This is a genomic window from Lacticaseibacillus sp. 866-1 (assembly GCF_016861825.1).
In the GTDB taxonomy this organism is placed as follows: Bacteria; Bacillota; Bacilli; order Lactobacillales; family Lactobacillaceae; genus Lacticaseibacillus.
Window position 1 is genome coordinate 1 of the sequence record NZ_BOLU01000001.1, and the last position, 224399, is coordinate 224399.

The following is a 224399-nucleotide window of genomic DNA, read 5'->3' on the forward strand; positions in this document are numbered from 1 at the left end:
TAACGCAGTCTTCATAGCCTAACAGATCTGAAGGCTCAGCATGCCTGGTCAACCCTAAAGTGCAGGTCGGATCGCCAGGGAGTTTCCGGGTAACTCTGACAAGGTTGTTCCTACCTCGCCCTCCCATCATCCGAAATCATAATAGCTCGTTATGTAACCGCTGTCAATAAAAATGCGCAAAATATTTTTGACCAAAATCAAAGCGCGATCACTCGCGCTTTGGCGTGTTGCTATTTCCAACCGAGGGCTGGCGCAATATCGGTCATGATGGTCTTCAACAGGTGGACATTGTAATCAACACCGAGCGTCGACGGCACGGTGATCAGGATGGTATCTGCCTCTTGAATCGCTTCGTCTTCACCCAATTCTTTGATCAACTGGTCGGGCTCGCCGACAAACATTTTGCCGAAAATCGTCGGGTTCTGGTGGTAAGCCAAGTAACCGACCTCATCTTGGGTCTGCGTGCCTTCTGCGAACAGTTGACGATCCAGGTCACTCACAATTGGCATGATCGAGCGGGTAACCAGCGTCCGCGGCTCAAAATCATGTCCTGCTTTCTTCCAGGCGTCCTTGAAAGCGCGCAGCTGCTTGGCCTGCTGAACATGGAACGGCTCGTTAGACTCGTAGTTCACTAGCGTCGAGGACATCAAGTTCATGCCATGCTCAGCCGCCCAGATCGCGGTGGCCTGGCTGCCGGCGCCCCACCAGATGCGGTGCTGCAATGTTGGCGAAAATGGTTCGAGCCGCCGTAACCCAGGCTCCTGCGGGAACATTGGCTGGGCGTTTGGCTCGGCGAAGCGCTCACCCTTTAAAAGGTCGAGAAACTTAAGTGCCCGGGCCCGCGCGATGTCCTTGATCTCCTCTTCAGTGTAGTCGTACCCGAAGTACTGCCAGCCATCTTTGACCTGCTCCGGTGAACCACGGCCAACGCCAAGCTGGACCCGATTTTGCGCCAGCACATCCGTTGACATGACGTTTTCGGCCATCATGAAGGGATTTTCGTAACGCATGTCCACCAGGCCAGTCCCGATTTCGATTTTTGAAGTCTTCGCGGCGATGGCGGCCATCAGCGGATACGGCGTACCGATCTGATAGGCGAAATGGTGCACCCGAAACCAGGCGCCATCGATCCCCAGCTTTTCAGCTTCGACCGCCAATTGAACGGACTCCTCATAGCTCTGCTGAGCGGTTTTGACCACTGAATTGTTCTTTTGCCAGAAGCCGAAACTCAAGAATCCAATATTCTTCATCTTAATTGCCTCCTTTGCTTTCTTTCGAACAAATGCAATATAGTCTCTTTACTTACTAATTACAAGTGTTTTTTAATTTATTTTTGTGTCAAAAAGGCAGACCATTTTACCAGTCTGCCTCTGTTCAAACTCTCGGCGCCACCATACTCAGCGCAATACGTTCACGCTGCAAGTCCACCTTTTCGATCCACACATCAACGATATCGCCAACCGCAACCACGGTATTGGGGTCGCGCACAAACTTTGGCCCCATGCGGGACAAGTGGACCAGGCCGTCGTGCTTCACGCCGATGTCGACAAACGCGCCAAAATCGACCACATTGCGCACCGTGCCCTGCAGCTTCATCCCAGGCTGCAAATCTTCCAGCGTTAGCACATCACTGCGCAAAAGCGGCGCCGGCATGCTGTCGCGCAAATCGCGGCCGGGGCTTTGAAGACTGGCAACGATATCTTTGACAGTGGCAGCACCAGCGGCTTTGGAAACAAAAGCCGTCAGGTCAAGCGCCTTGAGTTTCTCACCCGCTGCAGGCGTCCCCAGCTCACCAGGCTTCACGCTAGCAGCAGCGAGCATTTTCTTGGCGACCGGATAACTTTCCGGATGAATGTCGGTGTTGTCGAGCGGCTGCTTGCCGCCGATGATGCGCAGAAATCCCACGGCCTGCTCATATGCTTTCGGGCCGAGCCGCGGCACCTTTTTCAGCTCAGTGCGGCTGAGGTAGCGGCCATGTTCGTCGCGATAGGTCACGATGTTTTGCGCAATGGTCTTGGACAGTCCAGAGATGCGGGCAAGCAGCTGATAACTGGCGGTGTTGAGGTTGACGCCGACCTGGTTAACGGCCCGCTCCACCACCGCGTCGACCTCGCTGGCCATTGCCTTGGCCGGCAGGTCGTGCTGGTACTGACCCACCCCAATCGCCTCCGGATCGATCTTGACCAGCTCGGCCAAGGGATCCTGCAGACGGCGCGCGATACTGATGGCACTGCGCTGCTCAACATGCAGGTCGGGAAACTCATCGCGCGCCTCTTGACTGGCCGAATAGACAGACGCCCCCGCCTCGTTGACGATGACGTAAAAAATCTCGCGGGGCAGCTGCTTGATCACCTGCGCAACAAATTGCTCGGACTCGCGACTGGCGGTGCCATTGCCAATGGCAATCATGGTCACCTGATATTTTTCCAGCAGCGTCTTGAAGTCGCGGGCCGCTGCCTGACGCTTGGCGGCAGGCGCCGGCTTGTGCGGATAGATCACCGCCGTGGCCAGCAGCTTGCCGTTCTCGTCGACCACGGCAAGCTTGCAACCGGTGCGATACGCCGGGTCAAAGCCCAGGACGACCTTGCCTTTAATTGGCGCCTGCATCAGCAAGTTGTAAAGGTTCTGACCGAAGACCTTGACCGACTTTGCCGCGGCGGTGTCGGTCAGCTCGGCGCGCACCTCGCGCTCGATGGCTGGACCGATGAACCGCTTATACGCATCTTCATAAGCTTCTTCAACAAACGCTGTTGCAAAACTATCCGGTTGCGACCCGATCCAGCGGTTGTGCATGAACCGCATCACCGCGCCTTGGTCGACCTTGATTTTCACGGTCAGGACCTTTTCCTTTTCCCCGCGGTTGAGCGCCAACGTCCGGGTCGCTGTCATGCGCGAAACTTTTTCGGTGAAATCATAGTAATGCTGGTAGACACCTTTTTCGTCGATGGCCTTACCCTTGGTCTTGACCGTTGCGGTCATTTCGCCCGTGCGCTTGGTGTAATCGCGCACCCAATTGCGGACTGAGGCCTTTTCGCTGAACCGCTCGGCCAAGATTTCGTGGGCCCCGGCCAGTACGTCGGTTTCAGTTTTCAGCTCCTTGGCCGGATTGAGGTAACGGCGAGCCCGCGAATCCAAGGACCCTGTCGGAAAAGTTAAAATCCAGCGGGCCAGCGGCTCAAGCCCGCGCTTTTTGGCGATGGTCGCTTTCGTTTCGCGCTTTTGCTTGTATGGCAAGTAAAGGTCCTCAACGTCTTGGAGCTTCTTGGCCTCCTGAATTTTTTTGGTCAGTTGCGGGGTCAGCCTGCCCGCTTCTTCGATACTTTTGAGCACGGTGGTTTTGCGATCCTGCAAGGCGACCGCCCGCTTGTAAGCTTCCTCAACCGCCTGAATCTGGACCTCGTCCAAGCTGCCAGTCATTTCCTTGCGGTAGCGCGCAATGAACGGCACCGTGTTGCCATCCGCCATTAAGTTTAAGACGGCGCTGACCTGGTGTGCCGAGATACCGGACACGCCTTGCTGGACAATCTGAACGGTTTGCTTATCTATCAATAGTTTTACCTCACGATTTTTGTGAAAGATGTCCTGGTGTCGAAATAACACTAGCTGTCCATTCATCATACAAGCCGGCCCGCCCATCCGCAATGCAAGTGATTCGCAACGCGGATCAGCTAGGCATGTCTATCCTCAACCTGTTATATTTAGGGTAGTAGATTGATTGCCAAAGGAGAACGCGCAAATGACGAACAGTAAAAGCAGCACCGGTGGTCTGAAGAAGCTGGCAGGGAAAACCTTCAACGTCGCAGACAAACTTATTTCTGGCGTTGGCAGCGTCGCCGACGCCATCGCCAAAGTGGCACCGAGCGTGGTTGATGAAGGCGCCAAGGTGGTCGACGCCCACATGGAAAAACACAAGGATGATTTCAAAATGCCGGCGCTGGTCGACCTGCCGCTAGAGGAGGCCAAACGTGTCCTGGACTTTTACCACCTGCAGTACGCCCTGATCATGGCGACCCCAGCCCCAAAACTGGCAACTCGCCAGCCAAATGTGATTCTCGAAACGACCCCCAAGGCGAATACGAAAGTCGCCCCCAATGCCTTTGTTCGTGCCTATTACGCGACGGAAGAAACGATTGAAACCAGTCGCCAGATGATCGCCACCCGTCAGGCTGCCAAGGCTGAAGCCAAGGCGAACAAGCAGGCTGCACGGCAAGCGCAACTGCACACCGTAACCCGCGCAGCGGCGGCGATTCCAGCTGCGATGGCAGGCAAGCTGCCACGCCGCAAATCAAAAAAGCGCCCGACCCCACCATCAGCCAATTCACAAACTGGCCAGGATGATGAGCCGGGCAATCCCCAATAACTTTTCGGGCTCGTGCTTTACGGCACGGGTCTTTTTTTTATCCGGTCGGAAATTAACGGTGCATCTCACGACTCAGGAAGACCAGACGCTTTGGCGTTGAATAAGCTGAGGCATAGCTGTAGCGAGGATCATCAAATTGCGTGAGTGCCGCGGGTGTGTCGACCTGGTGCTCGGCCGCATAGCGGACCATTGCGCCGCGCGCCTGCTTGGCGTACGTGGCGCGCGTTTTGATCTTACCGTCCTTGAGCGTGCCAAAAACCACCGTCACCAGTCGATCGGTCGACTTGAGGTACGGCGTGATCGCCTTCGCATACTCATTCGACGCCAAGTTCACCACCGGCGCTCGCCAGTCCAGCGCCTGGTAAAGCCGGTCGCCCCAGAATTCGTAGAGATTGGTGGCCCGACCAACCGCAAATCCGCTGCCTAGCTCCAACCGGTACGGCACAATGGCGTCGAACGGGCGCAGAACACCGTAAAAGCCTGACAAAATCCGCAGATGTTCACTCAGGTACCTGAGTCCGGCCTCCGTCAACAAGCCCGGGGCCATACTTTGATACTGAATGCCAACGTAACTCATGACCGCCGGCGTGACTGCCCGTCGCAGATCCATGTGCTTTAGCCATGTGTAATTAGGCTTGGCCAGCTGGTCGCTACACCGCCACAGCGCCTTGGCCTGGTCATAGCTCAAGCGCTGCAACGCCGCCAACAGCGCCTGGGCCTGGTCGAGGTACCGCGGCCACGCAGTCGTCTTGAAACTTTCTTGGTCTACTTGCATCTTCTTTGCCGGCGCAATGATCAGCTGCATTGAGGGTCCCTCTTTTCCGGCAGACTGCCGCCTGTCATCATTTCTGTTTGCATTATACCCAACGCGTGACTAGTTTTCACATTTGCGCCGCACGGAGAATGCACCATAAACTGGGCAGGAAGGTAAAAGGGCGTGTCGCAACGGGCAGGCTCACTACATCACCTTCACACTGGTAGGCAAGCGAAATCATGCGACCTGTGTCGACAGTGATCATCGCCTCAAACACAATTACTGTCCGTTTTTCACCAATAATGCCCGCAATTCTTTGATATTTTTGATGTCTTGGGGGGTGTGAATATACATTCCAACCCAAAAAGATTTGTCATCATTGCTTGTAATGCCATCCCGTGACATTCGAATTGAGGTCGCAGTAATATTATCGATGTAGCCATCTGAATCGGCGCCATCTGAGATTCGGATCACCCCGTTTTGGTACTCAAGCACACCATTGGTGGCAAACTGGCCCTCTTCCGCAATCGATGGTGCGGATACGGGGTGGTCAGGTAATCCCCAGCTGCCATAATACTCAAGCACCGCCCAGTCCTCTGGTGTCAGCTGCGCCGCCAACGCGGCTGGTGTTGCTGCCGCGGCTGCAGAAGAACTGGCTGCCGCGGCTGAAGAACTGGCTGCGGCTGATGATGAAGCGGCCGCCGACGAGGAAGCCGCTTCGGACGACGACTTCGACGCTGCTAACTTGGCCTTTTCTGCCGCCTTCTTCTTGGCAGCTTTTTTCTTGGCCGCTTTTTCGGCCGCGGCTTTCTTGGCCGACGCTTTCTTTGCCGATCGGCTAGAGGCGGTCTGACTCGACTTGGCCGCTGAATTCTGACCGCAACCTGTCGCCCCGATTGCCAGCACCGTTGCCAATATTAGCACCCAACTAAACGAACGCTTTTTCATCGATTTTCTCCTCCACCATCAGTCATCACTAGTACCTCAATTTCACACATAAAAAGGTCAACCAGAAAACTTTTTGTCACACCGCTCCGCATTTATTACTAATATGCAAATTGGAATAATCAAAACTCTCATTCTCTGGTTGGCCAACCAATGTTAAATTTCTTTTGTATACAAGCATTATCTTATTCTTACCTGAAAAAGATTGCAACGGGCTGACGTAAAACGCTACCTGATAGTACAAAATCATATTTATTGCGATAATCGGCTCCCGGGGGACAACTAAACAGGTATGATGGAGTTAATAGAAATTAGGAGGCGTTAACATGTTTGACCTACAAAACTACCTGAAGCGGCCGGATGCCTTGTCCATGGACCAAGCCTATGAGATTTACAGTCAGCTTCCTTTTGACCAGGCAAAAACCGACAATGACTTTCATGAGCTCTGGCAAGATGTGATTGACGCGGCGCTAGCTTATGTCCCGATCCGCGTGAACTGGAACGAGCAGACCCACGAGCAGCGTGCCGCAATCGACACCAAACGCACCAGCAATCACAACAGCTTTATCGCGACTCTGAGCGCCTTGAATCGCTTCACGATAAACCACTACGACAGCGCGAACTGGCTGGCTGAACTCGGCGATCCGGCAACTAATCGCAAGCGCATCGGCGACTTTGCCGGCTACGTCGTACTTTTTGGCGTCCTTCAGGGAAGATAAGCCTTGGGGCCGAGGCCACCTTGCCACCAGCTTGCTATCATGAAGATAACGATTGAGCAGGAGTTGATTTGATGAAAATGCACGCAGCCAAAATTGTCCTCCTGGCCTTGATCCCCTTCACCTTCTTGAGCGCCTGTGGGGTCGGCCGGTCAAGTGGCCAGAACAACGCCGAAACAAGCCAACAAGCACCACGCACCGCCGCCAGTCATCTCGCCGACGTTGAGGCGCGCGGTTTGCCCGTTGTCAATAAGCAGACTTTGACCGGCTCAGCACTGACGGAACTGAAAACCCAATACGGCAGCGACATCACCAGCGCGGCCGCGTTCCAAAACGACCACGGCACCAAAATGTACATCGTTGTAACCAAGACAACAGCCGGCGCCAATGCCGTTCGGGACCAGTTTGCCAAGGCAAACTGGTCGGTCAAGGCAAACTGGTCGGTCAAGGCCGATCCGAGCCGTCGATTAGTGTTTGCCGCAGAGCGCAGTCTGGCCAGCGGCTGGTTTGAAAAATACCAGAAACCCATTTTTCGAGGCTAAGGCACCAGCGCAAATCAGCCCGCAGGCACACAATTTTGTGCGCTTGCGGGCTGATTTTGGCCATGTAATCGAGTTACTTGGCAGGTGACACAACTGATTCTGGGTGATACGCATCCAGAATTTTTTTAATCTCGGCCGCCGCAACCTTCGGGGCGCGGTCAAAGGTCAGCAGCCCGTTCATCTCCTGCTCCACATCGGTGAGCTGGGTGTAACAAAAGCCCCACAGCACTGGTGATGCGTAAATCGCGCTGACGATGCGCTCGAGCGCCTTCAAGTAAGCTTGCGGTGAACTTACGACGGTGTAACCCCAGCCGCCAGCATCCCCTGGCTCGAAGCTGACGCCACCGCATTCGGTCAGCAGCATCGGTTGCCCCTGCCAGCTGAACCCGTCGGCGAAAATCCGCTTATCACTTGGCATGGCGGCAAGCAGATTGTCTGGCGTCGCCAACCGTTGTCTGAACGCATCCTGCGCTTCGGGTTCGTCATCTTCACCGTGGCCGTAGTCGTGAATGGTGCAAAGATCCGTCTCGACCTGACTCCAGCCGTCATTGCCGCTGACCAGGCGGGTCTGGTCCAGACTGTGAATCTCATGATACAGCGCCTGGGCGAAGTGCTGCTGCTGGCGATCGAACTGAATATTTGGCACGCCCCAGCTCTCGTTCAGAGGGGTCCACACGGCGATGCTGGGGTGATTGTAATCGCGCGCGATAATCTCATCCCATTCGTGCATTGAGCGCCGCACCGCGTCATGGTTGAAGACTGGTGCCGAGGCACACTCGCCCCACACCAGATAGCCCAAGTGGTCAGCCCAGTATAAAAAGCGCGGATCCTCGACTTTTTGGTGTTTACGACAGCCGTTAAACCCCATGGCCTTCGCCAGCATAATATCTTTTTTGAACGCCTCATCAGTCGGCGCGGTCAACCCTCCGTCTGGCCAGTAACCCTGATCCAGCACCAGCTTTTGGTAATACGGGCGGTTGTTGAGATACACCATGCCATGAGCTGTGCTCAGCTTGCGCAAGCCAAAATAACTCGCCACGCTATCCTTCCCCACTGTGAGCGCAACCTCAAACAGGTTCGGGTGCTCCGGCGTCCAGCTCCACCCGGCCCAGTGGAAATTCGAGCGAAAAATGTGATTTTGAAGCAGGTCAACGCCCCACTGCATGTGCCGCGCGGTCGCAGTCACGCGGCCTTCTGCCACCAACTCGCCCTTAAACGTGATCCGGTACTCAATCGCCGCCTGCTCAGGCAGCTGATTTAAAGCCGCATCGATTGTCACTGCCCCTTGGTCATACTGCGGTGTGAAGCGCACGCCCGTCAGATACGTCGCCGGCACGACCTCCAGCCACACAGTCTGCCAGATGCCCGTCGTATTAGTGTACCAGATCGAACGCGGCCGCTCCTCCCACGTCTGTTTGCCCCGCGGGATCGTCTCGTCCGCATGCGGGTCGTCGGCAAGCACGGCCAGCAAATTCTGGCCGCCAGTCAGGTAAGCCGTCACATCAACTTGAAACGGCGTCTCCCCGCCTTCGTGCTGAATGACCATCTGACCGTTGACAAAAACTGATGCCGCATAGTCCACCGCACCAAAATGCAAGAGCACGCGTTCGTCTTCGCCATGGTCGACTGTAAAGTGGCGCCGATACCAGACATGATCATGCGGGGTGCGATCACCAATGCCGCTCAGCTTGGCTTGGTAAGCAAACGGCACATTGATGGTTTGGTTCATGTCACCCTCACCGCGCTGCCAGCCCAGACTCAGGCCCTGGCGCGCGTCATCAAACGCAAACGCCCATTTGCCGTTCAAGTTTTGCCATTGCTTGCGGACCAGGTCTGGCCGCGGATAGTCTTCTCTGCTCATTTTCAGTCTCCTCTAATTCTTATTAACTGTGCTTCTCATTATATGCTACTGCTACCTAGGAGCACCGGCCTTGGTCTACACATTTTTAATCCAAGGCAAAGCGAGGGCTCGATCAAGCATCCCGTCTGGCAACTCGTCCAGGCACTTGATGCCAAACGGCTGTGCCTTGTCAGCAAGCCTTAACATCTCGGGAACATTACCCTGGCCTTGACCAGGAACCACTGTTTCTATTTTATGGTTCCGATCACTATGCCAGCGGTAATCCTTCAGATGAACCGCCACGATTCGGTCTGCAAACTGAGAAAAAGCAGCATCTAAAATAGCAGATTCAGAGTCAGCCGCGGTTTGTAACAAATTGACGGGGTCGATGATCAATTTTAAGTTAGCGTCATCATTGACAGCCTGAACCAGCTCCTTCACCCGGCCCAATGAATACAGCGGATTACTGATGCCAGGTTCCAGGGCAAGAAAAGTACCTGACGCGTGTGCGACTTTCAGTAGGCGCCGGACCTGCCGCACCAAAGTCTCAAAAACTTTGTCCTCATAATTAGCTGACGTCACTGCATAAGTAGGGCTCACACTACCTGTTTCAGTTGCCACGATTCTGGTTCCAAATGCAGGTGCAATTTGCAGATATCTGGCCAATCGTCCGTTTGTCTTATCCTGTTCAGTCAAGTCTTGGGCCACCATATTGACGTAGCAACTCAGTGTCGCAATCTCAACTTCAGAATCTGCCAGTGCGCGACGAACAAACGCCCCCAGACCGAAGCTGACCAGATCCCCTTCATGCGTTGTTTGGGGCAACGACTTGGCCGGTGAAAAAGCCAGAGAGTGCAACCCGCGTTGCCGCATTGCGCTACTGAGCGCCGTGATGTCATCATAATAGGCAAGATCATGTCCCCGAACCGCAATATCCGTTCGCATACTACCTGATTCCTCCTCACTTAATCACCCCCAAACATGACTCTCCGTCGTGTAACAAGGGCTGAAACGATGCTGGCCGGGTGAGTCTTTAATCTTAATCACGGCGCATCGGTTTCTTTTTTTACTGACTGGCCAAACAAAGTGGGGACTATCCAGTAGTCCCCACTCCATTAACCGATTTTGATCGTGGCGTTGAGATGATCACCACTGCAAAGAAGCCACGAAAGCCGCGGTTGCTCAACTGGATTGCCCACCGAGACCAAGAGATACAACTTAGCTTCATTTTCCCAGCTCAATGTGAACTGAAACTCAGGGAACTGGAACAGAGCCTGGTGATTAGTAGTTGCAACTTGGTACGCCTTTTTGACGAAACTACGATCAAGCGCAAACTCAGCAACCCCAGAAAGAGGAATTGCAGACAGCTTCGCCTGAGTCGCCATTTTGTCCATTCCGATTTCAAGATGTTGAACCAGCGCCGTCTGACCGTTTGCTGGTGCGACTGCCTTGTTGCGAATCACTAAGCCATGCACTGTCAGCGTGAATTGCCGTTCGATCACGCTGTCTGGGAAAGCATCAGCGCTAACCGCCTTGTAGCCATTTAAGATTTGAGTAACTTCAGCATGATAAGACCGATTGTTGTTAAGCGCCCCATTGATTATGAGTGAATTGTGACCAAGCGTGGTGTTGTACCAACGTTCATTCAGGCCGCTGCCATAGCCTGCATTCGATAGGTCCTTGACCAAATGATGATTACCGAAAGCAAGCTCAAAGTTAAGTGGGTCATAGTGTGCGTGAGAAAGCGTCAAGCACCCATACTTGATGAAGGCTTGCCAGTCGCCTGCGGCCAACACTGCAAGCTTAGACCCATCTAACAGTTGATTTTGATGACGTGGTTCATACGACACATGCGATGGGAACAAATTATAGGCCTGTCCAATAATACTGTGCTTGCCAAAGTAACGATCCTGCTCCAAAGGCACTGGGACCCTGCTCTTGCTACTGTTCAAAACCATCGCATACAAGGCTTGGATCTGCTCGTCTTTCGGATAGGCCAAAGCTGCCATCTCGTACTGCTGGACATAAGTCAACAGGTTAATGTTCGGCCAACCATCGTTAGGGTTTGGCAAATCGCCATTTGCAAACGCCAACTGGCAAGGCACACTCAACATCTGCTCGATTCCGTCGCGCAACTTCGGTGCCTCAATCTCACCCTGAGTGCAGAAGTACGCAAGATCCGTCAATGCCTCCAGCACGTAGAAGTGATAGTGCATTGAACCCTCATACCATAGTCCTGCATTGGTGACACCCTTAGTTAAATGGTCATAAATCCCAAGCCGCCGCTCAAAGTCCACTGGCTGCCCGCAGACAATATTGAGCACCTGGATCGCAGCCTCTCGCCACAACGTAATGTTGTGAATGGCGAACTGCTGCTGGTCCAGAAAATCCCTTGCCGGCAGGAAAAGCTGATCAACTATGAGTTGGGCCTCGCTTTGATCAAAGTGGTCACGGAGATTCTGGAAAACGAAAGCCAATTTGATCAGTGCAATGGCCTCTGAGAGCCCTTGACCCATAATTTTGCCAGGGCCGACAACCTCAACCTTGCCATCATCCAGTGCCCAATTATCAAACATCACGACAGGATCATCCGGCTTAGCTTCAGCACGCAAAGATTCATACGGCTGATAATCCACCACGACATCTTTGACATGGATTGGAAACTGACTGTAATGCGACGCGTAGAAGTTCAACACCCGCTTGCAAAAATCCAAATACTTGGGTGTTGCAGTGGCTTGATATAGAAACATCGCCTGCCGCAGGTGGTCCAAGGTAAGATTCCGAAAGATGGTTACCCACGCATTATCGGTCGCGACTGATTCATAAACTCTTCCACACTCTGGGCATACATGGCGATGCGGGCTGGCCGGATCAAACGTCAGCAGCGCCCCATCATCTTGACAGAAATAGTTATGCCGCCAACCGGCAAGATGACTGACATCATCGTGCCAGCTGGCAATAAACGGATCAACGTCACGGCTCAACGTTTTAACTTGATTGGATGTTAACAATAGCGTCCCTCTCATTCGTATCTAGTTGATAACACTTTACTTTGCTTCATCGGATGCCGCAGTGTCGACAGGCTCTGGGGAAAGCTCTGCTTGTTTCTTCAAAGTCCGCGCCGCAAGTTTCAGGAAAGGATAATACAGGAACGTCCCAACAATGAAGATAATCACCTGAACGACAACGACTTTCCAATCACCACCACTGGATAGGAAGCCACTGACAAACGGGGGTGTAAACCAAGGCGTCATAATCGCAAGTGGCTCAACAAAGTGAATAATCGTGGCAAAGTAGCCGATCAGTCCCCCGACAAGTGGAACCAGGATGAATGGGAAGAGCATTGGAATGTTGAACACAATCGGCAAGCCAAAGATAATTGGCTCATTGATCATGAACAATCCAGGGCCAAGGGAGAGCTTTGCAACTGTGTCGAACGGTTTGTAATCAATTTGCTTTTTAAAAAGGAACAGTGCCATAAGCAGGCAAAGCGTCATGCCAGTGCCGCCCATCTGCATGTATGCCATCCGAAACTCACCAGAAATAATATTAGGAATTGGCTGATGGGCCGCAAACGCTTTCATATTTTCGGTAATGTTCATCGTCTCAAGTGGCCCCAAGAGTGTCCCATTTAAGACCGACTGATGAATACCGAAAAAGAACAAGAGATCACCACAACTGTAGATAAACATATAACCAAAGAGATTGGACCCGATGCGCTTGAAGGGCTGCTGAATCAAAGTCGCAATCAAACTAATGAAATCGGTGTGAAGCAGTCCAACCGTCAGGGCAGCCAAAATCCCGAAAATCGTTGTGACCAAGATGGACGGAATCATCATCTTAAACCCATTCATCACGGCTGGCGGAACGCTGGCAGGCATCTTGATTTGGAAATTTTTGACCTTGGAGAACCGTATCAGTAATTCAGTCGATACCAAACCCACGAAGATGGCTGCAAACATGCTGTTCGCGCCAAGTACAGTGTATGGCAGCACTCCGGTCACACTAACTGGTTTAGTCGCATTGTCTGGGGTTACCGAATACTTCAATGCCATGATCACAAACAGGTTACTTAAAGACATAATGGCACAGAAAATGGCATTATCGAATTTCTTGTTCTTAGCGAGAAAATAGCCAACAGTTGGCGCCAACAGCACAGTGATCACATTCAGTGACCCGTTGATGACCGCAGACCCAAAGTTTTGAAAATAAGTCAAAATTTTAGGGTCTTTGATGATAAACGGAAATACAACAGAATTAAGCAAGGTCGCGATCCCTGTAGTAATGAAAATTGGCATTTCAGTCCCGAAGGCATCGCGTAAGGACATCAAATGGACTTCTTGTCCAAGCTTGACTGAGAACTTGACGAAGCTGTCGGCAAATCTACGCCACCAAGATTCTTTTGCTTGTTCCATAGTTACATCTCTCTTTCCTTCCGACTAACTCGTTTAAAGTATTGCTTCGGCGTCATCGCCTTAAGTGAACTAAAGGTGCGAATAAAGCTCGATTCATTTTTATAACCGACGCGATTAGCCACCATTTTGATTGGCTCTCCTGCCTCAATATATGGTAATGACGCGTTGATTCTGACATACGTCAGGTATTGTTTCGGGGTCATGTCGATTTCGCGTTTGAACGTCCGGTTGATTGTCGCTCCACTCGTGTAAAAATGATCGCTTATGCGGTCAAGCGTCAGCGATTCGGCAGCGTGATCGCGTAAATAACCAGTCATGGCTTTAAAATTCTCGCTGTATTGTTCTGTTAACCGATTACTGCTCTTCTGATGTGACACATAGTGGTCAGACATTAAAATGAGCAGTTCAACAAGCAGCATGCGCTCACGCATTCCCTGCCAGTTGACAGACGAGCGGTGCACTAGTGCATTCAAATCGCTCAGCAAATCGACAAACTTATCCATTTTGCGACCAGACAGTCGCACCGAAAACGGGCCGTTTTGCAACGTGCCCAGCAATGGGCCAAAAGCGTTTGGGGCCATCTCAATGAATCCCCGTAAAATGGGTAACCGAAAATAGACAAAGAATCGCTCATAGGTCGTTTCATCGTGCACCATGAGCTGGTGCACAAAGTTTGGCGGAATCAATGTGATCGTGCCATCGCCACCATGAATGACCTTAGAATCAAGTAAGTAGGTCACTTTGCCATGAATCACCGTGTGAAGCTCAAAGCCATCATGATAGTGAGGAACCGACATTCGAAGTGGATCACCATTACTATGGGTAATCGAGATATCAGCCTTTGGTAATTTTGCAAAATCTTCGATTGGTGACAGCCCCTCTCAAATTAATCACTAAATTGCTAAAGCCAAGATTGCCAAGGCCTGCCCGTACGGCATATCCGTGACTGGAATCTGTTTATAGAACGCGTTGTCTGGCCCGACTGGCGTTCCTGAGGAAACATTGGCCAAGTGACCTGAAGGTGAGACCTGATTTAACAAGGCTTGTTGTCCTCTCGTGATGGCTCGATCCACGGTGGCCCCCTGAATGAGACCCAACTGCTTTGCCCGCTTAAAGCCGTATGTAAAGCCTGCAGTAGCAGACGTTTCCTCATATGCGGTCGGATCATCCAGGACCGTGCGCCACATACCACTTTCAGCCTGTAAGGGCAGCAATGCATTGATCTGGCCTTTCAGCACGCTCACTGCGTAGTTTTTAATTGCATCCGGCATCTGCTGACCTAGAATCGCAATCAACTCCGGTATCGCTATTGTGATCCAAGCATTACCCCGACCCCAGTACACTTTTGCAGAATGCGGCGAACTGGAGAAGTTCCAGCTGTGATACCAGAGTCCTGTTTCACTGTCCATCAGAAACTTGCTGTGAACAAGGATTTGCTGCATTGCCTCTTGGACATAATCTGGACGATCAAGCACCACCCCAAATTTTGGCCAATGGCAATACAGCCATCATCAATGTGTCATCCCAAAGCTGCTGGTCATTGAAGTTGCCGAACGTATCATGTTCAAATCCTCGATAGTCCGTACGATGCAGTGAGTGAATGGCCCATTCTGCCCATTGCGTCAGATAATCAGCGAGATTGCTGATTCGGGTATCAAAATGATCAAACAGTGTAGCCAATGTGAGCGTCGGAATCATGCCATTAACATTTAGATCGGATGCAGGAATTGGCTGTTTAAGATTAACGTCATACCACTGATCGATTGCGTCCAGTACTTTAGGTTTATGGCTCAATTCGTAATACCTGAACAAGCCGTAGAGAGCGACCCCCTGTGGCCAATTCCAGGAATTCCAGCTCTTGTCATCCACCTTTCGTGCATCTGTCTCAAAAGTGAATTGTCCAGAATCATCCTTCAAATTAATCAGGTGATTAAACAAAGCCGCAATAGCGTCCTCTTTGGTAGAAAAGTCTGATAAATCCTTTAATGTCAATATCTTAACCTCCCTTCAGCATAAAGTATAGCTAGAGATAATTGTCTTTATGAAACACAATATGTGCAGAAATCGTCATTCTTATTTTGAACATTTATGATATTCGACAACGTTTTCGCGCACCTCTTAGAGTCGGCTGGTCTGCTGATTGATAATAGAATGCAAGAATAGGTATGGTCAGTTTATTTAAATCCACCGGCCAATTCCTGTTGATGAATGTCACGGAATTTTTGGCAAGCAGCTTACCAGTGGCTTAATAGCGCATTATACTGATCACGGTTAAAACTCATAAAATGCGCTTAGATCTGCTGACAGAAAAGGAAAGAAGGAATAAAATGGCCAGCTATAATTTTCTCAAGCCTTACACATTCAAAAACGGGATCACGGTGAAAAACCGCGTGGTGATCCCGCCGATGACCGAGACCTCGGCATTCGAGGAAGGCTCTGTCACCACCGATGAGCTGCGGTATTTTAAACTGCACAGCGGCGGCGCTGGCATGTTCATCTCCCCTGTCGCAAATGTGGCCGAAAGCGGCAAGGGTTTTGAAGGCGAGCTCTCGGTCGCCGATGATCGCTACCTGCCCGGCCTGACCAAAATGGCCAGTGCGATGAAGCAAAACGGCACCAAAGCCATCTTGCAGATTTTTCACGCCGGCCGAATGACCAATTCAAAAATTCTGCGCGGCGAGCAGCCCGTGTCCGCCAGTGCCGTACCGTCATTGCGCCAAGGGGCTGAAACTCCTCGCGCCCTCACGGAAGATGAGATTACTGCTTTGATCGAGGACTTTGGCCAGGCCGCCCGGCGTGCGCTTGAGGCCGGGTTCGACGGCGTTGAACTGCACGGGGCAAACACCTATCTCATGCAACAGTTCTTCTCCCCGCACAGCAATCGGCGTACTGACCAGTGGGGCGGCAGCCTGGAAAACCGCGAGCGCTTCGCCTTGGCGATCATTAAGCGGGTCCACCAAGTCGCAGCGGAAGCCGACCGGCCATTTCTGGTCGGTTACCGCATCTCGCCAGAGGAAATTGAAACCCCGGGGATCCGGCTGCCAGACACGCTCAAGTTCATTGACACGCTAGCTGATCAACCCATCGACTACCTGCACATTTCTCAAGGGCACGCATTCCAGACCTCGCTGAATGACCACGCCGATACCGAGCCGGTCATCTTGAAAATCCAGCACCAGGTTGCGGGCCGCTTGCCACTGATCAGTGTCGGCAGCGTCGAAACGCCTGCAGATGCGGAAAAGGTCATGGCCGCGGGCATTGATTTTGTGGCGATTGGCCGTGAGATGCTGCGTGAGCCGCACTGGGTCCAAAAAGCCGCGTCAGGCGACGAAGCGGCAATTCGCTACACCGTTTCACTGGCGGATCTGGAAGAGCTTGGCATCACACCGGCGCTTTGGCACTTCTTAACGGTCAACATGCACGCGGACATGCACGTGACCGGAGCAAACTGAGCTTAGGCAAAAAACAGCGGCGCCACTCAGGCAACAAGTCTGAGTGGCGCCGCTGTTTTTCGTTCGCGTGACCGGCTAGCCTTTGTCCGCCTGCTTTGCTTTCAAAGCCAAATAATCGCGAATTGCATGCTGGTGGGTCCTGGGCACATTGTCGGGCAATAGCGAAAACGGCACCCAGCAGTACTGGAGCGACTCAGCATCGTTGACGCGCGGTGTACCGCAGATATGCTCGGCGTAATAAGCCGTGTTCACGATATCAAACTGATCGCCGTTGGCCGCCACACTCGTGCCCTCACCGGAGTAGACGTTGAGCAGGTGCAGCTGGTCCGGATCCAGCCGGAGGCCGCTTTCCTCTGCGACTTCACGCACCACCGTGGCTTTCGTCGACTCGCCCAGTTCCATCAGCCCACCAGGCAAGCCCCAGCGCCGCGCCGGCTCGTTGCGCTGCTGCATCAGCAGCGCCCCGTCGTCATTCACCAACACTGCACAGCAGCCGTTCAAGAGCACGCGGCGATGCCCGACCAGGCGCCGCAAATCTTCGACATAACCGATGATCAACACCCCCTTTTGCCTTCTATGATTAAAATACCATAGTACCGAAGCCGCCGAAAATTTTTGCGCCGCGGCCGGGATAAGTGATAATGTGAAAAGCAGAGATGAGAAAGCGCTATCTCCGATTCTGACAAAGGAGCAAGATTATGGAAAACTATCTCGCATCACCAACTCGCTACGATAATATGCAGTACCGCCGCGTCGGCAACAGCGGTCTGAAACTCTCCGCCCTGTCACTGGGCTTGTGGCACAACTTCGGCAGTGTTGACCCGCTGGAAAATCAGCGGCACCTGCTGCGCCACGCCTTTGACCTGGGCATCACCTGCTTTGACATTGCCAACAACTACGGCCCGGACGCCGGCAGCGCCGAAACCAATTTTGGCCGAATCTTCAAAGCGGACTTCCAGCCGTACCGTGACGAGCTGGTCATCACTTCCAAGGCCGGCTACTACATGTGGCCAGGCCCATACGGCGAGTGGGGCTCGCGTAAAAGCATTATTGCCAGCTGCGACCAAAGCTTGCGCCGCACCGGCCTCGACTATTTTGACATCTTCTACTCTCACCGCTTCGACCCGGATACCCCGCTAGAGGAAACCGCGCTGGCTCTCGACCAGCTGGTCAAAAGCGGCAAGGCGCTGTATGTCGGCATCTCAAACTACAACGCGGAAAACACCGAAAAGATTGCCGCCATCTTCAAAGAGCTCAAGACCCCGTACATCATTCATCAGGACCGCTACAATATGTTCGGCCGCGACCCTGAAAAAGAGCTGTTCCCGACCTTGGCCAAGGATCACACCGGTGCCGTCGTCTTCAGCCCGCTGGCGCAGGGCATGCTGACCGGGCGCTACCTGCACGGCATCCCCGAAGATTCTCGCGCCGCTCGCAAGGACAGCAAATTCCTGCACGTGGCTGACGTGGAAAGCAAGTTGGACAAGATCAAGGCGTTGAACGCCATCGCCGAAAAGCGCGGCCAGACCCTTGCCGAAATGGCGCTGGCCTGGGATCTGCGACAGCCGGCGGTGGCCAGTGTCATCATCGGCGCCAGCAAGGTCAGCCAGCTTGATGACAACGTCAAGGCGCTGAACAAGCTGACGTTCACCGCAGAAGAAGAACGCGCCATCGACCACGTTCTCGCCTAAAAAAGTTCGCGCCGTCTCGCCTGACCGCTTGGCCATCAACCCACGACAATAACCACACAAAAAAACTCTGATTCAGCCGGCAGCAATGTGACTGCCGGCTGAAATCAGAGTTTTTGCTGTCTAAGCATTCACGACTGTAAAGCGCTGCCGCAAGTGGGTCTTGGCCTCAAGCTCCGCGATGGCTGCGGTCGCCAGGTTACCTACCGAGACTTCTGACTTGCCTGAAGGCGCGGTCATCACGGCGTCGGTGCCCAGCCGGTAGTCACTCGGCGCTCCGTCAATCAAGTTGGCCTGCGGCGAGACCGCCGTCCACGCCACGTCCTGGATCCACTGCAGGTACTGGTACTCATGGAGCTGCTGCTGTGGGGTCTTGACCCAAGGCGCACCAGCAGCCGTTTTTTCGAGTTGTTTCACCAACCGTTCGCCCGATGGGAGCTGCAACGAGCCTGCCCCCAGCACGAACAGCAGATATGGCTTCTCTGTCTTTCGAAACATCGTGATCAGGCGCGTGGCCAGATCCAAGTGCTGGAAGGCCTGCGGCGAGGCAAACGCGTCAACGACCGCGTCCAACCCGTCAAAATCAACGCGGTCCAAGGTCAGTGCGTCTTTGACCACCAATGAAACTGTGCTGCCGAACAGCTTCTCGGCCTTGGCCTGATTGCGCACAAGTGCGGTGACTTCATGGCCCTTTGCCAGTGCCGCTGCCACCATCGCTTGGCCGACGCGGCCAGTAGCGCCGATAATGCCAATTTTCATGCTATCCCTCCTACTATGTCCGTGACCACGGCCAACGCTAATTGACCTCATTTGAATCAGTGGTCATCCTACTCATTTACCGACCAAGGCGCAACCACGGCTCGCACCTGAGGTCAGTGGTGCCGGCGAATCGGCGCAAACGTCAGCTCTGTCCAACCGACTTTAAAGCCCGCGCGAATGGCCACGTTCATTGACCGCATGTGCGAAAATTGCGTGCCGTAAACCACCAACATCTCGGGTTCGCGCCGTTGAATTTCTGCAGTCAGCAACTGAACCACCTTGACTGCCAGCCCCTGGCGCGCGAAGGCCGGATCCAGCACCTCAACGCCAATTTCCCAGGTGTAGCGCCCATTTTGGTTGGCGCCAGCCACCACCTTGAGCTGGCCATCGTCAAAATAGCCAACCCCCAGCATATCGGGATCAACATCATCGAAGGCAAAGGCCTCGTGGATCCGCTTGTCCTTTTTGAATAGCGGGATGTCGGCTTGCTCAATCAGCATCAGGTGCGCGTCGCTTGGCGGCTGGATTGTGCCAGTCGGCAGAAAAAACGGCGCGTGGTTGGTAATCTGCCAGCCGTAGCGGTGCAGCAGACGCTCCAGTTCGCGCAGGTGCGGCCACGCGAAAAACCACTCACCCGCCGTGGTGTTGAAATCCAGCGCGATGCCGTCAGTCACCAGCGGGTTGGTCGTGCGGACGTAAAGATGATCCTGATACACGACGAGGTCGCCAGCGTCGCGGGCCCAATACCGCGCCCCGCTGACTGGCGGCGCCGTGATGAACCGGTTGTACGGCCGCGCAAAATCCGCCGGCGCGAGGCCAAACTCCAAAGCCAGTTGATCCGTGATTTTCGTCATCGGCTGTCATCTCCTTGAGTGCTTCAGGTACTGCCGCAAACCAGACTCACCGGTGGCGCCAATCGTCCTTATCTTGACGCGGGGTCCGTTTACGCACCGAATCCGGCGGCAAAAATGGCCGATTGATATTTCCTGCCAGTAGCGTGAAAAAATTGGCGATTCCTTTGAACAGCGAGTGAAAGAATTGTCCCATTGCACCCTCCTTAACGCGTCTCGCAACCCGAGTCGCTTTACTAGTCATTATCCGCGCCACAGTCTACAATGCAAGCGTATCCAATTATTAGGAGGTAAGCATCATGACCAGTTATCCGCGTCGCAACCCAGAAGAAGATCCGCTGCTGACCCCAGAAAACTCCGTCCTGCTGGTAATTGATTACCAGCCCACGCAAGTCTCGTCGATTCAGTCGATTGGCCATCCGCAGCTCGTCAAAAATGTGTCGTTCACCATCAAACTAGCACAGGCCTATCACGTCCCCATTGTCCTCAGTACCGTGAACGTCGCGACCGGTCGCAACGCTGACACGCTAAAGGCGTTGCGCGACCTGATGCCGGATCAGCCTACGTTTGACCGCACCAACATCAACGCCTGGGAGGACCAGGACTTCAACGAAGCCGTGCACGCGACCGGCCGCAAGAATCTGATCATGTGCGCCCTGTGGACCGAGGCCTGCATGGCGTTTCCAACACTGGACGCGCTGCGCGAGGGCTACCACGTTTTCCCAGTGGTGGACGCGATTGGGGGCACGTCCACGTTAGCCCACGAAACCGCGCTGCGCCGAGTCGAACAGGCCGGTGCCGAACTCATCTCTAACGCCCAACTGGCCTGCGAGTGGCAGCGCGATTGGAACCGCACCGAGTACGCCCACGATTTTGTGAAGCTGATGTTTGAAAACGACGACTTCTTCCATGCTGAATAAGCGTCTGGCAACTCTGCCGCCCTGCAACTGCTGGGCGGCTTTTTCGCGTCGATAGTTTACCAAGTTTTACTTGACTGCTGGGAAATATGTCCTAAAGTAGGTGACAATGATTTTCTGAAAGGATTGATCCCATGCGTCCCATTATTGCCATGACCGGTGATGCCCTCGACACACCATCGGCTGAGCTCAACTTGAATCACGCAGACTTTGCCCCGCGTGACATTAAAACCGCCATCATTAAAGCCGGCGGGGCCCCCATCATTTTACCGTTTCCCGATGACGTGACCCTGGCGACTGAGCTGGCCGAGGCCGCCGTTGCGACGTTTGATGGGCTGCTGCTGCCAGGCGGGCCAGACGTTGACCCAACGCTTTACGGCGAAGAGCCGACCCGCTTTATTGGCAGTGTGACCTATCCAAAGGACCGCTTCGAGCAGGCCCTGATCAAGGCCACGATTGCCGCTGGCAAGCCAATTTTCGCAATCTGCCGCGGCTTACAGATCCTGAACGTCACGCTGGGTGGGACGTTGTACCAAGACCTGGCGAACCAGGACCCCGATGCCACCATTCGCCACGCGCAGGCGGCTCCAGGGCAGTACCCGACCCACCATGTCACGGTCAAAGCCGGCTCGCAGCTGGCCAAACTGGTGGGCGAACACGCTTACGTTAACTCGCGCCACCACGAGGCAATCAAACAGGTAGCGCCCGGCCTCCAGATTGTTGCGACCGCCCCGGACGGTGTGGTCGAGGCGGTCGCCGATACCCGTGACAGCCAGATCATGGCCGTGCAGTGGCACCCGGAGAACCTGTGGCAGCAGGACGCCGCCCAACTGCGGCCTTTCGTCTTACTGGTGCAACGCGCCGCGGCAGCGAAAAACGCGCAGAATCCGGCCGTTCAGGCTAAAGTCAGCTAATATTTTCACGGCCAGTCGCCAGAACGGCTGGCTTTTTAAGTTGGCGCAGTTCCTTTCTTTGGGCAGTAAGCGTACAATGCCCGTGAAAAGACAAAGGAGATGGCATTCATGCACGAAATTCCCGAAACAATGGCGCAAGTTGCCGCACTCGTAGCAAAAAGTCAGCAAAATGGTGAGCCGATGAACGAGGATCAGGTGGTACAAGGCGGACTGCAAAACTGGATTCAGGAGCTCCTGGATGAGGGCATTGAAGGCGGCTACCTCACCGCCCGGCTGCGCAATACGGACTTGATCGTTCTGGACATCACGGGTAAGCAACTGCTGCAAACTGACGCTCTGAACGCCGCCAAACTAGTCCCCGCCTTCAAGCGAGACCCGCACATGACCCTGATGGCCGTGCAAACTGCGATGCGAAAAATCATCGATAGCGGTCAGCTATGACTGCCGATGAGGTAAAGCGTCAGAGCAAGCCATTGGTATTGGCTAATGGCAAACCGTCTGAATAGACCTGAGATTGTGAAAATTGACTTTTCATCTTGAAAATTCTATCATTCGGGGCCCCATGATAGGCACCGGCTGCAAGCCTGTGAAGCGGAGGTGTCGACATGGTTAGCAAGATGTACAAAGCTCCAATAGTGATGATTGGCGGACCATCAAATTGGTTATGAATAAATATTTTGGCCAATTCTGAATTTTTTAGTTATCAAATCTGATAAGATGTGATACTCTAAAGAGGTCCAAAGGCAGAACCAACATTAGCTGCCAGAGGAATGGCAACACTCCCAAAAAGTTCCCCCAAACTTTTCCACCAGCAATGGTGGTTTTTTTAATTCGCTCACCAAGAAGAGCCAAAGTCAGACAAAATTGCCTAGCCGCGAAACATAAAACAACGCCTTAGCACACAACTGCCCCTGCACCGCGATTTTAAAACCAAATCGTGGTGCAGGGGCAGTTGCATTTTGGACTAAAACCGCTTTATGTCTCAGCCTCGTTTGAATTCCTGGTCGCAGCCAGCTTGCTGTGTCAACTCGCTCACCCGCCGCGCAATGTCGTCTCTCACGGTGCGAAAAACCTGAAGCACTTCATCGTCGGTGCCCGTGGCCGCGGCCGGATCCGGCAGTGGCCAATGCAGCCGTCGAACCGTTGCTGGCACTGCTGGGCAGCGATCACGCGCATCCCCGCATAATGTGACCACCAAATCAGATGACCGCAGATACTGCGGGTCGATCAGCTTCGAGTACTGCGCGCTGATGTCCACGCCGCGCTCGGCCATCACTTTGACCGCCAGCGGATTCAGCCCGTCGATTTGTAGACCGGCGCTGGCCACTCGCCACTGTTTGCCCATAATCTGCTTGGCAAATCCTTCGGCCATTTGACTGCGGCACGAGTTGCCCGTACACAGAAAGTAAATTTGCGGCATTACCCCACCACCTTTCGCACTCACCTTATTTCTATTATACCCGGCCTGCGACTGACCAACCATCTCTGCCCTGAATCAACCTCCACCGCTTGCTTGCCGTCTAGGTGAGACTTCGCCCAAACGGTGCGGGTTGCTGCTGTCTACCGATATGCTTTTTGCCAGCTGTCGTCTTTGTAAAAGAGGTTGCAAGCGCGCCGCCATTGAAGCATAATGATGTCCCATTTGTTCGGTCAATTAAAGGGGGATTCTTAATGACCAAAAAGGTAACTTTTCTCGCCCTGCTTCCAGAGACTCACGATGTGCTTGCCAACGACGATAATCTGGACGATTTTGTCAACTCTGTCTGGGACCTGTTCGATACTTCGACTTTTGAATTGGATGGCGAGATTATCCCTTCGCTGCGCGGCTTTTATGACGACACGACCGGGGAGTTGAAGATTTGGCTCTCCGAACGTGGCACCCTCAGCAACCACACCCCGGACGTCAACGCCTTTCTCCTGGCCGACGACACCTCACATGGCGTTCATTTCAAGCCCATCGAGGAAATGCTGGGAATCGAATTTAAAGTGTTGCGCGACGACTCAGTCGCGTAACAACGGCCGTCAATTTACTGTGACCTTCTCGAGTGATCAGAGAAGGCTTTTTTGATGCCTAACGCCAGAAAATTGACCCATCCTCACGGCGCTTGGTGCTATGCTATTAGCAACTAGGTTGGCACTTTGGATGGGGGAAATCGGCATGGGGCAGACTTTGGGTGAACTATTTCGGGCGTTTCGCACGCAGCGGCACATCTCGATGAAGCAGGCCGCCAATGGGCTTAACACAGCAACCATTTCGCGCTTTGAACGCGGCCAGGGTGATATCAGTCTCAAAATTGCCGGCCAGCTGATGTTTAACATCGGGATGGGTGTAGACGACCTCGGCGAAATGCTAGGCGCTCAGACCCAAGGCTTCCCCAATGGCCTTCAGGAGATCATCAAGGGCCAGCGGACGGCCTTGGCTACAAAGGTGGACACTTTTCTTCAGCAGCAAACCTGCGCCGAACCATTAGCCGCGCTGATCCGCCAGATTCAGCCATTTTTGCGCCTGCCTGAGACTGAAGACCGACACCTGCCCCTGACGTTGGAACAGACCCTGGCGGATCGTCTCGCCTACCCGAGCAAGTGGAGCAATTTCGAACTTTATCTCATTTCGAGCGCAGTGCCCTTTGCCAGTCATGAACTGACGACGTTGTTATGGCAGCGGCTAACCGCCTTAACGGGCCAAACGCTAGGCTATCAGCGGCAGGCCCTGTGGCGCCTAGCCCTAGTGGCACTGCTGCACAACGACAAGCCATTGTACGCGCAGATTGCCGCCGACATGCAGCGCATCAGCCCAATCCCGGCACTGCAGATTCATTTCAATAGCGTGATGCCGCAGTTTTTGGCCATAAGCGCGATTGCCGAACACCGCGACCCCGCCCCGATTCTTGGCGCACTACGCCGAGTCGGCGCAACGCAGCTGGCAGCTTTTCTTGACCACTCAGTACAAACAGCTGGCGCTAAACATGCTTGGCACAACCAGGTAATCGAGGACCATTACGATTCCGCACTGGCCATTGACCCAGATGCGAAGTTAATGTTCGGCCCCACCCTGGCACGACTTCGCAAGCAGCGGGGGCTGACCGTCAAAGACGTGATTGGGGACTGGTCCGCAGCAGCGCAATCCCGGTTTGAAAATGGCAAGACGACGCTAGGCTTTCACAGCACGCTGACGTTGATGCAGCGACTTCTTGTGCCAACCAGCCAAATGCAAGCGGCAACCGACGCGACCAGCACCTTCCGCCGTTATCGCCTGAAGGCCTACACCATGGCCAGCAACTTCCAGCAAGCCCATTACACGCGAGATGACTTGGTCAACCTGCTTGAGGAGTTCCGCCGAACCACGCCCAACTTTCCCGAGGGCCTGCGTGTCATGTACCAAGCCGGGTTGACCACCGCGTTCCATTGGGCCGCACCAGGCGCGCTGCCTGACCACGATCCGCTGTACGCGGATGCGACGCCAAGCGAGCAGAAGGCGATAGTCGATTACTTCCGCTCCCTGACCACACTCAGTTCGCAGGACATGGAGCTGCTCAACTTGAACATCAACCGCATCGATCAAACCTACTACGACGAGCTGGTTACGGTGGTGTTAGCCCGCATTAAGCCGCAAAGTAACGTGGCGGCCCAGCTCTTCGATAACTGTGATAACTTCATATACGGCGCCGTGTACTTTCACGTCGACAGCGTGATCCCCAAGCTCACCGCTGCCTTTACGTATGAATCTTGGCTACTGTCCTGGTGGCCCATCTGCGAGGTCACCGAGCTGCAGACGCTCGCCCAAGTCTATCAGCACGACACCGAAGCCACCCGGCAGGCGGCGGCGCAACTGATCGCCGATACCCGCACCCTCTGTCCATTTGATAATACGGCGAATTATTCTGAGCACTGGCTGACGGCTTACCGCGGCCAGTGCCGTCAGCAGTAGCGAGTTAACAATCGGGTCAAAAATAGCGCGCCATCAAAACAGATGCGCGCTATTTTGCTCAGCTTGGATTGGCGTCAAGCAACAGCTTAAACACCGGAGCCAAACGGACCACCCGCTCCTGCAGGTCAGCCCACAGCTCATCGGGCTCCGCAAACAGCGGATCGGCCCGCAGATAGGTCTTCCCCACCAAAAATTCTCCGGCCTGCGTAGTCAGATACCGTTTGCTGACCCGGTCAAAATTCGACAGGGTCAACGGCAGCACGGCCTTTTTGGTGTGGTCGGCCCCAATTTCCATGTCGGTTGGCAGCAACACCATCTGCGGCCGCAGCGAGTCAAACGGCACGCGAACCGGCACCTTTTTGGCTTCCTGCAGCAAGGCCAGCCAGAGGAACAGACGGTCATCCCACAAGCCCAGCTCAAGGTGCGGCGTCATTTTGTAGCCGCGCTGGCTGGTTGAAAGCGCCAGCCAGGTGTCCGGCGGCGGATTCTTGTGGCGCCGCAAATGTTTGGCTACGTGCAGCGTCAGCTTCGGCAGCCCTGCCTCCTCGAGCAATTCGGCCAACTGATTGCCAGCAGTTTCGAACTTCGGATCGATCACGCGCCGAATTAAGTCCAACCGGCCTTCCAGTGTCGGCTCATCAAAAACAGTAAAATCCTGATCGGTGAACATGGCACGCCCCCTTCTGCTATACTGAATGTACATGCGCTGCAAGCGCCACCAAGGAGGAATTGACCATGGCTGACGATGATCTGCAACAACACCTTAATAGTAGCATTTATGGGCCGCCTCAGACTAACCCAGATGAGCGGCGCCACTATTTAGGGTCCCTGCGCGAGCGGGTCGCCATCCGGGTCTTCAACCAGGACGTCGAAGCGCCAACCGCGCTTTCGGCAGTGACTGCCGCCTTGGCCAAAACAGCCGGCGAGTCGGGATACAAACTGCTGATCAACGGCAAGCTCGATCCTGAAATGACGGCGCCTTACATGCAAGCAGCCAGTACCAAGAACGTCCAATTCACGCTGGTCAACGACGGCACAGCCACCCTCGCGCCTACGGGGGCTGGAATTTTGCTGGTGGCCCGCAGCGCCATCAACATTCAGGACATCGACCTGCCCAAAACAGAATCCAAGTCACAAGACACACCACAACCGAAACAGAAACCCGGCTTTTTCGGCCGGCTGTTCAAGTGACCTCAAAAGTACCGTCACGACCTCACCCTTGGCTGGATGAGGCCGTTTTTGGCTGCTTCAAGAAGTTGCACTGTGCTTCGATTAACTTTAAAATACGGTGAACAATTCGGGAGGTCGCTATGGAAAAATTAAAAAACCGACTTGATGCCTTTTCGGATGGCATCATGGCCGTCATTATTACCATCATGGTACTGGACATCTCCCCTATCTTGCACGATAGCTGGCCAAACTATCTCAGTATGGGTAAACACATCGGAATCTATCTGATCACCTTCGTGTTTGTCTTCAACATGTGGTATCAGCACAGCACCGCCTTCGCGGAAATCGACACCATGACCTACCGCATTCTGATTTGGGAAGTGGCGTTTCTGGCCGTGCTGTCCCTGATGCCCGTGTTCACCTCAATGATGGCGGAAAACACCACACGCATAACCGTCATCTTATACGGCATCATGCAGGCCATCATCAATCTGGTATTTCGAGAGTTGGCCAAATCGATTATTCACCTTCAGTACACGACCAAAGCCGACATGCAGCAGGTCTATCGAAAAATTTACGGCAACGCCAACCACTGGCTGGACGGCTTGTCGATCGTCGCGATTGTGACCGGGTACTTTTTCCCGCATGCCACTCTGGTCTTTTACCTGGCCTACCCGATCCTCAGCTTCTTGATCAACGCTGACGCACGGCAACAGATGTATGACGCAACCGCGCTGCCCGCTGACGAGCAAGAAGACTTAGCCAAGCTGCCTGCTTCTGACTATGTCGACTGGCGTAAAACTGCTCGCCGAATCTGGCACGAGCAGTCCACCTCAAACGAGTCAGCCGACCGCGGCCAAACCCCAACATCAGCGGCCCCTTCACCTGAAAGCAAAACACCGGACGCGACCTCACCACTGCCACCTTGGGCTGCTTGGCTTGATCAAATCCCGGAAGGCCAGCGTAAGCGCCGGCTTCACGACCGGCTTGACGACGCTTCGCCGGAGCAAAAAGCCCAGATGGCTGCCTGGTTTGACCAGCACCGCCAAGTCCTGCAACGGCGCAAGCAGCAAGGGCCAAACGAGCACCGTTAACGCGGTACTTTTTTGCACACCCGGTTTGGCATCCCCACCCGAGCTTGCTAGACTAAAGCAATAGAAAGAAGGATGGATATGCAACAGCCACTCGCTTACCGCATGCGGCCGCGTAATTTGGATGAGGTCGTCGGCCAGCAGCACCTGGTGGGCGAAGGCCAGATCATCCGCCGCATGGTCGTGGCCAAACGCCTCAGCTCCATGATTTTGTATGGTCCGCCCGGCACGGGCAAGACCAGCATCGCCAGCGCGATTGCCGGCACTACCAAGTACGCCTTTCGCATGCTGAACGCAGCCACCGACACCAAAAAAGATCTCCAGATTGTCGCCGAAGAAGCGAAAATGAGCGGGACGGTCATCCTGCTGCTCGACGAGATTCACCGCCTCGACAAAACGAAGCAGGACTTTCTGCTCCCGCTCCTGGAGTCTGGGCGGATTGTGATGATTGGCGCCACCACCGAGAATTTCTACATGAGCATCCAGCCTGCCATCCGCAGCCGCACCCAGATTTTTCAGGTGCATCCGCTGACCCCGGAAGACATTGGCACCGCCGTCGACCGGGCGTTGGCAGACGACGAACGCGGCTTGGGCAAGTATCCGGTCGTACTTGATGACAAGGCCCGCGACTACTTGACCACGGCAACCAACGGCGACTTGCGCTCAGCCCTGAATGCACTGGAGCTGGCGACCCTGTCAACCCCCGAAAAGGCGGGCAAGATCCGCCTCACAACTGAGGTCATGCACCAGTCCCTGCAGCAGCGTGCCTTAGACGGCGACGCTGACGGCGACGCGCACTACGACCTGATCTCGGCTTTTCAAAAATCAATCCGCGGCTCGGACGTCGATGCCGCCCTGCACTACCTGGCCCGCCTCATCGTCATTGGTGATTTGCCCAGCATTTTAAGGCGGCTGCTGGTGATTGCCTACGAGGATATTGGGCTGGCCAATCCGCAGACGGCCAGTCGCACGCTGACGGCGATTCAGGCCGCCGAGCGCCTCGGACTGCCTGAAGGCCGCATCCCGCTGGCCAATGCGGTGATTGACCTGTGTTTGGCGCCCAAATCCAACTCGGCGATCAGCGCGATCGACGCGGCTATCGCAGACGTCAATGCGGGCAAGGCGGGGGCAATCCCCGACGATCTGCGCGATGCCCACTACAAAGGCGCCAAGGCGCTCGGCCACGGTGTCGGCTACAAGCTGCCCCACAACTACCCAGGCGGCTGGGTGAAACAGACCTACATGCCGGCTAACCTCAAAAACACCCATTACTACCAGCCGAAAACCACCGGCAAGTACGAGCAGGCCTTAAGTCAGCAACTCGCACGCCTGCAGGCACTGGCGCGTGGCAAGAAGGCGTGACCGCAAGCGCTCACAACCGTGCTGCAGCGCATTTTACAGCGCTTTCCTTAGGCTAGATTCTTGCAAGTTTTGGCTGTCAGTGATAGAGTAAAAGCATGGAAGTACCTAAGGTGTTCGCGGTCCCCATCTATTAGTTGACCGAACAGTCTCAATACCTTGGGACCAGAAGTGGCAGGTGCCGTGCTGTTCTCTCACTGAATGGCTAACGCACTTGTCGTCCGGGCCCACTTGCCTAATCGCGGGTTTCAACAATTCGGGTACTCGACGGCACCATTTAGCCTTTCACAAAAGTCTCCGGACTTTGGCCGACGCAAATGTCGGTCTTTTTTTTCGTACCAAGGGGCGATGAACTGGCGGTTTGAGCGGAATCAGTGGCCTTGCTTCGGCCATTGCCGGGACATCACTGGCGCGACTCTAAGCGTGGATCGGCTGGTTCAAGCATCGAAAGCGACAAGTTGGCACGCGTGCAGCTAGCCGCCCTGCAGTGCTCGCCCGGCGCCCTGTGAGGCCAGGCTGTGAAAAGTCAACGCGCGGCCCCCGGTCAGATATGCTAGGATAGTACCATCAACAAGCAGAGGAGTAACGTCATGTTCAGAATCATCTTCATCATCTTTGCCGTGATCTTATTCACCCTCGCCTATTACATCCGGACCCATCAGCGCCGAGGTTTTCTAGGCATCCCCAAGCTGGCTGAAGCCGCCCAGCGCGAACTGGGTCGATTTGCGGTGCTGTTTGTCATCGCCGGGGTGTTGGCCGTGGCGGCGGCAATTTTCCTCACCGGCTGGCTGGAAGCCCTGGCCCTGATCATCGGCGCGCTGGCGGCAGGAATTTTGGGCTTGCGCGTACCACATTATTTGGCCGACTAGCCCAGCGCTTTGCCGGCGTGTGAAATCGTTTCACTTTGCCCCAGCATTCGGCTACAATGAAGTTAGAGGTGATGGGCATGTTACAACAATACAAGCACGTTCTAGTGGCGATCGATGGCTCCTATGAATCCGAGCTCGCCTTTCAAAAGGCGGTCGCTGTGACCAAACGCAATGGTGGCGAATTGTTCCTGATCCATATCGTGGATACCAGAGCCTTCAACAACGTCTCAAGCTTTGATTCTGCCATGGTCCAGCAAGTCGCAGACACGGCCAAGGAAACCATGGAGGGCTACATTGAGCAGGCGCACAAAGCGGGCCTCGACAAAGTCTCCTACTCCATCGAGTACGGCGCCCCGAAAACAATCATTGCGCGGGATATTCCAAAGCAGAAAAATATCGATTTGATCATGATTGGCGCCACCGGGCTGAATGCGGTGGAGCGCCTGCTGATCGGCAGTGTCACTGAGTACGTGACAAGAAACGCAAAGTGCGACGTACTCGTCGTGCGGACGGATCTGAACAATCAACCGGCGCTGTCTTCCACGAAGCGGCCAAAGGATAAACCAGCAAATTAGATAAAGGAACAGCGCCCAGCGATTCAATCGCCGGGCGCTGTTTTCGTCTGTCTTTGATCGGACTTAAGCCGAAACCGCCGGATCAAGGTCACCCAAACTGGCGATGAGTTCGCTTTGATGGGTCACCCGCGCCAAGGCCAGCGCGATTGCCTGCGACTGGGCAGCCTGCGCATCGGCCTGCCTAGTTTGGACGCGCGCCTGCAGCATGTAAAACTCCGCCAGCAAGAACAAACTGTCGTTGCGAACGGCCAGTCCGATCCCGAGCTGGGTGTTTTTCAGGGCGGCCGCGTCTTCGCCCAGCTCATAATAAATGCGACTGATGTGCCAATACACAGTGAGTTCTACATCCAAATACCGCTTTTCATTTAGCGGCCCGTCCTTCAGACGCGCGACGGCTTGATCCAGGTAAACTCGCGCCCGCTCGGCGCTGCCCTGTTCGGCATAGGCCAGGGCCAGACCCAAAGTCGCCATGATTCCTGGCACGTCACCGGCTGCCGCCCCGGTCCCATTAAGGACGCGACCAAAGTAATACACCGCTTCGTCCAGATTATGACTGACGAACAATTCGATCATGCCCGCAAAGTAAAAATAGTTGCGCTGATCCTCGGCGCGGGTCACCCGTTTCTCATTGACCTTCTTTAATAGCGCCGCCGCCCCCTGGTAATCCCCGCGGCGAATTGTTTTCGAAACGGCACTGAGGGCCTGCTGAATGCGATCTTGATTTTCTACCACGACGTCGTCAAGCGTGATGCCCAGCCGGTTGACCAACCGGATCAGGATGTTCATGCTGGGTACCTTGTTGCGTTTCTCAATCAGGCTAATGGTGGCCTGCGTGCAAATACCTTCCGCTAGCTCGGCCTGACTCAGTCCGCGCAACTTGCGGATATGCCGGACGTTCTCCCCTTTGATACGTAATGCCGGCTGCAGCTTACTCATGTTTCCACTCCTTTGCTTGTTCCAGCGAGCAGCCCGTGCCGCTCCCCTGCAATGCCTTGATTATACTTGAAATTATGTTTTTTGACTACTTTTTACTGTTAGTGACCATTCAATTTATCTAATGTAACGAATGTAATGATTATAACAGTGTGAACATCTTCTCAATCGCTTAAATATATTTATTAAAAAACCTGTCGGGAATCCCGACAGGCCAGAGTTTTGCTTGCGTTCAGATGAATGAGAAAATCGTAACTATCATTAAATTAATCAATAAGCGTCAATGATTTTTTGCAGATAATCGACCACCACTTTGGGCAGATCAGCCCGCATCAGAAGGGCTTCAAGCAGCCGGGACCGATTGTACCAGCGCGTCCAAAAGGCCAAATCCTCCTGCGGTTTCAAGTTGCGCAGGCGCTGCTGCCAGGCGGTGAGGCACATCACCAAGGCATCCGCATAAAACTGGTTTTTGGTGGCCAAGTTCACCAGATAGGACGACACCCGCTGATCCTCGCCAAACACCAGCGAGTCGGCCACGGTTTGCCAGCCCTCAACCACCGTTGCCATCAACAGCAGTTTGTCGCCGCGGGTGAGGCTGGGCACCTGGCTAAGCTCATCTGCCAAGTTGCCGATATGCGTATACGCATGAGCCCAGCCCTTCTCTGCAACGTACCCGCGACCATCTTTTTCCAGGGTAATGTAGGCGCAGAGGTTGACCAACAAGTTTTCAAACTGCCGCGGCGTCAGCAGGTGATACCGGTTCAGATCGGCGTACACCAGACCGGACAGCAGCATGACTGCGAAACTGCGCAGGAACACGGCATCATTTTGCGGTTCGGTGATGTGAGCAAACAGGATGTCCTTGCGCTGCAATGTCGTGAACAGCCAGGCCACCTGCTTTTCCGTGAACGCGTCGGCTTGAAATAAGTCGGACAACAGAAAAAACACGCCTTTGTCGCGCACTGCTGGCGAAGTCGAGGCGAGGTGGCCGATCAGGTACCGCAGCTCGCTATCGCTGACCTGCATGGCCTTTTCGGCTTTCAGCCGCTCCTCGATCTCACCGATTTTGGCCAAGGCGGCCGCGTCGTCGTTGGGTAGCGTCACCGGTGTTGGGGCGGCAGGTTCAACGGCGGTGATGATTTGCCGCAGATCATTCGGCAAACTGCGAAACACCTTACCTTGATGCAACTGCCTGCGCAGGTCTCTAATTTTCTTAATGGTTGTTTCTACTTGCGAATCCACGAATCGCCCTCCTTAAAGTAGGATCGGCCGGCCAATTTTGTTTTTCGGGTCGGCCAGCACCCAGCCGAAATCATCGGCACTCGGGTCTTTTTTCACGCGCATGCCCGGCTGCGCCATGATCGTGAACGGGATGTCATGGGCCAGGGCCTGCTTCATGTAGTAAGCCACCATATCCTGCGGCATGCGGCCGTTGAGATACACCCGGTACTGCGGATAGCGCGTCAGCACCTCATCCAGCAGGCTTGCAATGTGTTCATCGTGCAGCTGGCGAATGGTCACCGCCATGGCGACCCGTTCACGAAAATTACCCAAAAACGCCCGCTTTTCGTCCGGCTTGATGGTCGAAAGGCCCAGTGCTTTGGCTTTGATGAAGTCGTTTAAGTCTTCGCTCATGGCGCCGCCTCCTGCGGTCATTATACCATTGCGACCTGCTTGCGAAACCCTTCGCCAGCCGATGACGCACCGCGCGGCCAAGAAAAAAGGCCGACCGCAGTCAGCCTGATTGGTGCGCGAGCCGGTCAGAATCACCCGACTGAGCCATCCATTTCCATCGAAATCAACCGGTTCAGCTCCACGGCGTACTCCATTGGCAGTTCCTTGCTGAACGGCTCCACAAAGCCCATAATGATCATTTCAGTGGCCTTGGCCTCGGGAATGCCGCGACTTTCTAGGTAATACAACTGCTCCTCAGAGACCTTGGACACTTTTGCCTCGTGCTCCATCGCGACATTGGAATTTTTGATCTCCGTAAACGGAATTGTGTCCGATGTCGACTTTTCGTCCATTAGGATCGTGTCACACTCCACATGGCAAAACGAGTTGTCTGCCTTTTTGGTGAAGCGCACGGTCCCACGGTAATCCACCGCGCCGCCGTCCTTGGCGATGGACTTGGACACAATATTTGAGGACGTGTTTGGCGCGTTGTGGATCATACGTGCCCCGTTATCCTGGTCGACCCCGGCGCCAGCCACGGCGATGGACAGCATCGTCCCCCGCGCGCCTTCGCCGTCCAGGTAAACCGATGGATACTTCATCGTGGTCTTGCTGCCGAGGTTGCCGTCGACCCACTCCATGGTCGCATTTTTCATCGCCTGCGCCCGCTTGGTTTCAAGTGAGAAAACGTTCCTGGACCAGTTCTGAATCGTCGTGTAGCGGCAGTACGCGTCGTCTTGAACAAACACCTCGACCACCGCCGCGTGCAGCGAATCGCTAGAGTAGTTCGGCGCGGTGCAGCCCTCCACGTAATTGATGTGCGCGCCTGGTTCCACAATAATCAACGTGCGTTCGAACTGGCCGGAATTTTCCGCGTTGATCCGGAAGTACGCCTGAATCGGCACGTCGGTTTGCACGCCTTTAGGTACGTAAATAAACGAGCCGCCTGACCATACCGCGCCGTTCAGTGCCGCAAACTTGTTGTCAGACGGGTGAACCAGCGTGCCGAAATATTGGTGCACCAAGTCCGGGTACTGCTTCAACGCCGAGTCCATGTCCATGAAAATGATGCCAAGCTTATCAAACTCTTTTTTGATGTTGTGGTAGACGACTTCTGACTCGTACTGCGCCGAGGCGCCGGCGAGGTACTTGCGCTCAGCCTGAGGCACGCCCAGCCGATCGAAGGTGCGTTTAATGTCATCCGGGACGTCAGCCCAATCGCGGTAGGTCTTGTCGGTCGCCTTTTGGAAGTACAGCATTTTGTCCAGATCAAGATCCGACAGATCAGGACCGTAATCGGGGAATGGCAGCTTCTTGTAGGTCTTATACGCCGCCAGCCGGTAATCCAGCATCCACTGCGGCTCACCTTTTTCCGCGGAGATCTCCCGCACTTTCTGCTCGGTCAGCCCGCGGCCGGTCGAGTAAACCAGCTTGATGTCGTCCTTGAAGTCACCGGGGTTCTCATCGTCGAGAAAATCGACCTGTGACGCCACGGCTTCATTATTCTTGGTGTTTTTAGTTTCAGTCATGTTGTTCACCTTCCGTTAGGGCTTGAGCAGCCGCCTTCCACGCCAGCGTGGCGCACTTGATGCGCGCCGGGAACTGATGGACGCCCTTGAGAATCGAGGCCGACCCCAGCACTTTTTCATCCGGCACGCTGCCGTTGATCACCAGGTCGGAAAAAGTCTCGACCATGGTCTCGACTTCGGCAGGCGTTTTGCCGATGATTTGATCGGTCATCAGGCTGCCGGAGGCCTGAGAAATGGTGCAGCCAGAACCGGAAAACGCCGCGTCTGCGACCTTGCCATCCTTGAGCTCCAGCTGAAGTTTCAGCACATCCCCGCAGCTCGGATTACGCAGGGTCACCTGACTGGTCGGGTTGACCAACACGCCATGGTGCCGCGGGTGGTTGGCTTCGTCCAAAATCACCTGACGATATAGTTGATCCAGCTTAGTCAGACTCATGGAAAAACCGCCTCCCCTCGTCAACCGCCGCAATCAGCGCCTCGACGTCTTGAGGCGTATTATACACCCCAAAACTGGCACGCACCGTTGCCGGCACGCCCAGCCGCGCCATCAGCGGCTGGGCGCAGTGATGCCCCGCCCGCACCGCGATGTTGGCTTCATCGAGCACGGTTGCCAGGTCATGCGGGTGCACCGCGGCTAAATTAAAGGACACGATGCCAATGCTCTGGTCATCCCCGTACAGCGTGATGCCGGGAACCTTAGCCAGGCCGGCCCGCAGCTGCTGGACCAGCGCGTGGTCATGGGCTGACACGTTTGCCATGTTCAGGTGCGAGATGTAATCCAGTGCCGCTTTCAGGCCGAAGACGCCGGCGATGTTCGGCGTGCCGGCCTCAAACTTGAGCGGCACTGCCGCCCAAGTCGAAACCGCATCCTGCACCTCGTCGATCATCTCGCCGCCAAACTGCACCGGCGGCATGGCCGCCAGCAGGTCTGCGCGCCCATACAGCACGCCAATCCCTGTGGGCCCGTACATCTTATGCCCGGAAAACGCGTAAAAATCCGCGCCGAGCGCCTGCACGTCCACCTTCATATGGGCAACCGCCTGCGCGCCATCAACGACCATGTAGCCGCCGCGGGCGTGGACGAGGTCAGCCAGCGGGCGAATGGCGACTGCCCCGCCGGCCACGTTGGTCACCTGCGCCAGTGCCAGGATTTTGGTGCGCGGCGTTAGCAGCTGTTCAATCGCGGCGGAATCCGTGTTGCCCGCTTTGGTCACTGGGGCCACCACAAATTTGGCCCCGGTGCGCTTGGCCAGCTGCTGCCAAGGAATAAAGTTGCTGTGGTGTTCGGCGCCGGACACCAGAATCTCGTCACCTTCGTGCACCGCCAGCGGGCCAAAACTTGAAGCGACCAGGTTCAACCCGTCCGTCGTGCTGCGGGTGAAAACAATTTGGTCAGCCGCGGGCGCGTTAATGAAGCGGGCCGCCTGCGCCCGCACCGCTTCGTAGCTTTCCGTGGTGTTGTAGGCTAGCTTGTAGAGGCCGCGGTGGACGTTGGCATTATCGTCGGTATAATACGCGGCAAGCGCGTCGATGACCGACTGCGGTTTTTGTGAAGTTGCCGCCGAGTCTAGATAGGTCAACTCCGGATGCTGCTTGAAAAATGGAAATTCATCACTCATCTGTGTTCACCAAGGTTTCATCGATCTGCCTGAACAGATCGGCTTTCAGATCCTTATCCGTGATTTCCAGCAGTCCAGCCTCCAGAAAGCCGCGAATCACCAGCCGCTGGGCCAGCGCCTCCGGCAAGCCGCGACTCATCAGGTAATACATCTGCGCCTTGTCCACGCGCGTCACGGACGCGGCGTGGCCAGCGGTCACATCGTTTTCATCGATCAACAAGATCGGGTCTGCATCGCCGCGCGAATCCTTACCCAGCATCAGCACCCGATTTTCCTGTTGATTATCGCTGCCGCGCGCGCCTTTGATGATGTGCCCGATGCCGTTAAAAATCAGGTGGGCCTTGCCGACAATCACGCCGCGCTGGTTGATGTGCCCCTTACTTTTACGGCCATAATTGGTCATGGCCGTGGTGTAGCCAACGTGCTGCCGCCCGCTGGCCAGGACCCCGACGTTGACGGTGGCCGAAGCACCAGTCCCGCGCAAGTTAACGTTGATCAAAGTCGCCCCTGAATTTTGGGCAAAGCCGGCCAACGTCCAGTTCAGCGTTGCGCGGTCTGCAAGTTCCGCAGTCCGAGACGCCAGCACCATGTTGGCCTGAAACCCGTCATAGGTGAGCCAGTCGACCTGCGCATCTTCGCCGATGTCCACAAGGACGCCGACGCCAAGGTTGGTCCCGGCGCTCGCCCAGCGCTCTTGAAACGCCACATGGGCGAAAGCGCCAACGTGGATCAAAAGCAGCCCGCCGCCGTCTGTCGGCCCGGTCACCCGAAACGGCTCAGCGCTTGCATAGCCGGCAGGCACGGTAATCTCGGTGATTTGCTGCGGGCTGGCAGTTAGCCATTCGTCTAGCGAAATGCGACGCGGAAAACCGCTGGCCTCGGCCGGATGAGACACGGTAATCGCACTGGGGGCGGTCACGGTCATCGCGGCCACTGGCTGGCTGTCCTTTACTTCCTTCATGTAACGCGCAAGCGGGATCTTCGGGGTGTTCGCCAAAGGCAGCCGTTTAATCATTCCCGTCACCCGCCTTGAGGTGCTCGTAGCCGGTTTTCTCGAGCGTGTGGGCCAGCTCTGGACCGCCGGATTCGATAATGCGGCCATCCTTCATGACGTGCACCACGTCCGGCGTGATGTAATCCAGCAGGCGCTCGTAATGAGTGATGATCAAAGACGAAAAGTCATTACCGCGCATTGAGTTCACGCCATCGGCGACAATGCGCAGCGCATCAATGTCAAGACCTGAGTCGATTTCGTCCAGCAGCGCCCAGTGGGGGTGGATCATCATCAGCTGCAGGATCTCGTTGCGCTTTTTTTCACCGCCGGAAAACCCCTGGTTCAAGTAGCAATCCGCCATGTCCTCCGGCATTTTCAGCTGCGCCATGGTGTCATCGAGCTGATGCAGGAAATCCATGATTGGGATCTGGTCGTCATCGGGCCGGCGTGCGTTGATTGCCGCCCGAATGAACTCCGCGTTCGTCACCCCGTTGATCTCAGCGGGATACTGCATGCCCAAAAACAGGCCCAAGCGCGCACGCTCATCGACGGCCATGCCGATGATGCTTTGCCCGTCGATCAAAATGTCGCCCTGGCTGACCACATAGCGCGGATTGCCCATGATGGTTTCAGCCAGCGTCGACTTGCCGTTGCCGTTAGGTCCCATCAGCGCGTGGATCTCCCCGGCATTAATGGTCAGATTGACCCCTTTTAAAATCTCGGGATGTTCGGGTTCGGCCTTCACTTTAACGTGCAGATCTTTGATTTCTAGTGTGCTCAAGATAGCGCCTCCTGGACTTTGTTTACTTTCATTGTACGGCAGGAATTGACCCCCTGCAAACCGCTTTCATGCGAGATAATTGTGGTCGGCCGACTGTCTTGTCCCAAGGACTTCACCCAGAAGCAGCCTTCGAGAGCCAGCAAAACCGGCGTCTCAAGAGATGAGGCACCGGTTTAGATGAACCACTGGTGATTAATGTTGAAGGCGCCGCGCCAGCCAGTCGCCGACGAACTGAACGATGAAGACCAGAATCAGGATGAAAATCATCGCGACCCAGATCACATCGTTTTCGAAGCGCTGGTAGCCCACGGCGATGGCCAAATTCCCCAGGCCGCCGCCGCCGACCGCACCGGCCATCGCCGTCAGACCGATGATTGAGATAATGGTCAAAACGCCGACGCGCACCAGCTCACCCAGGCCTTCACGCAGATAGACGCGAAAGACAATTTGAAGCGGCGACAGGCCCATGGCCTCGGCTGCCTCGATGACCCCAGGGTCAACGGTGAGCAGCGCATTTTGCACCTGCCGGGCAAAAAATGGTGTCGTGCCCAGGACCAGCGGCACCAGTGCGGCGCGCGGCCCAATGCCGGTGCCGACAATGGCCCGAGTCACCGGATTCAGGACGGCCAGCAAAATGATGAACGGAATCGCCCGGAAGATGTTGACCAGCTTGTCGACGATCCAGTACACCGGGTGATTCTCGGTCAGCCCGTGTTCGTCTGTCAGCACCAAGATAATGCCGATGATGATGCCCAACGTGAAGGCAATGAGCGTCGTCCACCAGGTCATGTACAGTGTCTGACCGATGGCCTCGGTCACGCCGCCGTCACCGCTCCAGATCGGCACAACGTTCGGGAAGAATTTTTCAATCAAATTCATGCGGTGTCGCTCCTTTCTCAGCGGTGGCAGACAAATGCTGCACGGTCACGTCGCTTTGCTTCAGGTAGTCAAACGCCCGGTTCAAGTCATCCTCAGTCCCGGACAGGACCACCAGCAGATTGCCGAACGGCGTGCCCTGCAGGATTTGAATGTCGCCAAACAAAATGTTGGCGGTGACGTTGTACTCCTTGAACAGCGTGGCCACGAGCGGCTGGTCGGTTGAGGCCCCAACGTACGTCAGGCGCACCAGTTGATCTGGCGCCTGCAGGTTACGCACGGCGGGTTGATCGCGAACTGCCTCGATGGCCTCATCGATTTGAATCGTCGTGTCGATGAAGTCCTTGGTCAGCTGCTGCTGCGGGGCGGCGAAAATGTGAAGCAAATCGCCGCGTTCGATGATGCGGCCGTCGTCCATCACGGCGACCTTGTTGCAGACCTGCTTGACGGCTTCCATTTCATGGGTGATCAAAACAATCGTCAGCCCCAGCCGCTGGTTCAAACTGGCCAACAGCTGCAAAATCGAGCTGGTGGTCTTGGGATCCAAGGCGGAGGTCGCTTCATCAGAGATCAGGATCTCCGGATCAGAGGCCAGTGCCCGGGCGATGCCAACCCGCTGTTTTTGACCGCCGGATAACTCGGTGGGATAAGCGGTGGCGCGCTCACTCAGGCCGACCAGCGCAAGCAAATCAGTCACCTTCTTGCTGATCTCCTGCTTGGTGATTTTACGCAAAATCTCGTTGCCGTCTTTGTCCTTGTCCTTCACCAACGTGCCCTTGAGCGGAAAGGCGACGTTACCGGCAATGGTCAGCGAGTTCATCAGGTTAAAATGCTGGAAAATCATTCCAATGCGCCGCCGCTCGCTGCGCAGGTCTGAAGCATTCAGGCTCAGCATGTCCTGGCCCAGCACTGTGACCTGACCGCTAGTCGGCCGCTGAAGCAGGTTAATCGTCCGCACCAGCGTCGATTTACCGGCCCCGGAGTAACCGACGATCCCGTATATGTCGCCGCGCTCCACCGTCAGATCGACGTGATCGACCGCATGGACACTTTTGTTCTTCTCGCTGAAATTGACATCGACCTGCTTTAATGTGATCACCGGTTCTGCCATGACCAACCGCCTTTCTTTCTTAAAGACTAATACTTACCAGTCCAGGCCGGCAGCACCGCACCCTTATAAACCTTTTTAAGCTGTTTTTCGGTTTCCTTGCTCTGGTAAGCCTTCACGATCTTCTTGTAAGTCTTGTTGCTCTTATCCGCTTTGGACTTAGCAGCAATGATGTTGATCCAAGGATGCGACTTCTTGCCGATTTTTTCAACTGCGATCGCGTCTTTTGGCTTCAGATTGGCCGCGGCCGCAATGTCGTTGTTGACGACCGCCGCGTCGACATCGTTCAACGAACGGGCCGTTTGGGCGGCATCCAGTTCCGTGAACTTCAGGTCCAGCTTGTTTTCGGTGATGTCGCGAATCGTCGGCGTGGCCACGTTCTTGACCTTGATAATGCCGTTAGCCGCGAGCAGGTCGAGGGCTCGGCCTTCGTTGGACGCATCGTTTGGCAAGGAGACACTGTCGCCCTTCTTTAAGTCCTTCAGCGACTTGATCTTGTTGGAGTACGCGCGCATCGGGCCAATGTAGGTGTCACCGACCGAAACAATGTGGTTGTTGTGCTTCTCGTTCCAGGTCCCCAAAAATTCATAGTGCTGGAAGGAATTGAGCTGAATGTCGCCGTCTTCAAGCGCCTTGTTCGGCGTGTTGTAGTCGGTGAACTGCACCAGCTTGATGTTGACGTCCTGTTTCTTCAGCCGCTTTTGAATGTCCTTCCAGATGTCGACATCGGTGCTCATGATGCCAACCTTGACCGGCTTGCTGGCCGAACCCGTGCTAGCGTTGCTACTGCTGTTTCCACACGCCGCCAAAGCCAATACAGGCAGGGCCAATGCGGCCGTCAATGCCAATTGCTTAAACCACTTCATAACTATTCCCTCCAATTTTTGTCCTTGAACAAACAAAAACCGCTTCTAACCAAAGTTAGAAGCGGTTATCCCGCGGTACCATTCTAATTCACCAACGCCAAAAAGCGTCGGCCTCACTAACGGGCAATCACCCGCGTGCAAGATAATGGATGCCAGCCATTGACCCCTTGCCGAAGCTCAGCGTCACCGATCCGTGAGCCATTCTCGATCATCGCTGCTACCCCGCTCTCATCTACCCGGGTTTTCTGTGCAGTCCGCGACGGTCTCTCTCTCACATCGTTCGTTTGCTCAATTAAATTATCTCGAGTTTACCGAGTCTGTCAGACCCTGTCAAGTCCAATAGTTAAAAAAAGATGAGACCAGACCGCAAAACACGTCTGAGTCTCCCCAGCGTATTGGCTACTGCCGATTGAACTCCTCGCCTTCCTGACTGAACATGTAAGACTGGTGGTGATACCGCATGGACAGCAGCATCCCCACCGACAACATGTCGGCAAGCAGGAATGACCCCCCTTGAGAAATAAAGGGCAGCGGGATCCCGGTAATCGGCAGCAGGCCGACGTTCATGCCGATGTTTTCAAAGATATGAAACACGATCATCATGATGACCCCGGTGGCGATGTAGGCGTAGAACTCATTTTGCGTGTCGAATACCACCCGCAGCATCTGCCAGATCAGCAGGAAGTACAGCAGGATCACCAGCGCACAGCCGATGAAGCCAAACGCCTCACCGATGGTGGAAAACGCCATGTCGGATTCGCGCACCGGCACCGTGACGTGCAGGTTGTTGAACCCGCGGCCCGTCATTTCACCGGAGCCAATGGCTTTCATCGACTGCCACAGCTGGTAGGAATCGGTGGTTGCGGCGCCGCTCGGGTTCAGCCACGAGTCGATCCGCTTGAACTGATAAGCGGCAAAGCCGAGCTTGCCCAGCAGATCGCGCCCCCAGGTCTGCGTGACCAGCAAAATAGCCGCACTGCCTAGCGCCGCGGCCGCCGCGCCAATCGGCACAATGATCTTCCACGTGATGCCGGAGACCAGCACCACTCCGGCAAAAATTGCCAGGAACACCAGCATCGTCCCGAAGTCGTTTTGCAGTTCAAGCAAGATGATGATGGGCAAAGTCCACAGGAACATCTCCCCGATCAGCCGCCAGTCATTGGTGGTGCTGTGAGCAAACCTGACGTTGTGGTTGGTCACCACGCGGCCCAACATCAGAATGTAGGCCGGCTTCATCACCTCAGACGGCTGAAACGTGAACGAGCCAAACCCAAGCCAGCTTTTCGCGCCAGTGTTGACAAAAACGGCGCGATCATACGCGACCAGCACAACCACCAATAAAAAGATGCCCAGGCCGTACAAAATTGGGGCCACTCGCCATAGCTGCTCCGCGTCAAATTGCATGACGAAGAAAATGCCAATACCGCCGATCACATACCACAGCCCCTGCATGAAGAGTGCCCGGGTGGTGCTGCCGGCGTTGGGGTTGGTATCGTGGGAAACCGCCATGTAAATTGCCGCCATCCCGATCAACGCCAGCAGCATGACGGACAAAATAATGCCGTAGTCGATGCGGTCCTCACTGCGGCGCCGCGTCGAAACGTCTTTTGCCATAGAACTCTCCTAACTGGTCAAAACGCCACTTCCAGATGCGAAGTGGCGCGCGGCCTAACCTTGGTGCAAATGATATTCGGACAAGAGAAACGCGACCGCCGCATCCATGGTTTTCTGCCGGTGCGGCTTGGCATCGCCGGCCAGATAGGCATTAAAGTGCTTGCCGTCCTCCTCTGATTCGACGTAGCCGATCTCGTTTTTGCCCAGTGTCAGGACCGAAACCGTGTGCCCGTTGCGGGTCACGTCCTCCTGATTGACAGTAATTTTCTGTTCTTTTGGCATATGTTCTCCTTATCGGTGGAAGTCAAACTGCGCGCTTTCGGCCATGTTCTTTTGCGGATCCGGATTACGCCGCACGGTGAAAAAATCCGGCACCGGATCCAGGCCCCCTTTAACAAAGGGATTGCACCGCAAGATCCGCGCCAGACCCATGACCAGCCCCTTGAAGAAGCCGTGCTTGGCCAAGGCCTGAATCATGTACGTCGAGCAGGTCGGATAATACCGACAGCTGGGCGGCAGCAGCGGTGAGATAAAGCGCTGGTACCCTTTGACTAGCCACATCGCAACTTTGCGCAAGAATTCACCTTATTTCAAAAAATCCAGGATGTGCGTCCATGTTGACGGCACAAACACCTTGAATGGATTGCCGCCGTCGATTGCGTACCCGACCATGGCGCCTAGGATCAGCGCTGCGATCACTAACAATAAGCCGATCAGCAGCTTGCGCACCACGCGCATGGCATATTCTGAAGACATGACGTCCTCCCAATCAGTACTGCTTGTGGTGGGCGATATTATCCAACAGCACGCCGGTCCCAAGGGCTACGGCATCCAGCGGCTCTTCCGCCAGCAGCACCGGCACCCGCAGCTCGTGGGCAAACAGTTGGCTGATGCCCTTGAGCAGTGCACCACCACCGGTCAGCATCACACCACGGTCAATAATGTCGGCAGACAGCTCAGGCGGCGTCTTCTCCAAGACTTCCTTGGCCGCGGCCACGATTTGCATCATCGTGTCGTGCAAGGCTTCTTCGACCTCGACGGCCGTGACTTCGACTTCGCGTGGCAGGCCAGTCGCAATGTCGCGGCCGCGCACCTCCATGGTCTGCTTCGGGTCGGCTTCGTACACCGCCCCGATTTGAATTTTCAGCTGCTCAGCCGTGTGCTCACCGATCAACAGCTTGTGCTTGTTCTTCACGTAGGACACGATTGACGCATCCATCTTGTCACCGGCCAGGCGCAACGAGCGGCTGGTGACCACTTCACCCATCGAAAGCACCGCCACATCCGAAGTGCCGCCGCCAATGTCGATGACCATGTTGCCCTGCGGCTGGAAAATGTCCAGGCCCGCGCCAACAGCGGCCACCTTGGGCTCAAACTCCAGGTAAACCTTACCGCCGCCCGATTTTTCTGCGGCCTCAATGATCGCCTTTTGCTCGATCGAGGTGATATTGGTCGGTGCGCAGATCAGGATGTTGGGCTTGGACATGAAGCCCTTAACGTTGAGCTTATTAATGAAGTACTCCAGCATTGCTTCGGTGATGTCAAAGTCGGCGATCACGCCGTCTTTCAGCGGCCGGATCGACTTAATGTTGCCAGGCGTGCGCCCAACCATTTTGTAAGCCTCGGTGCCGACGGCGAGGACTTTGCCGGTGGACGTATCGATCGCCACGACGGAAGGCTCGTTCAGCACGATGCCCTTCCCTTTCACGTTGATCAGGACGTTGGCCGTCCCCAGGTCGATCCCAATATCTTTAGCCATGAATTTCTCTCCTCAATTGATTACTAACGATTGATTATACCACAGGGCCAGGCCCACCGCTCACAGCAAGTAAGTGAGGCTGTGCGCAGCGGTGAGCAGCGACAGGAAGAACTCACTGACGTTGTAGCCGATCGCGATGGCTAAAAACACCATCAGCAGCTGACTGTCCCGCACGTGGTTAGCCTTCAGCAGCTTGTCGAAGCGTAAGGCAAAGAGCAGCCTGAAGGTGATCATGATGAACACAAAGTGCGACACCAGCGTCACGGCGCCAGTGATTCCTAAATCTGTCATAGCAGCCTCCTTATGCCCTTTAAATTATACCGGCTTTTGCACAAGGCGGCGAGGTCCTTAACTGCAAATTAACAGTTTTACGCACTGCTGCCAATGGGTGAGGCGGACGCATCAAAAAAGCACCGTCGAAACGGTGCTTGAATGCCCTACTTGCCGAAGCGTCCTTGGCGAACGTTGATCCGGTTAATTGCGCGCTGCAAGGCGACTTGCGCCCGCTGGAGTTCGTCTTGGTCACGTTTGGCCTTGGCTTCCTCGATGCGGCGCTCGGCGCGCTTGCGTGCGGCTTCGGCCCGGGTCAGGTCGATGTCGCGCGCACGTTCGGCGGAATCGGCGACAATCGAACAGGTGTTGTCCGACATCTCCATGAACCCGCCGTTAACGGCGATCATGTCTTCGTGACCGGGATTATCAACGCGGCGAACGCGTACTTCCCCAATCATCAAAGGCGCGACCACGGGTTCGTGGTTGGCCATGATGCCCATGTCACCGGTCGTGGTTTTGACCACGACCAGCGTGGCATGGTGATCATAGACCAGCCCGTCTGGGGTCACGATGTTGACCGTCAGAACTTTGTCTGCCACGGTGATCGCTCCCTTCTGTTAGTTTGCAGCGGCTTGGGCCGGTGCAGCGTCTTCAGAAGAAGCGTCATCTGCCGGTGCAAACCCCATCTTCTTCGCCTTCTCAACGACTTCTTCGATTTTGCCGACGGAACGGAACGCATCTTCTGGATACTGATCCATCTTGCCGTCCAAAATCATCTTGAAGCCCTTGACCGTCTCTTCAACTGGGACATAGGCTCCTGGCATCCCGGTAAACCGTTCCGCCACGCTGAAGTTCTGGGACAAGAAGAATTGAATGCGGCGAGCCCGTGCAACTGTCACCTTTTCGTCGTCGGACAGTTCATCCATCCCAAGAATTGAGATGATATCCTGGAGTTCGCGGTAACGTTGCAGGATCTGCTGCACGTGGGTCGCCACTTCATAGTGCTCTTCGCCGACAATCTCCGGGGTCAACGCGCTGGAAGAAGATTCCAGCGGGTCAACAGCGGGGTAAATGCCCTGCTCAGTCAGGCTGCGTTCCAGGTTGGTGGTGGCATCCAAGTGAGCAAAGGTCGTCGCCGGCGCCGGGTCGGTGTAGTCATCGGCAGGCACGTAAACGGCCTGGATCGAGGTGACTGAGCCCTTCTTGGTGGACGTGATCCGCTCTTGAAGCTGGCCCATTTCAGTCGCCAGCGTTGGCTGATAGCCAACGGCTGAAGGAATCCGGCCAAGCAGCGCGGACACTTCAGAGCCGGCCTGCGTGAAGCGGAAGATGTTGTCGATAAACAGCAACACATCTTGGCCTTCAACGTCGCGGAAGTACTCCGCAATGGTCAACCCAGTCAGCGCCACGCGCATCCGGGCACCAGGCGGCTCGTTCATCTGACCAAACACCATGGCGGTATTCTTCAGAACACCTGATTCCTTCATTTCGAAGTACAGGTCGTTCCCTTCACGGGTCCGTTCGCCGACCCCGGTGAAGACTGAAATGCCGCCGTGTTCTTCGGCGATGTTGTGAATCAGTTCCTGGATCAAAACGGTTTTGCCGACCCCGGCACCCCCGAACAACCCGACTTTCCCCCCACGCAGGTAGGGTTCAAGCAGGTCGATAACTTTGATCCCGGTTTCGAGGATCTCTGAGCTGGTGCTCAGGTCTTCGAACTTAGGCGCATCTTTGTGGATGCTGTCGCGCCGGTGATCGGGTCCAAAAGCTGGACCGTCGTCGATCGGATCACCTAAAACGTTGAACACACGTCCCAATGTATCTTTCCCAACGGGAACGGAGATGGAACCGCCGGTATCTTTGGCTTCCATGCCCCGCGTGAGCCCGTCAGTGGAGTCCATCGCGATGGTGCGCAGCACGCCGTCGCCGAGTTCCAGGGTCACTTCGAGCACCAGTGCTCGGTTGCCATCCCCTTTATCGACGGTCAGCGCGTTGTTAATTTCAGGCAGATCCTTGTCGAGTGGAAACTCGACATCGACAACAGGGCCAATCACTTGCACGATTTTACCAGTAGAATTACTCAATGAAATCGTCCTCCCTGTTGATTACTACTCAAGTGCGTTGGCCCCGCCAACAATTTCGGTAATTTCCGTCGTGATCGCGGCCTGCCGAGCCCGGTTATAGGTCGTCGACATCTTATCGATCAAATCATTGGCATTATCGGTCGCACTCTTCATTGCCGTTGTGGAAGCGGCGTGTTCCGCGGTCTTCGCGTCCATAATCGCGCCGAAGATCAGACTTTCCGCGTACTGAGGCAGGATCGCCTCGAGCACGGCGTCTGGATCCGGCTCGGTCAGGTACTCGATCGGGTGATCTTCGACTTCACTTGCGTCAAGATCAGAGATCGGCAGCATTTTTTCGGCCCGGAATGCAGAGGTCAGTGAGTTGACGTGGTGGTTGTAGCACACGTACAGCTCATCAAACACTTTGTTGTCGAACATGGTCACGGCAGTCTTGACGATTTCCCGCACCTCGTTAAAGGTGGGAATATCGGACACGCCCCGGTACTCGTAGGCTAGGTTGATGCCGCGCTTCTTGAAGAAGTCGGCCCCAACGCCGCCCACCGCCATGATGACGTAATCCGAATCGTCCTGGTGGTCCTGCTGGATCATCTGCATCATGGCCTTGAGGACGTTGCTGTTATAGCCGCCGACCAGACCCCGGTCACTGGTGATGACCAGGTAGCCGGTTTTCTTGACCGGCCGCTGCTGCAGCAGTGAGGCGACCTGAAGCTGTTTCTTATCGACAGTGCCGGAGGTGATCTCCGCCATCTGCTGCCGTTCCAGCTCCAAGAGTTGGGCAGCCGCCAGGTGAGTGACGATCTGCCGGACGCGATCAGCGTAAATCTGATACGCCCCCGCCCGCCGCTCGATCTGAGTCAGCTTGGCGCCGGACACCATTTGCATGGCGTGCGTGATCTGACCCGTCTTTTTCGTCGAGGTGATCTGACGCTTGATGTCCATCAATGATTCAGCCATGCCGCACCTCCTTATTTCTTGGTGCTGCTGGTGAACCCATCAGCAAAGCCTTTGATGAGTGCATCAAGTTTGTCAGTATCTGGCAGATTGCCAGTGTCTTTGATGGTCTTCAGCAGATCCGCGCCGTTGGAATCGGCATAATCAAACAGCTCCTGCTGGAACTGCGAGATATCGTCGATCGCAATGGCATCAAGGTAACCATGCGTCAGGGCGTACAAGATCAGCACCTGATACTGGACTGGCAGCGGCTTGTGCACCGGCTGCTTCAGGACTTCAACGGTCCGCCGGCGGCGATTCAACTTGGCCTGCGTGGCCGCATCCAAGTCAGAACCGAACTGGGTGAAGGCTTCCAGCTCACGGAAGGACGCAAGGTCCAAACGCAAGGTCCCGGCAACCTTCTTCATCGCCTTGATCTGCGCATCGCCGCCGACTCGGGACACCGACGCCCCAGCGTCAACCGCCGGGCGAGTACCTGAGTAGAACAGATCGCTTTGCAGGAAGATCTGACCATCGGTGATCGAAATCACGTTGGTCGGGATGTAAGCCGAAATGTCGCCGGCCTGCGTTTCAATGATCGGCAAAGCCGTCATCGACCCGCCGCCCAACTTATCGGAAAGCTTGGCCGCGCGTTCAAGCAGGCGTGAGTGGGTGTAGAAAATATCCCCAGGGTAGGCTTCACGACCTGGTGCACGCCGCAGCAGCAAGGACAGTTCACGGTAGGCGTTGGCCTGTTTTGACAGGTCATCGTACACAATGAGCACGTGCTTGCCGTTGTACATGAACTCCTCGCCCATGGCCGCGCCGGCATACGGTGCAATGTAAAGCATTGGGGCAGGCTCAGACGGGCCCGCGGTCAGAACGATGGTGTAATCCATCGCCCCGTACTGCTTCAAGGTCTCGACCTGCGCACGCACCGTCGACTCTTTTTGGCCGATGGCGACGTAGACACAGATCATGTCCTGATCCTTCTGATTGATGATCGTGTCGATCGCAATTGAGGTTTTCCCAGTCTTGCGATCGCCAATGATCAATTCACGCTGGCCGCGGCCGATCGGGACCAAGGCGTCAACCGCCTTGAGCCCAGTCTGCAGGGGCTGCGTAACCGACTGACGCTGCATGACGCCAGGAGCCTTCACTTCAATGGGACGGGTGTGTTCGGTTTGAATCGGACCGTTGCCGTCGACGGGCTGCCCTAAGGCATTGACCACGCGGCCGATCATGTTCTCACCGACTGGGACTTCCATGATGCGACCGGTCCGCTTGACCGTGTCGCCTTCACGAATACCATCAAAATCCCCCAAAATAATGATACCAACATCATTATTTTCAAGGTTTTGCGCCATCCCGTATGAGCCGTTGCTGAACTGAAGCAATTCACTGGCCATGGCGTTCTTCAACCCCGTGGCACGTGCGATCCCATCACCCACGTAGGTAACGGTCCCAACTTCATCCACGTTCAGATCATCTTTATAATTTTCAAGTTGCTGCTTGATCAGAGAACTAATTTCCTCTGTCTTGGTGCTCATCCGGTTCACCTCTATTCGCTAATTGGTGAGCAGTTGCTGCCGCAATTTCGAAAGCCGGGTTTTCACGGTCCCGTCGATCACTAAATCGCTCGACTGGACCTTGACGCCGCCGATCACCGAGGGATCCACGACAGTCGTGATGCCCACGGTTTTGGCTTTCAGTTGCTTTGCAAGTGCTTGATTCATTGCCTGAGCTTGCGCCTCAGTCAGCGGCACGGCAGTGGTCACTGTCGCGTCCACATGCCCGGTCGCCTCATCGAAACGGTCCGAGAAGTCCTGAATCACTGCCGGCAGACCTAAAATACGGCCGTTTGCCATCAGGATTTGGACCAAGTGCTTGACGAGGTCGCCCGCGTCTTGCGTGAGCAGCCCCATCAACGTGGTCTTATCCGTTTGCGTGAGGTTATTGCTGGCCAAAGCCGGCATTAACTCAGGCGTTGCTTCGATCACAGCGTTGACTTGTGCCAGCTGCGCGGAAACGGCACTCAGAGCCTGTTGGTCCTGAGCGGCTTCGAACAGGGCTTTGCCGTAGCGCGGCGCCGCATCACGATCAGTGACTGCCATTGGCGTCACCTAATTCGTTGATGTACTGGTCGATCAAGTTCTGCTGTGTGCTGGGATCGAGCTCTTTGGCAATCAGCTTTTCAGCGATTGCCAAGGACAGGTCGGCGACGTCGTTTTTGGCAGCGGCCAGGGCATCGGCACGTTGCTGCTCGATGTCCTTGTTCGCGTTGGCCTTTAAGGTTGCGACTTCGCTTTGGGCCTGTTCAACGAGTGTGGCACGCTGTTTTTCGCCATTTTCCTTAGCGGTATTGACGATGTTGACAGCGTCTTCCTTTGAGCTCTTCAGCTCGGCTTCGCGCTGGTCCGCCATTTTCTGCGCCTCTTGGCGTTTGTTATCGGCGTAATCCAGGTCGGAGTCGATCTTGTCTTGACGCTCGGCCATGATCTTCGTGACCGGGTTCCAGGCAAAAATCCCAACGAGCACCAATAAAACAGCGAAGGCGGCGAGAAGAAAGAGCGTATCACCAAAAGTAGCCATTCAAGCCACTCCCTTCTTTATAATTGGTGCTGATTACTTCAGGACAAGCATGAAAGCAACAACGATCGACATGATCGGAACGGCTTCAATTAAGCCGACACCGATAAACATGGTGGAACGAAGGGTACCAGAAGCTTCTGGCTGACGTGCCATCCCTTCCAGAGCCTTGGAGATAACTTGACCGTTACCGTATGAAGCAGCCAGTGCGGCGAGCCCCGCGGCGATAGATGCAGCGATGTATTGCATGATATTTCCTCCTATTAATCAGATATAACCTTTTCCGAAATGTAAACTGTGGACAAGGTGACAAAAATATACGCTTGAATCGTACCAATGAAGACTGAGAACCCTTGCCAAATGACTTCAACTGCAAAGCCCCCAATAAAGGACACTCCGCCGAGTAAGCCGTGGCCAGAAAAGGCCAGCTCTCTAATCAACAGAAGTAACACTTCACCGGCATAAATGTTCCCATAAAGTCGCAGTGCCAAGGTGACAAAGTTCGTGATGTTCTCGATCAGGTTGATCGGCAGCAAGAATGACACCGGCGAAACATACTCTTTCATGTACCCCTTGAAGCCGTTGAACACGACCCCGAAGAAGTGGGAAAGCACCAAGACGACCATCGCCAAACTCATGGTGATGATGGGATCGGCAGTCGCCGACCGGAACCATGTCTTGCCGCCCACATCGACCTGAAAGAACAGGCCGAGCTGGTTGTTCACAAACACGAACAAGAACATGGTGAAGGCGAATAACCCGAAGCGCTTGCCTTCCTTACCAGGCATCGCCGACTTGACGATACCGTTGGTGAAATCGATCAGGTACTCCAGGGCGTTCTGCCTACCGTTGGGCCGAATTGTCGGCTTGCGGGCCAGCCAGAATACCAGGAAGAAAATGATCACACAGGAAACCAAAATTGCCAGGTCATTCGCCAAGTTAAAGCGCAGCCCCATGAAACTCACTATGGGATAGCTTTCGTTCACAGAATTCACCTCCTTACAACTCGCAAAAAGACGTATGTATAACTGCATGCGGATTAGGCGGGCCTAATATGTGGAATTGCCGGATACTCATCCTTCAAAACACACAGATTACTCTATCACCTTTACCCCCAAAAAACAAAACACACACGACACTTTTCACAACTTTTCACACCCGTTTTTCATAATTTTTTCCAAACGGAAAGCGCCGCCATGTCTCAAGTCTGCCAGATTTTCCAATCTGTCGCTCAAGCCCGCTCGTGCCACTTGGTAAACTTTTCAGGCTGGCCGCCGGTTTCTTCCAACCGCCCCATCAAAAAGGCGACCCGCAATGCTGGCCGCCTTTAGAAAAACTTATTTTGTTCCGAACAACCGGTCACCGGCATCACCGAGCCCCGGTACGATGTAGCCGTCTTCGTTCAGATGATCATCCAGCGCCGCCGCGTAGATGTCAACGTCTGGGTTGGCTTCCTGAACGGCTTTGACCCCTTCAGGCGCCGCCACCAGGACAACCAAGCGAATGCTTTGCGCGCCACGCTTCTTCAAGGCTTCAATCGCCATGTTGGCGGAACCGCCAGTGGCCAGCATCGGATCGACAATGATCATGTCACGCTGGTCAATGCCATCTGGCATCTTGACGAAGTACTCGTGCGGCTTCAGGGTCTTCTCATCGCGGTACATCCCAACGTGCCCAACTTTGGCGGCAGGGATCAGACGCAAAACGCCGTCGACCATGCCCAGTCCAGCGCGCAGGATCGGCACAACGACCAGCTTCTTGCCGGCCAGTTCCTTTTGGGTGGTCTTGCCCATCGGGGTTTCAATTTCAACGTCCTTCAGCGGTAAGTCACGCGTGATCTCGTAAACCATCAATTCAGCGATTTCGTTTGCGATCTCTCGGAACTCCTTGGTCCCCGCGTTCTTATCGCGGATCAAGGTCAGCTTGTGTTGAATCAACGGGTGATTCAAAACAGTAAATTTGCCCATGCAGAAAGGCCCTCCTTTTGATGTGGCGCATGCGGCCTTTGCCTAAAAAAATCACGACTCGGGGAGTCGTGATTACAGCGGGTTCCGCTTGCTTTCCGGCTTTCGCCGTAACCTTTCCTATGATAAAGGATGACGACCGGTCAGCGCAAGGGTAGATTGCCGAATCTGGTCAAGTTTTTCCTGATCATCCCGATTGGCAAGGGCCTTAGAGATGAGGTGCGCCACTTCAAGGCAATCCTCCTCGTTAAACCCGCGCGTGGTGATCGCCGCGGTACCAACCCGCAGGCCGGACGTCTTGAAGGGGCCGTTTTGCTCGCCAGGCACCTGATTCTTATTTGCGGTGATCATGACCGTATCCAGCAGATCCTGAACCTCGCGGCCGGTCATCCCGTACCCGGTGACATCCAGCAGCACCATATGGTTGTCGGAGCCGCCAGAGATCATTTTCAGGCGGGAATCTTCAGCAAATCCCCTGCACATCGCCTGCATGTTTTTAACAATTTGGGCGGCGTAATTCTTGAAGTCGGGCTGCAGGGCTTCGCCTAAAGCGACCGCCTTGGCGGCAATCACATGGTCGAGCGGTCCGCCCTGGATCCCCGGGAAGACCGCGGAGTTGATGGCCTTGCCGTACGCTGCCTTGGCAAGAATCATCCCGCCGCGCGGCCCGCGCAGCGTCTTGTGCGTGGTCGTGGTCACCACATCCGCGTAAGGCACCGGATTCATGTGCGCCCCACCGGCCACCAGGCCCGCGATGTGTGCCATATCGACCATCAAAAAGGCCCCAACGTGATCGGCGATATCGCGGAACTTGGCAAAATCGATTGCCCGGCTGTAGGCACTGGCACCAGCCACAATCAGGCGCGGCTGCACGGCTTCAGCCTGCTCAAGAATCTTGTCATAGTTCAGCCGACCAGTTTCCGGATCGAGGCCATAGTGATAAAAGTGATAGGTCTGGCCCGAGAAGCTGACCGGGCTGCCGTGCGTCAGGTGCCCGCCATCGGTCAGATCCATGGCCAGCACCTTATCGCCATCCTTGAGAAAGGCGCGGTACACGGCCATGTTCGCGCCGGAGCCGGAATGCGGCTGCACGTTGGCATACTCGGCACCGAACAGCTGCTTGGCGCGATCGATGGCCAGCTGCTCGATCTCATCGATGTACTGATTGCCGCCATAGTAGCGGTGCTTGGGGTACCCTTCGGAATATTTGTTGGTCAACACGCTGCCCTGCGCGGCGCGGACCGCGGGACTGACAATGTTTTCCGAGGCGATCAACTCAATGTTTTGCTGCTGGCGGCGTTCCTCGTTTTCAATCGCGCCGAAAACGGCTGGGTCATACTGTTTGAAATCCATGTGGCGGCTCCTCCTTATGGCGACTGCGGCGATTGGTCAAGACCAGTATACCAACCCCTAGAAGCGGCGTAAACATTCGGGACTCAACCCTTAATCCGATTTTTTTGAAATTTTCATGGTCCCTTCACTCAAAATTTCCGAACAAAAAAGCCGCACGTAGCGGCTGAAGACTCAGGCTGGCTGATCCGGATCAAAATGGTCGTTGCCCGCCGACTTGTTCAAGCGGTTCATGTACGCCGTACCCAGGCCCTCCTGACCAAACGCCTCGGCCAGGATGACCGTGACCGTCGGGTGCAGGTCAAACCACCGCAAACCGGCAAACAGGTTGTGCGTCGCCGAGGTGACATCCCGCCCCAAACTGTACGTCGGCACGGCAGAAGGGACATCCGTCAGCAGGTCGTCGGTGGCCAGAACGCCAAACGGCTGTCCTTGACGCTGTGCCCACTTGAGCGCTGCGGGAAAATCGGCAGGATGGTCCACAATCACGACCTGGGCGCTCGGTGCGTAATGCTTGTACTTCATCCCTGGCGCCTTTGGGGTCTCTTGGGCGCCGACCTTGTGGTGGTCGGACTGCACCTCACCGATTACCGGCGCCAGCAGCTCCGGAGTGATTTTCCCCGGACGCAGGATTGCCGGCGGGGTCACGGTCATGTCAATCACGGTCGACTCAACGCCCACGGTGGTCGGCCCATCGTCTAGGATCCCGGCGATTGCGCCGTCAAAATCGTGCAGGACATGTTCAGGGCGGGTCCCACTGGGCTTACCAGAGATGTTCGCTGACGGGCCAACGATTGGCCGGCCGGCAAGCGTGATCATCTGGCGCGTCAACGGGTTGGCTGGCATGCGAAACGCGGCCGTCTGCAAACCGCCGGTGACGACCATCGACAACTTGCCTGGCAAAATATTTAAGATGATGGTCAGCGGCCCTGGCCAAAACTCATCCATCAACTTTTTGGCCGCTGGCGTGATGGTCGCAAACTGCGCCACCATTTCAGGCCCGGCTACCGTGACAATCAAGGGGTTGTCCGCCGGGCGGTGCTTGGCCTGAAAGACTTTCTCCGCCGCCTTGGGATCGGTCGCATCAGCGCCAAGCCCGTACACCGTTTCGGTGGGAAACGCGACTACTTCGCCGGCCTTAATTAACGCTGCCGCCTGCGCCACTTCATCTTTTTCAAATACTTTGGTTTCCATCGTTGTGCTCCTTTAAACCCAATTAGAATTGAAGCTTCACCATCCGCGGCTGCCCTGCCATGTCGTGTTTAAACGTCGCCTGCACATGCGGCAGCCGCTCGCTAAACAGCTGTGCAAGTGCGGGCTGCTGACGATAGCCGAACTCAAGGTAAGCGGCACCCCCTGGCGTCACGTGTGCCTCGATCTGCTCGGCAAACCGCTGAAACAGTGCCAGCCCATCATCATCGGCGAATAACGCCAAGGCCGGCTCGTACTTCAGCGTGCTTTGATCCATCACTGGCGTCTCCGCCCGACTAATGTATGGCAGATTGCTGATCACGAAATCAAACCGCTGAGGCAAGGATAAAAATAAATCACTTTGAACAAACTGCACGCACCGAGCCAGCCTGGCCGCATTTTCATTGGCCACCGCAAGCGCAGCGGCGGAAACGTCGCTAAGCGTCATCGCGGTGTGCGGCAGCTGCTTGGCCAGCGTGAGGCCGATAGCTCCGGAACCGGTACCCAAATCCAGCCCAGTGCGAGCCGTCCTCTGGTCCGCAGCCGCCCACGCGACCAACTCTTCCGTCTCAAACCGCGGAATTAACACTGCCGGCGTCACCTTGAACAGATCGCCGTAAAACGGTGCCACCCCAACAATGTACTGCGCTGGCTCGTTGCGCCCCAGCCGCGCGACATCTTGTTCAAACTGGGCAAGGGCTGGGGCTGGCAGCTCATCCCGGTCGTGAAGCCGCAACTGACTGGGGGTAAAATCAGCTCGCATTTCTAGCACATACCGCGCCCCATCCGGGTCAACGCCTTTGGCTGAAAGCACAGAAGACGCCCACCTGAGCGCCTCCCCGTATGTTTTACTCATCGATTTGTTCCATCTTGTTGGTCTGATCTTGAACGATCAGTGCGTCGATGATCTCATCGAGTTCGCCGTTCATGATCCGGTCCAGCTTGTTGAGCGTGAGACCAATGCGATGATCCGTCACCCGGTTTTGCGGGTAATTGTAGGTGCGGATGCGTTCGGAACGGTCCCCGGAGCCGATAGCGGTCTTGCGCTTTTCAGCGTACTCGCTTTCGTTTTGGCTTTCGTAGTAGTCGTAAACCCGTGAGCGCAGGATCTGCATCGCTTTGACGCGGTTTTGCTGCTGGCTGCGCTGGTCCTGCATGGTCACGACAATCCCGGTCGGCAAATGCGTCATCCGCACGGCTGAGCTGGTTTTGTTGATATGCTGACCACCGGCACCACTGGAGCGGTAGACGTCGGTGCGGATATCCTTGGGGTCGATTTCCAGATCGACCTCATCATACTCGGGCATGACCCCGACCGTCGCCGTCGACGTGTGGACCCGGCCAGCGCTTTCGGTCACGGGCACGCGCTGCACGCGGTGCGCCCCGTTTTCGTACTTCAGCTTAGAATACACGTTTTGCCCCTGAATCAGGACGGACACTTCTTTGTAGCCGCCAACTTCCGTGGGGTTTTCGTCGATGATCTCGGTGGTCCAGCCCTGGCGCTCGGCGTACTTCATGTACATGGACAACAAATCGCCCGCAAACAGGCTGGCTTCATCGCCGCCGGCCGCGCCGCGAATTTCCATGATGATGTTCTTATCGTCATTAGGGTCCTTCGGCAGCATCAGCGTCTTGATTTCTTGTTCAAGCTGCTCCAACTGAGGGTTAAGGTCATTCAGATCCTCTTTGGCCAGCTCGGTGAGGTCCTCATCCTTGCTTTCCCGCAGCACTTCCTCGCTTTCGCTGATGTCCTGCTTCACTTGTTTGTATTTCTTGTAGGCGGCCACCACGTCGCGCATCCCGCCTTCCTCTTTGGAAAGCTCAAGGTAGCGCTTGGTGTCATTGATAACCGCCGGGTCGGAAAGCAGTTCTTCCAGCTCCTCATAGCGGCCAATCAGCCCGTCTAACTGGGTAAAAATCTTATCCATAAAATTCCTCCATTAAAATGACCACGACGCCTGGTCTAGGCTTTCAGCTTTTCCGGCGGGAAGTAGTAGTGGTGCCGGCAAACCGGAAAATAAGCCTCATTACCGCCGATCATGATCTGCTCGCCTTCGTACACCGGCTTGCCGGCATGCACCCGCAGGTTCATAGTCGCCTTTTTGGCGCAGAACCAGCAGATGGTTTTCATTTCCTCGATTTTATCCGCGTAGGTCAGCAGATACTTTGACCCCTCGAACAGTTCGTTGCGAAAATCATTCTTCAGCCCAAATGCCATCACTGGAATGTGCAGCTCGTCAACGACTCGTGCGCACTCAAAGACGTGGTGCTTCTTCAGAAACTGCGCCTCGTCGATCAGCACACAGTAAGCATGCGGATCGAGCTTGGACACGAGGTCGAAAATGTTCGTGTCATCGTCGATGGCCTTGGCCGGCCGCTCCAACCCGATGCGGCTGGAGATAATGCCGACGCCTGAGCGGTCGTCCACCGCAGAGGTCAAGATGATGACGTTCTTGTGCTGCTCCTCGTAGTTATGCGCGACTTTTAAGATCTCAATGCTTTTGCCTGAGTTCATCGCACCATAGCGGAAAAACAATTGTGCCATAAGGGCCTCCCTAGGCAGGAAAACACCCTGCCGCTTAAAATTCACCTTATCCAGTATAACGGAATCTTTACCATAATAACATGGTCCCAGGCAGAATCGCGGGGCGGCTATGCTATGATAGTAGCTGCAAAACTAAAAGAGAGAGGCCTTCGACATGCCATCTTTAAAAAGCCAATTCGCGATCGCGGCCGGGCGCCTGAGCTACTGGTACCTGCACAAGTTCCGCCACGGCGGCTCTGCCTACCCGGGCAAGCTCGCGACCAAAATCGACCCGGACGTGCTCGCCAGTTTGGGCCAGGACCGCGACACCATCATCGTCACCGGCACTAACGGGAAAACCCTGACCACCGCGCTGATCGTCAAAGTGCTTGCCCAGCAGTACGACGACATTTTGACCAATCCCACCGGCTCAAACATGCTGCAAGGGATCATTGGCGCCTACTTTGCCCACAAAGAAAAGCCTAACGCCAAGCACAAAATTGCCGTCCTCGAAGTCGACGAGGCCAACGTGGCACCGGTCGCCCGCTACCTGCACCCGAAGGCCTTCGTCATGACCAACATCTTCCGCGATCAGATGGACCGCTACGGTGAGTTTTACACCACCTACGCCAAGATTCTGCGCGGCGTGAAAGCCAACCCCAAGGCGCTGGTCATCGCCAACGGGGACGCGCCTATTTTTTCCTCACGGGAGCTGGAAAATCCGCTGCGCTACTACGGCTTTGCGCTCGCAGAAGACGCCGAAAAGGACATCAAGGCCCCGGCCAATACCGACGGCGTGCTCTGCCCGGTGTGTGAGCACATTTTGCACTACCATGGCATCACCTACTCGAACCTGGGCAGCTTCTTCTGCCCGAACTGCGGCTTCAAGCGGCCAGTGCTGAATCACCAAGTCACCGCGGTCACCGAGCAGACCCCGACGGCCTCAAAGTTTGAAATCGACGGCCACCCCTACCGCTTGTCGGTTGGCGGGACCTACAACATTTACAACGCCCTAGCCGCCTATGCAGTGGGCGCGGAGTTCGGCATCACCCCTGAGCAGATCGCCAAGGCCTTCAGCTACGACGAAAAAGTCTTCGGCCGCCAGGAACAGATCAAGATTGGCCAAAAGAACGTCACCTTGATCTTGGTTAAAAATCCGGTCGGACTCAACGAAGTCCTGAGCATGATCCAGCGGCAAAATCAGCCGTTTGCCTTCGCCATGCTGCTCAATGCCAATTACGCAGACGGCACGGACACCTCCTGGATCTGGGATGGCAACTTGGAGCAGCTGGTTCAAAGCGGTCTGGCCACCTCTTACATGGTCGGCGGCGAGCGCTACAAGGACATCGCCTTCCGCATGCAGGTGGCAGGCGTTGACCCGGCGGTCTTGACCACCAAGCCCAACTTGGATGACGTCATCGCCTACCTGAAAAACGTCCAGGAAGACCAAATCTACCTGCTCGCCACCTACACGGCGGTCTTGCAGATGCGAGAAAAATTCAGCCAGGCCGGCTTGATCAAAGCAGGCTTCTAACTGTTAACACTCAAAAGCCCCGCTGCCAGCGTGCTTCCGAAACTCGGAACGCACTGACAGCGAGGCTTTTTAGGCGACAATTATTCTTCTTCGCCCGGGGTGGAAGTGATCATCATCATCTTGCCGGTAAAGGTCCAAGACTTGATCTGGTTGGGAATGATGAAGTGGGTGCCCTTCTTGATCGGGTAGGACTGACCATCCGCTTCGATCGTCCCTTCGCCGTCCAGCACGGAAACCAGGGTGTAAGGCGCCGTTGGGGTCTGGGTCAGCTTGCCATCCAAGTCGATCTTGTAAACGGAGAAGAACTTGGAGATTGGTGCGGTGACAAACGTGGTGATTGTCGCGTCATCCTTCTGCTCACTGGTGATGTTGAGCTTCGGATCCTGGCTCGGTACGGTGGTGGTGTCAATGCTCTGCTGCAAGTGCAGTTCGCGCTTCTTGCCATCCTTGCCCACGCGGTCGTAATCGTACAGACGGTAGGTGGTGTCTGAGCTCTGCTGCGTCTCCAGCACCATGATGCCCTTGTTCAGCGCGTGAATGGTGCCGCTTGGAACGTAGACAAAGTCGCCGGTTTTGACTGGCACCTTGCGCAAAAGTTTGTCCCACTCGCCCTTGTGGATCATGTCGGCGAGCTCTTCGCGGGTCTTGGCGTGGTGGCCGTAAATCAGGTACGAGCCTGGTTCGGCAGAAATGACGTACCAGCATTCCGTCTTGCCGAGCTCACCTGGGCGCTCGTGCGCGGCAGCGTAGGCGTCATCCGGGTGGACTTGGACCGACAGGCTGTCGTTGGCATCCAGGATCTTCGTCAGCAGCGGGAAGACCTTGGCCTTTTGATGGCCAAAGTAGTCCTGGTCTTCTTTCCACGCGACGTCGAGGGTCTTACCCTTCAGCGGGCCGTTAGCGATCACGTCAGGGCCGTTCGGATGCGCTGAAATGGCCCACAGCTCGCCGATCTTGCCGTCTGGGATCTTGTAGCCAAACTCGGTTTCAAGCTTGCGCCCGCCCCAGATCTTTTCGTGAAATACGGGTTCTAGAAAAATTGGTTCCGTCAATGAAATTTCCTCCCCATTACATTTCTATCAATGCATTTATCGAATCCAGTTTAACACAGCGGCCAGTGTCATGAATGCGCCGCCATGAAATTCGCAACTAATTCGTCGCGCAGGGTCAAAAACGCCAAGTTGGGCTGTGGGTGCACCCGGTTGGCCAACACAATCAGCGCCTCTTTTAGCTGCGGCTGAATCAGCCAGAACGTGCCGGTGTACCCGGTGTGGTACAGCCAAAGCCGATGGCCGGCGTCCTCACGCAGGTCCCAGCCCAAACTGCGGCCAAGGTGATTGGTAGTCTCGTCTTGCAAGATGGTCGCAAACGCGCGCGGCCAGGCGGCACTTTGACGCTGGCCAAGCGCAAATTCGCTGAACCGGATCAAGTCATCCAGGCTGGCAAACAGGCCCGCTGAACCGCTGTGCTCGCGGAGAATCGCGGCTTTGGGATCGTGCACGAGGCCTTGGCGCAAGCCGGCCTCAGGAGAATAAGTCGTCGGCACGCAGCGGCTGGGTTCGGGGCTGAAGGTCGCACCTGTCAGCCCCAGTGGGGTCAGCACGCGCTGCTGAATCAGCGGCTGGATCGGCGCCTGGTAAATATTTTCCAGCGCCCAGCCGACTAAAAGCAAGTTCACATCACGATAAACGACCTCTCGATCGCATTCGGTCGTCACCTTCAGTTGCGAGATCAGCGCCTGGCGCAGGGCCTTGGGCGCAAGCTCATCGCGGTGCGGGATGTAACCTTCTAGCCCCGAGGTGTGCGTGAGCGCCTGCCGGAAGGTCGTCGGCTGGTGAAATTCGGGCAGATACCGCCGGATTGGGTCATCAACGGCGACTCGCCCTTCGTCTACCGCCTGCAAAAAGACTGTCGTGGTGCCAATCACCTTGGTCAAAGACGCCAGGTCATAGAGTGCGCCCGACTTCAGCGGGGTGGGAGCCGGGACCCAGGTGGCCTCGCCTGCCACCATCAAAGTCTGAACGCCGCTATGCAGCCATGCGGCGCTCACCCCTGGAGCGGTTTGCTCTTCAATAATTGCCGATACTGCCTTCATTACATCCATCAGTCCGCCTCCAATACGCCCTAGTATACCGCGCCTAACAAAAAGCCGACCAGTGTTGGTCGACTGTCGTCACGCGATTGAAAACCAGAGCGTCAGGTGATTCGGGCCATCAATCATCAGGTAATCATTGACGGCATCGTACTTGAAATCCGTCCACCCGCGTGTTTGAAGGTTGAGCTTAAGCAGATTCATCATGCTGTGATTAGGAATGATCACACTGACATAATGGGCCCCGACAGCCTTGGCCGGCCTTGGTCCAATCGCGCGTTTGATGACCTCAATGCCAAAATGCATGGTGTTGTCGCCAATCGTCAGATAAGCCCAGCTGGCCGTTTTCTGTTGCAAGATAAACCCCAGCGTGTGTTGGACATGATCGACCGTTTCATCCAGCACCGCCGTTTCCACCACCAGCCGCCCGATGAACGTCGGCGGCGGCAAAATTGGGGCGCGCGCAGGCGGCTTTGGCAAACGGGGCGAGGGCATGGGCTTGCCCGCCGCGTCTGTAAAATTGTACCCGTGCCCAACCACCAGGCGCGGCCCTTCATCGTACTCAAGAATGACCCCGGTCCCTTCCGGATCAGTCAACCGCACGCCGCGGCTAAAGCCCGTTTTAAACCACCCGCTGACCGGCACGCCCTGGGCCTTAAGCCACGCCACTTGCTTGAGCACCACCGGCAGCGTCGGCACAGACAGCGCAAAGGCACTGAGGCCCGCAGTCGGCTTACTCGCCATGGTGCCGCCGTCTTCCAGCAGTAACAGCACCCGATGATTGGCCTGAAGCCCCAGCAGCACCTGGTGGCGGCCGTCCTGCAAGATCTCCAGGCCCAACATTTTCACGTACCACGTCCGCATCACGCTCAGATCGTGCACTCGCAGCGCCACAAAGCCAATACGCGACGAGGGATTCAGCATCATCTGTGTCATCTGCTCACCTCCTGCCGATTTGGTTTATAGCATAAGCGAGTTTGCCAAAAAGGGCACGGATTTTGACTCGCAGCAAAAAAACTCCCACCAAGCGAACAAGCCGCTTGGTGGGAGTTATTCGTCCCTCTTTTAAATTGTGGTACTGCCACTGAACTGACTGTTATACAGGTCAGCATAGAAGCCATTTTTCGCCATCAAGGTGTCGTGGTTACCAGTCTCAACAATCGAGCCGTGGTTCATCACGATAATGTTGTCGGCATCGCGAATCGTCGACAGCCGGTGGGCGACCACGAAGCTGGTGCGGCCCTTCAGCAGGCGACTCATCGCGTGCTGAATGTGCACTTCGGTCCGTGTATCAACCGAACTGGTGGCTTCATCAAGGATCAGGATCTCAGGATCGGCGACAAACGCCCGGGCAATGGTCAATAGCTGCCGCTGCCCTTGCGAAATGTTGGACGCGGATTCGTTCAAAACCGTGTCGTAGCCCTTCGGCAGCTGGCGAACAAAGCTGTCCACATGGGCCGCCTTGGCCGCATTGAGAATCTCTTCGTCAGTCGCGTCTTCGCGGCCGTACTTCAGGTTGTCCCAAATGGTGCCGGTGAAGAGCCAGGTGTCCTGCAGGACCATCGCGTAGTGCTTGCGGACATCCTCGCGCGTCATGTCACGAATGTCTGTGCCCCACATTCGAATGGAACCACCGCTGACATCGTAGAAGCGCTCGAGCATGTTGATGACCGTGGTCTTACCGGCCCCAGTCGGCCCAACAATGGCAATCATCTGGCCCGGTTCAACGGTCAAGTTGTAATCCTTCATCAGAATTGGGCTGTTTTGGTAGCCAAACTTGACGTGATCCATGACCAGCGGGTGCTTGTCGCCTTCGATTGGCGTCACGCCAGACTCAATGTCTTCCATCTCGGGCTCGTCGATGACCTCAAAGACACGCTCAGCCGAAGCAATCGTGTTTTGAATGGTGTTGGCCAAGTTGGCCAGCTGCGAAATTGGCTGGGAGAACTGCTGGGTGTACTGCAGGAAAGCCTGCACGTTCCCCAGGGTGACTGTTCCGTTAGAAACCGAGATGCCACCGAAGATCGCCACAAACACGTACCCGAGGTTATTCAGGAACGTCATTAGCGGCATGATAATCCCAGAGACAAACTGCGCTTTCCAGGCCGAATCATAAAACGCCTGATTTTCCACTTCGAAGGCCTTCATCGCGTCTTCTTCGCGGTTGAACGACTTCACGATGACTTGGCCGGCGTAATTTTCTTCGACATAGTTGTTGAGCAGCCCAAGGGCCTTCTGCTGGCCGGCAAAATACTTCTGCGAACGCGGCGCAACAATGCCCACGATGACCAGACTCAGCGGGATCGTGACGAGCGCGATCAGCGTCAGCTTCCAGGAAATCGTCAGCATCATCCACAAGGTCCCAATGAACGTGAAGGTACTGGTGACCAGCTGAGTCAGACTCTGCTGCAGCGTCGAGGCAATGTTATCCATGTCGTTGATGGCACGGGACATGATATCCCCATTGCTGTGCGTGTCGTAGTAGTTGATCGGCAGCCGCTGCATCTTGGCCTTGAGCTCCTTGCGCAGGTCGTAAACCGTGCGCTGAGAAATGCGGGTCATGATGAACTGCTGCATGAACGAGAACAGTGCCGACGCCAGGTACATGAAGATCACAAGGATCATGATGTCCTTGATCTTGTCAAAATTGATTGGGAACTGGCTCATCGGGATGCCCGCTTTTTGCTGCGCGACCCCTTTCATGTAACCCTTAAAGATTTCCGTGGTCGCTTCCCCTAAAATCTTCGGCGTGCGGATCTGGAAAATCGTGGAGGCGATGGCAAAGAGCATGACCACCACAATCCCAATCAAGCGGGATTTCATATAACCAAACAGGCGGAAGGTGGTGCCCCAGAAATTCTTCGGCTTTTCGACCACGCCGCCGCGAGCGCCTGGTCCATGACCGCCGCCTGCTGGCCTGGTTGAAGTTGTGCGATTCGTTTCAGCCATTATTTTTCATCCCCTTCGCGAATTTGTGAGTTAACAATTTCCCGGTAAGTCTCGTTGTTGGCCTTCAGCTCGGCGTGCTTGCCGCGGCCAACCATCTGGCCGTTGTCCAGCACGACGATCGTGTCGGCATCGGCAACCGTCGACACCCGCTGACCGACAATGACCACAACGCGCTGCGAAATCTTTTCGTCGTCCTTGAGCGCCTGCCGCAGCTCGGCGTCCGTCTTGAAGTCCAGCGCAGAAAACGAATCATCGAAGACGTAAACGGCCGCGTCTTTGATCAGCGCTCGCGCAATCGCTAGACGCTGCTTTTGGCCACCAGAGAAGTTATCCCCGCCCTGTTCGACTTTGTAGTCCAACCCTTCCGGATTGGCCGCAATGAAGTCTTTAGCCTGGGCCACTTCCAGCGCGTGCCAGATTTCGTCGTCCGTCGCGTCATCGTTGCCGTACTGCATGTTGGAACGGACCGTCCCGGAAAAGAGGTTGGCCTTTTGCGGCACAAACGCAATTTTGCGGTGCAGTTCGGCCAGATCCACGTCCTTGACGTTCATTCCGTTCACTTTGACTGCCCCTTCTTCCACGTCATAGAACCGCGGAATCAGGTTAACCAAAGTACTTTTACCAGAACCGGTACCGCCAATAATGGCTAGCGTCTGGCCGGCCTTCATATCGAAATCGACGCCTTGCAGCGCTGGCTCCTCGGCCTCGTGATAACGAAACTGCACATGGTCAAACTGAAGCTCGGGAGTGGTCTCCGCAAAAGGTGTTGGGTTGGCCGGCGACTTGACCGTCGTCGTTTGGTCCAGCACTTCATTGATCCGGACCGCCGAAGCCTGCGCCCGGGGAATGAAGACGAAGATCATCGACAGCATCATGAAGCTCATCAGGATCTGCATCGCGTAGGTAATGAACGCGATCAGGTTCCCAGTTTGCATCGCTTGGGCCGCGATCAGATGGCCGCCCCACCAGTCGATGGCAATGTTGGTCCCGGACATGATCAGCGTCATGACCGGCATCATCATCGCCATGATGGAAAAGACCTTCACGGCGTTGTTGGTGTAATCCTGGTTGACCCCTTCAAACCGGTCCTGTTCGAATTGGTCCTGCCGAAACGCCCGGATAACCCGGACCCCGGTCAGGCCTTCGCGAAAGACCAAGTTGATGTTATCGGTTTTTTGCTGCATGCCGCGGAACAGCGGCACGGCAAACTTCATCACAATCCCGATGAAAATCGCCATGATTGGCAGCACCACCAGAAAAATCAACGTCAGGGTGTGGTTCTTCTGGTAAGCCAGGAAACTCGCGCCGATCAGCATGATTGGTGCCATGATCATCATGCGCAAGATCATGACCCAAACGTTTTGAATCTGCGTCACGTCGTTGGTGGTTCGGGTGATCAGACTGCTGGTCCCAATTTGGTCCATTTCATCATGGGAGTAGTTGATGACCTTGCGATAAACGTCAGAGCGAATGCGCTGGCCCAATTTCTGGGACACGCGCGCCGCCAGAAAGACGTTGCAGATGGCGGCTAAGGCACTGATGACCGCAAAGGCGATCATTTTGAACCCTTCCTGCCAGATGTAGTTAATGTTGCCGGTGGCGACCCCGTTATTGACGATGTCGGCAGTCAAGTTAGGCAGGTAGAGGCTGGTGATGACCTGAATGATCATGAACACCACCGCCCCGGTGATCTGCGCGGCTGACACCCGGCCTTTGGCTAATTTAATCATGTACTTCCTCCTCTGCTATCGCGACGCCGTACTGGAGCCAGTTCAGCATCTTTGCCATTCGCGCCTTCAGAGCGGTCGTGGTCACGTTCTCACCGTTTTTGCGGCGGCTGTAATAATAACCGATTGATTGCATAAAGACCCACATCACCTGCCGAAACAGCATCGCGACGTCCTCGTCGGATTTGACCTTTAGCTTGCTACGATCAAGGTGTTCCAGTGTGTAGTCAAGAAACACTTTTTTATGCGGCTGCGCGGGTGCCGTCTTTTTGGGCATCGAGCTAAAATGTGCCGCGTTATGGAAGTCCATATACAAAAAGACGTTGGCATAAAACTCGCGGTGCGGCCCCTTCAGCAGCTTCTCGACGGCTTTGTCAAAGAAATCTGCCGCCATGCCAAACAAATCCCCGTCATGGGCTTGCATGACCTGCTTGTACAGGTCTTCAGTCTGCGTGCGGGTCCGGTCCAGCAAATAAAAAAAGATGTCGCTTTTATCTTCAAAATACTGGTAAAAACTGCCGCGCGGAATGCCGGCGTCCTTAATGATATTCGAGATGCTCGCGTCTTGGAACGACGCGCGGGAGAACTCATCATAGGCCGCCTTGATCAGCCGTTTGCGTTTCGGTTCCGCCAGCCGGAAAAATGTTGGTTTTGGCATACGGACTCCTTTCTCAAAAATGACATTATGTCATGTGACAACTTGTCATTATACGCGCTCCCGGTCAAAAAACAACCGTGATTTGACTCGTTTTCAGAAAATGTTGGCAAAAAAACGCTCCGCGGTCGCAGCACGAGCGATCGCGGAGCGGAGCAGAGGTTAAGCATGATCTGCGGGCACTGCTGTCGGCCCGGCAAGCGCCAGAATCTGCTTTGGGGCGGTCAGGTTAACACCGCGCACCACCCACTGGTCGCCGGTCACATCAACCCGCGTGACAGACGTGTTTTTGAGCAGCGTCACCGGCAGCTGGTCTGGGGCCAGCTCGTAGACCAACGCGCTCAAACTAACGCCGTGGGCCACGATCAACACATTGGCATCAGGCTGATTGGCGGCGACGATTTCGGCGAAGGCTTGACGAACGCGGGCAATCAGCTCATCCAGCGTTTCCGCTTGGCCAGTGTCATCCATGGCGTGAAAGTTGCGCACCAGCGTGCGAAATTGTGGGGCATCCAGCCACATTTTGGCAAAGGCGCGCACGCCAAAGCGCTTCGTCGTTTTGCGCATCAATTTCATGTTGCTCATGCCTTCGTTGCCACCGAAGTAGTATTCGCGCAGCCCGGCCTTTTCCTGAAGCACCGGCGCGTCCGCATGCTCAGCCAGGATAGCCTTGGCCGTCTCAATGGCGCGTCTGCGATCAGAGCTGTACGCCGCATCAAAGTGAATCGGCTTGAGCAGGTCACCCAGGGCCGCGGCGGCCTCCTCGCCTCTGGCAGTCAGCTTCGCATCAGTCACCCCTTGCAGCTTCTGGGCCCGGTTCATCTCGGTTTCACCGTGTCGCACCAGGTACAAATGAACGGTCATCTAAAGGCCCCCTTTCTATACTTTCCACTAGTTCCATGTTATCATATTCGGCAGTAATTCCACTCAGGCTGAAGACGGAGGTAGCTGGTTTGGACCTGGCAACGCAAGTACTCACATACATTAAAACGCATCCGCAGCAAACCACCATCATTCGCCGCGGCTACCAAAACACGATTGGCTTCCGGCTCAAAGACACTCTGATTTTTCCCGACCTGCACGAATGGTTCCCGGAAAATCGACTGAATGCCTTCCCGCTGGCAAGTGAGTTCCTGTCGCATCACCGCCGCTTGGTGCATTGGCTGGCCGAAGTGATCGATCCGGACGAGCCGCCTGAGCCCAAGGCCATCTGGCTGACTTTCAGCCATGTGACTGCCGCCAAATTCCTGTACGTTGAGGTCTCCTTTGAATAAGCAAATCGCGGCGCTGCGCACGCGCGCCGTACAGGCGGCCATTATGGCAATGCTGCTTTGGGCCATGCGCATCTTACTCAATTGGCCGTGGTTGCTGTTCGTGGTTCTGGCTGCCATTGTGTATGGGCTCTTCTGTTTCGGCTACGCGATTTTCCTGTGGACCATTCGGAAAAAATAAGATTCAGGCCACTGGGTCTGAATCTTATTTTTTTGCCTTCTTTTTGCGCCCTAAGAAGACGTAATCGGCAAGTGAAATCAGCAGCGCGACCACAATCAAGATCTTGGTCCAAGTGGGGCCGAGCGACCCTCGCATGAGCCACACCACAATCAACAGCACTAAGGCGATGATTTGGTCGATAAACTGCTGCACGTAATGGTTCGGGTCTTGTTGATTGGCCATGACCAGCCTCCTCATTTTATCTTCAGTATTTTAGCACGGATGAACGCCCGTTGTCTGCCGCTGGCGGTATACTACAAGCAAACGGGAGGCGATTTGAATGAACATGGCGATCACACACGACCAGTTTCAGCTGATCAAAGCTGGCTCCAAAACCATCGAGGTGCGGTTAAACGATGCCAAACGCCGCCAGCTGCGGCCGGGCAACCACATTACATTCACCGATTTGACCACGGGGGCAGAGCTGCGCGTGCAGGTGTCCGCCATTGATCACTTCGCCAGCTTCACGGCGCTTTACACGGCTTTTCCCGGGCCTCAGGTCGGCGCGGCCGTCAATGATTCAGTGGCCAAGATGACACAGGACACGTATCAGCACTATAACCCAGCGCAGGAACGGGCCACCGGTGTGCTGGCCATCCATATCAGTCTAAACTGAGCCGCCGGCCAAACTCGGGTCGGCAAGTTCAGGCCTTGAAATTGCCCGGCCGATACTTGGTGCCCTTGACCAGTTTGAAGTCGGACTTCAACCCGTTGGTGATGTACACCTTATTGTTATTGGTGACAAAAATTGCTTCAATGTCTTGATGGCGCTTCTTGTTCATATAGGCGAGCCCACCATTCAGTCCCTTGTCAAACGCGGCGTTGGACAGCGCGTCGCCATCAACGCTTTGCTTGGACACAATGGTGACCGAGGCGAGATTATTGTCATAAGGATACCCGGTTTTGGCGTTAAACAGGTAGATGTACTTATGGCCATGCGACATGAGGTACTGCTCGTATGTCCCGGCGGTCACCACTGACATGTTGGCCGCGTGAATCGTGCCCAGCGGGGTGCCGCGACTGGCCTTGGGGTCTTGAATCCCCACGGTCCACTTGCGGCCCGGGGCCTTAGGCGAGTGTCCCATGACGATGACGTTGCCACCCAGGTCAATAATGGCCGTGGTGACACCGTCTTTTTTCAGCGTCCGCCGCACTTCATCTGCGACCCAGCCCTTGGCGATCCCGCCAAAATCCAGGCGCATCCCTTTTTTCGTCAGATAAACCGTCCGCTGCTTGGCGTTGAACTGAACGTCTCGCCAGTTGACCAGGGGCAGTGCCGCGGTGATTTCCGCGGGCTTGGGAACTCGGGCGCCAGGCAGACCAATTTTCCAAAGATTGGTCACCGCCCCGATGGCCATGTCGAAGCTGCCGTTGGAATTCTCGGAAAAATACTGGGCCTTTTTCAGCAGCGGCCAAAAATCCTTGGGCACCCGCACCGGTTTGATCCCGGCGTTGGCATTGATCTTGTCCAATACCGAGCCACTGCGGGTCAAAGTGGCCTCACTGTCGATATGACGGATTGTTTTCAGCCCGTCCTTGACCGCTCCTTGCTTGCCGCTGTCGTACACCGTGACCTTGCAGATGGTGCCCAGCGAAAACTCACTGTCCGTGTACGGATTGTTGGGCCGCAGCTTGGGCGCGGCCTGCTTCTGACCGCAGCCGGTCAGCAGCAGGCCTGCCACCCCTGCGGCCAATAACGCCGCGCAACGTTTGATTTTGATCATGCTGATCCCTTCTCACTCACAAGTCTAACCGCCGGCATCCCCGTCCTCGCCAGCATTAAAAAAGCCGGACAACGTTGTCCGGCGGGATTGGGTAGATAGGGAACAGAATTCCTTTCACAAGCCATTCATTGGTTGTTGGTATAATGCTATTCTTGCTTGTGCAATTTCTTCCGCCACTCTATTTCCACTCTATAAGTTGACGTAACGAGCAAACTTAGACGCAATTTTTGACTTAGATTCATCGGTGACCGACGTGTAAATGTCCATGGTGGTTGCAAGACGCTTGTGTCCAAGTTGAGCCTGAACTTCCTTAGCCTCGATATTGCCCGCATGCGCCAAAGTGGCGTATGTGTGTCTGAACCCATGAACGGTTATCCGTTTCAGCGGATTGTCGGGGTGTTTCTTGTTGTGAGCCTTGACGATCCAGTCTAGCCATTTTTGCGGATACGTTAGCTGCAATAGATCATTGGCATCTGACGTAAAAATCAACTGATCCGCGCCCACTGGCCTCATACCTACAGCAAACAGTTCTTGCCGCTGTTCCCACTGGCGGCGCTGTAGAATGCTGATTGTCTTAGGGTCAACACTCACATTCCTGTTGCTGGCGTACGTCTTTGGTGAGTTAACCATTAGCCTATATCCGTCGCCTTCTGTGACGGTTTTATTGACTGTGATCGTACCAGCCGAAAAATTAACATCAGACCACCTTAATGCTAGTGCTTCACCCCGGCGCATACCAGTAAAAGCAAGTAGCCTAAACAACGTATATGCCTTTGGGTTGTTGAATTCAGTGGCTGCTTCAAAGAACGTCTTCAATTCGTCTAACGCGTAGTAATTATCCTTCATCGTGGTTGCTGGCTTCTCTCGATCCACCGGCACAATGACTTTTACAGTTGGATTGCTGTATGCAATATCCATTCTGATCGCGTACTTGAATATGCGTGACACCATGCCTAAGAACTGACGGTACTTCGCAAAGCCAGCAGCGAACCACTCATTGATTGCTGTCTGACAGTCTAACGGGGTTATCTTTGAAAGTATCTTATCCCCGAACCGAGGCAAGATATGGAGCCTGAAATTATCCCGCGTTTTGACCCATGTCGATTCCCTGACCGTATTTTTATATTGTTCAAACCACGAATCATACACCTCCTGAAATGTTAACCGGTTTGATTCACTGAATCCGTGCCGCCGTTGGTTTTCTTCAAACCGCGCGGCTTTTATTTTTGCTTCAGATTTGGTGGCAAACCCCTGACGAGTAACCTTGTGTCGCTCGCCTGTCTTCGGATCTGATGCGGTGTATGCCTGAAATTTCCAAGCAGTGCCGCCAGATTTCAACTTGTAACGTGTAATTGATGCCATATCGTTTTCTCCTATCCGTCACGCTGGGCAGGCGGTGTTAGATTGGAGAGTTTTACTCAAATTCGAGTAAAAGGTGGCGGCCGAGTTATCGGCCATGAAATTAGTCTAAATCATCTGGTCGAATTGGGCCACCATCGCGGAACTGTAAGTCAACAAGTTTTCCGGTTTTAGACCCCACCCAGAATGGATAAATTATGAACGACGAAGTATCACCCGAAATTACGGCAGTGAAGATTGAATTGGGATAATTACCATTTGAGAACTGTTTCATATACAGATAGGCAGCTTGCTCACATATACTTTTCTTCTGGCTGTTATCCAATCTGTGTAACCAGTCTCTTGTGGATGATAGTTCTTCTTCAGTCAGCAGTGGTCGTTTCTTTGTTTCATCGGTGCGTTGCATAGGGAACCCCATGAAGAATTGGACCATGTCTTTAGACTCATTCATTTGAGTGACAACGATAAGATGTTCATTATTATTGTCAATTTTCAGCATGGGGCCCTCATTGGATGCCATTTTCTTATAGTCTTTTTCATTATAAACATATGCAATAGCCTGATGATTAATGCGTCTCTGCACGGGCATTACAACGACGTATTTATCAGATGACAGTTCAATAATATCGTTAGGTGTCACGTCTAGAAAGCTACATATTTTTTCTAAAGTGTCAAATTGAATTCCCTTAGAATCGCCACGACCAAGAACACTAAGTGTGTTCATCGAAATATGAGTTGCGTTGGCTATATCCGTTAGGGTATAGCCTTTTTTCTTTGCAGTTTCTCTTAAATTAATTGATATCAATGACAGTCCCTCCTTATAACAATGACTATACGCCACAAAAAGGTTACTGCAAGCAGTAATTTCCTGTTGACTTTATACAGTCATTTATATTACTGTATTCATGTAATAAAGAAAGGAGGCGAATTCAAATGGCTTCAATGAAAGCAGAACTAGTGTTGTCAGAAGACTTCGACAAGCAACTACAAGATCGTATTCATCAGGAAGTGATCCAAGCGGTTAGTAAGCTTGCACCACAACATGATGAGCCTAAAAAGCTGAACATCGGTCAAGCAGCGGTTTATGCCGGTGTGGCTCGTAACACACTGTTGTCTTGGACTAGAAAAGGTTTGCCGATGCAAGTGGTTGGTGGCGTTAAGCGGATCAATACCGTAGACATCGACAACTACATGAAGAACAACGGCAAATAATCACGCTGGGCAGGCGGCAAACTGTAAGCAACTTATGACAGGCGCATAGCGTCAGAAAGGCACAACATCATGATATTTAACAGAGAAACACTAGGCTTTATCGCTGAACTTGCGAATGCAATCCGTGAACTGGACGAATCAAAGACTTACCCGATCGATACCGTAGACAAAAACGGCACACATACTATTCAAGTTTCATCAACGGAATATGCGAAGAGTCTAGCCGATACCATCTTCGATGAAATTGGTCAGAAAGTTGATGATGAATTCTTCGACACTTATATGTGAGGTGATGACGATGATTAACATCATTGCGTGGCTACTAAGCCACCCGCTCACCGTCCCAGCACTCTGCATGGCGTTCCTGATCGGGGCCGTCTGCGGTGCTTACGTTCAATTCTCGGAGGACGATCGTCATGCCAAAAATGGTTAGCACAAGGTTCGGATTTCAGTGGCGAGACTACGTGCAAGCCGATGCCGAGTGTGATCGGTACTGGCAAGCGCAAAAAGCCGAAAAGCGCTCACTGATTGAAGCCACAAAAAAATCGCCAAGAGTGGCAGCTCAAGGCGAGAAAAAGACAAGCGAAAAGATCCGTATTCCTTTCTAGCTTGCCTTTATAAGTCGATTATGTCAACAAAATGGAGGCAATTAATATGGAAAAAGTTTCAACTGCTGTTAAGAAGCCGTTAGATTTGAGCGATACGTTGTATGAATTGCGCAAGGCAAAAGGATCCTTGCTCGCCCTTTGCGATGAGCTAGATGAGTTCAGTAATGTTGTTTGCCGGTTCGATGACGATCACTCGCACGACAATGCCGTGTGGGTTGCTTGTTCTGCTTCGCGTGACTTTGATACATGGAAATTTCTAATCTATTTAGCTAGAGATATTATCACCGACCAGATTGCCGCTATTGATCCCCCAGAAACTGATGAGGAGGCGAACGCATGATGACGCAACCAGACATGGAAGCAGCTCAAGACTTGCTTAGAGAGGCTAGTTCTCTACTCATCATTCTAGAAAGAGAGCTTGGGGACAAGCCATTAGAAGCATTGACCGATGCCACCGCCAATAAAGTCATCGATGCCCGGCGCATTTTGATGGAAGGCGGTGATCCCGATGCCGACAATGCTTGAGATGGCCCTCTCATACCAGCAACACGGATTTGCCGTCTATCCCCTAGCACCAGGCACCAGAACGCCGCTCAAAGGCTCACACGGGTATAAGGACGCTACCACGGACCCTAAGCAAGCCGAGGCATGGTGGGGTGAACACCCTGACTGCAATATCGGCTTAGGACTTGACGGCATGCTGGTATTCGACATTGACATGGGCCACAAGAGTGCCGCTGATGGCAATGAATCGCTGGCAAAACTAAGCGCTGATGGGCGCGCTGGCCAGATACCGTCTACCTATATTGAAACTACCCCAAACGGTGGACTTCATATGTTCTTCACCTACCCCAAGAATATCAAGCTAACTAGTCGGGCCGATCTGTTCTCCAAGTCTGGAGAGAAAACCGGTCTCGATTACACGGCGCTGGGCGTGCCTGTCTATCCCAGCATGCGAGACAGCGGCATGTATAAACCACTAAAAGGTCACAAGCTGACCACGGTTGCCCCTGCTCCACAGTGGCTGCTAGACGAGATTCAGCGCGTCAACCATCCGAACCCGAATCTGGGTTCCGCTGCTTACACAGGAAAGCGCTGGTCCGGTCGCCTGCTCGACGAGATGGTAGCCGGTACTGGAAATGGAAACCGCAACGACTTCTTAACTAGGATTGCTGGCAAGCTGTTCTTTACGGGTGCAGACCCAGTAACAGTGTATAACTTGCTGTTTACCACTAACGACAGCTACTTAGACAGCCCACTACCAGAGGCCGAAGTGAACAAGATTTTCAAGTCAGTATTGAAAGCCGAAGAGAGGAGGCGTGCCGTTGGTTAAAACAATGCCAGAAGATATTAAAGAGGAAGCTGACAAAGTGGTCAGTGTCGACTTTTCGGGCAAAGAGAAGTGGCGAGAAGAACTCAAGGTTGACGGTAACGGTGGGATCAAGAAAGATTCAGTCGTCAACCTACAACTGCTAATAGAACATGATCCTAGCTTTGCCGGAGTGATTGCATGGGACGACTTCTCAGAGTTGCTCATCAAGACCAAAGGCGCAAAAGGATTACCAATCCGCAAGGGATTCTGGACCGATGAAGACGATGCTATCGTCCGCTCATACATTGAACGCAAGCACAATATATTGTTCAGTAAGCAAAACGAACAAGACGCGATGGTCAACATTGGCAAAGAGCAATCGATCAACCCGGTTAAAGACTGGATCGAAACTGAGCAATGGGACGGTACCCCTAGAGCCGAATCTTACTTCATCGACTATCTAGGTGCCGAGGATAGCGAATATACACGCATCGTAACGCGCAAGTGGTTAGCTGGTGCAGTGAAACGTGTCTATAAACCCGGTTGCAAGTTTGAACTCGTTCCAATTCTTGAAGGCAAACAAGGACTTGGTAAGAGCACGGCTGCTCGTAACTTATTTCCGACAAAATTCAGCGATTCATTAAAATCAATGGGCAAGACGGACGAAGATTACAAGAAGCTGCAAGGCAACTGGATCATGGAGCTTGGTGAACTTTCCGCAATGAAAAAGACAGAGATCGAGTCGGCAAAGAGTTTCATTAGCGCCCAGTCTGATTCATACCGAGGGAGTTATAGCCATTACGTATATCCACATTTACGCAAGTGTGTGTTCATTGGTAGCACTAATCAACAGGACTATTTGAAAGACGCCACTGGTGAACGTCGTTTCTTCCCCATCAGATGCGGTGTTACAAAGCCGACAAAGATCGTATGGCGCAACGAAGAAAACGTGCCGAAGATCGATCATGACGTTCATCAGGTACTGGCAGAGGTCAAAACATGGGTTGATGCGGGTGAGAGTGTCTTTGCTGACGATAAGCTGATGCAACTGGCGAAACCATATCAACAGGAAGCAGAGACCGTGGACCCGATGAAAGAGGCCATTGAGGACTTCCTCAACATGAAAGTACCAGCGAATTGGGAAAAGCTGTCACTGAGCCTAAAGGCCAGCTTCTTTCACACTCATATTGACCATAACGGCGATGTTGCTACTTGGCTACAACAACACTTAGATGCCGGTGAATTACAACCACTGCAACAAACCACAACAAGAGAGATCATGGAAGTGGTGTTTGACAAGTCAGTGGATCGTTACCTGATGGGGCGTACAAACTCTGACGCAAAACGGATCAAGCTCATTATGGACAACATGCCCGGTTGGCAAGCGCAACGAATCCGTATAGCCGGAGGGCAACCGCGTGGATACGTTCGACAGTAAACTTCCTATTTTTATACGTGGCACACGTGGCACAATGCAGTAGTATCAATGCTTACAGCGATTTGATACGTGGCACAGACGTGGCACAATACGGGGCATACGTGGCACATATTAATTCCGTGCCACGCGTGTGCCAGGTATGTGCCACGTAGAATTTCAGAATTGGCACAGATAAACCCCGTTATATCAACGATGTTCCAGGTGTGCCACGTGTGCCACGTAAAAGACAAACAAGTTTAAAACTATACGCGAGGAGAAATTAAAATGACAGAAACAGCATATCGCAAAGCAGCACTTGTAGACGTTAAACACGATCGAGACAAGTGGGCTGAACTTGGGGCGCTTGTAAAAGAACACTACTTAGTTCGTAGCATGACACCAAAAGATTGGTTCATCATTGTTAAGCAACGTGAAGGCTATGAAATCGAAGTATATCCAACGTTTGAAATATCAGATGGTTTCAATTCTCACACGTTAACCTATTGAAGCGATCTCCATATGGAAGTATTAGCCACGTTGCATACCATGAACTTTGTTCCTCAGCAAGTGACACCATTAGTTCAATTGACCGCGTGATTGATCTTGCCAATGATAAGAGATATTAGGAGCGTTAATCACATGAAGAACTATTCAATTGCCCGTCTGAACAAGGCGGCTGAAATCGGTAAGACAGTGAATCACAGGACTGGCGCAGGTATTAACATCTCTACATTTGAGCCGACTGGCACCCTGTTCTATGGATCATATAACCGCACCGTTACACAGACCTACCAGATCACTGGCACAGACTTAGAGGACACCATCGCCATCGTGGTACGTCACACTGACGCACTAGACGACAGCATGATGATAAAGCTGAACAGCACACTGTACACAATTAAGTCTATTGCCTATGACGATGATCCGAACGCGTTTGATATTGTGACGCTCAAGAAGACAACCAAAGGAGCTTAGAACTATGAAAGAATTTGAAGTTGCAGGAACAGAGAAAGAGGTCAACCGCATGCTGACAGCATTCTTTGCGATTCATTCGGTAGAGGTCGAAAGCATTCAGGTATATCAGGAGCCAGCAAATAAACTTCTAGAAACGGAACACCACAAGCTAGTAGTCAGCGTCTACTATGTCGACCAGCAACAAGCAGGCGTATTGGCATGATCATGAAGCTATGTAACCACGCTGGGTGCAACACCATGGTGCCGTTCAATCAACGGTACTGTGACAAGCACCAGCCAGAACCGCGAGCGTCCGACAACGAACGCTATGCACACCGCAAAGAGATCGGTGTTCGCTACTTCCAATTCTACAAGTCCAAGTCATGGCGCAAGCTGTCGTATTCCTATCGCCTAGCACATCCGCTGTGTGAACGATGCAAGGCCAACGGCTTATACGTGCAAGCTGACGTCGTAGATCATATTGTGCCGATACGTGTGGACTGGAGCCGGCGCTTCGACGAGAGCAACCTACAAAGCCTGTGCAACGCTTGCCATGGCGTGAAGACGAAAGTCGAAGACGCCGCACACTATCCCCATCTAGTTATGGGGGCTAGGCCATGTAGTCACAGGGACCAAGCATCCCAGATTAACCATTGAAAATCAGTGATTACCGTAATTAATTATGTAAACTAGAAAATTCGTGTTATAATTAGATTAGATAAGTCTAATCCAAATTATAAAGAAAGGACGCGATAGCAATGGGCGCACCACTGAAATCTATTACCCAAATGCGTGGCACGATGAGCAAGAAGAAGCTCGCAGACCGGCGTGACATGGAAGAATCGCTGTTCACCTATCAAGAATTAGTTGAGCAGCCCCCTGCATGGCTTGATGACTATGCCGTGACCGAGTGGCAACGTATTGTGCCGTTACTCAAGAAGGACATTCCAGTGAGCGAACTGGACGCTGCCCTGATTGCCAGTCACTGCCAAGCCTATTCTGACATTCAGAAAGCGGCCGAGCTTGTAAAAGAGCAAGGCATGATGGTTGAAACCACTGATAGCGTGAAAGCCAATCCGGCCGTGAAGATGAAGCTAGATGCCACTAATCAGATGATCCGTATTGATGACTTGCTTGGCTTGTCAGTCTACAGCCGGGCTAAGTTAGCGGTGAAGAGCGAGACTAAGAAGAAGCCTGACGACCCGTTCGCGGAGTTGATAGCCCAATGAACTATGCAACTGAATATACCGACAAGGTAATAAGCGGCGACATCGTGGCCGGCAAGAAAATCAAGCAAGCTGCAAGACGTTATCGGCGGGACCTGAAAGCCAGCAAGCGCAAGAAGAACCCATGGCCGTATTACTTCGATGAGGACTTTGCCAACAAAGCCATTGAATTCATCGAACTGATGCCGGCACGTGATGGGTCACCACTCAAGTTAGAGCTGTTTCAGAAGTGGTTGATTTCAGAGCTGTTCGGCTGGCGTGATAAGGAAACCGGCAACCGCCGGTATGATCGAGCCTACATCAGCATGGCACGCAAGAATGGTAAGAGCTTCCTGATGGCTGATCTAGGTGCGTTGTATCTCCTCATGGAGAACAAGCCAGCCATGAACCGAGAGATCGTCTATACAGCCAACAGCAACGCTCAAGCACACTTAGCATTCGATATGTTGTCTAGCGGCTTACGTCAAGTTTGGAAAGTTTCTACCTCTGTGCGAGAACGTTTGAAGATTAACCGCAACGAGATCATTGACTTGCCGAGCAACAGCCGAGCCGTGCCGCTTGCGTCTGATCTGCACAGCCTAGATGGCTATCAAAGTGACTTGGCTATTATTGATGAGTTCGCCTTAGCTCGTACCGATGAGATTCTACGAACACTCAAATCTGGACAGATCAACAGTGATAACAGTTTACTAGCCGTCATCTCAACGACGGGGCCAGACATGAACGGCCCAATGTATAAGGAATACAAATTCGTTTCCAAAGTCCTAACCGGTCGCGAACAAGCTGATCGGTATTTTATTGCCATTTTTGAGCAGGATAGCAAGGACGAAGCCTTTTCACCAGAGACTTGGGAGAAGTCTAATCCCCTACTGGCTAACGCTGAAAGAGCGAGGACAATGCGGCCTAGCCTGCAAGCAGACGTGGACCTGTCAGCCAAGCAAGGAACATTGCGACCGATCCTCGTCAAGAATTTCAACATGTGGCAATCAGCTAGAGCAGACAGTTACATCAGTCTGGACGACTGGGAGAAAGCTACTATCGAGCCGCCAGACACCAAAGCAAAAGACGTGTATATCGGGCTGGACCTTTCTAAGTCTAGTGACCTGACCAGCATCTCATGGCTAGTTCCAGAAGATGGCTACCTGTATGCTGACAGCCATTCATTCGTGGGGACGAAGTACGGACTGGAAGAGAAAATCAAACGTGACGGGTTCGATTACATCAGCGGCGCCAGCCGTGGCGAGTGCAGCATTACCAAACTCGACAGCGGCATGATCGACTATGACGAGGTGCTACGCTTCATTCTCGACATGATCGAGCGGAACCACTGGAATGTGCGTGCCATCTGTTACGATCCGTGGTCGTTCGGCTACCTACTGCCAGAGTTTGAGAAACGAGACTTGCCAATGGTTGAGGTACGCCAAGGCCAGCGCACGCTGTCAATACCGACTGTGCGGTTCCGTGATGATCTCTTTAACGGCCTACTCAAGCATGCCGACAACCAACTACTAGCCTATGCGGTGAACAACGCCATTCTAAAGTATGACGCCAACAACAACCCGATCATCGACAAGGCGCACAATGCGACACGGATCGATCCCATAGCGGCTTTGATGAATGCTTACACCATTGCCATGGATCAAAACAAAGAAAGCGAGGTAGCGGACAATGACTTTTATTCGGGCGATGACTTCAGCTTTTAACGCACAGACCGTGCTATTACTGCTAGGCCTGATCTGTATCGTCACTGGTATCTGGTGGCTGTTCGGGTTTGGCGTCGGTATGTTAGCAGTCGGCACGGCCCTGATCTCCGTCGCAGTCATCATCAACTTTAACAAAGGGAGGTGAAACAATGAGCTTTTTCACGAATGACACGACACAGCCACGAGATGACAACAGCGAACCGTTCTTAGATGCGCTTGTCAGCATGACCAGCAATGACAGCGGCTTATATGTGGGAATTGGTGCTTTACGTAATTCGGATGTGTTTACGGCCGTGCGCGTGATTGCCAGTGATCTTGCAACTAATCCGATTGAATATAGTGACAAGCGTATCAGCGTGCTCCTTAACAAAGTACCCAATGACCACATGACAGCATGGTCGTTCAAGTTTGCCCTAGTGGCCAACATGCTGCTGAATGGTAATAGCTTCGCACGCGTTACTAAGAACCCTAGCGGACAAGTCACCGGCTTCGAGTTTGTTCCAAACAGCCAAATGGTGGTCAAGCAAGACGATACGACCGGCATTATCAGCTACACGTATACGCCCCAGAATGGTCGCTCACAGCGTTTAAGCGCCAGCGAGGTATTGCACTTCAAGTGCTTCACGCAAGACGGATACAAGGGCCTATCGCCTCTTTACAGCTTGCATGATGAAGTTCGGGTACAGCATGCGGGGCACAAGTTGCTCAAAGGCTTCTTCAATACCGGTGTCCAAGGGACTGGCCTACTCAAGGTGAACAAGTCCCAGCTTGATGCCAAGGCGAAGGAGAATATCCGATCAAAGTTTGAGGCTGCTAATAGCGGTGACAATGCCCTCAAGACCATCATTCTCGACAATGATATGGACTACAAGCAACTCGAAGTTAATACTGACGTGCTGAATCTAGTCAATTCTAGCGATTGGACAACGAAACAGATTGCCAAAGCGTTCGGCTTACCACTAGATCGATTAGGTATTGAGAGCGAGCACTCTAACGCCGTGCAATCAAACCTAGTCTATCTGCAAAACACGCTGGTGCAATACTTCACCTGCTTCACTAGTGAGATGGACGCCAAGCTGTCAACGGGTGACAACCGGTTTAGTTTTAACACTGACAAGCTGTTCAGTGCTGACCCCACGACGATGCAAGAACTAGCCATTAAGGGGCTGCAAGGCGGACTGCTGACCACCAATGAAGCACGCGCTAAGTTAAACTTACCCCCAATTCTCGGTGGTGATGAGATCATGGCCAGCCTGAACTATACGCCGCTAAGCAACCTTGTCACTTATCAAGATAAACAGAAAGGAAGTGCGTCAAATGAACAATGATGACGTAGAAAAGCGCCTGAACCCTGACGCTGATCTGACCGCCGCCGAACCTACCACAGCAGACGACAGTCAAGACCAAAAGGATCCAAGCACCGCACCCAATGATACACCCAAGAAGCTCACCGGCTATGCCGTAGTCTTCAATAGTCCAAGCAAGGATCTCGGTGGTTTTAAAGAAGTCGTTGATCCGCACGCATTCGACAATGTGGATCTATCAGACGTCTATATGGTATCTGATCACGATTTTAGCAAGGTCCTCGCCAGCACTAAAGCCGGCACCTTGACCTTAAACGTGGACGATAAAGGCTTGCAGTTTGAAGCAACCTTACCCGATACGACCACAGCTAATGATGCTTATAACAACGTCCAAGCTGGTAATCTGTCAGCTATGAGTTTTACTTTCAATGCTGCGCCAGACGGTGACACGTTCACTAAGGACGACAGCGGGCAAGTGATTCGTACCATCACGCAAGTAAAGAGCCTGTTTGACGTCTCACTGGTAGCTATTCCAGCGTATGACGATACCAACGTCCAAGTGGACAAACGCAGCTACACCGAGTGGCTGAAAACTAATACTGAACAACCAGAAAAGGGAGATAAAACCATGACTGAAAAAACAATTATCGACAACAAAGAACACACCGAGTCCCGCGCGTATGAAGATTACATCCGTAGCATGGGCGAACAACGTGACGGCCTGACCACGACCACTGCCGGGGCTGTCGTTCCTAAAGAAGTCATCGAAGACGTCTGGAATCTAAAGGAATCCGATTATGACCTGGCTAAATACGTCACTGTGAAGCAGGTTGGTACCCCAGTCGGCACCTACCCGATTGCCCTCACCAACAACGGCGTACTGGCCACCAAGGAAGAACTCGCCGACGTGCCAGAGATCGGTGCAACCCTATTCCGTGGTGTTGACTATAAGGTTGCTACCCGTGCTGGCAAGATCTATCTGTCTAATGAACTGGTAGAAGACAGTGAAGTTGATATTGTTGCCGAGGTTAAGAATCAACTCAAGAAGCTGGTACAAAACACGGACAATAGCAACATTATCAGCGTTCTGACTGGCAAGACGGGCACCAATGATAACTTCAAGCACATCACCGGTACCGGCTTAGACGACATCAAGCAGACGTTCAACATCGAACTGGACCCGGCGCTGTCCCTGTCTGTGATCGTTAATCAGGACGCCTACAACTACCTTGACACCCTCAAGGACAGCGAAGGTCGCTACCTGCTTCAACCCTCTATCACGGCACCATCTGGCAAGCAGCTGTTCGGTGCACCGGTGATTGTCATCGCGAATAAGGTATTGCCAACCGTTAAGGCGGGCACCTATCGGATCATCATCGGAGACTTTTCTCAAGCAATTTTCTTAGCCCAGAAGAACGAGGTCAACACCCAGTGGGAACGGTTCGACAGCTACAGCCAAGGGCTGGCCGTGGTCATTCGCAACGACTATGAAGTGGTTGATCCAGACGCTGCTCGAATTGTTGACATCACACCGGTAACCAAGCCAGCAGCTTAATGAAACAGTCTGGGGTGTACCTTGGGGTACGCCCTATTTTTATATAGGAGATGAGCACATGACTGTCACTACTGATGTCATTAAAAATAGCCTGCGTGTGCAGACTGATACTGACGACACACTCATTCAAAACTACATTACAGCCGCTCAAGACTACGTCCACAATGCGGTAGACAGCACCGCAGACATTGCCAAGATGGAAAAATACTCACAGTTCGACGTCGCCGTGGCGATGATGACCGAATTCTGGTATCAAAACCGGGGTGAGGTCAGTACAGCTAGTCAAGAACCACCCTATTCAGTGGTCAGCATGATCCAGCAGCTACGTGGCTTGTTCGCAGCAGACGTATAGTATCGATAACCAATAGATTATGATATAATTAAGACAGTCCTAGGCGATAAGCGGGTAGATCCGTTTTAACCGACGCACGGCATAGCTAACCGGTGGCGCATTTTATAGACCAGGTTACTTTTTGTCTCGCTGAAATCCAGGCAGTACAGTATCATCATTACACTAACCTCTTTGGTCATAAAAATAGCCAGTTTCTTGTTTAGCAGATCGTTCTGCTTGGGAAACTGATTACATGACTTGTCGTTTTCATCTAGCGGGCAGAAATGCCCGTTTTTTTGTGCTGATAATCCGTTATGGGCAAGAGCCATCAGGATTTAAGGTCAATCTAATTGACCTGGAACAATGGAGTTCTGGAAAAGTCCTAAGTGGCTCAAATCCACTTTGAATACGGCGCTGACAGACGCGTTCTGACACAATTTCAACGACTGTTCCTTGAGGTACGGTCGTGGCTGCACTAGACAACGAATATCAGGACCAGTTACTGGCACAAAAATAGCCGCCCATAATGGACGGCCAGAACACCTATCAATCGTGAATCGAATCTTGCAATTTATCTCCAGCCTTGTCAATCCCCTTAGCTGCCCAAATTGTACCAGCTACCAAGACACCACCAACAAGAAAAGTGCTTGCTACCATGAACTTAAAAACCGATTTTAAAGCGTCCATAGTCCGACCTCCCGTCAGTCTTTAGATCTGCCAACAAAGAAAGATACAACAGCGACAATAATAACTGCTCCGACTATCGATGGAATTATGGCCATTCCAGCCAACTGAGGACCCCAGTGCCCAAGGAGTGCTTCCCCTAAAGAGGAACCGACAAGGCCAGCAACGATATTTGCAATCCAGCCCATAGACTTGCCCTTGCTTGTAATCGCACCTGCAATAGCGCCGATTATTGCGCCAACAATTAAAGCCCAAAGAAAATGCATGATAATTCCTCCTTTTTGGTAATATTGTCTCTATAGACGAACACAGTATAACATGCAGTAGCAACAATAGATAATAAAATAGCCGCCCATAATGGACGACTTTCTTGGGTAGCTAGGGGTCGAACCTAGGATTATGGATTCAGAGTCCACTGCGTTACCACTTCGCTACTACCCAATATCTCAAAGCACAAGAAGTAGTATATGAAAATCGGCTAAGGTTGTCAATCACTGTTAGAGAAAAATAGTCTCGCCTTGGCCAAAAAAATAACCGTCCCGAAATGAGACGGCCACCGCCTGCCTAGCATTATTTTACGCACTCTATCCGCACTCTATTTAATTGCAATTGGGTGACAATGAATGACAATCGTAAGAAATAAAAAAGCTGTCAAACCGGCATTTTGATAACCAGTGACAGCCAATGAATAACAATAATTGGGTAGATAGGGATCGAACCTATGATTATGGATTCAGAGTCCATTGCGTTACCACTTCGCTACTACCCAATAACTTAGCAACGAGTAATATCTTACGAAAAATGCCGGCCCCTGTCAATTAAATCCGGGAAAAATTTTCTCGCCGGCTAACTTGAAGGTGACCGGGCCTGTTCGCCACTACTGCAAAGCCCGAATGTTTGGCGTACACTAGGTGTACAGTCATTAGAAATGAGGGGTAAGAATGAAAATCGAATCTGCTTGCACGTCAATCCTGGTGGGGAAAAAAGCCAGCATTGACGGCAGCACCATGATCTCGCGCAATGACGACACCTTCCACGTGCTGGCACCGCACCGCTTCTACATGCACCCGGCCTGGCACGGCGAAAAGGGGCTGCACGTCAAGTCCCCGCTCAACGGGTTTGAAGCCGACCTGCCGGAAAACGGCTATCGCTACAACGCCGTACCAAACGTCGACACCGAACACGGCGGCGACTACGAAGAATCCGGGATCAACGAAAAGAACGTCGCGATGTCGGCGACCGAATCCACGTACGGCAACGAGCGGGCCTTGGCCTTTGATCCCCTGGTCAAAGATGGTCTGGACGAGGACCTGATCGTCAACATGACGCTGCCTTTCGTCGAAAGCGCCCGGCACGCAGTCGAATACCTCGGCCAGCTGATCAAACAATACGGCTCTCCTGCCGGTAACTCGGTCTTGTTTTCCGATAAGGATAACGTCTGGTACATGGAAATCGTCACTGGCCACCACTGGGTCGCCCAGCGCATCCCCGACGATGCCTACGCCGTCGCCGCTAACGAGGTCGCAATTCAGCAAGTCGACTTCACCGACAGCGACAATTTCATCTGGAGCGATGGCATTCAGGACTTCGTCGACCAGCATCACCTGAACCCGGACCAAAAGGGCTGGAACTTCCGCCACATTTTTGGCACGTTCAACGAAAAGGACCGCCACTACAACACACCGCGTGTGTGGTACGCGCATCACATCCTGAACCCAGAAGTCGCAGAGGAGCCGGAATCTGGCGAGCTGCCCTTCATCATGCACACTGATCACAAGATCACCCGCGAAGACATTGCCCAAATCCTTGGCTCGCACTACAACGAGACCCCGTACGATCCCTTTGCCAAGGATTCGACCGACGCGGACCGTCTCCGCTACCGGCCGATTGGCCTCAATCGCACCCAGAACTCGCATATTCTGCAACTGAGAAACGACGTTGACTTTGGCCACGCCGCCATCATGTGGTTGAACATCGGCATCCCGACCTTCAGTCCATACGTGCCGTTTTACTGCAACGCCGATGACACCGACCCGTCGTACTCCCAGACACCGATGACATTGGATGTCGATCAAGACTCCGCCTACTGGCTGCACCGCAGCCTGGGCATGCTGGTAGAAAGCCACTACAGCAAGTTCATCCAGCAAAACCGCGACTATCTGACCGAGCAGTACCGGCTGTATCGCGTTCACATCGCAGAAACTGACGCGGCCACCAAAGACCTGACCGGCCAGGCGCTGACCGACGCGCTGACTCAGGCCAATTACAAACTGGTCGCTGCCGTCAAGGCTGAAGCCAAGAAGCAGATCGCCAGCATGCTGATGCAAGGCATGGAACTTTCCAAGCTGACGTTCAACATGGACAAAAACCTGTAATCAATACAGTCACTCGCCAATCACCGGCGAGTGTTTTTTTACCCCAAATTGCGGCATACTAGTCAAAAAGGAAGTGGGAACGTGACGGCAAAACTGATTATTCTCCGCGGCAATTCTGCAAGCGGCAAGACGACCCTGGCGAACAAGCTCGCCGCAAAACTGCCAGAAAGCCAAACCCTGGTCCTTCATCAGGACATGCTGCGACGTGACCTCCTGCACGCCAGCGACCACGAAGGCACCCTAGCAGTCCCTTTGATCAAAACACTGGCTGAGTTCGGTCGCCAACATTACCAGTACACAATCATTGAAGGTATCCTGCGCCGCGATGTGTACGGCCCAATGCTCAAGGACGTGGCGGCCACATTCGCGCCCAGCGTTTGGCAATATTATCTCGACCTGCCGTTTGAAGAAACCGCCCGGCGGGACCGGGCCAAAGCGGTTCCCTTCGGCGAAGCGACCCTCCGCCGCTGGTGGCGGGATCAGGACCAGCTGGCTGGCGACGAGGTCCTAGGTGGTCACTCGACCTCTGACCTAGCCGAACAAATTTATCACGAGGTGATGACACATGAGTAAGTCGCGAATCGACGCACTAAGCGATGGTGTTTTTGCGATCCTGTTGACGATCCTGATTCTGGAATTCCAGCCGGAAACGATTAAACCTGGATCGTTGAACCAGGTCGTGCTGCACCAGGCGCCCCTGTTTTTGATGTATCTGTTGTCATACTTCTACGTGGGCACCAGCTGGCTTTTTCACCATGACTATTTTCAGTACGTCAAACGTACCAATCGAACCTTGAACGTCCTCAACCTGTTCGTGCTCTTCACCGTGACGCTGGTCAACTACGCGATGGTACTGCTGATCGAGGCGCTGTCCGACGGCAATACCAGCGACATCCGGCTGGCGTTCATCGTGTATGATTTAGTGGCCTTGCTGATTTCACTCTCATTTTTGCTCCTGTACCGTTACTTGGAGCATCATCCCGAGCTGCAAACCGTTGAGCGCAGCGGCATCACCAGCCACTACGAGCGCATCCGGCTCGATCCCGCGCGCAGCGTCAGCATTTACCTGCTGTCCATGATTGCCACTAGCTTCTCGAACCTGGTGGCCGGCATCCTGCTGATCGCCGGCGTGGTCTTCCACTTTATCGCCTATCTTCGTTTTTCCCGCGTCGTTCACATCGCGACCAATGAAAAAACAAACAATCTTACCAAATAGCCCCGTCTGAACGTTCTATAATAGTGGGTATATAAGGAGTGATTTGATGCGAGAAGCAAGACGACGGAGTCAGAAAAAACCGCGGGTCAGGCGCAAACGCCGCTGGCCACGGGTCATCGCGATCCTGTTAGGCCTCATTGTCGTGTTAGGCGTGCTGGCGGTGGTCTTCTTTACGCCGCTGAACAACACCTACCGGAATGTTACCGGAAACGACACCCCGGCCGACAGCGCGGTGAAAGCCCAGCTGGTCAAGCAGATCGAAAAGCGCAAAACTGGCGACCCTACGACTGACGCGGTACTCGACCAAGCCGCAACCACACTGGACAACACGAAAATGAGCACCATCGTCCAGGCGGCGGGCAATCAGGATAAGTTTTCGCACCTGCTTCAATCGACCACCGGCGTGCCGGCGGCTCAGGCGAATACTGCGGCGGCCGCCGTGTTTTCCACGAGTGAGCTGACCCCGATGCGCGAAGCCGTGGCGGAAGGCAACTACGTCAAAGCCTACCAGGAATATCAGGCGTTGAGCGCAACCGCGAAGGCGCAGGCATCCAGCCTGTTGAGCACCTATAAATGAGGCGGCGAAACGCTGATTTTGGTGAAATGGAGAAATTGTGGTGACGGAAAACTTTCACAGCGCCGACGGGCGGCGGTACCGGGAGCCCAAGTTAAATCAACTGATGGCCCAATACAGCGGCCAGCCGCACATCGAGCGCAAGCAAGGAAAATATTTAACGCTGCTGATCATCGCGACAGTCGCGTTGATCCTGATGCACATCTTCTACGCCTCACTCGAGGTCGTGCCGGTGCTGTTCATGTTCGTGTTTGCTGGCCTCTACCTGCTGCGCGATGAGTACATTGTTGAACCGGGTGGCACCACCATGACCCTTTCCTTCTTTGACGTGGACATTATCAAAGGCAGACATGGCCAGCGGCCAATCGTGTTTGTGCCCAATGAGAAAGCTTAACAAAAAAATCCTGCGCGGACCGCGCAGGATTTTTTTGCGGCCTTGTGACGTGCGCCCAGTTAAAAACTGGCGCCGCCAAACAAAAAGCCGCCAAACGCTGATGTAACAACGTTTTGCGGCATCTGATCACCCGTACGGGATTCGAACCCGTGTTTCCTGGCTGAGAACCAGGCGTCTTAACCCCTTGACTAACGGGCAATGTCTTTAAAGCACGTTTATAAGTTTACAGGATTCAGCGCGGATGTCAACCACCAAGCCGACAATTTCTAACGGCCGCGGGCCATTCGCGGTATAATCTCGGCAAGGAGATGACACACATGGACACGATTTTTCACCTTGACGAGGCGACCAAGTGGCCGACTGTCTTGAGCAATATTCCCAACTACTTGGCCGCGGCCAAAGAAGCGGGCGTCAGCGGCCAAGTCGAGCTGCTAATCAACGGCGCGCCGGTGGTCGACGCCACCATCGGCAGTACCATCGACCTCAAGCCATTGGTGGCCGCGGGCGTCACTGTCGCAGTTTGCCACAACGCAATGGCTAGCCACCACGTTGCGGAAGCGGATCTGCAGCCAGGCTTGACCGTGGTGCCGGCCGGCGTGTTCGAATTGGCCAAAAGACAACACGAGGGGTATGCCTACATCAAGCCCTGACTAACTGGCTGATAGTTTTCACCGCACAAAAAGACGCCGCTGCAACAGTGTAAGTTGCAACGGCGTACTTTTTCCTCTCGCATGCGCTATTTTTTCTTAGCGACCATCATGTTTGGGGTTTCTTGGTGACGGCAGGTCCGCCCTGCTCGATCAAACATCGCGTAGACCCACAACCCGTTAACCGAGAGTGCGGCTGCACCGACTAATACTGTGACCATCTGCGTCATCCTCCTTTTATATCAAAATTCGGATTCCTCGCGGGCCGATTACATCGCCGTTTAAGTGGCCTTGCCGGTCCTCAAACGCTCCGTGAAGATTCTAATTCTTTTCTTTGTATGTTGCCCATTATACACAACTTTTACATTGGTGCAAATTCACGGCGCATTTGTAACTATTTTGTCACATTCCGCAAAGCCCCGGTAAGGCCGCTCGTAGCGTGCGTTTAGCGGTCAGACACGCCTGGTTCGACTCGGGCCGGCACCATTATTTATTTGTTTTCGCCGTTACAGAAGATTTACGAAGGAAGAACAGCATCGCAATCACCAGCACAGCGAGCAGTGCGACTGCCGCGCCGTTTCCGGCTAGTATGCCAGTCGGCGTGCCGTGAGTCAGCACCCCGCTGATTGACAGCAGAATCCCGGTCAGGCCGATGATCGACCCGCCTGCGATCAGGCCCGAGGACAGCGAAACGCCGTGCTGCACGCGTTCCTGATTGGCCGGTTTGCCCTTGCCTTCCACAATCATGCGAACAATCGCACCGACCAAGATGATTGCAGTGGTAGCCATCGGCAGGTAGAAACCAATCGCAACTGTCATGATCGGCAGCTTAAGGAAGTGCATCACCAGCCCCATTGCCACCCCGATGAAGATGATGGTGAAGGGCAGCTGCCCGGTGATGATGCCCGAGGTCAAAGCCGCAATCAGGTTGGCCTGAGGCAGGCCAAACGCAGCATCGGCACTGGTATCAGCCAGCTGTGGCGCTAAGACCACGATTACGCCGACCACCGTCACCACCCCAATCACCGCAGCCAGCAGGAACCGCCGCTGCATCTTTGGCCGCGCCGCGCCAACCAGCTCGGTGGCTTTTTGGGTTTGCGAGTAACCGCCGCCGATACTGATTGCGGTGACCGCAAAGGTGGCTAGAAGCAGCAGCGAGCGCAGATCAAAGTCAGAGGTCCAGCCCATGGCCACGAAGAGCACCGTGAGCAGAACCAGCGAGGCAATCGTCATCCCGGAAACTGGTAAGTTTGATGTCCCGATCGTGCCGGTCAGGTTCGCGGCCACGACCACAAAGACGAAGGCCAACAACATCGCCAGACCCCCACCAAGCAGGCCGATCATGATGTTGCCGGAGAAAACACTGCTGAGCACAAAGACTGACAAAATGGCAAAGCCCAGCAGCATGATGCCAAACATGGATCTCTTTTCCTTGCCGCCAAACGCGACTTTCAGTGAGCGCCCGATCACCGGCACCAGCTTGACTGCGCCGATCAGGCCACCGCACAGCATCATGCCGGCGCCCAAGTATCGGTTGTAGCTGCCGGAAATGCCGTCAAACCCCAGCGAACTCACTGCGGTACCCGCCGCGTTCCAGACCTCGTGGCCGCCGCCCGCCATGTCAGTAAAGTAACCGATCAATGGCGCAATCGCGAAGTTGGCCAGCAGTGACCCAGCAAACATCTGCAGGGCCACTTGCATGCCGACAATAAATCCGATCCCTGCCAGCAGCGGATTAACCTCCAGCTCAAACTTCCACTTAAAATCCTTAGGACCGTACATTACAAAATGATTGTTGATCCAGCCGAACATCGAGCCGGTCGCCATGGTCAACAGCCCCCCGATGCCAAAGCCTGAGGCCATCATTTTCATGCCCTGGCCGCCTGCCGCGCTGGCCCGGATTGTCTCGGAGATCGCCATCGCTTCCGGATACAGCAGGGTATCCTTGCTGCCGACAATCAAGTGATTCTCAACGATGGAGGCCGTGCCGATCCCGAACAGCACGCCCAGCGTGCCGACCAATACCGCCTCGAAGAAGTTGATCTGCGCGCCGATCAACAGGACTGCGGGTAACACAAAAATCATCCCGGAGGCGACGGTTTCACCCCCGCTGGCCATTCCTTGCATTTCGTTGGTGCCGGCAAACCCCTGCCTGCGGGCAAAGGCGCGGACCACCGCCGAGCCGATAATGGCCCCTGGAATCCCAGCCGCCACAGTGAGCCCCGCCTTCATCCCCAAATAGGCCGTCGACGCGGCGAAAAGCAGCGCGAGCAAAATGCCCACGCCGAGTACGATGGTGGAGCCGACGCGGCTCTTGGGTTTGGCCGGCGCCTGCGTCTTGGGGACGCTGATTGGCTTTTCCATATTGGTTCCCCCTTATCTTTACCATAAATTGTTTACTATGTTTAACTTAAATCTAGCATGGTGGTTTCCCTAATTGCACGGATAACGTCTGTTGCCCAAAGAAAAAGCCGCAAAAAAAAACCGTTGCCCGTGCCGCCTCACATTCGGCAAGCCAGGAAACGGGGATAAATTCTCGCGCGTTCTTCTAACCAATCAGGTAAACTAAAGACAGATAAGGGGGATTCAGTCATGCGCAAAACTCACATCCTGCCACTTGGCATTTTGGCCACAGTCGCGGGCGGCCTGACCTTGGTCTCTGGCGCCTTAGCGCTGAGTGCCGGCATCTTGACCATCAAAGCCGCCGTTTCGAAAACGGACTAAAAAAACGCCCGCGGGCGTTTTTTAGTGGAGCTGAGCAACCATGTCGGCAAGCAGCTGATGCGTGATTCGGCTGCTTTCCGGGGCGACCGGATTATCCGTTTGATTTTGAATCGCGGTCAGAAAGGCCCGAACCGCTGGGGCAAAGCCGCGAGTCTCAAGCGTTGGCTGCCAGTCCGGGGCCAGCTTAGTGGTCTCACCAGCCTTGGTGTAGGCCTGCAATCGGCTGAGGTCCTGCACCCGGTACACGCCATCAGTGGTGCTGACCGTGGCCTCTTCTAAATTCGCGCCGGCCACCATGTTGATCCCGGCCTCGACCCGTATCCCCTGCGCAGCAAACGTGATCGTCGCCTGCTCAAGATTGCCATCTTTATCGGCGTGCATACTGTACCGCGCTTTGGGGTCAGAAGGAAAACCGGCGAGCATGAGCGCGGTGTCGAGCGGGTGGATGAGCAGATCGAAAATGGCTTCCGCTGCGGGCTGCGGACTGGCCACACGATTTTTGACGACTTGGATCACATTCTTATTCGGCAGCGCGGCAAGCTCCTGGATCATCGGTGCAAACCGCCGATTAAAGCCCACCGTCAGCAGCTTGCGATGTGCGGCGGCGATCATGTACAGCTCCTGTACGGCTTCCTTAGTCGTCGCCAGCGGCTTGTCCACGTACACATTAACGTCGCGCTCGAGAAAATGCTTGACCAGCGTGTAGTGGGCCGGAGTGGCCGCATGGATCATCACCGCATCCAGTTTGAGGCTGTCCAAAGCCTGAAGATCCGTGCCGGCCGCCGTCAGCCGAAACTGATTGGCCAACTTGGTCAACTTCCCCAAGTCACGCGTGTCCAAATACCACTGAACTGTGTCCTGCATCGTTGCATAAGTTGGCAAATACGCTTTTTGCGCGATATTGCCAAGTCCGATCACGCCAACATTAAGCATGCAATCACCTTTTCATCATTGATACGTTAACGCTAGCACAGGGGGCCCGCGCCGGTCAAAGCCTGGACCAAAATTTTATTAATTCAGCAAATCCCCAGTTTGACTCGACCAGCCCGGCGGCGTAAGGGCATAATGGAAGAAGAAGTTAATTAGGGGGAATCATGTTGGGGAAGACCGAATCATCGCATCGCAGCTGGCGCCGGCTGCTGAGGATCGCCACGACCTTGACCGTCGTGTTAGGGCTGGGCACCACCAGCCTTACCGCCTGCAGCAGTACCAGCACCGACAACACAAGCCAGCAGCAAACTACCAAGGCCGATGCCGCCAAACAAGCGGCCAAGCGGGAAAAAGCACGCAAACAGGCCGCGGCACGTAAGAAACGGGCAGCGGCCAAGGCGAAAGCCAAAGCCGCCAAGGACGCCGCGGCCAAAAAAGCGGCGCTGGCTAAGGCAGCTGCGGAAAAGGCCAAGGCCGCCGCGGATCAAGACCTGGCCAACCTCACCTACAGTGGCACGCAAACCATCGACGTCAACGGCGGCAGGCCGACTTTTTCCGCCGCGGACCTCAGCACTCAGCAAGGCACTTGGCAGCGATTCGCCGACCTCGACGGGCTCAACCGCGCGACTGATGCAGAAGCCTTGATGAACAAGGCCATGATGCCAACTGCCGAGCGGGAGCCCCTCACCTGGGATCCCACCGGCTGGCACAACAAGAAGTTGAAGAGCGGCTACCTCTACAACCGCAGTCACCTCATCGGCTATCAGCTCACCGGCCAGAACAACAACCCCAAGAACCTGATGACCGGCACGCGCTCGCTGAACTCACCGGAAATGTTGCGGTTTGAAGACGACATCGCCTACTTCATGAAAACCAATCCGAACGCCTATGTGCGGTACTCGGTGCGGCCAGTATACAAAGGCAACAACCTCCTCGCCTCGGGCGTCCACATGATGGCGGAAGGCATCGGGGCTAGCGGCTTGAGCTTTAACGTTTACATATTCAACGTCGAAGCCGGCGTCACGATTAATTACGCCGATGGTACAAGCGTGGTGAGCGCCGCCGAGACCTCAACGGCGCCGCAGCCTCAAGGTGGAAGTACGAATGCGAGCGCGGCACCAACCGCCCAAGCCTCGGCAGCTGGCGCAAGCGGCGACATGAACACCGCCAGCACTGGCAAAATCGTGGGCAATCGCAACTCCCACATCTACCACGTACCGGGCCAGTCCGGCTACCGGATGAGTTCCAGCAACGCGGTCTACTTCGCCACCGAGCAACAAGCGCAAGCCGCGGGGTATCGCAAGGCGCTGCGCTAAATACCCTAACAAGAACGCCTCGCCTTTTACTTAAAAGACGAGGCGTTTTGATTGGTCTGAGTTACTTGTTTGCCCGCGCTAGCCACCAGTAAAGACCCGCCAGCGCCGCCAAAGTCACAACGCCCACTGCCGGTTTGCGGTCGGCACGGCTGGTCGACACTGCCGTTTTAGGCATTTTTGCCTGTTTCGTTTCAGCACTCATCGCTGCCCCTCCTGACCTTTAGCGTACCTGATTTGCCGCCGCCAAAAAAGCGCTCAAGCCTTGCGCATCGCCTCATCATAAATGGTGAGCCTTGCTTTTGACTTGAGCGCTTTTTATTCATCTGTGGACTAGACGCGCCTATCGCTTACAGGCGTGCGTTCAGTTCCTTGGTCATGTCCTCAAAGCCGGGGCGGCCAAGCAGGGCAAACATGTTCTTTTTGTACGCTTCAACGCCTGGCTGGTTGAACGGGTTGATCCCGTTCAGGTAGCCGGAAACGGCAACGGCTGCTTCAAAGAAGTAGATCAGGTAGCCGAGCGTATAGGCATCCTGCTGCGGAATGGTGACAGTCATCACTGGCACACCGCCATCGGTGTGGGCCAAAACAACGCCTTCGTAAGCCTTGCGGTTAACAAAGGACATCTTCTTGCCTTCGAGGTATTCCAGACCGTCAAGGGAACCTGGCTCTGCCGGGATCTCGACGTCGTGGTTCGGCTTGTCGACCCAAACGACGGTTTCCATGAGGTTGCGCCGGCCTTCCTGGATGTACTGACCCAGAGAGTGCAGGTCAGTGGTGAAGTTTGCGCTTGATGGGTAAATGCCCTTTTGGTCCTTGCCTTCAGATTCGCCCATGAGCTGCTTCCACCATTCGCTGAAGTACTGCAGCGTTGGCTCGTAGTTTTCAAGCAGTTCAGTGGTGTAGCCCTTGCGGTACAAAATGTTGCGCAATGCCGCGTACTGATAAGCCTCGTTCTTGCTGAGGTCGGCGTCGGAATAGGCTTCGCGGCCATCAGCGGCACCTTTCATCAGCTGGTCGATGTCACCGCCGGCAACGGCGATCGGCAACAGACCCACAGCGGACAGCACGGAGTAACGACCGCCCAAGTCATCAGGCACAACGAATTCTTCGTAGCCTTCAGCGTCTGATTCAGACTTCAGCGCACCCTTAGCGCGATCGGTCGTGGCGTAAATGCGGCCCTTGGCCCCGTCCTTGCCATACTTTTCAATCAGCTTGGCCTTCAGCACGCGGAACGCGATGGAAGGTTCGGTGGTGGTCCCGGACTTGCTGATGACGTTCAGCGAAAAGTCGCGGTCGCCGATCATGTCAATCAGATCGGACAGGTACGAACCGGAAATCGAGTTGCCGGCGAAGTAGACTTCTGGCAGCTTACGGCCTGGTTCGTAGTTGCGGAACGTGTGGGAAAGAAAATCAACGGCCATGCGAGCGCCCAGGTATGAGCCGCCAATGCCGATCGCAACGAAGACTTCTGAGTCCCCTTGGATCTTCTTGGCCGCAGCCTTGATCCGGGCAAATTCGTCCTTGTCGTAGTTCACTGGCAGGTCCAAGAACCCGCGGAAATCGTTACCGGCGCCAGTGCCTTCGCGCAGTTCTTTGTCTGCAGCAGTCACCATTGCCTGCATTTCGCCCAGTTCGTTCTCGTGAACAAACTTTGAAAGCTTCGATGAATCAAATGAAATGTGAGCCATTTTAATGAGTTCCTCCTATTGTCTTTGACATCTCCAACTTTAAGCATCGCCCTGCTAAAAAGCAAGAAAGCGGCTAGCAAAAGTAAAAAGTCCTACGCAGGTAACAAGCCCGCGCAGAACAGTTAAGACTACTTCATGATACCTAAAAGAACGCCGCCTGCAATAATCAGCACTGACCCCCAGGCAATCCAAATCATTTCCTTGTGGGTCTTCTTCTCCCCAAGCAGGAAGATCGAGCCAAACGTGGAAATCACGATGCCCATTTGCGATAAGGAGTATGCGACAGCCAGGCCAACATCGGCCATCGCCATCAGCATGAAGACGTTCCCGGTGCCCCAAAGCAACCCCGTGACCACATTTTTTGCGGTTGCTTTGGAAAAGGCGTGATGGCCGATCGAAAAGAGCAAGGCGCCAATGACCATGCCGACCGCCTGCGGCAGCACCACGGCACTGGCGCCAAGCGCGGCCGCTTTGACGACAATCGTGTACCCCGCGTAGCCGACAGTGGAGATGATCAGCGTGCGGATCCCGGCGCTGTAATTGGTGATGCCTGCCTCACCCGTTTTTTCCGTGCGCGACGTCAATACCGCACCGGCGATCAGGGCAAACAGGGCAAGCAGCCCCAGCACGACCATTTTGGTCGTCTGCCACTCTGCAAACAGCAAGGCCCCGGCCAAGGTATTAGCGACCAGCTGCATGCCGGTGGACATTGGGACGGTCAGCGACACCCCGATATACTTCATGGCTTGGAACTGCTGGCTCTGACCAAGACTCCAGAACAGGCCGGACAGAATACCGAACAGCCAGACCCGGGCATCGAGCGTTGGCTGCGCCACGATGAAGGTGCCAATACCGAAAACCAGGGCCCCAAAGGTCATCCCCAGCGTTTGTTGATAGGCGTTTCCACCGAGTTTGCCGCTGACCAAACCAATTGATCCCCAGGCAATCGCGGGGATCAGCGCGATAATAATTCCCATGAGTCGTCTCCTTATTAATGAATTGAATATTGGGCAAATAGTTAAAGACACAAGTATTCAGTCTATCGTGATTTCGTTTTCAGCACAACCCTACACGTCCTTGCAGGCATGGCCGCAAACGGTTTCTGAAGCCGGTTGCAGACAAGCTGGGGACGGCGGTGACCCGCCGCAAAGCGTGAGGTTAATCCGTGTCTGAAAACAGTATACCCCCGGAACCAAACTTTTTTTCAAATCAGCGCTTGCACAATCGATTTTTTCACCAAATGTAAAAAGCCGTACCTGCTTTCAGAAAATCTCATAAAAAAAACGGTCTTCTCAGACCGTCATTGCCGTTTACCCCGGCCAAACAGGAACCGATAGATGCCATAACCCAGCAGCCCGCCGAGGGTATTAAAAATCACATCATCGATGTCGGCGACCCCGGTGTACAGCACGAACTGCAGTGCCTCAATGACAACAGACAGCAAAGCCGCGCGCCAAACGACCCCAAATGGCCGCAGGCGGTGCTTGGTCATCGCTGGCAGACCAAAGCCGAAGGGTAAAAACCAAACCACATTGCCCAGCGACTGATACCACAAATCGACAGGACTGCCGAACCGCAATTTAAGCGTGTTGACCAACGGCACAAAATTAATGTCGCTGAGGGGGCGATGCAGATAAACCGGCCACTGCCAAGGAAAGTAGTGATTCCGAAACACCGTCAGCATCAGGAGCAGCAGTAGATAGCCGGTGAAAAAGAACCACCGCAGCTCCCCGCGCAGCCGCGGCTTTTGGTGCCGCAGCCGCAAGTAACCCCACCGCAGGACCAAGGCAATCAGCAAGTAGAACAGGGTCTTGTCCAAGCTATAAATCGCCAGCTTCACCAGTGGCCAATGATTGATGTGCCCTGCCAGCCGTGATTGGGCATATTGATATAATGGGCCCAGAAATAGCATGGCTGCCTCCGTTTTTGTTTCTTTAACTTGATTGTAGCAATGCGGGCCAGCCCCTCTTGATCAGCCTCAAGGGTTTAAATCATTCTTACAAAAAATCACTTTGGCGGCTGCTTGTTTGCCCCGTTTCGCTCATACAGGTACAATGACAACGACTATTCTGTAAGGAGGCGCGCCGTGAAAGACCTGAGCAACCGGCTTAGAACGACCCGAGTAGGGTTTTTGATCATCTTATTGACCTTGCTCTGGGTAAAGACGGAGTTCGCTTATTACGTCGACTTCACGCTCGGCGCCGAAGGGCTGCTGCAGCAAGTGCTGCAACTGATCAATCCGCTGGGCATCGCCGCTTTCCTGCTGGGCCTGGCCCTTTACCTTAAAAAACCACGTCGCGCTTACGCCTTGGCAATCGTGGTCTACGTGCTGCTGACCATCTTGGTCTTTGCCAATGTCCTGTACTACCGAGAATTCAGCGATTTCATGACGGTGCAGACGATGCTGGGCGTCTCCAAGGTGAGTCAGGGGCTTGGCACCAGCACCTTAAACATGCTGACCCCACGCGACTTAGTTTACTGGCTCGACGTCGTGCTGGTGGTCTTGGCCTACCTGATTTACGGCTTGCGCAACCTCTGGCGCTACATTCACCACGAATCCCTGCAGTGGCCTCACTTTGGCCTCACTTTGGACCCCCGTCCAGTCGCTTATCACCTCGCCCAGGCCGTGTCACTGGTCGCCGTCGCTTTTTTTGGCGTCACCATGGCAGTCAGCGAATTGAACCGGCCCCAGCTGCTGACCCGCAACTTCGATCATAATTACACCGTCAAGTACCTGGGGTTGGTGCCGTTCACGGCTTACGATGGCTTCCAAACCGCGCGCAACAATCAGGTGCGCGCCAGCGCCGACAGCGCCGACATGGACAAAATTTTGCAGTACACCCAAAGCCATTACGCCGCCCCTAACGTCAGCTACGAAGGCACGGCGAAAGGCAAAAATGTCATCATCATCCACCTGGAGTCGTTCCAGCAATTCCTGATCGGCCAAAAGGTGGACGGCCAAGAGGTCACCCCGTTTTTAAACTCGCTGATCAAGCAGAAGGACACGCTGAGCTTTGATAACTTCTACCATCAGGTCGGGCCCGGCAAGACCTCCGACGCCGAGAACATGCTCGAAACCAGTACGTTTGGGCTGGCCTCTGGCTCGCTATTTTCCGCGCTCGGGACGGATAACACCTTCCAGGGTGCGCCCAGCCTGCTGCAGCAGTACGCCGGCTACACCAGTGCCGTGTTCCACGGCGGCGTGGGCACCTTCTGGAACCGCAACAACGTGTACAAGAGCCTTGGGTATAACTACTTTTTTGATGGCAATTTCTATAATCATGACGCCAACACCCGGACCGCCTATGGCATCAAGGACAAGCTGCTATTCGGCGAGACGGTCAAGTACTTGGAACACCTGCAGCAGCCGTTTTACGCCAAGGTCATCACGACGACGAATCACTACCCGTTTTTCATCACCGATCAGGATTCCGATTTTCCCGAGGCCAACACCGATGACGCCTATATCAAAGGTTACTTCCGAACCGCCCACTACCTCGACCAAGCGCTGGCAGAGTTTTTCACCTACCTGAAAACGTCTGGGCTGGAGAAAAACTCGCTGGTCATGCTGTACGGTGACCACTACGGCCTGTCGGACGACCGCAACAAGAACCTCGCCGCCATGCTGACGCCGGACGCCAATCCCACGGCCGCCAAGCTCACCAACGACGCCACTGCAGACGACTGGGACGCCTTCGACAACGCTCAGCTCCAGCGCGTGCCTTTGATTTTCCACATGCCGGGGCTCAAGGGCGGCATCAACCACACCTACGGCGGCGAGATCGACGTCTTGCCGACACTGCTCCACCTGCTTGGTGTGAACACGCAGCATTTTGTCCAATTCGGCACCGATCTGCTTTCCCCGCAGCATGACACCACCGTCGCCTTTCGCGACCATGACTTTGTCACCCCGCGCTACACCGTGCTCAGCGGCAGTGTCTATGACAATAAAACCGGCCAACTGGTTAGCCTGCCAGCCGCTGAGCAGGCCAAAATTGACGCAAAACAAAAGCACGTCGATCAGGAGCTGGCGCTTTCGGACACCCTCGCCAACAAAAATCTGCTCCGCTTTTACGTGCCAAAAGGCTACACCCCGGTCAACCCGGCCCAGGCCGACTTTTCGCAGAGCTTGGCGCAAATGATGCACGTGGAGCAACAGGCCGGGAAAAAGTCGACCTCGGTGTTCAGCCAAAACAATGACCAGTCAACTATGTCTGACTTCAGCACTGACGCCCCCGAGGTCGCAAATGATTCGAGCGTGCTCAGCAGCTACCCTGCCAAGGTTGCCGACCAAGCCAATGGCGAGGTCCGGCCATCCAAGCAAACCGGCAAATAACCTTGTTTGGCTCTGATGTGAATCAGGGCCTTTTTTGACACCCACTTTTTCGCGTCGGCTTCACACTTTGTTCAAAACTGCCCGTTATACTTTGAGTCAAAAGGTGGTGACAAGCATGCGGTTCATGGAGCGCGTAACCAGTGCCATTCGATATCGTAAACGCATTTACTTCGGCGAATTGCTGCTTGCCGCCCTGTTTTGTCTCACCAGTCTGGCGTTATGGACGCTTCGCCACGCCAATGCCAACATGCGCCAAGGCTTTCTCAACCGCCTGGAGATGCTGACGACCAATGGGCAGACGACCTCCAGCCGAGTCGTGCAAGCCGTCAAGGCCGGCTATGCCTCCCTTGATGGCCGGTATGTGGCTACGTGGTGGCTGGCAGTTGCGATCACCTTGCTGCTGAGTTTTGGCTTCGGCTGGTGGTCCGCACACAACCGGCGGGCAGAGTCGGAAACCTACCTGATCTTGGGCAAAAGTCCGTTTGACGTCGCTGCCCAATACGTGGTGGAAAGCCTATTGGTGTTTGTCGGGGCCTTCCTGTTCGTCGGATTGGTCACATTCTTGCTGAGCGACTCGCTCAATCACCTGCTGATGACGCAAAGCCGCAACGCACTGACCGCCGAGTTCAGCCGCACGGTGTCCAGCAGCACGGCGACCCAAAGCCTCAAGGCACTGTTTGAGCACAAACTGACTGAGTTTACCGGCCCCGGGCTCTTCTTTCCTGGCCCGCCGCCGAATGCCCCACAGCCGTCGCACCAACTTTATGGCTTTGTCCCGACCCTGCTGACCGGGTGTGGCACGATTATTTTAGGGCAAGGTACTGCCGCGCTTGCCGAATTGAGTTTACTCAGGCGGCAGCTGCTGCACACCGCGTCTTCAACCGATCAAGTCAATTCTTAAGGAGCCTTGTCTATGACGCTTTTTCATCCCCAAATGGCACAAAGTTTCCGCGATCATGTTCAGACCCTCTTCGCGCCGGGAACCACCAGTTTTGTCTTTGTTTCCGCTGACTCGCTGAGTCAGACGTTCGCCGCCTACACCCAGGCTTTTGTCAGCGGCGGCTGCACCAAGGCGCTGGCCCTGGTCGATGAAACCGACACCGGCATCGTGCCCTATCTGTCGGTCCGCGCCAACCTGCTCATCAACAGTCGCGGCCCGGCCCTGAACCAGCTGCCCGAAGCGCTGCGCCAAGACACCCTGTTCTTAGATCAGCCCGCAAGCCAGCTGACCCCAGCGGAAAGTCTTTATGTCCAATTCTTCCGCGGCCTCATGGGCAAACGGTCCGTGATTTTGGCCAAAGGGTTGCCCGCCGTAATGGTGCCGACCGAGACGCGTGCCTTTCTGAGCTTCGCCAACCAGGCGCTGGCAGGCACCCACTCACGGTTTGTGATTCTCACGGCCGATCAAAGCTTGATCGACGCCCATCCAGACCACAGCTTCACCCGCGCCCCCAGCTTGGCAGCCGCGTCAGATGGCACCAAAAAACACGCCTAAAAATCAGGCGTGTTTTTTATTGTCTCAGTACCGGTTATTGTCCTCACCTGGTGCGGTGTCCTTCAGGCTGTCCAGCGTCTTCATGTCTTCAGCACTGAGCGTAAAGTCCAACTCGGTGTTAGCTTTAATGTGCGCCGGGCTGGTCGCCTTTGGCAGCGGCAGGAGCCCTTTTTGCAGGACGTAGCGGATCGCCACCTGAGCCACCCCGGTGCCGTAATGCGCAGCCACGGTTTTGACCGCATCATTGTTGAGCAAGAAGCCGGTTGCCAGCGGTGAAAAGGCCTCGACCAACAGGCCGTTCTCCTTAGCACACTGGACGTTGTCATCTTCGGTAAAACCGATGTAATACTGCAGCTGCAGCGCCATTGGCTTGATCTTGCAGTGCGCGTACAGGTCCTCCTGGTCGCGCACGTTGAAGTTAGAAATCCCAATCGCACGCACTTTTTTACTGGTGTAGAAGGATTCCATCTGGGCCCACACCGTCCGGTTCTGCACCCGGTAGTCGGCCCCAAACTCCTCCCACGGCCACGGGGCGTGGATCAGGTACATGTCGATGTAGCCGAGGTCCAGCCGCGCCATGGACTCCGCAAAGGCTTGTTGTGCTGCCTCCGCCGTCTTCGCACCTGCCGGAAGCTTCGAGGTCACGAAAATCTGATCGCGAGGGATCCCAGAATCGCGGATCGCCTTGCCCACGCTTTCCTCGTTGCCGTAGCCATGGGCCGTATCAATGTGCCGATAACCCTGGCGCAACGCCTCAGTCACCGCCTGATAAGCCTTGTCTCCATTAGGAATCTGCCAGGTCCCAAAGCCGACCTGCGGGATCTTGACCCCATTTGGCAGGGTGTATGAATCTGTTAATACTGACATTCTTTCACCTCATTTTTTAATCTGAACATTAAAATTATAGCACTCACTGCGAATCAAATTGCTTGCCAAAATAGAACGTTTGTTCGTATAATGAACCTCGAGGTGATTGGCGATGAGTGAACCGTCTATTTATGCAAACGAGCCGCACCGGGTCGTTTTTTTAATCGATAATAAATCCTTCTACGCTTCCGTTGAGGCGGTCGCCCGCGGCTGGGACCCGCTGAAGGTCGCCTTAGTCGTCATGTCTGAGCAGGAAAATACCAACGGCGGCCTGATTCTGGCCACCTCGCCGATCGCGAAGAAAGAGTACGGCTTGCAGGCAAACGTCAGCCGCCAGCGCGACCTGCCCGATGACCCGAACCTGATGGTGGTCCCGCCGCGCATGAACCTCTACATCCAGCGCAATCTGCAGATCAACGACATCTTTCGCCGCTTCGTCGCCGATTCGGACCTGTGGCCGTATTCGATCGATGAGTCGGTGCTGGACCTCACGCACTCCTGGCGCCTTTTTGGCAAGACGCCACGGGAAGTCGCCAAGCGCATCCAGAAGGCGGTGTACCATGCGCTGGGCCTTTACACCACCGTCGGCATTGGCGAAAATCCGGTCCAGGCCAAGATTGCCTTGGATGTGTACGCCAAACATCAGCCGGATCTCATTGGCGAGATCTCCTACGCCACGGTACCGGAAAAGCTGTGGTCGATCGACGACATGACTGCCGTGTGGAGCATCGCCGACCGCACCGCCGCGCATCTTAGGCGGCTGGGCATTACCACGATTTACGAGCTGGCGCACGCTAACCCTTACCTACTGGAACAGGAAATGGGTATCATCGGCCAGCAGCTGTTTGCCCTGGCCTGGGGCATCGATCGCACCACCATCGCCAAGCGCGTGGTGACTAGAGCACCAAGCATCGGCAACTCACAAGTGCTGCCACGCGACTACGCGATTCAAAGCGAAATCGAGCTGGTGATCAAGGAAATCGGTGAGCAGGTGGCCGCCCGGCTCCGCCATCATCACAAGAAGGCCGGCAGCATCAGCCTCGGCATTGGCTTTTCCTATGCGGCCGCAGAGGCTTCAGGCAAAAGCGGCTTCAGCCACGCACTGCGCATTTTCCCCACCAATCGCAACGATGAGCTGAACGAAGCCCTGATCATGCTGTTTCGCCGCTACTGGCATGGCGAGGTGATCCGCAACATCGCCGTGTACACGGGCCGGCTGGGTCCAGACACCGGCGAGCAGCTCAGTCTTTTGCAACCGGTGGCCGAGCAGGTCCGCACGACCGATTTGGCCCGCACAGTGGACACACTGCGCACGAAATTTGGTTTCACGGCAGTCGTCTACGCCAAAAGTAAACTGCGCGGCGGCACCGCGATTCAGCGGGCCAGCCTGGTCGGCGGCCACAACGGCGGCAACAGCTACGAATGAGAACCCAAAATCGGCGCCAGACATAATAAATCAACGTCCAAGTACACAAGGGCCTCTGCATCGCGATTCTAAGAACGAACCGCGGCTCAGAGGCCCTTGTGTTTTGGGCTAAAACCGCTTTATGGCTCAGCCGCGTTTTCAGTTAAAGTGAGAAATGGTAATCCTGGTCATCCGCCAGGCGCATGACTTCCTCAACGTCCAGCCCGTACTGCTCGCTGACCTGATGCAGCAGGTAGTCGCGCAGCTCGTCGTGAAAGAATCCTTCAAGGGCGTGGTCGAAGGCGGAAAACCAGCTGCCCCCGTGGTGATGTGCGATGACGGTCTCATTTTGCAGCTGGCGCAAGATTTGACGACCGGTCAAGTTGATTTTGATTGTCAGCTCACGCTTGACCCCGTTATCCAGCACATGCAGCGTCGCCTGATGAAAATGGGCAAACCAGAGGCCCACCAACAGAAGCGCCGAAAGCAGCGGGACACCAATCAGTCCCAGAACAAGCAGCGGCGGTACCAGCCCCAAGGCAATCGGGGCGCTGACCCCCGCAAAAACCACCGAGATCAGTAGAATCATTGCCACCAGCAAAAGCGCCGGCAGTACCGCGACCAGTGCGAATAAAACACCACAAAACAGCTTCACAATCCGGCTCATTCAGAAAAGCCCCCCAACGACAATAATCGTCTCAGACAACGCAGGTCACTCCCATAACCCACGTTTGTACTTGCAAATTAGAATATACCTCATTAAATTCACTTGCAAGTTTAATCTAACGATTTGGCGCTACTCCACTGAGATCAGAGTCACATCGGTCACTCCGCGCGACTTTTTCAAGGCGGCGAGCAGACTGTCAACCGTGCCGGTCAGGTTACTGATATCGAAAGAAATCACGACGCTGGCCCAGTCGTGAATCGGAATGTTCTGGTTAATGGTGATAATCGACGCATCGGCGTTGGACAGCGTCGTCAAGACCTCAGACAGGATCCCGCGATCATGGTGAAGCATCAGCGAAATCACGGCCTTGCGCTGAGCCAGACCGGCGTCAGGCAGGAACACATAATCCTTGTACTTGTAATAAGTCCCCCGGGAGATGCCCACCTGCTTGACCGCTTCTGAAACCTGGCGGACCTGACCGTTTTCAATCATCGTCCGGGCCGCGATGACCTTCTCAACCACGTCAGGCAAAATTGAACTATCGACGATATAGTATTTTTCCACAGTAAATCCTCGATTCCCTATCAAATAGCCCTATTGTATCACGTGTGGTGAACAGTTGCGCACAGAAAGTCCGGCCTAAACCACGAAAACACCCAAGCCAACTGAAGTGCGCTTGGGTGTCTGTTTATTTCGTATGCGTAATGGGCGCCTGCTTCGGCGCAGTCTCCTGGTCCGGGAAAGCAACGGTGAAGGTCGTCCCCTCACCCTGCTTGGACTGCACATCGATTGTGCCGCCGTGCAGCGTGACCAGTTGGTGCACGATGGCGAGCCCCAACCCGGATTCGCCGTACTTTGTGTTCTTCCGGGATGGGTCGGCTTTGTAGTAACGTTCCCAGATGTTTTTAACCTGGTCTTCAGTCATCCCGATGCCGGTATCGGCAACGCTCAATTCGGTTTGATGGTACCCTGTTTTGGCCGTGACCGTGATCGTCCCGTTTTGAGTGAACTGAATCGCATTTTGGATGATGTTGACCATCACCTGAACAAACCGGTCACGGTCCGCGTAGACCTGAACGTCCGGACTGGCCTTGAGCACGAGTTTATCCTTGGCGTCTTCCGCCTTCTGCTTGAGCTGGACCTTGATCTCGCCCAACGCTTCGGTCGCGTTAAACGTCTGTTTCTTCAGCAAAATCTGGTTAGTCCGGATCTTCTCGTAGTCCAGATTTTCGTTGACCAGGCGAATCAGCCGGTTGGTTTCATTGCGCATCAGCTGAATGGACTCGCCCTTACTTTCCTCAGGAATCGCATCGTAGGCCAGCCCTTCCAGCAGGCCGTTGATGGTCGTCAGCGGGGTGCGCATCTCATGCGCGGCATCAGCCATGAACTGGCGGCGGCGCTCCTCTTGGCGGTGGATCTCCGCCTGACTGTCACGAAGCGAGCCGACCATGTCTTGAAAGTCGTCGGCTAGACCGGCAACCTCATCATGCGTGCGACTGTTGATCTTGACATCGACATCGTAATTGCCTTCCGCGACTTGGTGCGTGACCTGCCGCAACCGGTTGATCCGGTTGACCTGGTACCGCGCCAACACATAGCTGAGGACAATGGCGACCAAAAGCGACAGCAAAAAGGCGATGAACAAATTATACTCAGTTCGGCGCAGCGAGCTTTGGATGTTATCGACCGGCGCGAAGGCTGCGATCACAAACAGCAGCTTGCCAGACAAAAAGACTGGCTTGTAGTAAATGGTCATGCTCTGCTGTTTGCCGTTGCGCGGGTTCGTGGTGAGCTCCGGCAGCGCCACGGCGTCGCCATTTTCCAGCTGCTTCCAGTACTTACCCGCGATCGCGGTGGCCTGACCCTCAGCTGTTTGCGGATAGCGCACAGTATTAGTGGCATCATAGATCATGAAGTGGACATTCTGCTTCTTCAGAATCTCCTCGGAGTGGGCGATAAATTCCGTGTTGATCAAGTAGGTGTTCGGATCCACCGCGTGATCCTTGAGCACGTCGGTGTATTCCTCCAGCTGATCAAAGCTGTTCTGCCACACCGTGCTTGAGGTCGAGCGAATGAACATCACCGAAATAATCGCCATTGCGACGATCAGAACGCCGAAAAACGCCAGCATCTGTTGATAGAGCAGTTTCACTGGTCCAACCCGGAATCGTCAAACTTATACCCGACTCCCCAGACCGTCTGGATGATTTGCGGCCCGGCCTTTTCGATTTTCTGGCGCAGCTTTTTGATGTGCGCATCCACGGTCCGCTCGTCACCGTAATACTCATAGTCCCAAACCAGCTGCAGCAGCTGCTCACGAGAAAAGACTTGCTTCGGGTTCGCCGCCAAGGTGTGGAGCAGGTCAAATTCCTTAGGGGTTAGGCCGTCAATCTCCTTGCCGTCCAGGAAGGCCTCACGCGTTTTCGTGCTCAGCTTGAAGTGATCCGTGACCACGTCAAAGTCGCCTTCGCTTTGCTGCTCTGCCGCGGCCGGCTCGACGGTCTCTGCCCGGCGATGCAGCGCCTTGATGCGCGCCACCAGCGTGATTGGCGAAAACGGCTTGGTCACGTAGTCATCCGCGCCCAACTCCAGGCCAAGCACCTGATCGCTTTCGGAGTCCCGCGCCGTCAGCATGATCAGCGGTACGGTTTTGGACAGCTTCCGAATCTCCTGGGCCACCTCCATGCCGTCCATTTTCGGCAGGTTTAAGTCCAGCGTAATGATGTCGAAGGAGTCCGGCGCCGCCTTAAACATGGCCAGACCGGACTCGCCATCGTAGGCATTGTCAACCTCCCACTGCTCCTTTTTAAAAAACATGTCCATCATCTGGGCAACACTTTCATTATCTTCGATCATCAAGATTTTCATTTAACAGCCTCTTCTAATTAGTCGTTCACTATCTCATTATAATTCCAGCGTAGCACGCTGCACAGTTCTTTGACAAAGGTTTTAACAGCGTGATAGGATGTAGTTTGCGAGTTATGGGGACGTAATGGTCTCGACATTGGTCGTTTCGCCAGTGGTGCACTCCGGAGGCTCGGCTCCGTCATCAACGGAACACAGTTTTAACTGCAAACAATAATGAATCATCTTACGCTCTGGCTGCCTAACAACAGTCTTTAGCGTGATCCTCCCGGTGTCGCACTAGCGCCGGATCTGGGTCTCAATCAATAGTGCTACGGGTCGCCTTCCCACCTGAAGGCGCGGCCAAGAGATAATCAGGTTAGCATTGTGCCGTTAGCCCTGCGCGTCGGCGCTCGCGCAATGCGAAATCCCAAGTAGGCGCACTATGAGTGTAGAGCTGTTGGTAGGAAGGCTGATGGACAGGGGTTCGATTCCCCTCGTCTCCATTGTTAGTGAGTATTGGTTTGTATTAAACGCCATAAATACCGTGAGAACGGGTTTATGGCGTTTTTGTTTGAGTCAGAATTGCATTGTTTAGAATTCCAGGTGCACATTCAGTACACAGACAGTATCTCGCACGGGTACGAAATACCCGCTATTAAATTATGAAGATTTTATGATAGCAACGACTAGTTTCTGAACAAAAACCTGCCGAGTCAATGGCCGGAAACTGTCAAACCCAAGCTAATTCTCCAGCTTCGTATTTTAGCCACTATTTGGGAGTGGACTCGCCGCCCTTAGCCGGGTCACCAAAATACTTTTCAATCTGGGCGGCCATCTTGGCCCTTTCGGCGGCTGTCACGTCGTCAACCCCCGCCGGCTTTTGATCATAAATCGGGTCTTCAACAGGCCAACTACCATCCGCCTGAGCTTGTGCAACAATTGCCCGACCGCCTTCACCCAGGCGGTCATAGGCGCTGGCTGCACTGATACCGCCATCTTCCGCATACGCCTGAATCGTTAGCTTTTCAGTTCGATAGGCTCGCGAGATCGTCGACTGCGAAACACCGAGCAGCTTGGCGACCTCAGCCTGCGACTTGCCGGCTTCGTCGATCAGTTGGAGCATCTTGCGCGTTTGCTCTGGTGTGAGTGCCGGCTTGCGGCCCTCACGATAGTCGGGGTTGTGCGCCTTAGCAAAATCCTTGCCCGCCTGGGTGCGCTCAACAATGCCGGTGTTTTCCATCTCCACGACTGCCGCCAAAATTCTAACAGTCAGCCGCCCAACGATTGTGTCGTCGATCACACCTAAGTTAAGGACGTTGAGGGCAACGCCTTTTTCCCGCAACGTCTTAATCAGATTCAGTGCCTCGCTCGGGCTGGCAGTCAGCCGACTCAGTCTCGTCACCGTGATCGTGTCACCCTGCCGCACCTGGTTCAGCAATGAATTGAGGCGGTGCCGATTCACGCGCTTGTTGGTGTATTTTTCTTTGAAAACCTGATCAACGCCATATTTTTTGAGCTGCGCAACCTGCTGACCAACTGTCTGAGCTGCTGATGTGACCCGTGCATAACCATAATTCATGCCTGCTACCTCCTGCCATGAGAATGACTTTTGCATATAAGTTATGAATAATCAGGAATATTCTACTGCCTTGGTGTCAGTTAGTCAATCACGACTAGTTGACCGCGAACAAAAACGCACCGGCAAGCTCGCCGATAAGCAAATTTGCTTATCACCCGCGCTAACGGTGCGTTTTCACTTACTTACTCACGACTTCTTTGGATGCTGCAACTGGGCCAGCACTGAGAGCGCCAGCAGCAAGGCCAGGGCCGCGGCAGTGGCGATGGCAGTGTCCCGGCTGAAAAACATCACCACGAAGACAAAGCCTAAAAAGGCCAGGACATACCAATCACCAAGTGGGAACAGCGGCGCCGAGAACAGCCCGCGTTCGGGGTGACGTTTCTTATGCCGCAAATGGGCGATAATGATCATCATCCAAACAAACAGGAAACAGACTGTGGCAACGCTTGTGACAAGGGTGAACACAGAGGCCGGCAGCACGGCGTTCAGTGCCACTGCGACGGCGATGACCCCACTGCTGACCAGCAAACTGCGCACCGGGACCTGGCGCCTTGACAGTTTGGCCAGTGCATGCAGCCGTGGTCGGGTGATGCTGAGTTCAAACAACAAACGCCCGGCACTGTATATTGCCGCCATGCAGGCCGAACCAGCGGCTGTCAGCACCACGAAGTTGACAATGCTGGCCGCGGCGGGAATGTGCAGACTATTGAACACTTGCACAAACGGGCTGCCGTTTGCCGCAACTTTTGACCACGGAAATATACTCATTAGGACAATCAACGCACCGACGTACAGCACAATGACCAACACAGGCAGCGAATTGAGCACCCGCGGCAGTGTGTGCTTCGGATCATGGGTCTCGGCGGCCGTTAGCCCCACCTGCTCGATGCTGGTGAAGGAGAAAGCCACCATTTGAAAGGACAGCATGAAGCCCCACAGCCCTTTGGGAAAAAGGCCACCGTGGCTGGTCAAGTTGGCAAGACTTGCTGCGCCTGCAGTGGTTGGCGCGTGGCCAAAAATCATGAATGCGCCAATGACAATCAAGGCCCCAATCGCGACGACTTTGATCATCGAAAACCAAAACTCGAACTCGCCAAACGACCCCACCGCGCTCAAGTTGACTGCCAGCAGCAGCACCAGTGCAACCAGCGCCGGCAGCCACTGCGGTAGGCTTGGCCACCAGAAGCGGATGTAGACCCCAATCGCCGTGACCTGCGCCATCGCGATCGCGACCCAGCAAAACCAATAAGTCCAGCCGGTGACGAAAGCGGCTCGAGGCCCCAGGTGATGCCGAATGAGATCGAGAAACGACCGGTCACCGGAATCGGCCAGCAGCAGTTCCCCCAGCGCTCGAAGCAGGAAAAAACACATCACGCCGGCCAGCAGGTAGGCAAAAATCAGCGCCGGACCGGCGACGTGAATGGATTGGCCCGCCCCCAGGAAAAGGCCGGTGCCGATTGTGCCGCCGATGGCCATCAGCTGGATGTGCCGAGCGGAGAGGTTGCGGGCAAGTTCGTCTTGAATGTTATGGTCAGCCATGCAATGATCCTTTCTGTTCGTGCCGGTCGTGCCAGACCCGGCCAAAGGTGACGAGCATCACCCAGGCCGCGGCAAGCAGCGCCGGAATCGCAGTCGTTTTAGACATAAGCATGATAATAGCAACTGCGATAAAGAACAGCAAGACCAAATAATCGCCTACCGGATAAAACGGCGCCACATATCCTTGCGCGTGCGGATTTTGCCGGCGATAACGGATGTGCGCCAGGATGATCATCCCCCACACGAACAGGAAACTGGTCGTTGCGACACTTGAAATCAGCGTGAACACGGCACTGGGGAGGAAAATATTGAGCAGCACTGCGATGGCGATCAAAGCCGCCGAGCCCAGGATCGCATTGGCCGGCACCTGCCGCCGGGACAACCGTCCAAACGGCTTTAGGACTCGGTTTTTGGTGCCAATGGTCAGCGAGAACAGCATCCGCCCGGTGGTGAAGAGGCTGGAGTTGCAGGCCGACGCCGCGGCCGTGAGAACCACGAAGTTAATGATGTCAGCGGCGGCCCTGATGCCCACATTACTGAACACCTGAACAAAGGGGCTCGAGTCCGGTGACACCGCAGACCACGGATAGATACACATGATCACCGCCAGCGCACCCAGATAAAACAGGATCACCCGCACCGGCAACTCATTGATGGCCTCAGGAATCACCTTTTTCGGGTTGGCCGTCTCCCCAGCGGTCATGCCGACCATTTCGATGCCCGCAAAACTAAACGTCACCATCTGAAACGACGCTAAAAACCCGCGCACGCCTTTGGGGAAAAAGCCGCCGTAATTGACCAAATTGGACACAGCAGCGTGCCCGCTGGCAGTCGGATAATGGGTCGCGATCATCCAGCAGCCGATAATAATCAGCCCGATGATGGCCCCCACTTTGATCAGGGCAAACCAAAACTCGGTTTCACCGAATACGCCAACCGAAATCAGGTTCATTAGCAGCAAGATTACCAGCGCGATTAGCCCCGGCAACCACTGCGGCAAGCTCGGGAACCAGAACCGAATGTACAGCCCAATCGCCGTGACTTCTGCCATCGCGATCGCCAGCCAGCAGATCCAGTAAGTCCACCCCACAACAAACCCCGCGCGCGCGCCAAGGTAACGCTTGATGAAGTCGACGAACGAATGCTGCGACAGATCGGACATCAATAGCTCGCCCATCGCACGCATCATCAGGAAGCACACGAGCCCGGCAATCAGATACGCCAAAAGGATCGAAGGCCCGGCGACGTGAATCGACTGGCCCGCTCCAAGAAACAGGCCCGTCCCGATGGTGCCCCCGATCGCGATCAGCTGAACGTGGCGCCCTTTTAAACTGCGTGATAGCTCTTGTTCTGGTTTGGCTTGCATGAACTTCCCTCCGACATAGTAGTTCCATTGTAATAGCCGATTTACCGCCATTCAAAGTCAAGCATGCCGGTTTCACACAAAAGCCGCGGCCTCAACGCGATGAGACCGCGGCTGTATTCATTTTCTTAATTATTTGATGAAATTATCTCACTCATCAATGATGACCCGCGCGGGATCCATTCTTTTATCCAAAAATGCCTTGAGGACTGCCGGGGACTGCGACAAACGCAGCTTGGCAATCGTCACGCTGCCGACCATTGGCGCCACCTCGGTCAACCCCGTCGGCAGCACCGTGAGATGAAGCGCCGTCAGCGTATTCAGCCCGCGGACCGCCCCAATTCGCGTGATCAGGGAATCGGCGGTCACGCCATTGCGCCAAAAGCCGAACAGTCCCAACATCCCGGTGATGAAGAAGCCGCTGATGTAGTCGGCTGGCGTGCGACTAGTCAGCACCGTGAAAATACCGATCATCACCGCGGCCGCCCAGTAAAACCACTGGAAAAAGCGGTTGGGCCGGGCCGTGAACACCAGCTGCGTCCGCACGTAGACCAGCACCGCGGCGGCGATCACAAACACCGCGAGATAGACATAACTAAAAATCGTCATTGGGCTCCCCCATTCAAAAAAACGGCCACAGGGGCCGCTTTGTCTACTTGCCGAGGCGCACCACGTCGCGGGCAATCATCAGCTCTTCGTTGGTTGGCACCAACAGCACCTTAACCTTGGAATCGTCACTGGAAATCAGGCGTTCCTTAGCCATGACGTTGTTGCGCTCGTCGTCGATCTTGGCGCCAAAGACAGCAAGCCCATCGATGATCCGCTTGCGCATCACGATGTCGCCTTCGCCCATGCCAGCGGTAAAGACCAGGGCATCAACACCGCCCATTTCGGCGATGTAACCGGCGACGTACTTGATGATTCGGTTAGCAAAGATGTCGATGGCCAGCTGCGAAGCCGGGCGGGTATCGCGGGTCTTTTCAAGCTCACGCATATCCGGGGACAGACCTGACAGCGCGTAGATTCCCGACTCCTTGTTCAAGATATCGATCATCTTTTCGGGATCGGTGATGTTGAGTTTTTGCATCAAAAACGCCACCAGTGAGGCGTCGATGTCGCCGCTGCGGGTACTCATGGTCACCCCAGCCAGTGGCGTGAAGCCCATCGAGGTATCAAAGGACTTGCCGTCTTTTTCCGCCGTGATCGACACGCCGGAGCCCAAGTGCATGGTGACCATTCGCAGGTCTTCCAGCGGCTTGCCCAAGAGTTCAGCAGCGCGGTGGGACACGTAGCGGTGACTGGTGCCGTGCGCGCCGTACTTGCGGGCGCCGAATTTTTCGTAGTATTCCGGCTTAATGGAGTACAGGTAATTCATCTTTGGCATCGTCGTGTGGAAAGAGGTATCAAACACGCCAACTTCCGGCACGCCGGGCAGCAGCTTCATAAAGGCGCGCACCCCTTCTGCTTCCGCTGGATTATGGAGCGGCGCGTATTCGGAAAGGGCTTCAACTTCCTTCAAAGACTTCTCGTCGAGCTTCTCCGACTCCTTGAAGCGTTCGCCCCCCGCGACAATGCGGTGGCCGACGCCCTGGATCTCCTGGTAGTCGCTGATGATTTTCAGGTCCAGCAGCGCCTTGAGCAGCATATCCACGGCCATGTCCGCGGTGGGAATGTCCTGGTTGACCACGTACTTCTGGCCGTCGCCGTACTTGACCTTAAATTCGGAATTCGGCAGCCCCATGCGGTCGACCATGCCCTCGGCGATGACTTTTTCTTCAGGCATGTTGAACAGTTTCCACTTCAGAGTTGAGCTACCGGCATTAATGGCTAAAATTTTTGGCATTTGAACATCTCTCCTACGCTAGATTTTGAGCGGCCCAGCTGTGCACTGAGTCGATGAATTTACTGAATGCATCCCGATCGGTAAGCTCAGGGAACGACCCGATCAGCACTTGCTTGGCCTGCTTAGTTCCGGCTCCTGGCTTTTGCAGGATCAACAGCGACTTTTGCGCCGAAGCCTTGGCAAACAGCGACTGCGGCAAGTTGAGCAAGCCTTGAAAGTGGGCACTGGCCGTCAGCCAGGCCGTCAAGCCTTCTGCCTCACTCGACTGGAACACCGTGCTCGGTACGAAAAATAGCCCGAGGCCGCCAGCTTTCAGCGCCCGCAGGCTCTGCTCGATCAACAGGTGGTGCGCATACGAGTGCCCGCTTTTGGCCGCAGTGGCAAATTGCTTAGCTCGCTCATCAAGCGGGTAAAAGCCCACTGGCAGGTCGGACACGACAAGCGCCGCATCGTGGGTCGCAAGCGGCCCCAGTGCGTCCTCGTGCAGCAGCTCAACATCTTGGTGTTGCATCTGGCTGCTCATTCCCGCAAACGCCAGCAGCGTCTCGTCGTTATCGACACCCACGCCTTTGACCTTAACATTCAGGGCTGTTTTCAGCTGATTCATCACTGCAAACAGCAAGTTCCCCGTCCCCACCGCCAAATCGGCAACGGTGAGCGCCTCAGGAACCGGCTGCAGGAAGACACTGGCAATAAAGGTTGCCAGCTCGGCCATCGCATCCGGCGTCACTTGCTTATTCGGTTCGATAGCATCGATTTGAATGGCTTTGACCAGGACCAGCTGCAACGCCTGCCGGCATTCCTCGGCGGTAAAAGTGGTCAGATCCAGAGGATCAAAAATGGCGGTCAGCTTGCTGACGGTCCCCTGATCCGGCACGCCGTCTTGAACGGTGATCGTGCCGGCAAGCAGGTCCTCACCCGCCTCTGTTGCCGCCTCAAAGTAACTAGTCTTGACCTGCTTATGCAGCAGGCTGGTTGCTTGATCCAGTGCCTGATACAGTGTTTCCATGTGCTCGTTGGCCACGCTGTTGCCCCCTTATAATCGTACAAAACCATTCTACCGATGCAGGGGGGCTTATTCAAGCTGATAATGTTCAGGGCTGCACAACTTCACCCCCGGATTCCGGGGATTGGGTCCGCTTCCATTTTTCGTATGCTGCAGTGAACGCTTGCTCTTCGAGCTGCAGCTGCCGGGTATAGGTGACTCGCCAGCTGGCAAACTGCCGCAACGCGGCAGTGCTGACAAGCGTCACCAAAAGCAGCAGCATGATAGCACTCAGTAGTGCACTAGCGCGTCGTTTTATCATTGAGCACTCCTGTCAGGCGGGCGCCGCTGAGCATAAACAACTCATAACGCACGCTGCCCGGACCAATGTCAGTCAACCGAATCTTGGCCACCCCATAAATCAGCGGTGTGGTGCCGGGGCCACTCTCGGTCCCTGACCCTTGAAGGTAGGATCCAGAAGCGGTGCGCCGAACCTCTAGTTTGAGGTGCTGATATTGAACGCCACCGGTCACGGGAGTTGGGTCGCGGTCCGGCACGTTATAGTATAAAGAAGTCGGCATGACAGTTTTGAATTCAGCCCTTTTGGCCATGTACGGGGTGAGCGTGTTCGCCATTTGCAGCATGGCCACCTCTTGATTTAGATTGGGCAGCTGACGCACCGCACCCAGTACCGGCCGCCAGATCAGCAGCAAGCCACTCATCAGCGCCAAGGCCACCAGCACCTCAGCGAGCGTCATCGCTGAATGGAAACCAGAATTTTTGTCCATCCGTTTGCCGCACCTCCACCCCATCGGCCTTGATTGCGACCGCGTAGGTCTCTTTTCCAAACCACACCGTCGTTTCACCAGTACCGGGATGGGCCGCCAGCGCGGTGCGAGCGGCATAGCGAACCGCCACTGCCTGCCGCACTGGCATCACCTGCACCTGATACTGATGGGCCAGCAGGGTCAACCAGCTCACCAAAATGGCGGTGACGATCAGCGCGCCCAGGTGCTCCGCCAACACACTCGCCTTTCTCATTCGTTCTTGCGTACCATCACCCCCCACTGCATCATGACCACCAGCCTCACATACTTGCCATTGCCTCGGCGAAATACGATGGTGCCACTGTCGACGGCCCCACTCGCAAAAAATTTGTACTGCACCTTGGAAGTCTTGAGTCCGCTGGCTGTTAACACCCCAATGGGGGACAGCGACAGCGAATCTGGCAGCGCAATGAAATAATCACCTGCACCGAGTGCGCCTTGCTCCTGAAACCTCACGCGCTGAGTCGTAATGGTCATCCATCCTTGCCCGTCGCCCTGTCTGACGTGCTGGCGGAGTTGGTCCCACCCGTCGACGACCTGAGCCAAAAACTGCTCCTCGCGCTCGCGGATCACCAGGCCGCGACCGACCACCATCACGCCGGCACTCATCATGATGAAAATGCTTAGTGCCAGCAGCACCTCAACCATTGTAAATGCGCGTCTCATTTGAGCTTAAATCCTGGTGGCGAGTCCGCCGAGTAATTGGCCACGTCTCCCAGCTGACTGCTTTGAGCCCTAGTAATGATTCCGGCCTGCACCAAAGCTTCAACACTCCGAAACTCGGTTTTGTCGCTGTCAGGCTGCTCGTACGCAATCGTGATTTGCGCGTTGACGGTTTCGACCATTGCCCGGCTTTGACGCACCTTCGCCTGTTCAACCTGTCCTTGGATCGTGACCACTAACGTCAACGTCAGCACAATAATCAGCGCCAATGCTGCCAGCACCTCGATCAAGGTAAACGCCTTGCGTTTCTTCATGGCAATCCTCCTAAATTGTCGTAAAGCGGTAGCAATAATTCTCGATACATCATGACGATTTGCAGTCCGATCAAAATAAACATCACCGGTTGCACCATCGCCAGCCAGCGCTCAATGCGCTCTTCAAATCGCGCCAACAGCTGCTGGGCAAACAGCGCCATCCCCGCCTCCACGAGAGCTTGCGGCTGACCCATCAGCAGCAGTTCCCGCGCCGGGGGAAAAATCAGGCGATGATTCAGTGCTGACTCGATCGACTCCCCTGCAGTCAAGCGGGCTTGCACCATCAAGCCTACCGGGACCAAGGGATTGGCCGCGTCCTCACTAAGCGCCTCAAAGTAACTGACCAACGGCAGACCGGCCCCTAGATACTGCGCCAGACCGCTGACAAATTGATACTGATAGTATTCGATTGCCAGCACTCGAATGACCGGCACGCGCTGAAACAGGCCGGCTCGCCCGACCGGGGTCAGCCGGCGAAGAGCAACGAACCCACCGCCCAACAGCATGGCCAGCACACCGCCGCCAATCAGCTCCGTGCGGACGAAGCTCGCGTGAGTGCCGCCCAGCATTGGCAAGACCCCCACCAACAACACTGTCTGGATGACTCCCAGCAGACCAAGTAAAAGCACCGGATACACCATGAGCTGTCTGAGTTTGTGGCGGCTAGTCGTCTGCACCCGCACCAGTGCCGCGGCATCGTGAAGCGCGCTTGCCAGGTGGCCGTGGTGCTCCGCCAGCCTTAGCTGCGCGATAATTTGAGGATGAAAGTGAAGCTCGGCTAGGCTTTCGCCCAGACCGTTGCCCGCCGCGAGTCGCTCGTCCAGCAGCCGCCACAATGCGGCTTGCTCCTTGAAGGTCAATGTGATCAATGTCAGGGCCTGGCGCAGTGAAAACCCAGCGGACAATTCCTGACTGAGTTGTTCACAAACGGCCAGTTGAGTGGCCAAGGCTAACCGCCGCTTAGTCATTTGCTGCCTCCTCGTGCACCAGCACCGAAACCACCGGGTGGACCACTGGGTCGCTTTCCAGGTGCACATCCGCGCTCATGCGCAGCGCCGCCTGCACCAGCGGCCTGGCCACCCCAAGCGCAGTCAACCGCAGCGGCACCTGCGCCGCCTGCTTCGCGTGCACCGTCGTCAGCACCACATGCCCGGAAATTGCGGCCTCACACGCCGCCTGCGCCGTTTCAAAATCCCGGATCTCGCCGATCACCAGCACATCGGGCCGCTTCCGCAGCGCTGCCTTCAGTAAACTGGCGTAGCTCATTCCCGCCTCGGGATTCACCTGCAGCTGCAAAAACGCCGGGGCGGCGATTTCCACCGGGTCCTCGATCGTCATCACCATGCGCGCCTGCCCCAGCGCCGTCGCCACCTGATACAGGAGCGTCGTCTTGCCGCTGCCGGTCGGGCCACACAGCGCAAGCATCCGCTGCTGATTCAACCGATCGACCAAGTCTTCGACAATCGGGGCGGTCCATTCGTCTAGGCCTGGTACGCCGTAGATCAGCCGTGCGACGAGTGCCTCCTGATTCGTGTAGTCGCCCACTGTACTGAGTCGCAGCGTGATGCCAAGCTGCGCCAACGGCAGCGCCCCGAGCTGCGGTCTTCTGGTTTCGGCAACGTTCATCCCGGCGTCATACTTCAACGCCCTGATCCAGCTGGCCCCTTCCCCAAGCGTCCGAACCGTAGCCTCGCCCCAGCCGGTTGCCGTTCGGATCAGCACAGTCACGCCAGTGGGTTTGGGCAGAAAATAAACATCACTGGCCAGTGCGGCGCGCGCCTTTTCAAATATCTCAAGCAGTCCAGCCTCCATCTTTCTCACCTCGCCAAAAGATTTCGCTAGGGACACAAAAACACCCCTCAGAAGTTGAGGGGTGCATGAATCGCATTTGACTCAAATTGCCTTAGTTGGCGAGATCTTCATCGGGCCACTTGGCCGAGGTGTAGACGTTTTGCACGTCGTCGTTATCTTCCAGCGCATCAATCATGTTCTGGAAGGTCTCAAGCTTGTCCTCTGGAATCGGCACCGTGTTTTCCGGAACCATCGTCAGCTCGGAAGTCGTGAAATGGAAGCCTTGGGACTCAAGCGCATCGCGCACAGCGGCGAAATCTTTAGGGTCGGTGTAAATTTCAAACTCGTCGTCTGAAGTCTGCAAATCTTCCGCTCCGGCTTCAAGAACAGCCTCGAGCATTTGATCCTCATCAACGTCCAGCCCTTCGCGATCGATCACAAAGTAGCCTTTACGATTAAACATATATGAAACCGCGCCGGCGCCAGCCATGGTGCCGCCGTGACGGGTAATCGCCACGCGCACATCGGAGCTGGTGCGGTTCTTGTTATCAGTCAGCGCTTCGACCAACACACCGATGCCAGCCGGGCCGTAACCTTCGTATTGGACTTCATCATACTGAGTGGTGTCGCCACCCTCGGCTTTATCTAACGCGCGCTTGATATTGTCCTTGGGCATGTTGGCAGCCCGGGCTTTATCCATGACCAACCGCAGCGACGGGTTGTTGTCTGGGTCAGAACCACCTTGCTTTGCTGCCATGAAAAGCTCACGGGAGATTTTTTGGAAAATTTTACCGCGCTTGGCATCCTGAGCGTTCTTCCGGCCCTGGATGTTGTGCCACTTGGAATGTCCTGACATCTTAAACCCTCTTTTCGAAAAATTAGTATGGACATAAACGCTATTGAGTATAGCAAAAAAACAGGGGCTATTCAACGCGTCGCGGCGCGCTTCTTGTGCTGACGGCGCCGACTGGCAACCAGCAGTGCGACCAGGATTCCGAGCAGCGCCCCGACTGTATCCAGCATCACGTCCTGAAACAGCGGCGTGCGGTCGGCCGTCAGCATCTGGTGAAACTCATCAAAGGCCGCGACCCCAGTACTGCTGAACAGGGTCAACACCAGTCTCAGCCACCGCGGCTTGACCCAGTCTCGCAGCCCCAGAAAAGCCGCCAGGCCAAAGAGAAAAAAGCTCCCAAAATGGGCCAGCTTACGCAGGAAAAACTCAACCAGTCCAGACAATCCCATGGCCTGAATCGAAACGTGCTGCGCCGCCCAGTAAAAATCGATGTGATTCAAAAACGCCCAGCCTGAATGCGCCGGCAGCAGTGTGTTCAGCTCGGGCACGAGGCTCTGAGCGTGATACGGCATACTGGAACTGATGAACAAACCAATCATCACGACCAGATTGAGCCACAGCCAGTTGTATTTTTTGACCATCGACATCCCTCCGCTGCCATCAGTTTATCACATCAAAACGCGGCTGACGGCCAGTGCTCGCGGCCGCCAAGCACCAACAAAATTGACGCCGCCATCTTTTCTATCTATAGCCGCCACAGTTCGCTATAATTAGCGCAGACATCATGTCATCAAACTTGGGGGTGGGGCAATCATATGAAAATCAATCTGATAAATCCGGCCACGCGGCAGATCAAGCAGGCCAAAATCGGCTTTTCGTGGACAATGTTCTTCTTTGGGCTGTTCGTCCCGCTGATTCGCGGCGACTGGAAATGGTTCTTCATTCTTCTGGCCATCACGATCATCTTGGGCGTGCCGACGCTCGGCTTTGGTGGGGCGCTGGTCGGCCTAGTGTTCTCATTCATCTACAATCGGCTGTACATCAACGACCTCCTGAGCCACGGCTACGGCCCGGCGGATGACTACTCCGAAACCGCCCTGCAGAGCCACAACTTCATCGGCTAACACCACATGAATGGCAGAAAAAAGGTCCCCATCACCTGCTTGCGCACTTGCGCAGGCTGATGATGGGGACTTTTTGGTTGATTATTCGACGGTCACCGACTTGGCCAGATTGCGCGGCCGGTCGACGTCATAACCGCGGTCCAGGCTGGTAAAGTAGGCCAGCAGCTGCCCGGGAATGATGGTCAGAAGCGGTGTCAGCAGCGGATCGAGGTCATCGACGATCACCTGATCGCCCGGTTCGGCCAAGCTGGCGGAAGCAATCCGTAGCACCTTGGCGCCGCGCGCTTCAACCTCCTCGGCGTTGCTGCGCGTGCGAGCCGCCGTCACCGGATCGGTGATGAAGGCGACCACCGGCGTCTCTTGCTCGATCAAGGCAATCGTGCCGTGCTTCAGCTCCCCTGCCGCAAACCCTTCAGCCTGCACGTAAGAGATTTCCTTCAGTTTCAGCGCCGCTTCCAGGCTCACAAAGTAATCGGTGCCACGCCCAATGAAAAAGGCGTTGCGGGTGTTACCGAACATGTCTGTGGCTAGCAGATGAAGCTGCTCCTGCTGGTCGATCAGCGCCTGCTGGCCGGTCGCGGCCAGGCTGAGCTGGTGGGCGACGTCGAACGCGGCCGCTGCTGGGACCTGTTTCACCATGCCCAACGCCTTGGCCAGCAGCGCCTCAACGGCCACTTGTGCCGTGTACGCCTTGGTCGAGGCAACGGCGATTTCCGGCCCGGCCGCCAACTCAACGGCATAGTCTGCCTCACGCGCCAGAGTTGAGGTGATCACATTGGTTAAGGTCAATGACGGGTAGCCTGCCTGCTTGACATTCACCAGCACCTGCCGAATATCCGCGGTCTCGCCGCTTTGCGTGAGAAAAATGAACATCGGTTTGGCTGACAGCAGCGGCTGGTGATAGCCAAACTCAGAGGCAAGGTAAGCCTCCGTTGGCACCTTGGCGAGCTGCTCAAACAGGCTTTGCCCCACCAGCCCGGCATGATAGCTGGTGCCGGCCGCGACAATGTAAAGCCGATCTGCTGAGGCTAGCGCCTTGAGCATCGCCTGATCGAACTGCGGGGCGCCGGCTTGGTCGACGTACCGGCTAATCAAGCGCCGCATCACGGCCGGCTGCTCGGAAACTTCCTTGAGCATGTAAAACGGGAAAGTGCCCTTCTCCGCGTCAGCCGCGTCGATGCTGACGGTGATTGGCGCCCGGTCCAGACGCTCGCCGGCCGCATTTTCAATCGCGATGTCATCGGCAGTGAGCGTGACGAGTTCACCATCATTGAGCTCGATGAACTGATCGGTTTCCTGAAGCATCGCCAAGGCATCTGAGGCGACGACATTGAAGCCTTGCCCCTTGCCAACCAGCAGTGGACTCTTGTTCTTGGCCACATACAGGTGATCGGCATCCGTGCGATCTGCGAGGCAGAACGCATAGGAGCCTTCAAGCAGGCTCAGTGTTTTGGCAAAGGCGGCCTTGGCACTCAGTCCTTCGCGGGCAAAAAAGGCCACCAGCTGGACCACCACCTCGGTGTCCGTCTGACCGGCGAAGGGCACGTCGCCGAGATACTTGGCCCGCAAGGCCGCAGCGTTCGTGATCACGCCATTGTGCACCAGGTAGAACCGCTCATCGTTTGAGACGTGCGGGTGCGCGTTTTCAATCGTCGGCTTGCCGTTTGTCGCCCAACGCGTATGGCCAATGCCCATGGTCCCCTGCACCTCGGGCCCGACGGCGGCCACCAGTTGGCTAATCCGCCCCACCCGCTTGACGAGGTGATCGTGGCCTTGACCGTCGTTCACGTAGAGACCGGCCGAGTCATACCCGCGGTACTCCAGCTTTTCCAGGCCCTTGAGCAAGACCTCCGGGGCATTTTCCTTACCAACGACACCGACAATTCCGCACATAATCCCACATCCGTTTCATTTTATTGGTATAAACCATTTTCTGAATATTGGTTCATATGATTTATGTCCAAATATAGTGCTGTGTCTGGATACTGTCAACAAAAACGTCTGGCGGTATAGGGATTATTAATAAGATTGGTATAGCAAATAACCTCAAAAAAAGACCCTTGGCTCGGTAATCACTGAGCCAAGGGCCTGATTAAATACTTTACGCTTCGCCGCCCATTTCGCTTTTGACGACGGCGACAATCTGATCGACATACTGATTGACCAGGTCTGTAGTTTTAGCTTCTGCCATCACCCGGAGCAGCGGTTCGGTCCCACTTGGCCGAACCAGCACGCGGCCGTCGCCGGCCATCTCTTTTTCGACCGTATCAATTGCGGCCTGGATCGCAGGGTACTGTTGCCAGTTATTCTTGTCCGAAACTTTAACGTTGACCAGCTTTTGCGGGTAAGTGTGCACCGGCGCAGCCAGTTCGGACAGCGGCTTGCCCGTTTTCTTCATCACATTCAGCAGCTGAATGCCGGTGAGCATGCCATCCCCGGTGTTGTGGTAATCGAACAAGATCACGTGGCCGCTTTGCTCGCCGCCAATGTTGTACCCGTGCGCCCGCATCTCCTCGGACACATGCCGGTCGCCAACTGCGGTCTGAACCGACTTCATGCCGTTTGCTTCAAGCGCTTTGTACATCCCCAGGTTGGACATGACCGTGGTCACGACCGTGTCCTGCTTAAGCCGACCCTGGGCCTTCATGTAGCTGCCCAAAATGAACATGATCTTGTCGCCGTCAACGATCTGGCCATTTTCATCCACCGCAATGCACCGATCACCATCACCATCGAAAGCCAGCCCGACTTGGGCCCCTTTTTCGACCACAAACTTGGCCAGTGCTTCCGGATGCGTCGAGCCAACGCCCTTATTGATATTGATGCCGTCAGGATGAGTCGCCATGGTGTCAAACTCCGTGTCCAGATCAGCAAACAGACGCGCCACCAAAGCGCTCGTGGCCCCGTTCGCCGCATCCAGTGCGACGTGAATCCCGGTCAAATCATCTGACAAGGTCTGCTCGAGAAACTGCGTATACTTGAGTGCGCCTTCAGGATAGTCATTGACGTGGCCTAGACCCTCGGCCGCCGGGCGCGGCAAGGTATCCTCCGGGGCATCCAGCAAGGCTTCGATCTCATCTTCGGTTTCATCTGACAGCTTGTAGCCATCCGGGCCGAAGAATTTGATGCCATTGTCTTCTGCCGGGTTGTGACTGGCGGAAATCTGAATGCCGGCGTCGGCGCTTTGCACCTTGATCAGATACGCCACTGCAGGCGTCGTGATGACGCCTAGTGACAGCACCTCAATGCCTACTGACAGCAGGCCGGAGATTAAGGATTCGGCCAGCATTTCACCAGATGCACGGGTATCGCGAGCGACCAGCACCAAGGGCTTTTTTGCCGTGTCCTTCGCGTGCTCAGTCAGTACGTACCCGCCGCAGCGCCCCAGCCGAAACGCGAGCTCCGGACTCAGCTCCTGATTTGCGATACCTCGAACCCCGTCAGTGCCAAAATACTTCGTCATGCCAAATGCCTCATTTCTGAATTTTTTATGGTTGATTTATTTTTCCACAGAACTGCTCGATGCGCTCGAGACGCTGGACGAGTCACTACTGCTGCTCGACTCGCTTGCGCCGGTACCGCCGGCAGTGGGATCCGTCATCAGGGTCACCTGAACCTTGATGGTCCGCGGAGCGCTGGAAACAATACCAGTGGCCGCCGTGCTCAGGCGAACCGTCAGTGAGGTGCTCTTGTTAATTTTTGAGATGTCGATCGGCACGGTCAGCGTGTCAATTTTTTTCAGTGCCGCGCGTGTGCCATAAATCGTGGCAGTCGTGGTGTCAGTATTCAACGTGAAGCTGGTGCCATGGGGCACCGTCCCGGTTTGCTTCAAGACCACCGCGACCTTCTTGCTCGGCAGACTGACTGGCAGGTGAACGTGAACTGTCGCTGGAGAAAGGACCACGTTCAATGTGTTGCCGTCCTCATCCAGCGCCTGAAGCAGGACTTCTTGATCGACGTCAGCTTTGGTGTTGCGCGTCATCACAAGGTTCGCGACCACTTGGTAGACCCGGTTGATTTCGCCTTTACCGCCGGTGACCTCAGCCGTTTCCGAACTCAACTGGGCCGTATCCGCACTGTAGCCAGGCGCCAGACTATCTGCATTGTACTTGACTTGAATCGGCATCTTGCGCGTGCGCCGATCCTGAATCGTCACTTTAATGGTCTGCGGTTTGATGGCATAAGTGAGGTCTTTGTTTAACCCCTGCTCCTTGAGCCGGACGGTGTGGGTGCCCACGCCAAGGCCGGTCAGATCCGCGACAACGCGGAAATTCAACGTGTTGGCAGTCATGGTAACCAAACTGGTGCTGCCTTCCAGATCCACCGTCACCCGCTGCGGATAACCGGTGATGAAATACTTGTCGGTGTCCGCCTTCAACTCCAAGGGCACTCGCAGCGTGCGTTTGGTCGTCGCCGTGACTGCGGCGCCATTGTTGCCATTATTCTGCGCCCGATTGATTTGCTCCGCATTGACGTAACCGAAAAGCGCGATGGCGAGCACTAAGGCGAGGACCCGGTAGAACCACTTGCTGTCCCAGAGTTTGCTAAAGTCAAATTTCATCGCTTGGTCCCTCCCTTGCGTTTCAAATCAGAGAAGAACGTCTGGAACCGATTCTGCTTCTCGGTGTCTTGTGGAATCAGCTGAGCCTTGAACAGCTTCAGGTAATCCGTCCGCGTCAAATCGCGGATCAAATGGTTGTTGGTCGTGACGGTCACCCCGCCTGTTTCCTCGGAGATGACAACCGTCAGCGCGTCGGTCACTTCGCTGATCCCGACTGCGGCCCGGTGCCGAGTCCCTAATTCCTTGGGGATTAGGCTGCTTTCCGAAAGCGGCAGGTAGGCGGCGGCGACGGCGATGCGGTTATCGCGAATGATCACCGCCCCGTCGTGTAGCGGCGTGTTGGGAATGAAAATATTGATCAGCAGTTCCCCCGATACATCCGCATCAATGGGAATCCCCGTTTCAATGTAATCCTCGAGGCCAGTGTTTTGCTGAATCGTGATCAACGCGCCAATCCGCCGCTTGCTCATGTATTGAATGGCCTTGTCCAGCTCCTTGACCAGTCGCTCTTCCTGCTGATGCTCGTCAGTGCGCGTCCATGGCAGAACCGAGCCGCGGCCCAAGTGCTCCAGCCCGCGCCGAATTTCTGGTTGAAAAATGATGACCATTGCGGGTACCGACCAGGTGATGATCATGTCGACCATGTAGCCGACGGTGTGCAGCTGCAGGATCAGGGACACGACCTTGATTGCCACGATCACGAACACGCCCTTGAGCAGCTGGACGGCCTTGGTCCCACGAACCAGCATGATCAGGCGATAGACCACATACCAAACGACAAGAATGTCGATCAGACTGGTCACCGTCGACCAGCGCAGTATATTACTGAGAAAATCCTGCATAGCCTGTCCTCCATCTTTATTATCGACTTATTATACCACGGCGGCCCCATCGTTCTTTCAGACCTTTTGCGCGCCTGTTTCGGCAAAATATTTTTCTGTACCAGTTCAGAGAATATGTATTCGGTTGCAAAAAATGGGAACCTCTAGTGAAATCATGAACAGACAGTGTGCCCTGAGCGTCATCAGCGCACTGGCCAAGGCTCGTTTGAAACGTCGCTCATCACCTGTTATACCATGTTTTCAGCGTGTTTACATTTGTTTTCAAGACGTTAGGATGAAGGTAATCAGACACGGAAAGGTCGATCATCATGGCAAAAGTTGCTGCAATGAAACACGCTGAACGTCAGGCGGACCCAAGCACCGAAGTCAACACCTTGGTCAGCACGGCTCAGCTCGCGTTCAACACCTACTCTCGATTCACCCAGGAACAAGTCGACAACATCACCCAGGCGGTGACAGCCGCCGCCCGTGCGCACGCCAAGGACTTGGCATTTCTCGCTTGGAAGGAAACTGGCCGCGGCAATGCCGAAGACAAGGCCATCAAAAACATCTACGCGAGCCAATACATCTGGAATTCGATCAAAGATGTGAAAACCGTCGGCATGATTGAGGAAGACCGCGTCAACGGACTGACTAAATACGCAGAACCACTCGGCATTTTGGCCGGCGTCACCCCTGTGACCAACCCGACATCCACGGTTATTTTTAAAGCAATTCTCGCACTTAAAACTCGCAATGCCATCATCTTCGGCCTGCACCCACAGGCCCAGCAGTGCGGCGCTGCCACGGTCAAAATCCTCGAAGCCGCCGCGGTCAAGGCCGGGGCCCCAGCCGGCCTCATTCAATGCATTCACCACCCCAGCATCGAGGCGTCTAGTGCCCTCATGAATCATCAAGGCGTCGCGCTGGTGCTGGCGACCGGCGGGCCGAGCCTCGTCAAGGCCGCCTATTCGACTGGTAAGCCCGCCCTGGGCGTCGGCCCGGGCAACGCCCCTGCCTATATAGAAAAGACCGCGGACATCGCTTCAGCGGTCAACGATATCCTATTAAGTAAGTCTTTTGACAACTCGATGGTCTGCGCCTCAGAAAACAGCATCGTTGTCGATCGGGCCATTTACCCGGCTGTTCGCAAGGCGTTCAGCCAGCGCGGTGCCTACTTTGTGCCGGAAAGTGAAATCGCGCAGCTCAGCCGGACCGTCATCGATCCGCAAAGACACACTGTACGCGGCCCGATTGCCGGTCAAAGTGCTGAGAAAATCGCGCGGCTGGCCGGCATTACAGTCCCGAAAGGCACCAAATTGCTGATTGCCAAACTTGATGGGATTGGCCAGAACTTCCCGCTGTCTGGGGAGAAGCTGTGCCCGGTGCTCGGCCTGTACATCGCCAATGACCAGGCCAGCGCCTTCAACCTGTGCCAAGGCCTGCTTAACTATGGCGGCCTCGGCCACACCGCGGCGCTTCACACCACCGACGAAAAAGTGATCGCCGCGTTTGGTGAACGCATGCCAGCGTGCCGGATTCTGGTCAACTCGCCTGCGTCCTTGGGCGGAATTGGCGGTTTGTTCAACCACTTGACCCCGTCGCTGACGCTAGGGACGGGCTCCTACGGCAAGAATTCTATCTCTCATAACCTGACCGCCATGGACCTGCTGAATATCAAAACCGTGGCGCGCGCTACTCGCCATCCCAACGAGCTGATCGGTGAACTCCGCGATTTGATCCATGCAAATTAATCGTTTTCTCATTTTGTCAGTACGCCAGTTTGGCCCGCCAGCGCGAGTCGGCTGGCGTTTTGCGTGCATGCGTTTAACCCGCTTGAACAAAGCGCAAAAATGGGTGTTCAATTTCGCGCAAAGCGTTAGAATGTCCCTATGAACCATGCGGCTTTATGGTCCGTAAAGTTTGGGGTGCCCGGCCCAGCCGGGCCATTTTTTCGGCGCTTGCCGAAACGTGGAGGTTAGATAGATTATGTCTGCAACAGAAAAAAAAGCGCAGTACGCGACTGATTCACCCGATGAGGTCTTGAAGGACCTCAACACCACCGCCACTGGGCTTAGTGAGGCCGAAGCAAAAAAGCGGCTCACCCAGTACGGGGATAATACGATCACCAAAGCTCAGGGAGAATCACGCTTCAAAGCATTCATCAAGAACTTCACCAGTTTGATGGCGATTCTTCTGTGGGTCTCGGGGTTTGTGGCGATCTTTTCCGGGACACTTGAACTGGGGATCGCAATCTGGTTGGTTGACATCATCAACGGCCTGTTCAGCTACTGGCAACAATTTCAGGCGAAAAAGGCCACTGATTCGTTGATGGCCATGCTGCCAACATTCACCCAGGTTTACCGCGATGGTAAGTTGGAGCAGAAAAACGCGACCGAGCTGGTGCCAGGTGACGTCTTTATGCTTCAAGCCGGTAACGCGATTCCAGTTGATGCCCGGTTGATCGAAGCAACTTCTATGCAAGTCGACCAAAGCGCCCTGACTGGCGAATCTGTGCCAGAATCCAAGTTTGTGAAGTACGACCCAGGCGAAGGTCAGTTTGCCGAAAGTAACCTGATTTATGCTGGGACCACCATTGGTGCCGGTACTGGTAAAGCGGTCGCAATCGCCACTGGGATGCACACCGAATTTGGTAAAATCGCGGCACTGACCCAGCAGCAGGAAAAGGCCAAGAGCCCGTTGGCCATTGAGCTGGATCACCTGACCCGACAGATTTCTATCATTGCCATCGGGATCGGCGTCGCATTTTTCGTTGCCTCAATTTTCTTCGTCCACTACCCCGTCGCCAAGGCCTTCATCTTTGCGCTGGGCATGATCGTCGCCTTCATTCCTGAAGGTTTGCTTCCGACCGTCTCCTTGAGTCTGGCCCAAGGCGTCACGCGCATGGCCAAGAAACACGCGCTGGTCAAGGATTTGAACTCCGTTGAGACCCTTGGCGAGACCACCGTCATCTGCTCGGATAAGACCGGGACGCTGACGCAAAACCAAATGACTGTCAATCACGTCTGGACTCGCAGCAAGGAATACAAAGTTACGGGTCAGGGCTATGTGAACAATGGTCACATCGAATTAGACGGACAAAAAGTCGACCCGATGAAGGAACCAGAGCTTGGCCTGCTGGTGCGCGTTTCTTCCTTGAACAACGACACCCAAGTCCAGCAGGACAAGGAAAACGGGAAGCCCAAAATTTTGGGTACCCCAACCGAAGCTGCTTTGGTCATCTTGGCTCAAAAAGCTGGCTTCGACCTGGCGGCTGCCACCAAAGAAACACCGCGGCTCAAAGAATTTCCATTTGATTCCGACCGCAAGCGGATGAGCACGGTGCATCAGATCAATGACTCGACCTTGGCCATTTGCGTCAAGGGCTCCCTGTCTGACATTGTTCACCAGTGCGACACGATTCAAGTCGACGGCAAAGTCCGGCCAATCACCGAAGACGACCGTCGCGCCATCGACGTTGCCAACACTAAGTACGCAAAGTTGGGCCTGCGCTCCCTGGCGGCTGCCTACCGGGAAATACCGGCTGAAGCAGACCAAGAAAAGCAGCTGGACGCGATGACGATTGAAGAAGCTGAAAACCACTTGACCTTCGTCGGGTTAACTGTGATGGCTGACCCGCCGCGTCCAGAAATTTACGACGCGGTCAAGAAGTGCCACGAAGCCAACATCAAGATCATCATGGTCACCGGGGACTCTTCCCTGACCGCCAAGTCGATCGCGGTTAAAATCGGGTTGACCTCAGACAAGGCCCGGGTCGTTACTGGTACCGAGCTTGAAGCCATGAGTGAAGCCGACCTGCAGGATGCCCTGAAGGGTGAAATCATCTTCGCCCGGGTCGCCCCTGAACAGAAGTACAAGATTGTATCCACGCTGCAGAAGAACGGCGAAATCGTCGCTTCCACCGGTGACGGGGTCAACGATGCCCCGGCGCTGAAGAAGGCCGATATCGGCGTCGCCATGGGGGTCACTGGCACGGATGTTGCTAAGGATGCCGCAGACATGATCCTCACCGATGATAACTTTGCTTCAATCGTTGCGGCGATTGAAGAAGGTCGGACCGTTTACTCCAACCTGCAAAAGTTCCTGACCTACATTCTCACCTCGAACGTGCCAGAAGCGGTGCCATCAGCCTTGTTCCTGTTCTCTGGCGGCTTGATTCCACTGCCAATGACCGTCATGCAGATTCTGACCGTTGACCTTGGGACCGACATGCTGCCTGCGTTGGGTCTGGGTTCTGAACGCGCTGAACCTGGGATCATGCAGCAGCCGCCGCGCGCTAAGAATGCGCACCTGATGAACAAATCCGTCGTCTGGAAAGCGTTCCTCTGGTATGGTCTGATTAGTTCAGTCGTTTCGACGTTTGCTTACTTCTTCGTCAACGTCCAAAACGGCTGGCCAAGCATTGCCTTAGCAGCCTCCGGTCAGGTTTACTCACGGGCAACCACCATGGTGCTCGGCGCGATTGTCTTCTCCCAGATTGCCAACGCGCTTAACTGCCGGACTAAGACCGCTTCGGTCATGCAAGTGGGCCTGTTCTCCAACCGCCGGGTCTGGTATGGGATCGTGTTTGAAGTCATCCTGTTCGCTTTCCTGACCATGACGCCAGGGGTTCAAGAACTCTTCAACACCACCGTACTTCAAGGTGCCGACTGGCTCTTCCTCTTCGCCATTCCAATTCCAATCTTCTTGATCGAACAGCTACGCAAATGGATCGACCGGCGCCGGCTCGGGAAAGCCGCCCAAGCAGTCGCTTAACTAATGAATCCGCTCAGTTTGAGTCATCAAACTGGGCGGATTTTTTGTGCGATCATCAAAAAGCCACCTTCTCTATTCGAGAAAGTGGCTGATTTTTTCGTACCCCATGAGAAGACCAGGAACCCATCACAGCAGCTGGTCAAAAGCCGCGCTGGTTGATTGAAGCGTAAATGCCTTAGGATCGAGGCCTAGCGCATGCTTCAAGCGCACTCGGAGGCTAGTCGGGCCCATATTTGAGCTGAAGCGATAACCCCCTTGATAAGGGCGTAAGTACGCAACAACTGGGTTCAACGCCAGTCGCACCTCACGATCAGGCTGCGGCTGATCAAAGCTCAGCAGGTAGTCAACCCCAATGCCGGCTGCTACCGGTGTCACTTCTTTTGCCATGGTACTCGCCTCCTCCAGACTGAATCGAATCCATCTGGCTTCAGTTTAAGCCGGTGCCTCGTCAAAAACAACTGACCGCAATCAAAAAGCCCGCAACAAGTGCGAGCTACTCAGCTTGGCGGTGAAGCCGAAATTGAATTTGCGCAAAATCATCATTCTCATGCTGAGCCACGTAGGCGGTAGCGTCGCGGTTGACCGCCTTGAGGTCAACGCCCTGCGCTTTTGCGGCGAACAAGCAGCCACAGTAGCACTGACGATAGACGTTGTACTCTCGACACATCTGAACCGACCGAGCATACCCACCGCGCTTTTTAAAATCACTGGGCAGATAAGCCACATTGTAAATGTGCTGGATCTCAAGGCCGCCCTCATTGATCCACTGCGCGTTCTTGCTTGGACTGATGGTTAAGGTACTGCCAAAATAGTCGAAATCAAGCTCCTGGGCCTTTTGCGCCACGGCATTAAGCCGGAAATTGTAGCAAACTTTGCAGCGGGCGCCGCCTTCCGGTTCATCCTTCAGTGCTTTGGTGTGGGCCAGCCAGTCGCTGGGCCGATAATCTGCGCTGATGAAATTCACGGCGTTGCCCGTCCGCTGGTTAAAGTCCGCGATAAACTGCTCCTGCACCAGTTTGCGGCGTTCGTACTCCATCCGTGGATGAATGTTGGGATTGTAATAGTAGATGGTGACGTCTGCATACTGGGTCAAGTATTCCAACGTGTATGTCGAGCAAGGGGCGCAGCACGAATGCATCAACAGCCGCGGCCGGCGATTATGCTGCTGCCAGCCTGCAATCACTTGCTGAAGAATTTTGTCAAAGTTGATTTTCTGGTCTTTCTCAAACTGGCTGGCGATCTCATCGTATTCCAGCATGCGCACCCCTCCTTGGCTTTTCTTCAGTATATAAAAGCGGTGCGACTAGCACAAGCGGTCATCTCAAACCGCCCATCAGGCAAGCTCTAAGTAGTCCCGCATGGCTGGCAAGGCGGCAGCCGCCTCACTCACACCAGTTTGATAAAGCGCGGCCAGCTTGTTGACATCGTGCTCCAACCGACCCACTGTCACCGGCTGCTTGGGGGCAATCACAAATACTTGCCCGGTTTTCTCCTGAGCTTCCAAGGCCTCAGCTTGCCGATTGTACATCTCCGGGCGGCCGATCGCGGTTTGCACAAACGTTGGGTGCGCCGCAAAGCTGCGGTGATACGCCCGCCGCAGGACCGCACTGGTTGGCGACTTGCGATAGGCACGCTCCCGGGTCCGAATCACCACGACCTTGTCGTAGCCGCGCTGCTGCGCGTACTCAAACGGGATCGAATCCGCAATGCCGCCGTCTAGACACGGACCAGCGCTGGTAAAGGCCGCGGCCGAAATGAACGGCATTGCGGCGCTGGCTTTGAGATCCGCCACCATGTCTCGCCCTTGCGGATGACGGAAGTACACGGCGTGGCCCTGCTCGATCGACGTCGCCACCACGACAAACTCGCTGGGGGAAGTGCGGTAAGTCCGGTCGTCGAAGTCCTCCCACTCCCCACCGTGCTCAGCAAAAAGGTAATCCAGATTGATGATGTCCTGGCGGTGCAAGGCTCGGCTGACCGAGATGTAGTTTTTGTCGGTGCGATACTTGGTGTTGATCGCGTTGGTCCGGCCAATCTGCTCGGACAGGTAGTTCGTCCCACACAGTGCGCCGGCCGAGACCCCGACCACCAGCTCAAAACGAATCTCATGCGTCAAAAAGGTGTCAAGCACCCCGGCTGTATACTGCCCCCGCAGCGCCCCGCCTTCAAGAACCAATGCTGCTTTGTACATGCGACCGTCTCCTTTACTGCGCCCTACCTAATGATGCGGCGCCGTCCTCCACTAAACTCGGTTTGGCGTTCAGTATAAGGGAGAAACCAGGATTGCACAAGCCAGCTGACACCCGCAAGACGATTAATCCTGGGCGCTTTACCGACGCTTGTGGCATAATGTCCTCAGGAGATGAGAGTATGCCATTAGAACACCCGACCCAGTTTTTCCCCACCTGCCGCGATGAGGCAATTGCATTGGAGTGGCTCCGCCAGCAAGACCTGCGCGATAAATCGCCGGAGGACGTCGCCTTACTGTACGATACCGCGCTCAAAGGCGTTCAACGAAAAAACGCCGCACTGCACAATCAGAAGTAATTTTCGCCAGAAAAGCGCCTGTTAAAGGCGCTTTTCTTGTCCCACTTTAAAAAGGCAGATCCTCCTGCGGAACTGTGACGTCGGGTTTGGCTGGATCAAACGGATCGGCTTGCGTGAAGCTCACGGCCCCGGTGCTTGCACCGGACGCCTGGGCCTTTTGACTCTGCCTAAATTCGTAGACCTTGCGAGATTCAAGAAAAATCAGGTTTTGGACGACCACTTCCAATTCCGTTCGGCGCTGCCCCTCCCTGCTTTCGTGCGAGAAGGACTGCAGTCGGCCCTCAATGCCCAGCAAGGCACCCTTATGCAGATAGTTGGCCATGAGTTCCGCCCGTTTGTCCCAGGCGATGGCGCGAATAAAATCGGCGGCCCGATTGCCTTGTTCATCTCTTGTGCCGCGGGCGACTGCCAGCGTAAACAAGCCAAAAGTCAGGCCACTGGAAGTTTTCTTCAGCTCAACTTCTCGCACCAAGTGACCGGTCAAAGACACGTGATTAAGCATGATTCATTCCTCCGTTCTGTTAATGGCCAACCCGCTTTCGTTGGTCTGTGCATACATTCCGCAAAAAACGACCGCCTGCCCGAATTTTCAACGACGAATGAGTAAAAGCTTCCAGATCAATTGAGCACGTGCTAATATAAGGCATGCCATTAACCACTGATACCAGTGCCGTTTGAGCGCTGGAAAAGGGGGAAAAACCATGTCAGCCATTAGACTGCCGCTTATCGTGAGCGGCCTGATCATCATTTTGGTCTCGATTGGCTTTTTTCTTGCGCGCCGGGGCCGGTGGCTCTCTCGATTCACTGTAGCGGCTGGGTTGTTTCTAGTCGCGATTGGCCTCATTATGCCCAACTTGCCGGGTCAATTTGCAAACCGCCGAGCTGACCCCAAGCAAAGCGCCTCTTCCTCAAAGAACACTGAGCAAACAACCAGCACTCATCCGGCGCGCCACCGCACAGCCGGCCTACCCACGGATGCGAAGACTCTGGCTGCGGTGAACATGACCCTCGCCGAACAGTTGAAGTTGTTCCAGGGTCAATCACGAGGCACGCTCGACGCCAGCGGTCACGCGGTTCAAACCGGCACACCGGACCACTCGTACGACTGGTCCTTGTATCTGAAAAGCGTGACTCTGACCCGTGAGCAAGAGATCGTTGCCCAGGCGGATAACTTCAAAGTTTCCGCCCTCGTCGCAGAATCGCGCAAAGAACTCGCTGGTCACGCGCAAGAAATGGCCTTGGCCGCACTGGCTAAGCAAAAGCGCCTCACCAATCACATTCGCGACCGCGGCATTTACGTGGCACTGTACGGGGATAAAACCATCGTGGCCCACTCTCAGACAGCGGATTATAAGCAGTTTGAGGTCGCTAAGTGAGCAAATCGTAAGCTACTTCTCAACCGCCAACAACAACAAAACACGAGCCGGAAGTTCGCTTTGATGCGATTTCCTGCTCGTGTTTTGTTAGTCTGTTCGCCTATTTTCGGTACATCTTAAATTCCAAGTACAAATCGTTGTAGAGACCAACCGTCTTAGAATCCAGGTCCTTGTATACTTCAGACCGTTTGATCACGGTCGGGTCCGGGTAGAACTGCTTGTCGTTGCGCACTGACTTTGGCAGCAGCCTCAAGGCCGCGGTATTCGGGGTCGAATAACCGACGTACTCGGCATTTTGGGCCGCGTTCTTCGGGTCGGTGATGAAGTTGAGGAAGGCGTAAATTGCCTTGTAATGCTTGGCCGTCTTAGGAATCACCAAGTTATCAAACCAGAGGTTAGACCCTTCACTCGGCACGATGTAGTGAAGGTGCGAGTTGTTGGCCATCATATCCGCCGCCTCACCGGACCAGTCGACCGCCAGCTCGGATTCATCGGCCGCCATGTACATCTTAATTTCATCGGCGACCACGGCCTTCACATTCGGTGACATTTGATCCAGCTTGGCCTTGGCCAAAGCCAGCGTGTTGGGGTCGGTAGTGTTCATCGACTTGCCCATCGACCGCAGCGAAAAGCCCATAATGTCACGCGCTGAATCGATCAGCATGATGTTGTCCTTAAATTTCGGGGACCACAGGTCATTCCAATGCTGGACCTCATCGGCAGAAACGTATTTGTCATTGTAGATGATCCCCAGCGTGCCCCAGAAATAGGGCAGTGAGTACTTGTTGCCGGGATCAAACGAGCGATTCATGTACAGCGAGCCGTAATTGTTCAGCCCGTGTAGCTTGCTTTTATCCAGCGGCACCAGCATCTTCGCCCGGGCCATTTTTTCGACCATGTATTCAGAAGGGACGGTCAGATCATAGGACGTCCCGCCCTGCTGAATTTTGGTGTACATGGCTTCGTTGGAATCAAAAGTCTCCAGGTTGACATGGTAACCGGACTCTTTTTCAAACTTTTTGACCAGCGCAGGGTCGATGTAATCCCCCCAGTTGGCCAGATTCAGCGTGTTGTCGCCGGTCGCCCCCTGCGCTTTTTGCAGGGAGTTGCTCCAGACGGCAAGCCCGATGACGGCGGCCAAAATGACCGCGGCCATACTAATGAGTCGTTTCATTGAGCGCCGCCCCCTTTGCTTTCAACTTGGCCTTGTGGGACGCACTGCCGCGCTGGATGAAGTAGTACCCGACCACCAGCACCAGCGAGAAAATAAACATCACGCCGGACAGTGCGTTGATCTCCAGGCTGATCCCCTGCCGCGCGCGGGCGTATATCTCGACAGACAGGGTCTCAAACCCGTTGCCGGTGACAAAGAAGGTCACGGCAAAATCGTCCAGGGAGTAGGTGAAGGCCATGAAGAACCCAGACAGGATCCCCGGCGTGATGAACGGCATGATGACCCGCGTCAGCGTCTGCGTGTTTGTCGAGCCCAGATCCCGCGCCGCGTCCAGCAGTGAGGGGCTCATTTCAGACAGCCGCGGCAGCACCATCAGCACCACGATCGGAATTGAAAACGCGATGTGACTCAGCAGCACGGACAAGAACCCGAGCGGCACGTGAAGCGCCGTGAAGAAAATCAGAAAACTGGCACCGATAATGACATCAGGAGACACCATCAGGATGTTGTTCAAAGACAGGATTGAATTTTTCAACACAGGCTTGGTGGTGCGGCTAATGGCCAGCGCCCCCAGCGTTCCCACGATGGTCGCGATCAAGCTGGACAGCAGCGCCAGCATCAGGGTATCGACCACGATCTGAATCATGCGGGTATCCGCGAACAGCTCGCTGTAATGCGCCCAAGTGAAACCGCGGAAGTTGCTCATGGTGTCCCCTTTGGAGAAGCTGTAGATGATCAGGTAAGCGATGGGCACGTACAACATGATAAACACAAAAATCAGGTAGAGATTCGACCATTTCCACTTTTTCATGCTTGCCGTCCTCCCTTCTTCTTCCGCTCACCGGTCAGGAACATGATGATGACCATGGCGACAATGAGCACAACGCCGATGGTTGAGCCCATCCCCCAATTCATCGTCGTCAGGAAGTGCTCCTCGATTGCCGTCCCCAAGGTGATGACCCGGTTGCCGCCAATCAGACGTGTCAGCATGAAGAGGCTCAAGCTGGGAATGAACACCGCCTGCACACCAGCCTTGACCCCGCTCATGGTCAAAGGCAAAATCACGCGGGTAAACGACTGCCACCACTTGGCACCAAGGTCGCGGCTGGCATTGACCAGCCCCTCGTTGAGCTCCTCAATGCCGTTGAAAATCGGCAGGATCATAAACGGAATCTCGATGTAGCTGGCCACGAAAATGAACGAAAAGTCGGTGAACAGGAACTGGTGCGGCCCCAGCCCCATCATCCGCAGGAACGTGTTGATCCCGCCGTCCTGACTGAAGATGCCGATAAAGGCGTAGGCCTTCAGCAGCAGATTGATCCAGGTCGGCAAGATGATCAGCAGCAGCCACAGTTCCTTGTGCTTGGCGTAATGCAACAGGTACGCCGCCGGGTACGAGATCAAAAGCGTCACGGCCGTGATCAAAAAAGCGTACCAGACCGAGTTGATGGTCATCATGATGTATGTCCCGGACTGAAAATAGGTGGCGTAATTGCTCAGGGTGAACTGACCTTCAATGTTGAAGAAGGATTGGTAGACGATCAGCACCATCGGCGCAATCACGAACAGGACGATCCAGAGGATGTACGGCACGTAAAAGGCCAGGTTTTGCGTTGATTTTTTCATCGCCGGCCTCCTATTCGCCTTCGTAGCTTTCCAGCCGCGCGTCAAAGTCCTCTTCGGATTCGTTCAGCCGCATGACATGGATGTCTTCCGGATCAAAAGTCAAATCGACACGATCGCCATCCTTGGCCGGGTTCGTCGAGTGAATCAGCCATTCGTTCTTCGCGTCGTCGTAAGCCACAATTTCGTAATAGTCGCCGCGGAACAGCTGGGTGTCGACGTCAACGGTCACCTTGCCAGCGCCAACCGCAGTGATGTCCAGATCCTCAGGCCGCAGCACGACCTCAACCGATTCATTCGCCCGCATCCCCGCATCGGCACACTCGAACTGCTTGCCGTTAAACTCGACCAGGTAATCCTGGACCATGTGGCCTGACACAATGTTTGATTCGCCGATGAAATCCGCGACGAAATGGTTGACCGGCTCATCATAGATATCGACCGGCGTACCGGATTGCTGGACCTCACCATCGTTCATCACAAAAATCTCGTCGGACAGGGCCAGCGCCTCTTCCTGATCATGGGTGACAAACAGGAAGGTAATGCCGAGGCGCTGCTGCAGTTCGCGCAGTTCGTACTGCATGTCCTTGCGCAGCTTAGCGTCAAGGGCCGACAGCGGCTCGTCCAAGAGCAGCACCTCAGGCTCCAGCACAATTGCCCGCGCGATGGCAACGCGCTGCTGCTGCCCGCCTGAAAGCTCAGCGATTTCACGGTCGGCCAGGCCCTCCAGGCGCACCATCTTCAGCGCATCCTCCACTCGGGTTTTGATTTCACCCTTCGTGTGCTTTTGAATGCGCAGCCCGAACGCAACATTTTCAAAAACGTTCAGGTGCGGAAACAACGCGTAGTCCTGGAAGACAGTGTTGACCTTGCGCTCATTGGCGGGAATGTCGTTGATGCGCTTGCCGTCAAAGAGCACGTCGCCAGAGGTCGGGTCAAGAAAGCCCGCAATGGCGCGCAAAATTGTCGTCTTGCCAGAGCCGCTGGGGCCAAGCAGCGTGTAAAACTTGCCCTGCTCGATTTCAATGTTGATGTCCTTTAGTACGGTCGTGTCCCCATAAACCTTGCTGACATGCTTCAATTCGATGATCGTTTTGCTCAATTTTCACTCCCCCTATAAGTAAGACGCCGTTGCCACCAGCAAAATCACACTTTTACCGCGGGCGGCATTCACAATGCGATGCTGCTGCGTCGCGTGAAAATAAATCGCCTCCCCACGCTTGGCCAGGTAGGTGGCACTGCCGAGCTCCAGCTTCACGCGCCCTGACACGACATAGATGAAGGTCTCCGCCGGTGACGGTTCGAAAGTCTTAAATTCACCGCCAGCCTCGAAGGTGATGTGAACCGGCTCCATTTCATTCTCGTTGGATTCCGGCACCAGCCAGCGCAGCTGATAGCCGCGTTCTTCATCCACGTATTCGGTTTGATCCGCCACGGCGTAAACTAGCTGCTGGTTTTGATCCTCGGTGAAAAACTGCGCCGGCGTCTGGCCCAGCACATTCAAAATATCAAAGAACGTCTCCATCGACGGTGAGGACTGGTCGTGTTCCAGCTGTGAGATGTAGCCCTTCGTCAAATCGGTGCGTTCCCCCAACTCCTCTTGAGTCAGGTTTTTCTGGATCCTCAAATCACGGATTTTCTGTCCTATGTCCATTCGGCCACCCCCAGCGTCGGTTTTGTCCAACTAAACCATAAGTTTAGTACGCTTTGCCTATTATACCGGGTCAGGAGCCGAATTCAAGAAAAAAGCCCCACGTTTTCATTACAGTTCGTTAACAAGCAGATGAGTGGTACGCATTTTCGTTCGCGCCAAAAAAAGCCGTCACCCAAAGGCAACGGCGTAAAACAGATCAACCCTTTATTATTCTTCTTCCAGCCGGTTGAGCTTGTCCATATCCTTATCGCTAATGGTGAAGTCCAACTGGGCGTTGCTTTCAGCGTGGAACCGGTGTGTCGCCTTAGGCAGCGGCAAAACCCCATTTTGCAGGCAGAACTTAATGGCCAGCTGCGCAATCGAGACGTTGTACTGCTCAGCAATGGCCGTCAGATCAGGGTCTTGCAGCAGGCGGCCGGTGGCAAGTGGCGAGTAGGCCTCGACCAGCAAACCGTTGTCTTTGGCAAACTTGGTGATGGGGTTTTCAGTGTAGCCAACATGGTACTGAATCTGGTTGACCATCGGCTTGACGGTGGCCCCGTCAAAGATATTTTTCATCTCTGGGACGCCGAAGTTTGAGATCCCAATAGCCTTGGCTTGGCCGCTTTGATAAATCTCTTCCATGGCCTTCCAGACGTCCTTGTTTTCCTTGTCGTAGTTCCCACGCTTGGCCCATGGCCACGGTGCGTGGATCAGGTACAAGTCAACGTAATCAAGGCCCAGGTTCTTGAGTGAAGTCTCAAAATCCTGCTTGGCGCCCTCGTAAGTCTTGGTCTCAGCCGGCAGCTTGGTGGTCACAAAGATCTGATCGCGGGGAATGCCGGAGTAGCTGATGGCCGCCCCAACGCCTTCCTCGTTGTGATAGGCCAGCGCCGTGTCGATGTGGCGATAGCCAAGCGACAATGCGTTATAGACTGCCTCTTGGGCCTCGGCCTGGGGAATCTGCCACGTGCCAAAGCCAACTTTGGGAATCTTAACGCCATTTGCCAACTCATAGGTTTCTGTCAAAATCGAAGATGCCATTGTAATGCCTCCTATAGATTTTGTTCCTCAAATAAATGCACACCCTTGGCCAGGCGTTGCAGTCCATCGGTGAGCTGCGCCTTGGGACAGGCGATGTTCATGCGAATGAACTGCGCGCCATTGCCGCGGTACTCGCTGCCGGCCGAGAGAATCAACCCGGTTTGCTCACGCAGGAATTGGCAGAAGGTCTCACTGTCCGCGTGCAGCGCCGAGATGTCGAGCCACAGCAGATACGTCGCATTCTCAAACGCCGGTTTCACGGCAGGCAGCGACGACTGCAGAACGTCTTGGACCTGCCGCCGGTTGGCCAGCAGTGTCGCCTTCAAATCCGCCAGCCAAGCCGCGCCTTGGGTGTAGGCCGCGATGCTGGCCGGCAGCGACAGTAGGTTAGGCTCGGCCAGCTCATCGTTATTGAGGGCCCGAGTGACCGACTCGCGCAGCGCCTTTCCCGGCACGATCACGGTCGCCGCATGCAGTGCCGCCACATTAAACGTCTTAGACGGTGACACACAAATCACCGCGTTGTTGCGCAGCCGCTCTGGCAGGGCAAACACCGGCGTGTAAGCGGGGGCGCCGAAGACGAGGTCCCCGTGGATCTCGTCTGAAAGCAAGACCACGTGGTGCTTCAAGCAAAGCTCCGCGATCCGCGTCAACGTCGCCTTTGACCAGGCTTTGCCGACCGGGTTGTGCGGGTTGCACAGAATCATCAGGGTACTGAGCGGATCGGCGAGCTTTTGCTCTAAGTCTTCAAAATCGATGTGGTAGGTGCCGGCGGCCTGGTCGTACACCAGATCCGACGACAGCGTGTGGCGCCCATTGTTTTCAATCGAGTGGTAGAACATGTTGTACACCGGCGCCTGGACCACCACGTTGTCCCCGGGATGCGAAACTCGCCGCACCACTGAGGACACCGCTGGGATCACGCCGGTGCAATACAGCATCCAAGCCGGGTCAGGCCGCGCGCCGTGCTGACTTTCATACCAGTCGGCCACGGCGGTGAAATACGCCGCGGGCGGCTCCTCGTACCCGAACACGCCAAACTGCACTTTCTGCTGCATTGCGGCAATAATGGCCGGTGCGGTCTTGAAGTCCATGTCAGCGATCCACATCGGCAGCTCACCGGGTTTTACCGCCCACTTGATCGAGTCGGTCCCAGTGCGATCGATCAGCTGGTCAAACTCGCTCATGCTTGCACCACCTTTGGCTGATTGTCAGTGCTGATCTCGGTTTTGGCCGGGTCGATCTTGGTCGGATCCAAAATCAGGGTACCAATTGCCTTGGCCCGGATCTTGCCGGAGATTGGATTCTTCACGCTGCGAATCGGCGTCGTCACCTCGGCATCGATGTTGGTGCAGTACTCAAAGGCCAGGTCGGTTTCCATCATCCGACAGTTTTTGAGCGTCAGGTCATCGCTGTAGCAGAGGCCCTGGTCGCTGGCGATCGTGCAATTGATCAGGGTCAGGTGCTTCGTGTTCCAGGCCAGGTACTCGCCGGAAATCACGGAATCAAAAATCACCACATGATCGCAGTTCCAGAACGCATCCTTAGTGACAAAAGTGGAGTTGTGCACCTCGACGTACTTGCAGCCGTCGAAGGCGTAATTACCCACCAAGTTCAGGTGATCAACGTAGATGTTCTCACTGTCTTTGGCAAAATAATCGCCGGTCACGTTCACATTTTCGATTGCGATGTCCGAGCAGGACCAAAGCGTCTCCTGGGCATCAGCGAAGAAATCGTTTTGCAGGGTAATGTGATGCGCGCGCCGAAACAGCTTCGGCGCCTGAAAACTGCAATTGCGCAGCGAAATATCGTCAGTGTACCAGATGCCGCTGCGACTCATCGTCTCAAAAATGGTATTGATCACATCGACGTGCTTGCTGTACCAAAGCGGATACTTCCACGTGAAGGTGCTATCCCGCAGCGTGATGTCGCGGCTTTCCTTCAGCGGTGACTCGCCTTCGCCAAAGGTCGTGCGGATGATGCGCGCGTCGTGCTTGCCAAACAACGGCCGCTCGCCATCAAAGAATTGATCCTGAATGGTTTCCATTATGTCCTCCCTCACTGGCGGCCGCTTGAGAACAAAAAGCAGGCAGCCAGAGGCTCCCTGCAAAACGAACAAGTCACGCGGGAACCCGCTTACTTGTCCATTCTATCATTTATTGACCCAACGGGATGCTACTCGGCGGCCGCCAAGTTTGCGGCATTCTCCGTGTAGTTCACGGTTTGAGACAGGTGCTGCGCCATGGCGACATTGATGTAACCCTGCTCCAGCAAGTCGTGAATCGCCGCGCGCTCCGCCGCAAGCGCCAGCGTCCGCAGCCGGTTCATCTCATCCTCGTACTGCAGGGACTTGTGGGTCCCTTTGGCCTTGGCTTTAGCGGTCGCGATGCGATTGCGGTACTGAACAATCAGGGCGTAAATCACCTGCCGGTTAAACTGCCGGGCGCGGTGCTCGGGTTCCTTCAAGTAATTGCTGAGCGTCTTCAGCCCACCCTTGGCAATTTCTTTTTCGACCAACAACCGCTCCTCATTCACTGGTTGCCCCAGCCGGTCTGCCGCCACCTTATGCCACCAGTGCGGCACTGCCGCCTTAGCCCGATCCAAAAAGTCCGTCAGGTTCAGGTGGCCGTGGTTTTGCGCCATCGCGGCCAGGGAGCGCGCCCGCGTGTGCAGGCGGCGTTTAGTCTTTTGATACAGGCGGTCACTCACTTTGTCCGCCTCATACAAGGTTTCAAGCGCGGCCAGCTCCCCGGCCACGCCGACTGCGCGCAGATCGATCTCATCCTGGACAAACGGCGGCAAATCATCACTGTCGTCCTCCTGAAGGTCAAGCCGGCGCAGCAAGTGTTGGTACTCATCAATCAAATCAAGCGCCGGTTTTTGATTCTGTTCTCGCCGCTCACTTTCCAGCTTCCGCACCGCCGTTTGGTACAAGACCCGCTGAGCCTGAGCGTGGGTTAGTAGCCGCACATCATGCGGCGCGACGGCCGCTGCAGGGTCGCCATCTTCGGTTGCCGAGCCGCGCAGCTTCAGCGGCGCCCGGTTGTTAGTCATCAAAGGCAGGCCCACAGTCGCCACGATCATCGACAAGACAATGTACCCGGCCGCAATGAAGAGCATCAAGGAACGCTCCGGAAACGGTGCACCACTGGGCAGCATCACCGGAACGGCCAGCACCCCGACCAGAGAAATCGCCCCGCGCACCCCCGAGATTCCATTTAACAGCGCCAAATACGCGCTGGGATGAGCAGCGGTCGGCTTGTGCCAGGCACTCACCCACATGTAGCCATAGGTCCAGAGAACCCGAATGGCCAGCATGACCAGATAGACCAGCACCATATCCAGCAGCGCCTGCCAGGTCGAAACCGCCCGACTTTCAATCGTCGCGTGCATCGCGACTGGCAATTCCAACCCCAGCAAAATGAAAATCAGGCCGTTTAGGACATACACCACAATGTCCCAGGTTTTCTCCGTCACTATGCGCAACTCGGGCAAGGCGGAAACAAACCGGTTGCCCGAGGCGTTCGTCAACAGCCCAACCACCACCACGGCAATCACACCAGAGGCCCCGATGACTTCATCGACCAACAGGTAAATCAAAAACGGCGTGATCAGCTGGAGCACCGCATGCAGGATGGTATCGTTGATGCCCTGCTGAAGCAGCCACAACCGCACTAAGTTGATGATGCCCATGAGCAGCGCCCCGGCCAGCGCCCCCACCAGTGCGATATAGAGGAAGTCGCCGATGGCCTGAGTCCAAATGAAGGCACCAGTCATAACCGCCGCGATGCCATACTTGAAGCCAATCAGCCCACTGGCGTCATTGATCAGACTTTCGCCCGCGATCAGGTGCATCAGTCCCGCCGGTAAGTGGACCCGGCTGGCTAGCGACTGCACCGCCACCGGATCCGTGGGCGCCATGATCGCCGCCAGCGCGAAACTAGCCGCCAGCGGCATGGCCGGCACAAGCCAGTGCAGGAAAAAGCCGCCGAGAAAGGTGATCACAAAGACCAGAAAAATGGCGTTACCGACAATGGCCCCGCGCAGCTGCCACAGCTCCCGTTTGGGAAATCGCCGCCCATCGTTGTACAGCAGCGGCGCTGTGAACAACAGCATGAACCAGTCGGTCTGCATGTCGAGACTGAGCTTAAAAAATAGTGCTGCACCCAGGCCCAATGCTGCCTGAATGAGCGAAACCGGCACGGCCACCAGGTAATGACTGATCACATTTGAGAGAATCACCAACGAAATGAGCAACAAGACCGCTTCGACCAACTGCATGCTGCTCACCTCCTTCGTGTCGTTTTATAATGTCTGTTCAGTCCCCATGATACGGACCTCAGGCTCCAGCTGAACGCCGAATTTTGCCAACACATTCTTTTGCACGTAGCGGATCATCGCCATGTAGTCGGTCGCCGTCGCGTGGTTAATGTTCACAATGAACCCGGCGTGCTTCATCGAGATCTGCGCGCCGCCGATCTTATGGCCCTGCAAACCCGCCTGCTGAATCATCGGCCCCACGTAGTGCCCGACCGGCCGCTTAAACACTGAGCCGCAAGACGGGTACTCCAGCGGCTGCTTGCTGGCGCGGCGCGCGTTCAACTTATCCATGCGCGCACGAATGTCGGGCTTGGGCGCAGGCGTCATCTGAAAAGTGGCCTCCAGCACCACGTCCCCAGTGTCCTGCACCAGGCTGTGCCGGTAGCTGAACGCCATGGCCGCGTTGTCATAATGCTTCAATTCGCCAGCCTTGGTCAACACGGTGGCCGCCGTCAGAATATCCTTGATCTCCCCACCATAGGCGCCGGCGTTCATGTAAACGGCACCGCCGATGCTGCCAGGGATCCCGCATGCAAATTCGAAATCCGAAAGCCCCGCGCGATACGCCGCCTCAGTCGTGTCGATTAACCGCGCACCGGCTTGGGCAGTCACCTGATCGCCGGAAACCGTGATCTGATCCATCTGCGTGAGGATCAGGGTCAGCCCACGGATGCCGCCGTCACGCACGATCAGGTTTGAGGCGTTACCGATCACTGTGATCGGCAGGCCTTGGTCATCGGCGTACTGCACCAGCGCTGCCACTTCCTCAACCGTGCGCGGGAAGGCCAACTGGTCTGCCGGGCCCCCGGTGCGGGTAAACGTATATTTACTGAGTGGTTCATTTTTTAAAATCGTGATGCCATCGATTACGGCTGCAGTCATGATCTGCCTCCCAAGATTAAATTACGGTCTAATTTTAACATAGATGCCGGTTCGCCAGCGGTTTGAGGCGAGCTGGTTTTTCTTATATACTGGAGGCAATACGAACGGAGGCAGCACACGATGAAAATGATCTCATGGAACGTCAACGGCTTGCGGGCCGTCTTAAAGCATGATTTTATGACGACCTTTAACTCGCTGGACGCAGACTGGTTCTGCATCCAGGAAACCAAAATGCAGGCGGGTCAGGCGACGCTCGAGCTGCCAGGTTATCACCAGTACTTTAACTACGCCGAGCGCAAAGGCTATTCTGGCACCGCCATTTTTACCAGGCATGAACCAATTCACGTGACTTACGAAATCGGTGTGCCCGAATTCGACGATGAAGGCCGCGTCATCACGCTGGAATACCCGCAATTCTACCTGATCACGGTGTACACGCCCAACTCCGGCAGTGAGCTGAAGCGGCTCGCCTACCGGCAGGCCTGGGATAAGGCTTTTCTGACCTACACCCAGACCTTGGCCGAAAAAAAACCGCTGGTCTACTGCGGCGACCTCAACGTCGCGCATCATGAAATCGACCTCAAAAACCCCACTTCCAATCACCACAATGCAGGGTTCACCGATGAGGAGCGTGCGGACTTCACCACGCAGCTGGCCGCCGGGTTCACGGACTCGTTCCGCCACTTCTACCCCGACCAAACCGAGGCCTACTCATGGTGGAGCTACCGGTTCAATGCCCGTTCGCGCAACGCCGGCTGGCGCATTGATTATTTCGTGGGCAGCGACGGGTTCGTCCCGTTCATGAAGGACGCCAAGATTCACAACGAAATCATGGGCTCGGACCACTGCCCGGTTGAGCTGCAAACCACAGACCTAATAGGAGACTAAAATGGATTTTATTGCGATGGATTTTGAAACCGCGAACCGCCAGCGGGCCAGTGCCTGCTCGCTCGCGCTTGTCGTGGTGCGCAACGATCGGGTGGTCGACTCCTTCTACACGCTGATCGATCCGGAAGGCCCCTTTGAGCCGCAAAACGTCCGCATTCACGGCATCACCGCCGCCCAAGTCAAAGGCCAGCCCACCTTTCCAGCGGTCTGGCCGCACATCCAAAGCTTTTTCACCGCCGATCAGCTGGTGACGGCACACAACTCGCCGTTTGATGTTTCCGTTCTGCGGCGGACACTTGAGCGCTACGACCTCGCGGTGCCTCAGTACCAAGTGATCGACACCGCTCGCACGTCAAAAAAACTGATGCCCGACTTGCCCAACCATCGCTTGGATACGGTCAGCGCGGCGCTTCACATCCCGCTGGCCCACCACCACAACGCTTTGCAGGACAGCTACGCCTGCGCCCGGATCCTGATCGCCCAGGAACAGCGCTTTGGTCAGGCAGCGCTCGCGCCCATGCTGAAAATGACCGCATAACCGAAAACATCCCGTCAGGCTTTGACCTGGCGGGATGTTTTAGTGACCTTGCTCATTTTGTTGGCAGGGCCGCAAGCAGGGCCTGCGCCCGCGCGCCAACCGCTTCAAAAGTCAGCGTGCGCTTGTTATCGTCAACTTCATCCTTGAGAAAGTGAATCAGCAGATACGCATCAGGCATCGCTTCACCAAGATAATCAGGCCACTCGACCACCGAGACACCATCGCCTTCAAAGTATTCTTCTAGGCCCAAGTCGCCTGCCCCGCCGCCCTCAAGGCGGTATAAGTCCATGTGATAGAGCGGCAGGCGGCCATCTGGGTATTCGCGGATCAGCGTAAAGGTGGGACTTTTAATGTAATCGGTGATCCCCAGCCCGCGGGCCAGGCCCTTGGTGAAGCTGGTTTTCCCGGCACCCAGATCCCCGTCCAACAGCAGAATGTCCCCGGCCTGAAGCTTCGGCGCCACCGCCGCCGCAAACGCCTGCAGCGCGGTTTCGTCCTTGAATTCCATCTCTGTGCCTCCTTCAACGCAAAAGCGCCGGGCAATTGCACCGGCGCTTTTGTGACGGTCCAAACTGAGACCATTTTACCATAATCAGTCGATCAGGTTTTGGGCTGCCGTGATCAGCGCGACCTTGTAAACATCTTCCTCGTTGGCGCCGCGGGACAAATCGGAAACCGGTTTGTTCAAGCCCTGCAGGATTGGGCCGATGGCTTCGAAGTTGCCAAGCCGCTGGGCGATCTTGTAGCCGATGTTGCCGGACTGCAGGTCCGGGAAAATGAAGACATTGGCATTGCCTGCCACCTTGGACTCCGGGGCCTTCAGCTTCGCGACGGTCGGCACAAACGCGGCGTCAAACTGAAGCTCGCCATCAAGCGCCAGATCTGGGGCCAACTTCTGAGCCAAGGCCGTGGCTTCAACCACTTTGTCGACCTGCGGCGCCTTGGCGGAGCCTTTGGTGGAGAAGCTCAGCATCGCCACTTTGGGATCAATATCGAATAACTTGGCCGTTTTCGCCGACTCGACGGCGATCTCTGCCAGGGTCTGAGCGTCAGGATCGATGTTGATCGCGTTGTCCGCGAACAGGTAACGCTCGTCGCGCCCGCGCTGCATAATAAACGCGCCTGACGTCCGCGACACCCCTGGCCGGGTCTTGATGATCTGAAGCGCCGGGCGCACGGTATCAGCGGTTGAATGAACCGCACCGGAAACCATGCCGTCTGCTTTGCCCATGTACACCAGCATGGTGCCAAAGTAATTCGGGTCCTTGACCATGGCCTCGGCCTGTTCTTCAGTGGCCTTCCCGTTGCGGCGTTCAAAGAAGGCTTTTGCCATCTCTGGGAGCAGCGCATCGGTTTGCGGATCGCGGATGGTTAGCTTTGCCAAGTTGAAGCCTTTGTCCTTCGCCACTGCCTCGACTGCGCTTTGCTCACCAAGGACGATCGGCTGAATCAGCCCATCTGAAGCAAGCCGCACCGCCGCACCAAGAATGCGGGGGTCAGTGCCTTCAGGGAAAACAATGCTGTAGTTTTTGCCAGTGACTTTCTGCTCCAAGCTCTGAATTAAGTCCAAAATGATCCCTCCATTAATTGCTTTGTTAGCGCATACAATGTTCATGCTCTATCATAGCAATGATTCGCGCAAACCGCACTGAAAATTTACTGCGCCGGGAGCTCTGGCAGCTGCCAGTTGATGGGTGCTTCGCCCATTTTGGTCAGCAGGGCATTGGTGCGCGAAAACGGTCGGCTGCCAAAAAAACCGCGGTAAGCGGACAACGGGCTCGGGTGCGGCGACTCGACCACCGCGTTTTTACTGAGGTCGATCAGCTGCTTCTTGGCCCGCGCTGAGCTGCCCCACAGGATAAACACCACGCCCCCGCGGTCGGACAACGCCGCGATGGCCGCGTCGGTCAGCGTTTCCCAGCCTTGTCCCCGATGCGAATTAGCCTGGCCCGCCCGGACGGTCAGCACCGCGTTGAGCAGCAGCACCCCTTGCGTGGCCCAGCTTTTGAGGTAGCCGTGGCGCACCGGTGGGTACCCGAGATCATCCTGCAGCTCCTTATAAATATTCTGCAAAGACGGCGGCAGTGGGACCCCCGGGGCAACCGCAAAGCTGGCGCCCACCGCCTGATTGGGCCCATGGTAGGGGTCCTGCCCGAGTATGACCACCTTGACTTGATCAAACGGCGTCCATTCAAACGCCTGGAAGATGTGGTGCATCTCTGGGTAAATTGTCTGGGTCTGATACTCTTGCTTGAGAAACTGGTGCAACCGCGCGTACTCCGGCCCTTCAAACACCGGGGCAAGCACCGTCTGCCAGTCGTTGTGAATGAGTGTTTTCATTGCTAGCCTCCCCGTCTAGTGTACTCAAGCATCGCCCGCTTTGCATCCGCTTTTATGGTAGAATTGCGATGATTGGAGGTTTTGTCATGATCAAACTGATCGCATCCGACTTGGACGGCACCCTGCTCAACGCCGATTCCGAAGTGTCGCCAGCCAATGCCCAAGCCATTCGTGACGCCCAAGCAGCCGGTATCGAATTCATCGTGGCCACTGGCCGCAACTTGCCGCAGGCCCAGCCGCGGCTTTCACGTCACGGTCTCAAGCCTGCTTTTATCACGATCAATGGCGCCTTAGTGTACAACGAGGCCGGTCAGGTCAAGGTCCACATTCCGCTGGCCCATGACCTGCTGTTCTCCGTGCTCGACGAGATCGACCGCGCTGGGTTTTACTGCGAACTGGTGATTCCTGACGGCGTCGTTTCCAATTCCTACGCGCACCGCCTGGCGGACATGAAACGCGCACTGCGCCGCTATCATCCAGAGCTGAGCGACGACCAGCTGACTGCCCAAGCGGAAAAAAGGATCCAGTATCTCTTTACCAAGTACGTGGACGACTACCGGGAGTATGTCACCCCTGACACCGAGATTCTCAAGGTCGTGGTGTTTGCCGACGGCGGCCAGGCCGCGCTTGCGCCGCTCAAACAGCAACTTGAGGCCCAGGGCGAATTGGCAATTACGTCAAGCGGCGAGAATAACCTTGAAATCAATGCGAAAGATGCCCAAAAAGGCCCGGCTTTGGCCGCCTACGCTGCGCTGAAGAAAATCACCATGGATTCGGTGATGGCCATCGGGGATAATCTCAACGATGAATCGATGATCAGAATGGCCAAGTACGGTGTAGCCATGGCCAACGCGGTTCCCCAGATCAAACAGCTGGCGTGGCACGTCACTGCAACCAACGTTGAAGATGGGGTCGCCCAGGCCATTCACCACGCCATCGCCCTGAACCAACAGGAAAAAGGCGGCGAACGCAATGCTGTATTATATTGATGCCCAAGCACTGCACGAGTCAGGCGTGACCGTGGTCAAAGACGACCAGTCAAAACCCGCCTTCATTTTGAATGGTCGGCATGGCCTGGCAAACGATACCTTTAACCTGCACACGATTTCCGGCCAGGAATTGGGCGAGATCCGGCAGAAAACCATGGGGATGTCGCCGCGCTATGACCTGACCTTGAACGGTCAAAAAGCCGGCAGCGTGAAAAAAATGCTGGGCGTCTGGCACGAGTTTGTGTTTGTCACTGACCTCAACTGGCTGATTTTCGGCAACCTGCTGGCCAATGAATACCACATCTACCACGGGGTCAAAACGGTAACCACGATTGCGGCCGTGGGTGCGGCGACTTCCACCACTTTCAAGATCGACATTCTCGATCCCCGCAATGTTCACGCCGGACTGTTGGTGGCGGCCGTACTCGACCGGTGGCGCTTCGTGCACCTGACCAACCCGCTGACTCGTGGCAATTTGGCCTACACGACTGGAACCTGACCGCCGACCACACATTTTTAGTTTAAAAAAGAAGCAAGACACATCCCCCAGTCGCGTTCTATGAACAACGCCCAAGCGCCTCTGCACCGCGATTCTAAAAACGAATCGTGGCACAGAGGCGCTTGTACTTTGAGCTAAAACCGCTTGATGTCTCAGCCTTTTGGCTTAAATGGCTTTAGTCATGTGGTTATAGCGATGGGACCCAATCAACAGCTCTCGCGTCTTCTCGAACCCGCACTTGCGGTATAAGTGCTCGGCATGCGGGTTAGTCTGGTCAACATTCAGGGATAACAGCGTCACGCCTTGTTTTTTTAAAGGCGTCACAATGCCGTTCAATAAAGCCGTCCCGATACCATGGTGCTGGGCGGCTTCGGCAACGGCCAGCGTGTCGATGTACCACTCACCAGGGTCGGATTCGACATCTGGAAAAAGCTCATGATCGATTGGCAGACCAACGCTTGGAAGCAGCGGTTTAAAGGCGTCATCGATGTGTGCCTCCGCCTCATGCGGGTACCCAACCAGGATGCCATCAACGCCTTGGCTGCCGACGTGGACCGTGGTTTGCGGATAGCCATAGCGGTATTTTGGCAGCTTAAACGCCTGCTCAAACACCTTGTATAGCGCCGGTTTGGCCATCCGCATCAGCGCAGGAATTTCCATTTCTTCAAAGACAAGATCAATCAGCGGCACGACTTGCGCCGCGTCTTCGGGTTTACTTGGACGAATCATGATCGTTGCGGCTGCCTCTTTCCGACCGGCGTCGCCGCAACATCCCCTCCTTGACCGCCGATCAGTCACGCCGCCCATTATAGCAAACTTTGCGATTGCCCCCAACCGTCAGGATAGGTGACTATCATTCAAAAGTCTGACACACCGCGTGTCGCTACTACCAAAGTGATAAAAGCACCCTTGTTTGGCCAGTTCTAATTTAATTATAAGCATAAGTGCCAATTGCAACTGTTATTCTTAAACGCGCCGCTTGAGGCACCACGGGCTTTGGCAAAACAGGTCAAAGAGTTTTTAAATCCTGGTCAGTCTCTCTCTAACTCTCAGGAGCAGCGAATGAGTGCCATATTGAATAAAAGGAATAGAATCCTCAGCATTCTCTCTCATCCGCCACATCTGGTGAGCGCGTTCTGTCATCATACTGTATCTTGTGGCCTTGCCGCATCTTTGCTACGATATATCTAGTGCCGCGACGCAACAGTTAGCGACACGCGAATACAGTTGAAGGAGCGTAACCGGGTTGAAAGTAACGTTTAAAGACGTCACTTTGTCCTACGACGGAAAGAAAGATACCCTCAAGCATCTGAATTTTCAGATTCCTGACGGCACCCTTGTTTCCCTGTTAGGGCCAAGCGGCGGGGGCAAAACCACGACCCTTAACCTGATCTCCGGCTTACTACCGGCGACCTCTGGCCACATTTACTTTGGGGATGAAGACGTCACAAAAAAAGACGCCTTGGCACGCAAAGTCGGGATGGTCTTTCAGAACTACTCACTCTACCCGCACTTGACCGTTCGCGACAACATCGCGTTCCCACTCAAGATGCAGAAGGTCAAAAAGGCCGAACGGTACAAGCGAGCCGAAGAACTGGCGAAGCTCGTCCACGTGGATGACCAGCTTGACAAAAAGCCGGGCGGGCTCTCCGGGGGCCAGCAGCAGCGGGTCGCGATCGCGCGTGCGTTAGCTAAATCACCTTCGCTTCTGCTCCTTGATGAGCCGCTGTCGAACCTTGACGCGCGCCTGCGCATTGAGATGCGTCAGGAAATCCGCCGCATCCAGCAGGAAACTGGCGTCACGACCATTTTCGTGACCCACGATCAGGACGAGGCGCTGCACATTTCCGACAACATCATGGTCCTGGCGCAAGGCACGATTCAGCAGTTCTCGACGCCAACGGTGCTTTACGAGCGGCCAGCCAACCTGTTTGTGGCCAAGTTTATCGGTGAGCCCGTCATCAACACCCTGCCCGCCGACGCGCTGAAGGCCGATCTGGTCAGCAGCGTGCCGGCCAGCATCCTGGCCCAAGCCAAAACGGCCGGGATTCGCAGCGAGGCCATCGTCCCGTTTGATAACGGTCAGGAAATGGTGGCGAAGATCCACGCCGGGTTGAAGCAGGCCAGAAAGTACGGCCGGGAAGCTACCGCCAATCTGGCCTACAACGGCGAGACGCTGCTCTCCACCGAAATGGCTGGACTGCCGGCAAGCCAGACGGAAGGCGACTTTTTCCTCACCAAAGCGGGATTTTTCCTCTTTGACGAAAAAGGTGCGTTGATTTTTGGCGGTGATGCCCATGATGAATGAGAAGCCCACGCTGAAGTCGTCACTCAAGGCCTACCTTTACCTCCTGCCAATGCTGGTGATCTCCGTGACGTTCAGTATTTGGCCGATCATCTCATCGCTTCTGATGAGTTTCTATACCAAGTACAACTTCTACACGGATAAAGTGAGCAAGATGGGGTTCGACAACTTCATTTACCTTTGGAACGACCCAGACTTTCATCTGGCGGTGCGCAACACGCTGATCTTCGTGGCCGGAGTCGTGCCAATCACCGTGATTTTGTCATTGATCATCGCCCTGCTGCTGAATCAGATCAAGTGGCTGTCCGGCTTTTTCCGCACTGTTTACTTTCTCCCGTTCGTCACGTCGACCGTCGCCATCGCGATGGTCTGGAACTGGATCTACCATTCTGACTACGGACTCATGAATTACTTTCTGAGTCTGGTCGGGATCCATCCCATCAATTGGCTGACGGATCCCCACTGGTCCCTGCTGGCGCTGATCATCATGAGTATCTGGAAGGATCTCGGGTTCAACATCATCCTTTTCCTGGTGGGGCTGAACAACATCGATAAAGGCTACTATCAGGCGGCCGAAATCGATGGCGCCAACGCCTGGCAGCGCTTCTGGAACGTCACGATCCCGATGATTTCACCGATCACCTTCCTGGTCTCTGTCAACGGTGTGATCAGCTCGTTCAAGGTGTTTGACCAAATCTTCGCCTTGTTCCAGGGCACTCCAGGGCCTGGGAAAGCCGACCTGACCATCGTGTACTACCTGTACGAAAAATTCTACACCGAGTATAAGTACCCGATCGCGGCTGCCAGCGGCGTTGTGCTTTTTGTCTTGATTCTCCTGGTCACCTTCGTGCAGTTGTGGTACTCACGCAAGCACGTTCACTACTAAGGGGGCATCATCATGGCAAAAAAAATCAGTCGCGTTCTACTGTACTTGATTGTCGCCCTCGGGGCCTTGACGATGCTGATCCCCTTCCTGTGGATGATCTCTACCTCGCTGAAGTCCGGTCCGGAAACCATCAAGGTGCCGCCGGTGTGGATCCCTCAGGTGCTGCGCTGGCACAACTATGTCGAGGCGTTTCACGCCGCACCGTTCTTGCGCTACTTCGTTAACTCGGTGATCGTCACCGTGGTCACCACGGTGGGTCAGCTGCTGACCAGCATTCTTGCGGCGTTCGCCTTTGCGCGGCTTCGCTTCTGGGGCAAGAATTTCCTGTTCATGATTTTCCTTGGAACCATGATGATCCCCGGAGAGATGCTGATCATTCCCAATTTTGTCACCTTGTCGAAGATGAGTTTGGTCAACACGTACGGGGCGCTTATTCTTCCTTGGCTGGCCAGTTTCTTCACTGTCTTCACCCTGCGTCAGACGTTTCAGTCCACGCCTGACCAGATTTACTACGCCGCGAAAATGGACGGCGCTTCGGACTGGAAGTACCTCTGGACCGTCTTGGTCCCGATGAGTAAGTCGACGATCACCGCCGTGACCGTCCTTGAAGTCATCGGGTCCTGGAACTCCTTCATGTGGCCGTTGATCGTCACCAACAGCGAAAAAATGCGCACCCTGCCGGTTGGGCTGCAAGCCTTTACCACCGACGCGGGCACGCAATATCAGCTGCTGATGGCGGCCTCGACCTTCGTGATCATTCCAATGGTCATTGTTTACATGTTCTTGCAGAAATACATCATTGCTGGAATCTCAAAAGCTGGATTGAAAGGATAGTTTAACTCATGAAAAAGAGTGTTTGGGGTAAATCATTACTTGGGGCAGCCGCCGTTCTGCTGGGCCTGACCCTTGCCGCTTGTGGCAATTCGAACGCTTCAAGTAAAAACAGCACCAGTGACAAGAAAGTGACCATCACTTTCTGGCACGGCATGAACGGTCCTTATAAGACTGCACTTGACGGCATTATTAAAGACTTCAATAACTCGCAAAGCAAGTACGTGGTCAAGGGCACCGCCCAAGGCAACTACACTGCGCTGCAGCAAAAGATCATGGCGGGGGCCAAGTCAAAGTCACTGCCAACCATGGCGCAAACGACTTACACGACCGTTCCTGACTATGTCTCCAACGGCTTCATCACACCGCTGGACCCATACATGCTCAAAGGCAGCGACAAGTTGAGCCAAAGCTCGCTGAAGGATATTTACCCGGCCTTTATCTCCAGCTCGAAGTATCAGGGCAAGTACTACTCCATGCCGTTTTCTAAGTCGACCCGGATCATGTACTACCAGCCAGCACTGATGAAGAAGCTGGGGGTCAACAAGGTCCCAACCAGCTGGGAAGAGCTGCAAACGCTCGGTCAGACGCTTAAGAGCAAGGGCGTCGCAGTTGTCGGCTTCGATGCCTCATTCGACATGGAACTCGAAGCACTGGCTCGCCAGAACGGCAACGCTTTGGTCTCCAAAGACCTGACGGCGAACTTGAACTCCAAGAAGACCCTGCAAGTCACCAACATGATCTTCAACATGTTGCAAGATGGTGAAGCCAAGACCGCCGGTGAAGATATTTACGGTGACAAGAACTTCACCTCGGGTAAGACCCTCTTCTACATTGGCTCCTCTGCGGGCGTTTCCTCGATGCAGCAAAATGCACCGAAGGGCTTTGAGTGGAACACCACGACGGTGCCTTCATACAAGGGCAAGAAAGCCACTGAGCTGGCCGGCAATGACCTTGTGATGTTCAAGTCTGCCTCTGCCGATCAGCAAAAAGGTGCTTGGGCCTTCATGAAGTTCCTGACCTCCAAGAAGGAAACCATCAAGTGGGCAGAAAAGACGGGTTACGTGCCGCTGCGCAAGTCCGCAGTCAAAGATGCCAGCTTCCAGAGCTACCTGAAGAACCACGAAGTGAACAAGGCAGCCGTCGACTCACTGGATTCCGGCTTCCAGTCCACCGCCTTCAAGGGCTTCACCGAGTACCGCAATGACCTGCTGGATGCCGTTGATTCGATGACGACTAAGCACACTAAGCCAGCAGATGCCATGGGCACCCTACAAAAGAAGACCGAAACGATTCTGAAGGACGCAAAGTAAACAGCTTTTACCAAGAAGAGTCGGCTGCGCAGTCGGCTCTTTTTGTTCGGCCAAAATTCGTACGGCTGGCTAAATGCCAGTCGTTACCGAAAAACTCAGACGGCCGTATGTCACCCACGTGACGCCGCGGCAAAAGTGGCGTAGAATAACCAGTTACGATTAAGCGGCACCGGTCTCACCGGCTCACCGCCACCCAGGAGGACACGATGACACAAATCAGATTTTTGAACGGACTGAGGACTATTGGCGGCAACATAGTGGAATTTTCTCAAGCAGGCAGCCGGGTGATCATGGATTTTGGCGTGGCCGCGGACCTAACGAACGAAACGGCGGCCTCGGCAATCGCAAACGGGAAACTGCCCAACGTGCCGGAACTCTTTGGACTGGCCGAAGATCACTGGACGCACGAGGCAATTTTCATCTCGCACCTTCACATCGACCACATGGGCGCACTGCAGTACCTGAAGCAGGACATCCCGGTGTACCTGTCCGCACCCAGCTACCGGCTCTATCAGACACTAATCGAGTCGGGCATTGAAAAGCCCGTCCGCAATCTGCACCCCCTCCCGTTTGAGACACCCATGACCGTCGGGGCCTTTTCGGTCGAGGGCTTTGCTTCCGATCACGACGAGCCAGGCATCATGGCGCTCTTGGTGGGCGATGGAACACGCTGGTATGCGCACTCCGGCGATGTCCGCCTAAATGGACCGCATCCCGAACGCGTCGCCCACTGGTCCCAGGTGTTTCACGACAAGAAGCTGGCGATGTTCATGCTTGAAGGCACCACCTTCTCTTTTGACACAGAAACGCCAGTGGAAGATCAAAATCATCCCAGCGCCGCGCTGACCGAAAGTGAATTGCAGGCACAATTGAGCAGTCTGCTGGGAAACACCAAGCAGCTGGTCGCAATCAATCCCTACAATCGCAACTACGCGCGGCTGGCGGCGATTCAAGAAGCCGCGCACCAGGCGCACCGGCAAATGGTCTGGGAACCTGCCGACGCTGTGATTTTGGAGACGATGACCGGGCTGAAAGCGGACCAGATCATCGGCAAGTCGATCACTGCCGACGCGCTGCGCCAAGCGCCAGACCAGTATCTGCTGGAGAACTCGTTCAGCCACTTGGCCGACCTGGCCGCGCTGCCCGTGGGCAATTACGTCCATACCAATGGCGAACCGCTGGGCGACTATGATCCCCGCTTCCAGCAGCTCAAAGACTTTCTGACCGCGCACGCCATCCCGCTGACCTTTTTGTCCTGCACTGGTCACGCCACGCGGGCGGATCTGATCACTCTGGCGCAAACAGTTGCCCCGCGCATCATTGTGCCTTGGCACAGCTTCCACCCGGAGCGCGAAGCCGAAGCGCTCGACGCGGCCACTCGCGCCGAGGTACTGCTGCCGGAAAAGAATCTGTATTACACACTGGATGAGCCCGAAGACTAGGCCTGAAAAGACCATTCGAATAGTTGAAAATACTCTCGGTCCGGAAGTGGCACACGGTGTGCTAACCGCGATGCGACAGCCCTGACACCATTTGGTGAATCGCTGAGATTTTCCTTTTCCCCGTGAAAAGAGTAAGGTATTTAAGAACAGATTTTAAGGAGGTCACTCATGCTCGAAAAACAATTTTACGACCAAATGTTTGCGCGCTCGTTCAATATTCCCATCACGGTGGAATACTGGGACCACACGCAAAAGACCTACGGCGAGGGGACGCCAAGCCTCACGATCCACATGAAACAGGCAATCCCCGCCAAGGAGCTGCTCAAAAACGCGTCGCTTACGCTAGGCGAGGCTTACATGCGCGGTGACATCGATGTGACCGGCGGCGGTCAATTCCCCCTCCAGGAGCTGCTGACGGCCGCATACGAAAGCGCAGGCTCGTTTATGCGCAACAAAAAACTGATGCGGTTCATCCCCAAACAATCGCACACTGAAAAGAAGAGCAAGGCGGACATTCAGGCCCACTATGACCTCGGCAACGACTTCTACAAGCTTTGGCTCGACGACACGATGACCTATTCCTGCGCCTATTTTGACGACTGGGATCAGGACCTCACGGCCGCTCAGCAAAACAAGGTCACGCACATTCTGCGCAAGCTCGACCCACAGCCCGGCCGGCGCTTCCTGGATATTGGCTGCGGCTGGGGTACGCTCATGCTGACCGCCGCCATGCGCTACCACCTCGACGTGACCGGGATCACACTGTCCAAGGAGCAGTACGACTTTGTCAACGCGCGCATCCAAAAATTAGGCATTGAAGACCACGCCCGCGTCCTGCTGGTCGACTACCGCGAACTCACAGACGGTCCCTACGATTACATCACTTCGATCGGCATGTTCGAGCATGTTGGCAAGGAGAACCTGGAGCTGTACTTCAAGGACGTCACGAAGCTGCTGGCGGCTGGCGGCTCCGCTCTGATTCACGGCATTACCCGCCAGCAAGGCGGTGCCACTAATGCCTGGTTGAACAAGTACATCTTCCCGGGTGGCTACATCCCCGGTCTGAGTGAAAACATCGATCACATTATCGATGCCGGGCTGCAGATTTCCGACCTTGAACCCCTCCGCCGTCATTACCAGCGCACACTTGAACACTGGGACGAAAATTTCAATGCGCATCGCAACACCATTCAAAAGAAGTTCGGCTATGAATTCACACGCATGTGGGACATCTACCTGCAGGCTGCAGCCGCGTCTTTTGAATCCGGGAACATCGATGTCATCCAGTACTTGGTCACGAAGGCCCCTTCCGGCACTGGCCTGCCGCTGACCCGCGACTATATTTACGACTAGGTTGCCAAGATTCGCTTCGGCGGATCTTTTTTTTGCGGAAACTTGCAAGCGATTTCCCGCCGCCGGATAATGATATCAAAGGAGGTGGGCAACGTGTATGACCTGATGTTATCCCCCCGAGACCGTCTTGGCGCGCCGTCGGGTAAACGTCGCAGCGGAACTGCTGCTTGACGCTGTACAGGAAAATGATGCTTTGAGCAATCATCGCGTGCCCAACCTCACCGCTTTTTACTGGAGCGAATTTGGACCGCTGGAGATCGGCCTGTACGAAGCCGAGCTCAAACGCGATCAAACCGCCATGCGGATCCGCCTGATCCGCCAGTACCTGAACCGCGGCGAGCCCATTGATTTGCCAGTGATCGAAGTCAAGATCACTGCCTCGTTTGCCGACCGTGTTCGCTATCTGGCATTCATGCGCAGCCAATTAAATGAGGCCACCAGCTACTTGGCCCTGCCAGTTTTGTCTGACTCGGAATCTGAGGAGCTGAACACCTTGTATAAGCAGCTGATCAAGGCGCTTCATCCGGATCTGCATCCCCACCAAAGTGCAGCGGACGCCTGGCTGTTCTTGAAAGTGCTGGACGCTTACGCCAACGGGCTACTTGAAGTCTTGGAGGCTATCGCTGCAATGCTGGCAAACCGCGAAGACGAAAACCTGTCACCCCAGGAGCTGAACCGCCAGCTGGCCGACCTGCTGACCGACTTGGCGCAGGAGCGAGCCCGCAAGTTTGCGCTGTATCAAGCGTGGCCACTGACAATCGAGGCACAGCTGAAAAGTGAGACCTGGCGGGATCATCACCGCGCCGAGTTGCAACTGGCCCTCAATCGGCTGAAACAGCAGGTGGCGGCAAACATTGTGCTGTATGGGCAGCTGGTTGGCGATTTAGGAGGTAACCGTCATGGGTGAATTTGAAATCAAACCGGTCACCGGGGGTAACGGTCTGACGCCATGGCACGGCGGAATGCCGAGTCAAGCAACCGACCTGACCGGCAGCGAGATTTTTCTGATCAATCATCATGTCGCCGGCACCGCTCATGTGCCCGATCCGGCGACATTGACTGCCGACCTGGCGCTCGGCCAGCAGGTACGCCTGCTGCGGGAGAAAAATGCGTACGATGCCTTTGCAACGCGAGTGGAGACCCTGCCCGGCCGCAAGCTCGGGTACCTGCCGAAGCGCGAGAACATCGTGATCGCCCGGCTGCTCGACGCCGGCCTGAACGTCTATGCAAAAATCACCGACTGGACGATGAAAGGCAACTGGCCGTACGTCAGGCTCGATATCTTCTTAAAGCTTTGAAAGCAAAAAATCCAAGCCGATTGGCTTGGATTTTTTACTTAGTAGCGTGCTTTGATTGCTCTATCGATATCTCGCTTCTGGTCCTTTTGCTTCAAGGCCTCTCGCTTATCGTACAGCTTCTTCCCTTCGGCCACCCCGATCAAGACCTTCGCGTAGCCGTGCTTGAGGTACATGCGAAGCGGCACTGCGGTCTTGCCTTGTTGAGTCAACGCGGCCAGCAGCTTGGCAATTTCCTTCTTGTGCAAAAGCAGCTTGCGTGACCTGAGCGGGTCAACGTTAAACTGATTGCCCTCCTTGTACGGGCTGATATGCACGTTGACCAGCCAAGCCTCGTTATTCGTGATGCGAATGAACCCATCACGCAGCGTCGTTTTGCCAGCCCGCACCGACTTGATCTCGGTGCCGGTCAAGGCAATGCCTGCCTCATAGGTCTCGAGGATGTTGTAGTCATGCCGGGCCTTTTTGTTCTGGGCCAGAAGGTTATCGGGCTTCGGCTTCATTTTTTTTGCCATCGGCTCACCTTCTTTGGTTAATGTCTGTTTCCTTTATTGCCACCGCGAGTGGCGTGGCCTTTGACCTGGCTGCCGATCGTGTTGCGAAACGGCTTGGCGTGCCCAGTCGGCCGCTTGGCGTTGTGCCGCTTGCCCTGGTCGCCAGGCTTCGGCGCACCAGCTTTGTGATCATCGCGTCGCGGCTGACGCCGGGGCTGCTTTGGCACGACCAAATCGGTTGTCGGTGTATCCTCAGTCGGCACCAGTGAGAAGTCGACCTGACGCTGCTCAACGTCGACGGCTTCAAGCTTCACGCGCACCGGCTGCCCAATGCGGTAAATGTGGTGCGTGCGCTCGCCGATCAAGGCCATCTGGCTTTCCAAGAACCCGTAATAATCATCGGTCATTCGGGTGATGTGAACCAGGCCTTCAACGGTGTTCGGCAGCGCAACAAACATCCCGAACCCAGCAACGCCGGAAACCACGGCATCAAACTCTTCACCGACCTTATCGGCCATGAATTCGGCCTTCTTCAGGTCATCAACGGCGCGCTCGGCATCAACACTATGCCGCTCACGGGTCGAGGCCTGGGCGGCGATGTCCGGGAGCTTTTCGGCCCACTTGGTCTGCACGTTATCGCCGGTGCCTTCAATGGCGTAGGTCCGGATCAGCCGGTGCACGACCAAATCAGGGTAGCGGCGAATCGGGCTGGTGAAGTGACAGTAGTACTTGGCCGCGATGCCAAAATGGCCAAGCGGCTCGTCAGAGTAACGCGCCTGCTTCAGGCTGCGCAGCATTTTGACGTTGACCATCATTTCCTCAGGGGTCCCCGCAACTTCAGTGTTGACATTCTGCAACATCTTCGGCGTCACCTGCTGCCCCTTTTTGATTGGGACTTGCAGGCCGAAGGTAGCCAGAAAATCAACGAAGTCCTTAATGCGATCCTCGTCTGGGGTCTCGTGCACCCGGTACAGGAACGGCACGTGCATGCGATTATAATGCTCCGCCACCGTCTCGTTGGCCTGCAGCATGAAGCTTTCAATCATGCGCTCAGACACACCGCGCTCGCGCAGCACAATATCCGTCGGGTGGCCCTGGTCATCCACGATGATCTGGGCTTCATTTTCCTCAAAGTCAATGGCGCCGCGACCATGGCGCATCTTGTAGAGAATCTTATGCAGATTCGCCATCAGCTTGAGCATTGGGACCAAGTCGCCGTATTCGGCAGTCGCATCGGGATCACCATCGAGCACTTGGTTGACTTTATTGTAGGTCAGGCGGCCGTGGGAGCGAATGACACTCTGGTAAATTTCGTGGCTGACCACGCGGCCCTCGCCATCGATTTCCATGTCGCAGGACATGGCCAACCGGTCTTCGTTGGGGTTCAGCGAGCAGATCCCGTTACTGAGCCGGAATGGCAGCATCGGAATGACCCGGTCGACCAGGTAGGTCGAGGTACCGCGCTTGTAGGTTTCTTTGTCCAGCGGCGAGCCTTCAGTCACGTAGTAGGAGACATCCGCAATGTGGACACCCAAATGGTAGTTGCCGTTGGGCAGCTTCCATGCCACCACCGCGTCGTCGAAGTCCTTGGAGTCATCCCCGTCGATGGTGACCACCGGCTGATCGGTGATGTCACGCCGGCCCAACCGGTCCTCAGTCGTGACGTGATCTGGGATGGCGTTGGCCTGCGCCATCGCATCGTCTGGGTAGTCCACGTATATATCGTTGGCCAGCACCAGCGACATGATGTCGACCCCAGGCGCATTCTTGTTGCCCAGGTTCTGGACAATCAGCCCCACCATGCTGTTCGGCCGGTCGGCGTTCGGAAATTCAGTGATTTCGGCCATGATCATGTCGCCGCGTTCCGGCACGGTACCATTATCCTTGATGAAAATGGGATAGCGCGCCAGTTTCTTTTCGTGACTCGTGACCGTGCCAATAAAGCCCGTGCGGCTGTGCTCGGCATCGGACAATGGCGCATACTCGCCCACTAACCGGGTGTTTTTACGCTCAACCACCTTGGTGATCGCGCCTTCGGGACCGCGCGTGTCGCCAGGCCGGGCCTGGTGGACGACTGTGACTTCAACAGTATCCCCGTCCATGGCAAATTTCGTGTTCGGCGGGGCAATGAACATATCGTTGTCCTGATCCTCGATGGCAACAAAGCCGAAGCCTTTTTCGTTGCCGTGGAACACGCCTTGCATGCTCTGCGGCTTGCCGCCGAGCATGTAGCGCTGATTGTCGTCTTGATGAATCAAATCATCATTTTCCATTCCCGTGAGCGCCTGCACCATCACTTTGAAGTCCTCGGCTGACGTCAATTTGAGTGCGCGATTCAGCGACGCAGTGGAAAAACCGATCTGCGGATTACGCCGAAACGTCGCCAATAATTCATTTCTTAAGTGGCCGACTGTGGTCATAGATGTCCCTCGTTTTCTTTTGATAAAAAAGCTTTCGATCTCTAAAAAATATAATTACACCGAGCGCCGGCTAGCTGACCAACCCGCAGAAGGTTTCCCCACTTGAGCAGATGCGCCTATGCCTGCCTCCAAAAAAAGGCCCCTGTTCACCAGGAGACCTTCGTTAGTGGGATGCCAGATACACTAAGACGAGCGAGAAGGCGAAGAAAAGGACGCCCAGTACAACGGTCACCTTTTCCATAAACGCTTCAAAGCCCCGTGATTTTTGCTTGCCGAACAAGTCGGTGGCGCCGCCAGACAGTGCGCTCAAGGCATCTTGCTGCTTGCTCGGCTGCATCAGGGTCGCGATCACGATCAGGATCGAATCGATGATGAGTAAATTAGTAAAAAGACTCTGCAAGTTTTTCCCTCCCTTGCAAATGGTCACTAGTAGTAGATTATCACAAAGCAGCCGTCAAGACCAGCCAAGTTTCGCCCGCAGGGCCCAACTAAGCGCGCCTCATTCGGGCTCCTGCTCACTCATTTGTTCGGCCAGCTCGTGCAGCCGTTTGCGCACCGCCGCTCGCCGGCTGGCGTCGGTCAAAATCACCAGCGTGTCGCCGCCGTGAATGACCGTATCACCATGCGGTAGCAGGCTGTCTTCACCGCGCCGAATTGCCATCAGCAAGGTTTCCTTTGGCCACTTGAAATCGCGCACCGCCATGCCGTCCAGCACGCTGCCGGCATACACCGGCAGCTCCAGGCGGTCCATGCGGTGAATCGCCTGAAGCCGATTTTTCGTGGTCATTCGCCGCAGCAGCGACTCATAAATCGGCGCGCCGCCCAGCAGATCGACCACGACATAGGCGACCAGCGACAACACCGCCATGGCCATCAAGTTAGTGAGGTTACCCACCATTTCAGTGATCAGCAGGATCGCGGTGAATGGCGCCTTCCCGATACCGGCAAAGTACCCGGCCATCGCGAAGATAATCAGATTCATCTCATAGGCCCGCGGCAGCCAACCAATGTCCCCCATCAGGACCGCATAGGCGGCGCCAATCACCGCCCCCAGCGACAAGATGGGCAGAAATATCCCACCAGGCAGCCCCGACCCATAAGAGACCATGGAAAAAACGTAGCGCAGTGCAAAGATGACCAGCAGCACACCAAACGCCGGAATGCTGCGATTAAACCCGGTAATCAAGCCGTTGCCGCCGCCTAAAACAGCCGGGTCCAGCAGCCCGATCGGAATCACCAGGAGAAAGGGCACAAGCCCCTGCAGCGCGCGAGGAATATGCGTAAACGAATAAAGTTTAGGCATTGCCAGCAGCGTCTTCTGATAGGCAAACCCCAGCACCCCAAGCAGCGCGCCAAGCAGTAATAAGTGCCAGTACAAGGAAACCGGCAGCGGTCGGTTGTAAACCAGATGCAGGACCGGCACTTCGCCGAAAACGTTCAGGGAAATGAAGTTGGCCCCCACCGCGCTGGCCAGGCTGGTGATCCACACCAGCGGGCTGAAATTGTGGTAAACCTCTTCAAGCACAAACATCGTGCCAGCGATCGGCGCATTGAACGCCGCCGCCAGACCGCCGGCCGCGCCAGCCGCGATCATGATGCGGCGATCCGCGCCATTTTTCTTGAACCCTTGCGCCACGCCTTGGCCCACGGCGGCGCCTAACTGAATGGACGGGCCTTCACGGCCGAGAAACAGCCCCGGCCCAATGCTGATAATGCCGGCAACAAATTTTTTCCACAGGATCGACCACCAGTGAAACTCGAGCTCGCCTTGCAGCTGGCCTTCAACCTGCGGAATCCCGGATCCTGAGATATTGGGCTCGCTTTTGAGCAGCCAGGCGACGAGTAAGCCGGCGACAATACTGCCGATGATAATTAGCATCACAATGCCAGGCGTGGCAGTGCGGTAAAGCGACTGCATGAACCCCAAAATTCGCTCAATTGAAAACCGAAATGCCGCGACGACGCCGCCTGTGAGCAGCCCAACCAGCAGCCCAAACAGAACGAAGCGCAGCCGTGTGGCGTCAACGGTTTTTGAAGCCTTATGCATGTCACACCTCCAAAGAAACTGGTCCCATTATACAACAGAAAAAAGGTCCGCAGAAAACACGGACCTAGCCGCGCCGCAGCGTCGGCTCAGTAACCCACAAGATGACGAAGTTGAGCAGCAGCAGCGCCGCCGTGGAGATGAACACCACATTGTAATTGAAAATGCCGCCAAGCAAGCCGCCAAGCAGTCCGCCGAACATGTTACCCAGCGCCTGGAACGACTGGTTCCACGAGAAAATTGCAGACGTCGCCGACGCCGGCGAGTTTTTGGTCAGCAGCGTTTGAATCGTGGGGAACAAGGCGCCATCGGAAATCCCAATGGCAAAGCGCAAAACCCCGAGCAAGACGACGCTGGTGACAAAGCCCTGCGGAAAGTACATGACTACCGCGAACAGGTAGCCGGCAATCAGGACTTTCCCGGAGCCGTGCTTGTCGCCGTAATCGCCAAGCCGCGGGGCCGCGAGAATGTTCGACAGCCCTGGCAAAGCAGCGATGATGCCGGCCACCAGCGCCACCGGCCCAACGTTATGCATCAGCTCTTTGATGTACAGGCTGATGATTGGCGAGATGGACGCGTTACCCAGCTGCACGATCATGGTCGAGACAAGCAAGATGATAATCAGCTTGGGGTTGGCAAATTGGCTCAAAAGCCCTGAGAGGCCGCCCTTTTCACCTTTACGGTGCGGGGCCGGCACGAAATATTCTTTGACGAATAGCCCTGAAGCAATCCCAGCCAGCAACAGCAGCCCGGCGGTGATGAAGAAAGTCACGCGGATCGACATGAATTGCGCCAGCAACCCGCCAATCACGGGCCCCATGAGCATGCCCGAGGTGGAGCCAGTCACCAGCGTCCCGAGCGCCTTGCCGGCGTGACTGCGCGGCGTCTGCGAGGCAATCAGCGCCTGCGCGTTAGAAATGAACCCGGAAAACAGGCCCTGCAGCGCTCGCAGCCCAATCAGCTGCCAGACATTGGTCACCAGACCCATCAGAAACATTGCGACGGCCATCCCGACCGCCGCCCGGATCAGCATGATCTTACGGCCTTTGCGATCGGCAAGCGCACCCCAAAGCGGCGAAACAATGGCGGTCACAAAAAAAGTGGCCGCAAAGACTAAGCCGGAATACAGGGAAACCTGCGCCTTGGTGAAATTGCCCAATTCACCGACATACAGCGACATGAACGGCGTGATCTCGGAAAAGGCAATGCCGGCAATAAACGTGCACACCCACAGCACGTTCAAATTCTGCCGCCACGGGCTCTTTTCTCTTTGGGTTTCGTTCATGTCGTCACTCCCTTTGAATTTAGCTGCAAATAAAAACAGTCACATAATAGTGTGCGAGTGAATTGTGAAGAAAGTGTGAATTTTGTTGTCAGGACAGCAAAAAAGCACCCTGCAAACTGCAGGATGCTCAATGTCCGCCGGGCTAGACCCGCCGAAATGAAAGACTAGTCGATCGCCTTAACGTTGTAGAAGGACTTGCGGCCCTTGTACGCAGCAGACTTGCCGAGTTCGTCTTCGATCCGCATCAGCTGGTTGTACTTCGCGATGCGATCGGTCCGGCTCATCGAGCCAGTCTTGATCTCGCCGGCGTTGGTTGCAACAACCAAGTCAGCAATGGTCGTATCTTCGGTTTCACCGGAACGGTGGGAAACAACGGCGGTGTAGCCGGCTTCCTTAGCCATTTCGATCGCTTCGAATGTTTCGGTCAGCGTCCCGATCTGGTTGAGCTTGATCAGGATGGAGTTGGCAACGCCCATGTCGATCCCCTTCTTCAGGTAATCGGTGTTGGTAACGAACAGATCGTCGCCGACGATTTGAACCTTGTCGCCAAGCTTGGCAGTGAACTTCTGCCAGCCTTCCCAGTCGTTTTCGTCGATTGGATCTTCGACTGAAACGATCGGGTACTTGTCGATGTACTTCGCCAGCAGATCGATGAATTCGTCGGTCGTGTAGGAGGTATCAGGATCAGACCACTTCAGGGTGTACTTCTTAGTCTCTGGGTCGTAGAACTCAGACGAAGCAACGTCAAAGGCGATGGCAACGTCTTCGCCCGGCTTGTAGCCGGCCTTCTGGATAGCTTCAACGAGCAGCTCAAAGGCTTCCTCGTTGTCCTTCAGGTTAGGCGCAAAGCCACCTTCGTCGCCGACGGAAGTGATGTCGCCCTTCGCCTTCAGCTCTGCTTGCAGGGCGTGGAAGGTTTCAGAACCCATGCGGATCGCTTCGCGCATGGACTTGGCACCAACAGGCATGATCATGAATTCCTGGAAGTCAACGGTGTTGGTCGAGTGCGCGCCACCATTGAGGACGTTCATCATCGGTGTTGGCATCACGTGTGCGTTAGGGCCGCCAAGGTACTGGTACAGCGGCAGACCAACTTCAGAGGCAGCAGCGCGGGCGGCAGCCAGGGAAACACCGAGAATGGCGTTGGCGCCAAGCTTGCCCTTATTCGGGGTGCCGTCGAGGTCGATCATGGTCTGGTCGATCAGGCGCTGCTCAGTGGCATCCAAACCGATAACGGCCTTGGAAATCACGTCGTTCACGTTGGCAACAGCCTTCAAAACGCCTTTGCCGCCAAAACGGGACTTGTCGCCGTCGCGCAGTTCAACGGCTTCGTGTTCACCGGTGGAAGCGCCTGACGGAACAAGCGCGCGGCCGAAACCGCCGTCTTCCGTATAAAGTTCAACTTCAACAGTCGGGTTGCCACGAGAGTCGAGGACTTCGCGAGCCAAAACATCTGTAATAATAGACATATGTTTTCTCCTTTTTGTGCCTGATACAGGCAGGTTTTATCGTAATTAGTTTACCACAGAAAAGCTGTGGGATTAGTCTTGGTAGTTGGCCAAGGCCACGAAACTATCCGGATCCATCGATGCGCCGCCAACCAGGCCGCCATCGATGTCAGGCTTAGCCATCAATTCCTTGACGTTGGCTGGCTTGACCGAACCACCGTAAAGAATGCGAACAGCGTCTGCCGTTGCCGCATCATACAGCTTGGCAACGATTGAGCGGATGTGCGCAACGACTTCTTGCGCCTGGTCAGCAGAGGCGGTCTTGCCAGTGCCGATGGCCCAGATTGGCTCGTAGGCGATCACGCTGTTTTTAACCTCTGAAGCGGAGATGCCGGCCAAAGCTGCTTCAACCTGTGAAGCGACCCAGTCGTTGGTCTGACCAGCTTCACGCTGTTCAAGACTTTCACCGCAGCAGATGATCGGCAGCAGGCCGTTTTTCAAGATGGCCTTGGCCTTCTTGTTGATGTCCTGGTCAGTTTCGTGGAAGTAGCCGCGGCGTTCGCTGTGGCCAATCACGACATAGTCCAGGCCCATCTCTTTCAGGGCTTTCGGGCTGGTTTCGCCGGTGAAGGCACCTGCGTCTTCGAAGTAGCAGTTTTCTGCCGCGGTCTGAAGCGGAGTGCCTTTGGCGCCAGCAACCAGGGTGCTCAGATCAATTGCCGGTGCGGCAATCACGGTCTGAACCTTGCTGGATTCTGGTAATTTACCTTTAACGCCGTTCAGAAATGCTTGTGTTTCTTCCGGGTTCTTGTTCATTTTCCAGTTCCCGGCCATGATAGGTGTGCGCATAATTAACTTCCTTTCAGAATTGAAACTTACTTGTCGGAAATTGCCGCGATGCCTGGCAGAGTCTTACCTTCCAGGTATTCAAGGCTTGCGCCACCGCCAGTGGAAATGTGGGTGATCTTTGGTGCGATACCAAGCTGCTTAGCCGCAGCGGTCGAATCGCCGCCACCGATAATCGTGGTTGCATCCTTCAAATCACCAAGCGCAGTCCCAACTTCCAGGGTACCCTTGGCGTAATTAGGCATTTCGAATACACCCATTGGGCCGTTCCAAACGACCGTCTTGGCACCCTTCAGGGCATCCTTGATGTCCTGAACGGACTTTGGCCCGATATCCAAGGCCATGTAGCCATCAGGAATCGCACCTTCAACAACTTTGTGAGGGGCGTCGTTCGAGAACTCCGTAGCCACCACGTTGTCAACTGGCAGCAAAAGCTTGTCGCCAGCTTCGTCCATGATCTGCTTGGCCAGGTCGATTTTATCCTTTTCAACCAGTGACTTACCGATTGACAGGCCCTTAGCAGCGTAGAAGGTATAAGTCATCCCGCCGCCAACAATGATCTTGTCAGCCTTCGGTACCAGGTTGCGGATCACACCGATCTTGTCAGAGACCTTCGCGCCACCCAAGATGGCAACAAATGGGCGCTTTGGGTTTTGAACAGCGTCGCCCAAGAACTTGATTTCCTTTTCCATCAAGAAGCCGGCAGCAGCCTGAGGCATATTGGACGCAATGCCGACGTTGGAGGCGTGGGAACGGTGAGCGGTCCCGAACGCGTCATTGACGAACAGGTCACCCAGCGATGCCCAGTACTTGCCAAGTTCTGGATCGTTGCCGGATTCTTTCTTACCGTCAAGGTCTTCGAAGCGCGTGTTCTCCATCACGAGAACGTCGCCGTCGTTCATCTTGGCAATCGCATCTTCAAGCTCCTTGCCGCGAGTAGCAGGAACGAAGGTGACCGGCTTCTTCAGCAGTTCAGAAAGACGCTCTGCAACTGGACGCAGGCTCAACTTAGCCTTATCCTCTTCGGTCTTAACCCGGCCCAAGTGGGACAGCAGAATTGCCTTGCCGCCGTTATCGATCACGTACTGGATCGTCGGCAAAGCAGCCACGATACGGTTGTCATCACCGATGACACCGTCTTTGATCGGCACGTTGAAATCAACGCGGATCAGGACTTTTTTGTCCTTCACGTCTAGATCAGAAACGATCAATTTAGCCATTGAATAAAACCCTCCTAAAATGTTGGAATGCTGAGCGCACACCCACCTGGTCCCAAGCGGACTAGGTTTGCCCTGCCAAACAGCGTGTTTGGTACGGCAAGCCCAGCCCGTCGAGGCCAGGGATATGCGTGTGCTTTTGCACATGTTGTCATAAAAAGAAGGCGGAGGGAGATACTCCCTCCGCCCCCTTCATAACGGTTGAAATCGTTAATGCTCTAAGGTTTTAAATTAGAGAGTCGCGAACTTCAGCAGGGTACGAATCATCTGGCAAGTGAAGCCATATTCGTTGTCGTACCAAGCAACCGTCTTAACCAGCTGGTAGTCACCGGCGGTCGTAACTTCGGTCTGGGTAGGGTCGAAGATTGAGCCGTAGGTTGTGCCGATAACGTCGGACGAAACGATCTCGTCAGCGTTGTAGCCGAAGCTTGGGTTGCCATCGGTGTGCTTCTTGATCGCAGCGTTGACCTGGTCAGCCGTCACGTTCTTGGTCTTCAGGATGGAAACCAATTCGGTCAGGGAGCCGTCAACAACGGAGACACGCTGTGCGTGGCCCTGAAGCTTGCCGTTCAGTTCTGGGATAACGATACCGATAGCCTTAGCCGCACCAGTTGAGTGAGGGATGGTGTTAACAGCAGCAGAACGCGCAGCGCGCAGGTTGCCACCGCGAACAGGGCCGTCAAGCAGCATCTGAGTGGAGGTGTAAGCGTGAACCGTTGTCATGGTACCAACTTCGATGCCGAATTCCTTGTTCAGGAAGTAAGCCATTGGTGCCAGGCAGTTGGTCGTGCAAGAACCGGCGGAAACGATCTTGTCGTCAGCGTCCAAGGTGTCATCGTTTACGTTGTAAACGATGGTCTTGATCTTGCCAGCAGGTGCGGAAATCAGAACACGTTCTGCGCCGGCATCCAAGTGAGCCTGAGCCTTTTCGGCTGAGGTGTAGAAGCCTGTGCATTCGAGAACGTACTGAACGCCGTCGTTCTTAACCCAAGGAATGTTCTGAGCCTGAGGTTCAGCATAAACACGGTATTCCTTGCCGTTAACAACGATACCGTTGTCGGTAGCGCTGACTTCACCAGGGAAAGTGCCGTGAGTTGAGTCATACTTCAGCAGGTGAGCCAACATCGCTGGGCTGGTCAGATCGTTGATGGCAACAACTTCAATATCGTTGCTCTTGGCACCTAATTCAAAGATGCGACGGAAGGCCAAACGACCGATACGGCCAAAACCATTGATACCAATTTTAACAGTCATGCTAAAATTTCCTCCTTTAGGAAATAAGAGTTTTATTCTAACGGGTTTCCCCAGTTAAAATCGCATTTGAGGCGCCGACGTCCGTGATGAGCCACGTCCGACTCGGCGCATTTTTCATATATGCTGCGATTGCCTTGGCCTTGGAGCGGCCGCCGGCAACTGCAAACACATATGGGATATGATCAAGATCCGGAATCTGTAACCCAATTCTTGGGATCTTGTAAATGACCTTGCCGCTCGCATCGAAAAACGTGCCAAAAGTTTCTGAAACTGCATGCTGTTCGGTGAGCTCGGCAATGGCCTCAGGAGACATCGATCGACGCTTAGCCATGATCAATGCATCTCCTATACTATGAATCACAACCTGGGCATTGTCAATTAATTGGAGCACCTCACGGACCGCCGGTTCTTGGAGCAGTGGCTGGTAAGTTTTCGCACTGACATTTTCAGGAATGTACAGCACCCGGTACTTACTATCCGTTGCTTCTGCCATGCTGGCGGCAACCGAATTGGCTTGAATTGCCACCGCCTCGCCGACGCCGCCGCGTGCTGGCACAAAGGTTAACTCGCGGCCTGCAGACAGCTTATACGTCATCTGCTGGGCCACGCGCGCCATTGTTGTGCCGCCCATGACCGCAATGGTCAACTGGCCGCTGGGCAGGATCAGCTGGAGAGTGGAGTTTAACTGCTTCCCCATCTCGTCCAAGACCCGGCTGCTTTGATCCGCGTCACCGCTAACAATCAGGCAGTGCTCAATGCCAAGCTTTTCGGCAAGATGCTTCTCGTCTTCCTTGAACCCCAGCAGCCGATTCATGAACTGCTCCAAGCCTTGGAAAACTTCGATACCCTGGCTGGTAAGGACCATGCCAGACTTTGAGCTTTCAATCAGGCCTTGCTTACGCAGAAACTCGGTTTCCGTGCGCAGAACTCGTTCGCTCAGCTTCATCTGCTCAGCAAGCGCCCGTCTACCGACCGGCGACATCCAGCTGATGAATTGCAAGATCTGATAGCGTTGCGTAATCACGCCCATGAAATCAGGCGCGATTGCTTCGATCCAAGCGAACTCAGAATGCATAGCTCATTGTCCTTTTCGTGGGTCGTTTGGCGTCCTACCGTGCCACATAGTGACCCAGTAGTAGCAAAAAATTTTGGGACCCCAGACACACCGGATCTCCCTTACCAACGCTTTCTATTATAGCCACCTGCTGAAAACGGTGCAAGGGATTTGCCTAAAAGCCGAAAACTCTTCCAATTTTGGAAGAATCTATGCTGAGCCTGCGCGTATTTTCGGAAAGAAACCGTTCTCTAATTTGGGGACGGGGTTTTCAAAACTGGTCATTCGGATGAGTTCTCACCTATTTTTCATCAAAAAAGCACCCGCATCTATGCGCGAGTGCTCGATTTCAGGATTACTTCTGGTCGGCCTTCGAGGTCAAAATATCATCGATTAAGCCGTAATCCTTGGCTTCCTGAGCGGTCATATAGTTATCGCGCTCCGTATCCTTCTTGATCTTGGCTTCCGTCTGACCAGTGGCGTCAGACAGGATCTTATTCAGCTTCTTGCGCGATTTCAAAATCTCCTCAGCGGCGATCTCAATCTCGGTCTGCTGGCCTTGGGCACCGCCAGACGGCTGGTGAATCAAGATTTCAGAGTTAGGCAGCGCAAACCGCTTGCCCTTCGCCCCACCGGCGAGCAGCACCGACGCCATCGATGCAGCCATGCCGATCGCGATCGTTTGTACATCGGCGTGAATCAAGTTCATCGTGTCCAGCATCGCCAGGCCAGAGGTGATCACACCACCAGGACTGTTGATGTACAGGTAAATATCTTTATCAGGGTCTTGTGCGTCGAGGAACAGAAGCTGCGCAATGACGGAGTTTGCAACCTGGTCATTGATTTCCCCGGACAGCATGATGATCCGGTCTTTAAGCAAGCGGGAGTAAATATCATAAGAACGCTCGCCGCGGCTGGTTTGTTCAATCACTGTCGGAACTAACATAGCGGAACCTCCTAACGAGTATTAGCACTCTTCTAAGTACAGTGCCAAGCTTAGCACTAACGTCAAAAAAGGTCAAAGACTTTGACCAACTTTTCGGGTCAGGGATAGTTTAGCATACTCACGCGCCTCGCGAGCCCTCAACCACCTGCTGCAGGCATTAAAAAAGGCGCCAACTAGTGGCGTCTTCCTTGAATGCTGCGCAGCCCGGGAGTCGAACCCGGATTTCGAGAACCGGAATCTCACGTGCGATCCATTACACTAACCGCGCAAGTACTCAATTATTTTACGGGAGCGCCGGCCAAAATGCAACCCTCAAGCCAAATTCAGGCCCGCGTTCACTGCAGCTTCTCGTCAGGGATGGCCGTCAGATGCTGATCGACCGTGTCAACCTGGCTCTTGATCGCTTCATACACTTTTTCCGGAAAATCCAGATAGGTCATGCATGAACCCACATGATCGTAAATCTCATCGCGCATGTCTTTGGCCTTCTGGGTCAAACTGACATCCACCCGGCGCTCATCTTGCGCAGAGCGTTTGCGTGAGATCCAGCCGTCCTTTTCCATCCGCTTCATCAGCGGCGTCAAGGTCCCAGAGTCCAGGTTCAGCGTCTGCCCGACTTCCTTGACCGACATCGTGCCGTGCTCGTAAAGCGACAGCAGCGTGATGTACTGCGGATAAGTCAACTTGTACTTGGCCAGCGCCTGCGAATAAAAGTGGTTAAATTGTTTTTGCGCTTTGTATATGGAAAAACACAGCTGTTCATTCAAACGGATCGGTTTAGTCATATGCTCGCCTCCAGTGACGTCATATCCATCTTTTCTATCGAGCTTATTGTAGACGATTTAATTAAGTAATGGAAGTGTCAACTTTCAGCGGCCTGCTGACTGCCTTCTGCAATCTGGTTCAGTTTCCGCAACCGGTGATTGATCCCGGACTTCGAAATCACGCCGCTGGGCACCATTTCCCCTAGCTCCTTCAACGAAACATCAGGATGTGCAAGCCGCAGCTCTGCGATTTCCCGCAGTTTGGACGGCAGACCTTCCAGCAGGCCCCGGTCTTTCAGGGCGTTAATATTCTCAATCTGCCTTTGCGCTGCATCGATGGTTTTATTCAAGTTGGCGGTTTCGCAGTTAACCAGACGATTGACGGAGTTGCGCATGTCGCGGACAATCCGAACATCCTCGAACTTAAGCATGGCCGTGGTCGCACCGATCACCTGCAAAAAGTCCGCAATCTTTTCGGCTTCTTTAAGGTACACGATCCAACCGCTGCGCCGTTCAACGGTACGGGCATTTAACCCAAAATCATTCATCATCTTCAGCACATCATCGTTGTGGTCCTTGTACAGAGAATAAATTTCCAGATGGTACCGGGACGTCTCCGGACTGTTGACTGAACCCCCGGCGAGAAATGCGCCGCGAAGATAAGAGCGTTCCCGCTGCGGCTCGTCCAGCACCTTTCGGGACACCGCAGTGCGGATCGACATGTCGCGCCCGTCCAGAATATCCAGATCTTCCAAAACGGCGTTCACCCCTGTGGTCAGGCGGACCACATACTGGTTGTTCTTCTTCAGTTTCATCTTGCGCCGAACAATCAGGTTAGCTTCATGATGGTAAACTTGGCGGATCAAGCTGTAGATTCGGCGCGCGATGGCGGGATTCTCCGTTTGGACGTTGAGCACGAACTGGTGCGCCTGAATTGCCAACGTCCCGTTCATCCGAATCAGTGCAGACAGTTCCGCCTTCGCGTGCTCCGGGTGAACCTCCAGTTGGGTCAGTTCTTTTTTAACTGTGCTAGCAAAACTGGCCATTCACTCACCGCTTTCTTTTTTTCATCGTGCCAACCTGAAAGGCCAGGTTCAAAATTTCGGACGCCACCTTGTCCCCATCGTGGAACACCCCACGGTCCCGCAGCTTCAGAAAATCAGCCGAGATGACGCGGCAGCCTAAGTCTCGCAGGCCTTGGTAGTCTGGGCGCACTGGCACCAAGATTTCGTTGTACTTCTGGGCATCCAGCGCATTCTTGGGCACCGGGGCAATGTTGACCAGTACCGTGTCAACAAAGTTGGCCCCCAGGTGCCGGTTCAACACCCGCACGTGGTCGGCATCGGTGAAACGCTCGGTCTCGCCCTTTTGTGTCATGATGTTGACGACATAAATGACTTCCGCGCGGGTCTTGAGCACCGCCTGGCCCAAGTTCTTGATCATCAAGTTAGGCAGCACGCTGGTGAACAGACTCCCTGGCCCCATCACCACGACATCCGCCGCCAAAATCGCGTCGATCACCTGTGGCATGGCCTCAGGTTCTTGGGCGTCATCGGTATCGGTGACCCAAACCCGCTTAATGTGCTTGCCGGCGGCCGTGATTTCAGCCTCACCAGCGAGAGTCGTGCCATCGGTGAACTCGGCGTGAAGCGTCAGCGGCCGGTTGCTGGCGGGATAGACATGGCCATCAACCTTCATCATGGACGACAGGGTTTGCACGGCCTGAAAAATACCCCCGCCCATTTCCGACAGCGCCGCGATGATCAGGTTGCCAATCGCATGGCCAGCAAAGAAACTATCACCGCTGTCAAAGCGGTATTGGAAGACCTGTTTCTCCAGCCCCGGCATGTCGGATAACGCCACCAGGACATTGCGAATATCGCCCGGCGGCACCACGTTGATGTAGTTGCGAATTACACCGCTTGAGCCGCCATCATCAGCCACCGTGACGACCGCCGTGACATCAGCATTTTGTTCACGCAGGCTTTTGACGATGACCGGCAGGCCCGTCCCGCCGCCGATGACGACAACCTTGGGCCGCCGGCCGCGGATGACGCGAATCGTTTTGGTTTCATTTGGCATCATGAACGGTTCACCGTCGCTTTCCGTTTATTGACATCGCGATGCGTAATGTCGACCGGATACCCGGCCGCCGCAAAGGCCTTGCCGACCCGCTCCGTGAATGCCACACTGCGGTGCTGACCGCCAGTACAGCCGATCGCGATGGTCACACTGCTTTTGCCCTCTTGTTTGTACTGCGGCATAATGCTGGCCAGCATCGTGTAAAACTGCTGGTAAAACGTCTCCGCCGCTGGGTTATCCATCACGTAATCGTAGACTTCCTGATCGCGGCCGTCGCGGTTGCGAAACTTCTGCACGTAATAGGGATTGGGCAAGAAACGCACATCCATCACGATATCGGCATCGATAGGCAAACCGTACTTGAAACCGAAGGACATCACTTCCAAGTGGAAGGTCGGGTGATCGGCCGATTTGAAGATGACGAAGAGCTTTTCGCGCAGCTGCCGCGGAGAAAGGTTGGTCGTGTCGATTACCACCTGGGCGCGGTTGCGCAGTTCGGTCAGCAGGCTGCGCTCCTTTTTGATGCCGTCCATCAGGCGGCCTTCCTGCGCTAAGGGATGACTGCGGCGGGTCTCCTTATACCGGGACACCAGCTCGGCATCCGTCGCGTCCAGAAACAGAATCTTGGTGGTGACAAACGACGTGTTGTCCAAGTTGGCCAGCATATCATTGATCTGGTCGTAAAAGGCGTGGCTGCGCAAGTCCACCACCAGCGCAATCTTGGTGATCTTGCCATTTTCCTTCATCAGTTCCCAGAACTTTGGCAACAGCGCCGGGGGCATATTGTCGACGGTGAAGTAACCCAAGTCCTCAAATGATTGCATGGCGACGGTTTTGCCGGCGCCGGACATGCCGGTGATCACCACGAGATCCATCGTGTCTGCCATCCTATCCCTTCTTTCTTTGCCCATTGTAACATGCCGGGCGTGTCATCAACAGCCCTGGCGTTCCCAACTTTTCACGGCACGAAAAAAGCCGCCCCACAGGACGGCCGCATTCTCAAATCTGACGCCGCGCAAAAGCGGTGAGGAGCGCGTTGATTCCAAGAATCAAAAAGGCAGTGGCGAGTAGGACAATCAGTCCGACCGCCGCGACCACCGGCTGCATGATCAGCAGCAAGCTGACCAGCACCGCGAACAGGTCGAGCACCAAGGTCAGGATAAACCAACCGGTCCCAGCATCGCGCATGTGCCCGGCGTTGACCAAGTTGGCGATGCTGTCGACCAAAAACCATATGGCAAACAGGTATGCCAGCGTGATGGCCCCCGACTCAAGGTCAAACAGGAAGACCAGCCCCAGCAGTACGTCGAAAATTCCGGCAATCAAGCTGATCCATGCGAGGCCCCCAGTCAGTGCCCGTAATTTAGAGAAGCTGGCCAGCGTGGCGATGCCGCGAATGATGGCAACCAGCGCGAACAGGAAGGTCAATGTCGCCATCGTCGCGCCTGGGTGATTCACGACCACGATTGCCGCCAGGATCAAAGCGATCCCAGTGAAGAGCTCGCCCCAGTCAAAACCAAAGTGTGTCTGTCTAAACATAATTTGCCACCTCTTGCATTCATCATACCGACTCGGCTTTTAATGCACAAGGAAAACCCGGCGTCAGGCAATCGGCTAGCTTACCACCTGTTTGGCTGCACGCGCTTTGTCCCGCGCTAAGATCGGGCCGAGATACTGCCCGGTATATGAAGCTTTGACCTTGGCCACTTGCTCAGGCGTGCCAGTGGCAATCACCTGACCGCCGCCGTCGCCACCTTCCGGCCCAAGATCGATCAGCCAGTCAGCGGTCTTGATGACGTCGAGGTTGTGCTCGATCACCAGGACCGTGTTGCCTTCATCGACCAGCCGCTGAAGGACATCCAAGAGCTTGCGAATGTCGTCTGTGTGCAGCCCGGTCGTCGGCTCATCCAGAATGTAGAAATTCCGCCCAGTCGAGATCTTTTGCAGCTCAGAGGCCAGCTTCATGCGCTGCGCCTCGCCACCAGACAGCGTCGTGGCGCTTTGACCCATCTGAACATACCCCAAACCAACATCGACGATAGTCTGCAGCTTGCGCGCGATCTTGGGAATTGCCGCAAAAAACTTCACCGCTTCGTCCACGGTCATGTTCAATACGTCGGCAATGCTCTTGCCCTTGTACGTCACTTCAAGTGTTTCAGAGTTGTAGCGCGTCCCGTGGCAGACCTCGCAAGGCACGTACACGTCCGGCAGGAAGTTCATTTCGATCTTGATAATGCCGTCGCCTTTGCAGTGCTCGCAGCGGCCGCCCTTGACGTTGAAGGAGAACCGGCCCTGGGTGTACCCACGCAGCTTCGCCTCATTGGTTTGTGCAAACAAGGCGCGAATATCATTGAAAACGCCAGTGTAAGTCGCCGGGTTGGAACGCGGCGTGCGGCCGATGGGGCTCTGATCGATGTCGACCAGCTTCTCAATATTCTGCCAGCCCAGCACTTTATCGTACTTGCCTGGCTTTTCAGAATTGCGATACAGCTTTTGAGCCAAGGCGCGCTTCAAAATCGAGTTGACCAGCGTTGACTTGCCGGACCCGGATACCCCAGTGACGCCAATGAACTCGCCCAGGGGAAAGTCGACATTGATGTGTTTCAGGTTGTGCTCGGCGGCCCCAACGACTCGGATCACCTTGCCGTTGCCCGGCCGCCGGTGTTCGGGCACAGGGATAAACTTTTTCCCGGCCAGGTACTGACCAGTCAGCGACTTGCTGGAGCGCATCACCTGCTTCGGGGTGCCGGCCGCCATGATGTGGCCGCCGTTATCCCCGGCTCCGGGCCCGACGTCGATCAGGTAATCCGACGCCAGCATGGTGTCCTCGTCGTGTTCGACCACGATGAGGGTGTTGCCCAGATCGCGCATCTTCTTGAGCGAATTGATCAGTCGTGCGTTGTCGCGCTGATGCAGCCCAATTGAAGGCTCATCCAGAATGTAAAGCACGCCAGACAGGTTCGAGCCGATTTGTGTGGCCAGCCGGATGCGCTGTGCCTCGCCGCCGGACAGTGTGCCGGCGGAGCGCGACAGCGTCAGGTAGTCCAGGCCAACGTTCTCTAAGAACGTCAACCGGTCGTTGACCTCCTTCACGATGGGCTGAGCAATCACTTGCTGCGTCGGGGTCAGTTGAATGCTTTGGAAAAATGGCAACGCGTGCTTAATTGACAGGTTCGAGGCGTCGGCAATGTCTTTGCCCGCGACTTTGACTGCCAAAGCTTGCCGGTTCAGCCGCTTGCCGTGGCACACAGGGCAGACCAACGCGGTCATGTACTGGCGCATCTGGTCGGAGCCAAACGGCGAGTTGTTGGCGTGGTAGCGCCGCTCAATGTTCGGCAGCACGCCCTCAAATGGGGCTGTCACATCCCGCACCCCGCCAAAGTCCGAGTCGGCATGAAAATGAAACGGCTTGCCATGGCTGCCGTTGAGCACAATGTCGCGCTGGCGGTCGGTCAGCTTGTTGAACGGCTTATCGATGGGGATCTTAAACGCCTTGCATGCCTGCTCCAACATGGCTGGATAGTACGTGGAGGAAGCCGAATACCAGGCCGCAATAGCGCCTTGCTGAATCGACTTGGTCTGATCCGGCACGACCAGGTCAACGTCAACGGTCAGCTTTTCGCCTAAACCGTCACACTCGGGGCACGCCCCAAACGGTGCGTTGAACGAAAACAGCCGCGGCTCCAACACCCCAATGGTGAACCCGCACAGGGGACAAGCAAAATGCTCGGAGAAGACCAAGGGCTCCCCGCCGATCACATCCACGTTGGCATACCCTTCAGACAGCCGCAGCGCCGCCTCGAACGAATCAAACAGGCGCGAACGATTATCAGCATCCCCGTGCTTGACCACGATCCGGTCGATCACAATATCAATGTCGTGATTCTTGTTTTTGTCCAGTTCTACGTCGGCGTTAGCGTCCATGATCTCACCATCGACGCGCATCCGCACGTAGCCTTCACGCACAATTTTTTCCAGGACCTTCTTGTGTGAGCCCTTTTTGCGCCGGACTACTGGTGACAGAATCTGAATGCGACTCTGGTCTGGGAGCTTCTGCACGCGGTCAACCATCTGCTCAACGCTCTGGCTGGAGATCACGGTCCCGTCATTAGGACAGATTGGCGTGCCGATGCGCGCCCAGAGCAGCCGCAAGTAGTCGTTGATTTCCGTCACCGTGCCAACTGTGGACCGCGGGTTTTTTGAAGTGGTCTTCTGATCAATCGAAATCGCCGGGCTGAGGCCATCAATGGAGTCCACATCCGGCTTGTCCATTTGACCCAAAAACTGCCGGGCATACGCCGAGAGGCTCTCCACATACCGCCGCTGGCCTTCAGCGTACAGCGTGTCAAAAGCCAAACTGGACTTACCAGAGCCGCTCAGGCCCGTCATGACGACCAGTTTATTTTTGGGAATCGTCACGTCAATGTTCTTCAGGTTATGGGCTCTTGCCCCGTGGATCACAATTTTATCGTTCGCCATAAATCCTCACTTTTCTGCTTCCAATTCCAAAATCGTATCACGCAGCGTGGCCGCCTGCTCGAAGTCGAGCTTCTTGGCTGCGGCTTCCATCTGGGTCCGCAGGTTGCCGATCAGCTGCTTGCGGTCGGCCTTGCTCATGTCGTGCAAATCGACTTCCGCAAAGCTGCGGTCCTTGTCCGGATCCGCGTTGCCGCTGGTGTCCACCGCAGAAATCGCGTCCCGAATCGGTTTGACGATGGTCGTTGGGGTGATGTGGTGCTTCTTATTAAACGCCATCTGAATCGTGCGCCGGCGCTTGGTTTCATCGATCGCGCCCTTCATCGAATCCGTCACGGAATCCGCGTACATGATGACCTTCCCGTGCTCGTTGCGACTTGCGCGGCCAATGGTCTGGATCAGCGATCGCTCCGCGCGCAAGAAGCCTTCCTTATCCGCATCCAAGATCGCGATCAAAGACACTTCAGGCACATCGATCCCTTCGCGCAGCAGGTTGATGCCGACCAGCACGTCGTACTTGCCAAGCCGCAGGTCGCGGATAATCTGGGTCCGTTCTAGGGTTTTAATGTCCGAGTGCAGGTAAGCGACCTTGATGCCCTCTTCTTTCAGGTAATCAGTCAGATCCTCGGCCATTTTCTTGGTCAAAGTGGTCACAAAGACGCGCTCGTTGTGCTCGACGCGCTTATTGATTTCCGACGTCAAGTCATCGATTTGGCCCATGATCGGCCGTACTTCGATTTCAGGATCGAGCAGCCCGGTTGGCCGAATGATCTGCTCGGCGATGTCTTCTTTCGGCACGCGGTCCAGTTCGTAAGGGCCAGGGGTCGCGCTGACGTACAGGATCTGGTTGACGTGCTGCTCAAACTCGTTCAGCTTCAGCGGGCGGTTGTCCAGCGCGCTAGGCAGGCGGAATCCATAATCGATCAGCGTCTGTTTGCGGGCGCGGTCACCATTATACATGGCGCGCACCTGCGGCATGGTGACGTGGCTTTCATCGACCATGATCATGAAGTCTTTCGGGAAAAAGTCCAGCAGCGTGTACGGCGGCTCGCCAGCCTTGCGTCCTTCCATGTGGCGCGAGTAGTTCTCAATGCCGTTGGTGTAACCCATCTCCCGCAGCATCTCAATATCATAATTGGTCCGTTGCTCCAGCCGCTGGGCCTCAAGCAGCTTGCCCTGATCCTGCAGCTCCTTCAGCCGCTGGGTCAGTTCCTTAGAAATACTTTCGATTCCTCGTTCCATGGCGTCGTCAGAGGTCATGAAGTGCGTCGCCGGGAAAATGGACACCTGCTCGCGTTCGCCCACGACTTCTCCAGTCAAGGCATCGACCTCGGTGATGCGATCCACTTCATCGCCGAAAAACTCAACGCGGATCGCGTGGTCGTCCCGGCTAGCCGGGAAGATTTCAACGACGTCGCCGCGGACGCGGAACCGCCCCCGCTGAAAATCGATATCATTACGCTCAAACTGAATGTCGACCAGCTGCCGCAGTAGTGTATTGCGGTCAATTTCCATGCCCTTGCGAATCGACAGCACGTGGTCGCGGTACTCCGTTGGCGACCCCAACCCGAAGATGGAGGACACGGAAGCCACGACGATCACATCATTGCGCTCAAGCAAGGCCGCCGTCGCGCTGTGGCGCAACTTATCGATTTCATCGTTGATCGCTGAGTCTTTTTCGATGTACGTGTCAGAACTTGGCACATAGGCTTCCGGCTGATAATAGTCGTAGTAGGAAACAAAGTACTCCACCGCGTTGTGCGGGAAGAACTGCTTAAATTCGCCATAGAGTTGGCCTGCCAGCGTCTTGTTGTGCGACAAAATCAGGGTCGGCTTGTTCAAGTTGGCAATCACATTGCTCATTGTGAAAGTCTTCCCGGTCCCAGTGGCTCCCAGCAGGATCTGCTCTTTTTTGCCGTCTTTAAAGCCCTTGGTCAGCTTGGCGATGGCTTCGGGTTGGTCTCCGGCCGGTGCATAGGGTGAGACCAAATCAAATTTCTTATCCGCGATTCGTGTGATCATCTGATTACCTCCAGTGGCCGACCGCCGCAGTGGGCGATTATCATGGGCCTGGCAACAAAAAAGTCGGAACCGAGATCCCAACTTTTGACTGACACTTATTATACCATAGCGAACAAATATTCGTGCTCGCGTTCTTTACTTTTTTGCCATCACCGAGCGGGTCAACTTCTTCAGCATGTCGCGATCGGCAAACTCCTCGTTCAACATATCCGGCAAGATCTCTTTGAGAAAATACTGGACGCTTGGCCGCGCTTCGAAGCTCATGATAACGCTCAAGCTTTCCGTGTAAATATTGACGAACACGCGCTCAGGGTTGCCCTTTTCGATTTCACCGAAGGACTCGTAAAGCAGATCCACCTTGTCAGAAATGCTGAGGATTTGCCCTTCCAGCGTCTCATCTTTGCCCTCACCCAGTCGGCGGCGGTAGATGTCCTGGTATTCGGCCGGAATCTCGTTTTGAATAAAGTTTTCAGTCATCGATTCTTCAACATCGGCCAGCATCGCGCGCAAGGCTGGCGTGGCGTACTTGACCGGGGTCTTGATGTCACCGATGAACCGCTCCGTGTAATCGTGGTTCAAGGCCTTTTCGTACAACATCTGCCAGTTGACCTGGTTGCCTGCGTGCTCTTCGATGTCGCCCAGCATCTGGGCGATCTCGGCCACCTTGAACGAGTGCGCGGCCACGCTGTGCTCAGCGTACTTGAAGAAACCCGGCGCGCGGCGCAGCGTCTCTAAATTACCTAACCCCTGGATGTACTGATGCATGCCCATGATGCAGCCCCCCTGACGTAAATTTTGAACAGCTTACCACGCCCACCGAAAGGATTCAAGCCTGCTCAGCATCGCGAATCAAAAAGGGCCTCCCGAAGAGGTCCTCATGATGATTACGAATTCTTGAAAGCAGTCAAGGCGTCCTCAAAGGCAGCCAGCTTCTTGTCGGCAACGTCTTTGGAATCGGCGACTGTGCCGACGTAGAACTTGACCTTAGGCTCAGTCCCGGAAGGCCGGATCGCGATCCACGTGCCGTCGGCCAAAATGTACTTCAGCACGTCGGATACGGGCATGGCAATCGGGGTCACCTGACCAGCGGCGTCTGTGGTTTGCTGAAGCTTGTAATCTTCGGTCGAAATCACCTTGACACCGGCAAACTCGGCCGGGCTTTCCTCACGGAACTTGGTCATCAAAGCAGCCATTTCCTTCGGGCCCTCAAGGCCTGGGAAGTCCAAGCCCACGGTCTTTTCGGCAAAGTGACCGTAGCGGTCGTACAGGGCTTGAATGCCATCCCACAGCGTCTTGCCCTGCGACTTGTAATACGCGGCAACTTCCGCGAGCAGCACGGTCGACTGAATCGCATCCTTATCGCGGACAAACGGCTTGATCAAGTAGCCATAGCTCTCCTCAAACCCGAACAGAAACTCATGACTACCGGTTTCCTCGTACTGCTTGATTTGATCGCCGATAAACTTAAAGCCAGTTTCAACGTTGATCATCTCAACGCCATAATCCTTCGCAATGGCTGTTGCCAGCTCTGTCGACACGATTGACTTGACTACCGCGCCGTTGGCCGGCAAAGTGCCCGCCTGCTTGCGTGCCTCCAGAATGTAGTGAAGCAGTAAACTGGCGATTTGATTGCCGGTCAGCAGCTGATAGCTGCTGCCGGTCCACACTGCGGTGCCGAGGCGATCGGCATCCGGATCCGTGGCAATCAGGACATCCGCGTGACTCTTTTTGCCCATTTCAATGGCCAAGTCAAACGTCTGCGGAAATTCTGGGTTGGGGAAGGGCGTGGTTGGGAACTCCGGGTCAGCGGTGGACTGCGGCAACACGAGTTCGAAGTTTTCAAACCCGGCGTTGCGCAGCACCATCTGAGCGGGGATTCGGCCGGTGCCGTTCAACGGCGAGTAAATCAGGCTCATGTCCTTGCCGACGGTCTTGACCAAGTCCGCGTTGATCGTCACGGTGCCAACGGCGCGGTAATAGGCCTCGTCCACGCCTTCGCCGATGATGTGCATCAGGTCCTTCGCCCGCAGTTGATGAACATCCATCACCTTGACCCCGAACAGGTCCGTGACACTCCGGACGTACGCCGTAATCTTGTCGGACTCTTCCGGCGGCATTTGACCGCCATCCGGGCCATAAATCTTGTAGCCGTTGTACTGTTTCGGGTTGTGGCTGGCCGTGATCATGATGCCGGCGTAAGTCTTCAGTTCACGCACCGCAAAAGACAGCTCCGGTGTCGGGCGCAGGCTGTCGAACACAAAGCTTGGAATCTCATGCTCGCCCAGGACCGCCGCGGCCTCAAGGGCAAATTGCTGGCTCATGTAGCGGGAGTCGAACGAAATGGCCACGCCGTGCTGCTTTTGCGCGGTTGACAAGGTGTCCATGAATCGTGCCAGGCCCTCGGTCGCCTGCCGCACCGTGTAAATGTTCATTCGGTTGATCCCGGCCCCAATAATGCCGCGCATCCCCGCCGTGCCAAAACTCATCGGCGCCGTGAAGGCCTCTTCCTGCGTGGTCTCATCCATTGTTTGCAGCTCAGCTTTGAGCGCTGCATCCAGGGTGGGCTCGTTCAGCCACGCCTGGTAGTTTTCCTTATATCCCATGTGATCAGCTCCTGTCTTTTATTCAGGCTGCGATTGACACGCCTATTGTAACCCCGAACCACGAATAAAGCGCGCGCAAACGCCTCCTCACACACTTCGCAGGCCCGGCTTTCCCTCATTTATTATTGCACAGCCAGTTTTTGATGCAATCAGGACGCGGCAACTCTCATCACCGTCCAAGAAAAAACACCGACTGCCAAAAGTGGCGACCGGTGTAGCTTTAATCTAGTTTTGCTCGGCGGAAGGCACAGCGCCCGCCTGTAATTGTGCGTCTTGCAAACTTTGAATGTAATTAAAAGCACTTTGACCGGCCTGGCCGCCTTCACCGACCGCCGTTGCGATTTGGCGCAGGTTCTTAGCCCGAACGTCGCCGATGGCAAAAATGCCAGGGACCTGGGTCTCCATAAGTTCGTTAGTTGGGATCCAGCCCGCGTCATCAAGCACGTCAACGTGCTTGAAACTGTCGGTCAGCGGTTTGATGCCGACGTAGATGAACACACCGGAAGCTGGAAGCACTTTATCTTCGCCAGTTTCCTTGTCGTGATAACGTACGCCAGTGACTTTATTGTCATCGCCCAAGATTTCCTCAGTTTGCGCGTTCCAGACAAAATGCATTTTGGGGTTGGCAAACGCCCGCTGCTGAATGATTTTCTGCGCGCGCAGCTGGTCGCGGCGGTGAATCACCGTCACTTTAGACGCCAGCCCTGCGAGGTATAGCCCTTCTTCAACCGCGGAATCGCCGCCACCGATCACGGCGACCTCCTGGCCCTTGAAAAATGCCCCGTCGCAAACCGCGCAGTATGAAACGCCGCGGCCGCCGTATGCTTCCTCACCAGGCACGCCGAGCTTACGGTGCTCAGCGCCGGTGGCGATGATCACCGCTTTGGCCTGGTACTCGCCTTCATCTGTGACCACGGTCTTGATTTTGCCGTCATCGGTCAAATCGGTGACATTCCCGTACGCATACTCAGCACCAAACTGCGTGGCCCCGTCGTACATCTGTTGGCCGAGTTCTGGCCCCAGAATCGACTTAAAACCAGGATAGTTCTCCACAGCCGCGGTGTTATTCATTTGGCCGCCGTAAATCCCCCGGTCAAGCATGAGCACCGACAGGTTCGCGCGCGACGCATACAGCGCCGCGGTCATCCCGCCGGGGCCAGCACCGATCACGATCACATCATATTGTTTTGCCATGGCAAACACTCCTTCGCCGCATTTTTGCTTACGTTTTGTAAGTCTTTAGTTACTATACCTGCTTTGGCGTGGTTTGTAAAGTCAGCCCAAAGTCAAATTCCGGTTTGCCTTCGCGCGCCATCAGATCTGTAATCACGGTTTTGATTGGAGCACCCTGGTACAGCACTTGATAGATGCCTTCGGAAATCGGCATATCGCAGTCTTGATCCTTGGCCAACTCGTGCACCACCTTCGCAGTGGATACACCTTCGACAACCATGCCCATGTTGGCGAGCACGTCTGAAAGCTTTTTCCCTTGCCCGAGCGCATTGCCGGCGCGCCAGTTGCGACTGTGCACGCTGGTGCAGGTCACGATCAAATCGCCAACCCCAGACAGCCCGATGAAGGTCATCGGATTGGCCCCCATGTGCGTGCCTAATCGAGTAATCTCCGCCAGCCCGCGGGTCATCAGTGCCGCCTTGGTATTGTCGCCATAGCCCAGCCCGTGCAAAGCCCCGGCGCCGATCGCGATGACATTTTTCAGCGCCGCGCCCAGCTCAACGCCAAGGACGTCTGTATTGGTGTACAGCCGGAAATAGTCATTCATGAACAGCTTCTGGACGGCCTGGGCGGCGGCCAGATTCGATGAGGCGACAGTCAGCGTGGTGATGTCCTTGGTGGCCACATCTTCTGCATGACTAGGGCCTGAAATCACCACGGGCCCACGGTATGCCCCGACTGGCAGCACCGCTGCCAGCACCTCGGAGACCCGCAGCTTGGTGCCCAGCTCCAGCCCCTTGGCCGCATGGGCAACGATGGGCTGGCCTTGAAGCAGCGGTTTGACCTTCTCGGCGACGCTGCGGATCGCGTTAGTCGGCACCACAAACAGGATCACGGTCGCCCCGGCCACCGCTTCTGCTAGGTCACTAGTCGCCCGCAGGCCCTCGTGCAGCACGAAATCAGGCAGATAGTGCTGATTATGATGGGTCTCGTTGATTTCCGGGACCTGCTTTTGATCATGGGTCCATAAGGCAACATTCAACCCATTTTCCACCAGCAAATTGGCCAGCACCGTGCCCCAAGAGCCAGCGCCAAGTACCGCAATTTTATCAGTCACAAGATCACTCCTATAAGTTATTCAGCGAAAAACCGTCCATGTACCAAGGGACATCCTTGTGGCGCCGCCAAAGCACCAAGGCCAGCGCGCTGACAAACAGCACCACCGACAACAGCTGCGACACCCGCAGACCCGGCATCAAATAAAGGCTGTCCGTGCGCATACCCTCGACAAAAAAACGCCCGAAGCTGTACCACATGACGTAACTCAGCAGAATTTCGCCTCGCTTGAACCACCCCTTGTGGTGGCGAACCGTCATGATCAGCACAAACCCGATCAAATTCCACATCGACTCGTACAGAAAAGTGGGCTGCCGATAAGCACCGGCGATGTTCATCTGCTGAATGATAAATTCCGGCAGGTGCAGACCTCGCAAGTACGCAAGCGTGGTCTTAGCCCCGAACGCTTCCTGATTCATGAAGTTGCCCCAGCGGCCGATGCTTTGCGCGATCATGACCGTTGGCGCCGCAATGTCGAGCACCAGCCACGCGGGCAGCCACTTGACCCGGCAGTAAATCAGAAACACGATCACGCTGGCAATCAGTGCCCCGTAAATCGCGATACCGCCGTTCCAGATGGCAATAATCTGGCTTGGGTGCGCGCTGTAGTAGGACCACTCAAAGGCCACGTAGTAAAGCCGTGCGCCCACCAGCGCAAATGGCAACGCCCACAGGACGAGGTTGATGATGTGATCTTCCCCGATCCCGCGGGCGTTTGCTTCACGTGTCGCCAGCCAGACGGCCAGCAATACCCCGCAGGCGATGATCACGCCGTACCAGTGGATCTCCAGCCCGCCGAGCTTCAGTGCAATTGGATTTAATGCTGCAACCATACTATCCCTCGCTATCGGTCGAATCTTTGGCGTCTGCCCGATCGGCCTGTTCGTTTGATTTGATCAGGTGATTTAAGTTGTTCTCAAAAGTCTTGGTCGCGTCGTACCCCATCGACTTGGCGCGGAAGTTCATCGCCGCAACTTCAATGATCGACGCCAGATTGCGCCCGACTTTGACCGGAATGGTGATTTTCGGCACGCTCACGTCAAAAATCTGCTGGCTCTGCTCACCGGAGCCCAGCCGATCGAATTGCTTGTCCTTGGTCCAGTTCTCCAGGTGCACGATCAGGTCAATGTTCGCGTGGGACCGCACTGCCCCGGCGCCAAACAGGTTCATCACATCGATGATGCCCAGCCCCCGAATTTCAAGCAGGTGAGCCAAAATGGCTGGCGCCTCGCCGACAATCGTTTGCTCGTCTTTTTGGTACACGTCGACGCGGTCATCAGCAATCAGCCGGTGCCCCCGCTGAATCAACTCCAGCGCGGTCTCAGACTTGCCGACACCGGAATCACCAGTAATCATGACGCCCAGTCCGTACAAGTCGACTAACACGCCGTGCATACTTTGCCGTTCGGCCAGGCGGCTTTCCAGGTAGTCAGTCAGCAGACTGGACAGTCGGGTGGTGGGCAGCTTTGACCCAAGCACCGGCACGTGTGCCGCATCCGCGGCCTCGAGCATCTCTGGCAAAGGCGCAATGCCGCGTGAAACCAAAAACGCTGGTGTGTCTTCGGACGCCATGCGTTTCAGGATCACCAGCCGCTCAGCAGCCGTCATGTTGCGGGCAAAGGCGCTTTCCGTGCGGCCAAACAGCTGGATCCGCTCGTGCGGATAGTAGTTGAAATAGCCCGTCAGTTCAAGCCCCGGTCGGGAAATATCACTCACGACCACCTGACGTTCCGCCAGATAAGGCTCACCGCTGTACACGAGTAAGTTGATGTCTTTGACCAACTGCTTGACTGAGACTTGGTCTGCCATTAGATCCACCCTGCCTTTCATTCATTGCTATCAGTGTATCATCACTGCTCAAAACTTAACAGTGGTGCGGCCATCAGAAAAAGCCAGGCACTCATGCCTGGCTCTCGCTTAGCGATCTCTTCTGGGTTCGCCTAAAGTCGCATTCACGACACTGACAATCAAGGCGAAGATCATTTGACTGCCGAAGCTGAAAAACGAAATGCCTGGCACGAACTGCGTCATCAAGACCACCATCAAAGCGTTCAGCACCAGTAGCGATAGGCCTAGAGTCAGAATCGTCAGCGGCAGTGTCAGCAGCTTCAGTACCGGCTTAAGCAGCCCGTTCAGCAGTCCCAGAATCACTGCTCCTGCCAGCGCAGCCTGCCAGTCGGCCACATACAGCTGATTAGGCAGCAGTTCGGCGTAAACAATGAACACCGCCATGGTCAGCAGCACTTTGCGGATAAACCCCATTAAAAATCACTCCAGTCATCATGATGGGATTCCCGCTGATGGTGTGACTCTTCCTTCACGTGCTCGGCGGGTTTGACCCCCGGCTTGAGGTAAGTTTGCCAGTCGCGGTGATCATGCCGGTCTGGCCGCGGCGCCCGGCCAGGCTGGCGGCGCACCAGCCACCAAATCAGAAGGCCAATCAAAACGGGCCAAATTAAAATGTGGAGCAGTGCGATCCCGACAAATAGGCTAAAACCGATGACGAGCACCAATGCGACACCGACGATGATCAAAATGATGGGTAAGAATAACAGTGGCATTTTGTCACCCCTTTACTTCGTCAAATCGGTATCTTTGAGCTGAATCGTCCCCGTCGACACCGTTGCCTTCAGCGTGCCGACTCCGGTTCCCGGCCGATCGAGCGAAAGCGCCTTGGTTTTGCCGTCGGCTGCCACGCCGGTCATGCGACTCTTGATGCTGCCAAAACGGGTCCGCGCTTCGCCGGCAACGGCGACGCTGGCAGGCACCGCAAGCTTCACGTCCCCATTAACAGAACTGGCCGTCAGCGCCTTGAAGTCACTCACCAAAGTCGTCCGAATCGTCCCGTTGACAGTTTTAAGCTCCAGCGTCTTGGCATCGCCTTTGAACTTGATGTCGCCGTTAACCGCATCGATCACCAGGTCGTGCACTTGACCGTTGATCTTCACGCTCCCGTTGACCCCTTCCGTTTCCAGCATCACTGCGGTCAAACCGGAGAAAGTCAGGTCACCATTGGTGCTCTTGGCAAAGAAGTCTTTGCCGGCCAGATTGTTGACCTTCAGATTGCCGTTGAGCAAACGCAGGGACACGTGATCGTAGTCGCGCTTCGGCACCGTGATGGTCAAATCAGCCTGAATCCGTTTGTTGGGCACTTGGAAAATCAGGTGATCATCCGTTACTTCGACCCGGCTTCGGTCAAGAAAGGCCTGAAGCGGCGATTCGCCAGCCATCTTGCCGTACAGCTTAATGTCCGCTTGGATCGTGATATCCGCGCCCTCGCCTTCAACTAAGGTGACATCACCGTTTGCAAGCTTGACGTCGATGATCGACGCCTGACTGTTCGGGTAGGTGAAGGTGTGGCTGAACTTCTCAGTGGCTAGGCCTGGCACCTTGATGTTGACGTCTTTCCAGTCCACGTTGTCCAAAACGGAACTGACCGTCTTTTTGACCATCGACCCAATTTGATTGGTGGTCACGCTGACGGTCTTGCCAAGGTCATTCAGGGCATCCTTGGTCTGATCCTGCCAGTCATCGGGCAAAATGCCAGCCAAACTCTGCTTGGTCAACACGCGCTTTTGGCGGTGCAACTCGCCCAGCTGCTGGCGAAGCTGTTCCTGTTGGTCGGCAAGCTGGACAAGCTTTTCGCCCAGCTGCTCGTTTTCGCGCTTCAAGCTGCCACGCTCTTCATACTTTTCGGGAGTCAGCGTGTCCAGATCTTCCATTGTGTCGAGCACGATGATCTGTTCCTTATTCGCTGCCACCTTTGCTTGCGTTTTTTTGATCTGGTTGCTTGTTGCGTCCAAATTGCCATTGATTTCGGCAATTTTAGTATTCAGTTTGGTGAGCGCGGAGTCTTCAGCAGGTGCTTTGCGGGCTTCACTCGCTTGCCCTGCTGGCTGCGCCTGTTCGCCCTGCGGCGCGCTTTGCTTCTTGGCCATGTTCTCTAACAGGACCAAGGCTTCTTCGCTCGTGATCACACCTTGTTTAACTAAATCTAGGATCCGTTCACGTTCATTCATGAGATTTACCTCCAGGGTTTCTGACTACTGCTTGTAGTTATAGTATGGTCGGTCCCCATGAAAAATGCATAGGTCCTAAGGTTGATTTTGCCCCCCGTCTCGAGCAGAAGGTGCGGGGGACCAAAAAAAGGCGGTCGCCCGCCTTTAGTCTTTATTTAGAAGCCGTCTTCTTTCGCGTTTGAGTTGAGTTCCAGCAACTTGCCGGTCTTCAGGTACAAGATCCACTCGCAGATATTGGTCACATAATCGCCGATGCGTTCCAAGTAAGAGGACACCAGCATGTAATCCATCGAACCCACAATGGTGTCGGCATCCCGGGTCATCTCATCGATGCAGAGGTAGTAGATCTGACTGGAGAAGTCATTGATGCCATGGTCTTCTTCGGCAATCTGCCGGGCAGCATCGCCGTCCTCTTTGACGTATGCATCAAGGACCTGCTCGACCATTTCCTTGACCGCAGCGGCCATCTGGGCGATGACGCGTTCGATTTCGGGCACTCGAGTCTCACCCTTCACTCGGATCGTAGACTTGGCGATGGACACCGCATGGTCGCCCATCCGCTCCAAGTCCGAGCTTGCCTTCATGATCGTGACGATCATGCGCAGGTCGGACGTCACCGGCTGCTGCAAGGCGATCATTTCAAAGCTGCGTTTTTCCAGGTCGACTTCTCGCTTGTTGATGTGGAAGTCGTTGTCGATCACAGAGTGCGCCAGCGTCTTATCGTGATTGACGAACGCCTTCACCGAATCAAAAATGGCCTCATTGACCATCATGCCCATCTCCGAAAAGCGCGCGTGCAAATCATTGAGCTCATCTGAAAATAGTCGCCGCATGCCGTTTTCCTCCTTGGTCCCGAACTTAGCCGAACCGGCCGCTCAGGTAATCTTCCGTCTCTTTTTGTTTTGGGGTCAGGAACATTTTCTTTGTGTCGTCGAATTCCACCAACCGGCCTTGAAGAAAAAAGGCGGTTTTGTCTGAGATTCGCGAGGCCTGATGCATGTTGTGCGTCACAATGATGATTGTATACTGATCCCGCAGTTCCAGCAGCATATTTTCAATTTGCGTGCTCGAAATCGGGTCAAGCGCCGAGGTGGGCTCATCGAGCAGGATCACTTCCGGTTGCACGGCCAGTACGCGCGCGATGCAGACCCGCTGCTGCTGACCACCTGACAGGGAAAGCGCACTGTCATGGAGCTTATCTTTGACCTCATCCCAGATCGCTGCCTGTTTCAAACTGGTTTCGACCGCCGCGTCCAATGTGGTGCGGTCCTTCACGCCCGCCAGGCGCAGCCCGTACACCACGTTGTCATAAATCGAAAATGGAAACGGGTTGGGCTGTTGGAACACCATCCCCACCCGCTTGCGCAGGGCCACCACGTCGGTGTCCGGCGCGTAGATGTCCTGGTCTTCCAACCGGATATCACCGGTGATTTTGACGCCGGGGATCAAGTCGTTCATCCGGTTGAGGATGCGCAGGTAAGTCGACTTGCCGCAGCCGCTGGGACCGATCATGGCGGTGATTTCGTGTTCGTTAAAGTCTAGATCAATGCCGGTCAGGGCTTCAAAATTGCCGTAGAAGAGGTGAACGTCTTTGCTGGTGATCACTTTGGTTTTCATGAGCTCCCCCTTCCTAGCCGAAGTGGCCGGACACATAATCATCGGTCGCCTGAATTTTCGGCCGCGTAAAGATTTTTCTGGTTTCGTCGTACTCAATCGCGGTACCGGAGTAGAAAAAGGCTGTGTAGTCACTGATGCGGGCCGCCTGCTGCATGTTGTGGGTGACGATGATGATTGTGTAATGGTCCTTCAGCTGAAGCAAGGTGTCCTCCACCGTCGATGTGGAAATCGGATCCAGCGCGCTGGCCGGTTCGTCCAGAAGCAGGATATCCGGCTTCATGGCAATGGCGCGCGCAATGCATAAGCGCTGCTGCTGGCCGCCGGAAAGCGCCAGCCCACTCTGGTTCAGGTCATCTTTGACTTGGTCCCACAAAGCGGCGTCTTTGAGACTCTGCTCAACCAGCTCATCGAGTTTTTCTTTGTTGTGCTCGCCGAAGCGTTTCGGCGCAAAAGTGATGTTGTCATAAATCGACTTGGCAAATGGGTTGGGCCGCTGAAACACCATGCCGATGTGCTTGCGCATCTCGTAGACGTCCACTTGCTTGGAGTTGATGTCAATGTCCCGGTACATGATTTGGCCGGTGACCCGCGCACCTTCGATGGTGTCGTTCATCCGGTTGAGCGACCGCAAAAACGTCGACTTGCCCGAGCCGGACGCGCCAATCAGCGCAGTGATCTTGTAACGCTCAAACGGCAACGACACGCCGTGAATGGCCTCGTGGTCGCCGTAAAACACCTTCAGATCATGCGTGGCCAGCGCAATTTCCTGACCCTCGTCGAACGGCTTGATGAAGGTATCAGTCAATGAATAATTTTGCATGCGGCACCCTCCTCGCCATTATTCGGCGGTCATTTTTTTGTAGAGTCGCTGGCCCAAGAACCGGGCTAGGACGTTGAACAGCAGCACGGCGAGAATCAGCACCGCACTGGCGCCGGCGGATACCGCCGCCGCATCAGGCTGAATGCCCTCGGAGTTGATTTTCCAGATATGCACGGCTAAGGTTTCGGCCGGCCGGAAAATATTCAGCGGGCTGGCAATGTTCAAAGGATTCCAGTCGGTAAAATCCAGCGCCGGGGCACTTTGCCCGGCGGTGTAGATCAACGCCGCAGCCTCGCCAAAGACGCGGCCGGCGCCCAGAATCATCCCGGTGATAATACCGGGAAGTGCTTCCGGGATGACCACGTGAATCACGGTTTCCCAGCGCGAAAGCCCCAGCGCTAGACCAGCCTCCCGCTGGGCAAAATCGACCTGCCGCAGCGAATCTTCAATATTCCGCGTCAAAAGCGGCAGGTTAAACATGGTCAGCGCCAGCGCCCCGGACAAAATCGAGAAGCCAAAATGAAATTGCAGCACAAAGACCAGAAAGCCGAACAGGCCAACGACCACCGATGGCAGCGAGCTCAGAATTTCGATTGCGGTCCGGATGATGTCTGTCAACCGGTTAGCCTTGGCGTACTCCGCCAGGTAAATCCCGGCCCCAAGTGAAATGGGCACTGAAATCAGCATGGCCAGCAGCAGCAGATAAAACGAATTGAACAGCTGGATGCCGATCCCGCCGCCAGCCTCGAAAGCCTTGGCCGGACTGGTAAGAAAATGCCAGGAAACATGCGGTAGGCCCTGAACCAAAATATACCCCAGCAGGCTCGCCAGGATCAAAACGATGAGCACGGCAATCGTGTACAAAATACCCGTCGCCAGCCGGTCTTTTTGTTTCGCGTTCATCGCTTCATCTCCCCTTTCTTACCGATCCAGCGGATCACGAGGTTGAAGGCCAAGGACATCAGCAGAAGCAGAAGCGCCAGGGACCACAGCGCGTTATTTTCCAGCGATCCCATGACAGTATTCCCAATGCCTGAAGTCAAAACGGACGTCAACGTCGACGCCGGGCTGATCAGGTTGTGCGGCAGCAGGGCGGCGTTGCCGATCACCATTTGCACTGCCAGCGCCTCGCCAAAGGCCCGCGCCATCCCAAACACGACCCCGGTCAAGATGCCGGGCATGGCCGCGCGGAGCACCACACGACTGATGGTTTGCCAGCGCGTGCCGCCCAGCGCCAGGCTCGCCTCCCGGTAGTACCGCGGCACGGCGTTCAAGGCGTCCACGGTCATGGATGTCACCGTTGGCAGAATCATGACGAACAGGACAAAGGTCCCGGCCAAGATCCCAAAGCCGGTGCCGCCAAAAACGTGGCGAATCGCCGGCACGACGACTGACAGCCCGATGAACCCGTAAACGACACTGGGAATACCCACCAGCAGTTCGATTACCGGCTGCAAAATCTTCTTACCCATTTTAGGCGAAATCTCGGTCATAAAAATCGCCGCACCCACCGCAAACGGCGTCGCGACCACCGCCGACAGAAAAGTCACCCCAAACGAGCCAACAATCATGGGCAGTGCCCCGACCTGGGGGTTGCCGTGAGCGTCATTGACCGCTGGCGACCACACACTTTTGCTCAGAAATGACCACAAGTTGACCTTGTTGTCGAAGAACGTTGCTAGGCCTCTGGACGCCACAAAGAAGAAGATGGCGGCGACCACGATCACAATCAAACTGATGCAAAACAGACTGATCAGCTTCCCCCGCTGCTCGAGCTTAGCAGAGCGGGAGCGCTTGAGCATTGCGGCTTTAATTGGATCCATTGGACTTTTCCCCCTGCTTATCGATCACGTTCCCCTTGGCATCCCGCGTGACCTTCATCGCGGTGATCGGGATATACCCCATTTTGCTAACGAGTCGTTGCTGCGTCTTGGCGCTTTGAATGTAGGCCAAAAACTGCTTGGTCAACCCGTGCGGCTGGCCCTTGGTGTACATATGCTCGTACGACCAGATTGGCCAGTCGTTCGTGGTGACGTTCTGGTCCGTCGGCTTGACCCCGCTCAGTGCCAGCGCACGCACCGAACTATCCACGTATGAAAACGCGACGTACGACACCGCCCCTGGCGTGCTAGCCACAATCGAGCGCACCATCCCTGTCGAGTCCTGCTCCTGCGCCGGCATCGGCTGCCGGTCGCCCAGCACCCACCGTTCAAACGTCGCACGCGTCCCTGAGCCTTGTGCCCGGTTGACGACGACCACCGGCAAGTCCTTGCCGCCGACCTGTTTCCAGTTCGTGATCTCACCCGTGAACAACCGGCGCAGTTGGACCACGGTCAGATTTTTGACCCCGACTGCTTTGTTGGCAATCGGCGTGATGCCCACGACCGCGACTCTGTGGTCCACTAGTTTTTTGGCGTTGATCCCGGCCTTCTCCTCGGCGAACAGATCCGAGTTTCCGATTTCAACGGCCCCTTGTTGAATCTGCGACAGGCCGGTCCCGGTCCCGCCGCCTTGGACGTTGATGAACACACCGACGTGATCGGTTTGGTATTGCTCAGCCGCTGCTTCAACCAGTGGCTGCAGCGCGCTGGACCCGACCGCGGTAATGGACTCACCGCTGCTTTGGCTCGTCCCACAGCCAGCGAGTGCGAGCAGCCCGGCTAAGGCGAGAAATAAAAGATGACGTTTCTTCATGTTCACCCCTCCACGACCGTCTTCGGCCAAGTGCAGTGTTTTCAGCGTCAATACATAACAAGACGAGTGTATCAATCACATGTAAATTGTTGCCTCATCCTTTGTAAAAGCTGGGTAAATCAGTCAACGGGAGGGTGACCGTGAACGTCGAGCCCACGCCCAGCTGACTATTCAGCGTCACGTCCCCGCCGAGCTGAAGTACCATATCGTGGACGATGGCCAAGCCGAGGCCGGTGCCGCCATTATGCCGACTGCGGGCCTTGTCGACCCGGTAGAAGCGTTCAAATATCCGCTCCTGGTCATTTTCTGCGATGCCGATCCCCGTATCCTGCACGCTGAGCTTCAGATTTTTCTCGTCGGCTTTAGCTGTCACCGTAACGACGCCGTCCTTGCGATTATAAAACACAGCGTTGTTTAGCAGGTTCCTGACCACTTGAGAAAATTTCGCCGGCACCGTGGTGATGGCCAAATCGTCCGGCACATCGGCGTTGATGGTCAGCTGCTTTTCTGCGATCGGCTGCTTCAGGCTCTGCAGGGCGTCTGTGACCAGCGCCTGCACATTCACCGGCTTGGCCTGGACTTGGCCGGAATCCGGGCGCGAGAGCGTTAAGATGTCCGTAATTAGCTGCGTCAGCCGTGAGCTTTCATCGTAGATAATGTGCAGAAACTGATCCAGCGTCTGCGGATCGTCTTTAGCCCCCGCGAGCAAGGTCTCGGCAAACCCGCTGATCGCCGTCACTGGCGTTTTCAGCTCATGCGACACATTGCCAACAAAATCCAGCTGCATCTGCTCGACCTGCCGCAAGTAGGTCACATCATACAAGATGACCAGCACCTGCAGGTCACTGGTTCCCCGGTTCAGTGCGATCACGCTGGCGTCGACCGACTTTTGCGTGTTCAGCATGGTCAGTTCCTTGTGGTGCGTCTTCTGATTGCGATAGGTGTGTTCAATCATCCTGGCCAAGCGATAAGTTTTGATATCGTCAAAATAATCATGCTTGGCCTCCAGTATCGGGTGACCAACCAGCGCCGCCATGGCCGAGTTAGCGAGCAGGACCTGGCGGTTTGCGTCCAACAGCATCACGCCCAGCGGCAAGTGATCAATGAGGCGGCCAAACGTGGCCTGCCGGATCTCCGCTTTCGACCGCAGATCTTCCGTGGCGGCGTGCAGCGATTCGATTTGCTTGCCCATGGCCAGAAACGGTGAATCCGGGGTCAAAATAATCGACTCCGGCACCCCGCCGGCCTCAATGCGGGCCAGGTTGCCAGTCATTTTATCTAGATGACCGACCCAGTACCGGTGGCGGCGCTGCATCAGCATTAGCAATGCCGCCAGCCCGAAAATGGCCACCACAATCATGCCCCAAGCGACAGTCGGGGCGGCCTCAAACAAAGTCGCGCGCCGCTGCCAAACGCCGACAAACTGATTGTTGCGGCGACCCACGTAAACTTGTTCCGGCTGACCAGCCACACTCATCGTCGTGGTGTGGCCCATGATTGTTCGCTGCTGGTCCACCAGCTTCGTCAACAGCTTTGCACGCGTCCCTGTGGTCTTGCCGTCGAGCACGGTAAAGGTGACGTGGTTATCCGCTGCCAGTCGCTTAGTTGCGACGGTTCCTTGATAATCGCTGAACGTTTGGTAAAGCGAAGCGAGATGGGCGCCTTGCTGGGCGTACAACACACGGTTGATCGCCATCCACAAGGCAAAAAAGCCTGCGATAGCGAGTATGCTAACCCAGGCAATGCGCCGAACATGCTTACTCATGAGGCGCCTCCATCTGATAACCAAATCCGCGCACCGTCTTGATGTAATCTGGATGCTTTGGATCGCGTTCGATCTTATCCCGCAAGTGGCTGACCTGAATGTCCACCATCCGCGTCGCGGCCGGGTACTCAAACCCCCACACGCCGTTCAGCAGCGCATCGCGTGACAGCACCTTACCCACACGCTTGGCAAAATAAACCAGCAGCTCGAATTCTTTGGGAGTGAGCTGCAGGCGCACCCCGGCCTTGCTAGCGCGATAATTCTCGGGATCAATCATCAGCTGACCGACCACCAGCGCCTGGGCCGGCGGTTTCGGGCCGCTTTGCCGCGGGGTGTCGATACGCCGCTCAATCGCCTTGATGCGGGCAATAATCTCGCGTGGGGAAAATGGCTTTGTGACATAGTCATCAGCCCCAAGTTCCAGACCCACGATTTTATCCGTTTCACTGTCCTTGGCCGTCAAGATCATGATCGGCGTCTCCAGGTTAGCAGCCCGCAACTTTTTGGTCACCTCAAGGCCGTCTAAACCTGGCAGCATCAAGTCCAAAATGATGAAATCAAAATGCTGCTGAAGCGCGAGACTCAGGGCGGTATCCCCATCCTCTGCGGTGGTCACATCGTAGTGCTCTTTTTCCAAGTTGTACTGAAGCAGGGTAACAATTGCTGGTTCATCATCGACGACAAGAATTCTCTTCATGCTTGTTCCTCCGCAAATGTGATCATTCCCAGTTCGTGTGGCGCCCCGTTAAAAATGGCCGTTTCGGTCAGCCTGATGGCCCCGTCAAGACGCATCACCTTTAGCCGGCAGTAGGTGGGCGACGTTTGCAAGGCCGCATACAATTCATCCTCGGTGTGAACCGGCAGATGATTGCAGGTCAGGACAATATCGCCGGCGGCCAGGCCCATTTTGCTGGCTGGCGTATCCGGCTGAACGGCAACGAGCCGCACGCCGGCACTGGTTTGTGAAATCAGACCGGTCCCACGCCGAGTCGCCGCCCAGTTGGCCAGGCCCAAGATGACGCCCAACGCGGCTAAGGTGAACACCGCCATCTGACCGGCCGCTGGGCGCCAGTAAACAAGCGCGGCAACAACCAGCGCGACCAGCCCGGCGCCTAGGTATTGCCAGGACCAGGCGTCGGTCGCGTGCGTGGGCAGCTGCTTTTTGGTGGTCAGCGCTGCGCCGATCACCAAGGGCAAACCCACAAGCGCGAAGTGCACCGAGCCAATTCCCAGCTGCGGCCACCAGCCAAACGCGGGCAGCCAGTCGCCGGCCACCGGCAGCACGAGTGGGAGCCAGTACCACTGCCGGCGACTATACGTGGCAATGCGGGCACCACGCTTGCCTGGGCGCAGCTTTGGGACATCCACAGCCGGATTCATGAAGCGCAGAAGCAACGCGTTAACCAGCCAGAGGCCAGCGAGCAGCGCGGCATACCCGGCCGCCCAGCCGGCTGGCTTGGCAAGCGGGCCAAGCCACGGCGGCAGCAGAATCACCAGCCCGGCCAGCGCCACGAACCATGGCGCAAAACCGAGTCCGGCCAGCAGCAGTGCGACCACGTTAAGCACAATCAAGGCCAGCAGCACCGGGTGCGGAAGCATTGCCCCGAGCAAAACCAAGGCCACGCTAAGGACCAGTCCGCCAGCAATACCGCCAAGCAAGCCGGCCCACCAATTCGTCCAGAGACGGTCAATGCTGGTGCCAAACACCGCTCGCTCCTGACGAAACCGGTGGCTGCGCCAAAACAAGGCGACCAGCAGTCCCACCAGGGTGACCGGGCTTAAAAATAATGTAACCAGCAATTGTCCCATACGCACCTTCCTCACTATTCATCGTAAGTATAGCATGTATTTTCACTGCGCCAAACGCCCACGCCAGCAAAAAACCGCCTCGCCTCTAGGCGAAACGGTTGCAAGCAAATCAATCAGTCAGGCTTTCAGGTAACGACGCATGGAAACGACCGACCCGAGCGCCCCGATGATGATCCCAATCAGGGCCATCCCCAGGTCCAGCCAAAGCAGAAATGGCATGTTCGGGTACAGGGAAAAGCCGTTAACCGCCTCGGTGAAGTGGGCATTTTGCGCCACCAGGCCGTAGCCAAAGTCGACCAGCAGCATCGGCAGCAAGGAGCCAAACAATCCAGTCCAGGCCCCTTCAAGCAGGAACGGCCAGCGAATGTACGCGTTTGTCGCACCCACTAAGCGCATGATCTTGATCTCGTCACGCCGCGACAAAATCGTGATGCGAATCGTGTTGGAAATCAGGAACACCGCCACGAACAGCAGCAGTATCATGAAGAACGCGCCCCACCGCTGAATCGTCGAAACTGTCCGGAACAGCTTTTTGGCCGTGTTCCCGCCGTATGTGGCCTCCGAGACATGCTTCATTTTCTCTGCGCGCCGGGCAACATTGATCGTATCTTTGGCAGAGTCAGTATCGACCATGAAGATATTGTTCAGTGGATTCTGATCGCCGCGGAACATCGCCCACTGTGAGCCGTAACTACCAACGATGGAATTGAGTTCTTGACCGGCAGAGCGGTAGGTGACTTTCTTGACCTTAGCTAAGCCCTTCAGTTCCTGCTCCAAGTGATCCTGTTGCTTCTTGGTGGTGCCTTTTTGGATGTATACGCGAACCCGCACATCATTTTCGACCTGTGTGGAAACGCGGTTAACGTTCAGCAGCAGGGCAAGGAAGATTCCGACCAACAGCAGCGTGACCGTCACGGCAGAAATTGCCGCCACCGACATCCAGCCGTTGCGTTTCAGACTCTTGAGGGAGTCCTTGACGTGACGCAATAAAATATTAGTTTTCATCGCTGTAGCTGCCCCCTTGCTCGTCGCGAACCAGCCTGCCGCCGGCGATTTCCAGCAGGCGATGCGGCCGTTCATTGACGATCTCGCGGTTGTGAGTCGCCATGATGACAGTGGTGCCTTCCGAGTTGATTTTTTCCAAAATATCCATGATGCCTTCCGAGGTGTCCGGATCCAGGTTCCCGGTTGGCTCATCGGCGATCACCACGTCAGGCGCGTTGACAATCGCGCGGGCGATGGACACCCGCTGCTGTTCCCCACCGGAGAGCTCGTTAGGGAAGCGCCGGATTTTTTGCTCCAGGCCGACCATTTTCAGCACATGCAGGACCCTTGGCTTAATGTCGGCCTCTTTGGTCTCAACCACTTGCATGGCATAGGCGACATTTTCGTACACCGTCAACCGCGGCAGCAGTTTAAAGTCCTGAAACACAATGCCGATGCCACGCCGAAAATAAGGCACTTCCTTGGGCGCCATTTTAGCCAGGTCGTACTTGCCGACCTGAATGGTGCCGCTAGTCGGCTTCAATTCATGGTAAAGCATCTTGATGACAGTCGACTTACCGGCACCACTGGGCCCAATCACGTAAAGAAATTCCCCCGGGTCGACGGTCAAACTCAAATCCTTGATCGCGATGACGCCGTTGTCGTACTGCTTCATCACGTTTTTCATCTGAATCATGACTTCGCTCCTTTATTTGAACACTATCGCTGAGTATAGCAAAGCAATACGTCAGACTGATTGCAGCCAGATTACATTTCGTTACGCCGGGTTGGCATTGGCGAGCTCCCACTGCAGATAAGCGTAAATGAACGGATTGAGCGCGCCGTCCATCACGGCCTGGCCGTTGCTGGTCGAATAATTCGTGCGGTGATCCTTGACCATGGTGTAAGGGTGAAAGACATACGAGCGAATCTGTGACCCAAATGCCACATCCATCTGCTGGCCCTTGATGGCCGCAGCCTGCTCTGCCTTTTTCTCCTGCTCACGCTGATAAAGCTTGGCCTTCAGCATGGCCATCGCGGTGGCCTTGTTCTGGAACTGACTGCGCTGAGCCTGGCTGGACGTCACAATGCCCGTTGGAATGTGAATCAGTCGGACCGCACTGGAGGTCTTGTTAATGTGCTGACCACCGGCCCCGCTGGAGCGGAAGACCTCCATCTTGATGTCTTCCGGCCGCAGGTCCACGTCGATGGTGTCATCCAACTCAGGCATGACGTCGACCGAGGCAAAACTCGTGTGACGGCGGCCGGCCGCGTCAAACGGGGAGATGCGCACCAGCCGGTGCACCCCTTTTTCCGACCGCAACATGCCGTACGCATTCTCCCCGTTAATGAGCAGCGTGACACTTTTAATACCCGCTTCGTCGCCGGCTTGATAATCGGCTACTTCAACTGCGTAGCCGTTCTGATCAGCCCACCGCTCGTACATGCGCGTCAACATGGACCCCCAGTCCTGCGCTTCCGTGCCGCCGGCGCCGGGGTGAATTTCAATGATCGCGTTGTTGTGATCGTACTTACCGTTGAGGAGCAGCGCCATTTCGTAGGTGCTGAGCTTGTCCTGCAAGGCCGCCATATCGCGTTCAAGCTCCTGTTGCAGCTCCTTGTCCGGCTCTTCTTGAAGCAGTTCAAACGCCACTTCAAGGTCGTCAAGCTTGCTCTGCAAAGCAATGAAGTTATCGTGCTTGACCTTAAGTTGATTATTCTGGTCGATCAGCTTTTGCGCGTTTTCTTGATCGTCCCAAAAGCCCGGCTCGGCCATGCGACCTTCATTTTCAGCGATGCGTTCGTTCAAGGCATCGAGGTCAAAGCGACCCCCTAAAGTGATTTATTTTGGCTCGCATGTCTGCGAGGGTGGTGCGAATCTCTGCGATTTCCATCGTGTCGTTCCTTTCTCAATAACCGATTTCGCCAAAAACGCCAAGGCAACGGGAGTGCTGCCCTGGCGTCATAATCAGCGACGAATATTTTGTCGGATCTGCGCCTTCATGAAGAGCCGGGTGACCCCGTCGTCCATGTTCGCGATCATTTCCTCAAACATCCGGTACGCTTCTTCTTGGTACTCGACCAACGGGTTCATCTGCCCGTAGCCGCGCAGCCCAACACTTTGCCGAAGCTGATCCAAGGCATCGATGTGCTCGGTCCACAGACTGTCGACCACGCGCAAGATCACGACTTTTTCAAACTCCAGCATCTGAGCCTTATCGCCCAACTGGTTCAACTTGCTGGTGTAATTATCTTCAGCCAGCTGTTCAAGCGTCCTGATGATCTCGTCGCTTGACCGCTTGGCGAGCGCACTCTTCTTGAAGTCCTCATCCGTGACCATGTTAGTCGTCACGTAGTCGTAAATCTTGTCGAGTTCCCACTCCTGCTTTTCACCTTGGGTGTGAGCTTGGACCATGCGTGTGATGCAACGATCGATCATCGCCATCAGCACTGGCTTCAGTGTCTCCTCTTCGTTGATCACCTGCTGGCGCTGCTTATAAATGACCTCACGCTGTTCGCGCATCACGTCATCGTACTGAAGGGTGTTCTTACGGGTATCGTAGTTGTTCCCTTCAACGCGCTTTTGCGCCGATTCAACGGAGCGCGAGATCATCCGGCTGCGAATCACCTGCTCGTCGTCGTCCAACTTGAAGCGGTCGAGCATCTGCTTGATTCGCTCTGAGCCGAAGCGCTTCATCAAGTCGTCCTCAAGCGACAGGTAAAACTGGGTGGCACCAGGATCACCTTGACGCCCGGAACGGCCACGCAGCTGGTTATCGATCCGGCGGCTTTCGTGCCGCTCGGTCCCGATGACCGCAAGCCCGCCGACCGCCGTGACCCCGGGACCCAGTTTGATATCGGTCCCGCGCCCGGCCATGTTCGTCGCAATCGTGACCGCGCCGCGCTGGCCCGCGTTCATGATGATTTCGGCTTCCTTGGCATGGTTCTTCGCGTTCAGCACGCTGTGGGGAATCCCTTCCTCGTCCAGCAGTTTGGACAGCCGTTCGGAAGACTCGATTGCGACCGTGCCGACCAGAATCGGTTGCCCTTTGGCGTGGCGTGCTTTGATGTCCCGCGTCACGGCCTTAAACTTGGCATCTAGGGTCGGGTACAAAATATCCGGAGAATCAACGCGAATGACCGGCTTGTTGGTCGGAATCGAAATGACTTCCATGTTGTAGATTTCCCGGAATTCTTCCTCTTCCGTCTTCGCCGTCCCGGTCATGCCGGCCAGTTTATTGTACATCCGGAAGAAGTTCTGATAGGTAATCGTGGCCATGGTGGCATTTTCGTCCTGGATCTCGACGCCTTCCTTGGCTTCGATCGCTTGGTGCAGGCCGTCGGAGAAGCGCCGCCCTTCCATCGCGCGGCCAGTGAACTGGTCAACGATCAGCACTTCGCCTTCCTGCACCATGTAGTCGATATCTTTGAGCATGATGTAGTTGGCCCGCAGCGCCTGATCCAAATGGTGCGTCAGGGCGGTGTTTTCGGTGTCGTAAAGGTTCTTGAGGCCAAAAATCTTCTCCGCCTTGCGGATCCCGTTTTCGGTCAACGCCACGGTCTTGGTCGGCCAGTCGATCTTGTAGTCGTCCTCTTCCTTGAGGGTCTTTACGAACCGGTCGGCGCGAATGTACAGCCCAGTCGACTTTTCCGCCCCACCGGAGATGATCAGCGGCGTCCGGGCTTCATCGATCAGAATTGAGTCCACTTCATCGACGATCGCGTAGTTGAGTGGCCGCTGAGCCATCTGCTGCTTGTAGACAACCATGTTGTCACGCAAATAGTCGAACCCGAGTTCACTGTTCGTCGAATAGGTGATATCCGCGTTGTAAGCCGCCTGTTTCTCCTCGGAGGAGAGGTCATGGGTGTTCAGCCCCACGGTCAGGCCCAGCCAATTGTAGAGCTCGCCCATTTCGGTCGCGTCACGACCGGACAGGTATTCATTGACGGTGACGACATGGACCCCTTTGCCAGCTAACGCGTTCAGGTAGACGGGCATGGTCGCGGTCAGGGTTTTCCCTTCACCAGTTTTCATTTCGGCAATGTTGCCTTCGTGAAGCGTGATGCCGCCGATGATCTGCACCCGAAACGGGAACAGGCCGAGCACGCGCTTAGCACCTTCGCGGGCAGTCGCAAAGGCCTCAGGCAAGATGTCATCGAGGGTTTCCCCCTTCATGAGCCGATCTTTCAGTTCAGGCGTTTTTGCTTTCAGGTCCTCATCGCTCAGCGCAGCATACTCGTCCTCGTAGGCCATCACCTGATCGGCAATTTTACCGAGACGGTTCACTTCGCGCTTGTCGCTTTCGACCCAAGACTTTAATACGTTTGGCATTCAGTAATCCTCTCCTGTCATCCAACTTTGCATACTGCTGACAGTATCTAAATCATTTTATCATTGTTCTCAGGTCTTTACACGCCTAGCGCAAAAAAACCGCAGATCAGGCGATCTGCGGTTGCTGAAGAAGGCGTTTTACTCGTCAGTTTCGATCAGGCCATAGCGGCCATCACGGCGCTTGTACACGATGCTGGTCCCGTTCGTATCAGCATCCTCGAAAATGAAGAAGTTATGCCCCAACATGTCCATCTGCAAAATGGCCTCTTGGGAATCCATCGGCTTCAACGACACCCGCTTGGTCCGGACCACCGTCAATTCATCTTCGTTGTCATCGGTACTGGTTGGTGCAGGTGTGCCCTCAGGCGCCACATCAATTGGCGCAAAGCCCTTTTCGCGCGACTTGCGGTTGATCTTGGTCTTATATTTCCGGACCTGACGCTCCAGCTTATCAGTGACCAAATCGACACTGGCATAAAGATCAGGGCTGGTTTCCTCGGCCCGCAGAGTCAGGTAAGACAATGGGATGGTCACTTCGACCTTGGCGGTTTTATCCTGATAAACCTTCAAGTTGACATGCGCGATGGCCTCGACTGAACTTTCGAAGAACTTGTTCAGCTTGCTGATCCGCTTCTCAACATAACTGCGAATGGCATCAGTGACTTCGATGTTTTCGCCACGAACGTTGTATGTGAGCATAAAACTTCTCCCCTTTCATCCGTGCAAACTCGTTGCACACAGGCAAATTGGCTCTGATAAAGCCCTTTCACCCTTCGTCTTTATTATATCGAACTGAAAGCGGTGAAACAAATATTTATCTGATCAGCGACCGACTGATCACCTCACCTTCAAAACCGGCCGCTCGCAGCGCCGCCTTGGCGTGGTACAGGGTCCGCCCGGTGGTGTATAGATCGTCAAGCAGCACGATGTGGGGCGGCACCTTGGCGGGTAAATGAGCGGTAAAACTTTGCCCGGTGAGCAGTCGCTCTGCCCGCGTCTTCTGCGCCTGAGGGACTGGGGTGTCGGCCTTGGTCAGCCACAGCGCCAGCGGCAGATGACCAAACAATCCCAGCACTGGATCAAATCCGCGCCTTGCATAGTGCCCTCGCTCGCTTGGAATCGGCACCAGGGCCTGGTTTTCGCCAACTACTTGGAGCACATCAGCGAATGCGCCATGCAGATGGTAATCACCCAGGCCTTTGTACTGCTGAATAAAAGCCTTCATCGGTGCGGTGTAACGAAACCACGCCCGGTGATTAAGCAGCTGCTCTCCCTGTGCCTTCCAGCGCTGGCAGTCCTGGCAAAGGCTGGGGGAATCGGCGCGACCGCAACCGGGACAGACAGTCTGCTGATCGATCTGATCAAAGCGGGCAAAGCAGGGCCGGCACAATTGAGCCGGTCGCAGCGGCCGCGCATCAAGCAGGCCAGAGAGCCCCGGATCATCTCGCAGGGGCTGATGGCACAATAGGCAGTTCATGGTCTGCGCCTGTTCATCATCGTGATTTCATGCCGCGCTGCCAGCATGTTCAACGTGATGTGCCGGCCCACAAACCACACCGGATCATCCGGGCTGGCCTGGCTGCGGCCTGCGCGCCCAGCCATCTGGATCAGCCCACTGGCACTGAACTGCCGGTCGTCTGCGGCCAGCACCAGCACCGCGCAGTGCGGAATCGTCACCCCTCGCTCCAAAATCGTCGTGGTGAGCAGGACCGCCACCACGCCATCGCGAAACTGTTGAACTTTTACTACCCGTTCCGGATCTTCGGCGTGGACCGTCTGCACCGTGTACCCGGCTTGGCCCAAGGCTTGCGCAAGCGGCAACAACCAATCAATGCGCGGCACAAACAGCATGCACTGACGGCCTGTGAGTTGTGCCAGCAAGCGCAAAACGGTGTTGGGAGCCCGTTTTGGCACCCCTTTAAGCGTGGCGACAAGCAGGTGCGGCACTGGCAGCGGAAAGCCATGAAAGCGCCGCACCAAAAAGCTGACACCGATGGTGCCAGCGCGTGCCGCCTGCTTTAACGCCCGCGGCGGGGTCGCACTGAGGTACACGGTCGGGCCGCGGTTGGCATGAGCCACGGCGGCAGCCAGCATGGGCGTTTGACTATACGGAAACGCGTCCACCTCATCGACGATCACCAGGTCAAAATGCTGATAATACCGCAGCAGCTGGTGGGTGGTCGCCACCACCAGAGGGGCAGGTGCCACTGGCCAAGGCGCGCCGCCGTATTGCACCGCGACGGGGGTCTCGGCAAAGGCGGCTTGAAGCCGTGGAGCCAGCTCAAGCACAACATCGATCCGCGGTGTTGCGACGGCCACCCGGTGATGTTCGGCAAGCTCATGCGCAATGAGCGGAAACAGCATCTCCGTTTTGCCCGCCCCTGTCACCGCCCACAACAGATGATCGCGGCCTGCCGCAACCGACGCCACTGCGGCCTGCGCGGCAGCGCTTTGGGCCGGTGTGAGCGAACCTGCCCAGGTCAACGTGCCGCCTTCACCAGGTCCGCTTGGGAACCGAAACAGTCGCGTCGTGCTGGTGACCCGGCCAAGGCCGATGCATGCTCGGCAATACGTGCGCCCATCCGGCAGCTGGTGGTGCGTGCGCTGACCGCAGCGCTGGCAAACCCCATCAACAATGCCGAAGACGACCTCAGCCTGTGCTAAACTGGACGCAGCGATGCCAGCGTCTGCGACTTCTTCATCAATCAGTTGCATCCCACTTGGAATCATTGCTTTCACCTCAAAAGGAGATTACGCCATGACAGCCGATTATCACACGTTGACTCGCGCCGCGGAGGCGGAGCAGGTGATCAAAAAATCTCGCTTCATCTGTGCGGTGGCGCCGATCAAAAGCGAAAAAGACGCGCAGGCCTTCATCACCGCCGTGGCTAAGGCGCATCCTAAGGCCAACCATCACGTCCCCGTCTACCTGCTGGGGGACGATGACCACATCCAGCGGGCCAACGACGCTGGCGAGCCCGCCGGTACCGCAGGGGTGCCAATGCTGCGCACGCTTCAGGAAATGGGGCTTCACGATGTGGTCGCCGTGACCACCCGGTACTTCGGCGGCATCAAACTGGGGGCCGGTGGGCTGATTCGAGCGTACGCCGGCAGCGTCACCGCGGCAGTCAAGCAGGCCGGCATCAGCCGGCGGCAAATGATGCGTGCGCTGACCCTCAGCATGCCTTACGCCCAGCTCGACCGCGTGACTCACTGGCTGGGCGAACAAAGCCTCACCATCACCGCCACGGACTATCGGGAACAAGTCACCGTGAGCGTCGCGGTGCCTGCAGCCCAGGCAGAACTAGTCAGCCGCGACCTTGTTAATTTGACGGCAGGCCAGGTGGTCCCTGAGCTCGGTACCCTCAGCCCCCGACTGATCCCAATGCCACAATAAAACCCCAGACAATGTTGAAATTGTCTGGGGTTTTCTCACTTTTCAGCGTCGTCGTCAGGCGCCTTGGTTTGCGGATTAATGATCTCCGTTTGCGTCTGGATTGGACTGTTTTTCACGCGGTCAACGGCTTTTAGCCGCATGGCCTTGGCATTCATGATTTGGTGCTTGGAAAAAGCCACAGTGCGCGGCACGCTGATGAACAGCGGCACGGTTTCTTCCACGACATTGGCAAATTCTAGACCGTACCAGTTGGCCGGGCTTGTGGTGATGTTTTGCAGCCACAGACGTCCGCCAATCAGTCTGCGCTGCCAGCCGGGGATGTTCTCCGTCGTCAGCAGGTTCTGTGCTTGTTCGCGGATGATGACAAACTTGAAGTCCCCCACGTTGCGGTTCTTGACGGTCGTATACTTCGGCGTCTGCGGGTCGATGACCTTGGCGTTCAGCAAATCGTTAATGATCTTGCGGATGTAGACATTCACGTGTTGTGACATCCGGAAGCCCAGGTAAATCTGCACTGAGATCACGTTGCGGGTATGCAGCATATCGACGGTGTAACGCATTTCGACCGGCTTATCCGTTTCGTTGACGGTGACAAACCAGTAGACTTTGGCACGTTTGGGCCGCTTATCCAAGATTGAGTACAGCGTCGAACGCTTCAACCGGTATCCCTGCTTGACCTTTGTCATGTAAACCAGGTTTGTCGTGTAGGTTGGAATTGTCTCATCCGCTGACAACTCAGTCAGCTGGTCGACGTAATCCGTCAGGACGACGTACTCACTTTCGTCCTGGTAATGCTCTCGAATCTTATTGCCGAAGTACCAAACGACCATCATGGCCAAAATTAGCAGCATGATGAACAGCGTGATGTACCCGCCATGAAGAAACTTGACCATGCTGGCCACCAGAAAGACAAATTCAATCATCCCAAAGAACCCGGCCACCAGCGCCGCATACAAGCGGCGAATCTTCATGGACAGGAACTCGAACAGCAGCACGGTGGTCATCAGCATGGTGATGGTGATGGCAAGCCCGTATGCCGCCTCCATCGCTTTAGAGGTGCGGAAGAACCACACGACGCTCAAGGTGACTAGGCACAGAAACCAGTTCACAAACGCGATGTAAATCTGACTGCGCTCAGTAGAGGGGTGCTTGATCGCCATGCGAGGCAAAAACTTCAGCCCAACGGCTTCATGAACCAGCGTGTAAGAGCCGGTGATCAAGGCCTGGGAAGCAATGATTGCCGCCATCGTGGCCAGTACGATGGCAAACGGCCGCAGCCCGGTGTTCAGCATCGTGTAAAACGGGTTCAGGGTCGCCATCCCGGCGAATGCAGGATCTTGATAGTGGCCAATCAGCCAAGCGCCTTGCCCAAAGTAGTTCAGCATCAAGCAGACATAGACAAATGGCCAGGTCGCGTAGATATTGTATTTACCCACGTGCCCCATGTCTGAGTAAAGTGCCTCAGCCCCGGTCGTGGCCAGGAAAATGCTCCCAAGCAGGAAAATACCGACTTTATTCGCTGGTGAAAACAAGATTCGCACCGCATAAACCGGATTCAGGGCCTTGATGATCTCCAGGTGCCCCGTCATGTGAGTCAGCCCTGCAATGCCCAGAAACAGGAACCAAATCAGCATGATGGGCCCAAAAGCATTGCCTAACTTGGCGGTGCCAAAGCGCTGGATCATAAATAAGGTCAGCAAAACGACGCTGGTGATGACCAAAACAACCAGCTGCGAGTTGCTGAAGACGAAACTGCCAAAGCGCTGATTTTTCAGGCCTTCAAGGGCGGTGGTGACCGTGACCGCCGGCGTCAAGGTGCCGTCGGCCAGCAGGGCCGCGCCGCCAATCAAGGCAGGAATGGCCAACCAAGCGCCGCGCCGGCGCACCAGTGCGTAAAGCGCAAAGATCCCACCTTCACCGTTGTTATCAGCCTGCATCGCCAGCACAACATATTTAATGGTGGTGAGAATCATCAAGGTCCAAAAAATTAACGACACTGACCCGATAATGTAATCCGGCGTCAGCGCACCCACTGAGCCCGCGTCCGCAATGATCGCGTTCATGACGTACAGTGGGGAGGTCCCGATGTCGCCGTAAACGATCCCCAGCGTGATCAGCATGCCGACCAGTGACGCTTTTTTCTTCCGTGTCATTATTCTCTCCTTAGCAGCGACGAACTGCCCGCCGCGTCTTAAGTGACTGTACGAAATGATAATCCATTTCAGGGGGCAGCGTCAACTGAGACCCAATGGCGTCAAAAAAGCGGCCGCCATCGGGGGATGACGAGCCGCTTTTGAAATCCGGTCACTTGGCGTACTCAACGGTGCGCTTTTCCCGAATCACGGTCACCTTAATGTGACCAGGATATTCAAGTTCTTTCTCAATGCGGTTGCGAATCTCGCGAGCCAAAACCACCGACTGCTCATCAGTTAGCTTATCCGGCTGAACGATCACGCGAACCTCACGGCCGGCCTGAATCGCATACGACTGCGCCACGCCGTCGAACGAGTTAGCAATGGCTTCGAGCTTTTCCAGCCGGTGAAGGTAATTCTCCAGCGATTCGGAGCGAGCCCCGGGCCGCGCCGCCGAAATCGCGTCAGCTGCGGCAACTAACACCGCGATGACCGAAGTCGGCGCAACGTCGCCATGATGCGAGGCAATCGTGTTGATCACCACTTCTGGTTCTTTGTACTTTGTGGCCAACTCAACGCCGATCTCAACGTGAGACCCGCCCACTTCACGGTCTTGAGCCTTACCAATATCATGTAATAATCCTGCGCGTCTCGCTAAGTTGACATCTTCGCCGAGTTCTGCCGCCATGATTCCAGCCAGCTTGGCCACCTGAATCGAGTGATCCAGGACGTTCTGCCCGTAGCTGGTCCGGAAGTGCAAGCGGCCCAAGATCTTGATCAAGTCGGGGTGCATATTATGAATCCCGACATCAAAAATTGCCTGTTCCCCGATTTCACGAATGCGTTGATCCATTTCCTTGCGCGCCTTGTCGACCATTTCTTCAATGCGGGCAGGATGAATACGACCGTCCTGAATCAGTTTTTCAAGCGCCATCCGGGCGATTTCACGCCGAATCGGGTCAAACCCTGACAACACCACCGCTTCCGGTGTGTCATCGATGATCAAGTCGATCCCTGTCAGTGTTTCCAAAGTCCGGATATTGCGACCCTCACGGCCGATGATTCGACCCTTCATATCGTCGTTCGGCAGGGTAACTGTCGTGACCGTCGTTTCGGCGACCACATCAGAGGCACTGCGCTGGATGGCATCGGCGATGAGCGACTTGGCCGTGCGGTCAGCCGTCTCCTTCGCCTCATCTTCACTTTCTTTGATCAATGTGGCACGTTCATGCGCCAGTTCAGCCTTGGTTTCAGTGAGGACCTGGTCTTTCGCCTGTGCTTTGGTGAGACCGGCGATGCGTTCCAGCTCCTGCTGTTGTTTCAAAATAGTGGCGGTAATGTCTTCTTTTTTGGCATCCAATTGCTGCTGCCGGGCGTTTAATTCGCTCTCGCGCGCCGTCAGACTCTTTTCCTTTTGGTCAAGCGTATCATCACGGCGATCCAGCGCCTCTTCACGCTGCAAGACGCGATGTTCCGATTGCTGGACCTCACTGCGCCGATCCTTGAGTTCGGCCTCCACCTGAGTCTGGTACTGGTGGGCCTTTTCCCGCGCCGAAACAATTTTCTCTTTCTTGAGCGTTTCGGCTTCTTTCTTCGCGCTCTCAATGATTCCAGCAGCACTGTCATGTGCTTGATCCAAAGTCCGCTCATGGCTTCGTTTCTGAAGCCAGTTGCCAATCAACAATCCGAGCACCAAAGCGATGACGGCGAGGATCACTGAGAGCAAAATTCCTGAGCTCATCTTTTCACCTCCGCATCATCAAATGGTTTCACGATGCTATTAATATTTACAATTTGACACAATGTTGATTGTAGCGGTTAGGGTCTGTGGTGTCAACTTGATGAAAGCGCGTCAACCCTACGCAAAAGCGGGTTTGCCAACGTGGCAGACCCGCTTCAAAAAAGGTTTAACCGGTGATTTAGCCTTGTTTTTCAGCCGCTTGCAGAAAACGTAAGAGCGTGAATAAACCGGCTTTGACCGCGCGCCCGCGCACTGCGGCCCGACTGCCCGGGAAATGATGCAGCGTCGCGACGGCCGACTGACCTTTGGCGGCCAGCCCAATCCATACCGTCCCCGCCTCGATGCCGTCGCTCGGCCCGGGGCCGGCAACCCCGGTGAAGCTGATTGCGACATCAGCTGCGGCCTGCTTGAGCGCCCCCTCCGCCATCGCTTTAGCGGTTTGCTCGCTGACAGCACCGGCCTGGTCGATCGCGGCCTGATCCAGCTGCAGGAACTTGGCCTTGGTGCGGTTGGAATAGGTGACAAAGCCGCCTTTGAACCATGCCGAAACCCCGGGAATGTCGGCCAGCGCTGCTTGAAAGGCCCCTGCGGTTAAGCTCTCCGCCGCCGTGACCTCAACCTTCTCGCGGGCCAGTGCGCGGACCACCTCAGCGGCCAAACTGTTATTATCGCCGTAACCGTAGAAGAACTCGCCCAGCCGCGCCTGCACCGCGCGTTCAAGCGGATCCAGCAGCGCCGTGGCGGCCTGCTCTGATTTGGCCTTGGCGGTCAGCCGCAGCGTCACCTCGTACGGCTTAATATAGGTGGCCAACGTCGGGTTGGTCTGCGCGGCGATGAGGTCCGCCAGCTCAGTCACCACCTGCGACTCACCAATGCCAAAGAAGCGCAGCACCCGCGACACCATCACTTCACCTTGGCCTTGCCTTTTCAGCAGCAGGGGCACCAGGGCGTTTAACACCATCGGCTCAAACTCACGCGGCGGCCCAGGCAGCAGCACGTAGGTCCGCCCTTGCTGTTCCAGCACGGCGCCAACAGCTAGGCCAACGGCGTTTGTCAGTACCGTTGCTCCGGCCGGATACATGGCTTGCAGGCGATTGTTGGCAGTCATTTCGTGGTGCTGCTGCTTGGCGTAGGCCTTGAGCTTGGCCATCGCCGGCGCGTCTTCGACCAGCGCCACACCGAGGTGCTTGGCCAGTGTCTGCTTGGACAAGTCATCGGGTGTCGGCCCCAGCCCGCCCAAGACAAAAATCATGTCCGCACGGCTTTCGGCAAGCGCGATTGCCGCCTCCAACCGCTCGGGATTGTCGCCAACGACTTGCTGATTAAGGCTGTCGATACCCAGCTCGCTGAGCTGCTTGGCCAAAAACGCCCCATTCGTGTTGGTGATTTGGCCCAGCAGCATCTCCGTTCCGACTGCGATCAATTCTGCGTTCATGACATTGGTCCTTTCTGTCCATACAGACAACAAAACCCGCAGTAAGCTGCGGGCTGCGAGTTATTTACCAAAAGAGTCGGCGAAGACCCCACGATTCTTGTAAAAGTATTCGATTCCTGAGTACAAGGTGAAGAGCACCGCGAGGTAAAACAGAATTTCACCCAAGGGAAAGCTCAGCCCGAAGTTATTTAGAAACAGGCAGATGATGGCCAAGTCCTGGGTGACGGTCTTGATCTTACCCGGCCAAGCCGCGGCCAGCACCTCGCCTTCGTTGGACAGCAGTAATCTCAGTCCCGTTACAGCAAGCTCCCGCCACAGAATGACTGCAGTGCCCCAGGCAGGCACGACGCCAGCTGCCGTGAGAAAGATGAAGGCGGTCATCACCAGCAGTTTGTCCGCCAGCGGATCAGCAAATTTACCGAAATTCGTCACCAAGTGGCGGGCCCGAGCGATTTTACCATCGGCCAAGTCGGTGAGGGTCGCCGCGATAAAAATGATAGTGGCAACTAGGTACGACCAAGAGAGCTGGCTCGCGCCAACGGCAAAACTGCCCGCCGGCCAGCCCATGACCAGCAAGATCGTAAAGACCGGGATCAGGATGATCCTAAGCATCGTTAATTTGTTTGGTAAATTCACTGCACGTTCCCACTTTCTGACGAACTGCTTGACGCGGCCGTGAAGGTCACCGTCCGCACGACACTGGTTGTGGTCGTGCCCAAGTCAACCTTTTTGTCGTTCAACGAGATGGTCGTTTTCGGCATATTGCCGGAGTTGACAGCAAAACTGGTCGTGCCGTCTGGCAAGTCTACCGTGTGCTCACTACCCGGCTGAACCGTCCCCTGCCAGGTCACCGCATTGTTGACGTAGACGGCGACCCAGGCTGCGGCATCAGTAGCCGCAACTTTGATGGTGTTACCACTGGCCGGCAGATTAGTGACCGTGGCCGTCTGTCTTGTCGTGGAGACGTCAGCCACCGCAATCTTCAGGCTGCCGTTCTTCTTGCTTGATTTTTTCGTCTTTTTACTGCTTGCCTTTGCCTTACTGGACGTCGAGCTGGCCTTTTGGCTGCTGGACGCCTTCTTACTGCTTGAAGCCTTTTTGCTACTCGAGACCGACACGTTGTCGTTGGTCGGAATCGTCTCTTTCGGCTGGGTGCTAGAGTAATGCCACATCACCAGGTAGGCCCCCACCACGATCACAATCGCGAGTGCCGCAATGGCAATGGGCCAGGCGTGCTGACGCAGCTTATTGACTGGTGAGTTTTCAGCAGTCCGCTCGCTGCGGGTCCGATTTTCAACTGATTGTTCCACATACTCCTGAGGCTGTGTGTCAGGAATGTCTTGCTGAAATTGCGTTAGTAGCGCGTCGGCATCGAGGCCAACCGTCTCTGCATACTGCTTGATAAATGCCCGGACGTAGAAATCGCCTGGAAGCGCGTCAAAATTGCCTTCTTCGATCGCAATCAAATAACGCTTTTGGATCTTGGTGATCTGCTGAAGGTCGTCAAGGGTATAGCCCTTTTCAATTCTGGCGGTACGCAGTTTTTGCCCAATTTCGTCCATTTGTTTTCTTCACCCGCTAGTTTATTATTGACTGTTTTCAGTATAGCATGAATAAACTGCTACATGAATTAAGAAATAGTTGCGTTGCTAACGCAGCCAACCGCCCGTCACATATAGTGTCTGGCCGGTGAGATAGGCCGCTTCTTGGCTGCATAAACTGGCCACATAGTAGCTGATATCTGCAGGCGCCGCAAACCGGCCCGCCGGAATCTCCGCTTGCACGGCGGCAAGCGCAGGCGCATCAAACATTTTGTTCATCTTGGTGGCAACGGCCCCAGGCGCCACCACGTTGACGGTGATGCCAAGGCTCGCGACCTCTTTGGCGTAAGCCCGCACGAAGGCGGACTGTGCCCCCTTCACTGTGCTGTATGCCACTTCCATGGCGGAGCCTGACCCACCGTAAACCGAGCCGATAAAAATGATCCGGCCATGACCTGAAACTGACAATTTAGCCTGGAGCTTAGTTAGCAAAACCATCGGCGTCAGTAAATGCACCTGCATCAAGGTGGTCAGTTCGGGCACAGCCGTCTCCTGAAACAGGTGATAGTAAGTCATCCCCGCCGCGAAAATCACGGCGTCGACACTGAACAGTTGATCCGTCAGCTGGTCAAGATGCATTTCATCGGTCAAATCGTACTGCACTTTCAGAAAATCTTGTTTGGGATAAGCCGCGGTCAGCTTGGCCACCAACGCGGCCACTGGGGCCTCGTGCTGATCGTAGTGGAGATACAGCGACCACCCCTGCGCCGCCAGCCGCTTGGCACAAGCGCCGCCGATGTCGCCACTGGCCCCGACAATTAAAGCAAAACTCATGCTTGCGCCTCCGGACGGACGTGGAAGACGGAAACGGCGTCCACATCGAAAAAGCTGGCGGCGACTTGTTTGACGTCTCTAAGCGTCAAGGACTTTAAGGTCTCGACCACTTCGAACGCGTTTGACTCGTTGAAGCTCTGAGACGACAGCTGGTTGGCCGTTTGCTCGAGGGAGTTCAGGGACATGTAATACTTGCCCAAGGCGGCCTGGAGGATTCGCTGAAAGCGTGCCTCAGTGAGGGCGGGCTGATCCGCACCGCGGGCGATCACTGAAGCGACCGCATCGGAGAATGCGGACGGATCGTCGGCATCCCCGGTGATCGTCGCGTAATTGAACGTCCGCCCGGCGATGTAATCCGCCGCGAAGGAGTCGTCCACCAGCCCGTCGTCGTACCACTTTTGATAAAGCGGCGAAGAGTCCCCAAAAATCATCTCCAGCAGCACCTCAATGGCCAGCTTATACTTGGTGCCCTCAAGATCCCCCGGCGCATCGATCTGGCCCTTGATGCCGACTGCACTTTTTGGCCGGATCACTGGCAAATCAGCCGCCCGGTATGGCAAAATCGTGCTGAGGTCGCCGTCGAAGCCGACGCCGCGCACGATTGGCGTGGCCGGTGCAAAGGTCTTGGCCGCCTGGTTCTCGGCAATGTGCGCGAGGACGTGCTCAGGGTCAAAGTTGCCCACCAGTGTCAGTGTCATGTTGCTTGGCTGATAAAAGGTGCGATAGGCCTGATATAGCCGCTCCGGGGTGATCTGAGCAATCGAGGCGATGGTCCCGGTCACGTCTCTGGCCACCGGATGATTCGGGTACAAGTTTCCCAAGATCCCGTAGTACAACAACCAGCCGGGATCATCTTGGTACATCTGGATTTCCTGGCCAATAATGCCGCGCTCTTTGGCCACCGTTTGGTCGGAGAAATATGGCGCCTGAACAAAATCCAGCAGCGTCGTCAGGTTCTCAGTCAGCTGAGTCGACGTCGAGAACAAGTATGCGGTGCTGGTCGCGCCGGTAAACGCGTTAGCTGAGGCGCCGGTTTGCCCGAACAAATCAAAGGCGTCGTGATCCTCCTTCTCAAACAGCTTGTGCTCAAGAAAATGGGCGATGCCTTCTGGGTCCTCGACCATTTCGGTGGCACCGGCTGGCTGGTAGCGCACATCAATGCCCCCGTAATCGACCGCAAACAGGGCGTAACTTTGATGATACGCTGGCCGCGGGACAAGCAGCACGCGCAGCCCATTGGCCAGCGTCTCCGTCACCAAGGTTTCTTGGACGGCCGGATACTCGGTTTGATTCAATGCCATTAGTTGGCCTCCTGTTCGTCCAAAAAGTACACGGCTTGCAACTTCATTGCCGCGGCCGCAGCCATCACTTCCTGTTTAGTGACAGCAGTGATCGCTGCGGCATAAGCCGCATAGCCAGGCTGGTGGGTGGGCACCAGCGCGTGAAGCAGTTCCTGACGAGCCAAAAACTGGGGGGAATCATAAGCAGCCTGGCGGGCATTAAGCAAGCCCTCTTTGATGTGTGCAAGCAGTTCAGCCGAAAACGCGCCGTCTGCCACTTTGGCCAACTGATCTGCAATCAGCTGCTGCACCTGGTCGCGGTTCACAGCATCGATCCCGGTTTGCACCATGCTGAACTGGCGAAATGGCTCAAACATCGAACTGGCATAATAAGCCAGACTCGCCTTTTCCCGCACATTGGTAAACAGCAGTGAAAGCGGCGAACCGCCGAACAATTCGTTTGCGACCACATTGGCGTAGAATTGGCGGCCGTAGAGGTCACTCGGCGTGGTGTAGGCTAAATTGAGCTTGGCCTGGTTAACGTGGGCCGAGACGGTTTCTTGCCGCACCGGCGCGTCAGGCTGGCGATAAATCAGCGCAAAGGCGGGCTCAGGCCGTGCGGCAAAGCCTAACTGCTTAGCAAGTGGGACCACCTGCTCTTCGGTCACATCACCGAGCACCACAATTTCAATTTGGTCGTGACTTAGCATATCCTGATATACCGCCATCAGCCGCGCCTGAGTGACGGCTGTCAGCTGCCTTAGGGTCCCAAAACTCGGCGTGGCCTGCGCATCGTTGCCCTGGAAGTACAAACGCTGCGTCGCCAAACTTGCCTGCAGCTGCCGATCCTCGTCCATGCTGCCCAAATAGGCCGCCAGGTTTTTTTGCTCCCGGTCAAAGACTTCGGGATCAAACTGATTGCCAACCAGTTTCGGCTTTAACAGCACCTCGTGAAGCAAGTCAAAGCCCTGCGCCAACAGCGGTACCTGCGCGAGCTTGTCGGCCATCAGGTTCAAGGTGGCAGTGACGCGGTGGACTGCGCCGGTTTTAGCCACACCGATTCCAAAGCTGGCCCCGAACATTGTTTCAAGCGCGGCGGATAAGTCGGACTGGGTCGGATACTTGGCGGAACTGGTTTCCAGTACAGAAGTCAGCAGCGTCCGTGCCGCAAAATCCTGCGCCTTGGCTGGCGCGATGAAATGAATCGCCACGCGGGTGGTTTTAAACTGATTGGTCGACAGGACGTTCAAAAAAACACCAGTAGCTAATTGAATTCGCATAAAAACTCCTTAACTCTCCCCTTTTGGCTGATCCGGTTGGATAAAGACCTTCCGCGGCTTGCTGCCTTCGCTCGGGCCAACGACCTGGTTGGCCTCAAGGTCGTCGATCAACCGCGCAGCCCGGTTGTAGCCGATGCGAAAGCGCCGCTGCAGCAGTGACGTTGACGCAGTGTGCTGCTGGATCACAAACGCCTTGGCCTCATCGTACAACTCGTCTTCCGAATCCCCGGCGGCGGCCGCTTCCGGCTCGTCGCTTGGCGTCATGTCCTCAACATACTCCGGTGCCACCTTATCGGTGATCGACTTGACCACCGCTTCAACGTCTTCTGAAGAAATGTAGGCGCCCTGAATCCGCAGCGGCTTGGCCGCATCAATTGGGGCAAACAACATGTCCCCGCGCCCAAGCAGCTTCTCGGCCCCGTTCATGTCCAAAATCGTCCGAGAATCGACGCCGGACGAAACCGCAAAGGCGATGCGCGACGGGAAGTTGGCCTTGATCAGGCCGGTGATCACGTCGACACTTGGCCGCTGCGTCGCGATGATCACATGGATCCCCGCCGCCCGGGCCATCTGGCCCAGCCGCACCAGTGCGGTTTCGACCTCAGTTCCTGCGACCATCATCAAGTCAGACAATTCGTCCACGATCACGACAATCAGCGGCAGCGGCGGCAAATCAGGATCGTCGGCGGTCTTCGCCTTTTGATTGTACTCGCCAATATTGCGCACCCCAGCGGCCGCGAAGCGCTCATACCGGTTCTCCATTTCCTTGACCACTTTATTCAAGGCCGACGGCGCCTTTTTGGCCTCGGTCACAACCGGCGTAAGCAGGTGCGGCACGCCGTCGTAAACGGACAGTTCCACCTTTTTCGGATCGATCAGCATCAAGCGGACCTGGTCCGGCTTGGTCGTCATTAGGATGCTCGTGATGATCACGTTGATCATCACCGATTTCCCTGAGCCGGTTGCCCCGGCGATCAGAAGATGCGGCATCTTGGTCAGGTCGAACGTCTTGACTCGCCCGTCCACGTCCTTGCCCAGGGGAATGACCAGCGGTTTTCCAGGATGCGCTGGCGTTTTCTCCAGCACTTCTCGGAATCCGACCGTGGCCACCTGTTGGTTGGGCACTTCAATGCCGATCAGCGACTTGCCAGGGATTGGGGCCTCGATGCGAATATCCTTCGCCGCGAGCGCCAGCGCCAGATCATCAGACAGGTTCGTGATTTTGGACACTTTCACCCCAGTCGCCGGCTGAATCTCGTACTGTGTGATGCTCGGCCCCAGCGTCGCCTGTTTGACCGTCACGTCAACGCCAAAAGAGCGCAAGGTCTCACTGAGTTTGACTGAGTTCTTCCGAATCTTGGCCGTCTCCGCCGATTGGTCGGTCGCCGGAATCGGCGTCAGCAGGCTCATCGGCGGCATCACGTAATCACCGCTGGCGCCAGTGCTGGTGTCGAGGGGCTGCTCTGCATCTGAAGCCGCCTGTTTATCCTCGGCCAAAAGCTCAGTCTGGGTGGCTTCTGAGTGCGGCACGTTGATTTTAATCTCTTCCTGCCGCTGTGCCACTGGCTTGGGGAGATCTTTACCGGCCGCAGGTTCAGTCTCCGCCACAGAAGGGGCCACAGTACTTCTGACCACAGGCTGATCGGCTGGCGTCTCCGCAGGCTTTGGGGCCCCGCGCTTTGCTGCGCGCTCCTGGTGGCTTTGGTCAAACTGGTTGCGCAACCCGGCAATCGCCTCGCCGAGCTTGGCGGCAAGCCAGTGACCGGCCGCAAATACCTGTGCTGGTTTGACGCCTGCCAGGGCCGCCACCCCGATCACGATGATCAGCCAGAATAAAATCATGGCCCCGATTTCGGCTAGCAGCGGCGCGAAGAGGTTCAACAGTCCCGCACCCAGCAGGCCCCCGCCGACGCGCGACGTCGTGGCTTGCAGGGCAAAGTCGCCCTGAAGCAGCCGCCAGGTCGCCAGGAAAAAGTGGGCGTGCACACTCTGTGCCGCCATCGCGCTGCCCGACAGCACCCCTAAGGCGCCCAGACCAATAAGGCCTCCGCCCCAGCCTAGGCGGGCGGTGGGCCGCAGCGCTTTGCCAGAGACAATCAGCCATGCCCCGTACACCGCGACTATCGCTGCGCCAAGCAGATAGGCATCCCCAATCACCAATCGGAAGCAGTTGGCAAGGAAGGTCCCAATGATGCCGAGTCTGAAGAAGGCCAACGCCGCCACAACAAATAACCCGCAGCCAACCCAGTTTAAGGTGTGGTCAACTTTGCGAGTGCGGGGTTTACGTTTGGTTGTTGGTTTTCGCTTGCTGGTTGTCCGCCGCTGCGCCATGAATTGCCTCCTTCGAATCTACGCTTCATTATACACGAGGCTTTCACGAATAGAAAAAACCATGTTAACGCCAAGCGCTACTTCAGCTTGTCATGGGGGTAGACGTGGCTGCGCTCCAGGCCTGCAAAGCTTTGCTGGCGCAGCGCCTCATAGATGACGAGTGCGGCACAGTTGGACAGGTTCAGGGCCCGCACTTTGTCGGTCATGGGGATCCGCACGGCCTTTTCCGGGTTGGCACGCATGAACGGTTCAGGCAGGCCGGTCGTCTCTTTGCCAAACATGAAGTAGTGATCCACACTGGTGTCACTGTAATCGACATCCGAATAGGTCTGCTCAGCGAACTTGGAGACGAGGTACAAATACTGGGGGTCCTTTACGGTCGCCATGAACGCCTCAAGCGAGTCATGGTAAACAATCTTGACTGATGCCCAGTAGTCGAGGCCGGCGCGTTTGAGGTGCTTGTCGTCCACGGCAAAGCCCAGCGGCTTGATCAGGTCCAGCACGCTGTCGGTCGCGGCCGCCGTGCGCGCTATGTTGCCGGTGTTGGCTGGGATCAGCGGTTGATAAAGCACAATGTGATTCGTCATGTCACTTACCTCCACAAAAAAACGCACCACCTCGGTGACTGCACGGCGAGACGGTACGTTAGTTAAGTTTTTCATCGCTAACTTTTATCAATTTCCCAAAAGCAAGCCCTGATAAAAGCCAGAAATAAAAATGCTTAAGAGTAATTTAACACCGATGCCCCACCGGTGCAAGCCCTCTCCAAATATTTAGCGCTTTCAAGATACTTCCCTTAGCGTTTTCTCATCTGAGTTTTGCCTCAAGCAACAGGACGTCGACATGGATGCTGGCCGGCGGAGCCGCCGCCATCGCCGTCCGCTTAGCCGGGTCGGCCTGCCAGGTCAGAGGCGTCATCTTCATGACGTCTTCAAATTGGCTGGGCGAGACCGGGAAATCATAGGTCAACGGCGTTTGGGTCGCGCCTGGATACGCCGCCAGGAACCGGTCGAGGACGGCCTGGTTGCTGTACGCCGCCTTGGCGGTGCCGGCGTACAGCCCCTGCCGGAGCTCGCGCAAGTAACCCGCGGCTGGAATGACCTTGAACAGCCGGCCCTCAGGCCGCAGCACGCGATCGAATTCCTGATACGCGCCTGGCGAGAACAAGTCGACCACCGCCGAAAAGCTGCCCGGCAGAAACGGCAGGCGAGCCAGATCCGCCACGCAAAACACCGCGCTGGTCGAAAGGCGGCCGGCCAGCGCAATGGCTGGCGCGGAGATGTCAAAGCCCACCGCCTGCGCACCGCTTTCAGCCAGCCTGGCCGTCGGGGTGCCTTCTCCGCAGCCGACGTCAAGCACCGTGTCTCCGGCGCCCAACTGGCTTTGAATCGCGGCCACAAATGGCGCGAAGAACCCGGCCTGAAGCACGCGCCGCCGCGCCTCAAGCATCGGCGTGTCGTACTCCGTTGCGCTGGGCTTGGCCAGAAAATTCACGGTCCCTTTTTTAGCCAAATCATAACGGTGCCCATTTGCGCACAGCAGACTGGTCTGACTGACCGTCAGTGCTTCACCACACACTGGACAGGCAAACACACCCAGTTTTGCCATCGCCTGCGCTTTTTCCTCGATTTTTCGCATCACGCATCCCTTTCCCGCGAACTCTCACAGCTTTATAGTACACTTAAGAAAAAGGTCTGCGGAGGTCATCATGCTTTCAGTCTACAAATTTGATGATACAAAAGGTGGCTTGAAGCCACAAGCCAAAATCGAACCAGGGGTCTGGATCAACGTCACCGACCCCAGCCAGGACGAGCTGACCACGCTGGAAAAGAAAACGCGGGTCCCTGAGGACTTCCTGCTTTACGGCTTAGACCCTGACGAGGGCGCACGTTACGAATACGACGAGGACGTCGATGTGCACCTGCTGATTTTTGACATGCCCGTGGCCACCTTGGACCCGAAAAAGCGCGTCACCTATAAAACTGTTCCGCTCGCGATCATCCTGACGCCCTCCGCCCTGATCACGATCGACACGCAGCACCAGCCGCTCTTAGCCTTGTTCGCCGAAAACAAAGTGACCGGCTTTGACCCGCGGCGCAAAACTCAGGCCGCACTGCTGATGATGTACCGGGCCACGGCCGCGTATCTCACCTACCTGCGCGATATCAACAAGGCCCGCGAAAGCCTTGAGGCCAAGCTGCAATCCAGCCTGCGCAACGAAGAACTTTACGGGCTCATGGGCATTCAGCGCGGCTTGGTCTATTTCATGATGAGTCTGCGGACCGACCGCAACGTGCTGCAGCAATTGGAACGCACCAATCCCTTGCGATTGGACGACGACGGCGCCGACCTGCTGGACGACATCCTCATTGAAAACCAGCAGGGCATCGAAATGGCTCAGATCTCCAATTCAATTATCAGCGAGACCACGGACACTTATTCCAATATCATCAACAACAACATGAACGGGGTCATGAAATTTCTGACGTCCTACTCGATCATCCTGACCATCCCCACGCTGGTCTTCTCCTTTTATGGGATGAATATGGATCTGCCTTGGGCCGGCATGCATATCTCATGGATCATCACAATCATCATCTCCCTGATCATCTCGGTGCTCATCGGCTTGCAGTTCTGGAAGAACCGATATTTTTGACAGCTGACCCTCGCCGCGGCGAGGGTATTCTTTTGCTCCTCAGCTGAATTGTTCGATACGTTACGAACAATAAAATGTTATTGACAGAAATAATTTGACATTTCCGAACACTTACCGTATATTAGCGCGTGGTGTGGCAAAGGTCACACGAGTTCTCGAGGCGTGAAAGGACGATAAGCATGGAAATTTTTGATTACGAAGACATTCAGCTGATCCCAAACAAATGCGTGGTGCGGTCCCGCAAGGAAGTGGACACTAGCGTTGAATTTGGCGGCCACACATTCAAACTACCAGTGGTGCCGGCCAACATGCAGACCATCATCGATGCGCCACTGGCGAAGTGGCTGGCTGCCAATGGGTACTTCTACGTCATGCACCGCTTCAACCCGGAAACGCGGGCGCAATTTGTCGCTGACATGCACGACGCCGGCCTCTTCGCGTCGATTTCCGTCGGTGTGAAAGACGAGGAGTTTTCCTTCATCAAAGAACTCGCCGGCGCGCAACTGGTACCTGAGTACATCACCATTGACATCGCCCATGGCCACGCTGACATTGTGATGGACATGATCCGCCACATTAAAAAATATCTGCCGGACAGCTTCGTCATTGCCGGCAACGTCGGCACCCCACAAGGCGTCCGCGATTTGGAAAACGCCGGTGCAGACGCCACTAAAGTCGGTATCGGCCCGGGTAAGGTCTGCATCACCAAGCTCAAAACCGGCTTTGGGACCGGCGGCTGGCAACTGGCGGCCCTGCGGTGGTGCGCCAAAGCTGCGCGCAAGCCGATCATCACTGACGGTGGGATCCGCAACAACGGTGACATCGCCAAAAGCATTCGCTTCGGTGCCACCATGTGCATGATCGGCTCCCTGTTTGCCGGCCACAAGGAGACCCCAGGCAAGCACATCGTCAAGGACGGCAAGGAGTACCAGGAGTATTACGGCTCGGCTTCAGAGTATCAAAAAGGGGCTCACCACAACGTTGAAGGCAAGAAGATCCTCCTGCCGGTCAAAGGCTCGATCAAGGACACTTTGATTGAAATGCAAGAAGACCTGCAGTCGGCTGTTTCTTACGCCGGCGGCCGAGACATCGGCGCCTTAAAGGCGGTT

General features: G+C 55.1%; 233 protein-coding genes, 4 tRNA genes and 1 other RNA gene (1 of these 238 running past the window's edge). 70 read left to right on the forward strand and 168 right to left on the reverse strand.

Annotation, left to right across the window (positions count from 1 at the left end; translation table 11 throughout):
- Positions 1 to 230: 230 nt before the first annotated feature.
- Both JUE30_RS00005 and JUE30_RS00010 read right to left on the reverse strand, forming a co-directional pair.
- Positions 231 to 1250 carry an LLM class flavin-dependent oxidoreductase gene (locus JUE30_RS00005; protein ID WP_203623092.1) on the reverse strand — a complete coding sequence of 340 codons (1020 nt, stop codon included), beginning with the start codon at positions 1248 to 1250 and terminating at the stop codon, positions 231 to 233.
- Between the two features lie 124 nt (positions 1251 to 1374).
- Positions 1375 to 3549, reverse strand: a complete 2175-nt coding sequence (locus tag JUE30_RS00010; RefSeq protein WP_203623093.1) for a Tex family protein — start codon at positions 3547 to 3549, stop codon at positions 1375 to 1377.
- Between the two features lie 187 nt (positions 3550 to 3736).
- On the opposite strand from JUE30_RS00010, the gene JUE30_RS00015 reads away from it, so the two are divergent.
- On the forward strand, positions 3737 to 4360 hold the full coding sequence (locus JUE30_RS00015) for a PASTA domain-containing protein (protein WP_203623094.1): 624 nt from the start codon (positions 3737 to 3739) through the stop codon (positions 4358 to 4360).
- Positions 4361 to 4412: 52 nt separating this feature from the next.
- On the opposite strand, the gene yaaA is transcribed toward JUE30_RS00015, so the two are convergent.
- Together yaaA and JUE30_RS00025 are read right to left on the reverse strand one after the other, a co-directional pair.
- Complete coding sequence (gene yaaA / locus JUE30_RS00020) at positions 4413 to 5165, reverse strand: peroxide stress protein YaaA (protein WP_203623095.1); 753 nt, start codon at positions 5163 to 5165, stop codon at positions 4413 to 4415.
- Between the two features lie 228 nt (positions 5166 to 5393).
- Complete coding sequence (locus tag JUE30_RS00025) at positions 5394 to 6062, reverse strand: hypothetical protein (RefSeq protein ID WP_203623096.1); 669 nt, start codon at positions 6060 to 6062, stop codon at positions 5394 to 5396.
- Between the two features lie 323 nt (positions 6063 to 6385).
- Between JUE30_RS00025 and JUE30_RS00030 the strand changes: the two genes are divergently transcribed.
- Positions 6386 to 6778, forward strand: a complete 393-nt coding sequence (locus tag JUE30_RS00030; protein WP_203623097.1) for a hypothetical protein — start codon at positions 6386 to 6388, stop codon at positions 6776 to 6778.
- Between the two features lie 71 nt (positions 6779 to 6849).
- Positions 6850 to 7317: a hypothetical protein gene (locus JUE30_RS00035; RefSeq protein ID WP_203623098.1), complete on the forward strand. Its 468-nt coding sequence runs from the start codon at positions 6850 to 6852 to the stop codon at positions 7315 to 7317.
- Between the two features lie 73 nt (positions 7318 to 7390).
- On the opposite strand, the gene JUE30_RS00040 is transcribed toward JUE30_RS00035, so the two are convergent.
- The 7 genes from JUE30_RS00040 to JUE30_RS00070 all read right to left on the reverse strand — a co-directional run bounded on the left by JUE30_RS00040 (position 7391) and on the right by JUE30_RS00070 (position 15564).
- On the reverse strand, positions 7391 to 9178 hold the full coding sequence (locus JUE30_RS00040; RefSeq protein WP_203623099.1) for a glycoside hydrolase family 2 protein: 1788 nt from the start codon (positions 9176 to 9178) through the stop codon (positions 7391 to 7393).
- Between the two features lie 75 nt (positions 9179 to 9253).
- On the reverse strand, positions 9254 to 10102 hold the full coding sequence (locus JUE30_RS00045) for a sugar phosphate isomerase/epimerase (protein WP_203623100.1): 849 nt from the start codon (positions 10100 to 10102) through the stop codon (positions 9254 to 9256).
- 170 nt (positions 10103 to 10272) lie between these two features.
- Positions 10273 to 12168: a heparinase II/III family protein gene (locus JUE30_RS00050; RefSeq protein ID WP_203623101.1), complete on the reverse strand. Its 1896-nt coding sequence runs from the start codon at positions 12166 to 12168 to the stop codon at positions 10273 to 10275.
- A gap of 36 nt (positions 12169 to 12204) precedes the next feature.
- On the reverse strand, positions 12205 to 13572 hold the full coding sequence (locus JUE30_RS00055; protein WP_125757387.1) for a PTS sugar transporter subunit IIC: 1368 nt from the start codon (positions 13570 to 13572) through the stop codon (positions 12205 to 12207).
- Between the two features lie 2 nt (positions 13573 to 13574).
- Complete coding sequence (locus tag JUE30_RS00060) at positions 13575 to 14447, reverse strand: AraC family transcriptional regulator (protein ID WP_308439830.1); 873 nt, start codon at positions 14445 to 14447, stop codon at positions 13575 to 13577.
- An 18-nt stretch (positions 14448 to 14465) separates the two neighbouring features.
- Complete coding sequence (locus JUE30_RS00065; protein WP_239061330.1) at positions 14466 to 15014, reverse strand: glycoside hydrolase family 88 protein; 549 nt, start codon at positions 15012 to 15014, stop codon at positions 14466 to 14468.
- A 25-nt stretch (positions 15015 to 15039) separates the two neighbouring features.
- A complete protein-coding gene (locus JUE30_RS00070) occupies positions 15040 to 15564 on the reverse strand; it encodes a glycoside hydrolase family 88 protein (RefSeq protein WP_203623103.1) in 525 nt (174 codons plus the stop codon).
- A gap of 335 nt (positions 15565 to 15899) precedes the next feature.
- On the opposite strand from JUE30_RS00070, the gene JUE30_RS00075 reads away from it, so the two are divergent.
- Positions 15900 to 17024, forward strand: a complete 1125-nt coding sequence (locus JUE30_RS00075) for an NADH-dependent flavin oxidoreductase (protein WP_125757392.1) — start codon at positions 15900 to 15902, stop codon at positions 17022 to 17024.
- Positions 17025 to 17099: 75 nt separating this feature from the next.
- Here the strand turns inward: JUE30_RS00075 and JUE30_RS00080 are convergent, their stop codons facing one another.
- Positions 17100 to 17585: an NUDIX hydrolase gene (locus tag JUE30_RS00080; protein WP_125757394.1), complete on the reverse strand. Its 486-nt coding sequence runs from the start codon at positions 17583 to 17585 to the stop codon at positions 17100 to 17102.
- 137 nt (positions 17586 to 17722) lie between these two features.
- Here JUE30_RS00080 and JUE30_RS00085 point away from each other — a divergent pair, with 137 nt between their 5' ends.
- Positions 17723 to 18715, forward strand: a complete 993-nt coding sequence (locus tag JUE30_RS00085; protein WP_125757396.1) for an aldo/keto reductase — start codon at positions 17723 to 17725, stop codon at positions 18713 to 18715.
- Between the two features lie 120 nt (positions 18716 to 18835).
- Here the strand turns inward: JUE30_RS00085 and JUE30_RS00090 are convergent, their stop codons facing one another.
- The 3 genes from JUE30_RS00090 to JUE30_RS00100 form a co-directional block, all read right to left on the reverse strand.
- Positions 18836 to 19471, reverse strand: a complete 636-nt coding sequence (locus tag JUE30_RS00090) for an NAD(P)-dependent oxidoreductase (RefSeq protein WP_125757398.1) — start codon at positions 19469 to 19471, stop codon at positions 18836 to 18838.
- 113 nt (positions 19472 to 19584) lie between these two features.
- Positions 19585 to 20325: a GNAT family N-acetyltransferase gene (locus tag JUE30_RS00095; protein WP_203623104.1), complete on the reverse strand. Its 741-nt coding sequence runs from the start codon at positions 20323 to 20325 to the stop codon at positions 19585 to 19587.
- Between the two features lie 46 nt (positions 20326 to 20371).
- The gene (locus tag JUE30_RS00100) at positions 20372 to 20518 is read right to left on the reverse strand and encodes a hypothetical protein (protein ID WP_203623105.1); all 147 of its coding nucleotides are present in this window, start codon (positions 20516 to 20518) and stop codon (positions 20372 to 20374) included.
- Positions 20519 to 20621: 103 nt separating this feature from the next.
- On the opposite strand from JUE30_RS00100, the gene JUE30_RS00105 reads away from it, so the two are divergent.
- The 3 genes from JUE30_RS00105 to JUE30_RS00115 all read left to right on the forward strand — a co-directional run bounded on the left by JUE30_RS00105 (position 20622) and on the right by JUE30_RS00115 (position 22594).
- The gene (locus JUE30_RS00105; protein ID WP_203623106.1) at positions 20622 to 21242 is read left to right on the forward strand and encodes a hydrolase; all 621 of its coding nucleotides are present in this window, start codon (positions 20622 to 20624) and stop codon (positions 21240 to 21242) included.
- A gap of 131 nt (positions 21243 to 21373) precedes the next feature.
- On the forward strand, positions 21374 to 22153 hold the full coding sequence (locus JUE30_RS00110) for a gamma-glutamyl-gamma-aminobutyrate hydrolase family protein (protein ID WP_203623107.1): 780 nt from the start codon (positions 21374 to 21376) through the stop codon (positions 22151 to 22153).
- A 108-nt stretch (positions 22154 to 22261) separates the two neighbouring features.
- A complete protein-coding gene (locus tag JUE30_RS00115) occupies positions 22262 to 22594 on the forward strand; it encodes a hypothetical protein (protein ID WP_125757406.1) in 333 nt (110 codons plus the stop codon).
- 541 nt (positions 22595 to 23135) lie between these two features.
- Here the strand turns inward: JUE30_RS00115 and arsC are convergent.
- Positions 23136 to 23573, reverse strand: a complete 438-nt coding sequence (gene arsC, locus JUE30_RS00120; RefSeq protein ID WP_203623108.1) for an arsenate reductase (thioredoxin) — start codon at positions 23571 to 23573, stop codon at positions 23136 to 23138.
- Positions 23574 to 23824: 251 nt separating this feature from the next.
- On the opposite strand from arsC, the gene JUE30_RS00125 reads away from it, so the two are divergent.
- A complete protein-coding gene (locus tag JUE30_RS00125; protein WP_125757410.1) occupies positions 23825 to 24166 on the forward strand; it encodes a hypothetical protein in 342 nt (113 codons plus the stop codon).
- Between the two features lie 145 nt (positions 24167 to 24311).
- The gene (locus JUE30_RS00130) at positions 24312 to 26081 is read left to right on the forward strand and encodes a helix-turn-helix domain-containing protein (RefSeq protein WP_203623109.1); all 1770 of its coding nucleotides are present in this window, start codon (positions 24312 to 24314) and stop codon (positions 26079 to 26081) included.
- Positions 26082 to 26139: 58 nt separating this feature from the next.
- On the opposite strand, the gene JUE30_RS00135 is transcribed toward JUE30_RS00130, so the two are convergent.
- Positions 26140 to 26751 carry a DUF1054 family protein gene (locus tag JUE30_RS00135; protein WP_203623110.1) on the reverse strand — a complete coding sequence of 204 codons (612 nt, stop codon included), beginning with the start codon at positions 26749 to 26751 and terminating at the stop codon, positions 26140 to 26142.
- A gap of 65 nt (positions 26752 to 26816) precedes the next feature.
- Here JUE30_RS00135 and JUE30_RS00140 point away from each other — a divergent pair, with 65 nt between their 5' ends.
- From JUE30_RS00140 to JUE30_RS00160, 5 genes are all read left to right on the forward strand, one after another.
- A complete protein-coding gene (locus JUE30_RS00140; RefSeq protein WP_203623111.1) occupies positions 26817 to 27272 on the forward strand; it encodes a YueI family protein in 456 nt (151 codons plus the stop codon).
- Between the two features lie 119 nt (positions 27273 to 27391).
- Positions 27392 to 28345 carry a TMEM175 family protein gene (locus JUE30_RS00145; protein WP_203623112.1) on the forward strand — a complete coding sequence of 318 codons (954 nt, stop codon included), beginning with the start codon at positions 27392 to 27394 and terminating at the stop codon, positions 28343 to 28345.
- A gap of 78 nt (positions 28346 to 28423) precedes the next feature.
- Positions 28424 to 29704 carry a replication-associated recombination protein A gene (locus JUE30_RS00150; protein ID WP_203623113.1) on the forward strand — a complete coding sequence of 427 codons (1281 nt, stop codon included), beginning with the start codon at positions 28424 to 28426 and terminating at the stop codon, positions 29702 to 29704.
- A 587-nt stretch (positions 29705 to 30291) separates the two neighbouring features.
- The gene (locus tag JUE30_RS00155) at positions 30292 to 30570 is read left to right on the forward strand and encodes a hypothetical protein (RefSeq protein WP_125756779.1); all 279 of its coding nucleotides are present in this window, start codon (positions 30292 to 30294) and stop codon (positions 30568 to 30570) included.
- Positions 30571 to 30647: 77 nt separating this feature from the next.
- Positions 30648 to 31145, forward strand: a complete 498-nt coding sequence (locus JUE30_RS00160; protein WP_203623114.1) for a universal stress protein — start codon at positions 30648 to 30650, stop codon at positions 31143 to 31145.
- A gap of 63 nt (positions 31146 to 31208) precedes the next feature.
- Here JUE30_RS00160 and JUE30_RS00165 read toward each other — a convergent pair whose 3' ends face one another.
- From JUE30_RS00165 to JUE30_RS00315, 31 genes are all read right to left on the reverse strand, one after another.
- On the reverse strand, positions 31209 to 32081 hold the full coding sequence (locus JUE30_RS00165) for a helix-turn-helix transcriptional regulator (RefSeq protein ID WP_203623115.1): 873 nt from the start codon (positions 32079 to 32081) through the stop codon (positions 31209 to 31211).
- Between the two features lie 267 nt (positions 32082 to 32348).
- Positions 32349 to 33320: a DUF2785 domain-containing protein gene (locus JUE30_RS00170; RefSeq protein WP_203623116.1), complete on the reverse strand. Its 972-nt coding sequence runs from the start codon at positions 33318 to 33320 to the stop codon at positions 32349 to 32351.
- A 12-nt stretch (positions 33321 to 33332) separates the two neighbouring features.
- Positions 33333 to 33713 (reverse strand): DUF1694 domain-containing protein, encoded by a 381-nt coding sequence (locus tag JUE30_RS00175; protein ID WP_203623117.1) that lies wholly within the window; start codon positions 33711 to 33713, stop codon positions 33333 to 33335.
- 131 nt (positions 33714 to 33844) lie between these two features.
- Entirely contained in the window at positions 33845 to 35281 is a 1437-nt protein-coding gene (sufB, locus tag JUE30_RS00180) for a Fe-S cluster assembly protein SufB (RefSeq protein WP_203623118.1), read from the reverse strand.
- A complete protein-coding gene (gene sufU / locus JUE30_RS00185; RefSeq protein WP_203623119.1) occupies positions 35274 to 35717 on the reverse strand; it encodes a Fe-S cluster assembly sulfur transfer protein SufU in 444 nt (147 codons plus the stop codon). The genes sufB and sufU overlap by 8 nt, the downstream gene beginning before the upstream one ends.
- The gene (locus JUE30_RS00190) at positions 35704 to 36900 is read right to left on the reverse strand and encodes an aminotransferase class V-fold PLP-dependent enzyme (protein WP_203623120.1); all 1197 of its coding nucleotides are present in this window, start codon (positions 36898 to 36900) and stop codon (positions 35704 to 35706) included. Before JUE30_RS00190 ends, sufU begins: the two co-directional genes overlap by 14 nt.
- Entirely contained in the window at positions 36893 to 37915 is a 1023-nt protein-coding gene (locus JUE30_RS00195) for a SufD family Fe-S cluster assembly protein (RefSeq protein ID WP_203623121.1), read from the reverse strand. Before JUE30_RS00195 ends, JUE30_RS00190 begins: the two co-directional genes overlap by 8 nt.
- Positions 37908 to 38675, reverse strand: coding sequence for a Fe-S cluster assembly ATPase SufC (gene sufC, locus JUE30_RS00200; RefSeq protein ID WP_203623122.1), 768 nt, complete (start codon positions 38673 to 38675; stop codon positions 37908 to 37910). The genes JUE30_RS00195 and sufC overlap by 8 nt, the downstream gene beginning before the upstream one ends.
- Before the next feature lie 192 nt (positions 38676 to 38867).
- On the reverse strand, positions 38868 to 39554 hold the full coding sequence (locus JUE30_RS00205) for a methionine ABC transporter permease (RefSeq protein ID WP_203623123.1): 687 nt from the start codon (positions 39552 to 39554) through the stop codon (positions 38868 to 38870).
- Positions 39541 to 40662 (reverse strand): methionine ABC transporter ATP-binding protein, encoded by a 1122-nt coding sequence (locus JUE30_RS00210; protein ID WP_125756757.1) that lies wholly within the window; start codon positions 40660 to 40662, stop codon positions 39541 to 39543. Before JUE30_RS00210 ends, JUE30_RS00205 begins: the two co-directional genes overlap by 14 nt.
- 26 nt (positions 40663 to 40688) lie before the next feature.
- Positions 40689 to 41525 carry a MetQ/NlpA family ABC transporter substrate-binding protein gene (locus JUE30_RS00215; protein WP_203623124.1) on the reverse strand — a complete coding sequence of 279 codons (837 nt, stop codon included), beginning with the start codon at positions 41523 to 41525 and terminating at the stop codon, positions 40689 to 40691.
- Between the two features lie 399 nt (positions 41526 to 41924).
- On the reverse strand, positions 41925 to 43139 hold the full coding sequence (locus tag JUE30_RS00220) for an FtsW/RodA/SpoVE family cell cycle protein (RefSeq protein ID WP_203623125.1): 1215 nt from the start codon (positions 43137 to 43139) through the stop codon (positions 41925 to 41927).
- Positions 43140 to 43193: 54 nt separating this feature from the next.
- Positions 43194 to 43421, reverse strand: coding sequence for a DUF2969 family protein (locus JUE30_RS00225; RefSeq protein WP_125756751.1), 228 nt, complete (start codon positions 43419 to 43421; stop codon positions 43194 to 43196).
- A 9-nt stretch (positions 43422 to 43430) separates the two neighbouring features.
- Positions 43431 to 43700, reverse strand: coding sequence for a membrane protein insertion efficiency factor YidD (yidD, locus tag JUE30_RS00230; RefSeq protein WP_374706439.1), 270 nt, complete (start codon positions 43698 to 43700; stop codon positions 43431 to 43433).
- A 24-nt stretch (positions 43701 to 43724) separates the two neighbouring features.
- Positions 43725 to 43895 (reverse strand): DNA-directed RNA polymerase subunit beta, encoded by a 171-nt coding sequence (locus JUE30_RS00235; RefSeq protein WP_125756747.1) that lies wholly within the window; start codon positions 43893 to 43895, stop codon positions 43725 to 43727.
- Between the two features lie 13 nt (positions 43896 to 43908).
- Positions 43909 to 44898: a rod shape-determining protein gene (locus tag JUE30_RS00240; RefSeq protein ID WP_125756745.1), complete on the reverse strand. Its 990-nt coding sequence runs from the start codon at positions 44896 to 44898 to the stop codon at positions 43909 to 43911.
- Positions 44899 to 44958: 60 nt separating this feature from the next.
- A complete protein-coding gene (locus tag JUE30_RS00245) occupies positions 44959 to 45189 on the reverse strand; it encodes a DUF1146 family protein (RefSeq protein ID WP_054662028.1) in 231 nt (76 codons plus the stop codon).
- Between the two features lie 146 nt (positions 45190 to 45335).
- On the reverse strand, positions 45336 to 45776 hold the full coding sequence (locus tag JUE30_RS00250) for a F0F1 ATP synthase subunit epsilon (RefSeq protein ID WP_374706438.1): 441 nt from the start codon (positions 45774 to 45776) through the stop codon (positions 45336 to 45338).
- A 12-nt stretch (positions 45777 to 45788) separates the two neighbouring features.
- Positions 45789 to 47255 (reverse strand): F0F1 ATP synthase subunit beta, encoded by a 1467-nt coding sequence (atpD, locus tag JUE30_RS00255; RefSeq protein ID WP_125756741.1) that lies wholly within the window; start codon positions 47253 to 47255, stop codon positions 45789 to 45791.
- 24 nt (positions 47256 to 47279) lie between these two features.
- On the reverse strand, positions 47280 to 48209 hold the full coding sequence (locus JUE30_RS00260) for a F0F1 ATP synthase subunit gamma (RefSeq protein ID WP_125756739.1): 930 nt from the start codon (positions 48207 to 48209) through the stop codon (positions 47280 to 47282).
- Between the two features lie 11 nt (positions 48210 to 48220).
- Positions 48221 to 49735 carry a F0F1 ATP synthase subunit alpha gene (gene atpA / locus JUE30_RS00265; RefSeq protein WP_203623127.1) on the reverse strand — a complete coding sequence of 505 codons (1515 nt, stop codon included), beginning with the start codon at positions 49733 to 49735 and terminating at the stop codon, positions 48221 to 48223.
- Positions 49736 to 49753: 18 nt separating this feature from the next.
- Positions 49754 to 50299 (reverse strand): ATP synthase F1 subunit delta, encoded by a 546-nt coding sequence (gene atpH, locus JUE30_RS00270; protein WP_125756735.1) that lies wholly within the window; start codon positions 50297 to 50299, stop codon positions 49754 to 49756.
- The gene (atpF, locus tag JUE30_RS00275; protein ID WP_125756733.1) at positions 50286 to 50777 is read right to left on the reverse strand and encodes a F0F1 ATP synthase subunit B; all 492 of its coding nucleotides are present in this window, start codon (positions 50775 to 50777) and stop codon (positions 50286 to 50288) included. The genes atpH and atpF overlap by 14 nt, the downstream gene beginning before the upstream one ends.
- 33 nt (positions 50778 to 50810) lie before the next feature.
- Entirely contained in the window at positions 50811 to 51023 is a 213-nt protein-coding gene (gene atpE / locus JUE30_RS00280) for a F0F1 ATP synthase subunit C (RefSeq protein WP_125585618.1), read from the reverse strand.
- Between the two features lie 14 nt (positions 51024 to 51037).
- A complete protein-coding gene (gene atpB / locus JUE30_RS00285) occupies positions 51038 to 51760 on the reverse strand; it encodes a F0F1 ATP synthase subunit A (protein WP_125756731.1) in 723 nt (240 codons plus the stop codon).
- Positions 51761 to 52111: 351 nt separating this feature from the next.
- A complete protein-coding gene (gene upp / locus JUE30_RS00290) occupies positions 52112 to 52741 on the reverse strand; it encodes a uracil phosphoribosyltransferase (protein WP_125756729.1) in 630 nt (209 codons plus the stop codon).
- A gap of 117 nt (positions 52742 to 52858) precedes the next feature.
- On the reverse strand, positions 52859 to 54091 hold the full coding sequence (gene glyA / locus JUE30_RS00295; protein WP_125756727.1) for a serine hydroxymethyltransferase: 1233 nt from the start codon (positions 54089 to 54091) through the stop codon (positions 52859 to 52861).
- Positions 54092 to 54262: 171 nt separating this feature from the next.
- Positions 54263 to 55282 (reverse strand): L-threonylcarbamoyladenylate synthase, encoded by a 1020-nt coding sequence (locus tag JUE30_RS00300; RefSeq protein WP_203623128.1) that lies wholly within the window; start codon positions 55280 to 55282, stop codon positions 54263 to 54265.
- Positions 55283 to 55304: 22 nt separating this feature from the next.
- Complete coding sequence (prmC, locus tag JUE30_RS00305) at positions 55305 to 56135, reverse strand: peptide chain release factor N(5)-glutamine methyltransferase (protein ID WP_203623129.1); 831 nt, start codon at positions 56133 to 56135, stop codon at positions 55305 to 55307.
- Positions 56128 to 57207, reverse strand: a complete 1080-nt coding sequence (gene prfA, locus JUE30_RS00310) for a peptide chain release factor 1 (protein WP_203623130.1) — start codon at positions 57205 to 57207, stop codon at positions 56128 to 56130. The genes prmC and prfA overlap by 8 nt, the downstream gene beginning before the upstream one ends.
- Positions 57208 to 57242: 35 nt before the next feature.
- Complete coding sequence (locus JUE30_RS00315; protein ID WP_125756719.1) at positions 57243 to 57824, reverse strand: thymidine kinase; 582 nt, start codon at positions 57822 to 57824, stop codon at positions 57243 to 57245.
- A 154-nt stretch (positions 57825 to 57978) separates the two neighbouring features.
- Here JUE30_RS00315 and JUE30_RS00320 point away from each other — a divergent pair, with 154 nt between their 5' ends.
- Positions 57979 to 59337, forward strand: coding sequence for a Mur ligase family protein (locus JUE30_RS00320; RefSeq protein ID WP_203623131.1), 1359 nt, complete (start codon positions 57979 to 57981; stop codon positions 59335 to 59337).
- Positions 59338 to 59417: 80 nt separating this feature from the next.
- Here the strand turns inward: JUE30_RS00320 and manA are convergent, their stop codons facing one another.
- From manA to JUE30_RS00355, 7 genes are all read right to left on the reverse strand, one after another.
- Positions 59418 to 60389: a mannose-6-phosphate isomerase, class I gene (manA, locus tag JUE30_RS00325; RefSeq protein ID WP_203623132.1), complete on the reverse strand. Its 972-nt coding sequence runs from the start codon at positions 60387 to 60389 to the stop codon at positions 59418 to 59420.
- Between the two features lie 68 nt (positions 60390 to 60457).
- Positions 60458 to 61441, reverse strand: a complete 984-nt coding sequence (locus JUE30_RS00330) for a serine hydrolase (RefSeq protein ID WP_203623133.1) — start codon at positions 61439 to 61441, stop codon at positions 60458 to 60460.
- Between the two features lie 69 nt (positions 61442 to 61510).
- Positions 61511 to 62365, reverse strand: coding sequence for a VOC family protein (locus JUE30_RS00335; protein WP_203623134.1), 855 nt, complete (start codon positions 62363 to 62365; stop codon positions 61511 to 61513).
- Positions 62366 to 62494: 129 nt separating this feature from the next.
- Positions 62495 to 64378, reverse strand: a complete 1884-nt coding sequence (locus JUE30_RS00340; RefSeq protein WP_125756709.1) for an ABC transporter ATP-binding protein — start codon at positions 64376 to 64378, stop codon at positions 62495 to 62497.
- The gene (locus JUE30_RS00345; RefSeq protein WP_203623135.1) at positions 64378 to 66108 is read right to left on the reverse strand and encodes an ABC transporter ATP-binding protein; all 1731 of its coding nucleotides are present in this window, start codon (positions 66106 to 66108) and stop codon (positions 64378 to 64380) included. Before JUE30_RS00345 ends, JUE30_RS00340 begins: the two co-directional genes overlap by 1 nt.
- Positions 66101 to 66763 carry a TetR/AcrR family transcriptional regulator gene (locus tag JUE30_RS00350; protein WP_203623136.1) on the reverse strand — a complete coding sequence of 221 codons (663 nt, stop codon included), beginning with the start codon at positions 66761 to 66763 and terminating at the stop codon, positions 66101 to 66103. Before JUE30_RS00350 ends, JUE30_RS00345 begins: the two co-directional genes overlap by 8 nt.
- 159 nt (positions 66764 to 66922) lie before the next feature.
- Positions 66923 to 67624 carry a histidine phosphatase family protein gene (locus tag JUE30_RS00355; protein ID WP_203623137.1) on the reverse strand — a complete coding sequence of 234 codons (702 nt, stop codon included), beginning with the start codon at positions 67622 to 67624 and terminating at the stop codon, positions 66923 to 66925.
- 89 nt (positions 67625 to 67713) lie between these two features.
- On the opposite strand from JUE30_RS00355, the gene JUE30_RS00360 reads away from it, so the two are divergent.
- Both JUE30_RS00360 and JUE30_RS00365 read left to right on the forward strand, forming a co-directional pair.
- Positions 67714 to 68034, forward strand: coding sequence for a hypothetical protein (locus JUE30_RS00360; RefSeq protein ID WP_203623138.1), 321 nt, complete (start codon positions 67714 to 67716; stop codon positions 68032 to 68034).
- The gene (locus tag JUE30_RS00365; RefSeq protein ID WP_203623139.1) at positions 68027 to 68212 is read left to right on the forward strand and encodes a hypothetical protein; all 186 of its coding nucleotides are present in this window, start codon (positions 68027 to 68029) and stop codon (positions 68210 to 68212) included. Before JUE30_RS00360 ends, JUE30_RS00365 begins: the two co-directional genes overlap by 8 nt.
- Positions 68213 to 68236: 24 nt before the next feature.
- Here JUE30_RS00365 and JUE30_RS00370 read toward each other — a convergent pair whose 3' ends face one another.
- The gene (locus tag JUE30_RS00370) at positions 68237 to 68434 is read right to left on the reverse strand and encodes a hypothetical protein (RefSeq protein WP_125756697.1); all 198 of its coding nucleotides are present in this window, start codon (positions 68432 to 68434) and stop codon (positions 68237 to 68239) included.
- A 97-nt stretch (positions 68435 to 68531) separates the two neighbouring features.
- Here JUE30_RS00370 and JUE30_RS00375 point away from each other — a divergent pair, with 97 nt between their 5' ends.
- Positions 68532 to 68867: an ASCH domain-containing protein gene (locus JUE30_RS00375; RefSeq protein WP_203623140.1), complete on the forward strand. Its 336-nt coding sequence runs from the start codon at positions 68532 to 68534 to the stop codon at positions 68865 to 68867.
- 28 nt (positions 68868 to 68895) lie between these two features.
- Here the strand turns inward: JUE30_RS00375 and JUE30_RS00380 are convergent, their stop codons facing one another.
- From JUE30_RS00380 to JUE30_RS00390, 3 genes are all read right to left on the reverse strand, one after another.
- Positions 68896 to 69966, reverse strand: coding sequence for an FAD:protein FMN transferase (locus JUE30_RS00380; protein WP_374706437.1), 1071 nt, complete (start codon positions 69964 to 69966; stop codon positions 68896 to 68898).
- 198 nt (positions 69967 to 70164) lie between these two features.
- Positions 70165 to 71337 (reverse strand): site-specific integrase, encoded by a 1173-nt coding sequence (locus JUE30_RS00385; RefSeq protein WP_203623142.1) that lies wholly within the window; start codon positions 71335 to 71337, stop codon positions 70165 to 70167.
- 100 nt (positions 71338 to 71437) lie between these two features.
- Complete coding sequence (locus JUE30_RS00390; RefSeq protein WP_203623143.1) at positions 71438 to 72139, reverse strand: helix-turn-helix transcriptional regulator; 702 nt, start codon at positions 72137 to 72139, stop codon at positions 71438 to 71440.
- 128 nt (positions 72140 to 72267) lie between these two features.
- Between JUE30_RS00390 and JUE30_RS00395 the strand changes: the two genes are divergently transcribed.
- From JUE30_RS00395 to JUE30_RS00470, 17 genes are all read left to right on the forward strand, one after another.
- Positions 72268 to 72546 carry a helix-turn-helix domain-containing protein gene (locus tag JUE30_RS00395; RefSeq protein WP_203623144.1) on the forward strand — a complete coding sequence of 93 codons (279 nt, stop codon included), beginning with the start codon at positions 72268 to 72270 and terminating at the stop codon, positions 72544 to 72546.
- A gap of 69 nt (positions 72547 to 72615) precedes the next feature.
- Positions 72616 to 72834 (forward strand): hypothetical protein, encoded by a 219-nt coding sequence (locus tag JUE30_RS11210; RefSeq protein ID WP_203664706.1) that lies wholly within the window; start codon positions 72616 to 72618, stop codon positions 72832 to 72834.
- A gap of 128 nt (positions 72835 to 72962) precedes the next feature.
- Positions 72963 to 73154 carry a hypothetical protein gene (locus JUE30_RS00400; protein ID WP_203623145.1) on the forward strand — a complete coding sequence of 64 codons (192 nt, stop codon included), beginning with the start codon at positions 72963 to 72965 and terminating at the stop codon, positions 73152 to 73154.
- 46 nt (positions 73155 to 73200) lie between these two features.
- Positions 73201 to 73494: a hypothetical protein gene (locus JUE30_RS00405; protein WP_203623146.1), complete on the forward strand. Its 294-nt coding sequence runs from the start codon at positions 73201 to 73203 to the stop codon at positions 73492 to 73494.
- Positions 73491 to 73679: a hypothetical protein gene (locus JUE30_RS00410; RefSeq protein ID WP_203623147.1), complete on the forward strand. Its 189-nt coding sequence runs from the start codon at positions 73491 to 73493 to the stop codon at positions 73677 to 73679. The genes JUE30_RS00405 and JUE30_RS00410 overlap by 4 nt, the downstream gene beginning before the upstream one ends.
- Positions 73663 to 74487 (forward strand): bifunctional DNA primase/polymerase, encoded by an 825-nt coding sequence (locus tag JUE30_RS00415; protein ID WP_203623148.1) that lies wholly within the window; start codon positions 73663 to 73665, stop codon positions 74485 to 74487. Before JUE30_RS00410 ends, JUE30_RS00415 begins: the two co-directional genes overlap by 17 nt.
- The gene (locus JUE30_RS00420) at positions 74480 to 75904 is read left to right on the forward strand and encodes a virulence-associated E family protein (protein ID WP_203623149.1); all 1425 of its coding nucleotides are present in this window, start codon (positions 74480 to 74482) and stop codon (positions 75902 to 75904) included. Before JUE30_RS00415 ends, JUE30_RS00420 begins: the two co-directional genes overlap by 8 nt.
- A 264-nt stretch (positions 75905 to 76168) precedes the next feature.
- The gene (locus JUE30_RS00425) at positions 76169 to 76390 is read left to right on the forward strand and encodes a hypothetical protein (protein ID WP_239061331.1); all 222 of its coding nucleotides are present in this window, start codon (positions 76169 to 76171) and stop codon (positions 76388 to 76390) included.
- A gap of 132 nt (positions 76391 to 76522) precedes the next feature.
- On the forward strand, positions 76523 to 76858 hold the full coding sequence (locus tag JUE30_RS00430; RefSeq protein WP_203623150.1) for a phage head closure protein: 336 nt from the start codon (positions 76523 to 76525) through the stop codon (positions 76856 to 76858).
- A gap of 4 nt (positions 76859 to 76862) precedes the next feature.
- Complete coding sequence (locus tag JUE30_RS00435; protein ID WP_203623151.1) at positions 76863 to 77060, forward strand: hypothetical protein; 198 nt, start codon at positions 76863 to 76865, stop codon at positions 77058 to 77060.
- Positions 77057 to 77494, forward strand: coding sequence for an HNH endonuclease (locus JUE30_RS00440; protein WP_203623152.1), 438 nt, complete (start codon positions 77057 to 77059; stop codon positions 77492 to 77494). The genes JUE30_RS00435 and JUE30_RS00440 overlap by 4 nt, the downstream gene beginning before the upstream one ends.
- 101 nt (positions 77495 to 77595) lie before the next feature.
- Positions 77596 to 78066 carry a phage terminase small subunit P27 family gene (locus JUE30_RS00445; RefSeq protein ID WP_125756817.1) on the forward strand — a complete coding sequence of 157 codons (471 nt, stop codon included), beginning with the start codon at positions 77596 to 77598 and terminating at the stop codon, positions 78064 to 78066.
- Positions 78063 to 79766, forward strand: coding sequence for a terminase large subunit (locus JUE30_RS00450; protein WP_203623153.1), 1704 nt, complete (start codon positions 78063 to 78065; stop codon positions 79764 to 79766). The genes JUE30_RS00445 and JUE30_RS00450 overlap by 4 nt, the downstream gene beginning before the upstream one ends.
- Positions 79732 to 79911, forward strand: coding sequence for a hypothetical protein (locus tag JUE30_RS00455; RefSeq protein ID WP_203623154.1), 180 nt, complete (start codon positions 79732 to 79734; stop codon positions 79909 to 79911). Before JUE30_RS00450 ends, JUE30_RS00455 begins: the two co-directional genes overlap by 35 nt.
- A 4-nt stretch (positions 79912 to 79915) precedes the next feature.
- Positions 79916 to 81094, forward strand: a complete 1179-nt coding sequence (locus JUE30_RS00460) for a phage portal protein (RefSeq protein WP_203623155.1) — start codon at positions 79916 to 79918, stop codon at positions 81092 to 81094.
- Positions 81084 to 82625: a phage major capsid protein gene (locus JUE30_RS00465; protein WP_203623156.1), complete on the forward strand. Its 1542-nt coding sequence runs from the start codon at positions 81084 to 81086 to the stop codon at positions 82623 to 82625. Before JUE30_RS00460 ends, JUE30_RS00465 begins: the two co-directional genes overlap by 11 nt.
- A 58-nt stretch (positions 82626 to 82683) precedes the next feature.
- Positions 82684 to 82977 carry a head-tail connector protein gene (locus JUE30_RS00470; protein ID WP_125580444.1) on the forward strand — a complete coding sequence of 98 codons (294 nt, stop codon included), beginning with the start codon at positions 82684 to 82686 and terminating at the stop codon, positions 82975 to 82977.
- A gap of 525 nt (positions 82978 to 83502) precedes the next feature.
- Here JUE30_RS00470 and JUE30_RS00475 read toward each other — a convergent pair.
- From JUE30_RS00475 to JUE30_RS00490, 4 genes are all read right to left on the reverse strand, one after another.
- On the reverse strand, positions 83503 to 83643 hold the full coding sequence (locus tag JUE30_RS00475; RefSeq protein WP_125580446.1) for a hypothetical protein: 141 nt from the start codon (positions 83641 to 83643) through the stop codon (positions 83503 to 83505).
- A 14-nt stretch (positions 83644 to 83657) separates the two neighbouring features.
- On the reverse strand, positions 83658 to 83906 hold the full coding sequence (locus tag JUE30_RS00480) for a GlsB/YeaQ/YmgE family stress response membrane protein (RefSeq protein WP_056989036.1): 249 nt from the start codon (positions 83904 to 83906) through the stop codon (positions 83658 to 83660).
- 104 nt (positions 83907 to 84010) lie between these two features.
- A tRNA-Gln gene (locus tag JUE30_RS00485) sits at positions 84011 to 84081 on the reverse strand.
- 257 nt (positions 84082 to 84338) lie between these two features.
- Positions 84339 to 84409, reverse strand: a tRNA-Gln gene (locus JUE30_RS00490).
- 172 nt (positions 84410 to 84581) lie between these two features.
- Between JUE30_RS00490 and JUE30_RS00495 the strand changes: the two genes are divergently transcribed.
- From JUE30_RS00495 to JUE30_RS00515, 5 genes are all read left to right on the forward strand, one after another.
- The gene (locus tag JUE30_RS00495) at positions 84582 to 86015 is read left to right on the forward strand and encodes a C69 family dipeptidase (RefSeq protein ID WP_203623157.1); all 1434 of its coding nucleotides are present in this window, start codon (positions 84582 to 84584) and stop codon (positions 86013 to 86015) included.
- A gap of 81 nt (positions 86016 to 86096) precedes the next feature.
- A complete protein-coding gene (locus JUE30_RS00500) occupies positions 86097 to 86588 on the forward strand; it encodes an AAA family ATPase (protein ID WP_203623158.1) in 492 nt (163 codons plus the stop codon).
- Positions 86581 to 87231, forward strand: a complete 651-nt coding sequence (locus JUE30_RS00505; protein WP_125756687.1) for a TMEM175 family protein — start codon at positions 86581 to 86583, stop codon at positions 87229 to 87231. The genes JUE30_RS00500 and JUE30_RS00505 overlap by 8 nt, the downstream gene beginning before the upstream one ends.
- Positions 87232 to 87277: 46 nt before the next feature.
- Positions 87278 to 87808 (forward strand): hypothetical protein, encoded by a 531-nt coding sequence (locus JUE30_RS00510; protein ID WP_239061332.1) that lies wholly within the window; start codon positions 87278 to 87280, stop codon positions 87806 to 87808.
- Positions 87809 to 87848: 40 nt separating this feature from the next.
- Complete coding sequence (locus JUE30_RS00515) at positions 87849 to 88199, forward strand: hypothetical protein (RefSeq protein ID WP_203623159.1); 351 nt, start codon at positions 87849 to 87851, stop codon at positions 88197 to 88199.
- A 126-nt stretch (positions 88200 to 88325) separates the two neighbouring features.
- On the opposite strand, the gene JUE30_RS00520 is transcribed toward JUE30_RS00515, so the two are convergent.
- Positions 88326 to 88397: transfer RNA gene (locus JUE30_RS00520), tRNA-Glu, on the reverse strand.
- 119 nt (positions 88398 to 88516) lie between these two features.
- Here JUE30_RS00520 and JUE30_RS00525 point away from each other — a divergent pair.
- A complete protein-coding gene (locus tag JUE30_RS00525; RefSeq protein ID WP_203623160.1) occupies positions 88517 to 88849 on the forward strand; it encodes a DsrE family protein in 333 nt (110 codons plus the stop codon).
- A gap of 86 nt (positions 88850 to 88935) precedes the next feature.
- Here JUE30_RS00525 and JUE30_RS11275 read toward each other — a convergent pair whose 3' ends face one another.
- Complete coding sequence (locus JUE30_RS11275) at positions 88936 to 89067, reverse strand: hypothetical protein (RefSeq protein WP_255533251.1); 132 nt, start codon at positions 89065 to 89067, stop codon at positions 88936 to 88938.
- Between the two features lie 265 nt (positions 89068 to 89332).
- Positions 89333 to 91210 (reverse strand): OPT/YSL family transporter, encoded by a 1878-nt coding sequence (locus JUE30_RS00530; protein ID WP_203623161.1) that lies wholly within the window; start codon positions 91208 to 91210, stop codon positions 89333 to 89335.
- A 228-nt stretch (positions 91211 to 91438) separates the two neighbouring features.
- On the opposite strand from JUE30_RS00530, the gene JUE30_RS11280 reads away from it, so the two are divergent.
- Positions 91439 to 91570: a hypothetical protein gene (locus JUE30_RS11280; protein ID WP_255533252.1), complete on the forward strand. Its 132-nt coding sequence runs from the start codon at positions 91439 to 91441 to the stop codon at positions 91568 to 91570.
- A gap of 21 nt (positions 91571 to 91591) precedes the next feature.
- On the opposite strand, the gene JUE30_RS00535 is transcribed toward JUE30_RS11280, so the two are convergent.
- On the reverse strand, positions 91592 to 92503 hold the full coding sequence (locus tag JUE30_RS00535; RefSeq protein ID WP_203623162.1) for a Gfo/Idh/MocA family protein: 912 nt from the start codon (positions 92501 to 92503) through the stop codon (positions 91592 to 91594).
- A gap of 161 nt (positions 92504 to 92664) precedes the next feature.
- On the opposite strand from JUE30_RS00535, the gene JUE30_RS00540 reads away from it, so the two are divergent.
- Entirely contained in the window at positions 92665 to 93816 is a 1152-nt protein-coding gene (locus JUE30_RS00540) for a DNA/RNA non-specific endonuclease (RefSeq protein WP_203623163.1), read from the forward strand.
- 61 nt (positions 93817 to 93877) lie between these two features.
- On the opposite strand, the gene JUE30_RS00545 is transcribed toward JUE30_RS00540, so the two are convergent.
- The 4 genes from JUE30_RS00545 to JUE30_RS00560 all read right to left on the reverse strand — a co-directional run bounded on the left by JUE30_RS00545 (position 93878) and on the right by JUE30_RS00560 (position 97416).
- A complete protein-coding gene (locus JUE30_RS00545; protein ID WP_203623164.1) occupies positions 93878 to 94018 on the reverse strand; it encodes a hypothetical protein in 141 nt (46 codons plus the stop codon).
- A 145-nt stretch (positions 94019 to 94163) separates the two neighbouring features.
- A complete protein-coding gene (locus JUE30_RS00550; protein WP_203623165.1) occupies positions 94164 to 95504 on the reverse strand; it encodes a glucose-6-phosphate isomerase in 1341 nt (446 codons plus the stop codon).
- Between the two features lie 128 nt (positions 95505 to 95632).
- Entirely contained in the window at positions 95633 to 96481 is an 849-nt protein-coding gene (locus JUE30_RS00555; protein WP_203623166.1) for a GRP family sugar transporter, read from the reverse strand.
- 323 nt (positions 96482 to 96804) lie between these two features.
- Positions 96805 to 97416 carry a VanZ family protein gene (locus tag JUE30_RS00560; protein ID WP_125756577.1) on the reverse strand — a complete coding sequence of 204 codons (612 nt, stop codon included), beginning with the start codon at positions 97414 to 97416 and terminating at the stop codon, positions 96805 to 96807.
- A gap of 183 nt (positions 97417 to 97599) precedes the next feature.
- Between JUE30_RS00560 and JUE30_RS00565 the strand changes: the two genes are divergently transcribed.
- The 3 genes from JUE30_RS00565 to JUE30_RS00575 all read left to right on the forward strand — a co-directional run bounded on the left by JUE30_RS00565 (position 97600) and on the right by JUE30_RS00575 (position 101335).
- Entirely contained in the window at positions 97600 to 99840 is a 2241-nt protein-coding gene (locus JUE30_RS00565; RefSeq protein ID WP_239061336.1) for an LTA synthase family protein, read from the forward strand.
- Between the two features lie 115 nt (positions 99841 to 99955).
- Positions 99956 to 100741 (forward strand): hypothetical protein, encoded by a 786-nt coding sequence (locus tag JUE30_RS00570; RefSeq protein ID WP_203623167.1) that lies wholly within the window; start codon positions 99956 to 99958, stop codon positions 100739 to 100741.
- Between the two features lie 12 nt (positions 100742 to 100753).
- The gene (locus JUE30_RS00575) at positions 100754 to 101335 is read left to right on the forward strand and encodes a branched-chain amino acid ABC transporter ATP-binding protein (protein ID WP_203623168.1); all 582 of its coding nucleotides are present in this window, start codon (positions 100754 to 100756) and stop codon (positions 101333 to 101335) included.
- Positions 101336 to 101359: 24 nt separating this feature from the next.
- Here JUE30_RS00575 and JUE30_RS00580 read toward each other — a convergent pair whose 3' ends face one another.
- Positions 101360 to 102202 carry an aldo/keto reductase gene (locus JUE30_RS00580; protein ID WP_203623169.1) on the reverse strand — a complete coding sequence of 281 codons (843 nt, stop codon included), beginning with the start codon at positions 102200 to 102202 and terminating at the stop codon, positions 101360 to 101362.
- A 112-nt stretch (positions 102203 to 102314) separates the two neighbouring features.
- Between JUE30_RS00580 and JUE30_RS00585 the strand changes: the two genes are divergently transcribed.
- On the forward strand, positions 102315 to 103628 hold the full coding sequence (locus JUE30_RS00585) for a Y-family DNA polymerase (protein WP_125756569.1): 1314 nt from the start codon (positions 102315 to 102317) through the stop codon (positions 103626 to 103628).
- Positions 103629 to 103770: 142 nt separating this feature from the next.
- On the opposite strand, the gene JUE30_RS00590 is transcribed toward JUE30_RS00585, so the two are convergent.
- From JUE30_RS00590 to JUE30_RS00605, 4 genes are all read right to left on the reverse strand, one after another.
- Positions 103771 to 104274 carry a hypothetical protein gene (locus JUE30_RS00590; protein ID WP_203623170.1) on the reverse strand — a complete coding sequence of 168 codons (504 nt, stop codon included), beginning with the start codon at positions 104272 to 104274 and terminating at the stop codon, positions 103771 to 103773.
- Positions 104275 to 104403: 129 nt separating this feature from the next.
- Positions 104404 to 104838 (reverse strand): ACT domain-containing protein, encoded by a 435-nt coding sequence (locus JUE30_RS00595; protein WP_125756565.1) that lies wholly within the window; start codon positions 104836 to 104838, stop codon positions 104404 to 104406.
- Between the two features lie 124 nt (positions 104839 to 104962).
- Positions 104963 to 106426 (reverse strand): cell wall metabolism sensor histidine kinase WalK, encoded by a 1464-nt coding sequence (locus JUE30_RS00600; RefSeq protein WP_203623171.1) that lies wholly within the window; start codon positions 106424 to 106426, stop codon positions 104963 to 104965.
- A complete protein-coding gene (locus JUE30_RS00605) occupies positions 106423 to 107142 on the reverse strand; it encodes a response regulator transcription factor (protein ID WP_203623172.1) in 720 nt (239 codons plus the stop codon). The genes JUE30_RS00600 and JUE30_RS00605 overlap by 4 nt, the downstream gene beginning before the upstream one ends.
- A 115-nt stretch (positions 107143 to 107257) precedes the next feature.
- Here JUE30_RS00605 and ssrA point away from each other — a divergent pair.
- Positions 107258 to 107627, forward strand: a transfer-messenger RNA (tmRNA) gene (ssrA, locus tag JUE30_RS00610).
- A 263-nt stretch (positions 107628 to 107890) separates the two neighbouring features.
- Here ssrA and JUE30_RS00615 read toward each other — a convergent pair.
- The 15 genes from JUE30_RS00615 to JUE30_RS00685 all read right to left on the reverse strand — a co-directional run bounded on the left by JUE30_RS00615 (position 107891) and on the right by JUE30_RS00685 (position 119459).
- Positions 107891 to 108700: a recombinase family protein gene (locus JUE30_RS00615; RefSeq protein ID WP_203623173.1), complete on the reverse strand. Its 810-nt coding sequence runs from the start codon at positions 108698 to 108700 to the stop codon at positions 107891 to 107893.
- Between the two features lie 186 nt (positions 108701 to 108886).
- Complete coding sequence (locus JUE30_RS00620; RefSeq protein WP_203623174.1) at positions 108887 to 110239, reverse strand: amino acid permease; 1353 nt, start codon at positions 110237 to 110239, stop codon at positions 108887 to 108889.
- The gene (locus tag JUE30_RS00625; RefSeq protein WP_203623175.1) at positions 110232 to 111605 is read right to left on the reverse strand and encodes an amino acid permease; all 1374 of its coding nucleotides are present in this window, start codon (positions 111603 to 111605) and stop codon (positions 110232 to 110234) included. Before JUE30_RS00625 ends, JUE30_RS00620 begins: the two co-directional genes overlap by 8 nt.
- A 147-nt stretch (positions 111606 to 111752) precedes the next feature.
- Positions 111753 to 112211, reverse strand: a complete 459-nt coding sequence (locus JUE30_RS00630) for a hypothetical protein (RefSeq protein WP_203623176.1) — start codon at positions 112209 to 112211, stop codon at positions 111753 to 111755.
- Between the two features lie 43 nt (positions 112212 to 112254).
- The gene (locus JUE30_RS00635; RefSeq protein WP_125756550.1) at positions 112255 to 113445 is read right to left on the reverse strand and encodes an acetate/propionate family kinase; all 1191 of its coding nucleotides are present in this window, start codon (positions 113443 to 113445) and stop codon (positions 112255 to 112257) included.
- A 13-nt stretch (positions 113446 to 113458) separates the two neighbouring features.
- Positions 113459 to 114469, reverse strand: a complete 1011-nt coding sequence (locus JUE30_RS00640) for a class I SAM-dependent methyltransferase (RefSeq protein WP_203623177.1) — start codon at positions 114467 to 114469, stop codon at positions 113459 to 113461.
- Between the two features lie 70 nt (positions 114470 to 114539).
- Positions 114540 to 114752, reverse strand: a complete 213-nt coding sequence (locus tag JUE30_RS00645) for a hypothetical protein (protein WP_125756546.1) — start codon at positions 114750 to 114752, stop codon at positions 114540 to 114542.
- Complete coding sequence (locus tag JUE30_RS00650) at positions 114733 to 115218, reverse strand: hypothetical protein (protein ID WP_203623178.1); 486 nt, start codon at positions 115216 to 115218, stop codon at positions 114733 to 114735. Before JUE30_RS00650 ends, JUE30_RS00645 begins: the two co-directional genes overlap by 20 nt.
- Positions 115175 to 115471: a hypothetical protein gene (locus tag JUE30_RS00655; protein WP_125756542.1), complete on the reverse strand. Its 297-nt coding sequence runs from the start codon at positions 115469 to 115471 to the stop codon at positions 115175 to 115177. The genes JUE30_RS00650 and JUE30_RS00655 overlap by 44 nt, the downstream gene beginning before the upstream one ends.
- Complete coding sequence (locus JUE30_RS00660) at positions 115468 to 115923, reverse strand: type II secretion system protein (protein ID WP_125756540.1); 456 nt, start codon at positions 115921 to 115923, stop codon at positions 115468 to 115470. Before JUE30_RS00660 ends, JUE30_RS00655 begins: the two co-directional genes overlap by 4 nt.
- Positions 115920 to 116234: a type II secretion system protein gene (locus JUE30_RS00665; protein WP_203623179.1), complete on the reverse strand. Its 315-nt coding sequence runs from the start codon at positions 116232 to 116234 to the stop codon at positions 115920 to 115922. Before JUE30_RS00665 ends, JUE30_RS00660 begins: the two co-directional genes overlap by 4 nt.
- A complete protein-coding gene (locus JUE30_RS00670) occupies positions 116231 to 117202 on the reverse strand; it encodes a type II secretion system F family protein (RefSeq protein ID WP_203623180.1) in 972 nt (323 codons plus the stop codon). The genes JUE30_RS00665 and JUE30_RS00670 overlap by 4 nt, the downstream gene beginning before the upstream one ends.
- Complete coding sequence (locus tag JUE30_RS00675) at positions 117195 to 118046, reverse strand: ATPase, T2SS/T4P/T4SS family (protein WP_203623181.1); 852 nt, start codon at positions 118044 to 118046, stop codon at positions 117195 to 117197. The genes JUE30_RS00670 and JUE30_RS00675 overlap by 8 nt, the downstream gene beginning before the upstream one ends.
- A gap of 91 nt (positions 118047 to 118137) precedes the next feature.
- Positions 118138 to 118881 carry a YebC/PmpR family DNA-binding transcriptional regulator gene (locus JUE30_RS00680; protein WP_203623182.1) on the reverse strand — a complete coding sequence of 248 codons (744 nt, stop codon included), beginning with the start codon at positions 118879 to 118881 and terminating at the stop codon, positions 118138 to 118140.
- Positions 118882 to 118952: 71 nt separating this feature from the next.
- A complete protein-coding gene (locus JUE30_RS00685) occupies positions 118953 to 119459 on the reverse strand; it encodes a VanZ family protein (RefSeq protein ID WP_239061333.1) in 507 nt (168 codons plus the stop codon).
- 174 nt (positions 119460 to 119633) lie between these two features.
- Between JUE30_RS00685 and JUE30_RS00690 the strand changes: the two genes are divergently transcribed.
- Complete coding sequence (locus JUE30_RS00690) at positions 119634 to 119942, forward strand: DUF2628 domain-containing protein (RefSeq protein WP_203623184.1); 309 nt, start codon at positions 119634 to 119636, stop codon at positions 119940 to 119942.
- A gap of 81 nt (positions 119943 to 120023) precedes the next feature.
- On the opposite strand, the gene glmS is transcribed toward JUE30_RS00690, so the two are convergent.
- The 4 genes from glmS to cdaA all read right to left on the reverse strand — a co-directional run bounded on the left by glmS (position 120024) and on the right by cdaA (position 125345).
- The gene (gene glmS / locus JUE30_RS00695) at positions 120024 to 121835 is read right to left on the reverse strand and encodes a glutamine--fructose-6-phosphate transaminase (isomerizing) (protein ID WP_203623185.1); all 1812 of its coding nucleotides are present in this window, start codon (positions 121833 to 121835) and stop codon (positions 120024 to 120026) included.
- A gap of 208 nt (positions 121836 to 122043) precedes the next feature.
- Positions 122044 to 123405, reverse strand: a complete 1362-nt coding sequence (gene glmM, locus JUE30_RS00700) for a phosphoglucosamine mutase (protein ID WP_125756522.1) — start codon at positions 123403 to 123405, stop codon at positions 122044 to 122046.
- A 36-nt stretch (positions 123406 to 123441) separates the two neighbouring features.
- The gene (locus JUE30_RS00705) at positions 123442 to 124503 is read right to left on the reverse strand and encodes a YbbR-like domain-containing protein (RefSeq protein ID WP_203623186.1); all 1062 of its coding nucleotides are present in this window, start codon (positions 124501 to 124503) and stop codon (positions 123442 to 123444) included.
- On the reverse strand, positions 124500 to 125345 hold the full coding sequence (cdaA, locus tag JUE30_RS00710; RefSeq protein WP_203623187.1) for a diadenylate cyclase CdaA: 846 nt from the start codon (positions 125343 to 125345) through the stop codon (positions 124500 to 124502). Before cdaA ends, JUE30_RS00705 begins: the two co-directional genes overlap by 4 nt.
- 308 nt (positions 125346 to 125653) lie before the next feature.
- Between cdaA and JUE30_RS00715 the strand changes: the two genes are divergently transcribed.
- Both JUE30_RS00715 and JUE30_RS00720 read left to right on the forward strand, forming a co-directional pair.
- Positions 125654 to 127078 (forward strand): aldehyde dehydrogenase family protein, encoded by a 1425-nt coding sequence (locus tag JUE30_RS00715; protein WP_203623188.1) that lies wholly within the window; start codon positions 125654 to 125656, stop codon positions 127076 to 127078.
- A 232-nt stretch (positions 127079 to 127310) separates the two neighbouring features.
- Positions 127311 to 130100, forward strand: a complete 2790-nt coding sequence (locus tag JUE30_RS00720) for a cation-transporting P-type ATPase (protein ID WP_203623263.1) — start codon at positions 127311 to 127313, stop codon at positions 130098 to 130100.
- A 126-nt stretch (positions 130101 to 130226) separates the two neighbouring features.
- Here the strand turns inward: JUE30_RS00720 and JUE30_RS00725 are convergent, their stop codons facing one another.
- The 3 genes from JUE30_RS00725 to JUE30_RS00735 all read right to left on the reverse strand — a co-directional run bounded on the left by JUE30_RS00725 (position 130227) and on the right by JUE30_RS00735 (position 132291).
- The gene (locus JUE30_RS00725) at positions 130227 to 130487 is read right to left on the reverse strand and encodes a hypothetical protein (protein ID WP_203623189.1); all 261 of its coding nucleotides are present in this window, start codon (positions 130485 to 130487) and stop codon (positions 130227 to 130229) included.
- Between the two features lie 106 nt (positions 130488 to 130593).
- Positions 130594 to 131358, reverse strand: a complete 765-nt coding sequence (locus tag JUE30_RS00730; protein ID WP_203623190.1) for an epoxyqueuosine reductase QueH — start codon at positions 131356 to 131358, stop codon at positions 130594 to 130596.
- A 75-nt stretch (positions 131359 to 131433) separates the two neighbouring features.
- Positions 131434 to 132291 (reverse strand): patatin family protein, encoded by an 858-nt coding sequence (locus JUE30_RS00735; protein WP_203623191.1) that lies wholly within the window; start codon positions 132289 to 132291, stop codon positions 131434 to 131436.
- A gap of 179 nt (positions 132292 to 132470) precedes the next feature.
- Here JUE30_RS00735 and JUE30_RS00740 point away from each other — a divergent pair, with 179 nt between their 5' ends.
- A complete protein-coding gene (locus tag JUE30_RS00740) occupies positions 132471 to 132647 on the forward strand; it encodes a hypothetical protein (RefSeq protein ID WP_203623192.1) in 177 nt (58 codons plus the stop codon).
- 46 nt (positions 132648 to 132693) lie between these two features.
- On the opposite strand, the gene JUE30_RS00745 is transcribed toward JUE30_RS00740, so the two are convergent.
- Entirely contained in the window at positions 132694 to 133149 is a 456-nt protein-coding gene (locus JUE30_RS00745; RefSeq protein ID WP_203623193.1) for a single-stranded DNA-binding protein, read from the reverse strand.
- A 199-nt stretch (positions 133150 to 133348) separates the two neighbouring features.
- On the opposite strand from JUE30_RS00745, the gene JUE30_RS00750 reads away from it, so the two are divergent.
- A complete protein-coding gene (locus tag JUE30_RS00750) occupies positions 133349 to 134023 on the forward strand; it encodes a hypothetical protein (RefSeq protein WP_203623194.1) in 675 nt (224 codons plus the stop codon).
- Positions 134024 to 134123: 100 nt separating this feature from the next.
- Here the strand turns inward: JUE30_RS00750 and JUE30_RS00755 are convergent, their stop codons facing one another.
- The 10 genes from JUE30_RS00755 to murB all read right to left on the reverse strand — a co-directional run bounded on the left by JUE30_RS00755 (position 134124) and on the right by murB (position 144699).
- On the reverse strand, positions 134124 to 135197 hold the full coding sequence (locus tag JUE30_RS00755) for an ABC transporter substrate-binding protein (RefSeq protein WP_203623195.1): 1074 nt from the start codon (positions 135195 to 135197) through the stop codon (positions 134124 to 134126).
- Entirely contained in the window at positions 135181 to 136008 is an 828-nt protein-coding gene (locus JUE30_RS00760) for an ABC transporter permease (protein ID WP_125756495.1), read from the reverse strand. The genes JUE30_RS00755 and JUE30_RS00760 overlap by 17 nt, the downstream gene beginning before the upstream one ends.
- Positions 136005 to 136823, reverse strand: coding sequence for an ABC transporter permease (locus JUE30_RS00765; protein ID WP_203623196.1), 819 nt, complete (start codon positions 136821 to 136823; stop codon positions 136005 to 136007). The genes JUE30_RS00760 and JUE30_RS00765 overlap by 4 nt, the downstream gene beginning before the upstream one ends.
- Before the next feature lie 10 nt (positions 136824 to 136833).
- Positions 136834 to 137922 carry an ABC transporter ATP-binding protein gene (locus tag JUE30_RS00770; RefSeq protein ID WP_125756491.1) on the reverse strand — a complete coding sequence of 363 codons (1089 nt, stop codon included), beginning with the start codon at positions 137920 to 137922 and terminating at the stop codon, positions 136834 to 136836.
- A 12-nt stretch (positions 137923 to 137934) separates the two neighbouring features.
- The gene (locus JUE30_RS00775) at positions 137935 to 138474 is read right to left on the reverse strand and encodes a helix-turn-helix domain-containing protein (RefSeq protein WP_203623197.1); all 540 of its coding nucleotides are present in this window, start codon (positions 138472 to 138474) and stop codon (positions 137935 to 137937) included.
- A 207-nt stretch (positions 138475 to 138681) separates the two neighbouring features.
- Positions 138682 to 139497 (reverse strand): aldo/keto reductase, encoded by an 816-nt coding sequence (locus JUE30_RS00780; RefSeq protein WP_203623198.1) that lies wholly within the window; start codon positions 139495 to 139497, stop codon positions 138682 to 138684.
- A gap of 11 nt (positions 139498 to 139508) precedes the next feature.
- Positions 139509 to 140684 carry a MalY/PatB family protein gene (locus JUE30_RS00785; protein ID WP_203623199.1) on the reverse strand — a complete coding sequence of 392 codons (1176 nt, stop codon included), beginning with the start codon at positions 140682 to 140684 and terminating at the stop codon, positions 139509 to 139511.
- The gene (locus tag JUE30_RS00790; protein WP_203623200.1) at positions 140681 to 141544 is read right to left on the reverse strand and encodes a DUF3737 family protein; all 864 of its coding nucleotides are present in this window, start codon (positions 141542 to 141544) and stop codon (positions 140681 to 140683) included. Before JUE30_RS00790 ends, JUE30_RS00785 begins: the two co-directional genes overlap by 4 nt.
- Positions 141545 to 141672: 128 nt before the next feature.
- Positions 141673 to 143778, reverse strand: coding sequence for a sodium:proton antiporter (locus tag JUE30_RS00795; protein WP_203623201.1), 2106 nt, complete (start codon positions 143776 to 143778; stop codon positions 141673 to 141675).
- 24 nt (positions 143779 to 143802) lie between these two features.
- Complete coding sequence (murB, locus tag JUE30_RS00800; protein ID WP_203623202.1) at positions 143803 to 144699, reverse strand: UDP-N-acetylmuramate dehydrogenase; 897 nt, start codon at positions 144697 to 144699, stop codon at positions 143803 to 143805.
- Between the two features lie 120 nt (positions 144700 to 144819).
- Between murB and JUE30_RS00805 the strand changes: the two genes are divergently transcribed.
- Together JUE30_RS00805 and JUE30_RS00810 are read left to right on the forward strand one after the other, a co-directional pair.
- Positions 144820 to 145587: an exodeoxyribonuclease III gene (locus JUE30_RS00805; protein ID WP_203623203.1), complete on the forward strand. Its 768-nt coding sequence runs from the start codon at positions 144820 to 144822 to the stop codon at positions 145585 to 145587.
- A gap of 1 nt (position 145588) precedes the next feature.
- On the forward strand, positions 145589 to 146125 hold the full coding sequence (locus JUE30_RS00810; RefSeq protein WP_203623204.1) for a 3'-5' exonuclease: 537 nt from the start codon (positions 145589 to 145591) through the stop codon (positions 146123 to 146125).
- A 52-nt stretch (positions 146126 to 146177) separates the two neighbouring features.
- Here the strand turns inward: JUE30_RS00810 and tsaE are convergent, their stop codons facing one another.
- The 3 genes from tsaE to JUE30_RS00825 all read right to left on the reverse strand — a co-directional run bounded on the left by tsaE (position 146178) and on the right by JUE30_RS00825 (position 148465).
- Positions 146178 to 146633 carry a tRNA (adenosine(37)-N6)-threonylcarbamoyltransferase complex ATPase subunit type 1 TsaE gene (tsaE, locus tag JUE30_RS00815; protein WP_203623205.1) on the reverse strand — a complete coding sequence of 152 codons (456 nt, stop codon included), beginning with the start codon at positions 146631 to 146633 and terminating at the stop codon, positions 146178 to 146180.
- 84 nt (positions 146634 to 146717) lie between these two features.
- Positions 146718 to 147695: a phosphate acetyltransferase gene (gene pta / locus JUE30_RS00820; protein WP_203623206.1), complete on the reverse strand. Its 978-nt coding sequence runs from the start codon at positions 147693 to 147695 to the stop codon at positions 146718 to 146720.
- Positions 147696 to 147781: 86 nt separating this feature from the next.
- Positions 147782 to 148465, reverse strand: coding sequence for a uracil-DNA glycosylase (locus JUE30_RS00825; RefSeq protein ID WP_125758205.1), 684 nt, complete (start codon positions 148463 to 148465; stop codon positions 147782 to 147784).
- A gap of 86 nt (positions 148466 to 148551) precedes the next feature.
- Between JUE30_RS00825 and JUE30_RS00830 the strand changes: the two genes are divergently transcribed.
- Both JUE30_RS00830 and JUE30_RS00835 read left to right on the forward strand, forming a co-directional pair.
- Complete coding sequence (locus JUE30_RS00830; protein WP_203623207.1) at positions 148552 to 149454, forward strand: Cof-type HAD-IIB family hydrolase; 903 nt, start codon at positions 148552 to 148554, stop codon at positions 149452 to 149454.
- Complete coding sequence (locus tag JUE30_RS00835; RefSeq protein ID WP_125758209.1) at positions 149438 to 149953, forward strand: LURP-one-related/scramblase family protein; 516 nt, start codon at positions 149438 to 149440, stop codon at positions 149951 to 149953. Before JUE30_RS00830 ends, JUE30_RS00835 begins: the two co-directional genes overlap by 17 nt.
- A 165-nt stretch (positions 149954 to 150118) precedes the next feature.
- Here the strand turns inward: JUE30_RS00835 and JUE30_RS00840 are convergent, their stop codons facing one another.
- Entirely contained in the window at positions 150119 to 150685 is a 567-nt protein-coding gene (locus JUE30_RS00840; RefSeq protein WP_203623264.1) for a GNAT family N-acetyltransferase, read from the reverse strand.
- Positions 150686 to 151199: 514 nt separating this feature from the next.
- On the opposite strand from JUE30_RS00840, the gene JUE30_RS00845 reads away from it, so the two are divergent.
- The 8 genes from JUE30_RS00845 to JUE30_RS00880 all read left to right on the forward strand — a co-directional run bounded on the left by JUE30_RS00845 (position 151200) and on the right by JUE30_RS00880 (position 159381).
- The gene (locus JUE30_RS00845; protein WP_203623208.1) at positions 151200 to 152261 is read left to right on the forward strand and encodes an ABC transporter ATP-binding protein; all 1062 of its coding nucleotides are present in this window, start codon (positions 151200 to 151202) and stop codon (positions 152259 to 152261) included.
- Positions 152251 to 153144 carry a carbohydrate ABC transporter permease gene (locus JUE30_RS00850; protein ID WP_203623209.1) on the forward strand — a complete coding sequence of 298 codons (894 nt, stop codon included), beginning with the start codon at positions 152251 to 152253 and terminating at the stop codon, positions 153142 to 153144. Before JUE30_RS00845 ends, JUE30_RS00850 begins: the two co-directional genes overlap by 11 nt.
- Before the next feature lie 12 nt (positions 153145 to 153156).
- Entirely contained in the window at positions 153157 to 153978 is an 822-nt protein-coding gene (locus JUE30_RS00855; protein WP_125758215.1) for a carbohydrate ABC transporter permease, read from the forward strand.
- Between the two features lie 8 nt (positions 153979 to 153986).
- Positions 153987 to 155288, forward strand: a complete 1302-nt coding sequence (locus JUE30_RS00860; protein ID WP_203623210.1) for an ABC transporter substrate-binding protein — start codon at positions 153987 to 153989, stop codon at positions 155286 to 155288.
- A 206-nt stretch (positions 155289 to 155494) separates the two neighbouring features.
- Complete coding sequence (locus tag JUE30_RS00865) at positions 155495 to 156730, forward strand: MBL fold metallo-hydrolase (protein ID WP_203623211.1); 1236 nt, start codon at positions 155495 to 155497, stop codon at positions 156728 to 156730.
- A gap of 168 nt (positions 156731 to 156898) precedes the next feature.
- Positions 156899 to 158083, forward strand: a complete 1185-nt coding sequence (locus tag JUE30_RS00870; protein ID WP_203623212.1) for a cyclopropane-fatty-acyl-phospholipid synthase family protein — start codon at positions 156899 to 156901, stop codon at positions 158081 to 158083.
- Positions 158084 to 158276: 193 nt separating this feature from the next.
- Complete coding sequence (locus tag JUE30_RS00875) at positions 158277 to 158990, forward strand: J domain-containing protein (RefSeq protein WP_203623213.1); 714 nt, start codon at positions 158277 to 158279, stop codon at positions 158988 to 158990.
- The gene (locus JUE30_RS00880; protein ID WP_203623214.1) at positions 158983 to 159381 is read left to right on the forward strand and encodes an HIRAN domain-containing protein; all 399 of its coding nucleotides are present in this window, start codon (positions 158983 to 158985) and stop codon (positions 159379 to 159381) included. Before JUE30_RS00875 ends, JUE30_RS00880 begins: the two co-directional genes overlap by 8 nt.
- A 38-nt stretch (positions 159382 to 159419) precedes the next feature.
- On the opposite strand, the gene smpB is transcribed toward JUE30_RS00880, so the two are convergent.
- The 43 genes from smpB to JUE30_RS01095 form a co-directional block, all read right to left on the reverse strand.
- On the reverse strand, positions 159420 to 159893 hold the full coding sequence (gene smpB, locus JUE30_RS00885) for an SsrA-binding protein SmpB (RefSeq protein WP_125758263.1): 474 nt from the start codon (positions 159891 to 159893) through the stop codon (positions 159420 to 159422).
- 17 nt (positions 159894 to 159910) lie between these two features.
- Positions 159911 to 162292, reverse strand: coding sequence for a ribonuclease R (gene rnr, locus JUE30_RS00890; protein WP_203623215.1), 2382 nt, complete (start codon positions 162290 to 162292; stop codon positions 159911 to 159913).
- 163 nt (positions 162293 to 162455) lie between these two features.
- Positions 162456 to 162692, reverse strand: coding sequence for a preprotein translocase subunit SecG (gene secG / locus JUE30_RS00895; protein ID WP_125584772.1), 237 nt, complete (start codon positions 162690 to 162692; stop codon positions 162456 to 162458).
- Positions 162693 to 162791: 99 nt separating this feature from the next.
- Complete coding sequence (locus JUE30_RS00900; RefSeq protein ID WP_203623216.1) at positions 162792 to 164339, reverse strand: ClC family H(+)/Cl(-) exchange transporter; 1548 nt, start codon at positions 164337 to 164339, stop codon at positions 162792 to 162794.
- Positions 164340 to 164403: 64 nt separating this feature from the next.
- Positions 164404 to 165621, reverse strand: a complete 1218-nt coding sequence (locus tag JUE30_RS00905) for an MFS transporter (protein ID WP_203623217.1) — start codon at positions 165619 to 165621, stop codon at positions 164404 to 164406.
- A gap of 164 nt (positions 165622 to 165785) precedes the next feature.
- A complete protein-coding gene (gene eno / locus JUE30_RS00910; RefSeq protein ID WP_125754998.1) occupies positions 165786 to 167090 on the reverse strand; it encodes a phosphopyruvate hydratase in 1305 nt (434 codons plus the stop codon).
- Positions 167091 to 167162: 72 nt separating this feature from the next.
- Positions 167163 to 167918: a triose-phosphate isomerase gene (gene tpiA / locus JUE30_RS00915; protein WP_203623218.1), complete on the reverse strand. Its 756-nt coding sequence runs from the start codon at positions 167916 to 167918 to the stop codon at positions 167163 to 167165.
- A gap of 26 nt (positions 167919 to 167944) precedes the next feature.
- Positions 167945 to 169135, reverse strand: a complete 1191-nt coding sequence (gene pgk, locus JUE30_RS00920; protein WP_125755000.1) for a phosphoglycerate kinase — start codon at positions 169133 to 169135, stop codon at positions 167945 to 167947.
- A gap of 228 nt (positions 169136 to 169363) precedes the next feature.
- Positions 169364 to 170386, reverse strand: a complete 1023-nt coding sequence (gene gap, locus JUE30_RS00925) for a type I glyceraldehyde-3-phosphate dehydrogenase (RefSeq protein WP_125755001.1) — start codon at positions 170384 to 170386, stop codon at positions 169364 to 169366.
- A gap of 37 nt (positions 170387 to 170423) precedes the next feature.
- Positions 170424 to 171461, reverse strand: a complete 1038-nt coding sequence (locus JUE30_RS00930; protein ID WP_203623219.1) for a sugar-binding transcriptional regulator — start codon at positions 171459 to 171461, stop codon at positions 170424 to 170426.
- 334 nt (positions 171462 to 171795) lie between these two features.
- A complete protein-coding gene (gene clpP, locus JUE30_RS00935; RefSeq protein ID WP_056989759.1) occupies positions 171796 to 172386 on the reverse strand; it encodes an ATP-dependent Clp endopeptidase proteolytic subunit ClpP in 591 nt (196 codons plus the stop codon).
- 196 nt (positions 172387 to 172582) lie between these two features.
- Positions 172583 to 172654 (reverse strand) — tRNA-Arg (locus JUE30_RS00940).
- Positions 172655 to 172721: 67 nt separating this feature from the next.
- A complete protein-coding gene (locus JUE30_RS00945) occupies positions 172722 to 173171 on the reverse strand; it encodes a MarR family winged helix-turn-helix transcriptional regulator (protein ID WP_203623220.1) in 450 nt (149 codons plus the stop codon).
- Between the two features lie 77 nt (positions 173172 to 173248).
- Complete coding sequence (whiA, locus tag JUE30_RS00950; protein WP_203623221.1) at positions 173249 to 174196, reverse strand: DNA-binding protein WhiA; 948 nt, start codon at positions 174194 to 174196, stop codon at positions 173249 to 173251.
- Positions 174197 to 174200: 4 nt separating this feature from the next.
- Positions 174201 to 175232 carry a uridine diphosphate-N-acetylglucosamine-binding protein YvcK gene (gene yvcK / locus JUE30_RS00955; protein WP_203623265.1) on the reverse strand — a complete coding sequence of 344 codons (1032 nt, stop codon included), beginning with the start codon at positions 175230 to 175232 and terminating at the stop codon, positions 174201 to 174203.
- A complete protein-coding gene (gene rapZ, locus JUE30_RS00960) occupies positions 175232 to 176119 on the reverse strand; it encodes an RNase adapter RapZ (RefSeq protein ID WP_203623222.1) in 888 nt (295 codons plus the stop codon). The genes yvcK and rapZ overlap by 1 nt, the downstream gene beginning before the upstream one ends.
- Positions 176120 to 176231: 112 nt before the next feature.
- A complete protein-coding gene (locus JUE30_RS00965; protein ID WP_125755006.1) occupies positions 176232 to 176771 on the reverse strand; it encodes an HdeD family acid-resistance protein in 540 nt (179 codons plus the stop codon).
- Between the two features lie 75 nt (positions 176772 to 176846).
- A complete protein-coding gene (gene uvrA / locus JUE30_RS00970) occupies positions 176847 to 179711 on the reverse strand; it encodes an excinuclease ABC subunit UvrA (protein WP_203623223.1) in 2865 nt (954 codons plus the stop codon).
- Positions 179712 to 179717: 6 nt separating this feature from the next.
- Positions 179718 to 181730 carry an excinuclease ABC subunit UvrB gene (gene uvrB / locus JUE30_RS00975; protein ID WP_125755008.1) on the reverse strand — a complete coding sequence of 671 codons (2013 nt, stop codon included), beginning with the start codon at positions 181728 to 181730 and terminating at the stop codon, positions 179718 to 179720.
- 135 nt (positions 181731 to 181865) lie between these two features.
- Entirely contained in the window at positions 181866 to 182501 is a 636-nt protein-coding gene (locus JUE30_RS00980) for a YfbR-like 5'-deoxynucleotidase (RefSeq protein WP_203623224.1), read from the reverse strand.
- 113 nt (positions 182502 to 182614) lie between these two features.
- Entirely contained in the window at positions 182615 to 184333 is a 1719-nt protein-coding gene (locus JUE30_RS00985) for a phospho-sugar mutase (RefSeq protein WP_203623225.1), read from the reverse strand.
- 225 nt (positions 184334 to 184558) lie between these two features.
- Positions 184559 to 185527, reverse strand: coding sequence for a thioredoxin-disulfide reductase (gene trxB / locus JUE30_RS00990; RefSeq protein ID WP_203623226.1), 969 nt, complete (start codon positions 185525 to 185527; stop codon positions 184559 to 184561).
- Between the two features lie 52 nt (positions 185528 to 185579).
- On the reverse strand, positions 185580 to 186623 hold the full coding sequence (locus JUE30_RS00995) for an NAD(P)H-dependent glycerol-3-phosphate dehydrogenase (RefSeq protein ID WP_203623227.1): 1044 nt from the start codon (positions 186621 to 186623) through the stop codon (positions 185580 to 185582).
- Positions 186624 to 186633: 10 nt separating this feature from the next.
- A complete protein-coding gene (gene lgt, locus JUE30_RS01000; RefSeq protein WP_203623228.1) occupies positions 186634 to 187455 on the reverse strand; it encodes a prolipoprotein diacylglyceryl transferase in 822 nt (273 codons plus the stop codon).
- Position 187456: 1 nt separating this feature from the next.
- On the reverse strand, positions 187457 to 188431 hold the full coding sequence (hprK, locus tag JUE30_RS01005) for an HPr(Ser) kinase/phosphatase (RefSeq protein WP_125755014.1): 975 nt from the start codon (positions 188429 to 188431) through the stop codon (positions 187457 to 187459).
- 108 nt (positions 188432 to 188539) lie between these two features.
- Positions 188540 to 188884: a phage holin family protein gene (locus JUE30_RS01010; RefSeq protein ID WP_203623229.1), complete on the reverse strand. Its 345-nt coding sequence runs from the start codon at positions 188882 to 188884 to the stop codon at positions 188540 to 188542.
- Entirely contained in the window at positions 188884 to 189183 is a 300-nt protein-coding gene (locus JUE30_RS01015) for a hypothetical protein (RefSeq protein WP_203623230.1), read from the reverse strand. The genes JUE30_RS01010 and JUE30_RS01015 overlap by 1 nt, the downstream gene beginning before the upstream one ends.
- Before the next feature lie 12 nt (positions 189184 to 189195).
- A complete protein-coding gene (liaX, locus tag JUE30_RS01020) occupies positions 189196 to 190641 on the reverse strand; it encodes a daptomycin-sensing surface protein LiaX (protein ID WP_203623231.1) in 1446 nt (481 codons plus the stop codon).
- 155 nt (positions 190642 to 190796) lie between these two features.
- Positions 190797 to 191474 carry a phosphate signaling complex protein PhoU gene (gene phoU, locus JUE30_RS01025; protein ID WP_125755018.1) on the reverse strand — a complete coding sequence of 226 codons (678 nt, stop codon included), beginning with the start codon at positions 191472 to 191474 and terminating at the stop codon, positions 190797 to 190799.
- 25 nt (positions 191475 to 191499) lie between these two features.
- Positions 191500 to 192258, reverse strand: coding sequence for a phosphate ABC transporter ATP-binding protein PstB (pstB, locus tag JUE30_RS01030; protein ID WP_125755019.1), 759 nt, complete (start codon positions 192256 to 192258; stop codon positions 191500 to 191502).
- A 13-nt stretch (positions 192259 to 192271) separates the two neighbouring features.
- Positions 192272 to 193078: a phosphate ABC transporter ATP-binding protein PstB gene (gene pstB / locus JUE30_RS01035; protein WP_203623232.1), complete on the reverse strand. Its 807-nt coding sequence runs from the start codon at positions 193076 to 193078 to the stop codon at positions 192272 to 192274.
- An 18-nt stretch (positions 193079 to 193096) separates the two neighbouring features.
- A complete protein-coding gene (gene pstA / locus JUE30_RS01040; RefSeq protein ID WP_203623233.1) occupies positions 193097 to 193981 on the reverse strand; it encodes a phosphate ABC transporter permease PstA in 885 nt (294 codons plus the stop codon).
- Positions 193978 to 194901 (reverse strand): phosphate ABC transporter permease subunit PstC, encoded by a 924-nt coding sequence (gene pstC / locus JUE30_RS01045; protein WP_125755022.1) that lies wholly within the window; start codon positions 194899 to 194901, stop codon positions 193978 to 193980. Before pstC ends, pstA begins: the two co-directional genes overlap by 4 nt.
- Positions 194888 to 195772: a phosphate ABC transporter substrate-binding protein PstS family protein gene (locus tag JUE30_RS01050; protein ID WP_203623234.1), complete on the reverse strand. Its 885-nt coding sequence runs from the start codon at positions 195770 to 195772 to the stop codon at positions 194888 to 194890. Before JUE30_RS01050 ends, pstC begins: the two co-directional genes overlap by 14 nt.
- Positions 195773 to 195866: 94 nt before the next feature.
- A complete protein-coding gene (gene pnpS / locus JUE30_RS01055) occupies positions 195867 to 197537 on the reverse strand; it encodes a two-component system histidine kinase PnpS (RefSeq protein ID WP_203623235.1) in 1671 nt (556 codons plus the stop codon).
- Entirely contained in the window at positions 197530 to 198234 is a 705-nt protein-coding gene (locus JUE30_RS01060) for a response regulator transcription factor (RefSeq protein WP_125755025.1), read from the reverse strand. The genes pnpS and JUE30_RS01060 overlap by 8 nt, the downstream gene beginning before the upstream one ends.
- Positions 198231 to 199346, reverse strand: a complete 1116-nt coding sequence (locus tag JUE30_RS01065; protein ID WP_203623236.1) for a PDZ domain-containing protein — start codon at positions 199344 to 199346, stop codon at positions 198231 to 198233. Before JUE30_RS01065 ends, JUE30_RS01060 begins: the two co-directional genes overlap by 4 nt.
- A 117-nt stretch (positions 199347 to 199463) precedes the next feature.
- Positions 199464 to 200351, reverse strand: coding sequence for a permease-like cell division protein FtsX (gene ftsX, locus JUE30_RS01070; protein WP_125755027.1), 888 nt, complete (start codon positions 200349 to 200351; stop codon positions 199464 to 199466).
- Positions 200341 to 201027: a cell division ATP-binding protein FtsE gene (gene ftsE, locus JUE30_RS01075; RefSeq protein ID WP_125755028.1), complete on the reverse strand. Its 687-nt coding sequence runs from the start codon at positions 201025 to 201027 to the stop codon at positions 200341 to 200343. Before ftsE ends, ftsX begins: the two co-directional genes overlap by 11 nt.
- Positions 201028 to 201108: 81 nt before the next feature.
- A protein-coding gene (gene prfB, locus JUE30_RS01080) for a peptide chain release factor 2 (RefSeq protein WP_203623237.1) occupies positions 201109 to 202225 on the reverse strand; the annotation gives its coding sequence in 2 pieces (ribosomal slippage) (positions 201109 to 202152 and positions 202154 to 202225; 1116 coding nt in all).
- A 74-nt stretch (positions 202226 to 202299) separates the two neighbouring features.
- Positions 202300 to 204663, reverse strand: a complete 2364-nt coding sequence (gene secA, locus JUE30_RS01085) for a preprotein translocase subunit SecA (protein ID WP_203623238.1) — start codon at positions 204661 to 204663, stop codon at positions 202300 to 202302.
- A 138-nt stretch (positions 204664 to 204801) separates the two neighbouring features.
- Complete coding sequence (gene hpf, locus JUE30_RS01090; RefSeq protein ID WP_125755031.1) at positions 204802 to 205362, reverse strand: ribosome hibernation-promoting factor, HPF/YfiA family; 561 nt, start codon at positions 205360 to 205362, stop codon at positions 204802 to 204804.
- Positions 205363 to 205477: 115 nt separating this feature from the next.
- Positions 205478 to 205888, reverse strand: coding sequence for a ComF family protein (locus tag JUE30_RS01095; RefSeq protein ID WP_239061335.1), 411 nt, complete (start codon positions 205886 to 205888; stop codon positions 205478 to 205480).
- A gap of 27 nt (positions 205889 to 205915) precedes the next feature.
- Here JUE30_RS01095 and JUE30_RS01100 point away from each other — a divergent pair, with 27 nt between their 5' ends.
- Positions 205916 to 206131: a hypothetical protein gene (locus tag JUE30_RS01100; RefSeq protein ID WP_203623271.1), complete on the forward strand. Its 216-nt coding sequence runs from the start codon at positions 205916 to 205918 to the stop codon at positions 206129 to 206131.
- Between the two features lie 5 nt (positions 206132 to 206136).
- Here JUE30_RS01100 and JUE30_RS01105 read toward each other — a convergent pair whose 3' ends face one another.
- Positions 206137 to 207393 carry a helicase-related protein gene (locus JUE30_RS01105; RefSeq protein ID WP_203623239.1) on the reverse strand — a complete coding sequence of 419 codons (1257 nt, stop codon included), beginning with the start codon at positions 207391 to 207393 and terminating at the stop codon, positions 206137 to 206139.
- Between the two features lie 28 nt (positions 207394 to 207421).
- On the opposite strand from JUE30_RS01105, the gene JUE30_RS01110 reads away from it, so the two are divergent.
- Positions 207422 to 208060 (forward strand): YigZ family protein, encoded by a 639-nt coding sequence (locus tag JUE30_RS01110; RefSeq protein ID WP_203623240.1) that lies wholly within the window; start codon positions 207422 to 207424, stop codon positions 208058 to 208060.
- Between the two features lie 35 nt (positions 208061 to 208095).
- On the opposite strand, the gene JUE30_RS01115 is transcribed toward JUE30_RS01110, so the two are convergent.
- The 11 genes from JUE30_RS01115 to JUE30_RS01165 form a co-directional block, all read right to left on the reverse strand.
- Positions 208096 to 210213: a KUP/HAK/KT family potassium transporter gene (locus JUE30_RS01115; protein ID WP_203623241.1), complete on the reverse strand. Its 2118-nt coding sequence runs from the start codon at positions 210211 to 210213 to the stop codon at positions 208096 to 208098.
- Positions 210214 to 210364: 151 nt separating this feature from the next.
- Positions 210365 to 211933 carry a ribonuclease Y gene (gene rny, locus JUE30_RS01120; protein ID WP_125755034.1) on the reverse strand — a complete coding sequence of 523 codons (1569 nt, stop codon included), beginning with the start codon at positions 211931 to 211933 and terminating at the stop codon, positions 210365 to 210367.
- A 178-nt stretch (positions 211934 to 212111) separates the two neighbouring features.
- On the reverse strand, positions 212112 to 213368 hold the full coding sequence (locus JUE30_RS01125) for a competence/damage-inducible protein A (RefSeq protein ID WP_203623242.1): 1257 nt from the start codon (positions 213366 to 213368) through the stop codon (positions 212112 to 212114).
- A 60-nt stretch (positions 213369 to 213428) separates the two neighbouring features.
- Positions 213429 to 214004 (reverse strand): CDP-diacylglycerol--glycerol-3-phosphate 3-phosphatidyltransferase, encoded by a 576-nt coding sequence (gene pgsA / locus JUE30_RS01130; protein WP_203623243.1) that lies wholly within the window; start codon positions 214002 to 214004, stop codon positions 213429 to 213431.
- Positions 214001 to 214930 carry a RodZ domain-containing protein gene (locus JUE30_RS01135; protein ID WP_203623244.1) on the reverse strand — a complete coding sequence of 310 codons (930 nt, stop codon included), beginning with the start codon at positions 214928 to 214930 and terminating at the stop codon, positions 214001 to 214003. Before JUE30_RS01135 ends, pgsA begins: the two co-directional genes overlap by 4 nt.
- Positions 214931 to 215017: 87 nt before the next feature.
- Positions 215018 to 215743, reverse strand: a complete 726-nt coding sequence (gene ymfI / locus JUE30_RS01140; RefSeq protein WP_203623245.1) for an elongation factor P 5-aminopentanone reductase — start codon at positions 215741 to 215743, stop codon at positions 215018 to 215020.
- Positions 215740 to 217044: an EF-P 5-aminopentanol modification-associated protein YfmH gene (gene yfmH, locus JUE30_RS01145; RefSeq protein WP_203623246.1), complete on the reverse strand. Its 1305-nt coding sequence runs from the start codon at positions 217042 to 217044 to the stop codon at positions 215740 to 215742. Before yfmH ends, ymfI begins: the two co-directional genes overlap by 4 nt.
- On the reverse strand, positions 217044 to 218303 hold the full coding sequence (gene yfmF / locus JUE30_RS01150; RefSeq protein WP_203623247.1) for an EF-P 5-aminopentanol modification-associated protein YfmF: 1260 nt from the start codon (positions 218301 to 218303) through the stop codon (positions 217044 to 217046). The genes yfmH and yfmF overlap by 1 nt, the downstream gene beginning before the upstream one ends.
- Positions 218304 to 218312: 9 nt before the next feature.
- Positions 218313 to 220634 carry a DNA translocase FtsK gene (locus JUE30_RS01155; protein ID WP_203623248.1) on the reverse strand — a complete coding sequence of 774 codons (2322 nt, stop codon included), beginning with the start codon at positions 220632 to 220634 and terminating at the stop codon, positions 218313 to 218315.
- A 77-nt stretch (positions 220635 to 220711) separates the two neighbouring features.
- A complete protein-coding gene (locus tag JUE30_RS01160) occupies positions 220712 to 221221 on the reverse strand; it encodes a tRNA (cytidine(34)-2'-O)-methyltransferase (RefSeq protein ID WP_125755042.1) in 510 nt (169 codons plus the stop codon).
- Positions 221222 to 221441: 220 nt separating this feature from the next.
- Complete coding sequence (locus JUE30_RS01165; protein WP_203623249.1) at positions 221442 to 222272, reverse strand: methyltransferase domain-containing protein; 831 nt, start codon at positions 222270 to 222272, stop codon at positions 221442 to 221444.
- Positions 222273 to 222342: 70 nt separating this feature from the next.
- On the opposite strand from JUE30_RS01165, the gene JUE30_RS01170 reads away from it, so the two are divergent.
- Together JUE30_RS01170 and JUE30_RS01175 are read left to right on the forward strand one after the other, a co-directional pair.
- Positions 222343 to 223290 (forward strand): magnesium transporter CorA family protein, encoded by a 948-nt coding sequence (locus JUE30_RS01170; RefSeq protein ID WP_125755044.1) that lies wholly within the window; start codon positions 222343 to 222345, stop codon positions 223288 to 223290.
- Positions 223291 to 223469: 179 nt separating this feature from the next.
- On the forward strand, positions 223470 to 224399 hold the 5' portion of the coding sequence (locus JUE30_RS01175) for a GMP reductase (protein WP_203623250.1). 48 nt of this gene lie beyond the right edge of the window; the window shows 930 of its 978 coding nt (coding positions 1-930); the start codon lies at positions 223470 to 223472; its stop codon lies beyond the right edge, outside the window.

What these genes read in the sequence shown, in the direction of transcription:
- JUE30_RS00395 (WP_203623144.1), top strand. Translation starts at nt 72,268, where the DNA reads ATGGCTTCAATGAAAGCAGAACTAGTGTTGTCAGAAGACTTCGACAAG.
- JUE30_RS00510 (WP_239061332.1), top strand. Translation starts at nt 87,278, where the DNA reads ATGCGAGAAGCAAGACGACGGAGTCAGAAAAAACCGCGGGTCAGGCGC.
- JUE30_RS00085 (WP_125757396.1), top strand. Translation starts at nt 17,723, where the DNA reads ATGGAAAACTATCTCGCATCACCAACTCGCTACGATAATATGCAGTAC.
- upp (WP_125756729.1), bottom strand. Translation starts at nt 52,741, where the DNA reads ATGGGCAAATTTACTGTTTTGAATCACCCGTTGATTCAACACAAGCTG.
- JUE30_RS00205 (WP_203623123.1), bottom strand. Translation starts at nt 39,554, where the DNA reads ATGAATTTGATTGAAAAATTCTTCCCGAACGTTGTGCCGATCTGGAGC.
- pnpS (WP_203623235.1), bottom strand. Translation starts at nt 197,537, where the DNA reads ATGAGTAAGCATGTTCGGCGCATTGCCTGGGTTAGCATACTCGCTATC.
- JUE30_RS00765 (WP_203623196.1), bottom strand. Translation starts at nt 136,823, where the DNA reads ATGAAAAAATCAACGCAAAACCTGGCCTTTTACGTGCCGTACATCCTC.
- JUE30_RS00545 (WP_203623164.1), bottom strand. Translation starts at nt 94,018, where the DNA reads ATGAGTGCTGAAACGAAACAGGCAAAAATGCCTAAAACGGCAGTGTCG.
- JUE30_RS00735 (WP_203623191.1), bottom strand. Translation starts at nt 132,291, where the DNA reads ATGTACAAAGCAGCATTGGTTCTTGAAGGCGGGGCGCTGCGGGGGCAG.
- hpf (WP_125755031.1), bottom strand. Translation starts at nt 205,362, where the DNA reads ATGCTCACATACAACGTTCGTGGCGAAAACATCGAAGTCACTGATGCC.
- JUE30_RS00670 (WP_203623180.1), bottom strand. Translation starts at nt 117,202, where the DNA reads ATGACTAAGCGGCGGTTAGCCTTGGCCACTCAACTGGCCGTTTGTGAA.
- JUE30_RS00575 (WP_203623168.1), top strand. Translation starts at nt 100,754, where the DNA reads ATGACGCTTTTTCATCCCCAAATGGCACAAAGTTTCCGCGATCATGTT.
- lgt (WP_203623228.1), bottom strand. Translation starts at nt 187,455, where the DNA reads ATGGTTGCAGCATTAAATCCAATTGCACTGAAGCTCGGCGGGCTGGAG.
- JUE30_RS00375 (WP_203623140.1), top strand. Translation starts at nt 68,532, where the DNA reads ATGAACATGGCGATCACACACGACCAGTTTCAGCTGATCAAAGCTGGC.
- JUE30_RS00635 (WP_125756550.1), bottom strand. Translation starts at nt 113,445, where the DNA reads ATGCCAAAAATTTTAGCCATTAATGCCGGTAGCTCAACTCTGAAGTGG.
- JUE30_RS00210 (WP_125756757.1), bottom strand. Translation starts at nt 40,662, where the DNA reads ATGGCAGAACCGGTGATCACATTAAAGCAGGTCGATGTCAATTTCAGC.
- JUE30_RS00580 (WP_203623169.1), bottom strand. Translation starts at nt 102,202, where the DNA reads ATGTCAGTATTAACAGATTCATACACCCTGCCAAATGGGGTCAAGATC.
- JUE30_RS00385 (WP_203623142.1), bottom strand. Translation starts at nt 71,337, where the DNA reads ATGGCATCAATTACACGTTACAAGTTGAAATCTGGCGGCACTGCTTGG.
- JUE30_RS00445 (WP_125756817.1), top strand. Translation starts at nt 77,596, where the DNA reads ATGGGCGCACCACTGAAATCTATTACCCAAATGCGTGGCACGATGAGC.
- JUE30_RS00945 (WP_203623220.1), bottom strand. Translation starts at nt 173,171, where the DNA reads ATGACTAAACCGATCCGTTTGAATGAACAGCTGTGTTTTTCCATATAC.
- JUE30_RS00690 (WP_203623184.1), top strand. Translation starts at nt 119,634, where the DNA reads ATGAAAATCAATCTGATAAATCCGGCCACGCGGCAGATCAAGCAGGCC.
- JUE30_RS00140 (WP_203623111.1), top strand. Translation starts at nt 26,817, where the DNA reads ATGGCTGACGATGATCTGCAACAACACCTTAATAGTAGCATTTATGGG.
- JUE30_RS00785 (WP_203623199.1), bottom strand. Translation starts at nt 140,684, where the DNA reads ATGAGCGAGTTTGACCAGCTGATCGATCGCACTGGGACCGACTCGATC.
- JUE30_RS00805 (WP_203623203.1), top strand. Translation starts at nt 144,820, where the DNA reads ATGAAAATGATCTCATGGAACGTCAACGGCTTGCGGGCCGTCTTAAAG.
- JUE30_RS00455 (WP_203623154.1), top strand. Translation starts at nt 79,732, where the DNA reads ATGACTTTTATTCGGGCGATGACTTCAGCTTTTAACGCACAGACCGTG.
- JUE30_RS00440 (WP_203623152.1), top strand. Translation starts at nt 77,057, where the DNA reads ATGATCATGAAGCTATGTAACCACGCTGGGTGCAACACCATGGTGCCG.
- yvcK (WP_203623265.1), bottom strand. Translation starts at nt 175,232, where the DNA reads ATGCCAAATGAAACCAAAACGATTCGCGTCATCCGCGGCCGGCGGCCC.
- JUE30_RS01015 (WP_203623230.1), bottom strand. Translation starts at nt 189,183, where the DNA reads ATGCCACTGTTATTCTTACCCATCATTTTGATCATCGTCGGTGTCGCA.
- JUE30_RS00930 (WP_203623219.1), bottom strand. Translation starts at nt 171,461, where the DNA reads ATGCATTCTGAGTTCGCTTGGATCGAAGCAATCGCGCCTGATTTCATG.
- JUE30_RS00345 (WP_203623135.1), bottom strand. Translation starts at nt 66,108, where the DNA reads ATGATTAAATTAGCCAAAGGCCGGGTGTCAGCCGCGCAGATCACCGGG.
- JUE30_RS00505 (WP_125756687.1), top strand. Translation starts at nt 86,581, where the DNA reads ATGAGTAAGTCGCGAATCGACGCACTAAGCGATGGTGTTTTTGCGATC.
- glmS (WP_203623185.1), bottom strand. Translation starts at nt 121,835, where the DNA reads ATGTGCGGAATTGTCGGTGTCGTTGGTAAGGAAAATGCCCCGGAGGTC.
- phoU (WP_125755018.1), bottom strand. Translation starts at nt 191,474, where the DNA reads ATGCGGCGACTATTTTCAGATGAGCTCAATGATTTGCACGCGCGCTTT.
- JUE30_RS00755 (WP_203623195.1), bottom strand. Translation starts at nt 135,197, where the DNA reads ATGAAACGACTCATTAGTATGGCCGCGGTCATTTTGGCCGCCGTCATC.
- JUE30_RS01010 (WP_203623229.1), bottom strand. Translation starts at nt 188,884, where the DNA reads ATGGGGTTTATCCGCAAAGTGCTGCTGACCATGGCGGTGTTCATTGTT.
- JUE30_RS00745 (WP_203623193.1), bottom strand. Translation starts at nt 133,149, where the DNA reads ATGCTTAATCACGTGTCTTTGACCGGTCACTTGGTGCGAGAAGTTGAG.
- JUE30_RS00215 (WP_203623124.1), bottom strand. Translation starts at nt 41,525, where the DNA reads ATGAAGTGGTTTAAGCAATTGGCATTGACGGCCGCATTGGCCCTGCCT.
- JUE30_RS00605 (WP_203623172.1), bottom strand. Translation starts at nt 107,142, where the DNA reads ATGAAAATCTTGATGATCGAAGATAATGAAAGTGTTGCCCAGATGATG.
- JUE30_RS00335 (WP_203623134.1), bottom strand. Translation starts at nt 62,365, where the DNA reads ATGACACAGATGATGCTGAATCCCTCGTCGCGTATTGGCTTTGTGGCG.
- JUE30_RS00830 (WP_203623207.1), top strand. Translation starts at nt 148,552, where the DNA reads ATGATCAAACTGATCGCATCCGACTTGGACGGCACCCTGCTCAACGCC.
- JUE30_RS00725 (WP_203623189.1), bottom strand. Translation starts at nt 130,487, where the DNA reads ATGGCAAAAGAAGTGACACCGGTAGCAGCCGGCATTGGGGTTGACTAC.
- JUE30_RS00965 (WP_125755006.1), bottom strand. Translation starts at nt 176,771, where the DNA reads ATGTTTAGACAGACACACTTTGGTTTTGACTGGGGCGAGCTCTTCACT.
- JUE30_RS11210 (WP_203664706.1), top strand. Translation starts at nt 72,616, where the DNA reads ATGATATTTAACAGAGAAACACTAGGCTTTATCGCTGAACTTGCGAAT.
- JUE30_RS00425 (WP_239061331.1), top strand. Translation starts at nt 76,169, where the DNA reads ATGACAGAAACAGCATATCGCAAAGCAGCACTTGTAGACGTTAAACAC.
- JUE30_RS00065 (WP_239061330.1), bottom strand. Translation starts at nt 15,014, where the DNA reads ATGCAGCAAATCCTTGTTCACAGCAAGTTTCTGATGGACAGTGAAACA.
- uvrB (WP_125755008.1), bottom strand. Translation starts at nt 181,730, where the DNA reads ATGATCACACGAATCGCGGATAAGAAATTTGATTTGGTCTCACCCTAT.
- JUE30_RS00795 (WP_203623201.1), bottom strand. Translation starts at nt 143,778, where the DNA reads ATGCAGTTGGTCGAAGCGGTCTTGTTGCTCATTTCGTTGGTGATTCTC.
- JUE30_RS00680 (WP_203623182.1), bottom strand. Translation starts at nt 118,881, where the DNA reads ATGTCAGGACATTCCAAGTGGCACAACATCCAGGGCCGGAAGAACGCT.
- yidD (WP_374706439.1), bottom strand. Translation starts at nt 43,700, where the DNA reads ATGTGGCTAGTCAAAGGGTACCAGCGCTTTATCTCACCGCTGCTGCCG.
- JUE30_RS00220 (WP_203623125.1), bottom strand. Translation starts at nt 43,139, where the DNA reads ATGGCAAAAGACGTTTCGACGCGGCGCCGCAGTGAGGACCGCATCGAC.
- JUE30_RS00100 (WP_203623105.1), bottom strand. Translation starts at nt 20,518, where the DNA reads ATGGGACAATTCTTTCACTCGCTGTTCAAAGGAATCGCCAATTTTTTC.
- JUE30_RS00730 (WP_203623190.1), bottom strand. Translation starts at nt 131,358, where the DNA reads ATGCTGGAATACGATGAGATCGCCAGCCAGTTTGAGAAAGACCAGAAA.
- JUE30_RS00480 (WP_056989036.1), bottom strand. Translation starts at nt 83,906, where the DNA reads ATGCATTTTCTTTGGGCTTTAATTGTTGGCGCAATAATCGGCGCTATT.
- JUE30_RS00340 (WP_125756709.1), bottom strand. Translation starts at nt 64,378, where the DNA reads ATGGCTGAAACGAATCGCACAACTTCAACCAGGCCAGCAGGCGGCGGT.
- JUE30_RS00475 (WP_125580446.1), bottom strand. Translation starts at nt 83,643, where the DNA reads ATGGACGCTTTAAAATCGGTTTTTAAGTTCATGGTAGCAAGCACTTTT.
- clpP (WP_056989759.1), bottom strand. Translation starts at nt 172,386, where the DNA reads ATGTTAGTTCCGACAGTGATTGAACAAACCAGCCGCGGCGAGCGTTCT.
- JUE30_RS00160 (WP_203623114.1), top strand. Translation starts at nt 30,648, where the DNA reads ATGTTACAACAATACAAGCACGTTCTAGTGGCGATCGATGGCTCCTAT.
- sufB (WP_203623118.1), bottom strand. Translation starts at nt 35,281, where the DNA reads ATGACTGAAACTAAAAACACCAAGAATAATGAAGCCGTGGCGTCACAG.
- gap (WP_125755001.1), bottom strand. Translation starts at nt 170,386, where the DNA reads ATGACTGTTAAAATTGGTATCAATGGTTTTGGCCGTATCGGTCGTTTG.
- pstB (WP_203623232.1), bottom strand. Translation starts at nt 193,078, where the DNA reads ATGCAAAATTATTCATTGACTGATACCTTCATCAAGCCGTTCGACGAG.
- atpH (WP_125756735.1), bottom strand. Translation starts at nt 50,299, where the DNA reads ATGGCAGTCACTGATCGTGATGCGGCGCCGCGCTACGGCAAAGCCCTG.
- JUE30_RS00095 (WP_203623104.1), bottom strand. Translation starts at nt 20,325, where the DNA reads ATGACGAAAATCACGGATCAACTGGCTTTGGAGTTTGGCCTCGCGCCG.
- JUE30_RS00780 (WP_203623198.1), bottom strand. Translation starts at nt 139,497, where the DNA reads ATGGCATCTTCGATTTTGACAGAAACCTATGAGTTGGCAAATGGCGTT.
- JUE30_RS00530 (WP_203623161.1), bottom strand. Translation starts at nt 91,210, where the DNA reads ATGGAAAAGCCAATCAGCGTCCCCAAGACGCAGGCGCCGGCCAAACCC.
- JUE30_RS00625 (WP_203623175.1), bottom strand. Translation starts at nt 111,605, where the DNA reads ATGCAAGCCAAACCAGAACAAGAGCTATCACGCAGTTTAAAAGGGCGC.
- JUE30_RS00400 (WP_203623145.1), top strand. Translation starts at nt 72,963, where the DNA reads ATGCCAAAAATGGTTAGCACAAGGTTCGGATTTCAGTGGCGAGACTAC.
- JUE30_RS00435 (WP_203623151.1), top strand. Translation starts at nt 76,863, where the DNA reads ATGAAAGAATTTGAAGTTGCAGGAACAGAGAAAGAGGTCAACCGCATG.
- secA (WP_203623238.1), bottom strand. Translation starts at nt 204,663, where the DNA reads ATGCCAAACGTATTAAAGTCTTGGGTCGAAAGCGACAAGCGCGAAGTG.
- rapZ (WP_203623222.1), bottom strand. Translation starts at nt 176,119, where the DNA reads ATGGCAGACACGATGGATCTCGTGGTGATCACCGGCATGTCCGGCGCC.
- JUE30_RS00300 (WP_203623128.1), bottom strand. Translation starts at nt 55,282, where the DNA reads ATGGAAACCAAAGTATTTGAAAAAGATGAAGTGGCGCAGGCGGCAGCG.
- JUE30_RS00260 (WP_125756739.1), bottom strand. Translation starts at nt 48,209, where the DNA reads ATGGCTGAATCATTGATGGACATCAAGCGTCAGATCACCTCGACGAAA.
- JUE30_RS00035 (WP_203623098.1), top strand. Translation starts at nt 6,850, where the DNA reads ATGAAAATGCACGCAGCCAAAATTGTCCTCCTGGCCTTGATCCCCTTC.
- JUE30_RS00740 (WP_203623192.1), top strand. Translation starts at nt 132,471, where the DNA reads ATGCCATTAGAACACCCGACCCAGTTTTTCCCCACCTGCCGCGATGAG.
- JUE30_RS00810 (WP_203623204.1), top strand. Translation starts at nt 145,589, where the DNA reads ATGGATTTTATTGCGATGGATTTTGAAACCGCGAACCGCCAGCGGGCC.
- JUE30_RS00750 (WP_203623194.1), top strand. Translation starts at nt 133,349, where the DNA reads ATGTCAGCCATTAGACTGCCGCTTATCGTGAGCGGCCTGATCATCATT.
- JUE30_RS00105 (WP_203623106.1), top strand. Translation starts at nt 20,622, where the DNA reads ATGACCAGTTATCCGCGTCGCAACCCAGAAGAAGATCCGCTGCTGACC.
- JUE30_RS01170 (WP_125755044.1), top strand. Translation starts at nt 222,343, where the DNA reads ATGCTTTCAGTCTACAAATTTGATGATACAAAAGGTGGCTTGAAGCCA.
- tsaE (WP_203623205.1), bottom strand. Translation starts at nt 146,633, where the DNA reads ATGGAATTCAAGGACGAAACCGCGCTGCAGGCGTTTGCGGCGGCGGTG.
- JUE30_RS00715 (WP_203623188.1), top strand. Translation starts at nt 125,654, where the DNA reads ATGGCAAAAGTTGCTGCAATGAAACACGCTGAACGTCAGGCGGACCCA.
- JUE30_RS00240 (WP_125756745.1), bottom strand. Translation starts at nt 44,898, where the DNA reads ATGGCTAAAGATATTGGGATCGACCTGGGGACGGCCAACGTCCTGATC.
- JUE30_RS00150 (WP_203623113.1), top strand. Translation starts at nt 28,424, where the DNA reads ATGCAACAGCCACTCGCTTACCGCATGCGGCCGCGTAATTTGGATGAG.
- JUE30_RS00125 (WP_125757410.1), top strand. Translation starts at nt 23,825, where the DNA reads ATGACCAAAAAGGTAACTTTTCTCGCCCTGCTTCCAGAGACTCACGAT.
- JUE30_RS00650 (WP_203623178.1), bottom strand. Translation starts at nt 115,218, where the DNA reads ATGGACAAAAATTCTGGTTTCCATTCAGCGATGACGCTCGCTGAGGTG.
- JUE30_RS00005 (WP_203623092.1), bottom strand. Translation starts at nt 1,250, where the DNA reads ATGAAGAATATTGGATTCTTGAGTTTCGGCTTCTGGCAAAAGAACAAT.
- yaaA (WP_203623095.1), bottom strand. Translation starts at nt 5,165, where the DNA reads ATGCAGCTGATCATTGCGCCGGCAAAGAAGATGCAAGTAGACCAAGAA.
- JUE30_RS00155 (WP_125756779.1), top strand. Translation starts at nt 30,292, where the DNA reads ATGTTCAGAATCATCTTCATCATCTTTGCCGTGATCTTATTCACCCTC.
- JUE30_RS01060 (WP_125755025.1), bottom strand. Translation starts at nt 198,234, where the DNA reads ATGAAGAGAATTCTTGTCGTCGATGATGAACCAGCAATTGTTACCCTG.
- ftsE (WP_125755028.1), bottom strand. Translation starts at nt 201,027, where the DNA reads ATGATTCAGATGAAAAACGTGATGAAGCAGTACGACAACGGCGTCATC.
- liaX (WP_203623231.1), bottom strand. Translation starts at nt 190,641, where the DNA reads ATGAATGAACGTGAACGGATCCTAGATTTAGTTAAACAAGGTGTGATC.
- JUE30_RS01065 (WP_203623236.1), bottom strand. Translation starts at nt 199,346, where the DNA reads ATGGGACAATTGCTGGTTACATTATTTTTAAGCCCGGTCACCCTGGTG.
- JUE30_RS00245 (WP_054662028.1), bottom strand. Translation starts at nt 45,189, where the DNA reads ATGACAGATTTAGGAATCACTGGCGCCGTGACGCTGGTGTCGCACTTT.
- JUE30_RS00790 (WP_203623200.1), bottom strand. Translation starts at nt 141,544, where the DNA reads ATGGAAACCATTCAGGATCAATTCTTTGATGGCGAGCGGCCGTTGTTT.
- pstA (WP_203623233.1), bottom strand. Translation starts at nt 193,981, where the DNA reads ATGAACGCGAAACAAAAAGACCGGCTGGCGACGGGTATTTTGTACACG.
- JUE30_RS00355 (WP_203623137.1), bottom strand. Translation starts at nt 67,624, where the DNA reads ATGACCGTTCATTTGTACCTGGTGCGACACGGTGAAACCGAGATGAAC.
- JUE30_RS00235 (WP_125756747.1), bottom strand. Translation starts at nt 43,895, where the DNA reads ATGTCTTCAGAATATGCCATGCGCGTGGTGCGCAAGCTGCTGATCGGC.
- JUE30_RS00025 (WP_203623096.1), bottom strand. Translation starts at nt 6,062, where the DNA reads ATGAAAAAGCGTTCGTTTAGTTGGGTGCTAATATTGGCAACGGTGCTG.
- JUE30_RS00985 (WP_203623225.1), bottom strand. Translation starts at nt 184,333, where the DNA reads ATGGGATATAAGGAAAACTACCAGGCGTGGCTGAACGAGCCCACCCTG.
- JUE30_RS00430 (WP_203623150.1), top strand. Translation starts at nt 76,523, where the DNA reads ATGAAGAACTATTCAATTGCCCGTCTGAACAAGGCGGCTGAAATCGGT.
- sufU (WP_203623119.1), bottom strand. Translation starts at nt 35,717, where the DNA reads ATGAGTCTGACTAAGCTGGATCAACTATATCGTCAGGTGATTTTGGAC.
- prmC (WP_203623129.1), bottom strand. Translation starts at nt 56,135, where the DNA reads ATGAGTAAAACATACGGGGAGGCGCTCAGGTGGGCGTCTTCTGTGCTT.
- atpA (WP_203623127.1), bottom strand. Translation starts at nt 49,735, where the DNA reads ATGAGCACCAAGACAGAGGAAATTAGTTCTCTGATCAAGCAGCAACTT.
- JUE30_RS01110 (WP_203623240.1), top strand. Translation starts at nt 207,422, where the DNA reads ATGACAGCCGATTATCACACGTTGACTCGCGCCGCGGAGGCGGAGCAG.
- hprK (WP_125755014.1), bottom strand. Translation starts at nt 188,431, where the DNA reads ATGGCAGACCAAGTCTCAGTCAAGCAGTTGGTCAAAGACATCAACTTA.
- JUE30_RS00190 (WP_203623120.1), bottom strand. Translation starts at nt 36,900, where the DNA reads ATGAGTGATGAATTTCCATTTTTCAAGCAGCATCCGGAGTTGACCTAT.
- JUE30_RS00115 (WP_125757406.1), top strand. Translation starts at nt 22,262, where the DNA reads ATGCACGAAATTCCCGAAACAATGGCGCAAGTTGCCGCACTCGTAGCA.
- JUE30_RS00655 (WP_125756542.1), bottom strand. Translation starts at nt 115,471, where the DNA reads ATGAGAAAGGCGAGTGTGTTGGCGGAGCACCTGGGCGCGCTGATCGTC.
- JUE30_RS00825 (WP_125758205.1), bottom strand. Translation starts at nt 148,465, where the DNA reads ATGAAAACACTCATTCACAACGACTGGCAGACGGTGCTTGCCCCGGTG.
- JUE30_RS01095 (WP_239061335.1), bottom strand. Translation starts at nt 205,888, where the DNA reads ATGAAGGCTTTTATTCAGCAGTACAAAGGCCTGGGTGATTACCATCTG.
- trxB (WP_203623226.1), bottom strand. Translation starts at nt 185,527, where the DNA reads ATGGCAAAACAATATGATGTGATCGTGATCGGTGCTGGCCCCGGCGGG.
- JUE30_RS00045 (WP_203623100.1), bottom strand. Translation starts at nt 10,102, where the DNA reads ATGCGAACGGATATTGCGGTTCGGGGACATGATCTTGCCTATTATGAT.
- JUE30_RS00540 (WP_203623163.1), top strand. Translation starts at nt 92,665, where the DNA reads ATGTTGGGGAAGACCGAATCATCGCATCGCAGCTGGCGCCGGCTGCTG.
- glyA (WP_125756727.1), bottom strand. Translation starts at nt 54,091, where the DNA reads ATGGATTTCAAACAGTATGACCCAGCCGTTTTCGGCGCGATTGAAAAC.
- JUE30_RS00090 (WP_125757398.1), bottom strand. Translation starts at nt 19,471, where the DNA reads ATGAAAATTGGCATTATCGGCGCTACTGGCCGCGTCGGCCAAGCGATG.
- JUE30_RS00410 (WP_203623147.1), top strand. Translation starts at nt 73,491, where the DNA reads ATGATGACGCAACCAGACATGGAAGCAGCTCAAGACTTGCTTAGAGAG.
- JUE30_RS00855 (WP_125758215.1), top strand. Translation starts at nt 153,157, where the DNA reads ATGGCAAAAAAAATCAGTCGCGTTCTACTGTACTTGATTGTCGCCCTC.
- murB (WP_203623202.1), bottom strand. Translation starts at nt 144,699, where the DNA reads ATGACTGCAGCCGTAATCGATGGCATCACGATTTTAAAAAATGAACCA.
- pstC (WP_125755022.1), bottom strand. Translation starts at nt 194,901, where the DNA reads ATGGATCCAATTAAAGCCGCAATGCTCAAGCGCTCCCGCTCTGCTAAG.
- yfmF (WP_203623247.1), bottom strand. Translation starts at nt 218,303, where the DNA reads ATGCGAATTCAATTAGCTACTGGTGTTTTTTTGAACGTCCTGTCGACC.
- JUE30_RS00470 (WP_125580444.1), top strand. Translation starts at nt 82,684, where the DNA reads ATGACTGTCACTACTGATGTCATTAAAAATAGCCTGCGTGTGCAGACT.
- JUE30_RS00075 (WP_125757392.1), top strand. Translation starts at nt 15,900, where the DNA reads ATGGCCAGCTATAATTTTCTCAAGCCTTACACATTCAAAAACGGGATC.
- JUE30_RS00055 (WP_125757387.1), bottom strand. Translation starts at nt 13,572, where the DNA reads ATGGAACAAGCAAAAGAATCTTGGTGGCGTAGATTTGCCGACAGCTTC.
- JUE30_RS00535 (WP_203623162.1), bottom strand. Translation starts at nt 92,503, where the DNA reads ATGCTTAATGTTGGCGTGATCGGACTTGGCAATATCGCGCAAAAAGCG.
- JUE30_RS00165 (WP_203623115.1), bottom strand. Translation starts at nt 32,081, where the DNA reads ATGAGTAAGCTGCAGCCGGCATTACGTATCAAAGGGGAGAACGTCCGG.
- JUE30_RS00760 (WP_125756495.1), bottom strand. Translation starts at nt 136,008, where the DNA reads ATGAAAAAGTGGAAATGGTCGAATCTCTACCTGATTTTTGTGTTTATC.
- JUE30_RS00555 (WP_203623166.1), bottom strand. Translation starts at nt 96,481, where the DNA reads ATGGGAATTATTATCGCGCTGATCCCCGCGATTGCCTGGGGATCAATT.
- JUE30_RS01115 (WP_203623241.1), bottom strand. Translation starts at nt 210,213, where the DNA reads ATGACACGGAAGAAAAAAGCGTCACTGGTCGGCATGCTGATCACGCTG.
- JUE30_RS00645 (WP_125756546.1), bottom strand. Translation starts at nt 114,752, where the DNA reads ATGATAAAACGACGCGCTAGTGCACTACTGAGTGCTATCATGCTGCTG.
- pgk (WP_125755000.1), bottom strand. Translation starts at nt 169,135, where the DNA reads ATGGCTAAATTGATCGTTTCTGATCTAGACGTGAAGGACAAAAAAGTC.
- JUE30_RS01125 (WP_203623242.1), bottom strand. Translation starts at nt 213,368, where the DNA reads ATGAACGCAGAATTGATCGCAGTCGGAACGGAGATGCTGCTGGGCCAA.
- JUE30_RS00225 (WP_125756751.1), bottom strand. Translation starts at nt 43,421, where the DNA reads ATGCCAAAAGAACAGAAAATTACTGTCAATCAGGAGGACGTGACCCGC.
- JUE30_RS00620 (WP_203623174.1), bottom strand. Translation starts at nt 110,239, where the DNA reads ATGGCTGACCATAACATTCAAGACGAACTTGCCCGCAACCTCTCCGCT.
- JUE30_RS00585 (WP_125756569.1), top strand. Translation starts at nt 102,315, where the DNA reads ATGAGTGAACCGTCTATTTATGCAAACGAGCCGCACCGGGTCGTTTTT.
- JUE30_RS11275 (WP_255533251.1), bottom strand. Translation starts at nt 89,067, where the DNA reads ATGGTCACAGTATTAGTCGGTGCAGCCGCACTCTCGGTTAACGGGTTG.
- JUE30_RS01105 (WP_203623239.1), bottom strand. Translation starts at nt 207,393, where the DNA reads ATGATTCCAAGTGGGATGCAACTGATTGATGAAGAAGTCGCAGACGCT.
- JUE30_RS00370 (WP_125756697.1), bottom strand. Translation starts at nt 68,434, where the DNA reads ATGGCCAATCAACAAGACCCGAACCATTACGTGCAGCAGTTTATCGAC.
- tpiA (WP_203623218.1), bottom strand. Translation starts at nt 167,918, where the DNA reads ATGCGCACACCTATCATGGCCGGGAACTGGAAAATGAACAAGAACCCG.
- JUE30_RS00705 (WP_203623186.1), bottom strand. Translation starts at nt 124,503, where the DNA reads ATGAAATTTGACTTTAGCAAACTCTGGGACAGCAAGTGGTTCTACCGG.
- JUE30_RS00870 (WP_203623212.1), top strand. Translation starts at nt 156,899, where the DNA reads ATGCTCGAAAAACAATTTTACGACCAAATGTTTGCGCGCTCGTTCAAT.
- arsC (WP_203623108.1), bottom strand. Translation starts at nt 23,573, where the DNA reads ATGCCGCAAATTTACTTTCTGTGTACGGGCAACTCGTGCCGCAGTCAA.
- yfmH (WP_203623246.1), bottom strand. Translation starts at nt 217,044, where the DNA reads ATGGCATTGAATCAAACCGAGTATCCGGCCGTCCAAGAAACCTTGGTG.
- JUE30_RS00320 (WP_203623131.1), top strand. Translation starts at nt 57,979, where the DNA reads ATGCCATCTTTAAAAAGCCAATTCGCGATCGCGGCCGGGCGCCTGAGC.
- JUE30_RS00550 (WP_203623165.1), bottom strand. Translation starts at nt 95,504, where the DNA reads ATGGCTCACATTTCATTTGATTCATCGAAGCTTTCAAAGTTTGTTCAC.
- JUE30_RS00850 (WP_203623209.1), top strand. Translation starts at nt 152,251, where the DNA reads ATGATGAATGAGAAGCCCACGCTGAAGTCGTCACTCAAGGCCTACCTT.
- JUE30_RS00460 (WP_203623155.1), top strand. Translation starts at nt 79,916, where the DNA reads ATGAGCTTTTTCACGAATGACACGACACAGCCACGAGATGACAACAGC.
- JUE30_RS00685 (WP_239061333.1), bottom strand. Translation starts at nt 119,459, where the DNA reads ATGGTCAAAAAATACAACTGGCTGTGGCTCAATCTGGTCGTGATGATT.
- JUE30_RS00880 (WP_203623214.1), top strand. Translation starts at nt 158,983, where the DNA reads ATGGGTGAATTTGAAATCAAACCGGTCACCGGGGGTAACGGTCTGACG.
- JUE30_RS00145 (WP_203623112.1), top strand. Translation starts at nt 27,392, where the DNA reads ATGGAAAAATTAAAAAACCGACTTGATGCCTTTTCGGATGGCATCATG.
- JUE30_RS00495 (WP_203623157.1), top strand. Translation starts at nt 84,582, where the DNA reads ATGAAAATCGAATCTGCTTGCACGTCAATCCTGGTGGGGAAAAAAGCC.
- atpE (WP_125585618.1), bottom strand. Translation starts at nt 51,023, where the DNA reads ATGCAATACATCGCTGCATCTATCGCCGCGGGGCTCGCCGCACTGGCT.
- JUE30_RS00015 (WP_203623094.1), top strand. Translation starts at nt 3,737, where the DNA reads ATGACGAACAGTAAAAGCAGCACCGGTGGTCTGAAGAAGCTGGCAGGG.
- JUE30_RS00980 (WP_203623224.1), bottom strand. Translation starts at nt 182,501, where the DNA reads ATGGGCATGCATCAGTACATCCAGGGGTTAGGTAATTTAGAGACGCTG.
- eno (WP_125754998.1), bottom strand. Translation starts at nt 167,090, where the DNA reads ATGTCTATTATTACAGATGTTTTGGCTCGCGAAGTCCTCGACTCTCGT.
- JUE30_RS00315 (WP_125756719.1), bottom strand. Translation starts at nt 57,824, where the DNA reads ATGGCACAATTGTTTTTCCGCTATGGTGCGATGAACTCAGGCAAAAGC.
- JUE30_RS01160 (WP_125755042.1), bottom strand. Translation starts at nt 221,221, where the DNA reads ATGACGAATCACATTGTGCTTTATCAACCGCTGATCCCAGCCAACACC.
- JUE30_RS00835 (WP_125758209.1), top strand. Translation starts at nt 149,438, where the DNA reads ATGCTGTATTATATTGATGCCCAAGCACTGCACGAGTCAGGCGTGACC.
- atpF (WP_125756733.1), bottom strand. Translation starts at nt 50,777, where the DNA reads ATGGCTACTTTTGGTGATACGCTCTTTCTTCTCGCCGCCTTCGCTGTT.
- JUE30_RS00560 (WP_125756577.1), bottom strand. Translation starts at nt 97,416, where the DNA reads ATGCTATTTCTGGGCCCATTATATCAATATGCCCAATCACGGCTGGCA.
- JUE30_RS01155 (WP_203623248.1), bottom strand. Translation starts at nt 220,634, where the DNA reads ATGGCGCAGCGGCGGACAACCAGCAAGCGAAAACCAACAACCAAACGT.
- JUE30_RS00175 (WP_203623117.1), bottom strand. Translation starts at nt 33,713, where the DNA reads ATGAGCGAAGACTTAAACGACTTCATCAAAGCCAAAGCACTGGGCCTT.
- JUE30_RS00860 (WP_203623210.1), top strand. Translation starts at nt 153,987, where the DNA reads ATGAAAAAGAGTGTTTGGGGTAAATCATTACTTGGGGCAGCCGCCGTT.
- JUE30_RS00665 (WP_203623179.1), bottom strand. Translation starts at nt 116,234, where the DNA reads ATGAAGAAACGCAAGGCGTTTACCTTGATCGAGGTGCTGGCAGCATTG.
- JUE30_RS00570 (WP_203623167.1), top strand. Translation starts at nt 99,956, where the DNA reads ATGCGGTTCATGGAGCGCGTAACCAGTGCCATTCGATATCGTAAACGC.
- ymfI (WP_203623245.1), bottom strand. Translation starts at nt 215,743, where the DNA reads ATGAGTTTTGCTTTAATTGTCGGGGCCAGTGGCGACATCGGCGGCGCT.
- JUE30_RS01050 (WP_203623234.1), bottom strand. Translation starts at nt 195,772, where the DNA reads ATGAAGAAACGTCATCTTTTATTTCTCGCCTTAGCCGGGCTGCTCGCA.
- JUE30_RS00405 (WP_203623146.1), top strand. Translation starts at nt 73,201, where the DNA reads ATGGAAAAAGTTTCAACTGCTGTTAAGAAGCCGTTAGATTTGAGCGAT.
- rny (WP_125755034.1), bottom strand. Translation starts at nt 211,933, where the DNA reads ATGAGCTCAGGAATTTTGCTCTCAGTGATCCTCGCCGTCATCGCTTTG.
- JUE30_RS00775 (WP_203623197.1), bottom strand. Translation starts at nt 138,474, where the DNA reads ATGGACATAGGACAGAAAATCCGTGATTTGAGGATCCAGAAAAACCTG.
- JUE30_RS00450 (WP_203623153.1), top strand. Translation starts at nt 78,063, where the DNA reads ATGAACTATGCAACTGAATATACCGACAAGGTAATAAGCGGCGACATC.
- JUE30_RS01135 (WP_203623244.1), bottom strand. Translation starts at nt 214,930, where the DNA reads ATGGACGAAATTGGGCAAAAACTGCGTACCGCCAGAATTGAAAAGGGC.
- smpB (WP_125758263.1), bottom strand. Translation starts at nt 159,893, where the DNA reads ATGGCAAAAAAAATGAAGCCGAAGCCCGATAACCTTCTGGCCCAGAAC.
- JUE30_RS00415 (WP_203623148.1), top strand. Translation starts at nt 73,663, where the DNA reads ATGCCGACAATGCTTGAGATGGCCCTCTCATACCAGCAACACGGATTT.
- uvrA (WP_203623223.1), bottom strand. Translation starts at nt 179,711, where the DNA reads ATGGCGAACGATAAAATTGTGATCCACGGGGCAAGAGCCCATAACCTG.
- cdaA (WP_203623187.1), bottom strand. Translation starts at nt 125,345, where the DNA reads ATGCAGGATTTTCTCAGTAATATACTGCGCTGGTCGACGGTGACCAGT.
- JUE30_RS00525 (WP_203623160.1), top strand. Translation starts at nt 88,517, where the DNA reads ATGGACACGATTTTTCACCTTGACGAGGCGACCAAGTGGCCGACTGTC.
- JUE30_RS00675 (WP_203623181.1), bottom strand. Translation starts at nt 118,046, where the DNA reads ATGGAGGCTGGACTGCTTGAGATATTTGAAAAGGCGCGCGCCGCACTG.
- JUE30_RS00030 (WP_203623097.1), top strand. Translation starts at nt 6,386, where the DNA reads ATGTTTGACCTACAAAACTACCTGAAGCGGCCGGATGCCTTGTCCATG.
- prfA (WP_203623130.1), bottom strand. Translation starts at nt 57,207, where the DNA reads ATGGATAAGATTTTTACCCAGTTAGACGGGCTGATTGGCCGCTATGAG.
- JUE30_RS00630 (WP_203623176.1), bottom strand. Translation starts at nt 112,211, where the DNA reads ATGACGATTTTTAGTTATGTCTATCTCGCGGTGTTTGTGATCGCCGCC.
- JUE30_RS00905 (WP_203623217.1), bottom strand. Translation starts at nt 165,621, where the DNA reads ATGAACGAAACCCAAAGAGAAAAGAGCCCGTGGCGGCAGAATTTGAAC.
- ftsX (WP_125755027.1), bottom strand. Translation starts at nt 200,351, where the DNA reads ATGAAAACTAATATTTTATTGCGTCACGTCAAGGACTCCCTCAAGAGT.
- JUE30_RS00660 (WP_125756540.1), bottom strand. Translation starts at nt 115,923, where the DNA reads ATGAGACGCGCATTTACAATGGTTGAGGTGCTGCTGGCACTAAGCATT.
- pstB (WP_125755019.1), bottom strand. Translation starts at nt 192,258, where the DNA reads ATGAAAACCAAAGTGATCACCAGCAAAGACGTTCACCTCTTCTACGGC.
- JUE30_RS00135 (WP_203623110.1), bottom strand. Translation starts at nt 26,751, where the DNA reads ATGTTCACCGATCAGGATTTTACTGTTTTTGATGAGCCGACACTGGAA.
- JUE30_RS00350 (WP_203623136.1), bottom strand. Translation starts at nt 66,763, where the DNA reads ATGCCAAAACCAACATTTTTCCGGCTGGCGGAACCGAAACGCAAACGG.
- JUE30_RS00130 (WP_203623109.1), top strand. Translation starts at nt 24,312, where the DNA reads ATGGGGCAGACTTTGGGTGAACTATTTCGGGCGTTTCGCACGCAGCGG.
- glmM (WP_125756522.1), bottom strand. Translation starts at nt 123,405, where the DNA reads ATGACGAAGTATTTTGGCACTGACGGGGTTCGAGGTATCGCAAATCAG.
- whiA (WP_203623221.1), bottom strand. Translation starts at nt 174,196, where the DNA reads ATGGCCAGTTTTGCTAGCACAGTTAAAAAAGAACTGACCCAACTGGAG.
- rnr (WP_203623215.1), bottom strand. Translation starts at nt 162,292, where the DNA reads ATGACCACAGTCGGCCACTTAAGAAATGAATTATTGGCGACGTTTCGG.
- JUE30_RS00465 (WP_203623156.1), top strand. Translation starts at nt 81,084, where the DNA reads ATGAACAATGATGACGTAGAAAAGCGCCTGAACCCTGACGCTGATCTG.
- JUE30_RS00110 (WP_203623107.1), top strand. Translation starts at nt 21,374, where the DNA reads ATGCGTCCCATTATTGCCATGACCGGTGATGCCCTCGACACACCATCG.
- JUE30_RS00615 (WP_203623173.1), bottom strand. Translation starts at nt 108,700, where the DNA reads ATGAATTATGGTTATGCACGGGTCACATCAGCAGCTCAGACAGTTGGT.
- JUE30_RS00865 (WP_203623211.1), top strand. Translation starts at nt 155,495, where the DNA reads ATGACACAAATCAGATTTTTGAACGGACTGAGGACTATTGGCGGCAAC.
- JUE30_RS00040 (WP_203623099.1), bottom strand. Translation starts at nt 9,178, where the DNA reads ATGAGCAGAGAAGACTATCCGCGGCCAGACCTGGTCCGCAAGCAATGG.
- JUE30_RS00900 (WP_203623216.1), bottom strand. Translation starts at nt 164,339, where the DNA reads ATGCATAAGGCTTCAAAAACCGTTGACGCCACACGGCTGCGCTTCGTT.
- JUE30_RS00330 (WP_203623133.1), bottom strand. Translation starts at nt 61,441, where the DNA reads ATGGATGTAATGAAGGCAGTATCGGCAATTATTGAAGAGCAAACCGCT.
- JUE30_RS00590 (WP_203623170.1), bottom strand. Translation starts at nt 104,274, where the DNA reads ATGAGCCGGATTGTGAAGCTGTTTTGTGGTGTTTTATTCGCACTGGTC.
- JUE30_RS11280 (WP_255533252.1), top strand. Translation starts at nt 91,439, where the DNA reads ATGCGCAAAACTCACATCCTGCCACTTGGCATTTTGGCCACAGTCGCG.
- JUE30_RS01165 (WP_203623249.1), bottom strand. Translation starts at nt 222,272, where the DNA reads ATGCGAAAAATCGAGGAAAAAGCGCAGGCGATGGCAAAACTGGGTGTG.
- JUE30_RS00195 (WP_203623121.1), bottom strand. Translation starts at nt 37,915, where the DNA reads ATGATTAAACGGCTGCCTTTGGCGAACACCCCGAAGATCCCGCTTGCG.